The 230,686-nt window shown below is 57.8% G+C and carries 211 protein-coding genes, 2 tRNA genes and 1 pseudogene (1 of these 214 running past the window's edge); 127 read left to right on the top strand and 87 right to left on the bottom strand.

From position 1 onward, the window contains the following. Positions 1-897, top strand: partial view of a bifunctional aspartate transaminase/aspartate 4-decarboxylase gene (locus tag ACXAC3_RS06515; RefSeq protein ID WP_475157997.1) — the 3' portion only. Its footprint begins 735 nt before the window's first position; the window shows 897 of its 1,632 coding nt (coding positions 736-1,632); its start codon lies off the left edge, out of view; it ends in the stop codon at positions 895-897. 27 nt (positions 898-924) lie between these two features. Then, positions 925-2,598 carry an aspartate:alanine exchanger family transporter gene (locus ACXAC3_RS06520; protein WP_475157999.1) on the top strand — a complete coding sequence of 558 codons (1,674 nt, stop codon included), beginning with the start codon at positions 925-927 and terminating at the stop codon, positions 2,596-2,598. 6 nt (positions 2,599-2,604) lie between these two features. Here ACXAC3_RS06520 and aspT read toward each other — a convergent pair whose 3' ends face one another. Together aspT and ACXAC3_RS06530 are read right to left on the bottom strand one after the other, a co-directional pair. Continuing rightward, positions 2,605-4,308, bottom strand: coding sequence for an aspartate-alanine antiporter (gene aspT / locus ACXAC3_RS06525; protein ID WP_475158001.1), 1,704 nt, complete (start codon positions 4,306-4,308; stop codon positions 2,605-2,607). Positions 4,309-4,551: 243 nt separating this feature from the next. Then, positions 4,552-4,626, bottom strand: a tRNA-Thr gene (locus ACXAC3_RS06530). An 83-nt stretch (positions 4,627-4,709) separates the two neighbouring features. Between ACXAC3_RS06530 and ACXAC3_RS06535 the strand changes: the two genes are divergently transcribed. From ACXAC3_RS06535 to ACXAC3_RS06575, 9 genes are all read left to right on the top strand, one after another. Continuing rightward, on the top strand, positions 4,710-4,865 hold the full coding sequence (locus ACXAC3_RS06535) for a hypothetical protein (protein ID WP_475158003.1): 156 nt from the start codon (positions 4,710-4,712) through the stop codon (positions 4,863-4,865). 6 nt (positions 4,866-4,871) lie between these two features. Beyond that, positions 4,872-6,140 (top strand): UDP-N-acetylglucosamine 1-carboxyvinyltransferase, encoded by a 1,269-nt coding sequence (murA, locus tag ACXAC3_RS06540; RefSeq protein WP_475158005.1) that lies wholly within the window; start codon positions 4,872-4,874, stop codon positions 6,138-6,140. After that, the gene (locus tag ACXAC3_RS06545) at positions 6,137-6,613 is read left to right on the top strand and encodes a DUF2948 family protein (RefSeq protein WP_475158007.1); all 477 of its coding nucleotides are present in this window, start codon (positions 6,137-6,139) and stop codon (positions 6,611-6,613) included. The genes murA and ACXAC3_RS06545 overlap by 4 nt, the downstream gene beginning before the upstream one ends. Before the next feature lie 43 nt (positions 6,614-6,656). Beyond that, entirely contained in the window at positions 6,657-7,163 is a 507-nt protein-coding gene (locus ACXAC3_RS06550; RefSeq protein ID WP_475158009.1) for a GNAT family N-acetyltransferase, read from the top strand. A 21-nt stretch (positions 7,164-7,184) separates the two neighbouring features. Beyond that, positions 7,185-8,486 carry a histidinol dehydrogenase gene (gene hisD, locus ACXAC3_RS06555; protein WP_475158011.1) on the top strand — a complete coding sequence of 434 codons (1,302 nt, stop codon included), beginning with the start codon at positions 7,185-7,187 and terminating at the stop codon, positions 8,484-8,486. An 85-nt stretch (positions 8,487-8,571) separates the two neighbouring features. Next, the gene (locus tag ACXAC3_RS06560; protein ID WP_475158013.1) at positions 8,572-9,051 is read left to right on the top strand and encodes a UPF0262 family protein; all 480 of its coding nucleotides are present in this window, start codon (positions 8,572-8,574) and stop codon (positions 9,049-9,051) included. Between the two features lie 3 nt (positions 9,052-9,054). After that, entirely contained in the window at positions 9,055-9,507 is a 453-nt protein-coding gene (locus ACXAC3_RS06565) for an arsenate-mycothiol transferase ArsC (RefSeq protein WP_475158015.1), read from the top strand. Between the two features lie 2 nt (positions 9,508-9,509). Beyond that, a complete protein-coding gene (locus ACXAC3_RS06570; protein WP_475158017.1) occupies positions 9,510-9,908 on the top strand; it encodes a ketosteroid isomerase-related protein in 399 nt (132 codons plus the stop codon). Then, a complete protein-coding gene (locus ACXAC3_RS06575) occupies positions 9,901-10,500 on the top strand; it encodes a GNAT family N-acetyltransferase (protein ID WP_475158019.1) in 600 nt (199 codons plus the stop codon). The genes ACXAC3_RS06570 and ACXAC3_RS06575 overlap by 8 nt, the downstream gene beginning before the upstream one ends. Positions 10,501-10,522: 22 nt before the next feature. On the opposite strand, the gene ACXAC3_RS06580 is transcribed toward ACXAC3_RS06575, so the two are convergent. After that, on the bottom strand, positions 10,523-10,738 hold the full coding sequence (locus ACXAC3_RS06580) for a hypothetical protein (protein WP_475158021.1): 216 nt from the start codon (positions 10,736-10,738) through the stop codon (positions 10,523-10,525). A 149-nt stretch (positions 10,739-10,887) separates the two neighbouring features. Between ACXAC3_RS06580 and ACXAC3_RS06585 the strand changes: the two genes are divergently transcribed. The 6 genes from ACXAC3_RS06585 to ACXAC3_RS06610 all read left to right on the top strand — a co-directional run bounded on the left by ACXAC3_RS06585 (position 10,888) and on the right by ACXAC3_RS06610 (position 14,015). Beyond that, the gene (locus tag ACXAC3_RS06585) at positions 10,888-11,763 is read left to right on the top strand and encodes a carbon-nitrogen hydrolase family protein (RefSeq protein WP_475158023.1); all 876 of its coding nucleotides are present in this window, start codon (positions 10,888-10,890) and stop codon (positions 11,761-11,763) included. A 91-nt stretch (positions 11,764-11,854) separates the two neighbouring features. Then, on the top strand, positions 11,855-12,073 hold the full coding sequence (gene infA, locus ACXAC3_RS06590) for a translation initiation factor IF-1 (protein ID WP_005978431.1): 219 nt from the start codon (positions 11,855-11,857) through the stop codon (positions 12,071-12,073). An 11-nt stretch (positions 12,074-12,084) separates the two neighbouring features. Further along, a complete protein-coding gene (locus ACXAC3_RS06595; RefSeq protein WP_475158026.1) occupies positions 12,085-12,663 on the top strand; it encodes a Maf family protein in 579 nt (192 codons plus the stop codon). Next, positions 12,660-13,682, top strand: a complete 1,023-nt coding sequence (locus tag ACXAC3_RS06600) for a ribonuclease E/G (RefSeq protein WP_475158028.1) — start codon at positions 12,660-12,662, stop codon at positions 13,680-13,682. Before ACXAC3_RS06595 ends, ACXAC3_RS06600 begins: the two co-directional genes overlap by 4 nt. Further along, complete coding sequence (locus tag ACXAC3_RS06605; RefSeq protein ID WP_475158030.1) at positions 13,679-13,861, top strand: DNA gyrase inhibitor YacG; 183 nt, start codon at positions 13,679-13,681, stop codon at positions 13,859-13,861. The genes ACXAC3_RS06600 and ACXAC3_RS06605 overlap by 4 nt, the downstream gene beginning before the upstream one ends. A 79-nt stretch (positions 13,862-13,940) precedes the next feature. Further along, a tRNA-Phe gene (locus ACXAC3_RS06610) sits at positions 13,941-14,015 on the top strand. Between the two features lie 209 nt (positions 14,016-14,224). Here the strand turns inward: ACXAC3_RS06610 and ACXAC3_RS06615 are convergent. Both ACXAC3_RS06615 and ACXAC3_RS06620 read right to left on the bottom strand, forming a co-directional pair. Next, positions 14,225-15,592, bottom strand: a complete 1,368-nt coding sequence (locus ACXAC3_RS06615) for a sensor histidine kinase (protein ID WP_475158032.1) — start codon at positions 15,590-15,592, stop codon at positions 14,225-14,227. Beyond that, positions 15,589-16,257 carry a response regulator transcription factor gene (locus ACXAC3_RS06620; RefSeq protein WP_475158034.1) on the bottom strand — a complete coding sequence of 223 codons (669 nt, stop codon included), beginning with the start codon at positions 16,255-16,257 and terminating at the stop codon, positions 15,589-15,591. The genes ACXAC3_RS06615 and ACXAC3_RS06620 overlap by 4 nt, the downstream gene beginning before the upstream one ends. 139 nt (positions 16,258-16,396) lie before the next feature. Between ACXAC3_RS06620 and ACXAC3_RS06625 the strand changes: the two genes are divergently transcribed. The 6 genes from ACXAC3_RS06625 to ACXAC3_RS06650 all read left to right on the top strand — a co-directional run bounded on the left by ACXAC3_RS06625 (position 16,397) and on the right by ACXAC3_RS06650 (position 23,007). Next, on the top strand, positions 16,397-17,485 hold the full coding sequence (locus ACXAC3_RS06625; protein ID WP_475158035.1) for a tricarboxylate transporter: 1,089 nt from the start codon (positions 16,397-16,399) through the stop codon (positions 17,483-17,485). Between the two features lie 76 nt (positions 17,486-17,561). Beyond that, positions 17,562-19,592, top strand: coding sequence for a tripartite tricarboxylate transporter permease (locus ACXAC3_RS06630; RefSeq protein WP_475158036.1), 2,031 nt, complete (start codon positions 17,562-17,564; stop codon positions 19,590-19,592). Next, positions 19,589-20,656: an isocitrate/isopropylmalate dehydrogenase family protein gene (locus tag ACXAC3_RS06635; protein WP_475158037.1), complete on the top strand. Its 1,068-nt coding sequence runs from the start codon at positions 19,589-19,591 to the stop codon at positions 20,654-20,656. Before ACXAC3_RS06630 ends, ACXAC3_RS06635 begins: the two co-directional genes overlap by 4 nt. Beyond that, a complete protein-coding gene (locus ACXAC3_RS06640) occupies positions 20,653-21,741 on the top strand; it encodes a 4-oxalomesaconate tautomerase (RefSeq protein ID WP_475158038.1) in 1,089 nt (362 codons plus the stop codon). The genes ACXAC3_RS06635 and ACXAC3_RS06640 overlap by 4 nt, the downstream gene beginning before the upstream one ends. Before the next feature lie 52 nt (positions 21,742-21,793). After that, a complete protein-coding gene (locus ACXAC3_RS06645) occupies positions 21,794-22,030 on the top strand; it encodes a hypothetical protein (protein ID WP_475158040.1) in 237 nt (78 codons plus the stop codon). Beyond that, on the top strand, positions 22,027-23,007 hold the full coding sequence (locus tag ACXAC3_RS06650) for a D-2-hydroxyacid dehydrogenase family protein (protein WP_475158041.1): 981 nt from the start codon (positions 22,027-22,029) through the stop codon (positions 23,005-23,007). The genes ACXAC3_RS06645 and ACXAC3_RS06650 overlap by 4 nt, the downstream gene beginning before the upstream one ends. On the opposite strand, the gene ACXAC3_RS06655 is transcribed toward ACXAC3_RS06650, so the two are convergent. After that, positions 22,976-24,007, bottom strand: coding sequence for an AbrB family transcriptional regulator (locus ACXAC3_RS06655; RefSeq protein ID WP_475158042.1), 1,032 nt, complete (start codon positions 24,005-24,007; stop codon positions 22,976-22,978). The genes ACXAC3_RS06650 and ACXAC3_RS06655 overlap by 32 nt on opposite strands. Positions 24,008-24,117: 110 nt before the next feature. On the opposite strand from ACXAC3_RS06655, the gene ACXAC3_RS06660 reads away from it, so the two are divergent. The 4 genes from ACXAC3_RS06660 (at position 24,118) to ACXAC3_RS06675 (ending at position 28,813) form a co-directional block, all read left to right on the top strand. After that, complete coding sequence (locus tag ACXAC3_RS06660) at positions 24,118-24,795, top strand: GntR family transcriptional regulator (RefSeq protein WP_475158043.1); 678 nt, start codon at positions 24,118-24,120, stop codon at positions 24,793-24,795. Positions 24,796-24,809: 14 nt separating this feature from the next. Further along, on the top strand, positions 24,810-26,204 hold the full coding sequence (tcuA, locus tag ACXAC3_RS06665; RefSeq protein ID WP_475158044.1) for an FAD-dependent tricarballylate dehydrogenase TcuA: 1,395 nt from the start codon (positions 24,810-24,812) through the stop codon (positions 26,202-26,204). After that, a complete protein-coding gene (gene tcuB / locus ACXAC3_RS06670; RefSeq protein ID WP_475158045.1) occupies positions 26,194-27,261 on the top strand; it encodes a tricarballylate utilization 4Fe-4S protein TcuB in 1,068 nt (355 codons plus the stop codon). The genes tcuA and tcuB overlap by 11 nt, the downstream gene beginning before the upstream one ends. Before the next feature lie 214 nt (positions 27,262-27,475). Beyond that, entirely contained in the window at positions 27,476-28,813 is a 1,338-nt protein-coding gene (locus tag ACXAC3_RS06675; RefSeq protein WP_475158046.1) for a serine hydrolase domain-containing protein, read from the top strand. Between the two features lie 66 nt (positions 28,814-28,879). On the opposite strand, the gene ACXAC3_RS06680 is transcribed toward ACXAC3_RS06675, so the two are convergent. The 6 genes from ACXAC3_RS06680 to ACXAC3_RS06705 form a co-directional block, all read right to left on the bottom strand. After that, positions 28,880-29,704, bottom strand: a complete 825-nt coding sequence (locus tag ACXAC3_RS06680; protein ID WP_475158047.1) for a hypothetical protein — start codon at positions 29,702-29,704, stop codon at positions 28,880-28,882. A 98-nt stretch (positions 29,705-29,802) separates the two neighbouring features. After that, entirely contained in the window at positions 29,803-30,813 is a 1,011-nt protein-coding gene (locus ACXAC3_RS06685) for an Ldh family oxidoreductase (RefSeq protein ID WP_475158048.1), read from the bottom strand. A 10-nt stretch (positions 30,814-30,823) separates the two neighbouring features. Further along, the gene (locus ACXAC3_RS06690) at positions 30,824-31,453 is read right to left on the bottom strand and encodes a DUF3726 domain-containing protein (protein ID WP_475158050.1); all 630 of its coding nucleotides are present in this window, start codon (positions 31,451-31,453) and stop codon (positions 30,824-30,826) included. Continuing rightward, positions 31,450-33,135, bottom strand: a complete 1,686-nt coding sequence (locus ACXAC3_RS06695; protein WP_475158051.1) for a hypothetical protein — start codon at positions 33,133-33,135, stop codon at positions 31,450-31,452. Before ACXAC3_RS06695 ends, ACXAC3_RS06690 begins: the two co-directional genes overlap by 4 nt. Beyond that, positions 33,132-34,109: a membrane dipeptidase gene (locus ACXAC3_RS06700; protein WP_475158052.1), complete on the bottom strand. Its 978-nt coding sequence runs from the start codon at positions 34,107-34,109 to the stop codon at positions 33,132-33,134. Before ACXAC3_RS06700 ends, ACXAC3_RS06695 begins: the two co-directional genes overlap by 4 nt. Further along, positions 34,109-35,554, bottom strand: coding sequence for an aldehyde dehydrogenase family protein (locus ACXAC3_RS06705; RefSeq protein ID WP_475158053.1), 1,446 nt, complete (start codon positions 35,552-35,554; stop codon positions 34,109-34,111). Before ACXAC3_RS06705 ends, ACXAC3_RS06700 begins: the two co-directional genes overlap by 1 nt. Before the next feature lie 101 nt (positions 35,555-35,655). Between ACXAC3_RS06705 and ACXAC3_RS06710 the strand changes: the two genes are divergently transcribed. Continuing rightward, positions 35,656-36,528, top strand: coding sequence for a LysR family transcriptional regulator (locus tag ACXAC3_RS06710; protein ID WP_475158054.1), 873 nt, complete (start codon positions 35,656-35,658; stop codon positions 36,526-36,528). A 14-nt stretch (positions 36,529-36,542) separates the two neighbouring features. On the opposite strand, the gene ACXAC3_RS06715 is transcribed toward ACXAC3_RS06710, so the two are convergent. Beyond that, positions 36,543-37,262 (bottom strand): glutathione S-transferase family protein, encoded by a 720-nt coding sequence (locus tag ACXAC3_RS06715; protein WP_475158055.1) that lies wholly within the window; start codon positions 37,260-37,262, stop codon positions 36,543-36,545. Continuing rightward, a complete protein-coding gene (locus ACXAC3_RS06720; RefSeq protein WP_475158056.1) occupies positions 37,249-37,857 on the bottom strand; it encodes an NAD(P)H-dependent oxidoreductase in 609 nt (202 codons plus the stop codon). The genes ACXAC3_RS06715 and ACXAC3_RS06720 overlap by 14 nt, the downstream gene beginning before the upstream one ends. Before the next feature lie 188 nt (positions 37,858-38,045). On the opposite strand from ACXAC3_RS06720, the gene ACXAC3_RS06725 reads away from it, so the two are divergent. The 5 genes from ACXAC3_RS06725 (at position 38,046) to ACXAC3_RS06745 (ending at position 43,280) form a co-directional block, all read left to right on the top strand. After that, positions 38,046-38,366 (top strand): winged helix-turn-helix transcriptional regulator, encoded by a 321-nt coding sequence (locus ACXAC3_RS06725; RefSeq protein ID WP_475158057.1) that lies wholly within the window; start codon positions 38,046-38,048, stop codon positions 38,364-38,366. Between the two features lie 233 nt (positions 38,367-38,599). Continuing rightward, positions 38,600-39,550: an ABC transporter substrate-binding protein gene (locus ACXAC3_RS06730; RefSeq protein ID WP_475158058.1), complete on the top strand. Its 951-nt coding sequence runs from the start codon at positions 38,600-38,602 to the stop codon at positions 39,548-39,550. 76 nt (positions 39,551-39,626) lie between these two features. Continuing rightward, entirely contained in the window at positions 39,627-40,664 is a 1,038-nt protein-coding gene (locus ACXAC3_RS06735; RefSeq protein ID WP_475158059.1) for a quaternary amine ABC transporter ATP-binding protein, read from the top strand. After that, the gene (locus tag ACXAC3_RS06740) at positions 40,657-42,246 is read left to right on the top strand and encodes an ABC transporter permease (RefSeq protein WP_475158060.1); all 1,590 of its coding nucleotides are present in this window, start codon (positions 40,657-40,659) and stop codon (positions 42,244-42,246) included. The genes ACXAC3_RS06735 and ACXAC3_RS06740 overlap by 8 nt, the downstream gene beginning before the upstream one ends. Positions 42,247-42,299: 53 nt before the next feature. Continuing rightward, complete coding sequence (locus ACXAC3_RS06745) at positions 42,300-43,280, top strand: arginase family protein (RefSeq protein ID WP_475158061.1); 981 nt, start codon at positions 42,300-42,302, stop codon at positions 43,278-43,280. Here ACXAC3_RS06745 and ACXAC3_RS06750 read toward each other — a convergent pair. Both ACXAC3_RS06750 and ACXAC3_RS06755 read right to left on the bottom strand, forming a co-directional pair. After that, on the bottom strand, positions 43,277-44,248 hold the full coding sequence (locus tag ACXAC3_RS06750) for an agmatinase (protein ID WP_475158062.1): 972 nt from the start codon (positions 44,246-44,248) through the stop codon (positions 43,277-43,279). The genes ACXAC3_RS06745 and ACXAC3_RS06750 overlap by 4 nt on opposite strands. Positions 44,249-44,322: 74 nt before the next feature. Next, entirely contained in the window at positions 44,323-45,843 is a 1,521-nt protein-coding gene (locus ACXAC3_RS06755) for a trimethylamine methyltransferase family protein (protein WP_475158063.1), read from the bottom strand. A gap of 184 nt (positions 45,844-46,027) precedes the next feature. Between ACXAC3_RS06755 and ACXAC3_RS06760 the strand changes: the two genes are divergently transcribed. Together ACXAC3_RS06760 and ACXAC3_RS06765 are read left to right on the top strand one after the other, a co-directional pair. Beyond that, positions 46,028-48,463 carry a GcvT family protein gene (locus ACXAC3_RS06760; RefSeq protein WP_475158065.1) on the top strand — a complete coding sequence of 812 codons (2,436 nt, stop codon included), beginning with the start codon at positions 46,028-46,030 and terminating at the stop codon, positions 48,461-48,463. Positions 48,464-48,553: 90 nt separating this feature from the next. Continuing rightward, complete coding sequence (locus ACXAC3_RS06765; RefSeq protein WP_475158066.1) at positions 48,554-49,525, top strand: LysR family transcriptional regulator; 972 nt, start codon at positions 48,554-48,556, stop codon at positions 49,523-49,525. Here ACXAC3_RS06765 and ACXAC3_RS06770 read toward each other — a convergent pair. Continuing rightward, positions 49,522-50,547 (bottom strand): LacI family DNA-binding transcriptional regulator, encoded by a 1,026-nt coding sequence (locus ACXAC3_RS06770; protein WP_475158067.1) that lies wholly within the window; start codon positions 50,545-50,547, stop codon positions 49,522-49,524. The two genes, ACXAC3_RS06765 and ACXAC3_RS06770, sit on opposite strands and share 4 nt — an antisense overlap. Positions 50,548-50,684: 137 nt before the next feature. Between ACXAC3_RS06770 and ACXAC3_RS06775 the strand changes: the two genes are divergently transcribed. The 11 genes from ACXAC3_RS06775 (at position 50,685) to ACXAC3_RS06825 (ending at position 59,718) form a co-directional block, all read left to right on the top strand. Continuing rightward, entirely contained in the window at positions 50,685-50,870 is a 186-nt protein-coding gene (locus tag ACXAC3_RS06775) for a hypothetical protein (RefSeq protein ID WP_171126139.1), read from the top strand. A gap of 24 nt (positions 50,871-50,894) precedes the next feature. Next, positions 50,895-52,040 carry a TRAP transporter substrate-binding protein gene (locus ACXAC3_RS06780; RefSeq protein ID WP_475158068.1) on the top strand — a complete coding sequence of 382 codons (1,146 nt, stop codon included), beginning with the start codon at positions 50,895-50,897 and terminating at the stop codon, positions 52,038-52,040. 113 nt (positions 52,041-52,153) lie between these two features. Next, positions 52,154-52,666, top strand: a complete 513-nt coding sequence (locus ACXAC3_RS06785) for a TRAP transporter small permease (protein ID WP_475158069.1) — start codon at positions 52,154-52,156, stop codon at positions 52,664-52,666. Positions 52,667-52,677: 11 nt separating this feature from the next. Next, the gene (locus ACXAC3_RS06790) at positions 52,678-54,006 is read left to right on the top strand and encodes a TRAP transporter large permease (RefSeq protein WP_475158070.1); all 1,329 of its coding nucleotides are present in this window, start codon (positions 52,678-52,680) and stop codon (positions 54,004-54,006) included. Between the two features lie 12 nt (positions 54,007-54,018). Then, the gene (gene hisD / locus ACXAC3_RS06795; RefSeq protein ID WP_475158071.1) at positions 54,019-55,326 is read left to right on the top strand and encodes a histidinol dehydrogenase; all 1,308 of its coding nucleotides are present in this window, start codon (positions 54,019-54,021) and stop codon (positions 55,324-55,326) included. Then, positions 55,319-56,080, top strand: coding sequence for an SDR family NAD(P)-dependent oxidoreductase (locus ACXAC3_RS06800; protein ID WP_475158072.1), 762 nt, complete (start codon positions 55,319-55,321; stop codon positions 56,078-56,080). The genes hisD (ACXAC3_RS06795) and ACXAC3_RS06800 overlap by 8 nt, the downstream gene beginning before the upstream one ends. Next, positions 56,077-57,057, top strand: coding sequence for a zinc-dependent alcohol dehydrogenase (locus ACXAC3_RS06805; protein ID WP_475158073.1), 981 nt, complete (start codon positions 56,077-56,079; stop codon positions 57,055-57,057). The genes ACXAC3_RS06800 and ACXAC3_RS06805 overlap by 4 nt, the downstream gene beginning before the upstream one ends. A 23-nt stretch (positions 57,058-57,080) precedes the next feature. Next, complete coding sequence (locus ACXAC3_RS06810) at positions 57,081-57,491, top strand: universal stress protein (RefSeq protein ID WP_475158074.1); 411 nt, start codon at positions 57,081-57,083, stop codon at positions 57,489-57,491. Positions 57,492-57,539: 48 nt separating this feature from the next. Further along, positions 57,540-58,046, top strand: a complete 507-nt coding sequence (gene comD, locus ACXAC3_RS06815) for a sulfopyruvate decarboxylase subunit alpha (RefSeq protein ID WP_475158075.1) — start codon at positions 57,540-57,542, stop codon at positions 58,044-58,046. Further along, positions 58,043-58,600, top strand: a complete 558-nt coding sequence (gene comE, locus ACXAC3_RS06820) for a sulfopyruvate decarboxylase subunit beta (protein ID WP_475158076.1) — start codon at positions 58,043-58,045, stop codon at positions 58,598-58,600. Before comD ends, comE begins: the two co-directional genes overlap by 4 nt. After that, positions 58,597-59,718 carry an alpha-hydroxy acid oxidase gene (locus ACXAC3_RS06825; protein ID WP_475158077.1) on the top strand — a complete coding sequence of 374 codons (1,122 nt, stop codon included), beginning with the start codon at positions 58,597-58,599 and terminating at the stop codon, positions 59,716-59,718. Before comE ends, ACXAC3_RS06825 begins: the two co-directional genes overlap by 4 nt. A gap of 3 nt (positions 59,719-59,721) precedes the next feature. Here ACXAC3_RS06825 and ACXAC3_RS06830 read toward each other — a convergent pair whose 3' ends face one another. From ACXAC3_RS06830 to ACXAC3_RS06850, 5 genes are all read right to left on the bottom strand, one after another. After that, complete coding sequence (locus ACXAC3_RS06830) at positions 59,722-60,462, bottom strand: maleate cis-trans isomerase family protein (RefSeq protein WP_475158078.1); 741 nt, start codon at positions 60,460-60,462, stop codon at positions 59,722-59,724. Next, a complete protein-coding gene (locus tag ACXAC3_RS06835; RefSeq protein ID WP_475158079.1) occupies positions 60,459-61,541 on the bottom strand; it encodes a pyridoxal phosphate-dependent aminotransferase in 1,083 nt (360 codons plus the stop codon). Before ACXAC3_RS06835 ends, ACXAC3_RS06830 begins: the two co-directional genes overlap by 4 nt. After that, complete coding sequence (locus ACXAC3_RS06840) at positions 61,538-63,187, bottom strand: hydantoinase B/oxoprolinase family protein (RefSeq protein WP_475158080.1); 1,650 nt, start codon at positions 63,185-63,187, stop codon at positions 61,538-61,540. Before ACXAC3_RS06840 ends, ACXAC3_RS06835 begins: the two co-directional genes overlap by 4 nt. Beyond that, positions 63,184-65,283 carry a hydantoinase/oxoprolinase family protein gene (locus ACXAC3_RS06845; protein ID WP_475158081.1) on the bottom strand — a complete coding sequence of 700 codons (2,100 nt, stop codon included), beginning with the start codon at positions 65,281-65,283 and terminating at the stop codon, positions 63,184-63,186. Before ACXAC3_RS06845 ends, ACXAC3_RS06840 begins: the two co-directional genes overlap by 4 nt. Before the next feature lie 240 nt (positions 65,284-65,523). Continuing rightward, positions 65,524-67,509, bottom strand: a complete 1,986-nt coding sequence (locus tag ACXAC3_RS06850) for a 3-hydroxyacyl-CoA dehydrogenase NAD-binding domain-containing protein (RefSeq protein ID WP_475158082.1) — start codon at positions 67,507-67,509, stop codon at positions 65,524-65,526. Between the two features lie 125 nt (positions 67,510-67,634). Between ACXAC3_RS06850 and ACXAC3_RS06855 the strand changes: the two genes are divergently transcribed. From ACXAC3_RS06855 to pcaF, 14 genes are all read left to right on the top strand, one after another. Then, positions 67,635-69,929 carry a bifunctional salicylyl-CoA 5-hydroxylase/oxidoreductase gene (locus ACXAC3_RS06855; RefSeq protein ID WP_475158083.1) on the top strand — a complete coding sequence of 765 codons (2,295 nt, stop codon included), beginning with the start codon at positions 67,635-67,637 and terminating at the stop codon, positions 69,927-69,929. After that, positions 69,926-70,657, top strand: a complete 732-nt coding sequence (locus ACXAC3_RS06860; protein ID WP_475158084.1) for an SDR family NAD(P)-dependent oxidoreductase — start codon at positions 69,926-69,928, stop codon at positions 70,655-70,657. The genes ACXAC3_RS06855 and ACXAC3_RS06860 overlap by 4 nt, the downstream gene beginning before the upstream one ends. Then, positions 70,654-71,121, top strand: a complete 468-nt coding sequence (locus ACXAC3_RS06865) for a MarR family winged helix-turn-helix transcriptional regulator (protein WP_475158085.1) — start codon at positions 70,654-70,656, stop codon at positions 71,119-71,121. The genes ACXAC3_RS06860 and ACXAC3_RS06865 overlap by 4 nt, the downstream gene beginning before the upstream one ends. Next, on the top strand, positions 71,111-71,911 hold the full coding sequence (locus ACXAC3_RS06870) for an enoyl-CoA hydratase family protein (protein WP_475158086.1): 801 nt from the start codon (positions 71,111-71,113) through the stop codon (positions 71,909-71,911). Before ACXAC3_RS06865 ends, ACXAC3_RS06870 begins: the two co-directional genes overlap by 11 nt. Beyond that, on the top strand, positions 71,911-73,062 hold the full coding sequence (locus ACXAC3_RS06875) for an acyl-CoA dehydrogenase family protein (protein WP_475158087.1): 1,152 nt from the start codon (positions 71,911-71,913) through the stop codon (positions 73,060-73,062). Before ACXAC3_RS06870 ends, ACXAC3_RS06875 begins: the two co-directional genes overlap by 1 nt. Then, complete coding sequence (locus tag ACXAC3_RS06880; RefSeq protein ID WP_475158088.1) at positions 73,062-74,693, top strand: AMP-binding protein; 1,632 nt, start codon at positions 73,062-73,064, stop codon at positions 74,691-74,693. Before ACXAC3_RS06875 ends, ACXAC3_RS06880 begins: the two co-directional genes overlap by 1 nt. A 108-nt stretch (positions 74,694-74,801) precedes the next feature. Then, the gene (locus tag ACXAC3_RS06885) at positions 74,802-75,932 is read left to right on the top strand and encodes an ABC transporter substrate-binding protein (protein ID WP_475158089.1); all 1,131 of its coding nucleotides are present in this window, start codon (positions 74,802-74,804) and stop codon (positions 75,930-75,932) included. Between the two features lie 51 nt (positions 75,933-75,983). Beyond that, positions 75,984-76,904: a branched-chain amino acid ABC transporter permease gene (locus ACXAC3_RS06890; RefSeq protein ID WP_475158090.1), complete on the top strand. Its 921-nt coding sequence runs from the start codon at positions 75,984-75,986 to the stop codon at positions 76,902-76,904. Next, entirely contained in the window at positions 76,901-77,887 is a 987-nt protein-coding gene (locus ACXAC3_RS06895; protein ID WP_475158091.1) for a branched-chain amino acid ABC transporter permease, read from the top strand. The genes ACXAC3_RS06890 and ACXAC3_RS06895 overlap by 4 nt, the downstream gene beginning before the upstream one ends. Further along, positions 77,880-78,629, top strand: coding sequence for an ABC transporter ATP-binding protein (locus ACXAC3_RS06900; protein WP_475158092.1), 750 nt, complete (start codon positions 77,880-77,882; stop codon positions 78,627-78,629). Before ACXAC3_RS06895 ends, ACXAC3_RS06900 begins: the two co-directional genes overlap by 8 nt. Beyond that, positions 78,626-79,312, top strand: a complete 687-nt coding sequence (locus ACXAC3_RS06905; protein ID WP_475158093.1) for an ABC transporter ATP-binding protein — start codon at positions 78,626-78,628, stop codon at positions 79,310-79,312. The genes ACXAC3_RS06900 and ACXAC3_RS06905 overlap by 4 nt, the downstream gene beginning before the upstream one ends. Further along, positions 79,312-79,719: an acyl-CoA thioesterase gene (locus tag ACXAC3_RS06910; RefSeq protein WP_475158094.1), complete on the top strand. Its 408-nt coding sequence runs from the start codon at positions 79,312-79,314 to the stop codon at positions 79,717-79,719. Before ACXAC3_RS06905 ends, ACXAC3_RS06910 begins: the two co-directional genes overlap by 1 nt. Beyond that, on the top strand, positions 79,716-80,111 hold the full coding sequence (locus tag ACXAC3_RS06915; RefSeq protein WP_475158095.1) for a RidA family protein: 396 nt from the start codon (positions 79,716-79,718) through the stop codon (positions 80,109-80,111). The genes ACXAC3_RS06910 and ACXAC3_RS06915 overlap by 4 nt, the downstream gene beginning before the upstream one ends. Beyond that, entirely contained in the window at positions 80,108-81,316 is a 1,209-nt protein-coding gene (gene pcaF, locus ACXAC3_RS06920) for a 3-oxoadipyl-CoA thiolase (protein ID WP_475158096.1), read from the top strand. The genes ACXAC3_RS06915 and pcaF overlap by 4 nt, the downstream gene beginning before the upstream one ends. Positions 81,317-81,367: 51 nt before the next feature. Here the strand turns inward: pcaF and ACXAC3_RS06925 are convergent, their stop codons facing one another. The 5 genes from ACXAC3_RS06925 to ACXAC3_RS06945 form a co-directional block, all read right to left on the bottom strand. After that, on the bottom strand, positions 81,368-82,054 hold the full coding sequence (locus ACXAC3_RS06925; RefSeq protein ID WP_475158097.1) for a porin family protein: 687 nt from the start codon (positions 82,052-82,054) through the stop codon (positions 81,368-81,370). 185 nt (positions 82,055-82,239) lie between these two features. Next, on the bottom strand, positions 82,240-83,484 hold the full coding sequence (locus ACXAC3_RS06930) for a DUF3179 domain-containing (seleno)protein (protein WP_475158098.1): 1,245 nt from the start codon (positions 83,482-83,484) through the stop codon (positions 82,240-82,242). Positions 83,485-83,531: 47 nt separating this feature from the next. Next, on the bottom strand, positions 83,532-85,199 hold the full coding sequence (locus ACXAC3_RS06935; RefSeq protein WP_475158099.1) for a sulfatase-like hydrolase/transferase: 1,668 nt from the start codon (positions 85,197-85,199) through the stop codon (positions 83,532-83,534). A 107-nt stretch (positions 85,200-85,306) separates the two neighbouring features. After that, positions 85,307-86,944, bottom strand: coding sequence for a sulfatase-like hydrolase/transferase (locus ACXAC3_RS06940; RefSeq protein ID WP_475158100.1), 1,638 nt, complete (start codon positions 86,942-86,944; stop codon positions 85,307-85,309). Position 86,945: 1 nt separating this feature from the next. After that, positions 86,946-87,224, bottom strand: coding sequence for a hypothetical protein (locus ACXAC3_RS06945; RefSeq protein WP_475158102.1), 279 nt, complete (start codon positions 87,222-87,224; stop codon positions 86,946-86,948). 122 nt (positions 87,225-87,346) lie between these two features. On the opposite strand from ACXAC3_RS06945, the gene ACXAC3_RS06950 reads away from it, so the two are divergent. Then, entirely contained in the window at positions 87,347-88,675 is a 1,329-nt protein-coding gene (locus ACXAC3_RS06950; RefSeq protein WP_475158103.1) for a tetratricopeptide repeat protein, read from the top strand. 38 nt (positions 88,676-88,713) lie between these two features. Here ACXAC3_RS06950 and ACXAC3_RS06955 read toward each other — a convergent pair whose 3' ends face one another. From ACXAC3_RS06955 to ACXAC3_RS06975, 5 genes are all read right to left on the bottom strand, one after another. Beyond that, positions 88,714-89,460 carry a proteasome-type protease gene (locus tag ACXAC3_RS06955; protein ID WP_475158104.1) on the bottom strand — a complete coding sequence of 249 codons (747 nt, stop codon included), beginning with the start codon at positions 89,458-89,460 and terminating at the stop codon, positions 88,714-88,716. Positions 89,461-89,471: 11 nt separating this feature from the next. After that, positions 89,472-90,269, bottom strand: coding sequence for a transglutaminase family protein (locus tag ACXAC3_RS06960; RefSeq protein ID WP_475158105.1), 798 nt, complete (start codon positions 90,267-90,269; stop codon positions 89,472-89,474). Between the two features lie 3 nt (positions 90,270-90,272). Beyond that, positions 90,273-91,214 carry an alpha-E domain-containing protein gene (locus ACXAC3_RS06965; RefSeq protein WP_475158106.1) on the bottom strand — a complete coding sequence of 314 codons (942 nt, stop codon included), beginning with the start codon at positions 91,212-91,214 and terminating at the stop codon, positions 90,273-90,275. Positions 91,215-91,217: 3 nt separating this feature from the next. Next, the gene (locus tag ACXAC3_RS06970; protein ID WP_475158107.1) at positions 91,218-92,636 is read right to left on the bottom strand and encodes a circularly permuted type 2 ATP-grasp protein; all 1,419 of its coding nucleotides are present in this window, start codon (positions 92,634-92,636) and stop codon (positions 91,218-91,220) included. 181 nt (positions 92,637-92,817) lie between these two features. Next, the gene (locus ACXAC3_RS06975) at positions 92,818-93,690 is read right to left on the bottom strand and encodes a LysR substrate-binding domain-containing protein (RefSeq protein ID WP_475158109.1); all 873 of its coding nucleotides are present in this window, start codon (positions 93,688-93,690) and stop codon (positions 92,818-92,820) included. A gap of 108 nt (positions 93,691-93,798) precedes the next feature. Here ACXAC3_RS06975 and ACXAC3_RS06980 point away from each other — a divergent pair, with 108 nt between their 5' ends. Both ACXAC3_RS06980 and ACXAC3_RS06985 read left to right on the top strand, forming a co-directional pair. Next, positions 93,799-95,361, top strand: coding sequence for a trimethylamine methyltransferase family protein (locus ACXAC3_RS06980; protein WP_475158110.1), 1,563 nt, complete (start codon positions 93,799-93,801; stop codon positions 95,359-95,361). 12 nt (positions 95,362-95,373) lie between these two features. Next, positions 95,374-96,465 carry an aminomethyl transferase family protein gene (locus tag ACXAC3_RS06985; protein WP_475158111.1) on the top strand — a complete coding sequence of 364 codons (1,092 nt, stop codon included), beginning with the start codon at positions 95,374-95,376 and terminating at the stop codon, positions 96,463-96,465. 67 nt (positions 96,466-96,532) lie between these two features. Here the strand turns inward: ACXAC3_RS06985 and ACXAC3_RS06990 are convergent, their stop codons facing one another. The 8 genes from ACXAC3_RS06990 to ACXAC3_RS07025 all read right to left on the bottom strand — a co-directional run bounded on the left by ACXAC3_RS06990 (position 96,533) and on the right by ACXAC3_RS07025 (position 105,361). Next, complete coding sequence (locus tag ACXAC3_RS06990) at positions 96,533-97,192, bottom strand: DUF2461 domain-containing protein (protein WP_475158112.1); 660 nt, start codon at positions 97,190-97,192, stop codon at positions 96,533-96,535. Between the two features lie 12 nt (positions 97,193-97,204). Next, a complete protein-coding gene (locus tag ACXAC3_RS06995; RefSeq protein WP_475158113.1) occupies positions 97,205-97,549 on the bottom strand; it encodes a TfoX/Sxy family protein in 345 nt (114 codons plus the stop codon). Then, the gene (locus ACXAC3_RS07000) at positions 97,549-97,947 is read right to left on the bottom strand and encodes an MAPEG family protein (protein ID WP_475158114.1); all 399 of its coding nucleotides are present in this window, start codon (positions 97,945-97,947) and stop codon (positions 97,549-97,551) included. The genes ACXAC3_RS06995 and ACXAC3_RS07000 overlap by 1 nt, the downstream gene beginning before the upstream one ends. Before the next feature lie 24 nt (positions 97,948-97,971). Further along, positions 97,972-98,358 (bottom strand): VOC family protein, encoded by a 387-nt coding sequence (locus tag ACXAC3_RS07005; RefSeq protein ID WP_475158115.1) that lies wholly within the window; start codon positions 98,356-98,358, stop codon positions 97,972-97,974. A 68-nt stretch (positions 98,359-98,426) separates the two neighbouring features. Then, positions 98,427-99,662 carry an RNA polymerase sigma factor gene (locus ACXAC3_RS07010; protein WP_475158116.1) on the bottom strand — a complete coding sequence of 412 codons (1,236 nt, stop codon included), beginning with the start codon at positions 99,660-99,662 and terminating at the stop codon, positions 98,427-98,429. Positions 99,663-99,665: 3 nt separating this feature from the next. After that, on the bottom strand, positions 99,666-100,037 hold the full coding sequence (locus ACXAC3_RS07015; RefSeq protein ID WP_475158117.1) for a YciI family protein: 372 nt from the start codon (positions 100,035-100,037) through the stop codon (positions 99,666-99,668). Positions 100,038-100,244: 207 nt separating this feature from the next. Continuing rightward, positions 100,245-101,747: a hypothetical protein gene (locus tag ACXAC3_RS07020; RefSeq protein ID WP_475158118.1), complete on the bottom strand. Its 1,503-nt coding sequence runs from the start codon at positions 101,745-101,747 to the stop codon at positions 100,245-100,247. A 134-nt stretch (positions 101,748-101,881) separates the two neighbouring features. After that, on the bottom strand, positions 101,882-105,361 hold the full coding sequence (locus ACXAC3_RS07025; RefSeq protein WP_475158119.1) for a hypothetical protein: 3,480 nt from the start codon (positions 105,359-105,361) through the stop codon (positions 101,882-101,884). Between the two features lie 305 nt (positions 105,362-105,666). Between ACXAC3_RS07025 and ACXAC3_RS07030 the strand changes: the two genes are divergently transcribed. After that, positions 105,667-107,226 carry an acetolactate synthase large subunit gene (locus tag ACXAC3_RS07030; RefSeq protein WP_475158120.1) on the top strand — a complete coding sequence of 520 codons (1,560 nt, stop codon included), beginning with the start codon at positions 105,667-105,669 and terminating at the stop codon, positions 107,224-107,226. A gap of 506 nt (positions 107,227-107,732) precedes the next feature. Next, positions 107,733-110,933, top strand: coding sequence for an endonuclease/exonuclease/phosphatase family protein (locus tag ACXAC3_RS07035; RefSeq protein WP_475158123.1), 3,201 nt, complete (start codon positions 107,733-107,735; stop codon positions 110,931-110,933). A 1,085-nt stretch (positions 110,934-112,018) separates the two neighbouring features. Here the strand turns inward: ACXAC3_RS07035 and ACXAC3_RS07040 are convergent. The 6 genes from ACXAC3_RS07040 to ACXAC3_RS07065 all read right to left on the bottom strand — a co-directional run bounded on the left by ACXAC3_RS07040 (position 112,019) and on the right by ACXAC3_RS07065 (position 118,218). Next, positions 112,019-113,290 (bottom strand): hypothetical protein, encoded by a 1,272-nt coding sequence (locus ACXAC3_RS07040; protein WP_475158125.1) that lies wholly within the window; start codon positions 113,288-113,290, stop codon positions 112,019-112,021. Continuing rightward, complete coding sequence (locus tag ACXAC3_RS07045) at positions 113,287-114,807, bottom strand: VWA domain-containing protein (protein ID WP_475158126.1); 1,521 nt, start codon at positions 114,805-114,807, stop codon at positions 113,287-113,289. Before ACXAC3_RS07045 ends, ACXAC3_RS07040 begins: the two co-directional genes overlap by 4 nt. Further along, positions 114,804-115,622 (bottom strand): VWA domain-containing protein, encoded by an 819-nt coding sequence (locus ACXAC3_RS07050; RefSeq protein ID WP_475158127.1) that lies wholly within the window; start codon positions 115,620-115,622, stop codon positions 114,804-114,806. Before ACXAC3_RS07050 ends, ACXAC3_RS07045 begins: the two co-directional genes overlap by 4 nt. A 163-nt stretch (positions 115,623-115,785) precedes the next feature. Further along, positions 115,786-116,262, bottom strand: coding sequence for a DUF4381 domain-containing protein (locus tag ACXAC3_RS07055; RefSeq protein WP_475158128.1), 477 nt, complete (start codon positions 116,260-116,262; stop codon positions 115,786-115,788). Further along, positions 116,259-117,203, bottom strand: coding sequence for a DUF58 domain-containing protein (locus tag ACXAC3_RS07060; RefSeq protein ID WP_475158129.1), 945 nt, complete (start codon positions 117,201-117,203; stop codon positions 116,259-116,261). Before ACXAC3_RS07060 ends, ACXAC3_RS07055 begins: the two co-directional genes overlap by 4 nt. A gap of 31 nt (positions 117,204-117,234) precedes the next feature. After that, the gene (locus tag ACXAC3_RS07065) at positions 117,235-118,218 is read right to left on the bottom strand and encodes an AAA family ATPase (protein ID WP_475158130.1); all 984 of its coding nucleotides are present in this window, start codon (positions 118,216-118,218) and stop codon (positions 117,235-117,237) included. A 276-nt stretch (positions 118,219-118,494) separates the two neighbouring features. Between ACXAC3_RS07065 and ACXAC3_RS07070 the strand changes: the two genes are divergently transcribed. The 6 genes from ACXAC3_RS07070 to ACXAC3_RS07095 all read left to right on the top strand — a co-directional run bounded on the left by ACXAC3_RS07070 (position 118,495) and on the right by ACXAC3_RS07095 (position 127,910). Continuing rightward, on the top strand, positions 118,495-120,069 hold the full coding sequence (locus tag ACXAC3_RS07070; RefSeq protein WP_475158131.1) for an arylsulfatase: 1,575 nt from the start codon (positions 118,495-118,497) through the stop codon (positions 120,067-120,069). A 76-nt stretch (positions 120,070-120,145) separates the two neighbouring features. Continuing rightward, on the top strand, positions 120,146-121,123 hold the full coding sequence (locus ACXAC3_RS07075) for an HAD family hydrolase (RefSeq protein WP_475158134.1): 978 nt from the start codon (positions 120,146-120,148) through the stop codon (positions 121,121-121,123). 217 nt (positions 121,124-121,340) lie between these two features. Further along, positions 121,341-123,083, top strand: coding sequence for a cytochrome c3 family protein (locus ACXAC3_RS07080; protein WP_475158136.1), 1,743 nt, complete (start codon positions 121,341-121,343; stop codon positions 123,081-123,083). 1,164 nt (positions 123,084-124,247) lie between these two features. Beyond that, positions 124,248-125,642, top strand: coding sequence for a CmcJ/NvfI family oxidoreductase (locus ACXAC3_RS07085; protein ID WP_475158137.1), 1,395 nt, complete (start codon positions 124,248-124,250; stop codon positions 125,640-125,642). Positions 125,643-125,652: 10 nt separating this feature from the next. Further along, positions 125,653-126,411, top strand: a complete 759-nt coding sequence (locus tag ACXAC3_RS07090) for a DUF4336 domain-containing protein (protein WP_475158138.1) — start codon at positions 125,653-125,655, stop codon at positions 126,409-126,411. 284 nt (positions 126,412-126,695) lie between these two features. Then, positions 126,696-127,910 carry a winged helix-turn-helix domain-containing protein gene (locus tag ACXAC3_RS07095; protein WP_475158140.1) on the top strand — a complete coding sequence of 405 codons (1,215 nt, stop codon included), beginning with the start codon at positions 126,696-126,698 and terminating at the stop codon, positions 127,908-127,910. Between the two features lie 130 nt (positions 127,911-128,040). Here ACXAC3_RS07095 and ACXAC3_RS07100 read toward each other — a convergent pair whose 3' ends face one another. From ACXAC3_RS07100 to ACXAC3_RS07135, 8 genes are all read right to left on the bottom strand, one after another. Then, positions 128,041-128,235, bottom strand: a complete 195-nt coding sequence (locus ACXAC3_RS07100; protein WP_170728002.1) for a YjiS-like domain-containing protein — start codon at positions 128,233-128,235, stop codon at positions 128,041-128,043. Positions 128,236-128,369: 134 nt separating this feature from the next. Continuing rightward, the gene (locus ACXAC3_RS07105; protein WP_475158141.1) at positions 128,370-128,858 is read right to left on the bottom strand and encodes a GNAT family N-acetyltransferase; all 489 of its coding nucleotides are present in this window, start codon (positions 128,856-128,858) and stop codon (positions 128,370-128,372) included. A gap of 35 nt (positions 128,859-128,893) precedes the next feature. Continuing rightward, positions 128,894-129,652: a CPBP family glutamic-type intramembrane protease gene (locus ACXAC3_RS07110; RefSeq protein WP_475158142.1), complete on the bottom strand. Its 759-nt coding sequence runs from the start codon at positions 129,650-129,652 to the stop codon at positions 128,894-128,896. Beyond that, positions 129,649-130,200 carry a GNAT family N-acetyltransferase gene (locus tag ACXAC3_RS07115; protein ID WP_475158143.1) on the bottom strand — a complete coding sequence of 184 codons (552 nt, stop codon included), beginning with the start codon at positions 130,198-130,200 and terminating at the stop codon, positions 129,649-129,651. Before ACXAC3_RS07115 ends, ACXAC3_RS07110 begins: the two co-directional genes overlap by 4 nt. Positions 130,201-130,265: 65 nt before the next feature. Beyond that, on the bottom strand, positions 130,266-131,156 hold the full coding sequence (locus tag ACXAC3_RS07120; protein WP_475158144.1) for a sulfurtransferase: 891 nt from the start codon (positions 131,154-131,156) through the stop codon (positions 130,266-130,268). Positions 131,157-131,178: 22 nt separating this feature from the next. Then, positions 131,179-131,838 (bottom strand): peroxiredoxin, encoded by a 660-nt coding sequence (locus tag ACXAC3_RS07125; RefSeq protein ID WP_475158145.1) that lies wholly within the window; start codon positions 131,836-131,838, stop codon positions 131,179-131,181. A gap of 120 nt (positions 131,839-131,958) precedes the next feature. Further along, complete coding sequence (locus tag ACXAC3_RS07130) at positions 131,959-133,149, bottom strand: winged helix-turn-helix domain-containing protein (protein WP_475158146.1); 1,191 nt, start codon at positions 133,147-133,149, stop codon at positions 131,959-131,961. A gap of 481 nt (positions 133,150-133,630) precedes the next feature. Further along, entirely contained in the window at positions 133,631-134,368 is a 738-nt protein-coding gene (locus tag ACXAC3_RS07135) for a helix-turn-helix transcriptional regulator (RefSeq protein ID WP_475158147.1), read from the bottom strand. Between the two features lie 74 nt (positions 134,369-134,442). On the opposite strand from ACXAC3_RS07135, the gene ACXAC3_RS07140 reads away from it, so the two are divergent. Next, a complete protein-coding gene (locus tag ACXAC3_RS07140) occupies positions 134,443-134,766 on the top strand; it encodes a hypothetical protein (protein ID WP_475158148.1) in 324 nt (107 codons plus the stop codon). A gap of 104 nt (positions 134,767-134,870) precedes the next feature. Here ACXAC3_RS07140 and ACXAC3_RS07145 read toward each other — a convergent pair whose 3' ends face one another. After that, positions 134,871-135,623, bottom strand: a complete 753-nt coding sequence (locus ACXAC3_RS07145; protein WP_475158149.1) for an SDR family oxidoreductase — start codon at positions 135,621-135,623, stop codon at positions 134,871-134,873. A 223-nt stretch (positions 135,624-135,846) separates the two neighbouring features. On the opposite strand from ACXAC3_RS07145, the gene ACXAC3_RS07150 reads away from it, so the two are divergent. Together ACXAC3_RS07150 and ACXAC3_RS07155 are read left to right on the top strand one after the other, a co-directional pair. Next, positions 135,847-136,620 (top strand): methylated-DNA--[protein]-cysteine S-methyltransferase, encoded by a 774-nt coding sequence (locus tag ACXAC3_RS07150; RefSeq protein ID WP_475158150.1) that lies wholly within the window; start codon positions 135,847-135,849, stop codon positions 136,618-136,620. Next, the gene (locus tag ACXAC3_RS07155; RefSeq protein ID WP_475158151.1) at positions 136,617-137,366 is read left to right on the top strand and encodes a 2OG-Fe(II) oxygenase; all 750 of its coding nucleotides are present in this window, start codon (positions 136,617-136,619) and stop codon (positions 137,364-137,366) included. The genes ACXAC3_RS07150 and ACXAC3_RS07155 overlap by 4 nt, the downstream gene beginning before the upstream one ends. A 932-nt stretch (positions 137,367-138,298) precedes the next feature. On the opposite strand, the gene ACXAC3_RS07160 is transcribed toward ACXAC3_RS07155, so the two are convergent. The 3 genes from ACXAC3_RS07160 to ACXAC3_RS07170 form a co-directional block, all read right to left on the bottom strand. Next, the gene (locus ACXAC3_RS07160; RefSeq protein WP_475158152.1) at positions 138,299-138,766 is read right to left on the bottom strand and encodes a hypothetical protein; all 468 of its coding nucleotides are present in this window, start codon (positions 138,764-138,766) and stop codon (positions 138,299-138,301) included. 141 nt (positions 138,767-138,907) lie between these two features. Then, positions 138,908-139,438 carry an SRPBCC domain-containing protein gene (locus ACXAC3_RS07165; protein ID WP_475158153.1) on the bottom strand — a complete coding sequence of 177 codons (531 nt, stop codon included), beginning with the start codon at positions 139,436-139,438 and terminating at the stop codon, positions 138,908-138,910. Beyond that, positions 139,386-139,721 (bottom strand): ArsR/SmtB family transcription factor, encoded by a 336-nt coding sequence (locus tag ACXAC3_RS07170; RefSeq protein WP_475158155.1) that lies wholly within the window; start codon positions 139,719-139,721, stop codon positions 139,386-139,388. The genes ACXAC3_RS07165 and ACXAC3_RS07170 overlap by 53 nt, the downstream gene beginning before the upstream one ends. A 98-nt stretch (positions 139,722-139,819) precedes the next feature. Between ACXAC3_RS07170 and ACXAC3_RS07175 the strand changes: the two genes are divergently transcribed. Further along, on the top strand, positions 139,820-140,398 hold the full coding sequence (locus ACXAC3_RS07175; RefSeq protein ID WP_475158156.1) for a dihydrofolate reductase family protein: 579 nt from the start codon (positions 139,820-139,822) through the stop codon (positions 140,396-140,398). 527 nt (positions 140,399-140,925) lie between these two features. On the opposite strand, the gene ACXAC3_RS07180 is transcribed toward ACXAC3_RS07175, so the two are convergent. From ACXAC3_RS07180 to ACXAC3_RS07195, 4 genes are read right to left on the bottom strand one after another with little or no spacing between them, the layout of a single operon-like run. Then, positions 140,926-141,954 carry a BMP family protein gene (locus tag ACXAC3_RS07180; protein WP_475158158.1) on the bottom strand — a complete coding sequence of 343 codons (1,029 nt, stop codon included), beginning with the start codon at positions 141,952-141,954 and terminating at the stop codon, positions 140,926-140,928. Positions 141,955-141,968: 14 nt separating this feature from the next. After that, positions 141,969-142,901 (bottom strand): ABC transporter permease, encoded by a 933-nt coding sequence (locus ACXAC3_RS07185; RefSeq protein WP_475158159.1) that lies wholly within the window; start codon positions 142,899-142,901, stop codon positions 141,969-141,971. Between the two features lie 3 nt (positions 142,902-142,904). Then, on the bottom strand, positions 142,905-143,990 hold the full coding sequence (locus ACXAC3_RS07190; protein WP_475158160.1) for an ABC transporter permease: 1,086 nt from the start codon (positions 143,988-143,990) through the stop codon (positions 142,905-142,907). Further along, complete coding sequence (locus tag ACXAC3_RS07195) at positions 143,987-145,516, bottom strand: ABC transporter ATP-binding protein (RefSeq protein ID WP_475158161.1); 1,530 nt, start codon at positions 145,514-145,516, stop codon at positions 143,987-143,989. The genes ACXAC3_RS07190 and ACXAC3_RS07195 overlap by 4 nt, the downstream gene beginning before the upstream one ends. Positions 145,517-145,679: 163 nt before the next feature. Here ACXAC3_RS07195 and gcvA point away from each other — a divergent pair, with 163 nt between their 5' ends. The 7 genes from gcvA to ACXAC3_RS07230 all read left to right on the top strand — a co-directional run bounded on the left by gcvA (position 145,680) and on the right by ACXAC3_RS07230 (position 153,431). Then, on the top strand, positions 145,680-146,606 hold the full coding sequence (gene gcvA / locus ACXAC3_RS07200) for a transcriptional regulator GcvA (RefSeq protein ID WP_475158162.1): 927 nt from the start codon (positions 145,680-145,682) through the stop codon (positions 146,604-146,606). A gap of 97 nt (positions 146,607-146,703) precedes the next feature. Continuing rightward, positions 146,704-147,387 (top strand): DUF1989 domain-containing protein, encoded by a 684-nt coding sequence (locus tag ACXAC3_RS07205; protein WP_475158163.1) that lies wholly within the window; start codon positions 146,704-146,706, stop codon positions 147,385-147,387. After that, entirely contained in the window at positions 147,377-148,888 is a 1,512-nt protein-coding gene (locus ACXAC3_RS07210) for an amidohydrolase family protein (protein ID WP_475158164.1), read from the top strand. The genes ACXAC3_RS07205 and ACXAC3_RS07210 overlap by 11 nt, the downstream gene beginning before the upstream one ends. 15 nt (positions 148,889-148,903) lie before the next feature. Further along, positions 148,904-149,791, top strand: coding sequence for a polysaccharide deacetylase family protein (locus ACXAC3_RS07215; RefSeq protein ID WP_475158165.1), 888 nt, complete (start codon positions 148,904-148,906; stop codon positions 149,789-149,791). Beyond that, the gene (locus ACXAC3_RS07220; protein ID WP_475158166.1) at positions 149,788-151,059 is read left to right on the top strand and encodes an amidase family protein; all 1,272 of its coding nucleotides are present in this window, start codon (positions 149,788-149,790) and stop codon (positions 151,057-151,059) included. The genes ACXAC3_RS07215 and ACXAC3_RS07220 overlap by 4 nt, the downstream gene beginning before the upstream one ends. A 95-nt stretch (positions 151,060-151,154) precedes the next feature. Beyond that, entirely contained in the window at positions 151,155-151,814 is a 660-nt protein-coding gene (locus tag ACXAC3_RS07225) for an FMN-dependent NADH-azoreductase (RefSeq protein ID WP_475158167.1), read from the top strand. Positions 151,815-152,084: 270 nt separating this feature from the next. Further along, positions 152,085-153,431, top strand: coding sequence for a dihydrolipoyl dehydrogenase family protein (locus ACXAC3_RS07230; RefSeq protein WP_475158168.1), 1,347 nt, complete (start codon positions 152,085-152,087; stop codon positions 153,429-153,431). 292 nt (positions 153,432-153,723) lie between these two features. Here the strand turns inward: ACXAC3_RS07230 and ACXAC3_RS07235 are convergent, their stop codons facing one another. After that, positions 153,724-154,644: an SMP-30/gluconolactonase/LRE family protein gene (locus ACXAC3_RS07235; protein ID WP_475158169.1), complete on the bottom strand. Its 921-nt coding sequence runs from the start codon at positions 154,642-154,644 to the stop codon at positions 153,724-153,726. 126 nt (positions 154,645-154,770) lie between these two features. On the opposite strand from ACXAC3_RS07235, the gene ACXAC3_RS07240 reads away from it, so the two are divergent. After that, a complete protein-coding gene (locus ACXAC3_RS07240; protein ID WP_353392144.1) occupies positions 154,771-155,052 on the top strand; it encodes a winged helix-turn-helix transcriptional regulator in 282 nt (93 codons plus the stop codon). Between the two features lie 334 nt (positions 155,053-155,386). Continuing rightward, the gene (locus ACXAC3_RS07245; protein WP_475158170.1) at positions 155,387-157,300 is read left to right on the top strand and encodes an adenylate/guanylate cyclase domain-containing protein; all 1,914 of its coding nucleotides are present in this window, start codon (positions 155,387-155,389) and stop codon (positions 157,298-157,300) included. Between the two features lie 50 nt (positions 157,301-157,350). Here ACXAC3_RS07245 and ACXAC3_RS07250 read toward each other — a convergent pair whose 3' ends face one another. After that, positions 157,351-158,985 (bottom strand): winged helix-turn-helix domain-containing tetratricopeptide repeat protein, encoded by a 1,635-nt coding sequence (locus ACXAC3_RS07250; protein WP_475158171.1) that lies wholly within the window; start codon positions 158,983-158,985, stop codon positions 157,351-157,353. Between the two features lie 166 nt (positions 158,986-159,151). Here ACXAC3_RS07250 and ACXAC3_RS07255 point away from each other — a divergent pair, with 166 nt between their 5' ends. Together ACXAC3_RS07255 and ACXAC3_RS07260 are read left to right on the top strand one after the other, a co-directional pair. Then, positions 159,152-159,568, top strand: coding sequence for a hypothetical protein (locus ACXAC3_RS07255; RefSeq protein WP_475158172.1), 417 nt, complete (start codon positions 159,152-159,154; stop codon positions 159,566-159,568). A gap of 318 nt (positions 159,569-159,886) precedes the next feature. After that, the gene (locus tag ACXAC3_RS07260; RefSeq protein WP_475158173.1) at positions 159,887-160,771 is read left to right on the top strand and encodes an alpha/beta fold hydrolase; all 885 of its coding nucleotides are present in this window, start codon (positions 159,887-159,889) and stop codon (positions 160,769-160,771) included. A gap of 254 nt (positions 160,772-161,025) precedes the next feature. On the opposite strand, the gene ACXAC3_RS07265 is transcribed toward ACXAC3_RS07260, so the two are convergent. Then, positions 161,026-161,799, bottom strand: coding sequence for a substrate-binding periplasmic protein (locus tag ACXAC3_RS07265; protein ID WP_475158174.1), 774 nt, complete (start codon positions 161,797-161,799; stop codon positions 161,026-161,028). Between the two features lie 121 nt (positions 161,800-161,920). Here ACXAC3_RS07265 and ACXAC3_RS07270 point away from each other — a divergent pair, with 121 nt between their 5' ends. Further along, positions 161,921-163,906 carry a PAS-domain containing protein gene (locus ACXAC3_RS07270; protein WP_475158175.1) on the top strand — a complete coding sequence of 662 codons (1,986 nt, stop codon included), beginning with the start codon at positions 161,921-161,923 and terminating at the stop codon, positions 163,904-163,906. Positions 163,907-164,279: 373 nt separating this feature from the next. Here ACXAC3_RS07270 and ACXAC3_RS07275 read toward each other — a convergent pair whose 3' ends face one another. Continuing rightward, a complete protein-coding gene (locus ACXAC3_RS07275) occupies positions 164,280-165,251 on the bottom strand; it encodes a helix-turn-helix domain-containing protein (RefSeq protein WP_475158176.1) in 972 nt (323 codons plus the stop codon). Positions 165,252-165,476: 225 nt separating this feature from the next. On the opposite strand from ACXAC3_RS07275, the gene ACXAC3_RS07280 reads away from it, so the two are divergent. From ACXAC3_RS07280 to ACXAC3_RS07290, 3 genes are all read left to right on the top strand, one after another. After that, positions 165,477-167,180, top strand: a complete 1,704-nt coding sequence (locus tag ACXAC3_RS07280) for a sulfatase-like hydrolase/transferase (protein WP_475158177.1) — start codon at positions 165,477-165,479, stop codon at positions 167,178-167,180. 340 nt (positions 167,181-167,520) lie between these two features. Then, positions 167,521-168,378 (top strand): tyrosine-protein phosphatase, encoded by an 858-nt coding sequence (locus tag ACXAC3_RS07285; RefSeq protein WP_475158178.1) that lies wholly within the window; start codon positions 167,521-167,523, stop codon positions 168,376-168,378. A 106-nt stretch (positions 168,379-168,484) separates the two neighbouring features. Then, complete coding sequence (locus ACXAC3_RS07290) at positions 168,485-169,141, top strand: lipid-binding SYLF domain-containing protein (RefSeq protein WP_475158179.1); 657 nt, start codon at positions 168,485-168,487, stop codon at positions 169,139-169,141. A 205-nt stretch (positions 169,142-169,346) separates the two neighbouring features. On the opposite strand, the gene ACXAC3_RS07295 is transcribed toward ACXAC3_RS07290, so the two are convergent. After that, positions 169,347-169,982: a tyrosine-type recombinase/integrase gene (locus ACXAC3_RS07295; RefSeq protein WP_475158180.1), complete on the bottom strand. Its 636-nt coding sequence runs from the start codon at positions 169,980-169,982 to the stop codon at positions 169,347-169,349. A 181-nt stretch (positions 169,983-170,163) separates the two neighbouring features. Between ACXAC3_RS07295 and ACXAC3_RS07300 the strand changes: the two genes are divergently transcribed. The 3 genes from ACXAC3_RS07300 to ACXAC3_RS07310 are packed head-to-tail and all read left to right on the top strand — an operon-like array spanning position 170,164 to position 172,853. Then, positions 170,164-170,796, top strand: a complete 633-nt coding sequence (locus ACXAC3_RS07300) for a TetR/AcrR family transcriptional regulator (protein WP_475158181.1) — start codon at positions 170,164-170,166, stop codon at positions 170,794-170,796. A gap of 45 nt (positions 170,797-170,841) precedes the next feature. After that, positions 170,842-171,684 (top strand): CPBP family intramembrane glutamic endopeptidase, encoded by an 843-nt coding sequence (locus ACXAC3_RS07305; protein WP_475158182.1) that lies wholly within the window; start codon positions 170,842-170,844, stop codon positions 171,682-171,684. Continuing rightward, complete coding sequence (locus tag ACXAC3_RS07310) at positions 171,681-172,853, top strand: serine hydrolase domain-containing protein (RefSeq protein WP_475158183.1); 1,173 nt, start codon at positions 171,681-171,683, stop codon at positions 172,851-172,853. Before ACXAC3_RS07305 ends, ACXAC3_RS07310 begins: the two co-directional genes overlap by 4 nt. 208 nt (positions 172,854-173,061) lie before the next feature. On the opposite strand, the gene ACXAC3_RS07315 is transcribed toward ACXAC3_RS07310, so the two are convergent. The 5 genes from ACXAC3_RS07315 to ACXAC3_RS07335 all read right to left on the bottom strand — a co-directional run bounded on the left by ACXAC3_RS07315 (position 173,062) and on the right by ACXAC3_RS07335 (position 176,836). Further along, positions 173,062-173,553: a hypothetical protein gene (locus ACXAC3_RS07315; protein ID WP_475158184.1), complete on the bottom strand. Its 492-nt coding sequence runs from the start codon at positions 173,551-173,553 to the stop codon at positions 173,062-173,064. 204 nt (positions 173,554-173,757) lie between these two features. Then, positions 173,758-174,831, bottom strand: coding sequence for an ABC transporter substrate-binding protein (locus tag ACXAC3_RS07320; protein WP_475158185.1), 1,074 nt, complete (start codon positions 174,829-174,831; stop codon positions 173,758-173,760). Between the two features lie 94 nt (positions 174,832-174,925). Next, positions 174,926-176,071, bottom strand: a complete 1,146-nt coding sequence (locus ACXAC3_RS07325) for a sulfatase-like hydrolase/transferase (protein ID WP_475158186.1) — start codon at positions 176,069-176,071, stop codon at positions 174,926-174,928. Positions 176,072-176,074: 3 nt separating this feature from the next. Beyond that, positions 176,075-176,596 (bottom strand): sulfatase-like hydrolase/transferase, encoded by a 522-nt coding sequence (locus ACXAC3_RS07330; RefSeq protein WP_475158187.1) that lies wholly within the window; start codon positions 176,594-176,596, stop codon positions 176,075-176,077. Further along, on the bottom strand, positions 176,597-176,836 hold the full coding sequence (locus ACXAC3_RS07335; RefSeq protein WP_475158190.1) for a hypothetical protein: 240 nt from the start codon (positions 176,834-176,836) through the stop codon (positions 176,597-176,599). It lies immediately after the preceding gene. 115 nt (positions 176,837-176,951) lie between these two features. On the opposite strand from ACXAC3_RS07335, the gene ACXAC3_RS07340 reads away from it, so the two are divergent. After that, positions 176,952-178,334 (top strand): tetratricopeptide repeat protein, encoded by a 1,383-nt coding sequence (locus ACXAC3_RS07340; protein ID WP_475158194.1) that lies wholly within the window; start codon positions 176,952-176,954, stop codon positions 178,332-178,334. Positions 178,335-178,793: 459 nt separating this feature from the next. Here ACXAC3_RS07340 and ACXAC3_RS07345 read toward each other — a convergent pair whose 3' ends face one another. The 5 genes from ACXAC3_RS07345 to ACXAC3_RS07365 all read right to left on the bottom strand — a co-directional run bounded on the left by ACXAC3_RS07345 (position 178,794) and on the right by ACXAC3_RS07365 (position 183,632). Beyond that, on the bottom strand, positions 178,794-180,158 hold the full coding sequence (locus tag ACXAC3_RS07345) for a sensor histidine kinase (RefSeq protein WP_475158196.1): 1,365 nt from the start codon (positions 180,156-180,158) through the stop codon (positions 178,794-178,796). A gap of 539 nt (positions 180,159-180,697) precedes the next feature. After that, positions 180,698-181,045, bottom strand: coding sequence for a hypothetical protein (locus ACXAC3_RS07350; RefSeq protein WP_475158197.1), 348 nt, complete (start codon positions 181,043-181,045; stop codon positions 180,698-180,700). A gap of 82 nt (positions 181,046-181,127) precedes the next feature. Next, positions 181,128-182,504, bottom strand: a complete 1,377-nt coding sequence (locus tag ACXAC3_RS07355) for a sensor histidine kinase (protein ID WP_475158200.1) — start codon at positions 182,502-182,504, stop codon at positions 181,128-181,130. Continuing rightward, positions 182,491-183,168, bottom strand: coding sequence for a response regulator (locus ACXAC3_RS07360; protein ID WP_475163381.1), 678 nt, complete (start codon positions 183,166-183,168; stop codon positions 182,491-182,493). The genes ACXAC3_RS07355 and ACXAC3_RS07360 overlap by 14 nt, the downstream gene beginning before the upstream one ends. A 110-nt stretch (positions 183,169-183,278) precedes the next feature. Continuing rightward, positions 183,279-183,632: a roadblock/LC7 domain-containing protein gene (locus ACXAC3_RS07365; protein ID WP_475158203.1), complete on the bottom strand. Its 354-nt coding sequence runs from the start codon at positions 183,630-183,632 to the stop codon at positions 183,279-183,281. A 1,084-nt stretch (positions 183,633-184,716) separates the two neighbouring features. Between ACXAC3_RS07365 and yghX the strand changes: the two are divergent. The 5 genes and pseudogenes from yghX to ACXAC3_RS07390 all read left to right on the top strand — a co-directional run bounded on the left by yghX (position 184,717) and on the right by ACXAC3_RS07390 (position 192,653). After that, positions 184,717-185,604: pseudogene (yghX, locus tag ACXAC3_RS07370) on the top strand (YghX family hydrolase). Between the two features lie 12 nt (positions 185,605-185,616). Then, positions 185,617-186,336 (top strand): DUF1194 domain-containing protein, encoded by a 720-nt coding sequence (locus tag ACXAC3_RS07375; RefSeq protein WP_475158207.1) that lies wholly within the window; start codon positions 185,617-185,619, stop codon positions 186,334-186,336. 269 nt (positions 186,337-186,605) lie between these two features. Continuing rightward, a complete protein-coding gene (locus tag ACXAC3_RS07380) occupies positions 186,606-187,733 on the top strand; it encodes an efflux RND transporter periplasmic adaptor subunit (RefSeq protein ID WP_475158210.1) in 1,128 nt (375 codons plus the stop codon). Between the two features lies 1 nt (position 187,734). Further along, on the top strand, positions 187,735-190,878 hold the full coding sequence (locus ACXAC3_RS07385) for an efflux RND transporter permease subunit (protein WP_475158212.1): 3,144 nt from the start codon (positions 187,735-187,737) through the stop codon (positions 190,876-190,878). Positions 190,879-191,042: 164 nt separating this feature from the next. Beyond that, on the top strand, positions 191,043-192,653 hold the full coding sequence (locus ACXAC3_RS07390; protein ID WP_475158214.1) for an FAD-dependent oxidoreductase: 1,611 nt from the start codon (positions 191,043-191,045) through the stop codon (positions 192,651-192,653). 240 nt (positions 192,654-192,893) lie between these two features. Here ACXAC3_RS07390 and ACXAC3_RS07395 read toward each other — a convergent pair whose 3' ends face one another. Both ACXAC3_RS07395 and ACXAC3_RS07400 read right to left on the bottom strand, forming a co-directional pair. Beyond that, positions 192,894-193,325, bottom strand: a complete 432-nt coding sequence (locus ACXAC3_RS07395) for an HNH endonuclease (RefSeq protein WP_475158215.1) — start codon at positions 193,323-193,325, stop codon at positions 192,894-192,896. A 30-nt stretch (positions 193,326-193,355) separates the two neighbouring features. Then, positions 193,356-193,853 (bottom strand): hypothetical protein, encoded by a 498-nt coding sequence (locus tag ACXAC3_RS07400; RefSeq protein WP_475158217.1) that lies wholly within the window; start codon positions 193,851-193,853, stop codon positions 193,356-193,358. Between the two features lie 132 nt (positions 193,854-193,985). On the opposite strand from ACXAC3_RS07400, the gene ACXAC3_RS07405 reads away from it, so the two are divergent. The 5 genes from ACXAC3_RS07405 (at position 193,986) to ACXAC3_RS07425 (ending at position 199,057) form a co-directional block, all read left to right on the top strand. Then, entirely contained in the window at positions 193,986-194,891 is a 906-nt protein-coding gene (locus ACXAC3_RS07405) for a hypothetical protein (RefSeq protein WP_475158220.1), read from the top strand. Between the two features lie 138 nt (positions 194,892-195,029). Next, positions 195,030-195,356 (top strand): hypothetical protein, encoded by a 327-nt coding sequence (locus tag ACXAC3_RS07410; protein WP_475158222.1) that lies wholly within the window; start codon positions 195,030-195,032, stop codon positions 195,354-195,356. Between the two features lie 299 nt (positions 195,357-195,655). After that, positions 195,656-197,848, top strand: coding sequence for an adenylate/guanylate cyclase domain-containing protein (locus ACXAC3_RS07415; protein ID WP_475158224.1), 2,193 nt, complete (start codon positions 195,656-195,658; stop codon positions 197,846-197,848). Positions 197,849-198,177: 329 nt separating this feature from the next. After that, a complete protein-coding gene (locus ACXAC3_RS07420; RefSeq protein WP_475158227.1) occupies positions 198,178-198,627 on the top strand; it encodes a MarR family winged helix-turn-helix transcriptional regulator in 450 nt (149 codons plus the stop codon). Continuing rightward, positions 198,620-199,057 (top strand): GFA family protein, encoded by a 438-nt coding sequence (locus ACXAC3_RS07425; protein ID WP_475158230.1) that lies wholly within the window; start codon positions 198,620-198,622, stop codon positions 199,055-199,057. Before ACXAC3_RS07420 ends, ACXAC3_RS07425 begins: the two co-directional genes overlap by 8 nt. Before the next feature lie 394 nt (positions 199,058-199,451). Here ACXAC3_RS07425 and ACXAC3_RS07430 read toward each other — a convergent pair whose 3' ends face one another. Continuing rightward, positions 199,452-200,492 carry a LacI family DNA-binding transcriptional regulator gene (locus ACXAC3_RS07430; protein ID WP_475158232.1) on the bottom strand — a complete coding sequence of 347 codons (1,041 nt, stop codon included), beginning with the start codon at positions 200,490-200,492 and terminating at the stop codon, positions 199,452-199,454. 131 nt (positions 200,493-200,623) lie between these two features. Here ACXAC3_RS07430 and ACXAC3_RS07435 point away from each other — a divergent pair, with 131 nt between their 5' ends. The 8 genes from ACXAC3_RS07435 to ACXAC3_RS07470 all read left to right on the top strand — a co-directional run bounded on the left by ACXAC3_RS07435 (position 200,624) and on the right by ACXAC3_RS07470 (position 209,751). Further along, complete coding sequence (locus tag ACXAC3_RS07435) at positions 200,624-201,604, top strand: substrate-binding domain-containing protein (protein ID WP_475158238.1); 981 nt, start codon at positions 200,624-200,626, stop codon at positions 201,602-201,604. A 65-nt stretch (positions 201,605-201,669) separates the two neighbouring features. Continuing rightward, positions 201,670-203,175 carry a sugar ABC transporter ATP-binding protein gene (locus ACXAC3_RS07440; protein WP_475158244.1) on the top strand — a complete coding sequence of 502 codons (1,506 nt, stop codon included), beginning with the start codon at positions 201,670-201,672 and terminating at the stop codon, positions 203,173-203,175. Further along, a complete protein-coding gene (locus tag ACXAC3_RS07445; RefSeq protein WP_475158245.1) occupies positions 203,168-204,169 on the top strand; it encodes an ABC transporter permease in 1,002 nt (333 codons plus the stop codon). The genes ACXAC3_RS07440 and ACXAC3_RS07445 overlap by 8 nt, the downstream gene beginning before the upstream one ends. A 128-nt stretch (positions 204,170-204,297) precedes the next feature. Then, positions 204,298-205,158, top strand: coding sequence for an ABC transporter permease (locus ACXAC3_RS07450; RefSeq protein ID WP_475158247.1), 861 nt, complete (start codon positions 204,298-204,300; stop codon positions 205,156-205,158). A gap of 2 nt (positions 205,159-205,160) precedes the next feature. Beyond that, positions 205,161-206,009 carry a sugar phosphate isomerase/epimerase family protein gene (locus ACXAC3_RS07455; RefSeq protein ID WP_475158249.1) on the top strand — a complete coding sequence of 283 codons (849 nt, stop codon included), beginning with the start codon at positions 205,161-205,163 and terminating at the stop codon, positions 206,007-206,009. A 13-nt stretch (positions 206,010-206,022) separates the two neighbouring features. After that, the gene (locus ACXAC3_RS07460) at positions 206,023-207,450 is read left to right on the top strand and encodes an FGGY family carbohydrate kinase (protein WP_475158250.1); all 1,428 of its coding nucleotides are present in this window, start codon (positions 206,023-206,025) and stop codon (positions 207,448-207,450) included. Continuing rightward, on the top strand, positions 207,443-208,123 hold the full coding sequence (locus ACXAC3_RS07465; RefSeq protein ID WP_475158252.1) for a class II aldolase/adducin family protein: 681 nt from the start codon (positions 207,443-207,445) through the stop codon (positions 208,121-208,123). Before ACXAC3_RS07460 ends, ACXAC3_RS07465 begins: the two co-directional genes overlap by 8 nt. A 20-nt stretch (positions 208,124-208,143) precedes the next feature. Continuing rightward, positions 208,144-209,751 (top strand): FGGY-family carbohydrate kinase, encoded by a 1,608-nt coding sequence (locus ACXAC3_RS07470; protein ID WP_475158253.1) that lies wholly within the window; start codon positions 208,144-208,146, stop codon positions 209,749-209,751. 143 nt (positions 209,752-209,894) lie between these two features. On the opposite strand, the gene ACXAC3_RS07475 is transcribed toward ACXAC3_RS07470, so the two are convergent. Further along, a complete protein-coding gene (locus ACXAC3_RS07475; RefSeq protein WP_475158255.1) occupies positions 209,895-210,755 on the bottom strand; it encodes a DMT family transporter in 861 nt (286 codons plus the stop codon). A 116-nt stretch (positions 210,756-210,871) separates the two neighbouring features. On the opposite strand from ACXAC3_RS07475, the gene ACXAC3_RS07480 reads away from it, so the two are divergent. Then, entirely contained in the window at positions 210,872-212,266 is a 1,395-nt protein-coding gene (locus ACXAC3_RS07480) for an aminotransferase-like domain-containing protein (RefSeq protein ID WP_475158257.1), read from the top strand. A 135-nt stretch (positions 212,267-212,401) separates the two neighbouring features. Here ACXAC3_RS07480 and ACXAC3_RS07485 read toward each other — a convergent pair whose 3' ends face one another. After that, positions 212,402-212,725 (bottom strand): hypothetical protein, encoded by a 324-nt coding sequence (locus ACXAC3_RS07485; protein WP_475158262.1) that lies wholly within the window; start codon positions 212,723-212,725, stop codon positions 212,402-212,404. Between the two features lie 217 nt (positions 212,726-212,942). On the opposite strand from ACXAC3_RS07485, the gene ACXAC3_RS07490 reads away from it, so the two are divergent. From ACXAC3_RS07490 to ACXAC3_RS07505, 4 genes are read left to right on the top strand one after another with little or no spacing between them, the layout of a single operon-like run. Next, positions 212,943-213,536: a c-type cytochrome gene (locus ACXAC3_RS07490; RefSeq protein WP_475158265.1), complete on the top strand. Its 594-nt coding sequence runs from the start codon at positions 212,943-212,945 to the stop codon at positions 213,534-213,536. Positions 213,537-213,545: 9 nt separating this feature from the next. Continuing rightward, the gene (locus ACXAC3_RS07495) at positions 213,546-214,445 is read left to right on the top strand and encodes a c-type cytochrome (RefSeq protein ID WP_475158267.1); all 900 of its coding nucleotides are present in this window, start codon (positions 213,546-213,548) and stop codon (positions 214,443-214,445) included. A 4-nt stretch (positions 214,446-214,449) separates the two neighbouring features. Further along, a complete protein-coding gene (locus ACXAC3_RS07500) occupies positions 214,450-214,941 on the top strand; it encodes a c-type cytochrome (RefSeq protein ID WP_475158270.1) in 492 nt (163 codons plus the stop codon). A 27-nt stretch (positions 214,942-214,968) separates the two neighbouring features. After that, entirely contained in the window at positions 214,969-215,511 is a 543-nt protein-coding gene (locus tag ACXAC3_RS07505) for a DUF411 domain-containing protein (RefSeq protein WP_475158274.1), read from the top strand. Between the two features lie 158 nt (positions 215,512-215,669). On the opposite strand, the gene ACXAC3_RS07510 is transcribed toward ACXAC3_RS07505, so the two are convergent. Continuing rightward, on the bottom strand, positions 215,670-216,071 hold the full coding sequence (locus ACXAC3_RS07510) for a MerR family transcriptional regulator (RefSeq protein ID WP_475158277.1): 402 nt from the start codon (positions 216,069-216,071) through the stop codon (positions 215,670-215,672). A gap of 97 nt (positions 216,072-216,168) precedes the next feature. Here ACXAC3_RS07510 and ACXAC3_RS07515 point away from each other — a divergent pair, with 97 nt between their 5' ends. Together ACXAC3_RS07515 and ACXAC3_RS07520 are read left to right on the top strand one after the other, a co-directional pair. After that, positions 216,169-216,492 carry a hypothetical protein gene (locus tag ACXAC3_RS07515; RefSeq protein ID WP_475158281.1) on the top strand — a complete coding sequence of 108 codons (324 nt, stop codon included), beginning with the start codon at positions 216,169-216,171 and terminating at the stop codon, positions 216,490-216,492. Positions 216,493-216,496: 4 nt separating this feature from the next. Beyond that, positions 216,497-216,715, top strand: a complete 219-nt coding sequence (locus tag ACXAC3_RS07520) for a GDCCVxC domain-containing (seleno)protein (protein ID WP_475158283.1) — start codon at positions 216,497-216,499, stop codon at positions 216,713-216,715. Between the two features lie 79 nt (positions 216,716-216,794). On the opposite strand, the gene ACXAC3_RS07525 is transcribed toward ACXAC3_RS07520, so the two are convergent. Both ACXAC3_RS07525 and ACXAC3_RS07530 read right to left on the bottom strand, forming a co-directional pair. Next, complete coding sequence (locus ACXAC3_RS07525; protein WP_475158285.1) at positions 216,795-217,676, bottom strand: sterol desaturase family protein; 882 nt, start codon at positions 217,674-217,676, stop codon at positions 216,795-216,797. Between the two features lie 39 nt (positions 217,677-217,715). Further along, positions 217,716-218,708, bottom strand: a complete 993-nt coding sequence (locus ACXAC3_RS07530; protein ID WP_475158288.1) for a helix-turn-helix domain-containing protein — start codon at positions 218,706-218,708, stop codon at positions 217,716-217,718. 214 nt (positions 218,709-218,922) lie between these two features. Here ACXAC3_RS07530 and ACXAC3_RS07535 point away from each other — a divergent pair, with 214 nt between their 5' ends. After that, positions 218,923-219,747, top strand: a complete 825-nt coding sequence (locus ACXAC3_RS07535; protein ID WP_475158291.1) for a sterol desaturase family protein — start codon at positions 218,923-218,925, stop codon at positions 219,745-219,747. Between the two features lie 23 nt (positions 219,748-219,770). Then, positions 219,771-220,397, top strand: coding sequence for a class I SAM-dependent methyltransferase (locus tag ACXAC3_RS07540; protein WP_475158293.1), 627 nt, complete (start codon positions 219,771-219,773; stop codon positions 220,395-220,397). Between the two features lie 186 nt (positions 220,398-220,583). On the opposite strand, the gene ACXAC3_RS07545 is transcribed toward ACXAC3_RS07540, so the two are convergent. Further along, the gene (locus ACXAC3_RS07545; RefSeq protein WP_475158295.1) at positions 220,584-221,498 is read right to left on the bottom strand and encodes an NAD(P)-dependent oxidoreductase; all 915 of its coding nucleotides are present in this window, start codon (positions 221,496-221,498) and stop codon (positions 220,584-220,586) included. A 51-nt stretch (positions 221,499-221,549) separates the two neighbouring features. On the opposite strand from ACXAC3_RS07545, the gene ACXAC3_RS07550 reads away from it, so the two are divergent. Next, positions 221,550-222,467 (top strand): LysR substrate-binding domain-containing protein, encoded by a 918-nt coding sequence (locus ACXAC3_RS07550; protein ID WP_475158296.1) that lies wholly within the window; start codon positions 221,550-221,552, stop codon positions 222,465-222,467. A gap of 200 nt (positions 222,468-222,667) precedes the next feature. Here the strand turns inward: ACXAC3_RS07550 and ACXAC3_RS07555 are convergent, their stop codons facing one another. Further along, positions 222,668-224,725, bottom strand: coding sequence for a DEAD/DEAH box helicase (locus ACXAC3_RS07555; protein WP_475158298.1), 2,058 nt, complete (start codon positions 224,723-224,725; stop codon positions 222,668-222,670). A 438-nt stretch (positions 224,726-225,163) separates the two neighbouring features. Between ACXAC3_RS07555 and ACXAC3_RS07560 the strand changes: the two genes are divergently transcribed. The 5 genes from ACXAC3_RS07560 (at position 225,164) to ACXAC3_RS07580 (ending at position 230,464) form a co-directional block, all read left to right on the top strand. Continuing rightward, positions 225,164-226,210: a helix-turn-helix domain-containing protein gene (locus tag ACXAC3_RS07560; protein ID WP_475158300.1), complete on the top strand. Its 1,047-nt coding sequence runs from the start codon at positions 225,164-225,166 to the stop codon at positions 226,208-226,210. 90 nt (positions 226,211-226,300) lie between these two features. Next, positions 226,301-227,407: an efflux RND transporter periplasmic adaptor subunit gene (locus ACXAC3_RS07565; protein ID WP_475158301.1), complete on the top strand. Its 1,107-nt coding sequence runs from the start codon at positions 226,301-226,303 to the stop codon at positions 227,405-227,407. Next, on the top strand, positions 227,407-228,117 hold the full coding sequence (locus ACXAC3_RS07570) for an ABC transporter ATP-binding protein (RefSeq protein ID WP_475158303.1): 711 nt from the start codon (positions 227,407-227,409) through the stop codon (positions 228,115-228,117). The genes ACXAC3_RS07565 and ACXAC3_RS07570 overlap by 1 nt, the downstream gene beginning before the upstream one ends. Further along, entirely contained in the window at positions 228,114-229,256 is a 1,143-nt protein-coding gene (locus tag ACXAC3_RS07575; protein ID WP_475158305.1) for an ABC transporter permease, read from the top strand. Before ACXAC3_RS07570 ends, ACXAC3_RS07575 begins: the two co-directional genes overlap by 4 nt. A gap of 5 nt (positions 229,257-229,261) precedes the next feature. Beyond that, positions 229,262-230,464 (top strand): ABC transporter permease, encoded by a 1,203-nt coding sequence (locus tag ACXAC3_RS07580; RefSeq protein ID WP_475158307.1) that lies wholly within the window; start codon positions 229,262-229,264, stop codon positions 230,462-230,464. Positions 230,465-230,686: the final 222 nt, after the last annotated feature.

Consider the following 230,686-nt stretch of genomic DNA (forward strand, 5'->3'; position numbering starts at 1 on the left):
GAAAAACTGGCCGACCCGAAAGTCAAAGCGCTGTTTCTGGTCAATCCGGGCAACCCCTCCTCGGTCGCCATCAGCCCCGAGGTTCTGGCCCGCCTGGTTGAATTCGTCAAAACCCGCCGGCCGGATCTGATCATCCTTACGGATGACGTGTACGGTACCTTCGTTCCGAATTTTCAGTCGGTGATGGGCCACCTGCCCGAAAATACGATCGGGGTCTATTCCTATTCCAAGTATTTCGGCTGCACCGGTTGGCGTTTGGGCGCGATTCTGGTGGCCCAAGATAACATCTTCGACAAGATGATCGCCGACGCGCCGGAAGAGACCAAGGCCCTGGTCAACGCGCGCTACGCGCCGCTGACACCGGACCCGTCCTCCTTTAAGTTCATCGACCGGATAGTGGCCGACAGCCGTGACGTGGCCCTGAACCACACCGCCGGACTGTCGCTGCCTCAACAGGTGATGATGACCCTGTTTTCGCTGGTCGAGATGATGGACGAAGACAAAAGCTATCAGGCGTTCTGCTGGGGCATCCTGAAACACCGGTTTGACGAGATGGTCGAAGGTATGGGCATCGATGTGCCCGACAACCCGCTTTACGACCGGTATTACGGCATCATCGACTTTGAGTTCTGGCTGCGCAAATACGTGGGTGAGGAAGTGGTCGGCTGGATCAAGGAAAACGTCCACCCGCTGGATATCTCGTTCAAGCTGGCGCGGGATCACGGAATCGTATTGCTGAACGGGTCTGGCTTTGATGCGCCAAACTGGTCGGCACGCGTGTCCTTCGCCAATCTGGATGACAGCGCCTATCGCCAGATCGGGCGCGCGGTGCGGGCGGTGGCCATCGGTTATGTGCAGGCCTATCGCGCCTCGAAGGGTCTACCGCTGCACGGTTGAGGTGGCGGGCGGGGACGGGGGAAGCCTATGCAACTGATCGGCTCGATATTCGGTGCCCATCCCGAACTGGCCCTGTTCTGCAGCCTCGCCCTTGGCTATGCGATCGGTAAAATCACGATTGGCTCGTTCACGGTCGGGTCAGTTGCGGGGTGCCTGTTGGCGGGGGTTCTGGTCGGCCAGACCGGCGTGGTCATATCCGATGATCTCAAGCAGGCTTTCTTCATGCTGTTCCTGTTTTCCATCGGATACCGCACCGGGCCGCAATTCTTCCGATCCCTGAACCTTGGCGCGTTGCCGCAGATCGCAATCACCGCGCTGCTTTGCGTCGTGGCCCTTGTGGTTGCCGCCCTGCTTGCGCCGGTGATGGGTCTGTCGGTGGGAATCGCCGCAGGGCTTCTGGCGGGTGGTGTCACCGAAAGCGCAACGCTTGGCGTGGCCATCGACGCCTTTGCCAAGACAGGCGCCGATCAGGCGGCGCAGCAGATTTTCGATGGCGAAATCGCCACCGGGTTTGCGGTGGCTTATTTTGTCGGGGTCATTGCCACGATCTTTTTCCACACGCAGATTGCCCCAAGGTTTTACGGCCGGTCCCTGCAAGAAGCCTGCGCAGAGTATGAGGCCGAACTGGACAGCGACGACGCCCCGATAGTGTCCGAACACCGCGACTTCGAGGCGCGCGCCTATCGTATCAACCCGGAATTCGCGGGCCATACCATTGCCGAGCTTGAGGCCCGCGTTCCGCCGCATGTCCGCGCGTTTTTCGACCGCGTGCGCCGGGGTGACAGGATCCTGCCCACCTTGCGGGACATGGTGCTGCAACCCGGTGACATTGCCGCCATCGCCGGGCTGCGATCCTACCTGATCGACCATACCGGTGTTCTGGGCGAGGAGGTCGAAGACCCCGAACTGCTGGACCTGCCGGTTGAAACCAGCGACATCGTCGTGACCAACAGCGAAGTGGTCAATCAAACCCTGGCCGACTTTTCTGCCCGGCCTGAGGCGCGCACCGTCTTTCTGCGCGGGATCATGCGCAGCGGCGAGCGTCTGCCGATCTTCCGCGGCGTGACCCTGCACAAGGGCGACGTGCTGACCGTTTCAGGCACCCGCAGCCATATCGAAGACGCCGCGGCACGGCTGGGTTATCTGGATCGCGAAACCAACAAGACGGACATGGTCTTTGTCGCCTTTTTCATCCTGATCGGCGGATTGATCGGCATTCCAGCCTTGAAATACGGCGCGGTTGAACTGGGTCTGGGTACGTCCGTCGGTGTGCTGCTGGGCGGTCTGGTGGCGGGCTGGCTGCGCTCGGTCCGCAGGACGTTTGGTTTTGTGCCCGAAGCGACATTGTGGATCTTCGATTCAGTCGGCCTGTGCGTGTTCGTGGCTTGCGTCGGCATCACCTCGGGGCCCAGTTTTGTGACCGGAGTGCTGGAAAGCGGGCCATCCCTGATCCTGGGGTCGGTGGCCATCGTGATACTGGCCCACGGTACGGCCGTGTTCGTCGGACACAAGCTATTTGGTATCAACGAGGGCGTGCTGGCCGGAACCTGCTGCGGGGCAGGGACGTCCGCCCCCGCCCTTGCCGCCGTTCAGGAGGCAGCGCAAAGCCAGGTGCCCACATTGGGGTACGGGCTCGGCTACGCGGTGGGGAACGTGTTGCTCGCCCTCTGGGGATCGGTCATCGTTCTGCTGCTGGTCTAGGCCGCTTCACGGCACGAATGCCACAACCAGCGGCCCCCAAAGCGTGAGGAAAATATTGGCCACTGCGTAGGTCATGGTGAATGCCGGCGTCGGGGTCGAGTTGCCAGCTTTCTCCAGCAGGGTGGCAAAGCCCGGATTGCCCGAGCGTGAGCCGGTGACAACCGCGCAAGCCTCGACCGGATTGCGGATGCGCAGGGCGAAGTAGTTGATCGGAAACTGCACGATCATCGGCATCATCGTGACCACCACACCCAGCAACAGCAGCGTGATTCCATATTGCTGAATTGCCTCCAGCGCGGGTTTGCCCGCGTTCAGGCCGACAACTCCGACGAACACCGCAAGCCCGAAGCTTTGCAGAAAATTCGCAGCCCCGCGGTTGATGCCCCCGATTTTTGGTCGCCGGATCCGTAGATACCCGATGATCAGACCCGTCACGAGGCAACCCAGACCCGAACCAAGCGCCACCTTGGTGCCAGCAATGACAAAGCTGATTTCACCGATCAGGTAGCCGACGGCCACCCCGATTCCAAGGGCAATGAAATTGGTGACCGAGGCGGAAGGCGGCACGTAGCCCGCCACTTTCGAAACCCGGTTCAGATCGTCCTTGTGGCCCACAATGCTGACTTCGTCACCCGCGTGGATTTCCGTATTGTGCAGGACCGGTACGTCATGTCCCATACGGGTAATTTTCGAGATATGTACGCCCCGACGCTGATCGGCGGTCAGTGCCTTGCGCAACTCCGCAAGTGTTTTACCCGTCAGCTTGCGGTTGGTGATGACGACATTGCGGCGTTCTTCCACGATGGTCAGTTCCGGCGGGTATTCTCCGATCTCGCCGCTGGCCGTGCCCTGAAACCGCGTCAGCGCCGCGACAAGTCCGGAAACCACGATTACATCGCCGTCGCTGATCACCGTGTCCGGTGTCGGATCGAGGGGGGCGCCGGCGTGCAGCAGCCGCTCAACCACGATGTCGCCGTCATAACTGCCCTCGATGTCAGATACCGACCGACCGATGATCGCCGCGCCGTTCAGTGCCTGATAGGCACGGGCCTCGAAGCGGTTCATCGGAAGGAATTCTCCTTCCTCAAGTTTGCGACCGCCACCGCTGAGCTTTTGCGCAAGCTTGATGGCTTCCTGCCGCAAGTCGCAACGCATGATGATCGGTATGATGCTGACCGCCAGAATCGGACCGATCGAGCCAAAGATGTAGGTCACCGAATAGCCAACCGCGATGTTGGTCTTGAGCTTTTCAGCCTCATCCGCCGCCAGCCCCAGCAGATCGATGGCGTTTCCGGCGGTGCCGATAATGGCCGATTGCGTCAGGCCCCCCGCGGCAAGTCCCGCGGCCAGCCCCTTGTCCAGTCCCGCCAGGCGGGCAACGACGATGACAAAGAACAAGCCCCACAACGTCATCATGAACGCTGCCAGCAACTTGGTCAGCGCGGTCCGGTTCAACGCCGCAAAAAACTGCGGCCCGCCATTATAGCCGACCATGAAAATAAAGAGGGAAAAGAAAATGTTCTGAACATCCGTGCTCAGGTTGATCCCACCGATCTGGCCCACCACAACAGCGACCAGCAAGGTGCCGGCAATGCCGCCGAGCTCAAACTTGCCGACGCGGAACTTGCCGACGCCGTATCCGAGGCCCAGACAAAGAAAAAGCGCCATGATCGGAAAGGCGCGAAGCTGTTCAGTAATCAATTCCATCATCAAATCTCCAGGTAGCAAATCCGGAAGGAGCCACGCCCAAAACGATACCTCAGGGCGCTGATAATGCTCAGAAAAACTGTTCACCCTTTGCGTATTGGGGTCAGGTAAGCACCACGTTTGGATTCTGTCAAATCGGGGCGTGCTGGAAGGGCGAGCTGATCCGCGCGCAAAAGGGCTTTTCAGGGGCTGGAATGACTCACCGACCCGAGCCTTGATGGATAGACTTGAACGCTTGCGAAGGGATGGTGCTGCTGGAGAGAATTGAACTCTCGACCTCTCCCTTACCAAGGGAGTGCTCTACCTCTGAGCTACAGCAGCGCTGTGGGCGGGTGATTAGACTCAAACGAAACGGGGCGCAAGGGTGTCTGGACGGTTTTTTTCGCCTCCTGTAGAGAAAGACAATGGCAGACAAAGATACACCCAAAAAACACGGCAAATCCGGGGATGCGCGCGAAGAGCGGCTGAAGGCGGCGCTGAAGGCCAATATGGCGCGGCGCAAGGCGCAGGCGAAGGCACGCGCGGCATCCGGGGACAAGGCCGGCAAGGACGAGGGATAAGAGCAGATGGATTCGATTCTGGTGACAGGCAACGGGCCGCTGAACGGTCAGATACCGATTGCGGGGGCCAAGAATGCGTGCCTGACGCTGATGCCCGCGACCTTGCTGAGCGAAGAACCGCTGACGCTGACCAATGCGCCGCGGTTGAGCGACATCAAAACCATGACCGCCCTGCTGCAATCTCTGGGGGCCGAGGTTTCGGCTTTGCAGGACGGACAGGTGATCGCGATGTCCAGCCATGATCTGACCAGCCAGACCGCCGACTATGACATCGTGCGCAAGATGCGCGCGTCGAATCTGGTGCTGGGTCCGCTCTTGGCGCGGTTCGGGCAGGCGGTTGTGTCGCTGCCCGGCGGCTGCGCGATCGGGGCGCGGCCGATGGACCTGCACGTCGAAGGCCTTGAGGCGCTGGGCGCTGAGATTGAGCTGAAGGATGGGTACCTGCACGCCAAGGCGCCGGGCAGGCTGAAGGGCGCCGTGCATGAAATGCGGTTCGCCTCGGTCGGGGCGACGGAAAACATTGTCATGGCCGCGACGCTGGCCCAGGGCACTACGGTTCTGAAAAACGCCGCGCGCGAGCCCGAGATCGTCGATCTGGTCGAATGCCTGCGCAAGATGGGCGCGCAGATTTCGGGCGAGGGCACCTCGACCATCGAAATTCAGGGCGTCGACCGGTTGCATGGCGCGACGCATCAGGTCGTGACAGACCGGATCGAACTGGGCACCTATATGCTGGCCCCGGCGATTTGCGGGGGCGAAGTTGAACTGCTGGGCGGCCGCATGTCTCTGGTCGAATCCTTTGCCGAGAAGCTGAACGCCGCTGGCATTGACGTGTCCCAGACTGAAAACGGCCTGAAAGTCACCCGCAGAAACGGCCGCGTCGGCGCAGTGGATGTGGTGACCGAACCCTTCCCCGGCTTCCCCACTGATCTGCAGGCGCAGATGATGGCGCTGATGTGTACGGCCGAAGGCACCTCGGTTCTTGAGGAACGCATTTTCGAGAACCGCTTTATGCACGCGCCGGAACTGGTTCGGATGGGGGCGGAAATCGAAGTGCATGGCGGAACCGCCACCGTGACCGGGGTGGAGCGCCTGAAGGGCGCGCCGGTTATGGCGACCGATCTGCGGGCTTCGGTCTCGCTGATCCTGGCTGGACTGGCGGCAGAAGGCGAAACAATGGTCAGCCGGGTCTATCATCTGGACCGCGGTTATGAACATGTGGTGCGCAAGCTGGAAGGCGTGGGCGCAAAGATTGAACGGATTAAGGGCCAATGACAGACGCAAGTTTCAAGGACGGGCGCGAGGCCCCGCTCAATCTGGGGGCCGAGGACGGGGATGACCTGCAGGTGATCTCCAGCCTGACCCAGGACGCGGTGTTTCCGGTGACGGAAATGACATGGCGCCCGTCCGAGCGCCGCTTTGGGCTGTTGCTGAACCGCTTCCGGTGGGAAGACAAAGACGCCGCCGCCCGCCGGGACCGCCCCTTCGAGCGTGTGCAATCGGTTCTGGTGTTCGATTCTGTACTTTCGGTGTCCAGCCAGGGCATCGACCGCAGCGACAAGGATATGGTGATGTCGCTGCTGTCCGTCGATTTCGAGGCGGGCGAGGAGGGGGCCGGGCAGATCATGTTGACCTTGGCCGGCGACGGCGCAATCCGCCTGTCAGTCGAGGCGTTGGAGGTCACCCTCAAGGACGTGACCCGGCCCTATCAGGCCCCATCAGGCCAGGCGCCGCATCATCCGGAATAAGCGTGGCATAGCGCAGGCTTTTCCCGGTCCTTCGACGGGTCTGGTGCTGCGCCGCGCGACCGTGTTTGACGTGTTCCACATCAGCCGGGTGCTGACCCGGTCGATCACGCACTTGTGTGTTGCCGATCATCGCAATGATCCCAGCCTGCTGACGCTGTGGACTGCCAACAAGGACCCGCAGACGATACGGCGCTGGGTACAGTCCGGTGCCGCGCTGTGGCTGGCCGAGGCGAACGGGCAGGTGGCCGGCGTTGGCTGTCTGGGCAATCGGTCAGAAATTTCGCTGCTCTACGTCGATCCCGCCCACGCGCGGCGCGGCGTGGGCTTATCCCTGTTGATCCGGCTGGAAGACGAACTGGCCCGGCTGGGGTGCACGCAGGCGCATCTGGTTGCCACCGCTACTGCCAGAGAGTTCTACCGCAGATATGGCTGGCAGGATGACGGCATCCCGGATGACTGGCACGGGATCGTGCAATTCCCGATGCGCAAATCGCTGCACCCGCCGGACGAAGGGTTGAGGCCGGCGGGCCCCGGCGATATGTCCCGGTGAAACGCCCCGGAGTGCCAGACAATGCCCGTTTTTCTTGATACCACCTCGTCCGATTTCGAGACCGCCTTTCAGGCATTGTTGTCGGCCAAGCGTGAAGACAGCCCTGACGTGGACGCCGTTGTGGCCGACATCATCCAGGACGTGCGTTCCCGCGGCGACGCAGCTGTGATCGAACTGACTGCGAAATTCGACCGGCTGGACCTGACACCCGAAACTCTGGCTTTTTCGGCCGCTGAAATCGACGCGGCGGTTGCGCAGGTTTCGGATACGGACCGTGCTGCGCTGGAACTGGCTGCGGCCCGCATCCGTGCTTATCACGAGAAACAGATGCCGGCCGATCAGGAATGGACGGACGAGGCCGGCGCTACTCTGGGCTGGCGCTGGTCGGCCGTGTCGGCGGCGGGGCTGTATGTGCCGGGCGGGTTGGCCTCTTACCCGTCTTCCGTGCTGATGAACGCGATTCCGGCCAAGGTGGCGGGGGTCGAACGGCTGGCCATTGCCGTGCCCACGCCTGACGGGCAGGCGAACCCATTGGTTCTGTTGGCGGCCTGGCTGTCGGGGGTGGACACGATCTATCGCATCGGCGGGGCGCAGGCGATTGCGGCGTTGGCCTATGGCACCGCATCCATTGCGCCGGTGGACAAGATCACCGGTCCGGGCAATGCCTTTGTCGCCGCGGCCAAACGCCGGGTCTTTGGCAAGGTTGGCATCGACATGATCGCGGGACCGTCCGAGATTTTGGTCATCGCCGACAAGGACAATGACCCCGACTGGATCGCGCTGGACCTGCTCAGCCAAGCCGAGCATGACGAAAGCGCGCAATCAATCCTGATCACTGACGATGCCGCGTTTGGCCAGGCCGTTGCCGCGGCGGTCGAGACGCGGCTGGAAACGCTGCAACGGCGTGTCATTGCGGGCGCAAGCTGGCGCGACTTTGGCGCGGTGATCACCGTGCGCGATCTGGATGAGGCGGCGGCCTTGTCGAACCGCATCGCGCCCGAACATCTGGAGCTTTGCGTGGCCGATCCGCAGGCGCTGAGCCGTAAAACCGTCCATGCAGGGGCCATATTCCTGGGGCAGTACACGCCCGAGGCCATCGGCGATTATGTCGGCGGCCCGAACCACGTTCTGCCCACCGCGCGCTCGGCGCGGTTCTCGTCGGGGCTTAGCGTTATGGACTTTCTCAAGCGCACCACGCTCAGCCATATGACGCCCAAAGCGCTGCGCGCCATAGGTCCCGCCGCCGAGCAGTTGGCCCGGTCCGAAAGCCTTGAGGCACACGGGTTGTCGGTGACTGCGCGGCTGAAACGCCTGAACGGATGATTTGGCGCAACGTCCCTCGCGCCGGGCGTTGCCGATCCATTTCGCTTGTTATAGGTCTGTGCTGACCTGAACGGACCAGACACCAATGACCCGCATTTCGCATATCGAACTGGACGACCGAAACCTGCCGCCGCCGACCCCCGAGATCGAGCAGGAGCGCAAGGTTGCGATCTATGATCTGCTTGAGGATAACCGCTTTGCGCTGCCCAAGCGCGACGACCGGGTGGTGCCGGATGGCCCCTATCACGTCCAGCTATCGATCCGCGACAAACGGCTGGTCTTCGACATCGCCACCGAGGCCGAGGAAAAAGCGGCCGAATTTCACCTTTCTCTGGGTCCTTTCCGGCAGGTGGTCAAAGACTATTTTCAGATCTGCGAAAGCTATTTCGACGCGGTGAAATCCCTGCCGCCCAGCCAGATCGAAACCATCGACATGGCCCGGCGCGGCATCCACAACGAAGGCAGCCGGGTGTTACAGGAGCGGCTGGAAGGGAAGGCCGACATCGACACCGACACCGCCCGCCGCCTGTTCACGCTGATCTGCGTGCTGCATTTCGGGGGGTGACGGGTGAAGCCTCTGCCGCAGTCGGTCCTGTTTTGTTGCGACCACAACTCGGTTCGGTCCCCGATGGCCGAAGGCATCATGAAGAAATTCTACGGTACCGGCACTTATGTCCAATCCGCCGGTGTGCATAACGACCTTGAGATTGACGGCTTTTGCATTGCGGCCTGTCATGAGATCGGTGTCGAACTTTCGCGCCACCGGTCACGCTCGTTCGACGAGATGCAGGAATGGGGCGACGACCTCAGCTCGTTCGACCTGATCGTGGCCCTGTCGCCGGCCAGTCAGCGCCGCGCGCTGGAACTGACCCGGATTTTTCATCTCGATGTCGATTATTGGCCAATAATGGACCCTACCGGACTGGGCGAAAGCCGCGAAGAAAAGCTACATCACTACCGACAGACCCGCGATCAGATCATCCAGCATCTGACAGAGCGCTGGGGCGAACCAACGGAGTGATCATGAACCAGACCGTCAAAACCTATTTCGATGCTTTCAATGCCGGGGATGTGGACGGCATGCTGGCCTGCCTGTCCGATGACGTCGCCCATCACGTGAACGAGGGGCAGATTCGCGTCGGCAAGGACAAATTCGCGGCCTTCAGTGCCCACATGAACCGCTGCTATCGCGAGAATCTGACCGATATCGTGGTATTCGAGGCTGAGGGCGGCACACGTGCGGCGGCCGAGTTTATCGTGAACGGCACCTATCTGGAAACGGATGAGGGCCTACCGGATGCGCGCGGCCAGACCTATCGCCTGCCTGCGGGGTCGTTCTTTGACCTGAAAGACGGCAAGATCACCTGCGTCACCACGTTCTACAACCTCGCCGACTGGACCAAACAGGTGGCAGGTGGCTGAGGTCACCGACATCCGCGCCCTGACCGGCGCGGCGCTGGAGACCGCGCTGGACGATGTCGCGCGCCTGCGGATCGAGGTGTTTCGGGCCTGGCCCTATCTCTATGACGGCGATCTGGCCTACGAGCGGAAGTACCTGCAATCCTACCGAGACAGCGACAAGGCGATTGTCGTGGGCGCATTTGACGGCGAAGACCTGGTTGGCGCATCGACCGGGGCGCCACTGACAGACCATGCCGATGATTTTGCCGCCGCCTTCGACGGCACCGGTCTGGATCTGTCGGACATCTTCTATTGCGCCGAATCCGTTTTGCTGCCGGATTATCGCGGGCAGGGAGTCGGCCACAAATTCTTTGACCTGCGCGAAGCTCATGCTCTTGCGTCAGGCTTCACCAAATGCGCTTTCTGCGGCGTTCAGCGCCCTGCGGATCACCCGATGCGGCCCCGCAACTACCGGCCTCTGGACGCCTTCTGGCGCGCGCGCGGATATGAGCCACTGCCCGGCGTCATCGCCCAATTCTCGTGGAAGGACATCGGGGACGAGGCCGAGACGCTGAAGCCTTTGCAGTTTTGGATCAGGGATCTGTCAGCGTAATTGCGACGGTGGTTTCTGCGTATCAAGCCTGACGTTTGCGACTGAGAAGGCCGTATTTCACAGCCCACGCCCTGAACGATCGGCGCTTCCGCTTTTCCTGCTTCAGTGCCGTTTTCGTTTGTGCACCACTTTTTCGGTTGAATTCGAACACGTCGATGATGCGCTCGGCACAGCCGCAGGCTTCGCCCATGCCAACTTTGGCGAAATAGAACTTTTCGAAGCTTTCCCGGTTCTGCATGGTGGTCCTCCAGTTCCTATTGAACCAAATCAGGCGTTGTATGCCAACTCACATTCCCGTCTTCGCGTCACGGGGCGAAAAAGGCGGCTGTACACTTCAAGACATCCTCAATTAGTGTCTCGCCAAACCAGTGCTGAAGGATCCGCCCGATGAGAGTCGCAACTGCCGCATATGATCTCAACTGGCTCGACAGCTGGGCGCAGTATGAGGACAAGCTGGACCATTGGGTTTCGGATGCCGCGGGGCAGGGGGCCGAGCTACTGGTTTTTCCCGAATACGGTGCGATGGAATTATCGACGCTGGATGGGGCGGAGGTGGCCGGAGATCTGGAGCGTTCGATCCGAGCGGTTTCGGATCGGATGGAGGATGTGCAGACCCTGCATCAGCGCCTCGCACGGGAATACAAGACCTACATTCTGGGTGCATCGGCCCCGGTTGCGGAAGGGTCGGGGCGTCCGGTAAACCGGGCTGCGTTTTATGCCCCGGACGGTGGACAGGATCATCAGGACAAACAGATCATGACCCGGTTCGAGCGTGAAAACTGGGATATTGCCCCCGGCGGCCCGCTTAAGCTTTTCGATACGGCCCTGGGGAAGATCGGTGTTCTGATCTGCTATGACAGCGAGTTTCCCCTGCTGGGGCGCGCCTTGCAGGAGGCCGATCTGATCCTCGTCCCTTCTTGCACCGAAGCGCTCTCGGGATATTGGCGGGTCCGCATCGGGGCGATGTCGCGTGCGCTGGAAAATCAGTGCGTTACGGTAATGGCGTCACTGGTCGGCAGCAACGACTGGTCCGAGGCGGTGGATATGAACACCGGGACCGGCGGCGTCTTTGGCCCGCCCGACAAAGGGTTCCCACCGACCGGAGTTCTGGCAGAAGGCGCTCTGAACCAGCCCGGATGGACGTATGCAGATGTCGACCTGTCGGCCATCGCCGGGGTCCGCGCCGATGGTCATGTGCTGAACCGAACCCATTGGGAGGAGCAAACTCCCAGAGCCAATTCAGTCACAATATCCTCTCTTTAGGTGATTCTGGCCTTGAAATAAGGCGAAAATAGGCTCATTTAAGCCCACATCCCCGCAGATTCTGCGGGTGCAACGTAATGATGGAGACAACATGGCCAAGGAAGATACGCTCGAATTTCCCGGTGTCGTGAAGGAACTCCTGCCTAATGCGACGTTTCGGGTCGAGCTGGAAAACGGCCATGAGATCATCGCACATACGGCAGGCAAGATGCGCAAGAACCGCATCCGTGTTCTGGCCGGCGACAAGGTTCAGGTCGAGATGACCCCCTATGATCTGACCAAGGGTCGGATCAACTACCGCTTCAAGTAACGCCTGCCGCAATGGCGTTTATCTTAGGATCGGGCAGCCCAAGGCGGCTGGACCTGCTGGCTCAGCTTGGCGTGCAGCCCGATGCCATCCGTGCCCCCGATATCGACGAAACGCCCCTGAAAGGCGAATTGCCGGTTCCCTATTGCCACCGCATCACGCGTTCAAAAGTGCAGGCGGTTCAGGCAGATGACGATGACGTCACCCTGTGTGCCGATACCACCGTTGCGTTGGGTCGGCGCATACTGGGCAAGCCGGCGGATGTAAGTCAGGCGGCCGAATTCCTGCATGCCCTGTCCGGCCGGCGGCACCGCGTGATCACTTCGGTGGCCGTGCGGCGCGGGGACCGGGTGTTGCAACGCGATGTGGTGTCTCAGGTCAAGGTCAAACGGTTGTCGGACGTTGAGATCAACGCCTATCTTGCGACCGGTGACTGGCAGGGCAAAGCCGGCGCCTACGCAATTCAGGGACCGGCCGGGGCATTCATCCCGTGGATTTCCGGGTCTTTTACCGGAATTGTCGGCCTTCCTTTGTCCGAAACCGCCGCCCTGTTGCAGGGCATCGGTTTCCCCCTGTATCGTGAGGCACCATGAAGGGTCGCACCATCGTTCTGGATCACATCGACAACCGCGAAGCAGCGGCGCTGATGGTCGATGGCAGGCTGGACGATTTCCTGATCGCCGGAGACGCCCCGGCCCCCGGCACAATCTATCGCGCCCGCGCCGAACGTCCGGTCAAAGGGCAGGGCGGCATGTTCCTGACCACACCCGATGGCCCGGCATTTCTGAGGCAGGTCAAGGGACTGGCACCCGGAGCGCCAATGCTGGTGCAGGTGACGGGTTATGCCGAACCGGGCAAGGCGCTGCCTGTGACCGACCGCATCCTGTTCAAGAGCCGTTATGCCATCGTCACGCCGGGCGCGCCCGGTCTGAATGTCTCGCGCAGTATCCGGGACGAGGATGAACGCGACCGGCTGCTGGAGATTGCCCATGACTGCATGGACGGCAGTAAATATGGTCTGATCCTCCGGTCCTGCTGTCAGGGTGAAGATTCCGCTGAAATTGCGGAAGATATCAGTGCGATGCTGGCTCATGCAGAACAGGTGCTGCACGACCCGGGGATCGAGCCGGAACGGCTGCTTGAAGGCGACGCCCCGCATGTTCTGGCCTGGCGCGACTGGACGGATCCCGCCGAGGTTGTCACGCAGGCCGGCGGTTTTGAAACGCATGGCGTGCTGGACGCGCTTGACGTCGCACGAGGGATCTCCGAACCCTTGCCCGGGGGCGGTCACCTGTTCATCCAGCCTACCCGTGCCCTGGTGGCCGTAGACGTAAACACCGGTGCGGATACCTCGCTGGCGGCCGGAACAAAAACAAACTTCGCCTGCGCCAAAGCGCTGGCCCGCGCCCTGCGCGTTCGCGGTCTCGGCGGCCAGATCACGCTGGATCTTGCGCCCATGCCGAAGAAAGACCGCCGCGGGTTCGAGTCGGCCTTGCGCGCTGCATTTAAGGCGGATTCTGTCGAGACAACTCTGGCTGGCTGGACGCCGCTGGGTCACTATGAACTGCAACGCAAACGGGGCCGGATTCCCCTGGCGGAGGTGCTGAAATGAGCTGCCCGATCTGCGGTGAAGATACGGTGACCAAGTTTCGCCCCTTCTGTTCCGGACGCTGCGCCGACATAGATCTGGCCAAATGGCTGAACGGGTCTTACGCAGTCCCGTCGCAGCGCGAAGAGGACCTCGAAACGGAAGTTTCCGAAACCGAGGGAAGTCCGCAGCGGCCGCACTGAAAAAATGTCAAAAAGCCTCTGGACACTGCCTGTGGCAAGTCATAGAAGGCCTCCACCCAACGGCAAAAGCCGTTCCCGTGCCCGGGTAGCTCAGGGGTAGAGCAGTGGATTGAAAATCCTCGTGTCGGTGGTTCGATTCCGCCCCCGGGCACCACTCCCAACAGCTAAGCTATTGTTTCCCTTCAACTTCAACTGAAGCTGACCAGAGGCGTAGTACGTGTCGGAGTAATTGAGGACATTTTAGCTTAACTTGCTCTAAGTATCCCATTTCTTATCTAATTTTTGCGCTCTCGCATGTCCTTCACACGGGCGGACTCCCAATACAAGCTTGTCAATCGCAGATCCCCGCTGCACCTCATCAAATCAGCCGTCGCAAGGCAGGGAGAGTGTCAGGCTTGCGCCGTTTTCAACTTTGTCGATCGAGATTTGTCCGTTGTGGCGTTGGGCGACGGCCTGGACGATGGACAGGCCGAGGCCGCTGCCGGCGGAGTGGTCCAGTTGTGAGAAACGGCCAAATGCCTTTTCGCTCTGCTCCGGGGCAAGGCCTTTGCCGTCGTCTTTCACCGTGACTGCAATCGTTCCGGGATCGCAGGTCAGGGTCACTGAAATCAGGCTAATGTCCTTCCCGCCATGTTTCAGGGCATTGTCCAGCAGGTTCTTGATCGCTTCGCCCAGAAAGACACGGTCACCAGACACGGGAACCGGGAAGTCGGGCATCGCAACGTCAAATTCCACCCCTTTGGCAAGGATCTGAACCCCCATGTCCGTGCAGGCCTCTTCGACGACGTTGCGAAAATCGATAACCTCAAACTGATCCTGCTGTGACGGTTGTCTGAGGCGTTCAAGGGACAACAGTTGTTCCGCCACGGACGCTGAATTTCTTGCGGCGGTCACAAGCTCGGAAATGCGTTTGTCTTTATCGCCTTCTGTTTTTGCGTCCTGAAGAGCCTCGGCCATCGACTGAACGGCCGCCGCCGGGTTTCGCAATTGATGCGCCGCCTCTGAAATAAAGGTCTGATGGGCGCTGATGCTGCGTTCCACCTGTCCGAACAGCCGGTTCAGGGTTTGCACGACCCCCAGAACTTCGACCGGGACAGGCCGTTTGATTTGGCTGAGGTCGTCGGGCGACCGCAGATCGATTGCATCCTGCAAGTCCAGCAAGGGTCGAAGCCCGCGTTCGACACCAAACCAGACCACAAGTGCAAGCGTCGCCAGCAGAACCCCCATGAGTATGGCCGCCCTGACCGACAACTGATTGGCAAACGCATTGCGGTCTGCCAGCAATTGCCAGGCGGTGACCGTGGCATCCCCGATCAGATTGTCCAGGGCAACCCTCTCGGTCATTTTGAGCACGCGAACCGGTTCACCGCGATAGATCGCCTCGAAGAAATGCGGTTTATAGGGGTCGCGATCGCCCGACGCACCCGGAGCGGGCGGATAGGCATATCCGGTCACGTAAAACCCGCCGGGACCGGTCACGTGGTAGAAAATCTCGCCTCCGGAGGCATCCCGGATCAGGTTTCGCGTCGATGGCAAAAGCGCGTCGCCGTCCGAGATGGCGACATCGCGGGAAATTGCAAGGCCCGCAGAGAGCAGGCTGTCGTCGAACAACTCCTGGGCGGTGCGCTGAGCCACGGTAATCCGCCAGTAACCCAGCAGGACCGCGATCAGCACCAGGGGCGTCAGGATCAAAAGAAACAGTCTGAGCCTGAGCGACCGACGCTGGATCACTTGTGCACCTCCAGCAAATACCCCAGGCCCCGGGCGGTTTTGATCCTGATACCCAGATCCTGCAACCGCTTGCGTAACCGCGAAACATGGGGCTCAACGGCTGAATCCTCGACATCTGCCCCCACGCCGTAGACATAATCCGTCAGCTGGCTTTTGGGGACGATCCGCCCCCGTCGCTCCAGCAGGCATTCCAGAACCGCCATTTCGCGGCGCGGCACGTCCAGAACCTTGCCGCGCACGCTGACCTGTCGGGCGGTGCGGTCGAATTCCAGCCCGCCGATGGACTCACGCGCGCCGTAATCCAGCTGTTTGCGGCGGGACAGCGCCCGGATGCGCGCCTCCAATTCGTCCATCTCGAACGGTTTGACCAGATAATCGTCGGCCCCCATGTCCAGGCCGGTAACCCTGTCGCTGGTTTCCGAACGCGCGGTCAACAAAATGACCGGCACCCCGTCACCGCGCTGGCGCAGCGACTGCAGAATCTCAAGCCCCGAGCGGCCGGGAAGATTAATGTCCAGTACGACAAGGTCCGCGCCTTCCTGCTCCAGATACAGCTCCGCGGCCTCACCGTCATACAGAATGTCGGCCGCATGGCCCCGGTCGCGCAACCGGTAGGCAATGGCGTTGGCGAGGGTTTCGTTGTCCTCGACGATGACAATCCGCATCCGGGCTCCTGCAAGTTTCGCGCAAGGTTGGTCCCTCATGATTGCCAGATGGGAGGGGGAATCAACCCCACAGTTCTATTTGCGATCGCGGTGGCGGATGAAGTGCCGTCGTGGTTGTCTGGTCAACAGGGAGGAACCAATGACCATTTCCAGCTTTACCCGCCGCGCCGTCGTGGGGCTGATTGCCGCCACCGGTCTGGCCGCGCCCGTTGCAGCCGAAGTTGATTTTTCGGGCAAGACCGTTGAATGGGTCATTCCGTTTTCGGAAACTGGCGGGTCGGCCAAATGGGCCAACTTCTTTGCGCCGCTTCTGTCCGAGGCTCTGCCGGGTCAGCCGACCGTCGTGGTAAAGTTCATGCCGGGCGCGGGTTCGACCAAGGGCGCCAACTGGTTTCAGGAGCAAAAACATGACGACGGAACGTTGCTGTTCGGCACATCCGGCTCGACCCAGTTTCCCTACCTGCTGAGCGATCCCCGTGTACGCTATGAATATAATGACTGGATTCCGGTCATGGCGTCGGGCACCGGTGGCGTGGCCTATCTGAATGCCGAGGATGGCGCTAAGTTCGACGGGTCCGCGAACGCGCTTAAGGACACCAGCTTTATCTATGGCTCTCAGGGCGCGACGCGCCTTGATCTGGTTCCGCTGCTGGCCTGGCAGATGCTGGGCATGAATGTTGAACCGGTGTTCGGCATCAAGGGGCGCGGCGATGGCCGCCTGATGTTCGAGCGTGGCGAAGCCAATATCGATTACCAGACCTCTTCAGGGTATCTGGGTGGCTCGACAGACCTAGTGGACGCTGGTCAGGCGGTTCCGATGATGACCTGGGGTGCCTTGGACGCGGATGGCAACATTGTGCGTGATCCGACGTTCCCCGATATCCCGACCTTCAAGGAAGTGTGCGAAGCGACGGATGGCTGCGAAACCAGCGGTGAGGCCTGGGACGCGTGGAAAGCGTTCTTTGTCGCAGGCTTCCCGGTTCAGAAGCTCGCATTCCTGCCTGGCGACACGCCGCAAGAGGTTGTCGATGCCTACACTACAGCCTTCCAGGCGGTGACTGAACGTGGTGATTTCGCTGATATTTCGTCAAAGCGCGTCGGCAAATACCCGGTCTTCGTTGGCGACGGGTCCAAGGCGGCGTTGCAAACGGCAACCAGCGTCGATGACAATGCCAAGGCATATGTTCTGAACTGGCTCAAAGAAGCCTACGGTGTCGAGCTGAACTAAGCCGACCTCTCACAGCGCGCCCCTGAAGACGGGGCGCGTTTTTTTCACACAAGAACAACAATGAAAGGCGGCCGCTATGGAGGTTTTCGCCACCGCTCTTCCCGCGCTTGGTGATGCGTGGAGTCTGATCCTGCAACCTGTCGTTCTGGGCTACCTTGTCCTTGGCGTTGTCATGGGGCTGGCCGTCGGTGTCTTTCCCGGGCTGGGCGGTATCGCCGGGCTGTCGCTGTTGCTGCCTTTCATGTTCGGGATGGACCCGATCCTGGGTCTGGCCCTTATGATCGGGATGGTCGCTGTTGTTCCAACTTCCGATACGTTCGCGTCGGTCCTCATGGGCATCCCCGGAAGTTCGGCCTCGCAGGCGACTGTGCTGGACGGTTTTCCGATGGCCAAGAATGGCGAGGCGGCGCGGGCATTGTCCGCCGCTTTTGCCTCATCCCTGTTCGGCGGTCTGGTTGGCGCGACCTTCCTGACAATGTTCATTCTGGTCGCCCGGCCCATCGTTCTGGCCTTCGGTCTGCCCGAAATGCTGATGATCACCATCCTTGGCCTGTCCATGGTCGCCATTCTGGCCGGGCGCATCCCGTTGAAGGGCGTGGCCGCCGCTGGCCTTGGCCTGATGGTCGGCACCATTGGCGAGGCGGATGCGGGCGGGTCGTTGCGCATGGCCACCTATGACATTCCCTATCTGACGGATGGCCTGAAGCTGGTTATCGTCGGTCTGGGCATCTTTGCGGTGCCCGAGATCGTCTCGCTGCTGCGGCAGGACCGGTCCATCGCCAAAGGGGCCTCGCTGGGGGCCGGGTGGATGGATGGTGTTCGGGATTGGTTCGCCAATATCTGGCTGTCGGTCCGGTGCTCGATCATCGGCGTTGTTGTCGGTGTTATTCCCGGTCTGGGCGGCTCGGTCGTGGACTGGATCGCCTATGGCCACACCGTCCAGTCGACCAAGGACAAAAGCAAGTTCGGCAGCGGCGAAGTGCGCGGCGTCATCGGCCCGGAAAGTTCGAACAATGCGAAGGAAGGCGGTGGGCTTGTGCCGACCCTGCTCTTCGGCATCCCCGGGTCAGGGTCGATGGCAATCTTCATCGGTGCGGTCGCATTGCTGGGATCGGGGGATATCGAGGTGGGTCCGAGCATGCTCCAGGACAACCTCGACATCACCTATTCGATCGTGTGGCTGCTGGCGCTGGCCAATGTGGCGGGCACCATCCTGTGTATCGCGGCGTCGGGCGGTATTGCCAAGCTTACGACAATCCGCTTCACTTATCTTGCGCCGTTCCTGTTCATGCTGATCAGCTTTGCGGCGTTCCAGTCGGGTCAGAATTTCGAAGACCTGCTGGCCTTGTTCGCCATCGGTCTGATCGGCATCTTCCTGCGCCGGTTCGACTGGTCGCGCCCGGCCTTTCTGATTGGTTTCGTGCTGTCCAACCCGGTCGAGAAGTTCACCAACCAGGCGTTCCAGATCGCCTCCTTCCGGTTCCGCAAGAGCTTTGGCGAGGGCATGGAGTATGTCTTCAGCCCCATCGTGATCGTGCTGATCGTGGTCACGATCGTATCGGTCATTCTGGGTATTCGTCAGGCCAGGATGATCATGGCCGAAGGGGACGTGCAGGCAGGAACCAAGCGGGCGCCCCTGGTCTTCCTGCTGGTCATCATGGCCTATCTGATCGTCGCTCTGGTCAATGCCAATATGATCCCCGACTACAACATGACCGACAAGATCATCCCGCTGGTGATCGGTGGCGTCTCGCTGTTCTGTTGCGTGATCCTTCTGTTCCAGATGATGCGGCGGTCCGAGGGTGACGCGATCTTCGCGGATAAGGAAGTTGCCGGAGAGGACGCCAGCGCGCCGCATGGCCTCTGGTCGACACTGGCATGGTTTGCAGCGCTGATTGCGACCACCTGGTTTGTTGGGTTCATCCTTGCGCTGATCGGGTTTCTGATCACCTTCTTCCGCGTTCGTGCGGGGTCGAGCTGGCAGATGACACTGCTTCTGACCGCCTGCGGTATCGGTTTCATGTGCCTCATGGCGGGTGCCCTGAACCGAGACTTTCCGCCCGGCCTGTTGCAGGACATGGTCGATCTGCCCTGGCCATTGAAATGAACAGCCCCCTGAAGCTGCTCTGCCTCGAAGGCGACGGCATCGGACCAGAGATTATGGCTGCAACGCTGGCGGTCTTGCAGGCCGCCAGACCGGCGCTGACACGGGACATTCGGATCCTGCGCCGGGATATCGGCTTTGCGGCGCTGGCGGCGGATGGGTCAACCATCCCGCTATCCGTGATCGACGCCGCGAAGGCGGCCGATGGTGTGATCCTCGGCCCGGTCTCGCACAACGCATACCCTCCGGCAGAGCAGGGCGGGCGCAACCCGTCGGGGGTTTTGCGCAAGGAACTGGACTTGTTTGCCAATCACCGCCCGGCCAGAACATGGCCGGGGTTGGATGCGCCGTCTCGCAAAGCCTTCGATCTCGTCGTGATGCGCGAAAACCTTGAAGGGTTCTATGCCGATCGCAACATGTTTGCGGGTGGTGGGGAGTTCATGCCTGAGCCGGACGTTGCGCTGGCATTTCGCAAAGTCACCCGCGCCGCCAGCCTTGACATCGCGCGCGCGGGATTTGAACTGGCCACCGCCCGCCCCGCCAGACATGTGACCGTCATTCACAAGGCAAATGTTATGCGTATGACGGACGGGCTATTTCTGGATTGCACCCGGGCGGTTGCAAAGGAATACCCCTTTGTCACCTATGACGAGATGCTGGTGGATGCGGCGGCAGCTCACTTGGTCAGGGACCCGTCGCGGTTTGATGTGCTGATCACCACCAACATGTTCGGCGACATCCTCAGCGACCTTGCGTCGGAACTGGCCGGGGGGTTGGGGCTGGCCGGATCTCTCAATTTCGGCTCGCGCCATGCGGTCGCGCAGGCCCAGCACGGTTCGGCCCCGGACATTGCGGGCAAGGACATGGCGAATCCCATCTCGCTTGTTTTGTCGGTGGAAATGCTGCTGCGGCATCTTGGTGAGGGCGCCGCCGCTGACCTGATCCGCGCCTCTGTTGGGGCTGTTCTGGCTTTGCCTGAAACGCGGACACGCGATCTTCAGGGGGCGCTTGGCACGCGTGAATTCACCGAAGTTCTCACGAAACACGTCGAGGAGGGCGCAGGATGACCCAAACCGCAATCCCCTATATCTTCATGCGCGGCGGCACCTCGCGGGGGCCCTATTTCCGCAGATCCGATCTGCCGGATGACCTGGACACGCTGGCCCAGGTCCTGATTGCTGCGGTCGGGGCCGGGCATCCGCTTAACATTGACGGAATCGGAGGCGGCGCTGCGGTTACCACCAAGGTTGCGATGCTGTCGGCCAGCAAGGATGGATGGGCGGATATCGACTATTTCTTTGCGCAAGTCTCGGTGGAAGAAAAGCTGGTCGATTTTAAACCCACCTGTGGGAATATCCTCTCCGGCGTTGGCCCGGCGGCAATTGAAATGGGCTTGATCAAGCCAGAGGGTGACGAGACCGAGATCCGCATTCGTGCCGTCAACACAGGGGCGCAGGTGGTTGCCAGGGTGCAGACACCCGGCGGTCAACTGACTTATGAGGGCGGGACGGAAATCGCCGGTGTGCCGGGCCACGCAGCGCCGGTTCAACTGAGTTTCATGGGTGTTGTCGGATCGTCCACGGGTGCGTTCCTGCCCACCGGCAATCTGCGCGATTCGGTACAGGGGATCGAATTGACCTGCATGGACGTCGCAATGCCCATGGCCATCGCCCGCGCTGCGGACTTTGGCCTGACAGGTTATGAAAGCGCCGAGGAACTGGACGCCAACCGCGCCTTTTTTGACCGGATGGAGGCCGTTCGGATCGAGGCTGGTCAATTGATGGGGATGGGCGATGTCACCCAGTCCGTAACCCCGAAATTCGGGCTTCTGGCGGCAGCAAGGGAGGGCGGAACCGTAGCTGTCCGGTATTTCATGCCCTGGAAGACCCACCCGACGATGGCTGTCACCGGAGCGCAATGTATGGCCTCTTGCGCGTTGACGCCTGGCACCGTCGCGGACGGGTTGCTAAAGCGTGCCGAGACCGGGCCTGCCGAGGTGGTCTTGGAGCATGCATCAGGCAAGATCGACGTTCTGGTCGATTTCTCGACCAGGGATGGTTTTGCGCTGAACTCGGCTGGTCTGGTGCGCACCGCGCGCAAGCTGGCCGATGGTCACATCTACGTGCCGCAGGACGTGTGGCAGGGGCATTGATCGCGTGATGAGCAAATGGTATACTGTAGTATACAATTTGTGAGGTGTGAAAATGTCCGACTATACTGAATGCCTCGATATCGCGCGGCAGGAACTCAGGCTTGCACAGGCAGCGCTCCGGCGGGACATGGCGGATTACCCGACGCCAATTGCGGGTTGCGACGAGCAATTCAATCATCTGCTGGACCAAAGCGAGCGAATCCGAAATGCGCTGGCCGCTCTCGACGCTCCGCATTTTGTACCGACGCCACGAAAGCTGGAAACCGGGTTGGGTATTGAAAGCCGATGAACGTTCACATACTGGACGACTGGTTTGACACGCTGCGCGGTTTGCCTTGCTTTGCAAAACTGGCCGCCCATGACGTGACGGTCTGGACAGATCATGTCGAGGATACCGATACGCTTGCCGCGCGGTTGCAGGATGCCGAAGTGCTGGTCCTGTTTCGCGAGCGTACGAAGATCACCCGAGAGTTGCTGGACCGGTTGCCGCGCCTTCGATTGATCAGCCAGCGCAGCGTATACCCGCATGTCGATGTGCAGGCATGTTCCGACCACGGCGTTTTGTTGTGCTCGAATATGCATGGCGGCACGCCTTCTTACGCCGCTGCCGAACTGACCTGGGCGTTGATCATGACCGGAATGCGGGACTTGCCCGCCCAGATGGCGTCGGTAAAGGCCGGGCGCTGGCAGGCAGGTGTGGGCAAAACCCTGCGCGGGCGCAGGCTGGGGCTGTACGGGTACGGGCGTATCGCCCGTGCCGTCGCCGGCTATGCCGACGCCTTCGGAATGAACGTTGTCTGGTGGTCCTCGGAAGAGGGGCGCGCGCGGGCGCGGGCCGACGGGGCCACTGTCGCGACCAGCCGCGAGGCGTTCTTTGCCGGCAGTGATGTGGTGTCGGTTCACGTTCGTCTCAAACCGGACACCCTGGGCATCATAACCGCAGACGACTTCGCGGTGATGCAGCCGGGCTCGGTGTTCGTGAATACATCACGGGCGGGGCTTATTGCGCCGGGCGCCTTGTTGGAAGGGCTCAATAACGGCCGGCCCGGAAAGGCCGCGATCGACGTATTCGATACCGAACCGCTGACCGACGTCGCGGACCCGCTGCTTTCGCATCCCAACCTGATCGCAACCCCCCATATCGGTTTCGTCACCGAGGACGAGTTCGATCTGCAGTTCGCGGACATTTTCGATCAGGTGAACGCCTATGCGGACGGCGCACCGTTCCACATGATCAATCCCGGCGTTTGGACCAGCGCGCAATAAGACCGGCGGCGATCGGAGCGCCGATGATCACCAGAACGATCCGGGTCAGGTGGTGGGTGATCACAAAGCCCAGATCGGCGCCCGAAACGATCGCCAGAACAGTCATTTCCGCCTGTCCGCCCGGGGCAAAGGCCAGAAAAGCCTCGACCGGGTGGCCCAGGCCAAGAGTTGTGACAATGGCGGTGAAGCCTGCCGCGAGAATGGCGAGGATAACTACATAAGTGACCCCGGCGGCAACGACGCGACGAAGTTCGCTCCAGGTCACACCGACGAATTGCACGCCGATCCCGCAACCGATGAAGAACTGCGCCGCAAGAATGGCCTCGCGGGGCGGGCGGGAATGGATGATATCCCCCAACGAAAGTGCCGCCGTCAGGATCAGCGGGCCCAGAATTGACGCTCCGAAGAGGCCAAGTCTCTCACCGCCTTTCCAGCCGACAAGGGCGGCTATGGCCATCAGTAATAGCTCGTGAACGGGAAGATCGGCGGCGGGTTGTCCAATGGGATTGGTCAACTGGGCGTCATAAAGCACCGTCAGAAATATGGGGGCCAGCGTTACGATTATCAGAACGCGTGTTCCGTGCACCAAAGACAAGGTGCGCGGGTCGGCACCGGCCTCGGTGCCGAAGACAATCATGTCCTGCAACCCGCCGGGCATGGCCGCGTAAAAAGCGGTCTTGTCGTCGAACCCCCACACTTTGCGAAAAAACGGCACTCCGACAAGCGCGATCAGGATGATGAAGAACGGGATCAGCATGACCGACCCCGCCATCTTAGGAAGCTGGGAAAACAGGACCGGCGTAATCGCGGCGCCGACGGCGACCCCAAGGATCGTTCGGGCCGCAACCGAGACCTGACCAAACCCTTTGAGCGGAGCTTTCGCAAGGGCCGCAAGCAGACAGGCTGACATCGGACCGAACAGAAAAGGCAGCGGCAGGTTCAACGCCCAAAAGACTGCGGTGCCCAGCACGGCAAGACCAAAGGTAAGTGACCTTTGCATCAGAGGTTTCATCCGTGAATTCGACGCGGGCAAAATACGGGTTCCAGAGCTGTTGACTTGATGTGTATCCAAATGTATACAAATGGACGCAAATTGCAAGCGTGAGTGTTATGAGCCTTCAGGACGACCCGATACAACACGGCCCCCAGGGCAATTCCGCCTATCATCGCCTTTTGGATGAGATCCGCGACGGCAGCCTGTTGCCGGGCGACAGGTTGCGGGAAATCGAACTGTCCGAGCGGCTGGGCGTCAGCAGAACGCCGGTGCGCGAAGCGATCCGGCAGCTTGAGGCCGATGGTCTCGTCACCCATGTCCCGCGACTGGGGGCGACGGTACGCAGTCTCGATTATGCCGAGGTCATGGAACTCTATGAGATGCGCGCCGTGCTTGAAGGCACCGCGGCGCGGCTTGCAGCCCGCGCGGCCTCGGATGTCGAACTGGACGAGCTTGAGGTTCTCAATGACCGTCTGGCCGAAGCTGGCACCGGACCTGACGCGGCGCAGATCAACCGCGTGTTCCACGCCACGCTGCTGGATGCGGCCAAGAACCGTTTTCTTGCGAAATCCATGCATACTCTGCAAAAGGCCCTGCTGATCCTTGGGCCATCGCAATTGCTGGACAGCGACCGGGCAGAGGCGGCCGTTGCCGAGCACCGCCATATCATGGCCGCGTTGAAGGCCCGTGACGGGGATGCGGCCGAGGCGGAAATGCGATCCCATATTCAGGCCGCGCAACGTATGCGTATCCGTGCCTTGCAGGACCGCGACCGCGCCTCTGACCGGACCTGACAGGGAAGGCAGGAATGACGAACGAACCCAACACCTATGATGTCGCGATCATCGGCGGCGGTAACGCGGCGCTATGTGCTGCCATGACCGCGGCCGAAGCGGGCGCCAGCGTTCTTATTCTTGAAGCCGCGCCCAAGCCGTACCGCGGAGGCAATTCGCGCCACACACGCAATTTTCGCTGTATGCATACCGAGCCGCTGGGCCCGCTGACCGAGAGCTATGGCGAAGAGGAATACATGTCCGACTTGCTGAAGGTCACGGGAGGTAAGACCGACCAGCATCTGGCGCGAATGGCGATCAGGGCGTCCGAGGAATGTCTGCCATGGATGGAGGAGCGTGGCGTGCGCTTTCAGCCCTCTCTGTCGGGGACCCTGTCGCTGTCGCGGACGAACGCCTTCTTCATGGGCGGCGGCAAATCCCTGGTGAACGCCTATTACCGGACGGCGACGGGGCTTGGCGTCAAAGTCCTGTACGAAGCTGCGGTCACACATCTTGAGTTGGTCGGCGATCAGGTCGAATGGGTCGATTACACCTTTAAAGGGCAATCCCATCGCATCACGCCAAAGACGGTCATTGTCGCCTCGGGCGGGTTTCAGGCTGACACTGATTGGCTGACCCGCGCATGGGGTCCCGCGGCGCGAAACTTTCTGATCCGGGGCACGCCCTATAATCGCGGTGTTGTTCTGGCCGATCTGCTGGATCAGGGCGTGAACAGCGTCGGAGACCCGACACAGTGTCACGCCGTGGCCGTCGACGGGCGTGCGCCTAAATTCGACGGCGGGATCGTCACTCGTTTGGACTGTGTTCCCTTTTCGATTGTTGTGAACCGGAATGCCGAACGGTTTTACGACGAAGGCGAGGACGTCTGGCCGAAACGATACGCAATCTGGGGGCGGCTTGTAGCGGCGCAGCCGGAACAGGTGGGCTATGTGATCATTGATGCCAAGTCGCTGAACCTGTTCATGCCATCCGTGTTCCCGCCACTGAAAGCGGACACATTGGATGAACTGGCCGGATTGATGGGCCTGCCGGAGGACAAGCTGAAGGCGACCGTGGCCGCATTCAACGCCGCCTGCGGCGACACCAGCGGGTTTCACCCGACCGAGTTGGACGGTGTTGCGACTAAGGGCCTTGCGCCGCCGAAAACCAACTGGGCGCGACCGATATCCGAGCCGCCCTTCTATGGCTACACGTTACGAACTGGCGTGACCTTTACCTATCTGGGCCTGCAGGTTGACGACAACGCGCAGTGTTCGACCCCCAAAGGCAAGATCAGAAACCTGTGGGCCGCCGGAGAGACCATGGCCGGGTCCATTCTGGGGCAGGGGTATCTGGCCGGGTTCGGCATGACCATCGGAACTGTTTTCGGACGCATTGCAGGACGAGAGGCCGCCGCCCATGCAAACTGAACAGATACAGGAAGCCCGGCGTCAGGCCGAGATATGCAACGCCTGCCGGTACTGCGAGGGGTTTTGCTCGGTCTTTCCGGCGCTGCATGCCGGGCGTGCGTTTTCGGATGGCGACATCACCCAGATGGCCAACCTCTGCCACAACTGCCGGGGGTGTTACTATGCCTGCCAGTATACCGCACCGCATGAGTTTGATCTGAACCTGCCCAAAGCGCTGGCAGAGGTTCGCCGCGACAGTTGGGAGAGTTTTGCCTGGCCGCAACCTTTGGCGCGCCGGTTCCACACCCACGGAGGGGCCATTGCGCTGGCGCTGGTCCTTGGGTTCGCCGCTCTGTTCGTGGCAATGCGCATAATCGGGTCGGCGGGGGGAGAGGGCTTTTATGCCGTGCTGTCGCATAATGCGATGGTGGCCATCTTTGCTTCGACGTTTCTGTTTCCGGTGGTCAGCATCACCATCAGCCTACGGCGCTATTGGCGCGCGGTTGCAGGCAGCCCTGTCCGGCTGGTCGACCTGTCGGCGGCTTTCAAACGCGCCGGGAATATGCAGGACCTTGCCGCCGGCCATGGCGAGGGATGCAATTTCGAAGATGAGGACCGGTTCAGTCAGGCCCGCCGCCACACGCATCACGCCATCATGTACGGCTTTCTGCTGTGCTTTGCCTCAACTTCCGTCGCCACGGTCATGCATTACGTCTTTGGGCTGCACGCTCCCTACGAGTTCTGGTCGCTGCCGAAGCTGCTTGGCATTCCGGGCGGCGTTCTGTTGACGGTCGGTTGTGGTGCGATGGTTGTGCTAAAGCGCAAGTCCGATCCTGACCTTGGCGATATTTCGGCATGGGGCGGTGACATAGCCTTTATTCTGCTGCTGGGATTTGTCGGGTTCAGCGGGCTTGTGCTTTACGCGGTGGGGTCCACCGCATTGATGCCCTCTGTGTTGGCGATACATCTCGGATCGGTGCTGACGCTCTTTCTGCTGACGCCCTATACGAAAATGGCGCATGGGTTCTATCGTCTCGCCGCACTGATCAGAGACGCGCAGCGAAAACGAAGCACATAGGAACAAAAGGCTACTTCGTCGTTCCGCTGAAACCATAACCCGAACGGGTTTCAGCGTATTTTGAGAGCACTGAAAGGAGTCAGAGGCGCACGCGGTCGCGGGCCAGTTTGTTCCAGTGTACGCAACGGAACTGTGGCAGCCGGAGGAATGAGGCACTTTACTGGGATCGGATTGAAAAACAGCATGGGGCCCGGTCGACCGGGTCGTTTTGGCAATGATTGGAAAAGCTCTGAAATTCCTCGCAGGTGCAGTTGTCGCTGCGGTCGTCGCGCTGGTGGTCTATCTGCTGATTGCGCCGCCCGACCTGCTGAGGGTCGGAACAAACTATGCGGCAAAGATTGTCTGTTCGAATGTCTTCATTGCGGACCGGGATGCTGATGAGGTACTTGCCGAGGACGTTCAGGCGCCGGGCCACCCATTGCTGAAACAGATATCGATCACGGTGGACCGGGATGCGCAAACCGTCGAGGCGCGCATCTTCCGGTTCTTTGCCTCCGCCAGATCACAGTACCGTCAGGGGCTGGGATGCACCAACCTCCACTCTGCTCCGCTGAGTGATGAAACGGTTGCATCGCCAACCTCGTCACCCACCGGGCTTTGGCCGGACGGCGATGAGGTTGCAGTGTCTCAACATCCGGATATCGCCAGCGTCCTGTCCGACGAAACCCTGCTGGGTGCGGGGCATCGTGCGGTCGTTGTGGTGAAAGACGGGCGGATCGTTGGGGAAAGCTATGCCGAAGGGTTCGACGCAAACACCCCTCTGCTGGGCTGGTCGATGACCAAAACGGTCACCGCCGCCCTGATCGGCACATTGATCCAGTCGGGTCAGATGTCTCTGGACGACAATTTGACGGACAGCTTTGACAGCTGGGGACAGGACAGTCGCAAGGACGTCTCGGTTAAGGACATGCTTGCCATGTCCAGCGGCCTGCAATGGAACGAGGGTTACGGGAACGTTTCGGACGTCACCAAAATGCTCTATCTCAATGACGATATGTCGGGTTTCGCCGCGGCCCTTCCTGCGGAAACCAGTGTCGGGGCGGATTTCAACTATTCCTCGGGCACATCCACAATGCTGTCGCGGGTTTGGCAGGACAGGGTGGGTGCCGATGCGCTGAGCTATCCAAAAGATGCGCTTTTCCAGCCACTTGGGATGAGCTCGGCGGTTCTGGAAACCGATGCCGCCGATACGTTTGTCGGTTCAAGCTATATGTATGCGACGGCGCGGGACTGGGCGCGGTTCGGGCAGTTGCTGCTGCAAAACGGGGTCTGGGATGGGCAACAGATATTGCCCGCCGGCTTTACGGATTGGATGTTCGCGCCGGTCGCGGCATCGGATGGGGCGTATGGCAAAGGACATCTCTGGATCGAAGCGCCCGGGGATATGCCGGCCTTTGAGGATGCGGTCTGGCTGCAGGGGCATGACGGGCAATCCATCGGGATTTTCCCGTCTTATGACATGGTAGTGGTGCGGCTGGGTTTGACGCCGTCAAAGCTTGGGTATTCCTCGCTACCCCTCGCCAAAGAGCTGATTGCTGTATTAGAGGATTAGAGAGCAGGCATAAGGCGCGCTGCGCGGACCATCAGAGCCGGAAAGACATTCGCCCTTGCGATCCAGTTAACCACTGATCCGCAGCCACAGTGCGGTGGCGTCGTCGCTGACCTTGAACCTCGGAAAGCGCACGCAGGCCGCATCGTCTTGTTCGATCTCACGAAGGATTTGGGTAAGGTGATTCAGCCCCGTCTCGCGAGTGGCGCCCATCAGCGAGCGGGCTGAGTACTGACGGTAATCGCTGACCAAACTCGCAAAGCCGTCGCTCATCAGCAGGATTTCGTCTCCGGTGGTGACCGGGACGGACGCATAGCGCGCCGCCTGCGCAGACGCGCGTGCGTCGGGGCTCAGGGTGCTATGGCCCGCCTTCGCACGGTGGGTGCGCCGGTCTTGCAGCGCCTTGCCGGCAATCTTCCGGGACGCGCCTGTCCCGATACCCAGCGCAAGGGCCGCTGCGGACTCAGCGCTTGAATCAGGTGCGTCGGTACACCAGCGAACCGCATCACCCGCCGCATGCAGGACCGGGCAATCCGCTGTCCAGGCCACTTCGAGCGTGCCTGCGACAAGCTGAACGGCCGCAAAGGCCGCCTTGGGGACTTCCCATTCCGCGACGGCGTCCCGTGTCCGGTCCGCGTCAAACTGCGCCTCGATCTGTCCGAACACGGCGTCGCATGTGGCCTTGATACTCCCTGCACTTGATCGTCCAAAGCAGGTGTTGGCTGTTGTCGCCAGCCACGCAGCCCCGCCCTGATGTCCAAGCAGCCCGGGCTCGGTCAGATCGGTCGCCCCGTCGATAACCCAGGCGCGATCCCCCAGACAGCCTGAACGATCATCGTTTGGCATGCCTGCTGTGCCGTTCAGGCTGATGGATTGAAGAACTTCGAAATGCATATGCCGGTCAATTGATCTGGGGGCGCAATCACGTCAGGATCTATGCGATTGCGCAGATGATCAAGTGCGCCGGGCCGCCTTTGTGTTCTTTTGTCCTGTCAACTCAGGATGGTGGCGATCTTGTCCAATGTCGCGGTATTGACCGCAACGCCCTCGGACGCGGCCGTTACCCGTTTTGAACGGCGCCCGTCGCCCGGCAGATGCGCATTGGGCTGCGATCGGATCGCGTCCACAAGCCCGGTCAGGCCGGATGCAAATGCGTCACCAGCCGTTGCGGACGGGTCGATTGCGATAAAGAACTGACCCGTGCGCGGTGGCCCGCCAACCGTGCCGGAAAAGGGCGAGGCATTCAGGCCGAGCGTCGCACCTGTCAGCGCGGCGGCCATGATTTCGGTCAGCAGTGCGACACCGACGCCCTTGTAGCCACCCGATGGGGCCATCGAACCCTTCAGGCCGACATTGGGATCGGTGGTCGGATTGCCATCCGCATCCAGCGCCCAGCCGACAGGGATCGGCTTGCCCTCGCGGGCGTGTTTCATCACTTCGCTTTTGGCAATTGTGCTTGCGCTTTGGTCGATCAGCAGAGCGGGCTGGCCATTCGACCCCGGTGCCGCCACCGAGAAAGGGTTGGTGCCGACAACTGCGGTTGCGCCACCCGACGGGGCGATCGAGGCGGGCGCGTTGGTGAACCCAAGCCCGACCAGCCCGGCCTGCGCCAGCCGGAAAGTATGATACCCAAGAACGCCGCAATTATAGCTGTTGCGGATAGCCAGCGCGGCGATGCCCTGTTCCCGCGCCGCCGGGATCAGCGACGCGAAACCCAGGTCGATGGCGGAATGCGCAAAGCCGGTTGCCGCATCGACATTCACCACTCCGGACCGGGGCTGAGACAGGACAGGCTGGGCAGAACCGTCGACTTTGCCGCACTGAACATGCTCGCAATAGATCGGGATATAGGCCAGACCGTGACTGGCGACCCCGTCGGCTTCGGTCGCGGCGGTTGCGACGGCCAGCGGGCGGGCGTTGGCTTCGGTCGTGCCGGCGGCCACCAGCGCGCGGAAGGCGAGGTCTTCGATTTCAGCAAGGGTCAGGGTGCGGGTCTCTACCATTTTCATCTCTTCAATCGTTGTCGGACAAGCCTGCCCCGGCCCCGCGCAGGCGGGATTCCTCGGTGGCAGGGGCATAGGTTCGATGCGCAAACCGGTTCAGAACGGCCCACCGCTCCGGGTTTGGTGTTGAACGGGATTGGCGCGTTGCAGGTTCGGACAAGGTGCCGCCAAGCTGCACACACACGTTCATTGCATGATCCGGAATGTCGGATGGCACTGCGGCGGAATACCAGTCAGTGACTGCGTCCACTCCATCGCACGTGACCGTCACCGGCGTATTCAGCAGCCGTGCTGCGTTGGCCGCAAAAGGCAACAGCAGGGCAGGAACAGCAACGTCTTGCAAGGTGACGGCTGTTCCTGCCAACTGCCGTGCGTTGTCTGAAAGGATGGCCCCGGCAATCAACGGACAACGGGCCTGCCGGGCAGTGCTGTCCAGACTCTGTCCCGCAGGTGCCGGACTTAGGGGCTGACGGGCCGGTTCTGTTTCCAGAAGCAAGGCCAGGGCTTCGACACCGTCCAACCCCTGCGCACAGAGCCAGCGCGCGGCTTTTGCCGCCTCTTCGGCATGTCCCCAGTCATATCCGGCCCCGCGGGCGGCGCGTTTGGCGGTGGCCTCGACCTCGTTCAGCGAATAACTCATGACACGGGCTCCGGGTAGACCCACAGATCCGCCGTTTCCGGCGTCAGCTCTTCGGGATAGGGGGCGCCGGCATACATGCAGATCCGTACCCAGCGGTCTGAACGCGGATCGAAATGGGTGGCACCGAAGAAGGACAGTTTCGCCCGCAGCATGTCGATGGGCATGACTCTGGCGCTGATCGTGTTGTCGCGGATTTCGCCATAAGGGGCGACGCGCCCGATCTGCGCCCGACGGATGGTGTGGCGGTGTTCGGGGTGGCGCAGCAGGAACTCGGCAATCGGCGTGTCGCCTTGCCAGTCTGCAAGCGCGGCAAAGGCGAATGCAGCATCCCGCGCGGGGGCCAGAGGCTGTTCGTAGTCGGCAATCGGCTCTTCGAACCGTTCGCCCAGCCGTGGTTCCAGCTTCTCTTCGGACACGTACCAGGCGCGGGAACAATTGGCTGCGTCCGACCAGTTCAGATCCAGCGCCCAGTCAAAGCTGTTGCGGATCAGGTCGCGGACCACGGCAACGGTCATGGCGCCGTCAATGACCTGCGCCTGCGCATTGCTGTCGGACATGCAACTGGCCAGCCCGTCGACCAGATCGCCATAAGGCTCCAGGATCAGCGAGGCGACAAGTTCCTGCCCCTCCTGGCTCAGCGACGTTTCGGACCACCGGATCAGACGATCCCATGGGTGACCCTGTGTCAGATCAGACTGGCGCACATAGTCTGCGATCGCCGAAAGGTCAGCGTTCAGGTCGGCCAGTTTCGCAACCTGTACCGGGTGCTCAGACCGCCACCACGACATCGACAGTTTGCTGCGCTCAAAGATGTCGCGAAATTGCCGGACTTCATCGCCTGACGCAGCAGGCAGGGATCGCACGCGCGCAATCGCCTCTTCCCGGACCATGATCCAGTTGTTGAACAGAATCGGGTGGTTCACGATGAACGGTGCCATGCCCAGACCGGTGGAGTTGCCGATGCCCAGCCAGCGTGCAATGGCAGGGTCCAGCTCTGCCGTTTGCTCGCCACCTCTGGCGCGGGCCATATGCTGGACCAGATCGCGGACAAAAACGCGGGTCAGGTAGACCGACAGCATCTCGGTCTGAAACGGGGCGCTCAGCTCGGGCCGATCCGAGGTTGTTTCACGGTCCGCCGCCCCGAACTTGCCCGAGCCATAAACGGCTGTGGTGCGCATCAGGTACCCGACCTCGTAAATCTGCTCCAGATCCGGCTGGTGTCCTGCCGCAAGACGATCGACCACATGCGCCCACAGACGGACCGAGCGGTTCGCGCGCGACAGGGACAATTCGGTTTCGCTGATGCGCCCGGCCTCTTGCAGGGGCACGTTTTCGGACAGACGTTGAATGTCCTGCGCCGTCGGCACACCATCGAACAGGGCAAAGGTCGCGTCCCACGCTTCCGCGATAACCCGGTCCGAGCGTTGCTCGGGCGGCAGGTCATGGGCAAAGGCCACAAGAGAATAGGCGTTTTTGCGGCCTTGTGCGGTGTAGACTGCGTGACCCACGCCATTTGCGTCGATGTCAAAGACAGGTCGGGTGAAGCTCCAGTCTTCCTGCGCCATGCGCCGGGTCAGTTGCCGCATGAAGCTGAGCCGGCACTGATGCAGCGACCCCAACCGCGACAGGCGCATCACCTGCGCGGGATCGCGTCGCGGGATATGAGGGCTGGCCTGGGTCATGCGGATTGCGGCCCGAAGTTTTCAGCAAAGAAACGGTACCAGTTACCGCCCATGATGCCCGAGATTTCGCTGACATTCATGCCGACCTTTCGCAGCCCGGCCTCGATATTTCCAAAGTCGCGATTGTCGCGGAACCAGTCCGGCATTGGCGGAAAGCCGGGGGCAGAGGCCGAGCCTTCACCATAGTCGATCTCTTTAGTCCAGCGTCCCACGCGCATCCATTCGACCACGCTGTCGGGCTGGTCCTGACACAGGTCCGTGCCGATCCCCAGATGCTGAGCCCCGTATTTGTCAGCAGTGCGCGCGATCATTTCGCAGAAACTCTCCAGCGTGCAGGCGGATTTGTCCTTCAGGTGATGAGGGTAGACCGAAAAGCCCAGCATCCCACCGTTTTCCGTGACTGCACGGATCACCGCGTCACGCTTGTTGCGCAGCGCAGGGGCCCAGTCATGCGGATTGGCGTGGGTGATGGCGATGGGGCGCTCGGACAATTCGGCCGCCTCGATGGTCGAGCGATCCGCCGAATGGCTCATGTCGACAACCAGGCCGACGCGGTTCATCTCTTTGATGACCTGTTTGCCCATGCGGGTGATACCGGTGTCTTCGGCCTCGTAACATCCGGTGGCCAGCAGCGACTGGTTGTTGTAGGTCAATTGCATGAACCGCGCGCCCAGATCGTGCAGGATTTCGACCAGCCCGATATCGTCCTCGATGGGCGAGGGGTTCTGGAACCCGAAGAACACCGCCGTCCGCCCGGTTTCGCGGGCGGTGTCAATGTCACTGGCCCAGCGGCCTTTCATGATCAGGTCCGGATATTGCTCGAACCAACGGTTCCACTTTTCAAAATTCAGAACCGTTTCACGGAAATTCTCATGGTACGAGATAGTGACGTGGATTGCGTCCACGCCACCCTCGCGCAGTTGGCGGAAGATCTTTTCCGACCAGTTGGCGTATTGCAGCCCGTCGATCCGCATCAGACCGGCGATCCCGCGCTGATATAAGCCGTTTTGACGGTTGTATAGAACTCGGCCGCCGCCTTGCCCTGTTCGCGCGGCCCGTAAGAGCTGTCGCCCCGGCCACCGAAGGGCACGTGATAATCGGTGCCCGCCGTCGGCAGGTTGACCGTGACAACCCCGGTGCGCGCGTTGCGGCGGAAATGGGTGGCGCGGGCCAGCGATTGGGTCACGATGCCCGAGGTCAGGCCGAAATTGGTGTCGTTGACCACGCTCAGCGCCTCGTCATAGCTGCTGACCCTGATAACGGATGTCAGCGGCGCAAACATCTCCTCGCGGTTGATCGCCATGTCGTTGGTGGTGTTCAGGAATACGCCGGGGGACATGTAGAAGCCCTCATGTGGCATCTCAAGCCGCTGACCGCCGCAGGCCAGTTCCGCGCCTTCGGATTTACCCAGATCGACATAGGCCAGGTTTTCCTGCAACTGCTGCTGGCTGACGACCGGTCCCATCTGAGTGCCGTCCTCCAGCGCGTGGCCGACCTTCATCGCCTGTGCGCCGGCGACCAGCTTCTCGACAAAGGCATCGTGAATGCCTGCGTGAACCACCAGCCGCGACGAAGCGGTACATTTCTGCCCGGTGCCGCCAAAAGCACCGCCAAGCGCCAGCGTCACCGCAAGGTCAAGATCGGCGTCGTCCATCACGGCAAGCGCGTTCTTGGATCCCATCTCCATCTGCACCTTGGTCAGGTTCTGGATCGCCGCAGCAGCGATACCCTTTCCCACCGGAACCGATCCGGTGAATGAGATCGCATTGACCTTGGGGCTTTCCACCAGACGCTGGCCGATCGAACGGCCCGAACCCATGACAAGGCTGAACAACCCTTTGGGGATGTCCTGACGTTTGATGATCTCGGTCAGGGCTACGGCGGACGCCGGTGTAATGTTCGCAGGCTTCCAAACAACCGCGTTGCCATAGCACAGCGCCGGAGCAATCTTCCAAGACGCGGTTGCGGTCGGGAAGTTCCACGGGCTGATGATCGCCACCACGCCCACGGCTTCGCGGCGAACGTCGATCTCGACGCCGGGGCGCACGCTGTCGGCGTTCTCGCCGATCTGACGCAGGCACTCGGCAGCGTAGTAGGTAAAGAACTGACCTGCGCGATAGACCTCACCCCTGCCCTCGGCCAACGGTTTGCCTTCTTCGCGGGACAGCAAGGTGCCCAGTTCTTCGGCGCGCGACATCAGTTCATTGCCGATGCTCATCAGAACGGCCTGCTTGCGTTCCGGCAGATACGCAGCCCACTCAGCCTGCGCCGCCCGCGCCTGATCCAGCGTGGCCTCCAGCTGATCCGCGCTGGCCTGGGCAAATACGCCGACAAGATCGCTCAGGTCCGAGGGGTTGCGGTTTTCGATTTCGGATTTGCCCGCCAGCCATTCTCCGGCGATCAGGTTCAGTTTGGTCACAATGCGCCCCAGTGTTCAGAAAGTGTCCGGCGCAGGATGGAATCTTTGACGGACATCAGTCAAACTCAAATAAGTTTAATAAACTTCAGAAAGTTTGAAGTATGTCGCTCAAGATTGAAGCTTTGCGCTGTTTTTGCACGGTTGCGCAGACCGGCACCCTGGTCGAAGCCGCCGACCGGCTGGGCCGGACGCAGTCTGCTGTGTCCATGACCCTTAAACAACTGGAAGATCATCTTGGCAAAAAGCTGTTCGAGGGTGAGCGGAAGAACCGGCTGTCTCCTCTGGGGCAGCAAGTGTTTGAGATGGCGCTGAAACAGGTACGTCAGTTCGATCAATCCGTTCTGGATATCGAAGCAGCGGCAAATGCCGAGCATGGGCTTTTGCGGATCGTGTCGGTGCCTTCGATCGCGGCGCTGGTGTTTCCCGGGGTGCTGACGCATATGACGCAGACTTATCCCGGGTTGAAAATCGAACTGCGCGACACGGACACCCAGCAGGTTTTGGATGCGCTGGTCGAAGGCAAGGCGGATATCGGCATCGCGTCGGGGCAGCATGCACTGAACGGGGTGCGGGCGATTCCACTGTTTCAGGACCGGTTCGGGCTGGTCTGCGCTGCGGATCACCCGCTGCTTTCCCGGTCCGGGCCACTTTGGCAAAAGGATCTTGCCGGGTTTCCCTTTATCCGCAATGCGCTGTGCGAGCAGATACAGTCTCCGCAATTTCTGGCGGCCATCGCACTGGCCGACATCACAGTGCAGAACACGCATTCCCTGATCACGCTGGTACGGACGGGGTGCTGGGTGACGGTACTGCCGCAGACCGTCGCCAGATTCATGCCCGAGGCGACGGCCTTCCGGCCTATTTCGGATCTGGAAGACCGGCGGCAGGTCTATCTATATGTTAGCGAGAGGTCCCGTTTCCGGCCTCTCGCCGACGCCGCGGCCGCGTTCATTCTGGAACAAAGCTATGACTAAGCCGGTGTGCCGCTTCAGTCCTTTTTCACATCGCCGGAAAAGCGGGCCGCGTTTTCTTTGGCAAAGGCGCTGGCATCCGCGTTTGCATCCCAGAATTGGGGGTTGGCTTTCGGAATGGTCAGCGCCTTCTGAACGGCGGGTCGGACGTCGATACGATCAAACCACGCCTTCAAATGCGGAAGATCATCGACATTGACCCGCGCCCAGACATAGGCCCGCGCCCAGGGGTACAGCATCATGTCGGCGATGGTGTATTCATCGGCTGCAATCCAGTCCCGCCCGTTCAGGCGTGTGTTCATCACTTCCAGCAGGCGACGGCTTTCATCGACATAACGACGGATCGAAAACGGCTCAACCTGACCATTGGGTGCGGCGATATGCTGAAAATACATGGCCTGGCCCATCATCGGCCCGACATGGCCGACCTGAAACAGCATCCACTGCATGACTTCGGCGCGTTTGGCCGGATCGGACGGCAGGAACTTTCCGTATTTCTCCGCCAGATGCCAGAGGATCGCGCCACTTTCAAAGATCGCGCGGCCCTCGGCCCGGTCTTCGATGGTTGGAATCTTCCCGTTTGGGTTCAACGCCAGAAACTCTGGCGTTTTCTGTTCCTGCCGGGAAAAGTCGATATGGGTCAGGTCATAAGGGACGCCGGCCTCTTCCAGAAAGATGACGGGCTTATACCCGTTCATCGTACCTGCAGTATAAAGATGGATATCAGGCCGCGACATCTTCGACCTCTGCAAACGCGGTTTTCAGATGCGTTGCGAACCGGGTGAAATCTTCCTGAATGGCCGGGTTCTTCATGACGTCGAACGCTGCGAAGGTGGGCAGCGGCTGCATCGCCATGAACTTGGCTGTCAGGTGCAGCGGGCGCAGCAGATCATCAACGCTGTCGCCGGCAAAGAAAGGTTCCGCGGTGTTTTCAAATGCCTCGGCCGGAGCGTTGAAAGTGACGGAAAGCATGTATTTCTTGTCGCCGAGCTTGCCCCCCATTCCATAGTTTTTCTTGGGCGCGTCAGAGGTGCGGCCGTCGCCATCGGCAAACCGACCGTCCATCGCCGAAGTGTACACCTCATCCATGTATTTCTTGAACGACCAGGGAACGCCCATCCAGTTGACCGGGAACTGCATGATGACGGTATCTGCCCACAAATGAGCATCAATCTCGGCGTTCGTGTCATAGCCGTCGGCCACTGTGGTGACGCGAACATCATGACCCAAAGAGGTGAGGACGTCGCGCGCCTGTTCCGTCAGGCTGGCGTTAAGCCCCCCTGGCGCAATTTCATAGGGCTGTGTTCCGTTTACGATCAGAATATTGCTCATGTCTCTGAGTCCTTGCTGCGTTGTGAACTGCTTGACTTGTGGCGGGTTCCGGACGAAGTTGTGCATTGTGGTTACGAAAATCAACCAGTATACTTTAGGTAACCTGGTGTCAGCATAGGGGCTACGCTATGAAGGCAAGGATTTAACCAGATGAACAGGGGCGGAAAACCGCCGCCGACGCTTGTCTGGTGCCGTGCTCGATCGAACGCGGCATGCGGATTCTGGGCGGCAAATGGACCGGATCCATCCTGTGGCACCTGAAAGACGGTCCGGTCCGGTTCAACGATCTGTCGCGGATGATCGAAGGGGCCAGCAAAAAGATGATCACCGAACGGCTGCGGCAGTTGCAGGCTCAGGGTCTGGTGCGCCGAAACGTGTTGCAGACAGCACCGGTTTCTGTTGAATATTCCCTCACCGACCTCGGGTGCACAGCGCTGGGTTTTCTTGATGAACTGCGCCAGTGGAGCGAGTCCTTGCCAGAGCCTCCGGCAGACATTGGACAGACCTAAATCGGAAAAAACCGAAACAATTCTATGATAATGCCGCATTCGCGGTTTTGTCTCAGCTAGGTCTTGATGGGCAGCGCGTTCGCATGCTTCAATTTTTCAGCCAACCCGGCGTGTCGGGCTGTTGGCCAAAAAGCCCGGGAAGCAACGCCTTCCCGAAAGTGTCTGTAAGGTGTCTCTGCCCCGCCGGGCAAGAAAACAACAAGCACCGCGGACGTCCAACATGGAGATATCAAATGAAAAAACTTGCTACGTTACTGGGAGGCGCATCCATGGCGATCGCCGGGCCTGCCATGGCCGCGGATATCGTGATCGGCGTGCCGAACTGGCCGTCGGTGAACGCAACGGCGCATATTCTGAAGGTAGCGATTGAACAGAACCTCGGGCTTGAGGTTGAACTGCAGAACGGGACAAACCCGATCGTGTTCGAGGCAATGGATTCCGGCGCCATGCATGTTCACCCCGAGGTCTGGATGCCGAACCAGCAGAACCTGCATGACACCTATGTCACCGACAAGGGCACCGTAGCCTTCAACCCCAACGGCGTCGAAGCGTTTCAGGGTATGTGCGTCGACAAGGCGACCGCTGACGCCAACGGGATCAAGTCCATCGAGGACCTGACCAACCCCGATATCGCGGCACTGTTCGACAGCAACGGCGACGGACAGGGAGAGCTTTGGATCGGCGCGCCCGGCTGGGCTTCGACCAATGTCGAAAAGGTTCGCGCCAAGTCCTATGGCTATGACCAGATTTTCGAACTGACCGAGATTGATGAAACCGTGGCTTATGCCAATCTCGACAATGCCATCAAGGCCGGCGACGCCTGGGTCGGGTTCTGCTACACGCCGCATTACGTGTTCGAACTGCACGAATTGCAGGTTCTGGAAGAGCCCGCCTATGATGCGGCCAAGTGGAATGTTCTGCAGCCGACGGATGACCCGGAATGGCTTGAGAAATCCGAGGCCGCGGTTGCCTGGGATCTGGCCTATCTGCACCTGCATTACGCAAAATCGCTTGAGGATGAATACCCCGAGGTCGCGCGGATGCTGTCCAACATGAAGCTGGACACCGACACGGTGTCGGCCATGACCTATGCGTTGGTGATCGATGGCAAGGAGCCACAGGCCTACGCGGAAGAGTGGGTTGGCGCGAACGAAGATGCCGTTCTGGGCTGGATGTCCGAGTGATTGACTCCGACCGGAACTGAAACCGGACAGGCCGTCGGCAGCGCCCGGCGGCCTGTTTTGCATCAAAGGGACAAGTATGACCGAAACAGTCGTAAAACTGACGGATGTCTGGAAGATCTTCGGCGCCCGCGCCGAAGAAGCCATGACCGCAGTGCGGAACGAAGGCATTGGCAAGCCCGAAGTTCTGGAAAGATTCAATTGTGTCGTCGGCGTGCAGGGCGCGACCTTCGAGGTGCCGCGAGGTGAGATTTTCTGCATCATGGGCCTGTCCGGCTCGGGCAAGTCCACGCTGGTGCGCCACGTCAACCGCCTGATCGAACCGACCGCTGGCAAGATCGAAATTCTGGGGCATGACGTGTCGCAGATATCCGAGACTGAACTGCGTCGCATCCGGGCGCAGCAGATCGGAATGGTGTTTCAGCACATGGCGCTGATGCCGCACCGTTCGGTTCGCGATAACGTGGCCTATCCTCTGGAAATCCGCAAAGTGTCCAAGTCCAAACGCTGGGCGGTGTCTGACCATGCGCTGGGGCTAGTGGACCTGACGGGGTATGAGGACCGGCTGCCCAAGGAACTGTCGGGCGGGATGCAGCAACGGGTGGGGATCGCCCGCGCGCTGGCGTCGGACCCCGAGATCCTACTGATGGACGAACCGTTCTCGGCCCTTGATCCGCTGATCCGGCTGCAATTGCAGGACCAGTTCAAGGCACTTGTGGCGCAGTTGCAGAAAACCACGCTGTTCATCACCCACGATCTGGACGAGGCCATCCGCATCGGCCACCGCATCGCCATCATGAAAGATGGCGTGATCGTTCAGATCGGGACGCCCGAAGACATCGTCATGAACCCCGCCGACGACTACGTGCGGGAATTCGTGCAGGGCATCTCAAAGCTCAAACTGGTCAAAGCGCATTCGATCATGGAACCGCTGGCCAGCTATTCCGGCCCAACCGACGGAGCGCCGCGCGCGGATGAAGGAGCGGATCTGGACCAGCTGATCGATCTGGCCGTGAACACGGACCTGCCGGTGGTCATCACCGATTCCGGCAGCGACGTCGGTGTTGTCACAAAACCGCGCCTGCTGCGCGGAATTCAGGGGGGCAAAAATGACTGATGCAGCAATGGAAATGAAGGTCACCGCCGCCTCGGATATCGAAGTAGACCGCGACGCGCTGGACCGTTCGATCCACGATTTTGCTGGGCCAAACGGCGACTATTACGTCAACGCGTTCCACAAGATTCACGACGCGACCAGCCCGGTTCCCAACACCTTCAACCTGTGGGCGGCGGTTCTGGGGCCGTTCTGGTCGGCCTCCCGAGCGATCTGGGGGATGTTCTGGACGTTCCTGATCTTGGAAATCATCGCTTGGGTGCAGATCGGGCGGGGCGCATGGGGCAATCCCGGTGCAGACCTGGCGGAACGCGCCGCACGGCAGCAGGAACGCGCAAACGAACTGCTGGCCCGCGCCGCCGACGCCACGGAGAAGGCTGATATCGACCGCTTCAACAAGCTTGCGGAGAACATCCAGAAGGCGGCGGATTCCAGCTTCGAAAAAGCGACAGCGGCGCAGTCCGAGGCGCTGGGCATCATGATCACCGGGTTGCTGATGCTGCTGGTGTTCAAGCTGGTTCAGGGGTTCTACGCGGATCGCGTCTATGAAAAGCAGTATTCGAAATGGCGGATCGACCCCAACAGCACCGAAAGCGGCCGGTCCAACCGCAATACGATATTGGGGGCGGTTCTGGTGGCGGCGATCGGGCCGCTGATCGTCTACAAGTTCACGGTCAATGCCTCGTTGGCGATGCTGGATGCCTTCCCTGAAAAGGAAGTGTCGGCAATGATCCTGGGCGATGACGGCGGTACGCTGTTCTCCAGCCTCGCCAGTTGGATGGAGGCGCAGATCGACGCAGCCGCCGCCGCGGGTGGTGACGTTTTCGATGGCATCGTCGGTGGCGTCAGAACCGTTCTGGACGGGCTGACCATTGCACTGATCGGGTCGCCCTGGCCGGTGGTCATGTTGGTGATCTGCGTTACCGCGTGGCGGGCGGCAGGGCCTCGGGTCGCGATATTCACCGCGTCCTCGCTGGCTTATATAGCCCTGCTGGGGTACTGGGATGTTGCGATGGAGACGGTGGCGCTGGTGGGTGCGGCCGTGCTGCTCTGCGTGGTGTTCGGTATTCCGCTGGGCATCTGGTTCGGAAAGTCCAAACGCGCATATCGCGCGGCGGAACCGGTGCTGGACCTGATGCAGACGCTGCCGGCCTTCGTCTACCTGATCCCAATCATCGCCTTCTTTGGCACCGGCAACCCGCCGGGCATTCTGGCCACGATCATCTTTGGCATGCCGCCGGTGATCCGCCTGACCGCGCTGGGAATGCGCGGCGTGCCGGAAAGCATCAAAGAGGCCGCCGTGGCCTTTGGCGCCTCGAAATGGCAGTTGCTGAAGGATGTCGAAATCCCGCTGGCCTTGCCGTCGATCATGACGGGTGTGAACCAGACCATTCTGATGTGCCTGTCGATGGTGGTAATCATCTCGCTGATTGGCGGCGGTGGTCTGGGCAAGGAAATCCTCGAGGCGCTGCAATACGCAGCCAAGGGACCGGGCCTGCTGGGCGGGTTTGCCATCCTGTTCCTGGCCATGGTGATGGACCGGATCGTCCAGGGGGCATTCCGCCGAGAAGACGAGAAAATCTGATCCCTTCCGCCCCCGGTTACGACCGGGGGCGTTTTCCTTGAACGAGAGACTCCATGACAGACCGCTATGAACAGTCCATGATGGACAACCTTTACTGGTGGGGTGTGCCCACCTTGTTCCGGTGCCCCAATGTCGGACCCCGGGATCAGGATATCGCCCTGGTTGGCGTACCGCATTCGACAGGCAACGGCACCACCGAACGGGACCAGCATCTGGGACCGCGCGCCCTGCGCCACGTTTCCGCTGTTCAGCGCCGTGTGCATTCGGTTTTTGAGATCGATCCCTGGAGCCGCGCGCGCATCGCAGACGTGGGCGACGTGCCCTTTCCGCGCGCTAACGACAATGAGGACTGCATCGAGCGTATCACCGCCTTTTACAAAGACATCGACGCGGCCGGTACGCGCCCAGTCTCGGTCGGCGGCGATCACTCTATAACGGGTGGGATCGTGCAGGCGCTGGGCCGGGGCAAGCTGGCGGGCGGTGAACCGATCAGCTTTCTGCATCTAGATGCCCACACGGATGTATTCACCAAGGTCGATCATTTTCTGGGCGCCAAAAAGTCAGCCGCCCATTGGGGGGCCTATCTGGCTGATCAGGGGCAGGTCGACCCGAGGCGATCCATGCAGATCGGGCTGCGGGGACATCCGCGCAGTCTGGACTGGCTGCAACCTTCCTACGACTACGGCTATAACATCGTCACCATGCGCGAATTCCGTCAGCGCGGTCTGGAGGACGTTGTGGCCCAAACCAAAGAGGTGCTGGGCGACCGCCCGGTCTATATCACCTTCGATCTGGATTGCCTCGACCCCACTGTTGCGCCGGCCGTGTCCAATCTGGAACCCGGCGAGAAGGGGTTTGATATTGACGAAGCCGTCGGCATCCTGCGGGCCGCGCGCGGGCTGAACATCGTGGGCGGAGACGTGGTTTGCATGATGCCAACCAAGGACAGCCCCAACAACATCACGGCGCTGACGGCGGCGGCGGTGATGTTCGAAATGATCTCGATGATCGCAGAGAATGTGGCCGCCGGTTAGGCGCGTCGCGCGTCAACGGCCTGTGCCAGAACGCAGAGCAGTTCGAACATCAGCGAGATACCCAGCCACGCTGTGCCCCCGTTTGGATCGAACGGGGGCGAGACCTCGACCAGATCGGCGCCAACCAGGTTCACACCGGACATCTGGCGAATGACCTGCTGCGCCTGAAAGCTGTTGGGCCCACCGATTTCCGGGGTGCCGGTGCCGGGCGCGTAGGTCGGATCGACAAAATCTATGTCATAGGTGCAATAGGTGCGCGCCGAGCCCACGATGCCGCGCACCTCAGCCATGACGTCGTCAATACCCCGGTCGAACAATTCCTCGATGCGGATGATGCGGATGCCCTGCGCCTCGCCCCATTCGATGTCCTCGGTGTTGTAGGCGGTGCCGCGAATGCCAACCTGAACAAAGCGTTTAGGGTCGACCAGCCCTTCCTCGACCGCACGGCGGAACGGGGTGCCGTGGGTGAACTTGTGACCGCCGAAATAGCCGTCGAACAGATCGGTGTGGCTGTCGAACTGGATCAGGCCCAGCGGGCCGGAGGCGGCCTGAGCCCGCAGAACCGGCAGGGTTGTCAGGTGATCCCCACCAGCCGTCAGCGGAGCAATGCCACGTTGGTTCAGTTCGGTGTAGAACGCGGTGACCCGGTTCAGCGTATCCGCGATATCGACCGGATTGGGTGCGACATCCCCCAGATCGGCGCAGTTTACCATCGCGAACGGCGCCACACCCGTGACCGGGTTCATTGCCCGGATCATGGTGGAAAAGTCGCGCAACTGACGTGGTCCGTGCCGCGCGCCGGGGCGGTTGGTGGTGCCCCCGTCCCACGGAATGCCCACGAGGCCCAGCTCAACCTCGGCAATGCGCTCATGTTCCAGCGTCAGGCTGGGCAGGCGCATGAAGGTGGGGATGCCGGCGAACCGCGCAAGCTCCATCGCCGAGACCGGCTTAAAAAACGAATTGGTCATGAGTTCCCCATCTTTAGAAGTATTGCCGGGCGAGCCTAGCGGCAGATCAGCGGCTTGGGAATGCTCGGATCCGGTCAGTCCAGGATGCGGAAGCGGGCGCGGATTTCGGCATCTTGCGCGTCGGTCAGGTATTTTGGGCAATGCGCGCTTAAAATCTCCTTGGCCCGAGCCCGCGCTGCGGACCATGCGTCTGTTGCGCCCTCCATTTCCCAGGTGCGCGGCTCGTTTCTGTCTGCAAGCGCGGGATAGAAGTAATCCCGTTCCATCGCTGCATAGGTATGCGCACTGCCCAGAAAATGACCGTCACCCAGAACCGACTGGCAGATCGCGTCAAAGCCCAGATTCTCATCGGTCACTTCGATGCCGCGCAGCGCCCGGTAAGTGTGCGAATGCATTTCGTTGTCCAGAACGAACGCTTCGAAGCTGGCACCCAACAGCGACGCCGTCATACCCGAACTTTCATAGATCAGGTTGCCCCCGGCCAAAGCGGCCGCAAGTGAGGTCATGCCCTTTTCGACGCCATATTGCGCATCGATGGCCTTGGCGTCGGTCATTGAAGAAGCAACACCCGAAGGCAGGCCCAGCCAATTGGTGATCTGCGCGGACGCCGCGTTCAGTACCGCAGTTTCTCCGCTGCCGCCGGCGAAGGATCCGGTGCGCAGGTCGACGATGAAGGGCCAGTTGGAAAACACCATCGGAAAGCCGGGACGGATCGTGTTGACCATGACAAGGCTGGCCAGTGTTTCGGCCAGCGACTGCGCAAGAAATCCGGCCAGCGTCGCGGGCGCAGTTGCCCCTGCCTGTGCGGCGGTGATGCAGGACATGGGGATATTGTGGGCGATGCACTCATAGACGACATCCACTGCATCCTCACCGTAGCGCAGTGGAGAGATCACAGGGCTGATATGGGCCTTCAGGAACGGCCGCTTAGCGAACTCACCCGGTCCGCCCGCCACGATGTCCAGCATTTCAACGATGGGCGCGACATGCGCGGCCAGCGTAAAGGATGTGGCCACCGGTTTAGTCGTGTTGCGTATCAGGGCGTAAACCGTGTTGACGTCAAGATCCAGCACATCGGGCAGGTCGGTCGCCACGCAGCAGCGTGTGAACCAACTGACATTGGCCAGCGTATCCTGCAACCGGGTAAAGTCGTGCAGATCAGCCAATGTCGAAGGACGGTAACGCCCGCTGTCGATGTCCAGCGTCTGCACCGCCGCCCCTCCGGTGCCGAAAAAAACCCGATCGCCGCCCACTTCGATCGAACGGCTTTCGTCCCTGCCGTGGAACACAAAGGTTTTGGCGGCCGACCTGACCGCGTTTTCAACCATCTCGCGCGGGAAAACCAGCCGGTCCTTCTGGCCCTTTTGCGCGCCTGCCGCTGTAAGGTCGGCGGCCAGCCGGTCGGGGATGTCGCCCATGCCAAGGGTTGCCAGCAGCCGCAGAGCGGTGTCGTAGATCCTCTCAATATCGGATTGTGTCAGCGGTTTGTACGCGCCGCCCGTCTGTCCGGGCGGGCAGGGGTCGACAACCGGTTTGGCTGCGCGTTGCGCGTGCCGGGCCCGCCGGCCGCTGCGTCTGGCACCTTCGGATGGCATCCGATCCCTTTCCCGCAATTCCCTGCCAGCACCGTAAGGGGCAGACTGCGCCCGTCGCAAAGCCGAACTTAGATTTTCAGAATCTTCAATCGCAGTTTCGATTTTTCAAAACAGGTGACTGCCCGGTTGTCGCGCCGTCCTGGAATTCCGCAAGACTTGGCGCAGGGTCAAAGGGAGCAGCGCAATGAAATCGCGCACCAAAGTTGTTGTGATCGGAGGCGGCATCGCCGGGTGTTCAACGCTGTACCACCTGACACAGGAAGGGTGGACGGATGTGGTGCTGGTCGAACGGAACGAACTGACCTCGGGCACGACCTGGCATTCGGCCGCACAGGTGACGAATTTCGGCATGAACCAGACGATGGTGGGGCTGAAATCGCACTCGATCCGGTTGTACAAGGAACTTGCCGACGACCCGGACTATCCGATCAACTACCACCACGGCGACGGCGGCATTCGTCTGGCCAATACCGAAGCGCAGATGCAGGGGTATCGCCATTTCGCCTCGATGGCGCGCGGGATGGATGTGCATTTCGAAATCATCTACGCCGACGAATGCGCGCGCCGCCACCCGCTGATCTCGACCGAAAACCTGATCGGCGGGCTGTGGGATCCGCTGGATGGCGATATCGACCCGGCGCAGCTGTGTCAGGCACTGGCGCGCCGGGCGCGCAAGGCCGGGGCCGAGGTTTATCGCAACACACCCGTAACCGCCCTGACGCAGCACGGCGACGAAACCTGGACCGTTCACACCGAACACGGTGACATCGACTGTGATGTCGTCGTGAATGCCTGCGGCTACAGGGTGAATGAGGTTGGCGCGATGATGGGGGTGCATCACCCCGTCGCGTCGATGGAGCACCAGTATTTCCTGACCGAAGAGATTCCGACCATCCGGGATGCAGGCCACCGAATGCCCCTGCTGCGTTGCCCGATCAGTGATTATTACTGTCGACAGGAAAAGAACGGGTTGTTGCTGGGGTTCTATGAGCAGGCCTGCAAAACCTGGGGCATGGACGGGATAGATCCGAATTTCGTCAACGCGCTGTGCCCGGATGATCTGGATCGGGTGACCGATGTGCTGGAGGGCGCGTTCGCCCGAATGCCTGCCCTGATGGAAGTTGGCGTTCATACCGTCGTCAACGGACCGATCACCTATACCATCGACGGGGCGCCTCTGGTCGGTCCGATACCGGGCAAGCGCAACGCCTTCTGCATCATTGGCCTGCGCGCCGGGTTGGGCGAGGGCGGTGGTCACGGCTGGCTGCTGGCGCAGCAGATCGTGCACGGCGAGGCGTGTTATGACACCTGGTGCCTTGATCCGCGGCGCTTCACGGGACACGCGAACGTGGAGCTGACGGCGCTGAAGGCGATCGAGGATTACCAGAACGAATTCCGCTTTCACTTCCCCCACGAACACCGCCCGGCCGGACGGCCGGCCAAAACCACGCCCCTGACACCTGTACTGGCCGCCGAGGGTGCGGAATTCACCGTGGTCAACGGGTGGGAACGGGTGGATTACATCAAGCCCGAACCGGAGTTTTCGCCCGCGCTCAGTTTCGATTTTGACGAAACATTTGACGTGATCGCGGCTGAGGTCGCGCAGGTTCAGACGGGCGTCGGCCTGGCGGAGGTCAACGGGTTCAACCGGATTGAGATCGCCGGCGCGGACCGTCATGCCTTTCTGGACCGGATGTTCTGCGGTGCTGTCAACCGGCGCGAGGGCCGGGTGGGGCTGGCCTATTTGCTGAACCATCACGGCATGATCAAAGCTGAAGCAACAATAGCCAACCTGCCCGCCAGCGACCGAGGCCCCGCCCGTCTGTGGTACGGTTCGGCCGCTGCCAGCGAGTTTCACGACATGGACTGGCTGACCCAGCATCTGCGGGCCGATGAGGATGTGAAGCTGCGCAGCCTGACCAATGATCAGACCATTCTGGTCCTCGCTGGTCCAAAGGCGCGCGACGTGCTGGCAGCGTGCGCGCGGGGGGACTGGTCTTCGGACGCGTTCCCGTGGCTGAGCGTGCGGGAATGTTTCGTCGGCATAGCCCCGGTAACGGTAATGGGCGTCAGTTTCTCGGGTGAACTGGCCTATGAGATTCATGTTCCGAATGCCTCGCTTTACGCCGCTTACCTTGCATTGCGTGACGCCGGCGCGGCACACGGGTTGAAACTGATCGGAGCCCGCACGATTGAGTCCATGCGGATGGAAAAAAGTTTTCTGCACTGGAAAGCCGATCTTATCACCGAATTTGACCCGTTTGAGACCGGGCTGGATAGGTTCGTGAAGCTGGACAAGGCGGAATTCATCGGTCGCGACGCGCTGCTGAAACGTCAGGCCGACGGGCCGAGAAAAATACTGGTCCACTTGCGGATAGACGCGGTCAATCGTCCTGCGCATGCAGGGGCGTCCCTGATGCAAGGCGCGCGAGTGGTCGGCACGGTCACGTCCGGCGACTGGGGGCATCGTACCGGCCTGAACCTGGCGCATGCGTTTGTCGATCCCGAACTGGCCGCCATCGGCACCCAGATGGAGTTGGACAGTTGCGGAGACCGGGTGCGTGCAACGGTCATCGCGCCTTCGCCATATGATCCGTCATTTGAACGGATTAGGGCCTAGGCCCGCCCCGGCGGATCAACTTGCCCATTGCCGTCACGGGAATTTTTTGCTTCGCTTGTTTCGAAGTAATCGAAACAATCGGTGCGTGCGGTGTCAAAATCTCTGAGCCTTCGATGGCTGGAAGTGTTCCGGCTGGTTGCCAAGTCGGGGTCGATCCAGCAGGTCGCTTCGGAAACGGGGCTGTCGATCAGCACCGTCTCGAACCATCTGCGCAGTCTGGAATCCGCGCTGGGCATCGAACTGGTGGATCACGGACGCCGCCCGATGGGCCTGACGCCCGCAGGTGAGGTCTTTGCGCGCTATGTGCGTGACGGGCTGACCGTGCTCAAACGCGGCGAGGCCGAGATCCGTTCGGGAAACTGGCGGCATGCTACGGATCTGCGACTGGCCCTGATTGACGATTTCGACAACCAGATTGCCCCCGACCTGTTCCGGTTTCTGGCCCAGGCGTTGCCGCGGTGTAATTTCCGCCATTTTACGCGCCCAAGTCACGAGATCATCGCCAAGCTGCAAGAGCATAAATTGGACGCCGGGGTCGCCACACGCCCGTCGGAACGGACCGAAGGGCTGATCGAATACCCGCTGATGCGCGACCCGTTCATCGTCATTTTGCCCAACACTTTCACAGGCGCGCCCGAAGACCTGTTTACCCCGGATGCAGAACTGCCCCTGCTGCGGTATTCACGCGACTACATGATCGGCAAACAGATCGAAATTCAGCTGACGCGCAGCAAATACAACCTGCCGAACCGGTTCGAGTTGGAGTGCAATCAGTCGATCATCGGTCTGGTCGCCGAAGGTAGCGGATGGGCGATCACGACGGCGGCATGCTTTCACCGCGCCCAAAGATTTCACGATAGCGTCAGGGCCATGCCGTTTCCGGGCCGGAACTTTGTCAGAACCGTTTCGCTGTTCACGACCGAAGTTTATCCGGAAACCACCTCGGCCCTGATCCAGAAAGTTATGGGGAAACTGATCCGGCAGCATTTTACCGGCCCGATGTGCGCCACGCATACCTGGCTGAAAGATGATTTTCGCACCATGGATGCCGAGGCCGCCTAGGACTGCGCCGGCGGGCCAAGGGATTTCCGTTCGACGATGTTCGTGGCCAGCCTGCTTCCTGCGCCGCGCGTCTGGTTCTCGACCATCTCAACCAGTTCCAGCGCGGCTTTCCGGCCCATTTCACGATGCGGAACATGCACGGTGGTCAGGGCCGGACTGGCGATCCGGGCCAGTTCGATGTCGTCAAACCCGGTTATGGACACGTCTTTGGGCACCCTCAGCCCCATCTCGTGCGCGCGGCGTACTGCCCCAACAGCAAGAACATCGTTGCCGCACAGGACCGCTGTCGGCGGAGTGTCCTGCGACATGAGCCGAGAAAACGCGTCGGCGCCGTTTTCAATCTCGTACGGAGTTTCGATGATCGACAATCCCGATGGCGGCAGATCGTTTTGCCGGGCGGCCTCGCGAATACCTTCGATCCGCAGGCGCGCCCGGTCGTTGCCCGTGCTGACGCCGGAAATGATCCCGATCTGCCTGTGGCCCAGTTCGATCACACGGCTGGCCAGTTCGAACATCGCCGCGCGGTTGTCGAACCCGATGGAGGGGACCTGCGCATCCGGCAGATACGACCACGCAACCAGTACCGGGACTTTCTGACGTTCCAGATAGTCATAGATTTGCGGATCACGATCATGTCCGATCAGCAGCAGCCCGTCCGCGCCGCGCGCCACCAGTGTGCGGATCTGTTCCTGTTCAATGTCGGGTTTATAAGCCGAGCTTGAAACCAAAAGCGTATAGCCATGTTGGTGCAACTCTTCCTGAAACGCCTGCAGACCACGGGCAAAAATCGCGTTCTCCATGGTGGGGATGATCGCGCCGATTGTCGATGTCCGTTTGGCGGCCATGACCCGGGCGGCAAAGTTCGGCGTGTAACCCAGCGCGTCAACAGCTGAAAGAACGCGCTGACGCGTTGCGTCGACAACCCGGTCGGGATTGTTCAGGCAGCGCGACACCGTGGCTGTCGAAACACCCGCCATCTTGGCCACGTCATCCAGAGTGGGCGCTGATCGAAGTTTCGACATTCTCAAACCCGCAATTCGCTTTTGCCAATAAGTGTAAACTCAACCGGGTGCCAAGGAAAGCAGATATGTAAGCGCTTGCATTTTCCATGTAAGCGCTTACAAATGAGATTGGGCCGAATCCAAAGGGAGTCCGGGAAATGTTTCTGACCGCATCCATCATCGTGTTCGTCATCTATTTTGCGAACGTGGCTTTGGGTGCCTTTGCGGGCAGCGCATTTCTGGGGGACGTCGGTGAGATGTTGGTCCTGTTCGCGGCGTCGATCCTGTTCGTTGTCGCAATTCTGAAAAAGGAGGCCGACCGCGACGCAGAAAGCGACGGCTGAATTTTTTGCTTGGGAGGGCACTAGATGAACAACGACAGAAATGAACTGGCGTCGGAAGAACGCCGCAATTTCCTGAAGCTCAGCGCCGGCGGCGCATTCACCGCCGCAATGGTGGCCGGGGCGGGCGGAATGCTGTGGTCGTCCGAGGCCGCAGCGCAGACTGCCAAGGAAGAGCGCGAGCGTGAAAACGCGGCCGAGCATGTCATGACGATTGCAACCGCCTATGTGCTGGGTGCGTCGCGCAGCTATCCGATCATGCAGCTGGATCTGAAGGAAAACATCCAGAATGCGACCAACGGCAAGGTCTATGTCAAGCTGGCCCCCGGCGGACAGTTGGGCGCGGGCGGGGCGCTTGTTCAAAAGGTGCAGGGCGGAACCATTCAGGCCGCACAGCATTCGCTGTCCAATTTTGCGCCGTTTGCTTCGACCGTTGACCTGATCAACATGCCGTATCTGTGCGGCTCGAACCAGCGTTTCACCAACCTCGTGCACTCGGACGCCTGGCAAAATGAAGTGCATCCCAAGGTCGAGGCCGCGGGATTCAAGGCGCTGTTCTACGTGGTGATCGACCCGCGTGTGGTCGCGGTGCGTCAGGGAGGCAATCCCATCGTCACCCCGGGCGACATGAGCGGTGTAAAATTCCGCGTGCCGGGGTCTAAGATGCTGCAGCAATATTACCGGATGGTTGGCGCAAACCCGACGCCGGTGGCATGGGGTGAAACACCTTCAGCGATCAAACAGGGTGTCGCGGATGCGCTGGATCCGTCGGTCGGCGCGCTGTTCGTCTTTGGTTTCAAGGACATCCTCAGCCACGTGACCTTTACGCAGGCGGTGCCGGACAGCCAGGTCTATTCCTGTAACCTTGAATGGTTCAATTCGATGCCCGCCGATGTGCAGGAAGGCATCATGTGGGGCTCGGAAATGACCAGCCACCAGAACCTTTCAAAAGTGCCTTCGGCCCGCGCCTATGCGATGGCCGAGCTGAACAAGGCCGGTGTGCAGTTCCAGTCGCTGACCGATGATCAGCTTGCGGAATGGCAGGATCTGGGCGGGTACCAGCGGTCGGAATGGGATCCGTTCAAGACGGAACTGGCCGGTTCGATGGACAATTTTGAAAAGCTGGTCGAAGCGGCCGGAACACAGGGCAAGTACTACGTCCACGACGCCTGATGCTTGCATCCGCGGGTGCTGGACCGGCGCCCGGTTTTTACCACTGACAGTCAGGCCTGAAAGGGCCCGAACCAGAAGGCCCGCGCCTGGCTGTTTTACCGCCGAGGAAAGTGATGACCGTTCTTCAAAACATAGACCGAAACGCCGAGCGCTGGTTGCTGCTGGTGTTCTACGTGATGCTGGTCATCACCATGGCCATCGAGGTCCTGCGTCGCGAGATTTTTGCGTTTTCCTCGATCTGGGGCGAGGAAATCGTCCGTTACTCCTTTATCTACCTGGCCTGGATCGGGGCGGCTGCGGCGGTCAAGGAACGCGCGCATATCCGCATCGACGTGATCATGCATTACCTGGGGCCGCGCACCAAGGCGGTGCTGTACATCTTCGGCGATCTGGTGATGTTCATCGTGGCGATCATCGCGCTTTATTGGTCGTATGAGGCGGTGCATGTCTCGGCCAAGTTCGGGTCGGTGACGGACGGTTTGCGTGTGTCCAAGGTCTGGTTCCTGATGGCCGTTCCGACCGGTTTTGCGCTGATGATCTGGCGACTGATCCAGTCTTTCCTGCGTGATCTGAAATCCCTTCGTGACGGCACTCCCGTCTTCGAAGGCGACAAGCTGTTTGACTGAGGAGAAACAGGATGCTCTGGGGTTCCCTCAATCAAACCGTTGAACTGGGCTGGGATTTCTACCTGCCCGTGATCATGTTCGTGGGCCTGATCGCGCTGGCGGTCCCGGTCTGGGCCGCCATCGGTTCCGCCGCGATCGTGATGCTGATCATGTCGGGCGACCTGCCGCTCAGCCTGGTTGGCGAAAGCCTGTTCACCGGCATCGACGCATTCGCCCTGACCGCCGTACCGCTGTTTATCCTGACCGGAGACGTCCTGGTGCGCACGGGGCTGTCGCGAAAATTTCTGGACGTGGCCGAGGCGCTGACCTGTTTCGCCAAAGGCGGGTTCGGCTCGGCAACCGTTCTGGTCTGCGGCATGTTCGCGGCGATTTCGGGCTCGGACGCGGCGGGGGCCGCCGCCGTGGGTCGTATGACCATCAACCGGCTGGTCGAGAGTGGTTACCCGCGCCCCTACGCCTGTGCCCTGGTGGCCGCCGGTGCCTGTACAGGCATCCTGATCCCGCCCTCCATCGCCTATATCATCATCGGGCTGGTGCTGGGCATTTCCGCATCGACCCTGTTCCTGGCTGCGCTGATCCCCGGTCTGGCCATTCTGGTCTCGATCCTGATCACCAACATCATCATGAACCGCATCTATGCCTATGAGGGCGGCGGCATGATGACGTTGGGCGAATGGCTGGCCAATCTGGGCAAGGCGCTGAAATCCGGCTGGTATGCGTTTATCGTGCCGGGCATCATCTTCTACGGCATCTTCTCGGGCCGCCTGACCCCGACCGAAGCAGGCGCAACCGCTGTGGTCGTCACCATCATCATGGGGTTCATCCTGCGCACGCTGACACTGGCCGATTTTCCCTCGATGCTGGTCAGCTCAGCCAAGGTGAACGGTGTGATCCTTCCGATCATCGCCTTTTCGGCCCCGCTGGCCGAGGCGCTGGCGATCATGGGCGTGCCGCAGGGGTTCGTCGCCTCGGTCACTGCCATGACGGACGACCCGCTTTTGCTGATCCTCTTGATGATCGGCATCCTGATTGCCGCCGGTTGCGTGATGGAGACGACGCCGAATATCGTGATCCTCGCCCCGATCCTGAAGCCGCTGGCCGACAATATCGGAATGAACGAGATCCAGTTCTGTATCATGATGATCACCGCGCTGGGCGTGGGCTTTATCACACCGCCGCTGGGCCTGAACCTGTTTGTCGTTTCCGGCATCACCGGTGAATCGATCCTGAAAATTGCCGCCCGGGCTGTGCCGTTCGTACTGACCATGCTGATCGTGGTAATACTGATCGCCTATGTCCCGGCAGTTTCGACTACGCTGCTTCCTGAAATCTACCAATAGGACCCGCTGAATATGCCGCGCGAGTATCTGAAAAAAGCAACGCTGACCCCGCAATCCCATGCCTCAGAGGTACATGAGACGGTCAAGACCATCCTCGGCGATATCGAGATCGGTGGCGACACCAAGGCGCTGGAATACGCCACCAAGTTCGACAACTACGATGGCAACGTTTTGCTGACCCAGGCCGAGATCGATGCCGCCGTCGCGCTGGTTCCGGAAAAGCTGAAGGCTGATATCCGCTTTGCGCATGATAACGTCCGTCGGTTCGCGGAAACCCAGAAGGCAACGGTGTCTGACGTGCAGATGGAAATCGTTCCGGGATTTGTCGCCGGTCAAAAGGCGATCCCGGTGGATGCGGCGGGCTGTTATGTGCCGGGCGGACGTTACAGTCATATCGCCAGCGCGATCATGACGGTGACCACCGCCAAGGTTGCCGGATGCCGCCACATCACTGCCTGCTCGCCACCGCGTCCGGGCGAAGGCGTTGCGCCGGCAATCGTCTATGCCGCGCATATCTGCGGAGCCGACAGCATTCTGGCGATGGGTGGCGTTCAGGGCGTGGCCGCGATGACCTTTGGCCTGTTCGGCCTGCCGCGCGCGAATATCCTGGTGGGGCCCGGCAACCAGTTCGTGGCCGAAGCCAAGCGCATCCTCTACGGCAAGGTTGGCATCGATATGATCGCGGGGCCGACCGACAGCCTGATCCTTGCGGACGGCACCTCGGATGCGCTTGTGGTTGCGACAGATTTGGTCAGCCAGGCGGAACACGGATATAACTCACCCGTCTGGCTGGTGACGGATGATCGCGGTCTGGCGCAGAAGGTTATGGAGCTTGTTCCGGTCCTGATCGCGGACCTTCCTGAACTGAACCGCGAAAATGCCTCGGCCGCATGGCGCGACTATGCCGAGGTGATCGTCTGCTCGGATCGTGAGGAAATGGCGGCGTGTTCAGACGAATACGCGCCGGAACACCTGACGGTTCAGGCCGAGGATCTGGATTGGTGGCTGGATCGCCTGACCTGTTATGGTTCGCTGTTTCTGGGCGAAGAGACAACCGTATCTTACGGCGACAAGGCAACGGGCACCAACCACGTGCTGCCGACCTCTGGCGCGGCCAGCTATACCGGCGGGCTGAGCGTTCACAAGTACATGAAGATCGTCACCTGGCAACGGGCGACACGGGAAGGGTCGAAGCCCGTCGCGGTGGCCACAGCCCGCATTTCGCGGCTTGAAGGGATGGAAGGGCATGCGCGGGCCGCGGATGTGCGTCTGGCCAAGTATTTCCCTGATGAACAGTTTGACCTGACCGCAGATGGATGACCCCCGAACCCTGTTTGATCTGTCGGGGCGGGTCGCATGCGTTACCGGGGCCAGTTCCGGCCTTGGCCGGCGTGTGGCTGCTGTGCTGGCCCGGGCCGGTGCAAAAGTGGTCGGCGTCGCCCGCCGCGAGGCTGCCTTGTTGGATCTGCGGGACGAGATCGGCGGAAACGCCGCCATGGTCGTCGGCGACGTGGCCGACCGGGCGCAGTTCGGGTCACTGACCAGTGAGGTGGCGGCCAAATTCGGCGCCCCGGACATCGTCGTGCACGCGGCCGGGATCAATACCCGCCAGGCGGCGGACGACGTGACGCCCGACGGCTGGGATGCCACGCTGGCCCTGAACCTGAGCGCGCCGTTCTTTCTGAGCCAGGCCATGGTCCCGGCGATGAAAGAACGCGGCTGGGGGCGGATCGTGAACTTTGCCTCGTTGCAGACGACGCGGGCCTTTCCGGGCGGCATCGCCTATGGCGCAACCAAGGGCGGGATCAGCCAGCTGACCCGTGCGATGGCCGAAGCTTGGTCGCCGTTTGGTATCACGGCCAATGCGATAGGGCCGGGGTTCTTCCCCACCGAGTTGACGCAGGCCGTCTTTGACGACCCCGAACGCGCGGCCCGCAACGCGGCGCAGACCTGCATCCGGCGCAATGGTCGGATGAAAGATATCGACGGACCGATCCTGTTTTTGTGCTCGGAAGCCTCGGGTTACGTCACCGGGCAGGTCCTGATGGTCGACGGGGGGTTCACCGCAAAATGAAAGCGCTGGTATACGAAGGTGTTGAACAGGTGGTCTTCCGGGATGTGCCCGATGCCACACCGCATGCGGCCGAACACCTCATCCGCATCGAAGCTGTCGGAATATGCGGGTCGGATATGCATGCCTATCTGGGCCATGACGCCCGCCGGCCCGCGCCCTTGATCCTTGGACACGAAGCGGCCGGAGTGATCATCGGAGGCCCGCGGGACGGTGACCGGGTGACGATCAACCCGCTGGTAACCTGCGTTAAGTGCGGTGCCTGCGCCACAGGGCGCGAAAACCTGTGCCCGCACCGGCAGATCATCTCGATGCCGCCACGGGAAGGGGCATTTGCCCAATATGTCGCCATGCCGGATGCCAATCTCGTCACGGTGCCGGACCACGTTCCCTTTGCGCAGGCCGCCCTTGCCGAACCTCTGGCCGTCAGTTGGCACGCAGCCCGTTTGGGGATTGAGGCGCTGCACCCCGGCATGGACAGAAAAGCTCTTGTCATCGGGGGCGGTGCGATCGGTGTGGCGGCCGCGCTGGCCCTGTTCGCGGCAGGTGTCGACGACGTCGTGATCGTCGAACCCAGCGATGCGCGCCGCGCGTATCTTCAAGCTGCCGGATCTTTCAATGTCCTTCGTGAAACTGACGATACCTTTCCTTTGGTGGTGGACGCGGTCGGGTATTCGGCGACCCGGGCGACAGCGTCTGCGCGGGTTCAGCCGGGCGGCGTGATCGCGCATGTCGGGCTTGGCGAGGATGCCGGTGGGCTGGATATCCGTCGCATGACCTTGCAGGAGATCACATTTATCGGCACCTATACGTATACGGCCCGAGAATTCAGACAGACCGCACAGGCCATTTTTGATGGCCGTCTCGGCAGGCTGGACTGGATTGAGGAACGGGCGTTGTCCGATGGGGCCGACGCGTTTCGCGACTTGCGGCGCGGTGCGGTAGCGGCCCCAAAGATCGTCCTCAGGCCGTGGGCTTAGACCCGGCAGAAACGGAGGTATTCATGTATAAGAAAATTCTTGTTCCCATGGCGCTGGATCACGGTATTTCGCAGCACACGCTGCAAGTGGCACGCGCATTGTCCGCAGAGGAAACCGAAATCGTCGCACTTCACGTCTATGAGATGCCACAGGGATCGGTCAGCGCCTATCTCGACAAGGATGTGGTGGCCGAAGGGTTTCGCGCTGCCCGCAACTTGTTGCGCGACAAGGTTTCCGAACTGGAAGGCGTCAAACCCGAAATTGTCAAAGGGCACACCGCCCGCACCATCATCGACTATGCCAACATCAACAATTTCGACTGCATAGTCATCGGCTCGCACAAGCCCGGTCTCAGCGATTATTTTCTGGGATCCACCGCATCGCGGGTCGTTCGCTATGCCTCTTGCGCTGTGCACGTACACCGCAGGGCTTAACCCGTCACTCGCGCTTTCGGCGCCCCAAACAGGACTGACAGACCGGACATGAATATCGACAAAAAGATCACCGACGATCTGGTCGCTAACGACATATCGTTCGTGACCACGGTGCCGTGCAAGCAACTGGCCGGCGTGATCGAGGAAATCGACGCGCGCGACGGCATTTATCATATCCCTTCGAATAAAGAGGACGAAGGGATGGGTCTGTGCGCGGGTGCGTGGATGGGCGGCAAACGCCCGGCCATCATCATGCAGAACACGGCCATCGGCGTGACGATCAATACGCTGGCCACGCTGATCCAGTATTACCGGATGCCGCTGCCAATGCTGATTTCGTATCGCGGAGAGCTGCGCGAGCCCATCGCCTGTCAGGTGGAAATGGCCGTGCACACCAAGGCGCTGCTGGCGCAACTGAATATCCCGACCTACCACTTCCACCACAGGGAAGATGTCGAGGAACTGGATGCGATCCTGAAATACACGTTCATGTGCAACAAGCCGGTCGCCATCCTGACCGACGCCAATTTCTGGGGAGGCTATGGCGACCAATGATCCGTTCTGAAATCCTGAAGGAAATCGCTCCGATCCTGCGTGATCAACTGGTGGTCTGCAATATCGGCATCCCCAGCCAGGAACTGCATGCCATCGACGACCAGCCGACCAATTTCTACATGCTGGGCACCATGGGTCTGGCCTCGTCCATCGGGCTTGGACTGGCGTTGTCTCAGCCCAAACCGGTGATTGTGATTGACGGCGACGGCTCGGTTCTGACCAATCTGGGTACTTTGCCAACCATCGCCAACAACGTGGCCGACAATTACATCCTGCTGATCGTCGACAATGGCTCCTACGGCTCGACCGGGGATCAGCCGACTTATGCGGGGCAGAAAACATCGTTGGCGAAAATGGCCGAGGCGGCCGGGTGCGAACGCGTGATCGAATGTCAGGCCGAGGATACCGGACGTGTTCTGCAAGAGGCGCTGGACACCCGTCAGATGACCATCATCGTCAGCAAGTGTGAAAGCGGCAATGCCAAGATGCCGCCGATCACGATGGACCCGGTGGTGATTCGCGACCGCTTCATGAAGGCCGTTCAGGCCGGATGAGGTCATCCGCCATCCACAGCGCTGAGGATGCCCGGCGCATTGCGCGGCGGCATCTGCCGTGGATGGTGTTCGACTATATCGACGGTGCTGCGGGCGCCGGGGTTGGCGCGGCCCGCAACCGGGCGGCACTGGACGCGATGACCCTGCGGCCCCGCATCCTGCGGGATGTCAGCGAACGATCCCTCGCAACGGAGCTATTCGGCAAATCCGCTCAGCGTCCCTTTGGCGTTGCGCCGATGGGGATGTGCAATCTGTCCGCGCCCGGGGCCGATCTGATGCTGGCACGTATCGCGGCGCGGTATTCGGTTCCGCTGGGCGTCTCTACCGTCGCTTCCACCCCATTGGAAAAGCTGATCGAAACGGCCGAGGGCCATGCCTGGTTTCAACTCTATTTCAGCGGAGACGGCGCGGGTACTTTCAAGCTGGCCGACCGGGCGCAGGCCGCAGGGTACGAGACGCTGGTGTTGACCGTGGATGTGCCCGAAGTGGGCCGCCGTCCGCGTGAGCTGCGCCATGGGTTCAAGATGCCTTTCCGAATTGGTCCGCGTCAGTTTGTGGACTTTGCGCTGCATCCAAGGTGGTCGCTGGCAACACTGCTGAGCGGGAAACCTCAGATGGCGAATTTCCTGATGGACGGTTACGACTTTGACCGCACCGAAAGCCGTGCGCGGGCGACATGGGAAACACTGGCCCGCTTGCGCGACCGATGGAGCGGAAAGCTGGTCGTCAAGGGTGTTCTGGATTCCGCGGACGCGCTGGCGGTCAAGGCGGCCGGGGCGGACGCTGTTCAGGTCTCAAGCCACGGCGCGCGGCAACTGGACAGTGCCCCTGCGGCGTTCCAGGCGTTGCGGGAGATCCGCGCAGCCGTTGGGAACGGTTACCCGGTCTTCTATGATAGCGGCCTTCGGTCCGGCGAAGACGCCGTAAAAGCCCTGATAAGCGGCGCGGATTTCGTGTTCTTCGGCCGTATCCTGCAATTCGCCATGGCGGCTGCAGGGGAAAGGGGGTTGCAGCAGCTTTGGGATGTCCTGAGTGAGGAATTCAGCATCACAATGGCGCAGATCGGTGTAACCGCTGTCGATCAGCTCAACGCAGGTCTGGTCGAACCGGCCAAGTAGCAATCACCTCGGCTGTACCAGCAACCGCCCGAATCCTTTGATCGGCTCACCTATGCCAAGCAGTTGCAGCGCCTGAAACAGCATTGCCTGATTTGAACTGATCACGGGTTTCCCGACCTCGTTTTCCAGACGCTCCAGCGTCTCGACGCTGCGCATATCCGTACAGGACAGCACCAGCACGTCCGCCTTCGGGTGATCCGCTGCAAGGCCAAGCCTGAAAACCGCATCCGGGTCCAGCGCGCCCTGTCCGGCATTGTCCAGTGTTTCGCTGGTTTCGGATCGCCGGATCGTTTCAAACCCCAGATCCGCAAGGAACTTGATCGCCATGTCGTTAATGGCAGGCACATAGGGTGAGGCAAACCCGATGCGTTCCGCGCCGAGTGTGGTCAGGGCATGGACAAGCGCTCCGGCCGCGGTCACCGTTCCTGCCCCGCTTTGTGGGCCGATCCGATCGGCCAGAGCCCGGTCGAATTCGGGGCCGTGGGTGAGTGTGGCCGACGTGCAGCCATACAGGATGACATCCGGCTTTGCGCCGGCCAGCAATTGCAAGGGGTCTTCCAGGTTTACGGCCCCCAAGCTTTGCATCTGGGATTCGTCGGGGATTTCATCCTCATCATATCCACCCAGCCGCGCCACATGGACCGAAACGCCATGCGGCTGCATCAGGGTCAGATCAGGTTCAAGGTTTGTGTTGGTAAAGGGCACCAACACGCCAAGCCGGGCGCGGCCTCGTGACCGGTTCATGGCTGTGTCTCCTCTTTCCATTGTCTGAGAAAGGTCAGGGCCTTGCCCATGGCCTCCTTTGGGCCGACGGTCATTCTCAGGCAATGCGCAAGCGCCGCCCCGCCCTGAGGACGCAGGAACACCCCGTCCGATCGCAGCACCCTGTCCGCACTTTGCGCCGCTTCGGCGCTGCCCATGTCCAGCAACAGAAAGTTTGTGAGACTGGGATAGACGTGAAACCCCGCGCTGGCCAACTCTGCTGCGGTCTGATCCCGCAGACGGGCGGTCATCGCGCATGTTTCGCGCATGTAATTGTCATCCCGGGCGGCTGCGGCTGCGGCCATCTGAGCGCTTGCCGGAATGTTGTTCGGGTTCATGACTTTGCGCAATTCGGCGGCTATCGCTGGCGGGAACAGCCCCCAGCCAACGCGGAACCCGGCCATGCCATAGGCTTTGGAAAAAGTCCGCAGAACCACCGTGTTTCCATCCTGAACCAGATCAAAGCACCGTTCACCCAGATGGTCGGCAAATTCGCCATAAGCTTCGTCAATGACAAGCAGAATATCCGATCGCAGCCCCAGACGCAGGCGGGTGATTTCGGATTTCGGTATGCGCGTGCCCGTCGGGTTGCCGGGGTTGGCGACGAATACAAGCCCGGTATCCGCCCGAACCGCCCCGAGCAGCGCGTCGACATTGACAACGGCCTCCGTTTCCGCCGCGATGTCGAACCGGGCATCCGCCAATTGGGCCGCAGTGCGGAAGAACGGATAGGCATGGGCCGGGGCAAGAACCGCGCGGTTCGGACCGGCAAACACCCGCGCAAGGCAGCCGATCAAATCCAGCGATCCACTGCCACACAAAATGCATCCGGCGTCCAGATCGTGCAGGTCAGCCAGCGCATGGCGCAGCTCGGTCCAGTTCGGATCAGGGTAGAGCATCGACGCCCCCAACGCCTTCGCCGCGGCATCCAGCGCCCTGGGGCTTGGCGGACGCAGGCTTTCATTTTGCGACAGCGATATCAGGGGTTTCCCTTCGGGCACGCTCAGTTCCGCCAGCGCGTAAGGGGACATTTGCGCGATGTGAGGAAGCGGGGTGGTCATTTCAACCTCTCATACAGGGTTCTGGCGCCTTCTTCGCTGACAAGGCCAGACCGGATGTCGTCCTGAACAGCGCGTTGCGCCCGTTCACCGGGCGGGCCGAACCCGCCGCCGCCCGGAGTCTCAAAGACCAGGGTTTCCCCGGCCCGGATCCGCACCTCGCCTTTCCCGGGCAGGATGTGCCCTCCGGGGTTGACCGTAATACAGCCGGGTGCGCCGTCATGTCCGCCGTCGCGCCCGGCGGCGGGGTTTCTGATCCGTTCGACCGACAGAAACAGCATCAGATCCTGATCCTTCGAAGCGCTCAGTTCGATGCGTTGCCCCAGACCGCCCCGGAACCGGCCTGCGCCGCCGGAATCCGGCCTCAGTTCGCGGCGGTGAAACAGGACCGGGGCGACCGCCTCGGTGGTTTCGACCTGGCTGCCCCAGACGCCGCTGGGAAAGGCCGTGGCGGACAGCCCGTCTAGTCTGGGCCGGGCACCGGTGCCGCCGTTGAACACAAGCTCAAGCGCGAAAAGACCGTCGCCCCTGTCGATGGCCTCGGGTGCGTGGCGTAGGGGCAGGTCATACATGCAAGACGCGCCTTCGGCCGGCACCTTCCCGGGCAGCGCCTGTGACAAACAGCCATAAACCAGATCTGGGGTCATCTGACCCAGCGTATGGCGCATGGCGACCGGTGCGGGTGGTTGCGCATTCAGGATACACCCCTCGGGGCCGGTCACCCGAAACGGCTCCAGCGACCCCGCGTTGTTCGGGATGTCTGCCCCGATGATGCAACGCAACGCGAACACCGAATAGGCGGTCGCGTAGTTCAGAGGGACATTGATCCCCTTGCCGACACAGGCTGCGGTGCCGTCGAAATCCAGCAACAGGTGATCATCGGCAATGGTCAGCGCGGCATGCAGTTCAATGTCCTGATCATATCCATCCACTTTCAGCACATGGCGCCACGTGCCCTTGGGCAGTTTGGCGACGGCTTCCAGAGTTCCCCGCCTGGATGTCCGGATGATGAAGTCGGACAATGCCTGCAGGTCGGCTATGCCGAATTCCTGCATCATCTGGGTCAACCGGACCGACCCGGCCTCGCAGCATGCGATAAGGGCGTAAATGTCGCCTTCATTGGCGATGGGCTCGCGCGAGTTGGCCTTGACGATCTCCAGTAGCAGGGCATTGACCTCGCCCTCGCTGACCAGCTTGCAGGGCGGGATCAGCAGCCCTTCGTCATAAATGTCCGATCCTTCCGGCCCCATGCCAAGCCCGCCGAGATCGACCAGATGGGACGTGCAGGCGGTAAACCCTATGACGGCATCACGGTGAAAAACCGGCATCATCAGCAGAAAATCATTCAGATGCCCCGAGGCAATCCAGGGGTCGTTCGTCATGTAGATATCGCCGGGCTTCATGGCGCCCGGATCAAAACGGGACCGCAGCGTTTTCACCGCTTCGGCCATGGTGTTGATGTGCCCGGGCGTGCCGGTCACCGCCTGCGCCAGCATCCGGCCCTTTGCATCGAATATTCCGGCCGAGATGTCGCCGCACTCGCGCACGATCGGGCTGAACGCCGCACGGATCAGCGCCTGCCCCTGTTCTTCCACCACGGCCAGCAGCCGGTTCCACATTACCTGCAGGCGTGTATCTGATGGGATCATCTCTGCGCCTCCTCTTGCCGTGTCAGCCAGATATTGCCCTGACTGTCCACGGATCCGTTGAAATCGGCGCTGACAAGAGTTGTGGTTTGCGCCTCGACAATCAGGGCCGGCCCCTCGAACGCCGCGCCCGGTTTCAGCTCGGCGCGGCTGAACACATCGGCGGTTCGCCAATCCCCACTGACGTCGCACAGAATTCGGCGTTTTGCCGCCGGCTTGGCACGATAGGCAGAGGGCGTGCCCGTACAGGCCGCGTGCGGCGGCGGGTCGGATGACACGGACAGACCCCAATTCAGGATCTCTACGGTCATACCCGGCACGACCCGGCTGAACTGCCGACTGTATTCCGCCTCGAAAGCGGTTCTCAAAACATCCACATCAGAAGTGTTCAGTGCCCGGTCGGGCAGGCGGATTTCGATCTCATGACCCTGACCGTGATACCGCATATAGGCGATCCGGCGTTGCCGCAGCAGACCTTCCGGGGCACCCGCCCGAACAACCTGTTCGGCTTCGGTCTGCATTTCGGCAAAAAAACGGTTCAACCCGTCGATATCCAGACTGTCCAGCCTGGCATAGCGCGACCGAATGACCTCGTATGAAACAGGGGCATACAGGAACCCGACCGCCGACCCGACGCCAGGGTCTTGTGGGATCAAAACGCGTTGCATCTGCGCGCGCCGCGCGACCCTTGTGGCGTGAAGCGGGCCGTTGCCGCCAAAGGCGATCATCACCCGGTTGCCCAGGTCCTTGCCGGATTCGACCGCGTGCATGCGGCCCGCGCTCGCCATGCTTTCGTCAACGATTTCACTGACCGCAAACGCCGCCTGATCGGGACGAAGGTCAAGCGGTTCAGCGATGTCGCGGGTCAAAGCCTTTTGGGCGGCACCGGGGTTCAGTTGAAGCCGACCTCCGGCAAACAGCCCCGGTTCGATAAGGCCCAGCGTCAGGTCGGAATCCGTGATGGTTGGCCGGTCGCCGCCCTTACCAAAAGCAGCAGGGCCGGGGTCTGATCCGGCACTGTGGGGCCCAACCTGAATACGGCGCAAACGGTCAACGCTGGCGATGGAGCCGCCCCCGGCCCCGATTTCAATCATCTCGATCACCGGAATTCGCACCGGCATTCCCGACCCTTTGATGAAACGCTCGGCCCTGGAAATCTCGAACTTGCGCGCTGTCTGGGGGCGGTAGTCGTCAATCAGGCAAAGCTTGGCGGTCGTGCCGCCCATATCAAACGACAAGACGTCCTTTTCGCCGGTGGCCTGCGCGATGCGGGCGGCAAGAACTGCGCCTCCGGCCGGGCCGGATTCGACCAGCCGGATCGGCAACCGGGCGGCGGTTTCAAGCGTGGTCATGCCCCCGCCGGCAGTCATCATCAGGATCGGGCAGGTCAGCCCCATCTGCCGGAACCGCGCTTCGAAATCCCGCAGATACCCGGCCATGAGGGGCTGCACATAGGCATTGGCGATTGTGGTGCAGAGCCGGTCGAACTCGCGCGCCTCGGGGCTGACCTCGTGACTTAGTGAGATGACCAGACCGGGCATCTGCCGGTTCAACAGATCCCGCAGCTTTAACTCATGTGCCGGATTGGCGTAGGCGTGCATCAGGCAGATCGCCACGGCATCCACTTTCTGCGCTTTCAGCGTGGCCACAATCGGTGCAATGTCCGTTTCATCCAGCGGCTCAAGCTCTTGCCCGCCTGCATTCATGCGTCCGCCGATGGTCAGCGAAAGCGCGCGCGGCACGATCAGATCGGGCTTTACCAGATCAATCGCGTATTGGCTGTAACGGCGCTCATAGGCGATTTCGAGAATGTCCCGAAATCCGCGGGTCGTGATGGTGGCCGTCGTGGCGCCCCGCCGCTCGATCAGTGCATTGGTTGCCAGCGTCGTGCCATGGATGAAACCGCTGAGCTGCGACCACTCAGCCCCTGCGGTTTCCAGCACATGCACGGCACCTTCCAGGGCGCCGAGGGCCGGGCGCTGCGGTGTCGTCGGGGTTTTGGTCGGTGCCACGACCTGCGATGCGCGGTTCAGAAGAACGGTGTCGGTAAACGTACCGCCGATGTCGATTGCCAAACGCAATCCTTCATTTTGGATCATTTGGGTATCAGCCTGAAGGAATGGAACAAACCCGGGGACGGGTTGGATGAGAACTGTCCGCTTTCAGCCGGTCAGGCGACCAGATCGCACCCGGTTTCGCGACGCATCGTAGGTTTGCGAAGGCTGGCTGACAAAACCGCAGCTCCCCATTGTTGGCTGGAATGACATTGAGTGAATCTCAGCCCGTCCGTCAACCGTTCTGTCTCAGTACGGGTCGGTTTTTCGGGCGCGGGTTCCGCTTTAACCCACGGATGAACCCTGTGTGGTCATGAACAGCGGCCCGCCGCGCCATCGGGGAAATCCGTAGCCGTTGACCATGACAACGTCGATATCCTCAGCCCGCCGCGCGATGCCCTCGGTCAGCAGCGTTTGTGCCTCGGCCTGCATGGTCGACAGGATGCGCCGCGTGATATCAGCGTCGGATATCGGCGCACGGGCAATGGTCTTGCGCGCGGATTCCGCAAGAATAAGGCTTTTTACCCATTGCGAGGGTTCCGCCTTGCCATCGGTGTAGTCGTACCAGCCTTTTCCGGCCTTGCGGCCGAACCGCCCGGCCTCGCACAGCTTGTCGGCGATGTTAACGTAACGCTCATCCGGATCGCGGGTTGAGGCGCGGTTTTTGCGCATCGCCCAGCCAATATCGAGCCCGGCAAGGTCCTGCATCTCGAACAGGCCCAAGGGAAAGCCGAAGGCTCGCATCGCCCGGTCCACGTCCCAGGGCAGGGTGCCATCTTCGATCATGTATTCGCATTCGCGCCGATAGGCCGACATGATACGGTTGCCGATAAACCCGTCGCATACGCCCGCAGGTACGGCGATTTTCCCCAGCTTTCGGGCCAGCGCAAACCCGGTGGCGACCGCAGATGGGTCAGCCTGTGCGGGGATGATGACTTCAAGCAGTTTCATGATGTGCGCGGGTGAGAAAAAGTGCAGGCCGATCATCCGTTCGGGGTGTCGGGTCTGGCGTGCGATGGCACCGATATCCAGGTATGACGTGTTGCTCGCCAACACTGCCTCAGGCCGCAGGATGGCATCCAAATCCTGAAACACTCGGGTTTTCAGGGACATGTCTTCGAATACCGCCTCAATGACAAGTCCGGTGTCTGAAAGGGCCTGATACGTCGTTGCCGTCGTCAATGATGCGATGAGATTTTCAAACTTGCTCTGGTCGATGAGGCCACGTTTCAGGCTGTCTTTCAGAATGCCCTCTACACGGCCCAATCCGGCTGCGCGCGCGTGTTCGTCCCGTTCGACCAGTGTGACCGGCAGGCCCGACAGCAGGCAGGCGGCTGCGATCCCGGCCCCCATGGTGCCGCCGCCGATCACCCCGACAGTGTTGAGGGGGCGGGGCGCAACACCCTTCAGTTCGGGTGGTTTCGGCGCGGAACGTTCCGCAAAGAAGATATAGCGCAAGGCCGCGCTTTGCGGGTCGGATTTCAGTGTCAGGAAAGCCTCGCGTTCCTTGATCAATGCCTCCGGCGCCGGAAGGTCGAGCGCATTCTGCACGGCAGCCACCGCCGCGGCAGGCGCATGGGCGCCGCGCGCTTTTGAAAGGATTGCGTGCTTTGCAGCCTGCCACGCCTCCTGATCAGCAATGGGTCGGGCGTCCGCACGGCTCAGCGCCGTTCTGGCCGGATTGTCCGCAGCCTGCTGCGCAAGCGAAACGGCATGTGCCGTAAGATCGGTGTCCGCAATATTGTCGATCAGACCCAGATCACGCGCTTTATTTGCGGATACGGGCTTTCCTGCCGCCACCATTTTCAATGCTTGGACTGGGTCGATCAGGCGCGGCAACCGGACGGTTCCGCCAGCTCCGGGGATCAGGCCAAGCGTTACTTCAGGCAGACCCAGCTTGGTATCAGGGCCTGCGATGCGATACGTGCAGCCAAGCGCGATTTCCAGCCCGCCACCCAGGACAGTCCCGTGCAAGGCCGCCACCCAGGGTTTCGCTGCATTTTCAATGGCGTGAATGACGTCGGGCAGATGAGGTTCCTGCGGCGGTCTGTCGAATTCTTTCACATCAGCACCGGCGGTGAAGGTCCGGCCCTCGGCCCGCAGGACGACCGACCGGATTGCATCATCCGCCTCAGCCACGGACAGCGCTGTCAGTAAACCTGCGCGCACGGCCTGGCTGGCTGCGTTCACGGGCGGGTTGTCGATCGTCACAACCGCCACATCACCGCGCGTTTCTATCCGAACCACCATCAGACAACATACCTGCCGCATTGGAAGACACCTGCAAAGCCTAGCCGCATCAGATAAAACTTCAAGCATAAAATATTTGAACTTGAAGGGATGGCCGACTCGGTCTAGCGTTTCAGGTACGGCAACTGATGAGGGGAAGGGTAACGATGCGCGTTGCATGCCTCGGCGGGGGACCTGCTGGTCTTTATCTCGGGATTTCGATGAAGCTTCGCGATCCGGATGCCGAAGTGATTGTGATCGAGCGCAACCGCCCTGACGACACCTTTGGGTGGGGGGTGGTCCTTTCCGATGAAACGCTGGATAACCTGGCGGCCAATGACGCGGTGAGCGCGGCAAGAATCCGTGACCACTTTGCCTATTGGGACGATGTCGCGCTGGTGCACAAAGGTCAGCGCACCCTGTCCAGCGGGCACGGGTTTTGCGGCATCGGGCGCAAGCAGCTGTTGCTGATCCTGCAGGCGCGCGCCCGCGAGCTTGGCGTTGAGATGCGGTTTGAAACCGAAGTCGCCTCAGCGTCCGAATATATGGAGGCTTACGACGTCGTTATCGCCTCGGACGGATTGAATTCGAAAACCCGTTCCGAGTTTTCGGATGTGTTCAGGCCGGACATCGACCAGAGGCTGTGCCAGTTTGTCTGGCTGGGAACGCATCAGAAATTCGATGATGCCTTTACCTTTATCTTCGAAAAGACGGACAAGGGATGGGTCTGGGCGCATGCCTATCAGTTCGACCCTGACACAGCGACCTTCATCGTCGAATGCACACAAGAGACGTTTGACGCCTACGGGTTCGATAACATGACCCAGCAGCAGTCGATTGCCGTCTGCGAAGAGATATTCAAGGATCATCTGGGCGGCCATCCCTTGATGACCAACGCCGGGCATATCCGGGGCTCGGCCTGGCTGCGGTTTCCGCGGGTTCTGTGTGAAAAGTGGAGCCACCGGAATGTCGTGCTGTTGGGGGACGCAGCGGCAACCGCGCATTTCTCAATCGGGTCAGGCACCAAGCTGGCGCTGGAAAGCGCGATTGCGCTGGCAGAGTTCATCACCACGGAAGCAACGCTTGAGGCCGCGTTTGCCCGCTATGAGGATGAGCGCCGGCTGGAGGTTCTGCGCCTGCAATCGGCGGCGCGAAACTCGGTCGAATGGTTCGAGGACGTGGAGCGGTACCTTGATCTGGATTCCGTGCAGTTGAACTACTCAATGTTGACCCGGTCGCAGCGGATCAGCCACGAGAATCTTCGCGAACGGGATGCGGGCTGGCTGGGCCGGGCCGAGGCCTGGTTCATGCAGCAGGCCGGAGCGGAAACCAACGCCCCCGCCCGTGCGCCCATGTTCGCGCCCTTTCGCCTGCGCGACATGGTGCTGAAGAACCGGATCGTGGTTTCGCCCATGGCGCAATACAAGGCCGTCGATGGCTGTCCGACGGACTGGCATCTGATTCACTATGGCGAGCGTGCCAAAGGCGGGGCGGGGCTGGTCTATACCGAAATGACCTGCGTCAGCGCGGAGGGGCGGATCACGCCGGGCTGTCCGGGGCTTTATGCAGAGGAACACGAAGCCGCCTGGCGTCGCCTGACGGATTTTGTCCATGCCGAGACCGAAGCCAAGATTTGTTGCCAGATCGGTCATTCGGGCCGCAAAGGATCTACACGGATCGGATGGGAGGGCATGGATCAGCCGCTGGAGAAAGGGAACTGGCCGTTGATTTCCGCCTCGGCCCTTGCGTGGTCGGATGAAAACGCGGTGCCAAAAAAGATGGACCGCGCGGATATGGACAAGGTTACCGACGAATTTGTTGCGGCAGCCCAGATGGCGGATCGCGCCGGGTTCGACATGATCGAACTGCATGCCGCACATGGCTACCTGATCTCGTCCTTCATATCGCCATTGTCGAATACCCGCGACGATGACTATGGCGGCAGTCTGGAAAATCGCATGCGCTATCCGCTGGAGGTCTTTTCAGCCATGCGCGCGGTCTGGCCGGATACAAAGCCGATGGCCGTCCGCATCTCAGCCAGCGACTGGGCGGGCGATGACGGCGTCACGCCGGAAGAAGCTGTTGAGATCGCGGCCATGTTCGACGCCGCCGGCGCCGACATCGTGGATGTTTCCGCAGGCCAGACCTCGATCAAGGCCAAGCCGGTTTACGGCCGGATGTTCCAGACCCCGTTTTCGGATCGCATCCGCAATGAGCGCGGCATCAGCACCATGGCGGTGGGGAATATCTACGAGGCCGATCACGTCAATTCGATCCTGATGGCCGGGCGCGCCGATCTGGTCTGTCTGGCCCGCCCGCATCTGAGCGACCCGTATTGGACCCTGCACGCGGCCACTGAACTGGGAGACCGTTTGGAAACCTGGCCCAAGCCGTACGAGGCAGGTCGGGATCAGGCCTGGCGGCTGGCCGACCGTGAGGCGGAAATGGCGGGCAAAGTATGAGCCATGTGATCATATCCGGCGGTGGAACAGGGGTTGGTGCGGCCATCGCCCACGCATTCGCGCAAAGCGGGGCAGCCGTAACGCTGCTGGGCCGGACCGAGACCAGTTTGCAGCAACAGGGGCTGCCATATGAGGTCTGCGACGTGACCGATGCCGCGCAGGTCGAAGCGGCCTTTACCGCCGCGCGTGCTGCGCGCGGCGCGGTTACGGTGGTTATAGCGAACGCTGGCGCCGCGCAGTCCGTTCCGTTTCGCAAGATGACGGCGGAGGACCTGCGCGCGATGACCGAGGTGAATCTGGTCGGCGTGTTCAATCTGTGGAAAGCCGGTTTGCCGGACATGCAGTCAGCGGGCATCGGTCGCCTGATTGCCATTGCCTCGACCGCCGGGCTGAAAGGGTTTGCGTATGTCTCGGGCTATTGCGCGGCAAAACACGGTGTAGTGGGCCTGACGCGCGCGCTGGCGGTCGAGCTGGCGCAGACCGGGATCACGGTGAACGCGGTTTGCCCGGGTTTTGTGGACACCCCCATGCTGGAGCGGTCGATTGCAAATATCGTCGAAAAAACGGGGATGAGCGCAGAGGATGCCGCGGCGTCTTTGCACAGTGGCAATCCGCAGCGCCGTTTTATCCAGCCCGATGAGGTCGCGGATGCGGTGATGTGGCTGTGTTCGGATGCGGCCAGATCCGTGAACGGCCATACGCTGTCACTATCCGGGGGTGAAGTATGACGCCAACCCTCGCCCAGACGCCGCTGGAAGGGGCCTCGAAGGAAAGGCTGCGCCTCTGGCTGCGACTGCTCAAGACCACGCGCAGCATCGAAGGCAAGTTGCGGGAAAATTTTCGCTCGGAATTCGATACGACGCTTCCCCGGTTCGACGTGATGGCCGCCCTGTCGCGGTTCGAGGGTGGCCTGAAGATGAGCGAAATTTCCGGCGTTCTGCGCGTGTCCAACGGCAACGTCACGGGCATCGTGGACCGGTTGGCCGAAGACGGGCTGCTGGTGCGCGTTCCGGTACCGGGGGATCGCCGCGCGCACCGCGTGCGGATGACACAGAAAGGGCGTGAGGAGTTTGCCCGTCAGGCGGCCGCGCATGAAGCCTGGATCGCGGACATGCTGGGCCAGTTCACAGCCGAAGAGGCACGGACACTCACCACAGAATTCAGCTTGCCGGAGGACCCCAATGACCCGTGACGCCACGCATTTCCGGTGCGAAATCAGAGACCGCATCGCCACGGTTGCGCTGGACCGGCCTGACCGTAAGAACCCTTTGACCTTCGACAGCTACGCCGAACTGCGCGACTGGTTTCGGGATCTGGTCTATTCCGACGACGTCGATGCGGTTGTCTTTGCATCGAATGGCGGCAATTTCAGTTCCGGCGGCGACGTGCATGACATCATCGGACCACTGACCCGGATGAATATGAAAGAGCTTTTGACCTTTACCCGGATGACCGGCGATCTGGTCAAGGCGATCGTGAATTGCGGCAAGCCGGTGATCGCAGCGGTGGATGGTGTGTGCGTGGGCGCGGGGGCCATAATCGCAATGGCCTCGGATCTGCGGATCGCCACGCCGCAAGCGAAATGCGCCTTTCTGTTCACACGGGTCGGGCTTGCCGGGTGCGATATGGGGGCCTGTGCAATTCTGCCCCGGATCATCGGTCAGGGGCGGGCGGCAGAGCTGCTATATACCGGCCGGTCGATGAGCGCCGAGGAAGGTCAAGCCTGGGGGTTCTACAACAGCGTCGTCGACGCCACCCAGCTTGACACAGCCGCACAGGACATGGCCCGGCGCATCGCCGCAGGGCCGAATTTCGCCCATATGATGACCAAGACGATGCTGGCACAGGAATGGTCCATGTCGATCGAACAGGCGATCGAGGCCGAGGCGCAGGCGCAGGCCATCTGTATGCAGACCGGCGATTTCGAACGCGCCTATAACGCCTTTGTCGCAAAAGAAAAACCGGTGTTCGAGGGGGATTGATGGCGGATCAGAGCTTCCTTTCATGGCCGTTTTTCGAACAGCGACACCGGGACTGGGCTGCGCGCATGGAAGAAGTCGCGCGGGGGCTTGAGATCGACCATCGCGATACGGATGCCGCGTGTCGCACTCTTGTTCGAACGCTGGGCGAAGCCGGGGTGCTGAACCCGACGGCCGATGACGGCGGACAGATTGACGTCAGAACCCTGTGCCTGGCCCGCGAAACGCTGGCGCGGCATGACGGTCTGGCGGATTTCGCCTTTGCGATGCAGGGCCTTGGGACCGGAGCGATATCCCTGTTCGGGTCACCGGAACAAAAAGCGACCTGGTTGCCGAAAACGCGCAATGGGCAGGCGATATCCGCCTTTGCACTGACGGAACCGCAGTCCGGGTCGGACGTGGCGAGCTCCACCATGTCCGCCACGCGTGACGGCGACCATTACGTGCTGAACGGGGAAAAAACCTGGATATCGAACGGCGGCATTGCCGACGTGTACACCCTGTTCGCCCGCACCGGAGAAGCGCCCGGTGCCAGGGGATTGTCGGCATTTGTCGTCACTCCCGATCTGCCCGGGTTTGAGATCGCCGCGCGGCTCGACACCATCGCCCCGCATCCGCTGGCCACGCTGCGGTTTGACGATGTGCGGGTGCCGGTGCAGGCAATGATCGGGTCGCCCGGCGCGGGGTTTCGCATTGCCATGTCCGTGCTGGACGTATTCCGCCCGACCGTTGCTGCGGCGGCCCTGGGTTTTGCCCGGCGGGCACTGGACGAAGCTCTGGCACGGGTTTCGTCCCGTCAAATTCAGGGTGCGCCCCTGTTCGATCTGCAGATGGTGCAGGGCCACATTGCGGATATGGCGCTGGATGTCGATGCGGCGGCGCTGTTGGTCTATCGCGCTGCCTGGGCCAAGGACAGCGGCGCGGACCGCATCACGCGTGAGGCGGCGATGGCCAAGTTGTTCGCCACCGACCACGCGCAACTGGTCATCGACAAGGCGGTGCAGCTTTTCGGAGGAGACGGCGTGAGGTCCGGCATGCCCGTTGAATCGCTGTATCGCGAAATCCGGGCTTTGCGGATCTACGAAGGCGCTTCGGATGTTCAGAAAGTCGTCATCGCGCGTCAGACGATGGCGGCCCATATGGAGGGGAAGTGATGCTGGGACCGTCCGCGCATACCGACACGTTCAGTCGCGACAGCCTGCCGCCGCAAGACCAGTGGCCGGAGTTCCTGTTGGACGGGTTCGACTATCCTGAATTTCTGAACGCCGGGTATGAACTGACGGATGCGATGGTCGCCAAAGGTTTTGGCGACAATATCGCGCTGATCGGAAACGGGCGGCAGCGGACGTATAAGGAGCTCAGCGACTGGACCAACCGGCTGGCGCATGTGCTGGTCGAAAACCTAGGAGTGGCGCCGGGCAACCGGGTTCTGATCCGGTCGGCCAACAATCCGGCAATGGTGGCCTGTTGGCTCGCGGCGACCAAGGCCGGGGCCGTCGTGGTCAACACGATGCCGATGCTGCGCGCCGGTGAACTGGCCAAACAGGTCGACAAGGCAGAGATTCAATTCGCGCTCTGCGACACCCGACTGATGGACGAGATGCGGGCCTGCGCCAGTGACAGCCGGTTCCTGAAGCGGGTCGTTGGATTTGACGGCACGTCGAACCACGATGCCGAACTGGACAGGCTGGCGCTGGAAAAACCGGTTCAGTTTGACTGTGTGCAAACCGGGCGGGATGATGTGGCCTTGCTGGGGTTTACCTCCGGCTCGACCGGTGAGCCCAAGGCGACGATGCATTTCCACCGCGATCTGATGATCATCGCCGACGGTTATGCCCGCGAAGTTCTGGATGTGCAGCCCGAAGATGTCTTTGTCGGCTCGCCCCCTCTGGCCTTCACCTTCGGGCTGGGCGGGCTGGCAGTCTTTCCTTTGCGGTTTGGCGCGACGGCCACGTTGCTGGAACAAGCCTCGCCACCCGGCATGATCGAGATTATCGAGAAGTATAAGGCAACCGTGTGCTTTACCGCCCCCACCGCCTATCGCGTCATGCTGCAGGCGATGGAGGATGGTGCCGACCTGTCCAGCCTGCGCGCTGCGGTCTCGGCAGGTGAAACGCTGCCCAAACCTGTCTATGACGATTGGATGGCCAGGACAGGCAAGCCGATGCTGGACGGTATCGGGGCCACCGAATTGCTGCATATCTTCATCTCGAACCGGTTTGACGATCATCGCCCCGCCTGCACCGGCAGACCGGTGGCCGGATATGAGGCGCGGGTTCTGAAAAACGATGGCACCGAAGCTGACACGGACGACGTTGGCCGGCTGGCCATTCGCGGCCCCACCGGCTGCCGATACCTGAACGATGACCGTCAGAGGGGCTACGTCTCGGACGGATGGAACATCACAGGCGACAGTTTCTATAAAGACGCCGATGGCTATTTCCATTTTGCTGCCCGCAATGACGATATGATCGTGTCGGCGGGCTATAATATTGCCGGACCCGAGGTCGAGGCCGCGTTGCTGGCCCATGAGGCCGTGTCGGAATGCGCGGTGATCGGCGCGCCGGATTCCGAACGCGGGCATATCGTCGAGGCGCATGTTGTTCTGGTCGAAGGGGCGACGGCGGATGACGCTATGCGTGAAGACCTTCAGGCCCATACCAAATCCGTCATTGCGCCCTACAAATACCCGCGCTCCATCCGGTTCTGCCAAGACCTGCCCAAAACCGCGACGGGGAAAATTCAGCGGTTCAGACTGAAATCGCCGGCAGCACAGAAAGAGTGATCGGAGATTGACGAGGCAACAAAAAAGATCGTCCTGTCAGGGGCATAGACCGAACGCAGGGAATAATGACATAAGTTGCGTTCAGAAGACCAACGAAGGGAGATGAAGATGAAAAAGTTTCTAGCGGCAGCGGCGGTATCTGCGCTTTGCGCGACGGGTGCGCTGGCCGAAGTCAAGGTTGGGATGATCACTACCCTTTCCGGTGGCGGTGCCGGGTTGGGCATCGACGTGCGCGACGGGTTCATGCTGGCGATTGCACAGTCGGGGCGCGACGATATCGAGGTGGTGATCGAGGACGATCAGCGCAAACCGGACATTGCCGTTCAACTTTCGGACAAGATGATTCAGTCGGAACGGGTCGACGTGATGACGGGTATCATCTGGTCCAACCTTGCCATGGCGGTTGTGCCTGCGGCGGTGAACCAGAACGTGTTCTATCTGTCTCCCAATGCCGGGCCATCGCCGCTGGCAGGGAAGGGCTGTCATCAGAATTATTTCAACGTCGCTTGGCAGAATGACAACCTGCACGAGGCCGCCGGGGCCTATGCCAACGGCGCGGGTTTCAAGAACAGCTTTATCATGGCGCCGAACTATCCCGCAGGCGTCGATGCGCTGACCGGCTATAAACGCTTTTTCGAAGGCGATCTGGCTGGCGAGATTTATACCGAACTTGGTCAGACCGACTATGCCGCCGAAATCGCGCAAATCCGCGCAAGTGACGCGGACAGCGTGTTCTTTTTCCTTCCGGGCGGTATGGGGATTTCCTTCCTCAAGCAATATGCCGACAGCGGCATCGACATTCCGGTTGTGGGTCCGGCCTTCAGCTTTGATCAGGGGATTCTGCAAGCGGTTGGCGACGCGGCCATGGGTGTGGTGAACACGTCGCAGTGGAACAAGGACATCGACAATCCCACCAACGCGGCCTTTGTCGAAAGCTTTCAGGCGGAATACGGGCGTCTGCCTTCGCTATATGCAAGCCAGGGGTTCGATGCGGCGAATCTGTTGCTGTCTGCTCTGGACAAGGCCGACCCGTCAGATGCAGATGCCTTCCGCGAGGCGCTGCGCGCGGCCGAGTTCAACAGCACCCGTGGCGATTTCAGCTTTGGGTCCAACCACCATCCGGTGCAGACGATCTATGCGCGCGAAGTGATCAAGGAAGGCGACGTCTTCACCAACAAGATCATCGGCGTGGCGCTGGAAAACCATTCGGACGCCTATGCGGCTGAGTGCAAGATGTAACGACCTGCTGCCTGCCCCTTTGCCGGGGGCGGGCAGATCACCGGAGTTTCCATGTCATCAATCCTGATTATTGAGCAGATCCTGAACGGGCTGCAGTTCGGCGTCATGCTGTTTTTGATGGCGGCTGGCCTGACGCTGATTTTCGGCGTGATGGGTCTGATCAATCTCGCCCACGGCTCGCTCTATATGGTCGGGGCTTTTGCCGCCGCTGCCGTTGCGGGGGCGACCGGTTCGTTCCTGCTGGCGCTGATCGCCGCCCTGGCCGCTGCGGCGCTGGCCGGGGCGATTGTGGAAATGGTGGTGATCCGGCGGTTGTATAACGCGCCGCATCTGGATCAGGTTCTGGCGACTTTCGCGCTGATCCTGATCTTTTCTGAAGGCACCCGTTGGGTGTTCGGATCGTTCCCCTTGTTTCTGGACATCCCCGACGCGCTGTCAGGCCCTGTGACGCTGCCGGGCGGGATTGAATACCCGCTTTACCGGCTGACCCTGATCGGAATTGGCTTGGCCGTGGCGGTTGGTCTTTGGGCGCTGATCGAGCGCACGCGTCTGGGCATCCAGATCAGGGCCGGTGAAAACGATCGCGAGATGATCGCGGCGCTGGGCGTCGATATCTCAAAGCTCTACACGCTGGTCTTTGCCCTCGGCGCAGCGCTGGCCGGATTGGCCGGTGCACTGGTGGGCGCGATCCAGTCGGTGCAGGTCGGGATGGGCGAGCCGGTTCTGATCCTTGCCTTTGTCGTCATCGTCATTGGCGGCATCGGGTCGGTGCGCGGCGCTTTCATCGGGGCGTTGCTGGTCGGGCTGACCGACACACTGGGCGGCGTGTTTCTGCCTGAGCTGTTCAAGCTGTTCATGGAGACTGGCGCGGCGCAGAAAAGCGGCTCGGCGCTGGCATCTATGGGGATTTACGTGCTGATGGGGCTGGTGCTGATCTGGCGACCCACTGGCCTGTTCGGAGTCCGCGCATGAGGTTGGATGAAAAATACCTCAACGGGCTGATGATCGCGGGCCTGCTGGCTCTGCCGCTCTGGGCGATGGTTGCGGATCAGCCGTTTACCATCACGCTGGTGACGCGGGCGGTGATCCTTGCGCTGGCGGCGGTTGGCCTGAACATCATCCTGGGGATCGGCGGCATGGTCAGTTTCGGACACGCCGCGTTCTTCGGGATCGGAGGTTACGCGATGGGCATTCTTGCCTATCACGCGCAAACCTACACCGCCCTTGATCTGGGCCTGTTCACGACGGATGGCACCAAGTCGATGCCTGTGATCTGGCTGGCCGCCATGATCACGTCCGGCATCGTGGCGTTCTTCATTGGGCTATTGTCGCTGCGCACCTCGGGCGTGTATTTTATCATGATCACGCTCGCCTTTGGTCAGATGTTCTTCTATTTCGCCATCTCCTGGGCGCAATATGGCGGTGAGGACGGGTTGTCGATCTATGTCCGAAACGACTTTCCCGGCCTGAACACCCTGTTGCCGATCCAATTCTACGCTGTCTGCTTCACGCTGCTGTGCACGGTGCTGTTTCTGTTCGCGCGCCTGCAGGCTTCGCCCTTCGGGCTAGCCTTGAATGCAGCGCGCCAGACGGCGACCCGGGTCGAAACGGTGGGGTTGAACCCCATGCGGCTCAAGCTGCTGGCCTTTGTAATATCAGGCGCGATCACCGGGTTGGCGGGGGCCTTGTTCGCCGACCTGAACCGTTTTGTCTCGCCCACGATGTTCAGCTGGCAATTGTCCGGTGAACTGATCGTGTTGATCATCATCGGCGGGGTCGGGCGTCTGATGGGTCCGGTGATTGGGGCTTGTGTCTTTGTGGCGCTGGAACATTTTCTGGGGGAGCTCACCGATTTCTGGCACGTCTATCTGGGGGCGATCCTGTTGTGTATCGTGCTGTTCGGTCGGGGCGGTCTGATCGGTCTGCTGACCGGGAAAGAGGGCGCGCATGTCTGATCCGGTTCTCGCCACGCGCAACCTGAACAAAAGCTTTGGTGCGCTGAAAGCCACGGACGATGTGTCCATTGACCTGAGATCGGGAGAAATTCACGCTATCATCGGCCCCAATGGCGCGGGCAAGTCCACTTTGATTCAACAGATTTGCGGCGGTCTGCAACCGGATTCCGGGCGGGTCATGCTGCGCGGTCAGGACGTCTCGCGTCTCAGCACGCAGGCGCGGGCGCAGGCTGGGCTGGGGCGCACCTTCCAGATTTCGCAGCTTTGCATGGAAGATACCGTTCTGGAGAACGCGGTTCTGGGCGCGATGGGCGCAGAGCGCCTGTCCTGGCGGTTCTGGCGACCGGCCCTGAAACGGTCCGAGCTGCGCGACATTGCCGAAGCTGCGCTGGAGCGTGTGGGCCTGAGCGATGAGCGCGACACGCGTTGCGCCAACCTCAGCCACGGGCAGCGCCGCCAGCTGGAGGTTTCGGTTGCGCTGACGCTGTCGCCGCGCGCTTTTGTGATGGATGAGCCGATGGCCGGGTTGGGGGCCGGAGGGTCAAAACGGCTGACCGGCTTCCTTGACGGGCTGCGCGAAGAAGCACCGATATTGCTGGTGGAACATGACATGGACGCGGTGTTTGCGCTGGCCGACCGGATCAGCGTGTTGGTTTACGGCAAGGTGATCGCCACCGGCACGGCGGATGACATTCGCACCAGCCCGGAAGTGCGCGATGCCTATCTGGGGGATGAGGCGTGACCCTGCTGCGAATCGAAAACCTCACCGCTACCTATGGCGTCAGCCAGGCCCTGTTCGGCGTTGATCTTGCGATGACGCAAGGCGAGGTCACCGCCCTGATGGGTCGCAACGGGATGGGTAAAACGACCACCGTGAAAGCCATTTGCCGGATGATCCAATCCGAAGGAACGCTGACGCTGGACGGCCAGAACCTGCACGTGCTGCCCAGTCACAAGGTCGCCCGCAGCGGCGTGGGTCTGGTGCCTGAAGGGCGGCGCTGCTTTGCCGATCTTACGGTACGCGAAAACCTGATTGCCGCCGCGCGCCCGGGGGACTGGACATTGCGCAGTGTCGCGGAGCTGTTCCCCCGGCTGGGAGAGCGCCAGGCACAGCGTGCCGCTTCGCTGTCCGGCGGCGAGCAGCAGATGCTGGCCATCGGTCGGGCCCTGATGACCAACCCGCGGTTGCTGATCCTGGATGAAGCGACCGAAGGTCTTGCCCCGATCGTCCGGCAGGAAATCTGGACCGCCCTGCATCGCCTGAAACAAGAAACGAGCGTGGCGATCCTGCTGATCGACAAATCGCTCAAGGAACTGGCGGCGGTGTCGGACAGGGCCGTGGTTTTGGAGCGTGGCAGAACCGTCTGGTCGGGCGCGATGGCTGATCTGACCCACGACATCACAGAAAAATACGTGGGGGTCTGATGCCGTTCGAGTTTCATCAAAAGGTCCTGTTCAAACATTGCGACCCGGCGGGGATCGTCTTCTTTCCACGCTATTTCGAGATGATCAACGATTGCGTCGAGGCGTTTTTTGATCAGGGCCTGAACGCGCCGTTCCACGATCTTCATCGCGTGGGGGCGGTTCCGACCGCGCAAATCGAAACCCGTTTCCCGGCCCCCAGCCGCCATGGTGACCAGTTGATTTTCCGACTTGGGATCGTGAAGATCGGGCGCAGCTCGGCCAAATACGCGATGACTGCGCGCTGCGGCGATGAGGTGCGGCTGACGACCTCTGCCACACTTGTTCACGTCGGCGCCAATGGCCGCCCCGTGGCATGGCCGGATACCATCCGCAGCAAGCTACAGACATTCAGGGATGACGCATCATGAGCCATAAGATCATTCAGCCAGAAAACTGGCTTCCGGCAAAAGGCTATGCCAACGGTGTGCTGACGAAAGACGGAACCTTGCATATCGGCGGCCAGATCGGCTGGGACGCAAACAAGAATTTTGTTGGCGGCGGCTTCATCGGCCAGATGAAACAGGCGCTGCGGAACATCGTTGAAATCGTCGAGGCTGGCGGCGGCCAGGTCACCGACGTCACGCGGCTCACCTGGTTTGTCACCGACAAACGCGAATACCTGGCGAAACAGGCCGAAGTTGGCGCTGCCTACCGCGAGGTGTTTGGCCGCCACTTTCCGGCCATGTCGATGATCATTGTCGCCGATCTGGTCGAAGATGAAGCCGTGGTTGAAATCGAAGCCACGGCGCATCTGTCATGACCGAGCGCGAGGTTTTTATCTGCGATTACGTCCGCACGCCCATCGGGCGCTATGGTGGCGCGCTGGCGCAGGTGCGCGCGGACGATCTTGCGGCGCTGCCGGTCAAGGCCCTGATGACGCGGTCCCCACGTGCCGACTGGGGTGCGGTGGACGAGGTGATACTGGGCGCGACAAATCAGGCAGGTGAGGACAATCGCAACCTTGCCCGTATGGTGGTGCTTTTGTCGGGCCTTCCCGAGACTGTGCCCGCGTTCACGATCAACCGCCTTTGCGCGTCGGGCATGGACGCCGTAATCGCCGGCGCGCGGGCCATTCGGACCGGCGACGCCGACCTGATCATTGCCGGGGGTGCCGAAAGCATGAGCCGCGCGCCACTGGTTATGCCCAAGCCGGACGCAGCGTTTTCGCGCCGGGCCGAAGTGTTTGACACAACGATTGGCTGGCGATTTGTCAATCCGGCGATCGAACGGGCCTGGGGTGTCGACAGCATGCCCGAGACCGCCGAAAATGTCGCCGCAGAGTGGAACATTTCGCGCGCCGATCAGGATGCCTTCGCGTTGCAAAGCCAGCAGCGCGCGCTGGCGGCTCAGCAAAACGGGCGGCTGGCGAGAGAGATCATTTCCGTAGAAATCGCGTCCCGGAAGGGCGACGCGACCAGTGTCGAAACGGATGAACATCCGCGCGCCACTACGCTGGACAGGCTTTCAGCCCTGAAGACGCCATTTCGCAACGATGGCTCGGTGACAGCCGGCAACGCGTCCGGCATCAACGACGGTGCGGCAGCGTTGGTTCTGGCCAGTGGCGAGGGCGCGCGCGCGCACGGGCTAATTCCGCTGGCACGGGTCGAAGGTGCCGCCAGCGCGGGTGTTCCACCAAGGGTCATGGGGATCGGCCCGGTGCCGGCCACGCAAAAACTCTGTGACCGACTAGGGCTATCACCCTCAGATTTCGACCTGATCGAGTTAAACGAGGCCTTTGCCTCTCAGGCGCTGGCTGTGGCACGAGGGCTGGGGCTGGACGCTATGGCGGATCACATCAACCCCAATGGCGGTGCCATCGCCCTTGGTCACCCGCTGGGTATGACTGGCGCGCGTCTTGTGGGTACGGCCGCGCTGGAGCTTTCGAGCCGTGGTTTGACGCGCGCGTTGTGCAGCATGTGCGTCGGCGTCGGGCAGGGGGTTTCACTGGCACTGCATGGCGTGTGATCCGATCCGGACGAGCCCATCCATCACCTGCGCCGGAACCACGCCAAAACGTCAGAACCGATAGGTGGCACCGACCAGAGGCCCGGATTGATTGAATTCGTAGGGACTGCCGTCGATATCATGATCAAATGAAATATAGCGGTATCCGCCGCGCAGCATCCATCTTTCATTGATGATATAATCGGCGGTCAGCAAGACCTGCCAGGTTTCACTGCCACTGCGAAACCCGCCATAGTCCAGATACGCCGTTCCGGTCCAGTCATCGGACAGTGTGAAACGCGCCCTTGCGCCGATAACCGGGTCAAACCAGCTGTCATCCGCGACAGTGTTGCGTCCCGGCATGGTCCCGGGGGTCAAAGTGAAGTCCGTTTCGGTGCTGTACCAACGAAAGCCGCCAAGCAGGTCCAGATTGACCGCAGGGTCCTGACGAATCCGGTAACCCAGCATCGCCGTTGCAAACTGTGTTTCGACCGAAGTGTCCAGTTCTGCGTTTGCGGGTCCGGGCGCGTTGTCGCTGAAGGAGAGGTCAGTATAGTTATAGTCGAACAAAACGCTCCAGCGCCCGTTTGTCGCAGCAAACGCACCCATAAAGGCAAAATCCAGGTTATCCAGCGCATCCGAAAAGCTGAGCGTACCATCCAGCGTTCCCATCGGTGTCTCGAACCTGGTCTCTGTCTCGGGCATGAACAGATAGATCGAGGCTTCGTAAGACCACCCGGACTGTTGGGATGCTGCCATGGTTGCAGATGAGGCCAGGAAAGCCAGACCAATCGCGCTACATGACGTCAATCGTTTAGTAAACACTGTGTCCCTCCGTTCACTCAGGTTCGTTCCGCTTGTTCGCGGGTTAGGTTCAGAACCACGACACGCGCCGATTGGTCGTAGCCTTGCGCAGATATGCGATCCGAAAGGGCGCAAACCGATCATGCCGCCACATCACTATTGCCCTGCGCGCCAGAACCAACGCGGTTGATGTCGGTTTTCGGGAAGAACTCGGACCAGACATGCCAGAATATTCCGGCGCGCAGGGTTTCGACGCGCTGCAACTGGCCTTGATCAGACATTCCCCAAAAGTCGCAGCGACTGACGGGTTTGCCGCTGTCGTTATACCAGACGCCAAGGCTTTCATATTTCGGGTCAAGGCTGACAACGATGTCGCGTCCGCCGACATTGGCGTTGACGATCCAGTTGTTCTCGATGACGAAATCATCCGTCCAGCAGACCGCGTCTTTACCGATGGTAATCCCCCAGACATAAGTCTTGTTGGGCAGGCGGTCGTCCGAACGGTCCATATTGTCCATCACGGGCGCGTCTTCCTGATGCTGGCGGCTAATTCCCCACCCAAAGGTGATCTCGGTGACCATATCCAGCAGCCGCAACAGGGGATTTGACGAGGGTTTGTTCAGAAAGACCTCGCCCTCCGGAAAGGCCTTCTGGAAACCGCGAAATGTCATCCGGTAGGTCGGCCAGGGTTTCATCTGTGCCTCTGGGCGCAGCGGGCAGGCGGGACCGTCCGCGCTCAAGTCACGATCCGCCTCGCGAAATCCGTATATGTGCTGAATGGGCTCGCCCGTCTCATTGTCACGCAGGATCAGGTTGTTGCCGTGCTGGGCCAGAACCTCAAGATCCAGCCGCTTGCCTTCGATGCGGGGGGCATAGCCCTGCCCAAGGTTCGCCATGGCGCAATAGGTCATGACCACGTCTTCGCCGCCCAGCCCGGTCGCGTCTCCGGCCAGATGAGGTCGCATGATCTGTGCGTCGGGATGCGCGCGGGCATGGCCGTTGTTTTCGATGACAATGACCGGCGCGGTGGGGCCGACAAACTTCTGCGCCTCGTTGATGGGAAAGAACGCGGCATCGTTCAGCTGGTTCCGCAGCCCCAGATGAACCCAGACATAGGGAAAGCCATAAAGCAGGAGGGTCAGCAAACCCGCGATTGCCCACAGCCACAATGGACCTGCGCCCATCAGAAAATGCGCCAGCGTCGCGACCAGAAACCCGCCCAGCCCGATTGCGATCAAGCGGTATTCGTGCCGGATAAAACGCACCATGTTCTCGCGCTTTACCTTCAGCAACATCTGCGAAATGTCGCCCAGATCGCGAAAGTACACAAAGCCGATCCCAAGCGCCACGACCAAGCCAAGAGCGAAAATCACCATTCCAGCCATTTGGACCACCTGTTGATTAGAGTTTCCATCCCCCGAACGGCGCGGGCCTATTGCTGTGGCGCGGCGCGCTTGACCAGAAAGGCGTCAACTGCCTGCTGCGTTTCGGGCCGCACATTTTCAATCCCCTCATAGGGCACGCCATAGGCTGGAGGCGTATCTGGGAATTTTTCCTTGCGGGCCATATGGCGGCCAAGGATGCGTGAGAATTCCTGCCCTCCCCAGGCACCAACTTCGGTCGAGACTGAATATTCCTCGCGCGTGTCCCGGTAGAGATCAAAGAACTTTGCCAGAATAGCGCTTTCCCCGGCTCCCGGCAGTTTCAGCTTAAGCTGATCCTTCACGATCGCCTCGGGTTTGTTCACCGAATAGACAATGACGTGATCGCGGCGGGCCTTGGATTCATCGGCAAACAACAAGGCGGCAGACTGATCCACCCCATCCACCAGACGATCCCGCGGAATGTACTGATCAGCCCCGGCGAAACGCGACAGTGTCGTATAGAGGTCCGAGACATGGATGATGCTGTTGAGCAATCCGTCCGCCTCGATCATGCCGGGCCAGCGAATGAAGGCGTCAACGCGGATGCCGCCTTCGGTCGTGTCACCCTTGCCGCCCGCATAGATCAACGGGGTGAACCCGGATTGCGGCGCGTATTTGGTGAAATGTCCGTTGTCGCCCATGACCACAACCACAGTGTTTTCCGTCAGGCCCAGCTCTTCCAGCCGCGCGAACAAGTCGCCCAGCCACTGATCCAGCAACTGCATCTTGTCCACATACAGACCTCCATTCACGCTCTCTGGTCCTGACCGCCCAGCGCGGGTGTTGTCCAGCGGGATCATCGGCCAGTATTGCAGGAAAAACGGGTCTTCGCCGCCTGCGAGGCGCTCCAGCTCTTCCAGTGTCTTGTCTTGAAACGCCTGGTTCATCTCATCGTATTTCGCAGCGTTCCAGCGTTCGCCGGTTTCCATACGGATTTCTCGGACTGGGCCGCCTGTTTCGCCTTCGATCACGGTCATCATTGCGGATGCATCGGGTCTGAACCAGTCGTCCAGGGTGTATTTGTCGTCATAATCCCGGATCGCCACCGAGACCTGTTCCTTGATCGCGTCGTCGTTGAAGATGGTCAGCTGACCCTGCTGGTGGATGGCGTGTTGGGCGTAATCGAACCCCTGGTTCATGGCCCAGCTTTCGGCGATGTCGCCCATATGCCATTTGCCGACATGACTGGTGGCATATCCTGCCTGTTTCAGCACCTCGGCCAGCGTCACCTCGTCTCCCGGCAGGCCAAAACCTGCGATGTCCACGGTCGTATCGCCCATTCCCATTCGCACCGGAAGCCGTCCCGTCATCTGCGCCACGCGGGTTGGGGTGCAGGACGGTTCGGTATACATCCGAACCATCCGCATCGCCTGATCCGAGAAATCGTTGATGTTCGGCGTCTCATATCCGCGCACGGCGTTAAGTTCGGGTATGCCCATGTCGCCAAAACCCATATCGTCGATCAGCACGCTGACGATGTTGGGAGGATTGCCGCCGTTGCTATCCCGAAAAGCGGCCAGCGCGTCGTCAACCGCGGCGTCGTCCTGCGCCCATTGCTGGTTGCGCTGCGCCTGCAGAATGTAAAACTCTGCATCGTGCTGAATTGGGTTCTCCTGCGCAGTCGCAGATGAGACCGCAAGGCCGGTCGACAGAAGCAATAACCACGTCAGTTTCATTCCGATCTTCCCCCCGTTTCTTGTTGTTCGATCCGGCAATATTTGCGCGAAATCGATATCATATTGAAACATTACGATATCTTTTCAGAAAACTCCACGCAGGCACCTCACTGCCAGCCCATGAAAACCTCGCGCGTCAGTTCCGATTCCGGGCGCAGATTCTCGATGCCTTCATAGGGCAGACCCGTGCCGATTTCGGAGTGCGGGTATTTGGCAATCATTTTCTGGTGGCGTTTGATCATGTCCTGAAAGGACGCACCGGCCCAAAGGGAATATCCGACAAGCGGGTGTTCCTCGCGCGGGTCGCGGTAGACGTTGTAAGTCGGCGCTGCCGCACCGGGCTGACCAGGGGCGGGCAGGTGCATCTTGAATTCCTGTTTGACCACCGAGCGCAGCACAGGACCTTCATAGACATACACGTAGTCGCGCCGCCCGTTGCCCTCACCGTTCAGCAACAGGGCCGTCTGGTCGATGCCGTCAATGATACGGTCGCGCGGAATGTGATCGGTTGCCCCGGCGATCCGTGCCATCGTGGTAAAGATGTCCGAGACGTGAAAGATGTCACCCGCGGCGCTGTTGGGCTCGATGACATTTGGCCAGCGAATGAACGCGTCCGTGCGCACGCCGCCTTCCAGATGCTGGGTCTTGCCACCGCGATAGATCAGCTGGTTCAGGCCCGAGGTCCCCTCGTAGTGATACATCAGGCCGTTATCCGCCATCAGAACCACGATCGTGTTGCCGGCCTTGCCGGTTTCTTCCAGTTTGGCCAACAGGTCGCCGATCCAGCTGTCCAGCAGTTGCAGTTTGTCTGCGTGAAACCCTCCGTTTCGGGAAATCGCCTGATCCGGATAGACGAAATTCAGGGGGTAAAGCGGCCAGTATTGCATGAAGAAGGGCGCATCCTCGGCGGCCACGCGGTCCAGTTGTTCCAGTGCCTGATGCTGATAGCGCCGGTTCATTTCCTCGTATTTCGCCTGCGTCCAGACCTCGCCTGTGCTCATATCGACTTCGCGGGCCTTGCCGCCGGCCTCGGCCTCAACACCGGTCACCAGCCCATAGGGCTTGAATCGTTCATCCAGCAGGAACTGATTGCTCTGACCCTCGGGCACATAGCCGAGCATGTTGTTGGCCCGCATCGCCTCGGGGGTCATGAGGCTTAGCTGAACCTGTTGATGCAGGGGGAAGGCAGCCCAGTCGAACCCCTGATTGTGCGGATAGGATTGTTCGATATCGCCCTGATGCCACTTGCCGACATGGGCGGTGTTGTATCCCACTTCTTTCAGGATTTCCGCCAGCGTCACCTCGCTGTCCGGAAGACCTTCGCCCACCAGCGCCACCTTGACCTCTTCGACCCCGGCTCGCACGGGATGACGGCCCGTCAGCATTGCCGTGCGCGTGGGGGTGCAGGAGGGCTCGGTATACATGCGCATCAGCGACAAACCTTCGGTCGCCAGCGTGTTGATGTTGGGGGTTTCGATCCCCATGACGTAGTTCATCTTGCGGTCACCCATCTGACCAAAGCTCACGTCATCAATCAGGATGTACAGAAAGTTCGGGGGGCGGTCGCTGTTAGCCTCGCGGATTTCGGCCAGGCGGGCATCGATCTCTTCGTCCTGTGCGTCCCAGACATCGCCGAATTGCGCGCGCAGATACTCAAATTCGCCGTCATGGATGATCGGGTTTTCCTGGGCCAGCGCCGAGCCGGCGCCAAAAACGATCAGGGGCAGAAGATTTCGGAGTTTCATGTCAAACCTTTCCTTCACTGGTACCTGCGTCATCCGGGGCGGGATCAAAGGCCAGCAGCTGCCTTTCGATACTGTTCCGCAAATCCGCCAGGCTTTCGGCCAAATCGGCGAGGTATCTGGGTTGCGTTCCGGCGACGGCCTGCGGCCCCCTAGCCAGTTCCAGAAACACCTCCTGGTAATCCGCGCACATCTGATCGAATTCCTTGTCACGGTCCCTCAACGCTTCAAGCCGGGGGGCCGAACCGGGAAACTGAGCGGAAAAGAACGCGTCTTCTGTCATTGCTCTGGTGTCCGTGCGATGTGCCACAAAAACATGCCCGGTCCAGAATATGTCTTGAACGTAATAAGTCGCATGCTACCGTAGCAACGCGCCGCCAAGTCCTTACCCAGAAAGGATAGTTCTTGACTGCCCCATCGAATGAAGACCGGCTTCGCGATGTGTCGTCGTTTTCGCCGGAACAGGTCCGGCTGGCGCTGGGCGCGATTCTGGAGTCGAAAGAATTCCGGGGTTCGGCCCGGATGCAATCGTTTTTGTCCTATGTCGTGACCGAGGCGTTGGCCGGTCGAACCGAAGAAATCCGGGCAAAGACAATTGCCATGGACGTGTATGGTTACGACGCGGATGACCTGACCAAACGCGAAGGGGTTGTTCGCGTCGATGCCGGACGTGTTCGGCGCAAGCTCAAGGCGTATTACAACGGTGACGGAGCGACGGCGGAGGTAATCATTTCGCTGCCGGTCGGCAGTTACGCACCCGAGTTCCGTGCGGGGGCAGCGGGCGGTGTCGAAGGGAAGCAAGGCGGCGTTCGGCTGTGGGCCGGACTGGGGGCCGGTGCCGCCGTGATTGGAATTGCCGGTATTCTGGCTGTGATGTTTTTGAACGACGCGCCCCGGTCATCGCCGGAAACAGATCAGCCCACAATCTATGACGTCTCGCCAACCCGCGTCGAAGCGATGAATTTGTGCAATGCCGGGCGCGATCTGATTTTCCCGGTCGTCGATCTTTCGCGTCTGCGCCCGGCTTTGCTGGTGTTTGAAACGGCATCCGAACGCGATCCGCTGTTCTATTGCGGCTATGCCGGCGCGGCTCAGGTTGAAGCCATGCTGGCCATTCTCCAGTCGGGCAACCCCGCCTCGGATGAATTGTTCGCAGCGTCGGATGAGCACAGCGCCTATGCTTTGGAACTGGCACCAGACGCGCCCTGGGCCCTGTCGGCACGGGCCTGGTATGAGTTTGGCGTGAGCAATCACAACAGGGCCGTCACCCTGTCCGAGCGCGCAACGGATCTGGCCCCCGATGATCCGCATATTGCCGAGTTTGACGCCTTGATATCGCTCTACACCGCGAATTTCGAACGCATCAAGTCTCATGCCAGCCGCTACAAGGCGCTGGCCGAAGGCGGTGATGCGCTGGTTCTGGGCAATGCGTTGGGGGCAGCCCAGTTTCACACCGGCGATTACGCGGCGGCGATCCGAACCTACGAAGAAACGATTGCAGAGGGTGGGCCGTTCGGGCCGATTTCCACCGCCTATCTGATGGCGTCTCGCTGGATGAACGGTGAACCGGTCGAAGCGCGCCGTTTGGCGGATATGTATGCCAGAACCTGGCCTGATTATCCGTTTGAAGCGATAAAATACAGGATCTTTGCCAGTCCCGAGCCTGTTCAGGAATTGCTGGCGGCAATGCGTGCCGCAGGGTGGACAAGCAATATGCCTGCAGGCGGGCAATGACGGCTCGTGACGACACGAACAGGCGGTGCCAAGACCCCTTAGCGCTCGGCCCCGCTTGAATTGTAGTCGGGCAACTTTGCCAAAGCGGATTTCAGAGCGTCACCCCAGCCGTCTGAAATGGTTCGGAAATACGCATCATCGGCCTCAAGCCGCGAACGCTGACCCTTTGTCAGGCTGTCTTCTTCGTACAGCAACAAATCCAGGGGTGCGCCCACGGAGAGGTTTGCCTTGATGGTCGAGTCGAAACTGACAAGCAACAGCTTGACCGTTTCCTCGAAGGTCATGCCGGGATCGTAAGCCCGTACCAGGATCGGGCGGCCATATTTTGTTTCTCCGATCTGGAAAAACGGCGTGTCCGCCCCCGCTTCGATGAAATTGCCTTCGGGGTAGATAAGGAACAGGCGCGATGGGCCGCCCTTGATCTGCCCGCCCAGAATAAGCGTGGCGTGAAAGGCGCTGTCCGCCTGCTGTCCTGCGCGGGCATGCAGTTCGATGACGTCCTTCAGTGTTTCAGCAACCAGTTGCGCGACCTGAAACATCGTCGGCGCCTCTAGGATCGACGGGGCGCGATCTTCGGGGGCTTTCGTGCGTTCTTCGAGCATGCTGACGGTTGCCTGTGTGGTCGCCAGATTGCCTGCGGTCAGCAACGTGATGGAGCGCTCGCCCTCGACCGTCCAGTTGAACATCTTTTCGAAGGTCGAGATATTGTCGACCCCGGCATTTGTCCGGGTGTCGGACATAAAGACCAACCCACGGTTCAACCGCATCCCCACAGCATAGGTCATTTTGTTCTCCGCTATTGCTGTGCGACTTGCAACTGTACCGAAAGTTGCTCGCCCGCTGCCCCAATTCTGCTTCCTATTACCGGTGCAGCCTGCGCGTAGTCCAGACCTGTCGCTACGCGAACATATCTGTTGTCGGGCGAAATTCCGTTCGAGACGTCGAAGCCCACCCAGCCCAGACCATCGACGTGCACCTCGGCCCAGGCATGGGTGGCGTCCTGAATGTCGACATCATTCATCATCAGATAGCCCGAGACGTACCGCGCCGGCAGCCCGAGTTTCCGCGCACAGGTGATGAAGACATGCGCATGGTCCTGACAAACACCGCAACCGGCCTCGACCGCGTCTTCGGCACTCCAGTCGGGTTTTGAGCTTCCAACCTTATATTGCACACGCTCGCGAACCAGATCGGACAGGGCGTGCAGACGGTCGAGCGGCTCGCCCTGCGGTAGTGAGCCGACAAGGTCCGCCACGCCTTTCTTCGGTGCGGTTTGTGGCGTTTCGCGCTTGAACAGCCACAGCGGCGTGGACCCCTCGTGCTTGCCAAGGACGCCATGCGTGTCCTCTACCTCGACGACGCCTTCCGACACCAGCGAAACATGGGATGTGTTGGGTTCAAAGCTGATCAGTTCGACCGTGTTTCTGTGACAGTCTTCGAAGCTCAGTTCCTTGCGCCCGCCGTCAACCTGGGTGTCCCAACTCAGGACATTCTGATTGCGGAAGGATTTTGGTGTTTTCCTGAGTTGTTGCAACCCGAAGGGCACCGGAGCATCAAAGTCGTATCGTGTTTCGTGTTTGATGTGCAGTTTCATGGGTCACTCATTAAATCGGTAATCGACTTCAATCTGTCGGCTCAACCCGGCAAGATCGCGCAGCGTGTCCTGGATGTATTCGTGCAGACCGTAGTCGAAAACGCCTGTGATCTTCTGATCCGCCAGGCGCGCGTAAAGGCCCTGAGATGCGTTGCCGGAAGGCATTTCCGATCCGTATTCCTTTTCCAGAAGCGACAGGCTTTCATGGATATGACGGCAACAATAACTGAGGCTGCGGGGCATCCGTTCGTCAAGGATCATGAATTCCGCAATCTCTGACGGTGACGTTTTTTGGCCATGGGTCATCCTGTATCCGCCCCCGGCCCCCACCGAACGCAGGATGGTTTCCCACTGGGCGTTGTCCAACGAAGACCCAACCGAAAAGGCGGTTGGCAGCAGGACGTAATATTTTACGTCCAGAATGCGCCCGGTGTTGTCGGCACGTTCGACAAAGGTGCCCAACTGGGCGAAATCATGGATGTCGTTGCGCAGCATGGTGCCTAGATAAGCACCCCGCACCAGCGCCGCCTGGTGGCGCACCAATTCCAGCACCGCGGGCAAGTCACGTTCGTTCACCCTGCGCTTCAGCGGTTCCTGAATGCGCATCCAGGTGGCGTTCACAGCGCTCCAGACGTCATAGGTGAGGGCGGTGCGCACAAGCCGGGCGTTGTCACGGGCCTGCTTGATGACCGATCGAACGGATGACGCATTGTCGGTGTCGCGCAGCATCCAGTCGATCGCGTTGTCCTTGGTAACCTCGTCATACTTGGCCTGATACCCCGCCAGAACTCCGGCGGTTTGCATCACCGGCACCCATTCGTCATTGCCGTTATTGGTTCTGGTCAGCGCCATCCGCTGGCCGGTTTCCAAAAGCCTTGCGGTGTTTTCAGCGCGCTCCAGATACCGGGTCATCCAGAACAATCCACCCGCAGTTTTCCCCAGCATGGCTCAGTCCTCCAGAACCCAGGTGTCTTTGGTGCCGCCACCCTGGCTGGAGTTCACCACCAACGAACCTTTCTTGAGCGCGACACGGGTTAGCCCGCCCGGCGTAATCCTGATCCCGTCCGGTGAGACCAGAACAAACGGGCGTAAGTCCACATGCCTGGGTGCCAGCCCCGAGCGGGCAAAGATCGGAACCGTCGACAGCGACAAGGTGGGCTGTGCAATGTAATTCCCCGGCCGCGCCTTTAGCTTGTCGCGGAACGCGGCGATCTCACGTTTGCTGGCCGTCGGGCCGATCAGCATTCCATAGCCGCCGGACCCGTGCACCTCTTTCACGACCAGATCGGTCAGGTTGTCCAGGACATAAGATAAAGAGTCGGGATCAGCGCAGCGCCACGTCGGGACATTCTGCAGCAGAGGTTTTTCGCCGGTATAGAACTCAACGATCTCGGGCATGTAGGAATAGATCGCTTTGTCGTCGGCAATCCCGGTGCCCGGCGCGTTGGCGACGGTTATTCCACCCGCGCGATAGACATCCAGAATTCCGGGTACCCCCAGCGCGCTGTCCGGATTGAAGTTCAGCGGGTCCAGGAAATCGTCATCCACGCGCCGGTACAGCACGTCGATGGGGCGGTACCCCTGCGTCGTCCGCATACAGACACGCCCGTGCACCACCCGCAGGTCATGCCCTTCGACAAGTTCCACCGCCATCTGATCGGCAAGAAACGCATGTTCGTAATAGGCGGAATTGTAGATCCCCGGGGTCAGAACCGCGACGGTGGGTTCGCCTTCGGCACAGTCCGGGGCACAGGCCGCAAGTGATCGTCTCAGGTTGCGCGGATAGTCCGACACGTTCCGTACATTTGTGGCGCTGAACAGTTCGGGAAACATCTTGAGCATGGTTTCCCGGTTTTCGAGCATATAGCTCACACCCGAAGGCGTGCGCGCGTTATCCTCCAGCACGTAGAATTCATCCGGTCCGGTGCGAACCAGATCAATGCCAACGATATGGGTGTAGACGCTGCCGGGGGGTGTGACGCCGATCATCTGGGGCAGGAACGCCTCGTTCTCTGAAATCATGCTGGCAGGTATGCGCCCGGCCCGCACGATTTCTTGCCGGTGATAGATGTCGTACAGAAATGCGTTGATGGCCCGGACCCGTTGGTCGATCCCCTTTTCCAAACGCTGCCATTCCCGGCCGGAAATCACCCTTGGCACGATGTCAAACGGTATCAGACGTTCTTCCGCTTCGGCCTTTCCGTAGACGTTGAAGGTAATTCCCGTAAGCCGAAAAACCTCTTCGGCCTCACGCTGTTTCGCGCGCAACCTCGATACGTCTTCTGCATTGAACCAGCGACCGATTTCCTCGTAAGGCCCACGAAGAGATCCATCCCCGTTGAACATTTCATCAAAATACTGACCCATGAGGAATGTTTGACGAACGCGTCCTGTTTTTCAAGCCAAACGCTTGAGGATGCCGCGAACCACGCGAATCCAGCCTGTTTTTTGGGCACAAAAAGAAAGACATGGCTACAGTCACCATTGCAAATCGCGGCCTCGTCCGGGTTAAAGACATGCCGTTTCGATGGATCAGGGAACGGAACGATCACGTCTGACGTTGAACCCAGTCAGAAAAAGCCCGCGCGGTTTCGGTTTCTGCCGCCCGGTTTGGCCGCACGAGGAAATAGCCATAATCAGAGAGTTCGGCACCGGAAAGCCGGACCAGTTTTCCGTCGTCCAGTTCCGGCCGGACAAGATCGTCCATCAACGCGATGCCCTGGCCGTCGATGACGGCCTGCACCCGCACATTCGGATCGGGAACGATCAAAACATCTCGCCGCGTTTGTCGGGGAAGCCCGGCGGCGTTCAGCCAATCGGACCAGGCGTTGCTGTCATCCCGGTCCCTGAGAAGGGTAAAGTTGGAAATCGCGCCTTCAATTCCCAGCGTTTCAACCTTATGCGCGGCAGCCTGATTGCCAACCGGAAAGGTGGGCATGGGCATGAACGGAGTCACGACCCCGTCGTCCCATTCCCCGTTGCCCCATCTGATAAGCAGATCGGCATCCCGTGTTTCGCGGGCCGAGAATTGGATCATGGGCTGGATACGCAATTGAACGTCCTGATGATCCTGCATGAAGGACATCAGCCGCGGCGACAGCCAGCGCGCCGCAAAGTAAGTCGACACACCGACTGTCAGCGTGTTTGAGGACAGCCCCCTGATTTCACGTAATTCCGCCTCGATCTGCTCGTATCGGGCCTGACAGGCCGCCAGCAGGCTCAGTCCGGGACCAGTCAGGCTCACGCCTCTTGTTGTGCGGCGAAACAGCGTCAGCCCCAGATCGGCCTCCAGCGTTTTGATCTGATAGCTGACGGCGCCCTTGGTCATGTTCAGCGCTTCGGCAGCATCCGAAAAACTGGAATGGCGCGCAATCTCGGTGAACAGGCGCAGAAGGTCATGATGGCGGAACAAGTCAGGCATGGAGTTTACGTACAAAAATTTTGCACGCAATGGAAAGAAAAATTCGATTTTCCGGTCCTGAACGCCATGCAAAATAGCGTTTATAAGAGTTGTCATACTGAATCGGAGTTGGCTGATTTGAACGCGATTGCGCAACCGGATGATCACGCCGAACCACGCGGCAGGGCGCGTCGGGGTCGGCTGTCGCGCCAAAAGGCTCCGCCAAATGCCCCCAGTTTCACAAGGCGCAAGATCCCCGCTTATGAGATTCTGAGCGCGCAGGCGCTTGCGCGGATCGAAGATCAGGCCGACTGGATTCTTGAAACCATCGGAGTGGAGTTTCGGGGCGACCGTACTGCCATCGACCTCTTCGCTCAGGCCGGAGCGGTTGTCGAAGGTGACCGGGTTCGCTTTGCGCCGGGACTGGCACGCGAGCTTTGCAAAACGGCGCCAACGGAATTTCGGTTGCACGGGCGGGATCCGGAAAAGACCGTGACCCTGGGGGGCGACAACGTTGTGCTGATGCCGGGTTATGGCTCGCCCTTTGTCAGCGACCTGAAACACGGCCGACGCTACGCGACGTTGGCGGATTTTCGGAATTTCATAAAACTCGCCTACAGCGCCCCGGCACTTCACCATTCGGGTGGCACGGTGGTCGAGCCCACGGATGTACCGGTGAACAAGCGCCATCTGGACATGATGCTGGCGCACCTGACCCTGTCCACCAAACCGTTCATGGGGTCGGTCACTGCGCCGGAACGGGCGCAGGACAGTATCGACATGGCAAGGCTGGTGTTCGGGCGCGACTTCATGGAGCGCAACGCCGTTATGCAGGCCAATATCAATGTGAACTCGCCCCTGGTCTATGATCACACCATGTCGGCGGCCTTGCGGATCTACGCCGACGCCAACCAATGCGTCTGCGTGTCTCCGGCGATATTTGCAGGGGCCATGGGGCCGCTGTTTCCGGCGGCGGTCGCGGCGCAGACCCTTGCCGAGGCGATGGTCGGCATCGCATTGGTTCAGTTGGTCCGGCCCGGTTGCCCCGTGGTTTTCGGCAGCTTCCACTCCACGATGAACCTGCGCAGCGGCGCGCTGACATTCGGGTCGCCCGAGGCCAATCTGACCACCATGGTTCTCGGCCAGTTGGGCCGCCGACTGGGTGTTCCCGTACGCTCTGGCGGCGGACAAATCACCGCGTCCAACACGCCGGACGGGCAGGCGATGCAGGATAGCGTCGGCGCGATGTGGGCCACGCTTTTGTCTGGCGCTCATCAGGTCTGGCATGCGGCGGGCTGGCTCGAAGGTGGGCTGGTCATGTCCTATGAGAAATTTGTCATGGACCTCGATCATTGCGGCGCCATGATGAAACTGTTGCAAGGGTTCGAAACGGAAGATGAGTCCTTTGGCCGGGATGCCTATCTGGAAACAGGGCCGGGCGAGAACTTTCTGTCCACCAGCCACACGCTGCGCCACTATTCCACCGCCAATTTCGAGCCGCAGGTCCCGGACGCAGGGCCGTATGAGGCCTGGATGGAAGCCGGTGCGCCCGCCGCCGATCAAAGGGCGTCCGCACGATGGCGTCAGATGCTGGCCGACTATCGGCAACCGGAAATGAAACCCGGCATCCAGACCGCGCTTGAGGCATTTGTCCAGGAACGCAAGGCTGCGATGCCGGATGAATGGTACTAGGAAGGAACCAACGTGACACAGGAACTCAGCCGCACATCCGCTCTTGCTTCGCGCCACAAGGCTCTTGGATCGGGCCTTGAGGATTGGAACGGAATGGGCACGGCCTGGAGCTATGACACCGACCCGAAGGACGAGCATGACGCGGTGCGCGAAAGGGCTGGCATGTTCGATATGTCGCCGCTGAAAAAGGTGTTTGTCCGCGGCCCCGAAGCGCAGGGTGTTCTGGATCATCTGACCACGCGCGATCTGTCGAAAGTTGCGCCCGGCAAGGCCGCGTATCTGTGCGTTCTGACCGAAACGGGTGGTATCGCCGATGACGCCATCGTGTCGAACAATGGCGGGGACGAGTGGATGATCGTGCATGGTTCGGGCGACACGATGGCCCTGTTGGAAGCCTCGGCGCAGGGGCGAGATGTCGAGGTTGAGTTTACGGATGACCTGCACGATCTGTCGGTGCAGGGGCCGGCGGCCTTGGAAATTCTTGATGCCAACGTGGACATTGATCTGGGCGGACTGGCCTATTTCGAACACGCAGCTGCTTCGCTATTCGGCCATCCCTGCCGGATTTCGCGCACGGGCTATTCCGGCGAACGCGGGTATGAAATATTCGCGGATGGCGCGGCCATCACGGACATCTGGGACCAGCTGGCCGCGGCGGGGGTCATGCCCTGCTCGTTCGCCGCGCTCGACAAGGTGCGGATCGAAGCCGGGCTGTTGTTCTATGGCTACGACATGACCGAAGACAACACGCCCTGGGAGGTCGGCCTTGGGTTTACCGTCTCACAGACCAAGGGCGATTTCCGCGGCAAAACGGCGTTGATGGCGGCAAAGGGCGGCGAGACCGTTATCAACGTCTGCCTCGATATCGACCACGCAGATATGGTTGAGGGCGGCGAGACCCTGATGATTGATGGTGAACAGGTTGGTGTGATCAACAGCCCCTGCCATTCGCATCGGCTGGGGAAATCGCTTGCGCTGGCCCATGTCCGCCCGAACCTGACGGTGGGCACATTGGTTTCGGTTTCGGGCAATGGTCTGGATACGACCGCAGAAATCGTTGCCTGTCCGGTCTTTGACCCGGAAAAGTCCCGCACACACAGCTAGAAGAGAGGGCGTTACATGTCGTCAGACGGCGCGACCAAGACTGTGGCCCGATTCCGGACCGTTGCGGCTATCCTACCTGAGACAGGAGTTGATAAACCGGCATCAATTTCTGCCATTCCGTGATGACCCGGGCGACCAGATCCGGTTGCGTGACAAAGCGGGGGTCCTCGTGTTCGATCCAGGCGGCAAAACCCTTCCGCCGCAGCGCTTCGCCGTTGGGATGGTTTTTGTCGAATTCTGACGGCACACGTTTCAGTTCCGGCTGGCCTATGCGGACACCCTTGCCGCGCAGGTCTGAACTCAGCTGCATCAGTTCCGTCCCTTTGGGTCCGGCCATAGCCTGGCGAAAACGCGACAAAGCGGCCTTGTCATATTGAAACACCCCGCAGCCGAGCGACAGGCGTTCGGGCGATACCCCAAAGAACCACATCGGCGGCTGGCCGGATTGCACTTTTGGAGTAAATGCGATGTGAAGGTGCGTGTTGTAGGGTGTCTTGTCTTTCGAGAACCGGAGATCGCGATTGATCCGAAAAATCCTGCTGCTGTGGCTCTGACCCGTTGAATCACGAAGGGCACTTGCCGTTTCACCCGCGAACTGTTTGCCCGGTCCTTTAACATGGGCCTCATAGGTCGCCTTGTTTGCGGTAAACCAGTCTTTCGTGTTGTTTGCCTGTAGACCTTCAAAAAACCGAAGCATGTCCGGTGAAAAACATTCAAAATCGGTCATCAAAGCCTCCGTTTACGATTTTGCAGGAAGCGCGGCCGCATGGTTCAGACACATTTGCAACCAGCGATGTAGAGCGGCGTCGTCACAGTCCTGGGCGGTAACGTGGATGAACCCGCCCAGCTTGCGGGTTCCGTGAATCACGGGTGCGGCCAACGGATCCCTGAGCGCTGCAGCTTCGTTTGCCTTGCCCACCCGGAACATGAACCGTCCGACACCGTCCTTATGGCGTCGCGCACCGCACAACATGTTACCATTCAGAAAGAAACACAGCCCGCCCATCATCCGTTTCTCGGAAATGCCCACATGCGCGACGAGTATGTCGCGCATGCGCTGGTTCAGGGTTTCATCAACCGGCATCAGACCGTCTTTCCCAGTTGCCACAGGATTGCCAGAGCAAGCACTAGCATCGTGGATACCGTCAACCCGGCACCAATCGCTCGGCCCTTGCTGTCCGCGGCAGCGCGCAGGCTGAAATAGTGAATAAGACGCCCCAGCAGCAGAACTGCGCCGCAGGTCGCGACCAGCCATGTTGCGACACCGGAAATTTCGGCCCCGGCAAGCGCTAAAAGCGCCAGCGGAACGTATTCCACAAAGTTCCCATGCGCCCGCATAAGCCTTAACAGGTTGTCATCCCCGCCATGCAGCAGAAGGATACCGGTTTTTGTCCGCCGCACGCCGACGGCAATCGCCATCGGTATGCTCATCAATACAAACAATGCTGTCACGCCAAGCGCGATATGGGGTGCCTGTTCCATCTGATACCTCCTTCCCGTTCGCGCCTAGGACGCCATGCTTTCGTAGGTGATCAACGCAAAGCGCGCGCCCTGTGGATCGGTCAGGGTTGCCATCCGCCCGACACCCGGCATGTCCATCGCGGGTTGCACGACCGTTGCACCCTTGGCCTCAGCTGTGGTCACGCTGCTGTCAACGTCAGCGACGGTGAAGAAGATCGTCCAGCTGCCATCTTCTTCCGGCACGGGCGAGAACCCCCCGATTGCCGTTTCCCCGACAACAGCAGCGGAATAACTGGAACCGTCCTGCATCGGCATGTCGTTGATCGTCCACCCCAGCACATCCCTGTAGAAGGCTTTGGCCTTGCCCTGATCCGGGCCGGAATGTCCGATCCAACCGGAATTGCCGACGGTGGTCATGTCAAGAATACTCATGTTCATCTCCCTTGTAAGCGCCCGCGACATGCGGGTCTGATCCAAGGACGGATGAGCGGGCGTGTTCCCTACAACTGCCCCAGTTCTTTTTTGCTGACGGCGATTTTGTTCGTAACTGCAATGCTTTCGGGTGTCGTGGGTTCCAGTGTCAGGACGGTTTCAAAGGCGGCTATCGCGGCCCGGTGGTTGCCCGTTTCCTGCAATAGCGTACCCCGCATCGCATGGAACCACCGATAGAGCGCCAGATCCTCTGCCAGCGGTTCCATCGCCTGCAGGGCAAATTCCGGCCCGTAAATCTTGGCCTGCGCTGCAATCTGGTTCAGGCGGATGACCGGAGTTGGCAACAGCGTGTAAAGCGCTGCGTAATGCGCCTCGATCATGGTCCAGTCGGTATCTTCCGATGACTTCGCACGTGCATGCGCCGCAGCGATAGTCGCCTGAATGATGTAGACTCCACGGTGGTTGATCCGTTGCGCCTTTTGCAGCAGCCCGGTTGCCTCGGCGATGTTCGCGCGGTCCCATTGCGTCCGATCCTGATCGTCAAGGGCCACGATCTGACCGTCAGCCCCAATTCGGGCGTGCCGCCGCGCATGCTGAAGCAGCAGCAGGGCCAGGAGAGCCACCTGCTCACCCATGGCCGGAAACAATACGACAAGCAGACGCGCCAGGCGGATCGCCTCTTCACAGAGCGTCAGCTTTATCTGATCCGGCCCGGCCGAAGTGGACCAACCTTCGTTGAACATGAGGTAGATCATCAGGGAAACCTCGCCCAACCGCGTCCCGCGTTCCTGCGGACTGGGCGTCTCAAATGCAACAGGGTTGCTGGCGATCTTCTTCTTGGCGCGGGTGATCCGCTGTTCCATCGCCTTGGGCTTGACGAGAAAGCCGCGCGCGATTTCCTCAACGCTGAGCCCGGCAACGATCCGAAGCGCCAGGGCGATCTGATCCCTGCGGTCCAGCTCGGGATGGCAGCAGATGAACAGCAGCCGCAGCACATCATCGCGCATCTCGTCGGGGTCTGGTGTTTCCGCAGGCACCGGCTGAAACTCCTCGTTGTGGCGCGAAAGAATGGCCGAACGGCGCTGCGACTGGCGCAACCGGTCCAGCCCTGCGTTCCGCGCGGTTGTCAGCAACCACGCCAGCGGATCGCGCGGCGCACCATCCTGCTTCCAGATCGTCAGCGCCTTGAGGCAGGCATCGGCAAAGGCCTCCTCAGCCATATCGATGTCTCGGAAGTATCGGGTCAAGGCCGCGATGGCCCGCGGGCGCTGCTGTGTAAACGCTGCCTCCAGCCAGTCAGACATGGGTTATTCCGAAGATATCGCACCCCCCGCCCAGGCGACGGGCCGGACTTCCAGCCGGGCGACCGGCGAAGAAATCATCTTTGCGTATTCCAATGCCTCGTCGAGGTCTTTGAAATCCGCGGCGTAAAAACCCAGAAAGTTCTCTTTTGTCTCGGAAAACGGCCCATCCGTGATCAACGGCGTTTGACCTTCGGTTGAAGCGGGTTCCACCATCACGGCCGAGGTGGGCGGCATCAGCTTCATCGACACAAACTCGCCCCGTTCCTTCAGCGCGGTCTGCAACGCGCCATGTCCTTCCATGACCTCGTCTTGCCGTTTCTTGGGCAGCGCCTCAAACACACCGGCCTCGCCATAAATCGTGATTGCATAGATCATTTCCACCTCCGCATGTTTTGTCCCATGCTGCAAGGACGCGCCGCGACATGCAATTCCGACATTTGTTCTGAATCGCCGTTCAAGCACCGACCGGATGCCGGAGAGGAACTTTCGTTAAACCGCCTTCGCACTGTCTGGCTGTGGTCAGAGATGTGACCGAGGCTGAGGTGGGGGCAAAACCCGTCCCTGCATTTCTGGCGCAGGATGCTATTCGAACCCGCCTTCGATTGACCGGACCAGGGTTTCGATGGGTCCATTGGACCAAACCGTGTTCCGACCCTTGGCGATCCGCCGCATGGATTCCAGCATGACCGAGTTTTCATAGCTGAGCGAAAAGGCGATGTTTTCGGGGCTGACGGCCAGAAACGGATTGTCGTGCAACCGTGTCTTGTGCTCCATCGTCACCGTCATCACCTTTCGGAACCTTTGTCCATTTTGGATTTCGGCGACCGCAACCCTTGGCGCGGGCTTTTGCAGATCGGCACCGCCGGCCTTCCATTCCCGCCGGACTGAGGCTTCTTTCCAGTAGTTGTCGCGTACCGAATTGTAGAGCGAGCGGGCTTTCTTCCGTTTCGACTTGACGATCTTATAGGCCTCTTTCCGGCGGCCAGCCTCAATCAGTTTCAGCACCTCTTTTTCAGCTTGCTGAAGCTCGCGCAGAACGGCCTTTTTGCTTGGGCTGAGGTTGTCGATCGCGCGCTTCCACGCACGGCGGTCCGGGCCACGGTGAAACAGGTCCTTCAGCTTTTTCAGGTGACCTGCGTGTTTTACCCACGGCTTGAAAGTGCGCCGCTTGATCTGACCCTGACCTTTGAGATTGCGGATTCCCTTGATGCCCTTGATCGCGGTTATGGCGCTGGATGGATCGCTGGTGGCACCAAAACCTTCTTCGGTGAATTCGGTAAATGGTATCGGATTGAGAAGATTGCCAACCTTTGCATAAAGCCGCGCCCAGGCCTGCGCCGCCTCGCGTTCCGCCAGTTCCTCCTCCGATATCCTTGTCCGGTTGATTTCGTTGAAATACAGCGCCTGAACCTCGGCCATTGCCGCCATGACTTCGAAGGCGGATGTATCGGTGAACACAAGCGACAATTGATGGCCGCCATCGGGGGCCGGCGCGAACTGTGCGTTAAGCTTTGCGTTGGGTTCGATCCCCTTGATTGCCTTTTCGGCGGGGCCAATGATTGCGTTGCGCGCGTCGGTCTGGGATTCAAACGAACCGGTGACCGGAACAATCACGCGATTGGGACCGTCATCCAACGGATAGTTTATGCCAAAAGGTCCGATGTTGAACCAGGCGTCTGCCGCCACGGCCTGATGGGCGGCGGCCGATTTCCCGGGCTTTGATTTCTTTGCGCGTGGTCCGGGTTTGGGCGCTGACGTCCTTCGGGATACGCCCCGCGCTTTGTCGGTCAGTCCCAGATCAACCTTTCTGATCCGCTTTCGAATGTCGCCCAGCAAGCGTGTGCGAAACCAGGTGCTCAGTTCCAGCTTAAACAGACGCCCCAGTCCACGACGCTGGTCCGACAGTTTGGCTTCAAGCGCCCGAAGGTCGTTCAGGGACGTTTCCGCGACCCAGCCGTCAAAATCCCTGACCCGTCTGCGGATTTCTTCGGTGTCGCCGGCGCTGATCCTACGCGCCAGCAACCGGATGAACGCCTTTTCAGGTTCTCGCTGCGCCTGCGCGATTGCCTGTTCGTAGGCAGCCATCCATTGCCTGCTGCGGCCTGTTTTGGTCACTCCGGACATGTCAGTGTACCTTCCTTGCCCGGACCGAACGCCGCGGCAGGGTTAGGTGTTTTCCCGAACGGTCCCATAAATGCACCAGATGCCATAGGCATTGCCTAAAGCTCTCCGATGTCGACATTGTCCGGGTCGGCCACGACGACTTTTTCTGTGGTCGGGTCTGACAGTTTGTCGGACGCGATCCGAGCGGCCACGCGCAGATGCTCAAGGCGTTTCGTGATGACATCCGCCACGGCGTCGGCCACGTCGACAGCCCGATGCTGCCGCTTGAAGGTTTCCATGGCGGAATGCGCCCCCGGAAGAAGTTCAATGAACAGCGACCCGGTCGGGATCACAACCTCTTCGCTGTCCGGTCTCGCGTTGTCCAGCCGCCGTTCCAGTGTCGCCAGAACCCGGGGCAGGACGGCCTGAAAATCCGCATCCGCCATCGTTTCGCGCAGGCAGCCAGCGTATCGCTCAAGATCGCCGACCGTGATGTTGGCCTCCGCGTCCGGGTCGCGGACACCCGCACGCCCCGACAGGAACGGCACCGCAAGTATTTCACTGACCGGGTTCAGTTCGGTCAGCGGGAAGATGCGGTAGTTCCCGAAAAAGCCCAGATGCCGGGACAGGTCGGCAACCTCGGCAAGATCAACGGTATCGTCGGTCACCTCGAAATTTCGCGCCCGTGCGGCAATGCGGATGGGTTTGGTCCAGCCTGGCGGTTCCTCATGCGCTTCAGTGCCGGAAACCGAATAGCTGACCTCGCCCGAGATAACCGGAACCTGGGTATTGCGCAGGCGCATCAACATCTGATGTCGGTCTTCGTGATCCCAAATGGCCTGCATGTAATAGATGATGTTCTGCTTGATATGCAGTTGCAGTTTCTTGACCTGAATGACCTCTCGGGCGAATTCGGTGAAGGCTGCGTTGAATCGCTCGACCGCCGATTCCAGCAGCCCTTCCTGCCGGCGCAGCTCATCCTCGGTCTCGTTGCGCTCACGTTCTTCTTCGTCAAGCAATCCCTCAGTCGGGGTGTTTGCCGAGCCGCCGCCAAGGCCGACGATCTCCAACCCAATCTCGATCAGGCTGCGCGAGCGTCGCCTGCGCCGCCGGCTTTCCACCACGCCGCCCGTATCAAGCTGTTTGCGCAGGTCCGCGACGACGTCGAACTGTTCCTCCATCATGTCTTCGAGATCGGCCAGCCCCGCCTGTTTCGCCACCAGCCCGCCCTCGGTGATGATGTCCAGTGCTTCGCGATAGCTGTCATCCAAAAGCACCCGGCGAATGATCCAGTCGTAGCGCCCGATCATTTCGGGTGTGATTTCGCTGGGGTTCCAGACGTCTTCAGCAACAAGGATCACCGGCGTCAGCTTGTGCAGCTTCTCGGACACTTCGAACCGCCGCTGCAATTCATAGAACAGACAGGTGAATGCGATCTCGTCATTGGGATTCTGAATCTCGCTGCGTTCTTCTTCGACCAGTTCTTCGGTTTCCGTCGTTTCAACGGTTACGCTGGAGGAATTTTTGAAGCTTTCACTTTCCTTGCGGATCTGTTCGCGAAAGGTCTCTTTGGTTCGGCTTGATTGCAAGCCGAAATTGGTCGAGAAGGTCGACTTGCTTTCACCACCGCCCACGCCGGGCACCGAGGCGTTGGCTTTGCTTTCCAACGTATAGGCGGTTTCCATCTTTGCATTGTCAACGATCTTTGCCACGTCGCGCGTGGTCGAACTGTCGGAAGAATTATACGTGTTTTCAGAAGCCTGGGCGCGCTTTTCATTATAGCTGCGCTTGATCGTCCGGCGGCTTGAGAAGCTGATTTTCTGTTGCGGCGCCAGCGGCAGGGTCTTGACCAATTCACCGGCCTGATAGGATTTCGGCTCCCATCTCTGGCGGTATTTGACAATCTGGCCGTAATTGATCGCCCGACCACTGTCATCGGCGCCGAATACGGTGAACGGGTAATCCGCTGCGATCACCTCATCCAACGCGGTCAGGTAAGCGTTGAGGATCTTCATCCGGCGGCCACGTTCCCGCGACGAACGGCGGCCACGGTGGTCGCGCACCCGGCCTCTGCCTCTGTCCCGGTGATCGCGGCGGCGTCCGGTACCACCATCTCCGCCGCCCGGGGTGACGATGTCCACCACGGCCCCGGCGGCACCGGCCACAGCCCCGGCGACCGAGGAAATACCGTCCATCACGCCACCCAAAACCGAATAGCTGACGTCCGGCGCGGTATCGCTGCCGAATTCGGAAACGGCCGCCGCGCGAATATTGTCGGTCTGAAAGGTCAACTCGTCCAGCAGATCGCGCCCCGCAGTGTCACGCCCGTCATTACCGTTGACGGGTGCGGCTTGTGCCACTTCAAACTTACCGGCCTCGACCAGCCGGTCGGCCAGCACAGTTGTCCACCACGGATCAAAGATATCCTGCCACACATGGTCAAAGGCAAAGTTCAGCGTCTCGAAATCGAAAATCGCTGTCTGGTCCGCCGCGCCGCCCGTGAACTCCAAACCGTGCACGAACCCGTTGATTCCGGCCAGTGTGCCAGCCGCTTCGTTTTCCGTTGCTGCGGCGCCGGCGGCGGCAATCTCGTTCAAAAGCGAGGATAAGTGCCGCTTGACCTCTTCCGGTGTTGCGGGTGCAGGAGCGGACGAGGTGCCGTTCCCACCAGTACCTGAGCCGCTGCCGCCGTCGCTATCGGCGCTAGAAAACGATTTGACGATCCGGCGCTTGCGACAATCCAGCGGCAACCCGTCATAAAACGCCCAGTCGCTGCCCATTGGGTGCCGGGTGCGGTCGTAGATCACCTTGCGGATTTCGTCACTCGTCAGCCCGGCAACAGCGGTGCCCGACGCATCAACCAGCTTATTCCGCCCGGCGGTGTCAGGGTCGATGGTCGCTTCCATGCGGATTGAGCCGATCCGGCCAAGCAGCGACCGGATCGACTTTTTCTGCGTCGTCTGGACGTTGCTGTTTTTGGCGACGTAATTCTCGGCCACGGCACCGTTGGCGCGGGTGAACCGCTTTGTGGCGCGATCAGCGAGCGTATCCCGAACTTTGTTGCGCGCGGCCTCGATATCTACGCGGCGTTTGTCGATTGAGCCGCGTAGCGTGTTTCGCAACGCCGAACGGTTTCCGGCCGCTGCCGAAAAAGCGGTTGTCGCGGCCTTGCGCATCGCGGCGCCGGGATCCTTTGGAGCGGCGGCGATACGCTCGGCCGGGACGCCCACTGCAAACTCTTCGTGAATGGCCAGTGAACGGCGCATATGCGGGGACAAAAACAGAAGCCGAGAGGACGCTCCTTCGGTTTCCCGTGGTGCAGTGACAACCAGCACCAGCTTGCGTTCGGTGATCTGATCACGTTCGACATACCGGATCTCGAACAGGCCGGAGTCGTCGGTTCTGGATGACCCAAGCGACACACCGCTGCGTATCCATGGCAGATGTTCCTCGCACAGGTCTTCACCACCGCCATGGATATCCTGCGTATCCGCAACATCGAAAACGGTGACATCCGCCGCAGGAACCGGGTCCCCGGACTCCAGCACAAACACTTCGCCCGTCACAAGGCGCTCGGGTAGCGTCTGTTCTTCCATGAGTAGCCTCCCAAGAATTTTCTGGTCATGCCCGAACTGCCGCACCGGCATCATACCATGCTTTGCATTCACGCCTCTGAATTTCTTATGGGGTAAGCGTCGTTGGAGTTTCCCGGCTATGTCTCGCGACGCATCAGGGTTTCATTGATTGCGCCAAGGGTTGATGGGATTGCAGCAACTGAATGGAATACAGCTGCGGGTGCTTTCGGCGCTGCCGATGCGCCGAACCTGCCTTTCGCAATTTCGGTTACGCCGCGGGCGGGTTTCACCTAAAGTCCAGAACACGGTTGATAAAAGGTGATCACATGAACGGCGCGCATTCATTGGTGAAAACTTTCCTGAACAACGGTCTGGACACGGTTTTCGCCAATCCCGGCACGTCGGAAATGCACTTTGTGGCGGCGCTTGACGAACATCCGGAAATGAACTGTGTCCTGTGCCTGTTCGAAGGTGGAACAACGGGTGCGGCAGACGGGTATTTCCGGATGAAACGCGATGTCGCCGGAACGCTGCTGCATCTTGCGCCGGGATTTGGCAATGCATTTGCCAACCTGCACAACGCGCGCAAAGCCGGTTCCGGTATCGTCAATGTGATCGGTGATCACGCAACACACCATCTGCGATATGAAAGCCCGCTCAAAGGGGACGTAACGGGAATAAGCCAGGCGGTCAGCCATTGGACGCGTATGTCTGACGGCGCCGCCGATGTCGCGGTGGACGGCGCTGCTGCGATCCGGGCGGCCCGATCCCGAAACGGTCAGATCGCGTCTCTCATCCTGCCCGCGGACACCGCGTGGAACGAGGTGGAAGCTACCCCGCCCCAAATTGCCCGCGCGCAATCCCTGTCTCGGCCTTCCTCAGCAGACATAGATGCCGCGGCAAAACGGTTGAGGGTCCCGGGCGCCGCATTGATGATTGGCGGCGCGGCCCTGTTTGGGGCGCAGCGCGAGCTGGCTGGTCGGATCGCCGCCGCAACTGGCTGCCGTTTGTTGGCGGATACCTTGATACCGCGCATATCGAAAGGGGCAGGAACCGCTCGGCTGGACCAACTAGTCTATCCCATAATGCCCAAAATCGGCCAGTTGGAAGGCACCTCGTCAATCACACTGGTCGGCACCAACAGACCCGTCGCCTTCTTTGCCTATCCGGGCAAGCCCAGCGTTCCCGAACCCGCGGACTGCCTGATTGCAAACCTGTGCCAGCCAACAGACGACATCGGATGGACCCTGCAGGCCCTGGCAGACGCCGTTGGTGTCTCGGCCAAAACTGAACCAGCCCGCGTGCCGCTGGACCTGCCGAACGTCCCCGGCGGGCAAATGACCCTTGAAAAGGTGGGGCTGACCCTTGCGGCCCTGATCCCCGAGAACGCGATTGTATGCAATGAATCGGTGACGTCCGGGTTTCATGTCATTCCGCCGATGGCGACGGCGCGGCCACATGATCTTCTGGCGGGTACCGGAGGGGCGATCGGTCTGTGCCTGCCCTGCGCCACCGGTGCGGCCATTGCCTGCCCCGACCGCAAGGTCATCGCCCTGACCGGCGATGGTTCGGCGATGTACACATTACAATCCCTGTGGACCATGGCGCGCGAAAGCCTTGATGTCACGGTGGTGGTCTTTGCCAACCGGGGGTATCAGATTTTGCGCGATGAACTGGCAAATGTTGGGGTCGAGAAATACGGCCGGAACGCGCAAGCTATGTTTGACGTCGAAAACCCAACGCTCGACTGGGTGTCGTTGGCAAAGGGGCACGGTGTGCCGGGGGTCAGAGCAGACGATGTCGACAGTTTTGCAAAGGGGCTGGCGGATGGGCTGGCAAGCGACGGCCCGTATTTGATCGAGGTCGTTTGTCCGCCTGTCGAATAAACGGCGGCACATACTGGTTGGCGGTATGTCCGCCAGGTTCAGGTGCCTTAGTGCCACTTTCTCCAACTCAGGTGAATCGCCAAGTCACGACGTCCTGAGCCGCGTTTCCCACATTTTCTTTGCAAGATCATTGGTGCATTTAGGGTGATCGACCTATGCGAAATGAGCAAAAAGCCATCGTTCAGCACGTCAGCAACTGAGAATTATGATACGGCAAGCAAGCGGACTTACGACTATTTGAGTTTAGGGCGATAAAGGTTTGTACCGAAATTTCCGGGCCGCAACTCTATTTGGCCGTATTTCAAACTGTTCTGATCAACTGTTTTCTCGGAAGATATCCGCTGATCCAAAGGGGCGTTTGGCATCGAACGGCAAAGCTCCGCCGTATTGGGTCCGCTACGTACAACCAATTAACCAGTATCGTTGGATTGAGCTACCGTAGGTTGTGTTGTGGCGAGTCGTACAACGGCCCGCCACCGGTTTTCTGATCAAAAAGAGGGACTGACATGCCGACCACCCTAGCTGCGGGCGATATTGCTTTTACGGGATTCAATTCTGACAACCCCGATGAATTCACCTTTGTTGCGCTGACAGATATCGAGGCCGGGACCGAGATCAGGTTCACCGATAATGGCTGGCTGGCAGCAGGCGGCTTTCGCAATACCGAGGGTGTTTTCGTGTGGACTGCGCCCGCAAACATCCCGGCGGGAACTGTAATCAATCCCGCGTTTTCCGGACCGTCCCTCTCGGCCAGTGGGGATCAGATCCATGCATATCAGGGGGACGAGGCTGCACCGTCATTTGTTGCCTCAGTCCATTTCAATGGCACGGGCTATGAGGCTGACGCAACAACGTCGAACACTTCGGCACTACCCGCCGGGCTGACTGTCGGCACCAGCGCGATAGCCATCCCCGAGGCCGACAATGGGGTCTATCAGGGGCCGCTCAGTGGCACCAAGGCAGAATTGCAAACGGCCATCAACGACCCCGCCAACTGGGTGACCAACAACGCAAGGATCGACGATATTGAATCGGCGGGTTTTACCGTCACGGACGCCGCCCCGTCACCGTCAGTCATAATCAATGATCTTAATCTCGCCGCCGACGAAGGCGGCATGGCGGATTTCTACGATGTCACTTTGTCCGTCGCACCCACACAACCCGTAACCATCACCATCGCGGCGGGTGCCGATCTGGATGTGGTGCCTGCCGTGCTTGTGTTTGATGCAACGAATTTCGATCAGCCGCAGCAGGTCGCGGTTACCGCCGTTGACGACGATCTGCCGGAGGCCGCAGAGGTTGCGGACATCCTGCACACTGTCACATCCGATGACCCCGCCTATGATGGCATCCTTGCCCCGGTTGTCGAGGTGTCCATCTCGGCCAGCGACATCGAAATCGTGGCGATTTATGAGATACAGGGCGCGGGCCATGTGTCGGATCTTGTGCTGGCCGACGGGCAATCGGTTGCCGAGTTCTTTGACGCCCTGCCTGCCGGTGCTTCGAACATCTTTGGTGATATGGTTTCAACCAGCGGCATTGTCACGGCGGTGGATTCCAACGGGTTCTATCTGCAGGACCCGAACGGCGACGGTGATGATGCAACCTCGGACGCGATTTTCGTGTTTACCGGATCAAGCCCGGCTGTGACGGTCGGGGACGCCGTTTCCGTCGGTGGAACAGTTGCCGAATTTTTCCCCGGCGGCACAGGCAGTCGGAACCTGCCAACCACGCAACTGACCAACATCTTCGATCTTGAGGTTCAGTCATCGGGCAACGACCTGCCGGATGCGGTTCTGATCGGCAACGATCCGGGTGAACGCGCGGTTCCGAACCAGAGCATCGACGATGATGCCTTTGCTTCCTTTGATCCTGCGCAGGATGGTATCGACTTCTTCGAAAGCCTTGAAGGAATGCGCGTGACCGCAACCGATTTGATTGCTGTCAGCGGAACCAGCCGGTTTGGTGAGATTTTCGCGGTTGCCGATCAGGGCGTTGATGCAACAGGTCTTTCCGAGCGCGGCACGTTGAATATTTCGCCGGATGATTTCAACCCCGAGAAAATCCAGATCGACGAAGATAGCGGGATTTTCAACTTTGATTTCCCGACGGTGAATGTCGGTGACCAACTTGGCGATGTCACCGGCGTGGTTGGATACAGTTTTGGAAATTACGAAATCCTGCCGACCGAGGATTTCACGCCTAACATCCAGTCCGCCGGGTTGCAGCCTGAAACATCCACACTTTCCGGATCGGTCAATGAACTGACGATCGCGACCTACAACGTGCTCAACCTCGACCCAAATGATAGCGACGGCGATCAGGATATTGCCGACGGCCGGTTTGACGCGATTGCCGCGCAGATCACGAACAACCTCAACAGTCCGGACATTATTGGCCTGCAAGAGGTGCAGGACAATTCAGGGTCGGACAATGACGGAACTGTATCGGCTTCAGAAACCCTTGCGGAACTGGCCGCGGCAATCCTTGCGGCAGGCGGTCCGGCCTATGAGGTGATCGACAACACGTTCATCGGCGACGGGACGTCGGGCGGCCAGCCCGGCGGCAACATCCGCACGGCTTTCCTATATAACCCTGACCAGGTCGCGCTGGTCGAAGGATCTGTGCAAACCATCGGTGGCCAAGGACCGGGTGAAGCATTCGAGGGCGCGCGTCTGCCGCTGGTCGCTGATTTCGTCTTCAACGATGAGACTGTAACGGTGGTCAACAACCACTTCTCGTCCAAAGGCGGGTCCGCACCCATTCTTGGGACCGAACAGGATTTCACTACGCGCCAGGAAGATGTCTCGGTGAATGGCAGTCTTGATGAGCGTCAGGCCCAGAGCCAGGCGGTGCAGGATTTCGTCAACGGTTTGGGCGATGGTGCAAATGCCGTTGTTCTGGGTGATTTCAACGAGTTCGAGTTTGTCTCACCCGTTGCCGATCTCGAGGGCAACACCAACCTCGTCAACCTGACACACGATATCCCGGAAGACGAACGCTATACTTTCGAGTTTCAGGGAAACAGCCAATCATTGGACCACATACTGGTGTCCGATAACTTGTACTCCGGGGCGCAGGTGGACATCGTCCATGTCAATTCCGAGTTCGCCGCAACCAGTTCACGGGCGTCTGATCATGACCCGATGCTGACCAGCCTGTTCCTGCCTGACACGCAGACTCTGGCGGTCGAGTTCGAAGCCGGGCGGTGGTTCCGAACCAAGGCTCTGGAAAGTATCGATGGCGAAGTTGTGGATGTCGACCGGCTTGGCCCCGTGCGCAAAAGCCTCGATTTTTCGGATGTGGGTATCAATGTCGATGCGATCGACCCCACCAATTTTGAGCTTGTCGCCATTAAAAACGGCGCGATCGGCGTCTATTCCTTCGATGATCCCATCTTTGGGCGCGAGGCCAGAACGGTTGACGGAGACGAGAGCCTGAGGATCGCGCTTGAGGATTCGGACGTTGAGGCAGTGGAGTTCATCTTCAGCTTTGGCGAAAGCCACGGCAGCGGCATCGTCGAGGTTGCCTTTTACGATGACGGAGAACTTGTGGGAACGCTCATGGCGGATGCCAATGACGGCGATTTCCAAGGTTCGCTGGGCCGTACGAGTTTTGATGCGGTTGAACTGTCCGCAAGCGGCGACACCATGTTCACGGTCGATGAATTTGCATTTGAGGTGATCGATCACAACCTGATCGCGTAATGCAGAGCTGCACTGAGCAGCCCCATTTGACTGGTCCAGGTTGATTGTTAGCGCATCATTGGCTTTTGATCCATCGGGATTGATCTTCCTCACTACAGTGGTCCGCCGCAATGTATAGGAAGATATAGGATGGGTCTCGCCCCGTTTCTGGTCTTGTCTTCATGCAACCTTTCGGGTTTCGGTTAGTTGGGCCGCAAAGGGTCGGGAACGATAATTGTCAGGGCTTCCAATAAACGCGCAGACGAGGATGTACCTTTGACCCGCTGTAAGTAGACAAAGCTTTTGTCATCAATTTGCATGAAGCGAGTCGAATGTGCACGCTTGTGTTCAATTGGCATTTCTGGAAAAGGTGACTGGGGTGGTGGGGGTTTTTGTAACTTATTGAAAATTAACAAAATAAAGGAAATGAGGGCAATGGGAAATGTTCGAAAACTGGTTTGAGTCCAGTATTGTGCCTCACTTTTCTGCCTTTGAGTTTTTGGACGTTGGGGAACTCGCACGTCATACGATTTGCGCGTGATGAGCGGGAAGCAGAAGTTCGCTGCGGGTGCGAGATGGGCAAACGCTCCAGTGTGTAGCGGACATTCAACGTGGATGGGATCGAGTTTAAGCAGATGCACAATATCTGGATGGAAGGCAGGCAGCTAAGCGCGCTTACTACTCGGATCCGAAGTGGCGAGCCCCGAGGAATGGTAGTAAAGAACACGAAGCTAGATAAATCAGATGCGAACGCTTTCTGGGCCAGGACGAGTTGTAATTGCTTGGGCAGTTATTGTCCGAGGTGGAGCTAGCCGGCACGGATACACGCTATTTTGGCGCGGCATTAACCGCGCAACGCCGCGCCAATTGCGCCGACGATATCCCCGGAATCTTGGCCTTCGCTCAGGTCTACCATTTCTCTTAGTTCGACCAAAACTACTACGTTCACTTGCCCACAGCCACAACAGAGGTAGAAACTGAAGTGAAATGCGCGACTCGATGTAGTTCAAGAAGGCAGTGATCCAAACGCCTTTTTGGTTCCGGTTGGTTTTGATCTCGTCGCGTTAGTCCGTCTTGGTGAAGGCCATTACAGCTGGAGCGCGGGTCTAACTACCGGACCATGTTGGATTCAATTGATGAAGTTGAGGGGACCGACGGGCGCGGTTGGTGTTACGTCGCATACGGCGGCGTGTGGTTGAGAAACCAGAACGTAGCGTACGCCATTGCACGCTTGCTTCCTGAGTTTTTACCCCGAACCGTGCCTTGCCAATTGTGGCCATCCCCTCGAGAACAGCGGAGAAGCTTTGTTCTGAACTACCGGGATAGTATTTCGTCCACACGGCAAAAGCAGTCGTCAGAGCTGTCAAATCACGTCGCGAGATGGCATTGAGACACATATGTGCGGCGTACCATTCGGTTTGGATAGCGCGCTCTCTCAATGTTGCCAGCAGCGATACCATTCGCGCTGAGAAAGTCCAGATCGCTACGGCAACGAATGCGACCGATCCCAACATAAGCCAAAACACTTTGGGCAATTGCCATACATTTCCGTCTTGTGCATTGTCAGAAGCTGCGCGGAGAATAGGCACGTCAATTGTCGGTAAGGTTGCGGTTTCCAGCTGTTCGGTCTCGATGTTGAACCAATCAAGTGTTACTTCCGGCAATACGGCGGCCCCTTCGTACTGAGCGACATACGAGGTTGTTTCCGTGCGCGTCCCTCGTAGCAGACCCCGGTCTTCTTTCTCGTCGATTTGGGGATCTCTTGGATAGGCGCGCAGGCTGTCCCCTTCGGGTGCAGGAGATAGGCGAGGGATCATGATTGGCGAGGTGCCAGTGATCTTTGCTATAATGGTCCTAGTCAGAGCCCCTCCAACAGCCATACTGGGATCTCCATCAATCTGTTGCTGGAGTTCGAACCCACTGGCGATGATCAGTGGATCCAGCCCAGATGCCCCTTCGGGGATGGTGGCAGTGAAAGTCAGTTCTGGAAGCGAGCCAGAGAAAGTCACCGGTTCATTTGTGTCCGGGTTGGCATAGGTAACGACTACGTCTTCCGGCGGTAGGGTATAGCTGCCGCCTGCGAGCGGGTAGAGGCGATAGCTGCGGCGCACCCCCGACCAGGTTTCACCATCGATATTTTCGCTGATCGGCCCCGAGGAACGCTCGGGCTGACGGACCAGAAGTGACGGAATTTCGACAGCCGGAAAGATCGGCGGTTCGGGCATCCATGTTGGCACAAGGATTGAAATGCGTAGCAGCAGCGGCTGACCGACGATTGTGCTATCGTTTTCCAACTCGGCCGTAACGCGCGGGTCTTGCGCGATGGCGATGCTGGCACCAATGCACAGGAACGATATCGCGATCAGAGTGCGGATCATGTGCCCTTCTCGCTATTGTCGTAGAGGAACCGACTGCGCAGGAAATCCCCCATATTGGTGTCGATGCTGTCGATCCATTGGTCGGGAGACAGCGTCTTTGCCTCGTCCCTAGGTGCATCGACCTGCGTAGCAACTCCGCGCTGAGCTTCGTTGTCGAATGTCATGTCATCTGCCCCGATGCCAATTTCCTCGCCAGTGTCGGATTGCTCACGAGTGGTTTCGACCTGTTCGACAATGGCCCAAGCGATTTCGGCGTTTTTGGCAGCAGCAGGAAAATCCGGCTGGCGGTCCAAAGCGGTTTCAAAGGCCTGCGCACCTGCGCGGTATTCGCGGTTGCCGATCCGCGCCAGACCTTCGGAAAAGGCTGCCTCGGCACTGTACAACCCGCTGAATAACTCGGCAGCTTCCTCGTAGCGACCGGCGCTTAGCAATGCGTGACCTTTCCACATCGGGTCGGTGAACAGGCTGGCGGCCTGTGCGAACTCCTTGTTTCGAAAGGCAATCTGCCCTTGTTGATCAGGTGTCAGAAACCAATCCTTCCATCCATCGGCATATGCACTACCCGGCATTTGAAGTGTGAAGACAACGGCAAGTGCAGTGCTCCAGCGCATGGTCCAACCGCGGCGGAACCACAGCAAAGCAATGAGTGCAGCAGGCCACAGCAGCACCCAGCCGCGATCGTCCCATTCCAAACGTTCATCGTTCAGCTGTGCCGCTTTTTGCACCGAGGTTAACTGCCGTTCGATCTCTGCGATATCCCGATCATCGGCAGATAGTCCAACAGCCGAAACGTCTGCGAGCCCGGTGATCTGGGCGGGGATTTGCCCGGAAGGCACGGCAACTAACATCGACACTGGTGGCTGTTCAGGGTAGTTTTTCATGAACGCTGCAACCGTTGCCGGATCAAGGTCATCCAGCACAAAGAGGATCGCACCAGGCGTTTCTGCAGCCTTCAGTATTTCGCGCGCTAAATCCAATGCGGCAGCGGCATCATCCCCTTCAACCGGCATCACCTTGGGGTCCAGCCCTTGCAATAGCGGGCGCAGTATATCTGGGTCTTCGGTTAGCGGTGCGACCCGATGCGCGGTGCCTGCATAGGCCACAAGCGCAGTACGCGCGCCAGCCCGCGCAGCGATCAGATCCAAAATCTTGAACCTCGCTCGGTCTAGCCGAGTGGGTTCCAGATCGGTATCCTCCATCGAAGGCGTTACCTCGAGCGCCACCACAAGAGGTGCGGTTTCCGCGACTAGCGGGTTGGGGATGCGGTTCCATGACGGACCAGCTGCGGAGAGTACCAGTAGACTCAAACAAAGCATGACGCTGTCAATTGGTTCAATACGCCGCTGGGCGTTTGAACCGACCTGCAGAGCCTTTGCCAGATGCGGGGCGATATGCCGGGTGTCATGTCTGTGCTGTCCGGGTTGTCGCCTTGTAATGTACCAAAGCAGCACAATAGCAGGTAAGAGCAACAACCAGAGGGGACGAAGGAAGTGGAAGGCATCAAAAAAACTGGTCATGCCCGCCTCCAAGTCCGTGAAGCGAGCAGAGCAACAAGCGTTGCTATCCCCAGCAAGGCGGCGAGCAGGCTGGCCACCCAAACGAGCGAATAGGTCGGCCGATAGCTGGTTTCTTCGACGATCCGAGGTGCCATGGCGTCGATCTGCTCATAGATTTGCGACAAAGCTGAGCTGTCATCGGCATAGAAGAAGGCGCCACCGGTGCGGGTTGCGACATTTTCCAATGCAGTCAAATCGACCCGGTCTTCGCCTGTCCCTTCGGGGTCGCCCACGCCGATGGTTTGGATGACCACGCCTTTGTCAGCGGCAATCTCCGCCGCATTAACTGGCGAGACACGGCTGTTGGTGTCCGCACCATCGCTGAGCAGGACGATCAGACGCTCATCGACATCGCTGCTGTCGAACATGCGGATTGCCAGACCGATTGCATCTCCGATGGCGGTGTTTGGCCCGGCCATACCCACCTGAGTCTGATCGAGGAATCCGTCGAGGCTTTGCAGATCTTCGGTGAAAGGAGCCTGTACGAAAGCGCGCGTGCCAAAGACAATCAGAGCCATACGGTCGCCATCGCGCTCTGCGATGAAGGTTTTGAGCACATCGCGTACAGCATCCAGCCTTTGCATCCTTTGCCCGTTTGCGCCGATTAAATCCCGTTGATCCATGGAACCCGAGATATCGAGGGCCAGCACAACGTCTCGCGCCGATTTTTCAATCACTATGGGATCGCCCAACCGTTGAGGTTGTGCCAGACCGATCACGATCATTGTCCAGACCAGTAGTGCAGTGATGATCTGAACTCTGCTCCGATGCAGCACTGTTGCACCTTGCTCTGGCGTAGCACCCGCTGCTTCTGTCAACTGCCGGAAAAAGGGGATTCGGATCGCCGTGGCCTCTTCACGGTGTGGCGGGAGAAACCGCCAAACCAGCCAAGGTAGCGGCAAAAGGATCAAGAGCCATGGATACAATAAGTTGATCACTTCAGACCTCTTGCTTCGGCTGCTTGTGCGTCACGATCCAGTCGTGCGCCAAGCGGGTCAGCTCTGGAGAAGCCGGGACCGGGCGGTAGGGAGCTTGCGCAACGATGCGTCCAGGACCATTCGAAAACCGGTCGTTGTCCATGGTCTGGTCGAGAAAGTTTAGCCAATCTTTGCCGGTCATTCCTGCAACCTCGCCGCGTGGAAATCCGCTCAATGCAGTGCGGCGCAGGATATCGGCGATGCAAGCCGGATCATCCCCTGCTTTGGCCAGCGCGCCCAAGGCTGCGCGGCGATAGGCGTTGGTTTGGCGGTGTCTTATGGCCCGCCGGATCAGCCATCCGGCCGACAGCGCAAGTGCCATCCCAAGCCAGGCCCACCCAACAGTTTGCGGCATCATCGAGATTGGCGAAGGTTCCGGAGCGGGCTCCAAAAGGTCGATCAGCTCGATAAGGTTAAGGCCTTGCAGATCCGGGTTCATGACGCGCCCAACAGATGAGAGATTTGATCCAGCGCAGGGGATTGCGTCGACAGCGGCAGGAAGGGCAGTTGGTACTTCTGCGCCCAGCCGCGGATATGCGCCAGTCGGTCCTGTGCAAAGACTTCTAATCGTTTATGTGTCCCGGCAGAAGCGGTGTCGATCTCTGCCTGCAAGGCACCGTCCGATACAGCGAGGCGTGTATTTGCAGGAATATGCGTAGCCATCGGGTCGGCGATGTTGAACATCATCACGTCATTGTGCCGGGCGAGGCTGCGGATCAAAGACTCGGACGCAGCGTCAACACCGTCGAAATCGGAGAAGGTCAGTATCAGATAGTTGGTCTTGGCAATCCGGAGCGCGGAGCGCAACATCCGGTTGAATACGTTGGGCCGAGCGACTCGACTTCTGGCCGATAACCGACCGTTGGCGCCAGCGATCGAGGCCAGCATCTGTAGCACGGAAAGGGCCGAGCGCACGGGCCGGTGTTCGGCTACGGTGTCGTCCGAGAAGACCAACCCGCCGACCCGATCGCCTTGCGCCAGCAAAAGATGCGCAGCAATGGCGGCGGCCTCGGCAGCGATGACGGATTTCATGTAGACTTGGCTACCAAAAAACATCGATATGCGTTGGTCTACCAGCAGCAGCGTTGGGCGGTCGCGTTCTTCGGTATAGACCCGGACATGGGGCGTGCCCGTGCGTGCCGTTACTTTCCAGTCCAGAGTGCGGATATCATCTCCTGGCAGATAGGCGCGCAGTTCTTCGAAATTCAGCCCCCGGCCGCGTAGTTTCGAGGCATGGCGACCGTTCAGAACGGAATTCGCAGGTTGCCGAGGTAGAAAGGTCAGCCGCGAGGCGCGTCGTCTGAGCGCGACCAGCTGGTGTAGATCGACATGAATGCGGGGATCATGCCCAAGCTCTGTAATCGTTGCCGTTTGCTTCATTGGCATAACATCCTCGGCCGAAGGCCTGTCGTCATGGTAAGGCAACCAGTTTGATGATCTCGTCGGTCACATTATCCTGCGACAGACCAGCGCCCTGTGCCTCGTAGCTCAATGTGATGCGATGGCGGAATACGTCATGGGCAATGGCTCTGACATCGAGAGGATCGACATAGTCTCTCCCGGCCAGCCAAGCGTGTGCGCGGCTGCATTTGTCCAGAGCGATCGAGGCGCGCGGGCTGGCACCGACCTCGACCCAGCTGGCCAGTTCTCCGCTCAGAGTTGCGGGGGTTCGAGTAGCGTACACCAGATCGGCAAAGTAACGCTCCATCGCATCCGCGACGTGAATGCCGGAGATTTCCGCGCGCGCATCAAAGATGGCCTGCTGCCGAATGGCGGAAGGCTTGGACGCGCCGGACTTTTTGGGCTGATTGGCTGACTGTTCCTCGCCCCGAACCAAGCGGATCACCTCGACCTCGTCCTCAACCGGGGGGTAGACGATATTCACATGCATTAGGAACCGGTCCATTTGTGCTTCGGGTAGGGGATAGGTGCCTTCCTGTTCGATAGGGTTCTGCGTAGCCATGACGATGAACAGGGGTTCCATCGTATGTGTCGTACCCGACACCGTGACCTGGCGTTCCTCCATCGCCTCCAGCAGGGCGGCCTGCACCTTGGCGGGCGCGCGATTGATTTCATCGGCCAGCACGATATTTGCAAAGATCGGTCCCGGCTCGAACCGGAACTCGGGCGTGCTGCTGGCCTGGACGTATACCTCGGTACCGGTGACGTCTGATGGCAGTAGATCAGGCGTGAATTGGATGCGGCTGAACTGCGCGTCCAGATTTTTGGCCATCGCTTTGACGGCGCGTGTCTTGGCCAATCCGGGCAACCCTTCGATAAGCAGGTTGCCATTGGCCAGCAAGCCGATCAGCAAGCGTTCGACCACCTCGGTCTGACCGATGATGGACTGACCCATCCTGGCTTTGAGGTCGAGGATCTGATCATGTGCGGACATGGGAATACTCCGTCATTACCCTAAACCAGTTCTACACTCAAAGCAGAAGAAGTTGCACTTATACTCAATCTTTGAGGGTATTCGAAAAACACGCTCCTCCGGCTACAACATTGAATTCAATCAGCTTTCAAACCATCCAGAATATGGCCGGAGTTGAACTCCGAATGCGGCACAGATTAGTTTGAGCAACTCCATAAATCAATTTTTTAACACAAAGACTCAAATTTACGTGTAAGCTGTGCAGGTTCCCTATTACTCAAAAAAAGGTTTGAAAACATGTTTGCAGCCTTTGAGCCCCGGCGCATCATCCGGCCATTAACAACGTTCACCTGCGCGATTTTTTTGGCCGTTTCCGCCACCGCGCAAGAGCAAAAGCCCAATATTCTTGTCATCTGGGGTGACGATGTTGGCCAGTCCAACATCTCGGCCTACACGATGGGTCTAATGGGGTATCACACGCCGAATATCGACCGGATCGCCGATGATGGCATGATCTTTACCGACTATTATGGCGAGCAATCCTGCACGGCGGGACGGTCTTCTTACATCATGGGGCAGTCGGTGTTTCGGACCGGTTTGTCCAAGGTGGGTCTGCCAGGTGCCGATCTCGGGATGCAAGAAGAAGACCCGACAATCGCGGGGCTGCTCAAAGCCGAAGGCTATGTTACTGGTCAGTTCGGCAAAAACCATCTGGGCGACAAAGATGAGCATCTGCCGTCCAACCATGGTTTCGATGAGTTTTTTGGCAATCTTTATCATTTGAACGCCGAAGAAGAGCCCGAGAACGAAGACTATCCCGGCGATCAGGTACTGGCTGATGGCCGCACTTTCCGAGAGGCCTATGGCCCGCGTGGCGTGATCAAGTCCAAGGCCGATGGCACGATCGAGGATACTGGCCCGCTAACAAAGAAACGCATGGAAACAGTCGACGACGAAACTGTTGCCGCGGCTATCGACTTCATCAAGCGCTCGCATGAGCAGGGGCAACCTTTCTATGTCTGGTGGAATGGTACGCGGATGCACTTCCGCACTCATGTGGCTGATGACCGGCGCAACCCGGGTAACGACGAGTATACCGACGGAATGCTGGAACATGACATGCACGTTGGTCAACTGCTGGACCTGCTGGATGAGTTGGGTATCGCCGACAATACCATCGTTCACTATTCAACCGACAATGGCCCGCATATGAACACCTGGCCGGATGCCGCGATGACTCCGTTCTGGGGTGAAAAGAACACCAACTGGGAAGGTGGCTGGCGGGTGCCCTCGATGGTGCGCTGGCCTGGTTTGATTGAGCCTGGCTCAGTCTCGAACGAAATTATGCACCATATGGACTGGCTGCCGACTTATCTGGCCGCTGCGGGTCGTGACAATATCAAGGAGGAGCTGATTCAGGGCGGTGTTCAAGCCATCGGACGTGAATACAAGGTGCATCTGGATGGTTATAACTTCCTGCCCTATTTCAAGGGCGAGGTGGAAGAGGGACCGCGCAAAGAGATTTTCTATTTCTCGGATGACGGTGATCTAACGGCGCTGCGGTATGACGACTGGAAGCTGATTTTCCTTGAGCAGAAAGCATGGGGCACCCTGCGCGCCTGGATGGAACCATGGACTGAGTTGCGCATCCCCCTGATCATCAATCTGCGCCGTGACCCCTATGAGCGCGCCTACCGGACTTCGAACACCTATTATGACTGGCTGCTTAATAGGGCCTATTTCCTTGTCCCAGCACAGCAATATGTGGGCAATTTCCTGGCGACATTCCAGGAATTCCCACCACGCCAGAAGGCTGCCAGCTTCAATCTGGAACAGGTGATGGAAAAGATGACCGCGCCTGTAGGCGATTGATCCTGAATAATGAACCGATCCGGGCCGCCACAATCGTGGCGGCCTGTCTTCATTGACCCTGCTAAGGTGCCAATTCATGCTCAGGTATTTTCTGTTACTTTCGCTGTTTTCCATCACCTCGGTCGTATTTGCAGACCCCTTGCCATCCTGGAATGAAACAGACAGCAAGGCGCGGATCGTCTCGTTTGTTGAAAGCGTCACCGACCCCAATTCCGATGGTTATGTTACGCCGACCGATCGTATTGCGGTCTTTGACAATGACGGTACGCTATGGGGTGAGCAGCCGGTATATTTCCAGCTGATCTATGCGGTCGAAGCGTTTCAGAAGATGGCGCAGGATGACCCTGAATTGGTCAAATCTGACGCGCTCAAGGCTGCAGCAGCAGGTGACTACCAGGCTCTGGCTGAGGGAGGCGAAAAAGCCGTGATCGAAGTTCTGGAGGCGACCCATAGTGGTCTAAGCGTAGACGATTTTCAGGCAAGTGTGAGCGACTGGGTTGCCACCGCAACTCACCCGGTCACGGGTCTGCGTTACGACCAGATGACGTACCAGCCGATGGTGGAGTTGTTGCGTTATTTGCGTGACGAAGGGTTCAAGACATATATCGTCTCTGGTGGTGGGATTCATTTCATGCGGGTCTTTGCCGAGGCCGCCTATGGCATCCCGACCGAACAGGTCATCGGCACCTATACTGAAACCACCTATGAGGTGATCGACGGTGTTCCTACCATCATCAAACAACCGGCGATCGGTTTTGTTGACGATAAAGAAGGTAAGCCAATCAATATCGACCGGATCATTGGGAAACGACCGATCATTGCTGGTGGAAACTCGGACGGCGACTATGCGATGATCGAATGGACCACGGCGGGTGACGGACTTCGACTGGGCCTGATCGTGCATCATACGGATGGTGAACGCGAAGTGGCCTATGCTTGCGACAGCCATATTGGTCGGCTGTGCGATGGGCTGGAAAGCGGTCCCGCTCTGGGCTGGCTCATCGTCGATATGGCCAGCGATTGGTCGCGCATCTACACCAGTGTGAACCAGTAGCGGGAAGGATGTAAATATAGCCATTCGTTTATCAGCGCCCCTGATCAGGTGGGTTGCCATTGCTGGAGCAACCTTTCTGGGGCTTCCCACCGGATCATCTGCGCGAGAGCTTGAATATGTAGGCTCTTCGCAATGCACCAAGTGCCATACCGAAGCCGCCGCTGCGTGGAGCGGTTCGCATCACGCGCTGGCATGGAGCGCTCCGGCGCCGAATACGGTGATTGCAGATTTCGATGGCACCTCCTTCAGCCATGATGGCATGAACGTCCGGTTCAGTACCGACGGAGTGCAATATCGCGCCGCCGTCACTGAAAAGGACGATCTCACAACTGAATACCCGGTGCATTCCGTTGTGGGCATCGCTCCGCTTCAGCAATACCTGTTCGAAACTGAGCCAGGCCGGCTGCAAAGCTTCGACGTGGTCTGGGACGTGGAAAACGAACGCTGGTATCACCTCTATCCCGATCAGGACCTGCCGCCGGATGACGGATTGCATTGGACCGGGCCTTACAAAAACTGGAACGCCCGATGCGCCGAATGTCATGCTACCGGGTTTGAGAAGAACTATGATCCGAACACGCGTACTTACGCATCAACCCAAGCCGAAATCGGTGTTGGTTGCGAAGCCTGCCATGGTCCCGGCTCAGCTCATCTGGACTGGGCCAAAGGAAGCGAACTTACCAATAGCAACGGGCAATTGAACGCGCTCGGACTGACTTTGGAATTCAACGCGGGCGCGGAGGCGACGATCCAGCAATGCGCTACGTGCCATTCTCGTCGTGAGGCGTTTGGAGACGGTAATCCGCTGCCTGGATCATCGTATCACGACAACTACAACCTCGCGCTACTGCGACCTGGTCTTTATCATTCGGACGGCCAAATATTGGACGAAGTCTATGTCTACGGTTCTTTTCTGCAGTCTAAAATGTATGCCAGCGGCGTCAGCTGCACCAATTGCCATAACGCACACTCTGCAACGCTCATCGCCGAAGGAAATGATGTATGCACCCAGTGTCATTCGCTAGCAGGGCGGGAAGAGTTTCCTGGCTTAACACGCGCGCTCTATGACGATCCGGGCCACCACTTTCATCCTATGGGTTCGGAAGGTGCAGAGTGCAAAAGCTGCCATATGCCAGAGCAGATTTACATGGGCGTTGACGGGCGCCGGGATCACGGATTTCGCATCCCACGACCAGATCTTACGGTAGAGACAGGGGCTCCGGATACTTGCACCGATTGCCATACGGATCAAACCTCCGAATGGGCCGCAAAGACTGTAGAGGCTTGGTATCCGCAAAGCGTAAATCGTGATGTACATTTCGCGCAGGTGTTCGCTAAGGCGCGCACCAGTTCGGGTGCGGCTAGCAATGATCTTGCCCAGTTAGCACGCGACACCGCCCAGCCTGCGATTGTTCGTGCAACGGCCTTGTGGTTGTTACAGCAGGACATGGCGGAGGATGTGAGAGATTTGGCTCTTGGACAGTTGGATGATTCCGATCCGATGGTTCGCGCCAGTGCGGTGGGCTTGCTAGCTGATGCCGACGAAAACGAGATTTCAAAAATTTTGCCTTTGTTGGAGGATCCGTTCCGGAAAGTCAGGATTGCAGCAGCGCGGGCAATGCTGTCAGCGAATGGATTGCAAATGTCTCGCCAGGAACAAGAGCGATTGCAACAGGCCATGACCGAATGGCGAAGCTCGTTGCTCAACCGCGCAGATTTTCCAGAAACTCACTTGGTTCTGGGTGGGATGGCCTTGTCGATGCGCAACTTAGCGGCCGCACAAATGGCTTTTGAAGAAGTAACTCATCTCGATCCACAACGTGTTGATGCGTGGGTGATGCAGGTACGTCTCGCTGCGGCGACAAGCGATCTAAATACTGCAAGGCAGGTGTTAGACCGCGCGCTTTTGATAAATCCAGATGACCCTTCGCTTTCTGCGCTAGCTTCGAGTTTGCGATGAAAAAGAAGGGTGACGTGTATGGATCAGTTGCAGGATAAGCCTGATCCGTCTTGCGAATTATCGGTTCGATTGCACCTTGATGCTTTTGATGAGGTGAATTTATCGAAAAATCGCGCGGAACATCAATGACCGCTTGTGAAATGCTACACTGCAAAGTGCAAACTGTAGTTAACGGCAGCTCCGGGCCGACCTCGTTCCAAAGTGACTACGATAGTAGGTCAGAGATTGTCGTACATGCGGTCAGGGGATTGGCGGCGCTTCTGCTGACTTCGATCCTACAATTGAAGGAGGCGAATTCGCGGGATCATTCCGAATGCGTCACGATCGTTAAGAGCAAGGGCAGAAAGCTGCCCTTGCTTGATCGATTCCTCAAAAAGGGAACCGATGGTGCGAAGGAGGCGGGTGTTCAACCTCCGGGGGAAGGCCGACGTCCTTCCTCAGGTGAGCTGGCAGCTCGGCTTTTCTGAGTAGAACAGGTTGTTCTGCACTTGATCGCCGGCCGAAGATAGCCGCTAGCCGCAGTAAGAAGCCACGCGACCGGTTGATTGGAATGTAAAGTGATAAGCTTGGCATTGTTCTCTCCATAAAATGATGGAAAGCCGCCACATGAGGAAAACACAAAAAAGGCCGCTCACGAGGCGGCCTTCAGATTGGAAACCTTTCAGACCGCTTTAACGGGCTACTGCGCCTGCCGCGCGAAGCATTGAGGTCTGACAATTCAGCATATCTGATCTCTCCTGTATCAGGGTTTCCGGTTCGTCCAATTACCAGAAGAGTGGTCTTAATTCAACAACCCATACATGTATTGGTCAAATTCCGCCGGATTACGAACACAGTTTCTTCGGTAAGAAGTCAACATATTGTTTTGTTTACATCTTTATCTGTCGCTTAGATGCGATGCTTCTACCAGCAATTTTACATTGGGTTCTGCTAAAGACCGAACTGTAGAACATGCTCGGTGAGTGAGTTGGGAGCTTGCACGTGAATTTACGCGTACGGCTCAAGGCTGATCCAGTCATCAGATCAAAACTTGGCAACAGAGACAGTTGCCGCTTGACGTCTTTGAGGGGCATTAAACAAACTGACCATCGGTCAGACCAATGTGTTGACCGATGGTCAGAATCACATTATCTGATGTCAAGGACCGCACCGAGAGGAAATGTGATGCGCCGAAGCGAAGAAGAAAGTTCGCCCCAATCCAAGCAAAGAAACACCTTGCTCAACGTCGCAACCGCAAAGTTTGCGGAGAACGGTTATGAAGAGACATCGATTCAGAAGATCGCGTCGGCGGCCGGCATCAGCAAGGCCAAGATCTTTTATTACTTCGATGGTAAAGAGGACCTTTTTTTCCAAGCCCTTGACCGCACGATGGCGCCGATCATCGATCCTCTCGAGTCAGCGCCAAGTGTCAAATCCGCCGAGGAGTTCTGGGCTTCACTTGAAGCGGGTGTCGTTCATGCTTCTGCATTCGGTCGCAACGATCCTTATGCAGCCGCCCTTTTTCGGGATCTCTTCCGCCGGGGGGATCACACGCGGGCACTCGCCCGCCTGACAAACAGGGTTCGTGCTGCGGTCAGCAATAGGTTGCGGGACGGTCGTGCCGTCGGTGCGGTCAGAACGGATCTCCCCGTTCCAATCCTTGCCGAGGCAATTGTCGGTGCCCTTGTCCAGATTGATCGGTGGCTTACCGATAACATGGAAGATGGTCGACCGCCTGTGGATCTTTTTGATGACAGATCGATTGTCGCTTTGGCCCGCGATGCATTGCAACAGCGTATTCCAAATGAACTTGATGTCGAGGTGTCATACGCCGCGGAGAACGTACCGCGCGACACGGATGCCTACCTTGATATCGACATGACCGTGACAGAACAGGTGACGATGCGGAACGGTCGAGAGAAACCGTCGACACCTACGTTCGAGCGTCAAGGCTTCGAACTTATTCCGGCCCCGGCGGTGTTTTTTTACCCGCCCGATGACATAGAGGCCCGCGCCACATACGGTGCGATCGAACAGGCCCTGAAGGACCGGTTGGGAGCCAGTTTTGCGCGCGTGTTTGACCACACAGTGCGCCACACCGAGCGGGGTCCAGGCCTGCGTCCTCCGATCCGTGTCGTTCACGCTGATTACGGCCCGAGTGCCGGTCATCGGCGCCTGAATGAACTGCTTCCACCTGATGTCGCCGAACAGTGGGCGAACGCCCGGATCGTCGTGGCCAATCTTTGGCAATCGGTCTCCGGGGTGGTTCACTCAACACCGCTTGGCTTCGTGGACATCAACACAGTTGCGAATGACGATTTCATCCCGATAACCGTTCACTACAGAAATCGGGACGGCGAGATCGGCTACTATCGCCCCAACTCGGCGCACGAATGGTATTGGTTTCCATTCATGCGACCTGAGGAGTCTGTCTTGTTCAAGACCTATGATGGCAAACCAGGCGAAGAACACTGGTCCTGCCCGCATGGTGCCTTCACAGCCCCGACCGCACCGGCAGAACAGGACGGGCGCAGAACAAGTATCGAATACCGCATTCTGTTGGCATTTGAAGGCGAGTAGGGCCATGCACATGTTGCAGGACGACACGGTGCTCAAACCTTTTGGCCCAAATATCTGGACGGTCGACGGTGATGATGTCCGGATGTTCGGTGCGCTCCCTTTCACCACGCGGATGACCGTCGTGAAGTTAGAAACCGGTGGTCTTTGGCTTCACTCCCCGGTCTTGCCGACAAAGGAGCGGCGAGATGCGTTAAAGCGGTTAGGGCCAGTTGAGCATCTGGTGGCACCGATCAAAATCCATAGCATCGGCATAACGCCTTGGAGCTCCATCGTTCCAGCAGCTCACGTTTGGGCGTCGCCGCAATTCACAGCACGGCACCCTGATATCCGTATCGACACTTTGCTGACGAATGCGACCAGGCCATCTTGGGCCAATGAGATTGCCCACCTTGCAATTGAAGGACATACCGTTGTCGATGAGGTCGACTTTTTACACAAGCGGTCGAACACCTTGATCCTAACCGATCTCATTCAGAAACATTTCGCAGATCGTGACCCGAGGTTCTGGCGTTGGGTTAAGAAGATTGTTGGGGTCCTTGGCGAGAAGGGTGGAGTGCCCCTTGATATTAGGCTGAGCATTCGAGATAGATCTGCGCTGCGGCAAAGCATCGAAACCCTTTTGACTTGGGATTTCGACAATCTCATCCTTTCCCATGGCCACTGTATGCAAGGCAGAGCGCGGCAGGAATTCCGACAAGTCTTCGCATGGCTTCTTGGTTCTCAACACGAAGACGAAAGTGATGTCGGTTCTGGCGGTATCAACAACTAACCAGCATACAGTTTTCGAATTGCCGGTCACTTAGAATGCGACAGGCCACTACAAATGTCTGTTTCCTTGAAGCTACCATGCAGCGTAAGGCGATTAGTCGACGGCCGATCACGACCGAAACCACAACGCACGTCTTTCAATCTGATGACTGAAAGAGCTACCGGAGCGTTCCCTTGACCGACTAGCACTTAATGTTAGAGCTAAGATTAGAATATCGGTCGCATCCTAATTTTCAGCGCGCTATTATAGTGCCGCTTAAGTTCTTTCACTTTCAAGCCAAGAGCATGTTAGCATCCGACTTCCAAATTGCTGATCTGCGTGTCGTCACATCGTCACGCCGCCTCGTTGCAAACGCGACTGAGGTCACCTTGTCGCCACGCGCAATGAGCGTTTTTAAGGTTCTTGCCCAAGCGAATAAGCAGGTTGTCTCTCGTGCTACTCTTTTAGAGACCGTCTGGCCAGATGTGATAGTCACCGATGAAAGCCTAACACAAGCGATTACCGAAATCAGGCGTGGACTTACAAATATTGGCACCGATCGGTCTTTGATCGAGACGATACCCAAGGCAGGGTATCGGCTGCGCGAACAACCGATTTTCGACAAAGATGTTTCTCCAACCCTTAACTTGGATGAACCAACCCTACCACTTGACGCGTATTGCGCATTGCTTGAGGCGCAAACAGCTCTAGTTCGCGGTAACGCCGACGCACCAATCATTGCGTATGAGTGCGCAAAAGAAGCTGTTGGTCTCGCACCGGAATCGTCGTGGGCGCATGCGACCTGCGCGATTATGCTAGTTCATGCGGTGCTTTATTCAGCTGCCCGTCAGGAGAACATGCAGATTGCCAATGAACATGCTGAAAGCGCGGTTGAGCTGTCCCCTCAAAACTCTCTGGCGCATGCTGCCCATGGGTTTACGATGGGTGCTTTCGAAGGTGGTTCCGGCGCATACACAGCGTTGGCAAAGGGCCTGGCGTATTCGGACAAAAGTGGTGAAGCCCATTACCTTGCTGCAAGGGTCGCATTTGTGGCAGGTGATTACCGCAATGCAGCGAGCTTGGCCCTGCAATCTTCTGAACTTGTTTCGGACCCGTCTAGACCGCTGTTCCTCGCGGCGCGTGCCACCTATTATTTCGATGTTGCTAGGGCATCAGCAGTCGCGAAGCGTTGCGTTAGGGCTTTGGAAAAACGGCTTTCTGAGGATCCCGACGAGCCGCGATCACGATATACGCTTGGTCCGGCCCTCGCGCTTGCGGGAGAACCAGAACGAGCATGGAGCCTCCTTTCGAAGCCACGCTTCAGTCAGTCAATTTGCTTGATTCACGAGTTCTTTGGCTACGCAATTTTGAAAGATGAGACGCGTGCATTGGATGCGCTCGAAAACGCCCTTGATGAGGGATTTCGGCATGGCCGCTGGCTGCAACAAGAGCCCATGGTTACTGGGTTGCGGACCAACCGAAGGTTTCAACGCCTCGCGGCTCCGATTGCTGCGGCCTAAAACAGCGTTCGCTTCTGCAGAAGGATTCGCCCTGGGAGCTATTGCAAGCCATCTGAGCTTACCTATGAACTTCCGCCGAACGAACCTGTCATACTGTCCAGCAAGTGCACTTGTTTCAGATTTGCTGTTTTTAGAAATCCCACATTTTGCGCTTTGCTTCTCTTCGGGCCTGGCCTTTGGATAGTCCGATGTCGCGTAGCGCGTGATCATCAAGGTTCTTCAGCGCGTTTCGCTGTCGACGCACCTTAAGCGCATGGCGAAAGCGCCGAAGAAAACTTGATCTGTGCTGAGCCGATCGCCCTGCTTGGGGTCTTGCATTATCCACCTAATGAGCTCCTTCGGGTTTTCTTCGAGTTACCCACAGAAGGTGCTTGGTAGGTGCCAATAAGACCTGAAACTGTGCTGAATAACTCCTGAAACTCGACCCAAATCAAACTTCAGGATGCTCATTCGACCTGTTCAGAGTTTCTTGAAGTAACGCGCAACCGGCCATTGTTCGAACCCAAACGTTTCATAGGTACGACGTGCAGGTAGATGAGCGCTGTCGCCAATCGTCTCGACCATAACCATCGACAGGCCCAATGCTGAGAAGTGCTTCTCTGCAAAAAGCATCATGCGCTTGGCAATGCCACGTCTTTGGTGATCAGGGTCGACAGCGATGATCGCGATCTCTCCCATCCGATCCTCTGGACGAACACGCAGCCCGATGAAGCCGACGACAACCCGATCAGCCTGCGCGACCCAGACATTGTGGGGTTCGGTGTCCAGCAAGTCGCCGACATCGTATCGTTGTCTGACCCGCCATCCATCGGGGTAGAATGCGTCGAAAACGAAATCCGGTACTTCCTCGGCAGTCCTGTCCAATACACCGGTCCAAGCCCGCAGCGCGAGATGAACCATTTGGCTCTTGTAACAGGCGTCATATGGCACTATTTGGATCTGGGTCATGAAAGGACCTTTTGTTCTGTAAATCGCGTCGTAGACTATCTGGATCGCAACGATCGTGCCTCTACGGTAAGAACCGCCAACACAATCGCGCACAAGATAATTGCAACACTTGGTGGGTTAAAATGCGATCCCTGAACGGGGAACATCATCCAACTGACATTGCTCATAGCGTGAAAGAGCGACGCCGAGAATACGCTGTAACCACCGCGGACATAGAGCCATAAGATGAGAATTCGGCGCGCGAACGAGCCTAAGGCCCACCACCCGATCCAATCCCATGTCCGTCCAACTTGGATCAGGGGGATGATGTGCCAGAGGACTGTAACAACCCCAAGTATTGATCCCGCCAAAACCCACCCATGGTGGGTGCACAAAGACCGCGCAGCAAAGGCGGTCCACCCCAATTCTTCAGCCATGGCGGCAATCAGGAACACCCCAAAAAGAAGCAAGACTTGGGATGGGTCTATTTGTTGTGCAGGTAAGTCTTGCACGCCAAGACTAAGCCAAACACCCGATCCCACCATAACCGCAGGCATAGTCCCCAGAGACACACCCCAGGCCCAAAGCGTCATCTTATTGCAGTCGATCAATCGCATGAGAAACTGGTATACCTCCCGAAGTCGACTTTCCTTGAACACGAGCAGGAGTGCGGCCACAGCGGGTGCCAGCACCATCAAGGCGCTTGAAGGCAGACCAGGTAGTATTGGATCTTCCGTAATACTGCCCAGAACCCAAAACGGAACAGAAAGCGCGAACGTCAGCGCAAAGAAGCCATACGTGGGCCTGGGCATCATTCTGTATCTGTCCCATGGGTAGGTCGGACAAACCTCTGCCGGTAGAGGGTGAGTTGGTGCAAAACGCCCGAGGTCTCGCCAAAGCGTTCAAATCCACAGGCCGTAAGCATTCGATGTGAGTCCACGTTCGGCGCATCCGCGGCGGCTACGAGCCCGGTCAGCTTCAAGTCATCGCGTGCATAATGGATCAGCGCGGTCAAAGCCGCCCGCGCCAATCCCTGACCCCAGGCCCTTGGCTCGAGCGCGATAGTTGGCTCAATCCTGCCAGCCATCTCAGCATCGCTTTGGTGTGGGCCTGCGACTGGTGTCAGACCCGCCAGTCCAACCGCGCCAAGGGTTTCTGTTTCGATTACCCAAAGACCCAGACTATGGGCTTCAAATTGTTCGTTTTCAGACAACCAAGCAGCAACTTCGATCTCAGTAAGAACCTTGTCATCGCAAAGATACCTGCGCACCTCTGGCAGATTTAGAAGTCCCCGCAAAAAGCCGGCATCAGCCCTGCTCACTGGCCGCAACCAGCCACGGTGGAATCTAAGAACAGGTAACATCGGTTCTGCTTGGTCTGGTTCAAATTGTGCTTGGTGCGCGCCTTTGTGAAGCGCGCACCGCATTGTCAGGATGTGGCCTTGGGAAGCGCAGGATCACTGCCCCATTCTGCCCACGACCTATGATACACCCGCACACGCGGGAACCCCAAAAGGCGCAGGGCAACATAGCTATGCGCCGATGCGAGCCCATTTTGACAGTGCATGATGACGTCGTTCTCAGAAGTCACACCATTGGCTTCAAATTGCGCCAACAGCTCTTCCGTTGGCCGAAAACGCCCGTTTTCCCCAAGGTTTTTGGCCCATGGGATGTTGACCGCCCAAGGTACATGGCCTTCGTCAAACATCTTGGTGGGACGAACGTCGATCAACACCGCGTCTGAGGCATTGCGGTGGTTCAGAACATCCGCAGCCGATGCATGGCGTCGTGGGCTAAGCGCTGCTTGATAAACCGCGGTGTCATGCGGCTCGGGATCGGTGGATGCCGTTCCCCCGACCTCCAGCCACGACGACCAACCACCGTTCAGCACAGCGATGTCGCGATGACCCATATACTCCATCAACCACAGCATGCGCGCGGCGTGGAAGCCGCCCCGATCGTCGTAAAAGACAATCCTGCGGTCGGCAGATATGCCTATATTGCCCAGCAGCGCTTCGATATCGGCAAAACTCTGCAACGCTCCGGGAACGGGACTTTGTTTTGCCACGACGGCGTTTGGATCAAGATGCCGCGCACCTGGAACGTGGCCCGCGTCGTATTCTTCGCGGGAGCGCACGTCGACCAACACAAAGTCTACATCTGGCGTGGATGACAGGGTTTTGGCCAGGTCTTCCGGTTCAGCCAAAAGACTCGGGTTTGCATACTCTTGCGTCATTGCAAGGCCGAGTTTTGGGATGGCCAGGACTGTCGTGCTCAGAGCAAGAGCACCGAAGGCTCTGCGGCTCAGTTTCGGTTCCATAAGTCTTCTCCAAAGTCTTTCGTTAATAGGGCATTTCCACAAGACGGAGATACGGCACAGGTGCCTTCCAGCCATCTGGGTAACGCTTGCGTGCTTCCTCATCCGAAACGGATGGGACGATCACGACATCTTCGCCCTGCTTCCAGTTTGCGGGTGTCGCCAACTGCTGACGTGCGGTCAGTTGCAGGCTGTCGATGACACGCAGCACTTCGTTGAAATCGCGCCCGGTCGTCATCGGGTAAGAGATCGTCAGTTTGATTTTCTTGTCGGGTCCAATGATGAACAACGTACGTGCCGTTGCGTTGTCCATCGCAGTTCTGGCCTCGGCCGACCCGCCCGTATCCGCAGGCAACATGCCGTACAGCTTGGCAATCTTCAGATCGCTGTCGCCAATTAAAGGGTAGTTCGGCGCCTGTCCCGTTGCCGAGCAGATGTCCTCGGCCCAACGTTCGTGTTCTTCGACCGGGTCTATCGACAGGCCGATAATCTTGACTCCACGGCGTTCGAAATCGGCCTTCATGCGCGCCACGACGCCCAGTTCGGTTGTGCAAACCGGGGTAAAGTCCTTTGGGTGCGAGAACAGAACGCACCAGCTGTCTCCGATCCAATTGTGGAAATGGATCATGCCTTCGGTTGAATTGGCCAGGAAATTCGGCGCTTCGCTGTTGATTGCCAGAGGCATCTTTCTTCCTTCCTTAATCTCTTGTCAGAATTTGCCCGACGAAACGGGCCGGTTCCGGTCACCTAAACGCGGCGCCGCATCGATACCTGAAAGAAGTCTGAAGGAGTTCTGAAACGTGTCTCAAGCCGCTTTGAGGCTGTCGCGCATCCGTGTGAACCGGCGATCCGATGACAAGGACACGAATGCTGGATCGACAAAGAGCCAATCCAGATCCCGCCATCCGTGGTCGAACAGTTCCTCGAGCGTCAAGATTGCTCGGTCTGTTTCCCCTATCGTCGACAGCGCAGACGCCAGATAAACGGCTTGCGCGCTGCCAGTTGTGTCAATCGATTCAATTGTTGCAAACGCGGAAGCATTCTCGCCAAGCAACGCCATCGCACATGCGATCGCCACAAGGGCCCGTGTGTCTGATGGGTCGGCCTCAAACCGGTGCCTGGCGCGCACCAGAACGCGTTCTGCATTTCGCCGGGAGCGCTCGGGCTCGCGCGCAGACGACAACTGAGCTGCATGGAGATAGCCCTTGATGTTCGCCGGTTCCAGATTGCCAACCTGTTCAAAGAACCTGATGGCTGGGCGAAGGCGTCGGCGCGACATCAGGAACCAGGCCGCAAAGTGGTAGGCCGAAGCGCAATATGGGTCAGAGGCCAAAGCCCGCTGATGGGCGGCCTCTGCCGCGTCCCAATGGCCTGCTGAGCTGTGGGCATACCCTAATGCGGAATGTGCTGGCGCAGAGGTTGGGGCAACCTGAACGGCGAACTGGGCATCGCATAACGCTTGTGGCAGCGTGTTGCGGCCCTCGGACCAGTACAGGTGCGACCGGATGAGAGCAACAGCGCGCTCTGTGCGGATTTCGGATGAGTTTGGGCAGAGTTCAACAGCCTCGGCCGTCAGAGTCTCAGCGTGCTGAATGGCGCCGGGTCCACACCGCACGAGCTCATCCCTGGCCTCCAGACAAAGGGCTCTGGCCTCCAGCCCAGATGTACCCAGTTCCGATAACTCTAAACCATCACGTGCCCGTTCGCATACGGGTCGCGTCAACCAGTAGCCTCCGCGCGGCACGGTCGCTATGATGTCACGGTCCCTCAGGGCGCGGCGAAGCTCGGAAACGACCTGTGTCAGGCTTTCGTCGCTTACAAACACGTTGGGCCAAATTTGTTCCAGAAGCTGGTCGCGCGATACCACCGCGCCTTCCGCCTGTGCCAAGACTTGCAGTAGCTTGATTGCCCGAGGCGAAAGCTGTCTTTTCTCGCCCCCGCGCGTCGCTGTTCTGGCGGCTACGTCTACACGCCAATCATCGATCAATAGTTGCATTGAATTCACCAACAATAATTTGGCAGAATATGCGCGCGCATATTGCTAGACAAAAGTCGGGAATACCTCACCCCGCAGCGGCAAATGAACAATTTTTTGTGAAATTGCACAGAGGCAATGAGAAGGTAGGTGAGGCTCGAAGTCAGACACAGAGCTCAAAACCGTTGCATTTGGAGTTACCAAGAAGAATTGCGGACGAACTACGTGAGGCTTAAACAAGGAAGCAGCCCTGACGCTGGATGAGAGCCAATGCATACATCACGCAACATAGCTGCGATTATGGGTCCAACTATAAAGGCGGCCGCTAGCTTGGAGACGGTCAATTTTGCGGCCTGTGGGCGCAGCAGTTTTGCACCTTGCCAATTGGCAGGAATTGGCCGTGCTCAACAGCTCAGTTCTTGCCTTTTCTTCTGTGCTGCACCGAAGACCAACCTTCCCGGTGTTTTGAGGGGCCTCCATTTCCGCTGGAAGCCATGCATATCTATGGAATGTTAAAGTCGTGTCCCTCCAGACTCTGTTTGAAATCAACCCGAGCACGCACCTGGAATTTCGAATGTGTTATTCTCGCTGACCGAATTCGATCGCATCGAAAAGTGCGCGGTTGGTACTTATCCTGATCCCAAGCGAGTACATACCACACCGGATAGCTGAGCAGCAGATAATGCGGCTCAATTTCCCTTGTCGTTCTTTCTCCTTCTGCATCAACGTATTCGATCTCGATCGAGTGGCATGTCAGGAAAGCCTGGTGCAATCTCTCGATACCCGAGGAAGCCTGTTGAGCAATGCTGGCCTGCACAAAGAGTGAGGCTGTCTCCCCAATGAGTATGCGTGATTTCAATCGGTTGATCTCATGCGATGATTTTGGGGAAAACGACGCCATCAGTTTCCTGCGGATCGGCGTTAGGTTGGCCAAGAGGATTGGCGACTGCAAACGCTCGATAACTGCAAGGCTTACCAAGAGATCAACGGCCTCTTGGTAGCTTAGGTTGATCCGCCCAATGCCCCAGCTCCAATGCAAGCGAATACCGCCGCCTCGCCCACGATCCGCTTCAATTGGTAGGCCGCGGTCTCTCAGAAGTTCGATGTCGCGTCCAAGTGTCCTCTCACTCACCCCGAGTTCAGCCGCCAATTCACGCACAATCAGGGCGTCGTCTGTTTTCAACCTTGCTGCGAGTAAATCCAGGCGCTGGAGGCGGGAAAGTGTGGTCGACTTTTTCACATCACCAAATACGCCATATAATGACCTATTTGTCTATAAGTCTCTATTGCGACCTCAAATACAAGGAGAGACTCATGAGTGAGCAAGTGATTGAAATGGCCGAGATCAAACTCGTGGTAGGCAAAACAGAAGCAGACTTGATAGCGGGCGCTGAAAAGATGCGTGAAGAATTTCTTGCTCTGCAGCCTGGCTACGTGTCCCACGATCTCGTCCGAACGGGGGGCGGCAAGTACGCGGACATCGTGCGTTGGGAAACCGGTCAACATGCACGTGAAGCCATGGGTAAGGCAGAGCAGTCGGCGGTATGCGGAGCGTACTTCACCCTCATGGAGTTCGACCCTGAGAACCCTCACGACGGCGTCTCACATCTCAGCGTTCTATCGGCAGGAAGCAAGTAGCAACAAGCCGAGAAAGCTTTATGCCGTTCGACCAACAAGGAGACAGAGCTTCCAGAGAATTGTCAGTCCACGGCCCGGTCAATGCGGAGCCGTGGATTGCGCTTCTAACCTTTCGTTATGGAGTTGCCACCGTCAGCAGTCATGGCACTACCCGTCACGAACGAGGACTGATCTGAGATCAGGAACAGGGCGGCCTTCGCGATTTCCTCTGCTTCCGCCATACGTTTAAGAGCATGAATTCTGGCTACCCACTCGTGCGTCTTGGGATCGTCGCCCGCCATTTCGGTTTTTGTTCCGCCCGGCAAAAGAGCGTTTACACGAATGCTCTCGGCACCATGTTCTACGGCCAGAACTTGTGTCAGCCCAATAAGACCCGCTTTGGAAGCGGCATAAGCCGCCATTCCCGGCAGACCGATTGTGTGCCCAACAAATGTTGAGGTGAACACGATTGAGCCACCACCCCGCTTGTTCAGTGCCGGAATCTGATGCTTTGCCGCATGAAACGCGCTGGTCAGGTTGGTTTCGATGACACTGTCCCAATTGGCGTTTGTCATTTCTGTAATCGGTCCCATGTCTCCTATGATGCCGGCGTTATTGAAGGCTGCATCAAGCCCGCCGAATTCAGCTTCCGCCATTTCGACCAACTCTCCTGTGTAGGCCTCATCAGCGACATCACCCGCCAGAAAGGCTGCTTTGCCGCCGCGCTCGCGGATCTGGTTGCTGAGGCCAGCCAAACGGCTTTCCCTCCGCGCGCCAAGCACGACACTGGCGCCGTTTGCGGCAAAAAGCGTAGCCGCTGCCTCACCAATTCCACTGCTTGCACCTGTGATAATCACGGTTTTTTTCTCAAGTAGCATAGTATCTCCAGTTCGGAACTTTCGAGCTGGAGATAAGTGTGTGCCAGTTTCGGCACGACCCGTTTCTTGCGCTTCCGATCCACAGGCCTTCGGGAAGCGCAAGAAACGGGTCGTGAGGTTCGATGGGCAAACATATCACTAAAGCAGAAGTGGCGAGCTTGACCTGAGACTAACTCTGGGTCCCAAACATCGCCCCATTCAGAAACTAATGGAGATTTGCCCGATGACGATGCACACATCAGATTTTCCGCAGTCACTTGAATCCGCATTGAGCGATGATGACAGATGGAACGCCGTCAAAGACAATGACACCTCTCTGGACGGTCGTTTTGTCTTTGCGGTCCGAACTTCCGGCGTCTATTGCCGCCCTTCGTGTCCCTCGAGACTGCCAAAGCGGGAAAACACCGCTTTCTTCGATGGACCGGAACACGCAGAAGCTGCCGGATTCAGGGCATTCAAGCGCTGCGGTGGTATTCAAGCGCCTCGAAAACCACACGAAGAACTTGTCGGATACGCGATCGAGAAGACCGCAATCGGATACTGCTTGGTTGCAATTGGACCGCGTGCAGTCATGTCGGTTGAGCTCGGAGACAGTCCAGACACCCTGCGCAAGGAATTTTGTGGCCAGTACATCAATGCTGTTGAGTTACAGGCCGACCACGCAGCCATGCGGATCATATCTAACGTGATTGCGATCGTCGAAAACCCGAAATCACCTCATGCAATCCCCTTGGATTTTCAGGGCACGCGTTTCCAGAAGAACGTCTGGAATGCGCTCAGAAAAATCCCTGCTGGCCAGACCGCGACCTATGCCCAAATTGCCAACGCAATAGGGAAGCCGAACGCAGCCCGCGCCGTTGGTGCGGCATGTGGCGCGAACCGCTTTGCGGTGTTGGTACCGTGCCATCGCGTTGTACATGCCGACGGCACATCCAAAGGATTCCGATGGGGATTAGGGCGGAAAGAACAACTCCTTCAGTTGGAGGCTGCGGCATGAACAAGCACAAAACTCATGAATTGGGCGAACAATTGGTCGGTAGACCGGAACAGCGGGTGGCCCAATACAACTGGGCTGCCATTCACGAGCAGCTTGACCGTGACGGATGCGCCGTACTTTCTTCACTACTCACTAGAGAAGACTGCACAGGGATCGCTAGACAATACAAGGAAGAGGACATCTTTCGCAGCCATATTCACATGAAGCGCCACGGCTTTGGGCAAGGAGAGTACAAGTACTATTCTTACCCGCTGCCTGGTGTCATCAGTCAGCTTCGACGCACGCTTTATGCTCGGCTCGCGCCGATCGCCAACACATGGGCCGAGCGAATGGGGACGGGCATTCAGTACCCAGAAATGCACTCCGATTACCTGGATATGTGTCATAGAAGCGGGCAGGGGCGTCCGACCCCCTTGCTCCTTCAGTATGTGGAAGGCGATTTCAATTGCCTCCATCAAGACCTGTATGGGAATCTGTTCTTTCCTCTTCAGGTCGCTTGCCTGCTTTCCGAGCCCGGGCGTGATTTCAGGGGCGGTGAGTTTGTTTTGACAGAACAGCGGCCGCGAATGCAGAGCCGCCCGCAGGTTGTCTCTCTTGGCCAAGGTGATGCAGTGATTTTTGCGGTGAACACGCGACCAGTCATAGGTGCGCGTGGGGAATATCGCGTCACGATGCGACACGGGGTTTCTCGCCTAGAGGAAGGGCTCCGCCACACACTTGGCATCATTTTCCACGACGCAAAGTAAACGGAGCATCGTGGGCTGAAGCCATAATCGCGCAGAACATCAGTCTCTGATTTCGAAGCAGCGACAAATCTCTGATCGCTGGTCAACGTCCGTTTTCGCGATGCTGCACTGCGGCGTTGCTGGACAGCTCGGATGACCGGTATGGGCCGGACAAGATGGACGGCAAGGGCTGAGGCTGTGTGAAAACTCCGGCCCACGAGCTCTCTCAGAAGCACGAGAGAATGCACGTAAAGGGTGTTTTCGGCGTATTTCGCCGACCTTTCAGAGTATTCACACAGCCTCGGTCGGCAGCCGATTGTCTGATAAATTGTTGAACCCGTTCATTGAGCACGTTTGACAGATGCTCCGTAGTTTGAGACCTTCCTGCCATTCGCAAAGGAGAATCTAACAATGGACCAGTATACTTTCTGATCCCGCCGCGCTCTGCCCTCGATTGACAGAATGCGCACTGAAACACTCCTGCGGAGGATTCTGACAATGGACAAACGACGCTAGCCCCTAGCGGGCGTTCGCAGTCGTGCATCTGCGCGACTTCAGCTTTCTCTTGTCATGAGGTGCACCATGCCCTTCAAACCACCAAAAACCACCTTCGGTCGGACCCTTCCTGCTGTGGAGGACACCCCAAAATCCGCCAAATTAGTGAGAGGCAAAGCCAAACCGCCGCGCGATCTGCGTATGAAGTCACCACCGCGTGCGGCCAAACGAATGGACATTCCCGGCAAAGCCAAGGGGCGTTAGAGACTGGTGCGGGGCGTGTTATGCGCCCCGCATTTGTGATCGGGATGGTCTATTGAGAAGCACGATTGCGCGCGAAATTGGATCGGTGCGCCTGTGACTTAGGTTTTGCTGCGGCAATGGAAGCAAATGCTGGATGTCTGCTTGGAGCCGTCCGCAGCAAGATATTAGCCCGTACTGACTAGATGAAGGTTCGACTAAGATTTCTGAGCCAAACCAAACATTGCCGTCCAATTCTCAAGGGTCATTCCATTGCGATAGTCCTGCTGCATTTCGGTGTCGAGCAGTTCGACTAACAGTCTGTTTTCGAGCCAGACCTCCACGCATTCGAACGGACCGCGATTGCAGATACGTGCGCACCACCCGCGTTCTTCGGCGGAAGAGATGATCTCCGAACGATTGAGTGTTGCGCATAATGCTATGTGTGCAAACGTCGGTTTCGTGTCCCGCGCTTCTATTTCACAGAATACTGATTCTGGACCCGCCTTCAGAACATGTGTTGTGGGGTAGACTTCAATCGCAGTGCCGTCGTCCTGCTTTGAGAAGGCGATCCAGCAGTTAGGAAATGGCGGAAAGGGCAGGGCTTCGCCACCCATGACATGAGCGAGAAAAACCGCCACATCCTCTGGAGCGTCGGCGCTGATAGATAGGTGCAGAAGGCTCATGCGCAGTAGCTATCACAAGGTTGCGCTTGGTAGCAAAGACCGCGACCTGATTACTTCGATCACCCGCCAGGCTCGTTGTCGAAACGAATGTCCGGAAAGCTGGCTACGATCGCAGAAACAGAACGATGCTCCCTGGATAGGCTAGGAACCTTGGGACTCCAGCAGCACAGTTTCGAGCTTTTCAAACGACTGTTCACCACCCTCAACTGCACCTCGCTTCTTGGCGCGTTGCAGTTTGTCTGAGGACTGGAACTGCATACGCAACGTGACTTGCGTTTGCCCGTGCGTCTCCGCAAATGTCACGACCATCCGGCATGTAAGATGCTTGTCGTCGACGTGCCCTCCCGTGTTGCGGAAAACGAGCCGATGCGGCGGCTCAAAGACTTCAAAGACTGCCGTGTTAGGATACTGGACCCCGTCAGGCCCGTGTAAGACATAGGACCAGGTCCCGCCAACGCGAACGTCCATGCTTTCGATCGTCATGTGAAACCCGTGCGGTCCCCACCACTGGACCAGACGCGTTGGATCGGTCCATGCCCGAAACACGGCTTTGGCGGGCGCGTTGAATAAGCGCTCGAATACCAATTCCGGCGTTGTACTGGCACCAACACGTGGAATGTCACTCTTCAACTCGTTGGCCCTCTTCGGCGAGAAAGATGTCCAACCGATCAAAACTCTCGTCCCAGAACGGTTGATATACTTTCAGCAGTGACTGAATTTCCTTGAGTGGATCCGCGCGTAACTTGCACGGGCGCCGCTGAGCGTCGCGCGAGCGTTCAATGAGGCCCGCGCGTTCAAGCACCTTCAGATGCTTGGTTATGGCCGGACCCGTCATGTCAAACGGGTCTGCCAGCTCGGTCACGGTGCGCTCACCCGACATCAGGTTCGCCAAGATATCTCGCCTTACCGGGTGGGCTAACGCGGACAAGGTAACGCTCAGTTGGTCAGTTGACAAAGTAATTTACCTATCGGTTACTTTACCAATTAGTAACATACGATTCGCCCACTGGAAAGCCCTGGACCGGGTCTGTCAGTCGCATTGAAAGGAAGCTTATGAGAGAGCTCGCAATTCTTATGTTTCAGTCCATCGATGGTGTCGTTCAATCACCGATGATGCCAGACGAAGACCCGTCAGGCGGATTCCAACATGGTGGATGGGCCGCCCAATACTGGTCAGGGGCGATGAATCACGTCGGACGTGAAGCGATGTCCCAGCCTTATGACATCGTCTTTGGTCGCAAGACCTATGATGCCTTCGCGGCGCATTGGCCCAATGCGCAAGGCGACCCTGCTGCGGACATGATGAATACCGCCCGCAAGTATGTGGCTTCCAGAGGCACGCCAAAGCTGGAATGGGCAAACTCGAAACAACTTTCGGGCGACATCGCCTCTGAGATAGCTGCTCTAAAGGAAGAAGAGGGTCCATTGCTTCAAGTTCACGGGAGCGCCGATCTTGTCCAATCCCTTCTGGCGCACGATCTCATTGATGAGTACCGCCTTTGGACGTTTCCTGTAATTCTGGGGTCCGGGAAACGGCTGGTCGAGAACAATAACAAGCAACTAGAAGTGACGTTGGTTAGATCCGCAGCACTGAAGAACGGAGTATCGATGTCGATTTATCGTCGCGCTTAGGTGTCGTTGTCTGCTTTCACAACGACCGTCTTTCGCTCACCCATTTTTGCGGCTGAGTTGTCCGCACACGGTTGGTTCACTGTTCCGACGATTTTGTTGGTACAGCGAATGTCCGGAAAGCAGGCTGCGACTGCAGCATTCCAGACTATAGTTGAGTGACCGGTTTGGGCCGCCGTGTGTAAGAAAGGACAGTTGATTTGCTCGATGCTGCATTGGCTCAGAGGTCTGATCTGAGCCCAGTTCTACCGATGCTGCAATGCGCAGGAATGTCTGGTCACAGATTTTGCAAGGACGATGTTGATTGAGCGTTTTGCATGGTTGGATCTTGGGCAGTCCTGGAGTTGTTTGTTTTCGGACATTGCAGAACTAAAAACCATCAATAGAAAGCACAGCGACTCCGACGAAATCGGGGGAAACACAGTCCCACGCGGTACAAGCGAAAGGCTTCAGTCATTGATTTCTCTGACAAAAAAATGCCCCCAGACTTGGAGGCGAGAGTGAAAGGAGGAGCGACTATTAGGGATGCATTATTGTGGATTTACAACCAAAGTGCCGGACTTCATGGCGTCGATCAGCTTGTTGACTTCATCCACAACGTCCACCGGGATATCTGGGTGGAACGACCCGATCCGCATGGCCAGTTCATTGCCCATATCCGCCCGGTAGAGTGCACCTTCCAGTTTTCCAGCAGCTGCCAGTTCCAGGTAGGACCGCATGTTGCCTCGGACATCCAAAATAGCGGACTGCAGGATTTCCGGCCATTCGTTGATCGCATCACGATAGATGCCGATGCCATAGACACCTTTTTCCTGAACGGCCTGCATGGAGCCCAGCGTTGCACTGTCCATTGTCGGCCAGACGACATCGGCGCCTTGGGAAATTTGGTTCAAGGCAGCTTCTTTGCCCTTGGCGATATCGTCCCAGTCTCCGGTCCAGGTAACCAGAACTCTGACGTCCGGATTGGCCGCTTTGGCGCCCGCTTCGTAGCCAGCAACCGTGTCGGTCGTAAACTTGAACTGCTGCGCCGCGATGATGCCGATGGTGCCTGTGTCTGACATGGAGCCCGCGACGTAGCCCATCAGATAAGCGATTTGGCTGAAATAGAAATCCGCGTTGGCAATGTTGTCTTTGGTGCCCAGCCCGTTGTTCACCATGAACATGGTTTCCGGGAAGCGTGCTGCGACACGTTCCACTGCGTCCTGGAATTCTCCGCCGTGACCGATCACAAGGTCATACCCCCGGCGTGCGTAGTCACTCAGAACTTCGATTTGTTCCGGCTGATGCACACTTTCGGAAAAGGCGGCTTCAAAGCCGAGCGCTTCACCTGCCTTAGTAAGACCTTCGAATCCGGCTTGGTTCCAGCCATTATCAGAAATCGATCCGGGCATAACGATCGCAGCGCGTTCGATCCCCTCAGCGGCCGCAGGCCCGGCCAACATCAGTGCCGCAAGCCCCGCCAATAGTTTGGACTTCAATTGCATTGTTGTTCTCCCATATTGGATATGTGTTGTCAGGGTGACGGGAGGATCGCGACGTGAAAAACGATGGTTTCTCACGTCACGGCTGAGATTTATCGATGCTCTCGGTCGTAGGGCAGTCCGACGCTTGCAGGTGCGCTGGCCTTGGCGCCGAGGACCACGAGTGCGATGAGCGATGCGAGGTAAGGCAAGATCAGGAAGAGCTGATAGGGAATTTCTGGCGAGGTGAATTGCAGTTTGAATTGCACCGCATCACAGAAGCCGAAGAAAAGCGCCGCGCAGATCGCGCCGATGGGCGACCAACGTCCTAAGATGATAGCTGCAAGCGCAATGAAGCCTTTGCCCGCGCTCATGCCTTCCGCAAACACATAGACTTGCGATAAGACCAGATGCACCCCTGCCAGTGCCGCGAGGGCACCACTGACTACGATTACGAGATATTGCATGCGAAAGACAGGAACCCCGGCCAAGTCCGCGGCCTTCGGGTTTTCGCCAACGGCGCGAAGATCCAGACCCTTGTGGGATTTCATCAGCCAGAACCAGGCGGCTATTGCCAATCCGATCAATAGGTAGAACAGCGGATCCTGGGAAAACAGGGACGGGCCAACGACGGGAAGATCTGACAAGAAGGGAATATCGATCTGCGAGAATCCGTTTACCCGCGCCCCTCCGGCCTGAGCACCAAATATCTGACGGGACAGAAAAGCTGTGAGTCCGGCCAGCAGCAGGTTGAGCGCGATACCGCCAACCAGCTGGTTGATGCGCAGCCGGATCGACATGTACCCAAGCAGCAGGCCTGAGATCAGGCCGAAAATGATCCCGCATCCGAGCCCGATCATGGCAGAGCCCGTTGCGAAAGAACCAGCAGCGGCGCCAAGCGCTCCGGCGAGGATCTGACCTTCGAGGCCGATGTTGTACAGCCCGCCACGTTCCGCAATCACCCCGCCAAGGGCAGCAAAAGCAATTGGCGTACCCAATCGGGCGGTTCCGGCAAGCACGTCGCCCAGCAAAACAAGATCAATCATAGCCTATGCCTCTTTCTTTTGGCGTTGTGTTTGGCGGCGCGGCCGCAGGTTTTTTGCCAGGGGTTTCAGAATGGATGTTAACCTGGTTCGCGGTGTCACGAGGGCGGCAGCGACAAAAACCACGACGAGCCCCTCGACCACTTCGATGACGGAACTGTCGACCCCGACGGCGCGTTGCATCGTTCCCGCGCCAGCAGAAAGCCCGGCAAGGAACAGCGCGGTCAAAGGCGCGACGATTGGGTTAAGAGCCGCAAGGAAGGCGACGACAATTCCGTCATAGCCGTAGCCATCGCTAAACAGGTGGAACAGGCGGTACTTCAACCCGATCACCTCGATTGCACCGGCCGTGCCTGCAAGGCTGCCGCCAATCAACATGGCGCGAATGATGGTCTTTTTCTGGTCCACGCCGGCATAGGCCGCAGCGCGCGCATTGCGCCCCACTAGGTCTAGGTGGAAGCCCGATGGCGTGAAGCGCAGCCAGAAATACAAGATAACCGTCATTGCCAGCCCAAATACAATGCCCACATGGGTATCAGATCGCGGTATCAGAATAGGCAGACGATAGGCTTCTGAGACTTCTTCGGAATAAGGATATGGCGCACCTTCTGCCAATAGCGGCCCAGCCACGGCGTAGCTGACGATGTAGATCGCAATGAAATTCATCAGCAGTGTAACAATGACCTCATTCGTGCCCCGATAGGCTTTGAGATACGCAGGAATTGCCGCCCAGAACGCCCCACCTGCGGCGGCGGCGATAAATATCAGCGGCACGCCCAATAGACCGGGCAGATCGGGGATCGCCAAAGCAAAGACGGCGCCGAACAACCCACCAATATAGATCTGCCCCTCGCCACCGATGTTGAACACACCGGCACGCATCGGAATGATCACGGCCAGCCCCGCTAGAAGCATCGGCGAGGCTTTTACCAAAGTATTGGAGAAACCCCAGTAATTCAGGAAGGATTCCAGAAACAGAACCTTATAGGCCTCAAACGGGTTGTGCCCGTCGAGCAGGATCAGCACGCCGCCAACGCTCAGCGCTATAAGTAAAGCAATCGCAATCCGGCGCTGCATGGTAAATCTGTTCATTGTACCTCCTCCGGCGCTGCGGTCATCAAGAGCCCGATGTCTTGAAGAGTTGTGTTTTCTGGATCGACAACACCCGTGATCCGGCCAAAGGCCATCACAGCGACGCGGTCAGAGATGTCGAGCACATGTTCAAGTTCAGTGGAGATATAGAGAACCCCCACGCCGCTTTGGGCGACGGCACGGATCTGGTTCTGAACAAAGTCCGTTGCGCCGACATCAAGCCCTTTTGTCGGCTGTACGACGACCAAGAGATTGCGCGCCCGGGCCACTTCACGAGCCAGAACGATCTTTTGTTGATTGCCACCGGATAGAGTCGAGGCGTTCAATTTTGGGTCAGGGGGCCTAATGTCAAAGGCCGCGACCACGTCGCTTGCGATCTCGTGCATCGCGCGCCGGGAAATCAGACCTCCAGACATGAACCTGTCATCACCAATGGATCGAAAAGCAAGATTTTCTTCGACACTGAGCGACAGGACCAAACCCTCGGCATGGCGGTCCTCGGGCACGAAGCCTATGCCATCTGCAATGCGCGAAGCGATGGAGGCGCTTGATATCTCGGTGCCATTAAGATGGATGGCGCCGCTGGTTTGCCTTTTGAGGCCGGTGATCACCTCGCTCAACTCCGTCTGGCCGTTGCCGTCGATCCCGGCAATTCCAAGGATTTCGCCAGCCTTCACGGTGAGGGTCAGATCCTGCAGGATTTCCGCGCCGCCTGGATCGATCAGGCAGACATCAGAGACAACCAGAGCGTCCGGTGCTGAGCTGGTGTCGTTGCGCGCCTTTTTGGCCTTGGGCATCCTGACCGTTTCGCTGGTCGGTTTTTCTCCCATCATAAGCGCTGACATCTGGGCCGTGGGCGTGGTCGCAACCGGAAGAACACCCTCGACACGCCCATGGCGCATTACCATGACGCGATCGGCAATTTCGCGGATTTCATCGAGCTTGTGGCTGATGAAAAAGACGAGGCAGCCGTTGGCGACCAGCTTGCGCACCCCTTTGAGAAACGGCGCGACTTCGGTCGGGGCAAGAACGCTGGTGGGTTCATCCAGGATCAGGATCGATACATCGCGAAACAGCGCCTTAAGGATCTCCACCCTTTGCTTCATGCCCACAGGCATTTCCGTGACGCGGATGTCGAAATCCACGTTAAAGTCAAAGTCGCTGCAAAGCTGTCGAATGCGCGCCCGCGCTTCGGCACCCCTCTTTGTGCTGGGCAAGCCGATCAGAATGTTCTCTTCGGCGTTCATCGCGCCGACCAGGCTGAAATGCTGGTGGATCATGCCGATCCCATGCTCAATAGCTTTTGCTGGGCTGGTCACCGAAACAGGTTTTCCGCCCACTTTTATTTCACCGCTATCGGGCTGATACAGACCGATCAGAACACTCGCGAACGTGGTTTTCCCCGCTCCGTTCTCGCCCAAAATCGCAATGCACTCGCCCTTCGAGGCCAGCAGATTGACGTTGTGCAATGCACGAACTGCGCCAAACGACTTGCCGATGCCGGTGACTTTCAAAAATGGATCCAAGACAACCTCCCAACTTTCACGCAAATTCAAGAGAGAATGCCCTATCTTCTCAAATTAGATGTTTTCACCTCACAGCTGAGAATTTCGCCCACATGAGAACTGGTAATCGGGTTAGAGTAGAGCGACGAACTAGCATCGCACCAGGAGAGCAAAGCCGCGCGTCATGGCGAAGATACCGTCGTTGAAAAGCATTCAGGCCTTCGAAGCGGCCTGCCGACATCTGAGTTTCAAGGATGCCGCCGATGAGTTATGCGTCACTCCGACTGCCGTTTCCCATCAGATCAAATCTCTGGAGGATCAACTTGGGGTGCCCCTGTTTCACCGGCTGACCCGCGCCTTGAAACTTACGGAGGATGGGGCCAACTACGCGCCCCACATCATTGAGGCCTTCAAGAACATCGAAGCTGCCTCTCTCGCGCTGGAGGAAGACGACCTTGCGGGCACATTGACAATCTCAACAACCGGGTCCTTCGCCGCCAACTGGCTTAGCCCACGGCTGCGAGGCTTTTACGAGAAATACCCGGAGATTTCGGTAAGGGTTCTGTCAAGCGATCAGCTGGTGGATTTCAAGTCCAGCGATGTGGATGTGGCCATTCGGTATGGCTTTGGCGATTATCCTGACAGCAATGTGGCTTGGGTCTTGAATGACTGGGTAGCCCCTGTCTGCAGCGTGGAAAAGGCGAAGTCACTGAGCTCTCCCGAAGATGTTCTGAAGTCTCGTCTGATCGAATACCAATGGAGCGGGTTTTCCGATGCGGATCCGAGTTGGGAGCGCTGGATGGACGCGGCTGGCTTGCAGACTGGTGATGTCGAGCCCTATGTTACCTATTCCGAGGAACACATCTGCTTGCTAACGGCAAGCGATGGTCATGGTGTGGCCCTGGTCAGCCTTTTGGCCGCCGCGCGTTTTCTGGAACGCAATATGCTGGTCGCCCCCTTTGACACTGCATTGAAGAACAAGAGCTATTTTCTCGTCTGCCCGGAAACTTACGCCAATCGTGCACGCGTTCGTGTGTTCCGGGAATGGCTATTGGACCAAGCAGATGAGTTTCGCGACAGCGCTGTCGGTCAAAGATTTTTTGAAGATTAGCGCGTCCGCAACGATCTAATCCGTCGCTTGAATTTTTGTCATTTCTAAATTGCCGAGAAGCATGCGTTTCTAAACCCCTAATCAGGAGTTTTTGCGCATGCAAAGTTTTGACCCTTCCCAACCCGATGGTTTCAATCAAACTCTGGACAGCACGGTCTCTGCCGACGGCGTCCCGGTCATTGCAAAACGGTATACAGTGCCAGCACGTTGCGGTGTCGCGGTGCATTTGACAGCCGGGCAGACATTGACCATCACCAATCCGACCGGCTGGCAAGTCTGCGATTTCTGGGCGTTCAATGCGGCAGAGTTGCAAGAATATTTGTCTATGCCGCATGTGCATACGGATCTTCTGTCTGTTTTCCCAAAGGTCGGTGACAGGTTGGTCAGCAATCTGCGCAATCCTCTTCTGACGCTGACCCAAGACACATCACCGGGTGTTCATGACACAACGGTCGCCGCTTGCGATGCCAACCGGTACAAGCAATTAGGCGTCACTGATTACCACGACAATTGCGCCGACAACTTGAGGCAGGCCTTGCTTGCTATCGGGAAAAAAGCACCGCATGTGCCAGCTCCCTTCAATCTGTGGATGAACGTCCCAGTTCATCCTGATGGCAGCCTTGCCTGGGCTGCGCCAGTGTCAAAGGCGGGGGATAGCATGACATTCAAAGCTGAGATGCCAGTCTACGCCGTGATGTCGGCCTGCCCGCAAGATATCACTCCAGTCAACGGAGACGAAGGCAAACCCAGCGCGCTGGAATTTGTTGTTCATGACGGATGATGGCGGCGACATATTTTCTGCCCGTTGGATCATCGAAGATGCCTTCCACAGTCACAACGACTTCGCTCTTTATGTTCTAGACGGCAGAATAGGTGGCTTGGCGCCTCAGGCAGTATTAAAGTCACGTTATCCCAGTGCAAGGGTGCACTCAGACACAAACACGGCGATCCTGCCCGGGTTTGTGAATGCGCATCACCATTGCTATGGGGTGAACCTGATCAACCAAGGGATACGGGATGACCTCTTAGAGCCTTGGATTTTCTCCTCCGCTGGCGCAGCTGACGTTGCGCCGCGCCTCGCCACCGAATACGCGGCACTGCGCTTGCTGAAGAATGGGGTAACGGCTGTTGTGGATGCCTGCACCGCGGGTCAGACAGCGGCCATTGCCGAAGCGAAGATAAGGGGCAAAATCGCCGTATATAATGGGCTTGGCCTGTCCTGTGCCATCGCGCCGGGCGAGAGATGGCACAACCAGCTTGTGCATCCATATGGGCAAAGCCAGTCGTTTCTGACCACCTTGCCCGAAGTTCTGCGATGCAAACTGCAACGCCAGCACGTTGCGCGCGCACGTATTGAACCGCAAAACTTTGTACGACTTCTGTCCCGGATGCATGGCGAATACGCGGCTTCTGAATGCGCTGATGTATGGTTTGGCCCCACGGCACCGCATTGGACGGGCCAAGAGACCCTGCGCGACATCGCCAGGGAAGTTCGCGAAAGCGGCCAGCGCATACACACCCATGCCGAGGAGTCTCGGCTGCAACACCTGTCGGCTACAGCCTGGAGTTTTCAGGGTGCCATCGCAGAATTGGGCGAAGCTGGCCTGCTCACTGACGGCTTGTCCTTGGCGCATATGGTCTGGGCGGACGAAAAAGATCTGGCGCGAGTGGCCGAGGTACACGCGCATATTGTCTGCAATCCCAGCTCCAATTTGCGGCTGCGGTCCGGCATTGCACCCGCGGCATTGATGAAGCGGATGGGCATTAACCTCGCACTGGGGATGGATGGGACCAGCCTGGCAGGCGATGACGATATGTTCGCCGAAATGCGTCTGGCGCAAAGCCTTTATTGGTCAAGTGATCGGGCGAACCCTAGCCTGACCGCGAAGGATGTTTTCGACATGGCCACTTTAGGTGGCGCGCGTTTGATGGGTATGGATCACAGCATCGGAAGCCTGTCCGTCGGCAAACGCGCCGACTTTGTGATCCTGCGCCTGGACCGTCTTGAAGGTCCCTGGTTAAACCCTGGCATTGATCCGGTTGAGCTGTTGGTCAGCTCGGCAAAATCCACGGATATCCATAGCGTCTTCACCGGCGGACAACTGGCCGTTTCGCACGGCGAAGCCAAAAAGTGCGACGAAAAGACAATTCTTCAAAACATCACCGACTGCATGCAGCGCGCCGCTGATCAAAGGCTGAGCGACAGTGAATATGCCGCCGTCAAATCCGCATTGCAGCGCTGGTATGACGATTGGCTGACGAACAACGCCCCGCAATTGTGACAGAGGAGCAAAACCATGCAGAAGAAAATAATCTGGCCAAACGGCGCGCGATGCGCCTGTGCGATCACCTTTGATATCGATGCGGACAGCCTGATCCATATCGCAAAGCCGGTCGACGGGCATGATCGCCTATATCCGATCTCCATGGGGCGCTACGGGCCGACGGTTGCCATCCCTCGGATTCTAGAAACTTACAAACGTCTCGGGCTGAAACAGTCCTTCTTCGCCCCAGGATGGGTCGTGGAGCAATATCCAGATGCTATGCAAGCCATCCTGAAAGATGGTCATGAAATCGGTCATCATGGCTATTTGCACGAAGACCCGACAAACCACAGCCCGTCCGAACAAGCCTATTGGTTTGAACGCGCGCTGGAGTCGCATAAGCGGGTTTTGGGCAATGTGCCAAAAGGTTATCGCGCACCGGTTTACAATGTGACGCAAGCCGTCATCGACCTGCTGAACAAGCATGAATTCGACTATGACAGTTCGCTGATGGCGGATGATGTGCCATATCTCATGCGATCCGGCGGGCGGACTTTGGTCGAACTTCCACCGCATTGGGGGACCGACGACTGGCCGCAATTCGCCCATTTTGAGGAGATTGGCTACATGATGCCCGTCGCCGGGCCACGCGCCGGGCTGACCCCATTTTGGGAGGAATTCGAAGCCCAATACGAAGAAGGTGGCTTCTGGATCGGTATTTGGCATCCCTTCCTGACCGGGCGTTTGGCGCGGTGGCGGCAGGTGGAAGAATGGATGGAAACCATCTTGAACAGGGGTGACGTCTGGTTCGCCACTCTCGGAGAGATCGCGCAGCACGTGCGCACGCAATATGAGGCAGACAGGCAAAGCGTACGGGTTGAAGAACTGCCTTATTTCAAGGCTCCGGTCCTGACGACATGAATATCCTTCTACGGGCGCGCGACTTCCTGGCTTCCCTCGACGCGCAGCGCGAGGTATTCCTTAGCGTTTCGCCAGAAAGACTGTTGCATGATGCCCGATCTGCCGCCGCGCGGCGGGCCGCAGGGAGGCTGCTTGGCCCGTTGGACGGCCAGTTTCTTGCTGTAAAGGCCAATATCGACGTGCAAGCGCTCCGAAGCCATGCGGGATCTTTGGCCATCGATCCTCAACCAGCAGACAATGACGCCCCGATCGTGGCCAGACTCCGTTCTGCGGGCGCGATCATTCTGGGCCATGTGAACATGTCGGAATTTGCCTTCTCCGGGCTCGGAGTTAATCCCCATTTCGGCACCCCTCTAAATGCGTTAGATAGCACAATGGTGCCTGGAGGGTCCTCGAGCGGATCGGCGTCAGCCGTTGCCTTGGGCTTGGCCGACATCGCCTTGGGCACAGATACCTCCGGCTCCGTGCGCATTCCGGCCGCCTGTCAGGGCTTGGTGGGGTTTCGCCCAACTATGGGCCGCTATGAAAGCGCCGGGATTTTACCACTGGCGCCTTCTCTGGATATGCCAGGCTCACTCGCTTTTAACGTCAGTCAGATTTGCGCTGTAGATCGCGTTTTGTCGGATTGCAAAGAAACCGGGCACGCCTGCCGTCATATTCTGTGCCTGAGGGAAGACGCCCTGGTGGGATTTACCCCGGAAATTAAGGCTATGTACGAACAGACCCAGCAGCATTTGTCCGAGTATGGCGTCGAATTGGAAAGGGTTGATATCCGAAGTTTTACTCGTGTCACGGAGGTCTTTCAAACCTATGGAACGCTGGTGAGTGCCGAAGCCTTTCGTCTTCTGTCAAATCTGGTCGGAGATCAGCAGGCCAGACTGGACCCAAATGTGCAGGATCGCCTTACTCAGGCGGCTTCAATCCTTGACACAGATCTGCAGGCATTGCTGGAAATCCGGCGGGCACTCATCTCAGACTTTGGCAGGGAACTGGCAGGGAAGATGCTGCTTTACCCGACATTGCCGTCGTACCCGCCGTCTGTTCAAGCCGTGACCCGCGATAAAGGGGTCTTTGCACGGGAAAACGCCCGTATCCTGTCGGTATCGATGAAAGCCGCTTTCCTCAATGCGCCAACAATTTCCATTCCATTTGGAGAACGGAGACCGGGGGTTAGCCTATCCTTGAGCGGCGGCGCAAACAGGGACGCGGATGTACTTGCGACGGCGTCTTATCTGGAGAAGATTTTTTTAGCGATTAGAGATGGCTGAGGTCAGTTCACTCTATTCAGAATTCTCTTCATTTGTACCTACGCGTCTCTGGCTTCACCTTTGAATGGTTCATTGCAAACTGACTAGGTGACAAGATGACCACAATACTGAGAATTGACGCCAGCGTGCGCCGCACCGATAACCCTGTTGCGGCCTTTAACTCCATTTCCCGCGCTTTGGCGGACAGTTTCGTGGAAGAATGGAAAACGGTTGATCCGGACGTCGAAATTATTGTGCGTGACGTCGGAATGACCCCGCCGGATTTCATTTCCAACGATTGGATCGCGTCCGTCTTTACAGCAGAAGAGGAACGCACTCCTGAACAGAGCGCTTTGATCAGCTTGTCTGATACGCTGATTGACGAGCTCGACCGCTCCGACATCCTTTTGATTTCGACGCCCATGTACAACTACGGCATGCCCGCAGCCCTGAAGGCTTGGTTTGATCAGATCATCCGGATCAACAAGACATTTACGTTTGACTTGGCGCGCGGTGACTTCCCTCTGGAACCGATCATGTCCGGAAAAACACTGGTGCTGCTGACATCGGCTGGCGAATTCGGCTTTGAGAACGGTGGGATTCGCAATGACTCGGGCCACCTTTCTGCGCATATCAGCACATTGCGCAAGTACCTGGGCGCAGAACGCATGTTCGAAGCTGCGGCCGAGTATCAGGAATTTGCCGATGAGCGTCACAAAGCTTCGGTTGCCTCAGCTCAGGCCCAGGCACGTCATATTGCGCGTGAGCTTGCCTAACCGTTAGCAGACCGGCAACTGGAGATGTCTATGGCCACGAATACAATTCCCGGGGACGCGTCACCGGAGCGTTGCTTGCTCGACTGATCGAAAAACCTGACGCGCATTACTTTTTGTGCGTACCAGTCAGTTTCATGGGCGACGTGCAGGCTGACCTGGAAAGCCAAGGCGTTCCCGCCGAGCAGATCCACACCGAAAGTTTCGGTTCCGCCATGTGATCTCCATAGACAAAAATCCGCAATCGGAAATTAGAACGAGAGGAGTAACAATATGCGCGAGTCATATGATGTGATCATTATTGGTGGGGGCAATGCAGGGTTCGGTGTTTCATCCGTGGCACATGAAGCCGGAAAATCCATTGCCTTTATCGAAGCGCGCGATTTTGGCGGGACCTGCCCCAATCGCGGCTGCACGCCAAAAAAAGTTCTTGTGGCAGCTGCCCATGCAATGCACGAGATCGAACAAGCGCCCATCCACGGGATCGAAGTCAGCAAGCCAAAGCTCAATTGGGCGAAACTGATCGAGCGAGAGAAGAATCTGATTGGTTTCATCCCTGAAGCCATGCAGGCGCTGGCCGAAAAACGCGGGGATGTCTTTCGAGGCACTGCGCGTTTTGTCGGGCCGAACGAGGTTGAGGTCGACGGTCAGATTATACATGGCAAGGACATCGTTATCGCAACAGGATCGAAGCCAAGGCCTCTGCCTATTCCCGGCAGCGAGCACATGATCACGTCCGACGAGGTTCTGTCCGATGCGACACTACCGAAAGAAGTTGTCTTCATTGGCGGCGGCGTCATTGCCATGGAGTTCGGTCACGTCTTCGCACGAGCCGGTGTGCGGGTGACAATCCTTGAAGCGTTGCCACAGTTGCTGCCACGTATGGACAGTGACGCCGTATCGGTTCTGCAAGCGGAAACCGAACGCCTGGGCGTAGCGGTCAAAACCGGAGTATCGGTGACGGCAATCGAGAAGATTACCGACGGGTTGCGTGTTGAATTCGAACATGACGGGAGAAATCAAAGTCTTTTGGCCGAGCGCGTCGTCAACGGCGCAGGCCGCGTCGCCAATATCGACGGGCTTAACCTCGATGCCGCCGGTGTCGAGCATGACGGACTGCGCATTCTGATCGACGATACGATGCGGTCCACCTCCAACTCTTCAGTCTGGGTTGCGGGCGATGCAGTCACCAGCTCCGCTCAACTTTCTCCCATCGCAACGTATGAGGGTCAGATTGTCGGCCACAACATCGTGCATGGACCAACAAAAAGGCCGGATTACAGCGTGATCCCCAGCGCCGTCTACACCGTTCCAGCGCTCAGCACCGTTGGCCTGAACGAAGCCGAAGCGCGGGAAAAGGGTCTCGATGTCTCAGTTACGGTTTCTGATATGTCCGGTTGGTTTTCCACCAAGACCTATGCGGAAACGGCAGCCTGGTCCAAGGTTTTAGTCGACAAGAGAACCGATCAAGTTCTGGGTGCTCATATTCTGGGCCATCACGGTGACGAACTGATCCATCTCTTTGCCATGGCCATGCGTCACGGCATCTCTGCCAGCGATCTCAAGTCCTCGCTATATGCGTTTCCGACCTTCGCTGCGGATATGAAATCCTTGATTTAGAGCAGCTTGATACAAGCTGATCCTTCCCAAAGGAGAGCCGCCATGAACGATAAAGTCTGTCTGATTACAGGTGTCGGTGACGGAGCCGGAGCATCGGTTGCCTGCCGGTTTGCACGGGACGGATACCGTATTGCCTTGCTGGCCTAGAACGCAGTTAAGTCGATGTCATCAGCCATGAACGCCCGCGCGTCGATTACCTGAGAGCCGAAGGTATTGGTAACTCTCAATTGTGCGCCTTGGACAAGACGAAACGCGCGGCCCGTTAAGGTCTTCAGCATAGTTGCCTCTGCCATCAGAACAGCAAAGCGCCAGTTGTTGGCAGGAGGACCGCATATACGCTTGTGGAGGCGGTGATGAACAGGCGATTGCGTTTCGGCCCGCCAAAGCAAACATTCGAGACCTCTTCTGGGACGAAAATCTTGCCCAGCAACGTGCCATCCGGGTGGTAACAATGAACGCCGTCCTTTGCGCTCGTCCAGATACGGCCTTGGGTATCGAGCCGAAATCCGTCAAAGACGCCTTCTTCGCATTCAGCAAAGACATCCCCGCCTGAGAGCTTGCCGTCTGCACTAACAGAGAACGCGCGGATATGATGCTCTCCGCTCGTGTAGCGCGTGCCACCACTGTCAGCTATATACAGCGTTTGCTCGTCCAGCGAAAACGCAAGTCCATTCGGACAGGCGAAGTCAGTAGTCACTTGTGTGACATCGCCTGTGGCCGGATCGAGACGATAGACATGCTCCCCGTCAAGCTCTGGGTCTGCCTGAAACCCTTCGTAGTCAAACTCGATTCCGTAGGCTGGGTCACTGAACCAGATCGTGCCATCTGATCGCACCACTACATCGTTGGGGCTGTTGAACCGCTTTCCCTCGAAGTGACTGGCCAGAGTCGTAACCGACCCATCAAGCTCAATCCGGGTGACACTCCGCGTCCCATGCTCGCAAGCCACGATCCGCCCTTGTCGGTCGAGCGTTGAGCCATTCGTGTAGCATCCGAGGCCTGAGCGGATGTCTCCGACTGCTCCGGTCAGTTCGTCCCAGCGGAGCCGTCGATCGTTGGGAATGTCGCTCCAGATCAGGCATCTGAATGTCGGAGAATACACCGGTCCTTCTGTCCATTTGCCGCCTGTCCAGATTTGGTCGATCGGCTCATCCAGTTTGATGCTGCGTTTGAACCGATCATCACGGATTTCGTAAGTGTCTGTCTTGATCATTGGCAATACCGGCTGGGGTTGCTACAAATTGCATAGCAATATAGGCTGCTACAGAAAGTATAGCAAGTGACTAAGATACCGATACCAGGTCAGCCTGTTCGTGGCTCAAAAAGCGGCGCGCCCATTATGGCTCTGTTCGACCTGCTTGGACGGCATTGGGCTATGGGAGTCCTTTGGACGTTGAGCGAGGCTGGCCCATGCACATTCCGAAAGCTGCAAGAAGAATGCGAAACAATCTCACCTGCGGCACTCAACACCCGACTGAAAGAGCTTCAAGCGGCGGGATTTGTTCATCGCGTTGCCGAAGGATATGCGTCGACTGATCTGGGACAACACCTCTATGATCATCTCTGCCCACTCGGCAACTTCAGTAAGGAATGGGCGAAACACTTACACGCTCAGGAATAGGAGAGCGGACGTTCAGAATCTTCGATTGAAGGTTCGGTTTGTCCTGCCTTTGGCGAGTTCGACCTATCTAAAATTTCGCACTCGCAGCGAATGACTGGAAAGCGGGCTGCAATCGCAGCATTCGAACAAAGCGTTCAAGTTCGGCTTTGGGCCGATTACTACTTTGGAACGACGAGAGGAAAGCAGACTTTCCCTGCATCTGCAAATAGTATGAGTCGTCGTGGCGAAGCCGACATTTAGTCTGTGTCATGACAGCCAAATTAGTTGGATTGCCAGAAAGGTGTGCATTGTCGAGATTTCGTGACATCCGTTAGACTGCGAGCAGGAGGGTCCCATGCAGCGCAGACTAGCCGCGATCATGGCTGCCGATGTCGTTGGGTATTCGTCGTTGATGGGCGGCGATGAAGCGGGAGTTTTGTCCGCTCTCAAAACTCTGCGTTCAGAGGTTTTTGATCCCGCAATTGCAAGATATCACGGGCGCCTCGTCAAGGTGATGGGGGATGGTGCTCTTGTCGAATTTGCTTCGGTTGTCGATGCTGTAACCTGTGGCGTCGAGATCCAGCGGGCAATGGCTGAAGCTGCTCCGACCCTCGCCAACGGGTCGCGGTTGCAACTTCGGATCGGGATAAACCTCGGCGATGTCATGATCGCTGATGGGGACCTCTATGGTGACGGGGTGAATATTGCCTCCCGCATTGAAGGTTTGGCGGACCCAGGCGGCGTCGCGGTTTCTGAGAGTGTCGCGCGACAGGCAATGGGCAAGGTGGATGCCGGATTTGAGGATCTCGGTCTGAAAAACCTGAAGAATATCGCTGAACCGGTTCGGGTTTTTTGCGTTACGCCCGACAGAGCGCCCGCCTCTGAGCAGCGGTCCAACAAACTGACACCGGTGACCGGTGCATTGGTGCTGGTTGGTCTGGGCGTTGTAAGTTTATTAACGTGGTGGATCGGCTTTGATCACGAGCCACTCGATTCCATGACCTTTGATGAAGCTGCTCTGTTGACAGAGCCAACAGGTCCTACCGTTGCGGTTCTGCCATTTCAAAACCTTAGCAATACGGACGCCCGCGATTTATTGGCTGTAGGCATTGGTGAAGACATCATTGTTGAGCTGGGGAGCTACCAGGACCTCAACGTACTGTCCCGCCAATCCACCCATTCCGTTGGACCGGACGAAAGTGACCTGCGCAGTATCCGGCAGAAATTCGGCGCGGACTATGTGCTGGAAGGTTCTGTTCGGCAGGTTGCAGATCGGCTGCGCGTGACAGCGCGACTGATAGACACAACCTCGGGGCTTCAGGTCTGGTCTGAGGCGTATGACGAAAGCCTCACGACTTCAAATATTCTGGACGTTCAATTGAACATAACCGAAAAAGTGGCCTCGGCTGTGGGCGACGCGGGCGGAGCGATCAAGCGCATTCACGCTGGTCATGCGCGTGCGAAACCTCCGGAACATCTCTCGTCTTATGAATGCTCCCTACTGCGCGTTGGTTTTCTGAACCGGCGGGATATGCAAGAGCGTGTCCGCGGCTGTATCCTGCGGGTTGTCAAAGACGAACCCGAATATTGGCGCGGGTGGGCGCAATTGGCCGAGGCACTGCTGACGGATGTGAAGCTGTTTACCGGGCTGTATCCAGGGGCGCAGGACGAGAAAATCCAACGCGCTGAAGAGGCGGCGCGGAACGCGGTGTCGCTGAACCCGTATTCTGCACGCGCTCACTTCCTTCTGGCGCTTGTGCTGCAGATTCAGCGCGACCTTGATGGTTTCTTCTCGTCCGCCGAAACAGCGCTTGCATTGGGGACAGAACGGTATCTGCAAGGGCAGGTCGGCTATGAGTTCATTTGGTCCGGACGTCTGGAATTGGGCGCTGCTCTTGTTGAGAATGCAATTGCGCTGGACCCAAATGCAGCAGACCCAAACTGGTATCAGGCGCTGGCCGAGTATCATTTCTTGAACGGAGATTATAAAACAGCGCTGAGCACTTATCGCAAGGGGGCACAGCCGGACATTTGGTGGTCGGTGTCCATCGAGGTTGCAATTCTGGCTGAACTGGGTCCGCGCGACGCCGCCATCGCCGCACGGGACAGGCTGAACAAAGTCCGTCCGGGTATAAAAATTGCTGACATCGTCTGGATGTATCGGCGCTTTGCGCGCCCGGATGCACACATACTGCCTTTCGTCGAAGCCTACAGAGCTGTGGACATGCCCGAGGGACAGTTTGCCCCGCTTCAGGAGAGTGCAGGCTGAACGACAGGGCGCGGTAAGGCATAGGGTTGCGCCAAGTCTGGCATCGATGCTTATTCGGGAACGCCAGCCCTTTGCAGGCTTGCCAGCCAGATCCGTCGGTTCTCGGGGTGGTTTCTTGATCCTGCGAATTGCCTGCGCATCGCTGAGATTGACAGTTTAGGGTTAATCTCGAGCGCATCGTTAACAGCCTTTTGGGCATCGTCTTGTCTGCCCATCTCAGCAAGAGTGGCCGCGCTCAACAGGTGATGAAACAGCCGCCAAGTATTGCTTGTTGCCACCGCGCCCAATTGCCGGGCTGCGTCCAGCGCTTCTTCGTAGCGTTCGAGGTGAAACAAGATATGACCCTGGTAGAAGTACATATTTTGCAACATCGGGTCGCGTGGGCTTAGCCGGATCGCCATCTCGATCTCGGGCAGGGCGCGGTCCTGCATGCGGAACCAGTCATAAGTATGCGCCAATTCCAGCCGTATACGCGCATCATTGGGGTTGAGGACGACAGCGCGTTCGAGATTTGCGATGGCTGGATCGGCCTTTCCGGTAAAGCGGTAGATATAGCCAAGGGCCGCATGTGCTTGCGCGTCCTGATCGTCCAGTTCAATTGCTCGCTTGGCGGCCTCAGTCGCGGCAATCAACGTGTCCTGAGGGGTATCCGACCACTGAAAGAAGAATGTCGTTCCCAGCGCGCGGGCCAATAGGCTGTGTGCTGCCGCGAATTCCGGATCGGCTGCGATGGCGTACTGTGCAAAAGTCACCGCGTCCTGCTGGGCCTCTTGTGAAAATACTGCCTGCCGCGCCCGGCCGCGCAAATACAGATCCCATGCACCCATGTCTTCGGTCGGTTTTTCCTGCAACCGTGCTTCGCCGGACTGATATATCTCAGGCAACAACTGGCCGGCGATGGCCCGGCTGATCTCGTCTTGAACATCAAAGACATCCGTTACCTGACGATCAAATACCTCGGCCCAGATGGTTTCGGCGCTGTCGACATCAATAAGTTCTCCGCTGATGCGCATCTGACCATCGGCGCGGCGGACGCTGCCGCGGACAACATAGCCAACCCCGAGGTCGCGAGCTATTTCGATCGGGGTTACCTGATCCTTCGCGTAAGAGAACATCGTTGCGCTGGACACAACGAATAGTTCTCGATTGCGCGACAGATGCGCGATCAAGTCGTCGGTGAGACCATCGACGAAATACTGACCCGTTCTTTCGTCCCCAATATTGTCAAATTGCACAACAGCCAAAGATGGTTTTCCGGTGTCCGGCAATCGCTGCCGGTCGGCAAATATGGAGAGCGACAGCATGGCGATTGCCAAAGCCAACAGAACTCCCGCAACAAGAACACCGCGTTTGGGCGCTTGGACAATGCGCTCAGGCTGCTCATCCGATGTAATCTGGGCCACAAATTGGAACCCGCGCTTTGGAAAGGTCTTGATGTAGTCTGAGCTTGCCGCAGTATCGCCCAAGGCCTTGCGCACAGACCGAATGCGCGTGTTCAGCGCGGCATCCGTGATCGCTGCGCCGCCCCAAATCTCGTCAATGATCTCTTGCTTGCTAACAATCCTGTCTCGGTTCCTGACGAGAAATTCTAGCAATTGAAGGGCCTGAGGTTCCAGAGCGACCTGTTCGCCACTGCGGTTCAATCCCTGTGTCGGATCAAGTTGGAAGTCCAAGAAACGGTACATACTGCAACCTACACTCCGCTATGTCTTTGGCTCAACGAAGTTTGCGGATTGTCAGATGATTGTCAGAAAAAATCAGCTTCTGATCAAGCCCGGCGCGTTCTTCGGGGATAGCGTTTTCGGGGGTTAGCGCCCCCTAGCATTACCCAAAGCAACAAGGAGATTGGATATGGCACTGTTAAGAACATGTTGTGTGGCGGCCGCAGTCGCTCTAACGGGAAGCACCGCATTCGCTGAAACGGATCTCGAGGCGGCATTGAATAACGGTGCCGAGCGCTTGAATGCCGATCAGATCGCAGAGCTTCTGATCGGAAATACTGTCACAGCAACGTCCGGAGAGAAGAGATTTCGCTTTTTCTATGACCCCAACAATATCGTGAGCGGAGAACTTACGAACGGTGGATGGAACGGTGTCGGCGCATTTGCCATCACCGATACAGATAAGGTTTGCGTTTCCATGGCGGCCGACAAGGGGCGCTATCGCTGTATGACAGTTCTACGTGTCGGGGACTCGGTCCAGAAGTTCAGTGCCGACGGAAAGAGAACTTTCGAGCTGCACAGCTTTGAACCGTCTACCGGTCTCTGAGTTTCGGTTTCAAACTGGTTCTGACACTAGACCCGCCATTTTTCTGGCTGAGGAGAAATGGCAGGCACGAAAACAGCTACCCTGTTCTCCATGCGCGGTGAATGTCCGACTTGAGCGGAAATGGTTTGTCATAGGTCGAACACTTCCGGTGTCCGCTAAGGGCCGTCCTCGAAGATGGCGCAATCGCACAGCTAAGCGTATGCTGCGTTGCATCCGATGACCGAGTTGAGCCCAAGCTGAACCGAATTCAGGAGCACCCCCGCACAATATTAGAAGCCGAATTTGCTTGGCTACATGGTATGATCTAGGCTTTGAAGAATGAGCCAAAACCTGATTGACATTGATTTAGCCGGAATGCCAGCGCCACATCCGATGGATGTCAAGGGAACCGATTTCCCGCTTGTCGTAGCAGGGAACGGTGAACCGATACTTTTTGTGCACGGCGCATGGGCCGATCACCGCATCTGGTGTGGCCTTTGGAAACCTATATCCCGGCACGCGAAATTCTTGGCCTACACTCAACGTCATTTTGGCAATTGGAACTGGCCTGATGAGAAGCCGTACGCGCGGCGTATCCACACGGAAGACCTGATCAACCTACTGGAAGTCCTCGAGTACCCGGTGCATCTCGCCGGTTGGTCCTACGCCGGTGGTATTCTCTTGCGCGCCGCCGCAACCAGTCCCAACAAAGTCCTCTCTTTGAACATCTTCGAACCTTCGTATGAGTGCGAGCCGCCAACAGAGAAAGGCCCGCTAAAGGAAGCGCGCGAGGTCGCGTGGAAGGGCTTGGAGCCCGCCTATGCTCTCGCCGAAGATGGCGATCTCAAAGCGGGCATGCGTTCCGGCCTTGAAGCGGTCTACAGCATGCCATCCGGCGGTTTTTTTGACTTACATCCAGATTTCCAAAAGGTTCACTTAGAGAACTGTCATACAATGTTGCCGGATCTTCATGCTGAGCAGGCCAAGCCTTTGTCTGCAAAGGAGTTCGCTCAGATTACATGCCCAACATTGATTATGTTTGGAGAAAACTCGCTCGATCAATATCGACTTATGGCCGAGCACACGGGCGCGAACATCGACACAGCAAAGTTGCAGATGATGGACGGCGTCAGCCACGGCGCGCCTGTCACACGCCCGGACTTACTGGCAGAAGCAATAATACAATTCGTTTTGAACATTCCGACTGGCACGATCGGTGATTGAATAGTTCGACGGAGTTAATGTCCGCTTTGTCCGCATAGTGTGAATTTGATTGGCCACTACTTTTGCACGTGCAGCGAATGGCTGGTTCGGCGGGCCGCACCGCATCATAACTATCTATCGGCCAAAGGCAGGTATGGGCCGAACTTGGTCGAGAAGTTCCTCAAGCCAGGTGAAATAGGCCAAGTTAAACTTCGGTTGTTGATGCCACGCAAACCAAAAAACGACATTCACTTCAGAGGCCTTGCTTTCCGCAGCTACTCGATAGGCGCCGGCTCAAGTCCGAACCCCTCGATTATCCGCTGAGCAGTGCCGTCCTCATATAATGTTCTCCAAGCCTCAAAAAAGCGCTGAACAACTTCCGGGTCCGGGTAGGTCTTGTTGATACCCGCGTAGTACAAGATTGCTTTATCAGCGCCTGCATAGCGGATTTTTCCCCTCAACGCCTCGTCGTCGACTATGCCCCAGCCGCGATCGCGGTTTGAATACACCGCATCCAGTCTGCCCGCCGCCAGTTTGCGCATCCCTGCCGCATCGTCGGGATGCCCATCAATTTCAACCGGTGCTTCACCTTGTTCCACGAGGTCGTTGCTTAGACCTTTCAATTGGGCTTCGGTGTTCGATGGGGCAAACACGCCGACACGGAACCCCGCCACCTGTTCGCGTGCATCATAGATGAGTGAGTTGTCAGAGTTTACAAAGAAGCCGTACTCGGTACGAAACATGGGTGGTGAGAAATCGAGCCATTCTTCCCGTTCTGAGTTGCGGCCTATCACCATCATTCCATCGGCATCCCCGGATTTCATCAGTTCCTGTGCCCGGCGCCAAGGGTAAATGTCGAAGCTGCATTTGATCTCGGCCCGAACACAAACTTCAGCTATCACATCGTGGCCTGGGCCCGCGACTTGCTGATTTTCGCCATAAATGAAGGGTGAAAACTCAAGCGTGACAAAGCGCAATATGTCTTCGGCATACGCCGCGTGCAGCGACGACAAGCTGACAACAACAGCAGAAAGAACCATCCTCAGCATGCACCTGCCCCCCTTTGAGTTCCGCATTTCTTTTTTTTTGAATGGTGGAATAGGATAGCATCGGACGCAACATCCGTGGAGATTTACTTGGGCGCCCAACCGAGAAACGGAGAAACCTAAAATGGTAAACGGGCGCGATCGCGTGCGATCCCTCCGAGCGAAGTTTCTGTGCGTCACCATTCCATTGATTTTCCTATCGGTGATCGGTGTCTTCGGTGTGATCGAATACCTGACGCACCAAAGCGCGGTGGTCAGATTGGAACGTGGCCTGGATGGCCAGATCAGAACGCAGGCGGCGGCCCTTGCCAACCCACTCTGGAACCTTGACGACGAACAGATCGGGCTCGCGCTTGCCGCAATTGTGACCAGTCCTGAGATTTTGACCGCCCGTGTGCTTGGCGAAAACGGAGAGCTTATGAGCGCGGCGGGTGACGCACCGGACTTCGACTTGCCCGGAGATCTGATGCATCTCAGCCGGGAAATTGTGTTCGATGCTGGTGCCGGTCCCAAAGTGATCGGCGCGCTGGAGTTCGTGGCGACGCGGCAGATTCTGTGGGAGCAGACCCGTAACCGATTGATATTTGCGGCAGTGATTGCGCTAGTCGCCGTGGCAATAGAAGTCGCGGCAGCGCTTTATGCGCTCCGCACCATAATCGGTCGCCCGCTTGCCGCGCTCCTTGCGTCAATCAACGCACTGCGTGGCGAGGGGGCAAGGCAGCGGGTGGAATGGGACAGCTCGGACGAGCTTGGTCAGGTCATCACTGCCTATAATGAGATGCAGGAAAAACAAGCGGCCTATGAGCGGGAGCTCCGCATGGCGAGGGACACGCTTGAAGATCGAGTGTCGCAGCGCACTGCCGAACTTGCCGAAGCGCGCGACGAGTTGCAGATGGCGAGGGTTCGGTTGAACGATGCGATTGAGGCGATATCTGAAGGATTTTCGCTCTACGATCGGAACGATCAGCTGGTCGTTGCCAACTCGCGGTACAACGAGATCCTCAATATCGCCGACAGCGAAATGCAACCCGGAGATTTATTTCGCGATGTTATCAACGCAGCTTTGGAGCGTGGACTGATTGCCGATGCGGTGGATGATCCCGAGAACTGGGTGGCCGATCGCATTGAACGTCATCGAAATCCAGGCCCTGAACATATCCAACGCTATGCGCATGGCCGCTGGGTCCGAGTGAGCGAGCGCAAGACACAAGACGGCGGAACGGTTGCGGTCTATTCAGACATAACCGAGATGAAGCAACGCGAAGAAGAACTTGCCGCCAAGTCGTCACAGCTGGAGCAGCTTTCGAACAAGCTCGCTAAATACCTTTCGCCACAGGTCTACGAGTTGATCTTTCAGGGGCGGCAAGAAGTACAGATAGCCGCATCGCGCAAGAAATTGACGGTTTTCTTCTCGGATATCGCAGATTTCACCGAAACTGCGGACCGATTGGAGTCGGAGGAACTCACGCAAGTTCTCAATCGCTATCTGACCGAGATGTCCAAGATCGCTCTGGATTACGGCGCGACGATTGACAAATTCGTCGGCGATGCGATCGTCATTTTCTTTGGCGATCCGGAAACGCGGGGCGTGCGCGAAGATGCGCGCGCCTGTGTGCGCATGGCGATTGCGATGCAGGCTCGGATGCGCGAACTGGCCGAGGAATGGAGCGCGCAGGGCATAGCGCGCCCGCTGCGATGCCGAATGGGCATTCATACCGACTATTGCACAGTTGGTAATTTTGGAAGTGAGGACCGACTGGACTACACGATCATCGGGCGGGGTGTGAACATCGCATCGCGTCTGGAGAACCTGGCCGAACCGGGTGGTATCTTGATTTCCTATGAAACCCAGGCGCATGTCAGCGACGAAATTGAATGCATTGCAGAGGGGGAAGTAAGCGTTAAGGGATTGGCCTATCCGGTTGCGATCCACAAGGTTGTCGGCGTCAAACAGGACAAACCGGAATGCCAGGAACTTCCTGAAGTAAGTTTGAATAAGCTCGTAACTACGGACCTCTCAACGTTACCCGAAGCGGAACGGCGGGCGATGCTGGCCCGTCTGAATGAATTGATAGAAAGGTTGGAGGTCGGCAAGAAAGCGGCGGAGTAAACTGTACCCGAGCCTAAACGGGCACCGCCAGATACCATTGCATCATTGTGCTAGGAGCAGGTTGTTCATCCGCTGTCCCAACGTGTACTTCGTTTGCTTCAAAATTCAGTGGGTATCCAAATGCGGCTCTATGAGACCTTGAAACACACCCTTTATGCATGCGGAGGACCAAGAACGGTATTTTGGTGCGATGATTGCCGGTGGATTGCCCGAATAGCAAGGTATTCAGAACCCCGAATACTGGCTGTATGCGCGATTTCCCAAGCGTTCGCCTGCTTTGTCCCACGACCTAGTTGATACAAAGTTCGATTTTAAATGTCTGGTTTTGGCTGAGAGCCACAGATTTCCCGATTTGCAGAGAAGCTTTGTTAATCTATCCGCACCGCGTTTCGGACGGCAGCTCGCCGAAAAACCGTCTGTAGTCCCGTGCGAACTGTCCCATGTGCCAAAATCCTTGCCGGTTGGCCGCGTCGGTTATTGTGCCATTGTAAGACCCCGCAAGAAGGTCCTCTCGAACGCGGTTCAACCGAAGTCGCATATAGTATGACTTGGGGCCTTGTCCGAACTGCTCTTTGAACGCGCGGTCCAGGGTTCGCCATGACGCCCCGCTTTCATTACAAATCTCTTCTACAGAAGTAGGTTCTTCAAGATTGGCGAGCATAACTTCAATTGCTCGGTGGAGGGCGCGTTGTCTGGTATGTGCCTGACTCCTGTCAAAATGTGCTTCGTTGTCAGCCAGGATGTTCAGGGCCTCAAGCATCAGAATTTCCTCTGCCTCTTGAGACCATAGCGCATCAGAATTGCTAAGCAGTTGGGATACGCGGCGCTCCAATTGCGCCATGCAGGTCAACCCTACTCTGGAGCGCAATTTGCGGGCATCCGGTTTGTCGACATTCAGATGATACCCACAGGCGTCAGCCAACTTCTCCAGCCGTTGGGTTTCAAACGAAACAACATTGCCCGTAAATCCGGCCGTCGAAACACCGTCAAACCCATCGCTGTCCCCAAAACACAGAAATGCGTCATCGGTTACGTCCTTTGTTTGCCATTTGTCGACGGCACCCTTTGATGGAATACCAAACGTCATCCAACCGTTCGGAGATACGCCCCGCTGATGAACGCGTTGGTTCATCGCGATGTTTAGAGCGGACACCGAGTGTCCTGACCGAACTGTTATTCTCGTAGACAAACGTCCCGGATCGAGCTGCCGAAAGTCGATCTCCCAGGGGGTAAAGTCTCCAATCATATTGGGATGGTCAAAAACCAGCGTCATCGTCGATGCAACCCCGTCCGATCTGAGAGGAGAAGCATTTTGCAAATTTGGCGAATTTTTGATGTGGTCCATTCCCAGAGCCTGACAGTTTACCGGTAATCTAGCTAATTCGATGGGTGGGGTGTCAAGTGACTGGGGGGTCTTCAAACGATACGACTATGGGTCGCCCGCGGCTCCCTGAAGCCGATGCGCGGTCAGAGCGGGTTGTGACGTTTCTTACGCCACCTGAGCACCAACGCCTTTTGGAATTGGCGCAGAGATCAAAACAATCGCTCTCGGCCACGTGCCACGAACTGATTGTTCAGGCCATGGAATCCGCGAGTACTCAAGGGGGATCTAAGAGTGACTAACGTTACAAGGAAGACTGGTATCGCGGCCTGTATGCTTACAGTGCTGTGCGCCATGCCAGCTGTTGCACAACAAGACGCGATTGTGCACGACGGTGAGTTTGAGTTCTTGCGCGCTCAGTTCGGCGAGCAATGGGATGCGCAGGATGTCGAGATTGAGGCGAAGTTGGCAGAAATCCGGGACGCCAACGGCGGCAAGCCACCGAACTTTCTGTACATCCTCATTGATGACATCAGCTTCGGCCAGATGGGTGAACGCAAGCTCAACTACGTGATGGGCATTGAAACCCCGAACATAAATGATTTTGCCAGCGAAGGCATGTCGTTGATGCGTATGTACACTGAACCCTCGTGTACGCCGACGCGCACGGCCATGCTGACCGGACGCCACCCGATCCGGGCCGGCGTGGAAGAGGTGAAAGTTGCATTGGTGGGCGAAGGTTTACCTGCGAGTGAAGTGACGTTGTCTGAAATCTTGAAACAGGCAGGTTACAATACGTCCCATGTGGGTAAATGGCATCAGGGCGATATCGAAGAGGCCTACCCGCACAACCAGGGCTTCGACTGGGCGGCCTTCCCGCTGCACCAACAGGTTCAACTCAGCCTGATGACCCGCGAAGCCATGCAAGCCAACAATATGCTGGGATATCACGCGTCAGGCCAGAGTAACGAGTTCCTGCTGGATGAGCGGTTCAAGCCTTATGGTTTGGTGACTGGGGTCGAAGGTGAGGCAGGCGGGCCCGCCCGCGAGGTCGAATTGGCAGCGGGTGAAGAATGGACTCAGGCCAAGTATGAAGAGATGAATGAACGCTACCAGGCGCAGGCAATTGAACAGCTTGAACGCGTCGCGGCTTTGGATGAACCATTCTTTCTTCAATATTGGCCGCTATATCCGCTGAACTTTGTCTATCCTGATCAGGCGCTATCACGCAATGGAGGGTTCCACGCGGACAAATTGCAGCTTCTGGACAGCTGGATCGGTGAGGTGCTGGCAAAGCTGGAAGAAACCGGTGAGGCAGACAATACCATCGTCATGATCATGGCGGACAACGGGTTGATGTACCAATACGAGGGAAAATCCGGGCTAAACCAACTGATCTATCGTGGGGGCAAAACTCAACACCTCGAAGGGGGTGTGAGGACGGATGCGTTCATTCGCTGGCCCGGTGTGATTGAGGCTGACAGCGCGGCGGGTGATATCTTCCACGTGTCGGATATCTACACAACGATAGCACGGATCGCCGGTGCTACTGACTATATCCCGCGTGATCGGGTGATCGACGGGATCGACCAGACAGCGCTGCTGCTTGAAGGGGAAGGCTACGGGCGCCGCGACTATGTGTATGTTTACGAGGGTCCGGTTTTGCGCTCGGTCGTCAAGCAGGAATTCAAGATGCACCTGCCTGCGCCGGGTGAACCCGGAGCCGCTGCACCCACTTACAACATCTATCGCGACCCGCGCGAATCGCATCCGTTGGTTGGGTATTCGCTATGGGCCGGTGCGTCGTTTCAGGACATGGTCAAGCGCCATCAGAAGATGATCGCCAAGTATCCGAACTCTGAGATCGGCAAGGACGTTCCGTATGGCGGCATAGAAAACCTGCGTCCTGAAAGCGAACAAGCGCGGCAGGTCTTCATGAGTTGGCAAGAATGAAAATCCAAGGGCGCGCAGAGCCTGTCTGCGCGCTCACCTCGAAGATGAAGAGAGTGCGTCGCACTGAATAGCCAGCACATCAACAGGTCAATGTCATGTTTGAAAGAACCACGTTGTCCCAAAGGAAACTCCTGACCGCCGTAAGCGTTGCTGTGTCTTTTGGCTGGGCAACGAATGGCAACGCACTAGACGCGGACTGGAACCCTATCCGACCTGACTTTTCAAGGCCCGTTCATAGGCGCAAGGTGCGGATTTCGAGCTGACCCATTCGAGGCTTGCCGACCAGCTCGGAGCGAAAGAACATCCAAGACCTAAGTCCGACAAATCAATGGAGAGAGACATGAACCTGATTAGCTTAATTGGCGCGACCCTCCTTCTGATGACGGTGGGTACACTTCCCGGCATCGCGGCTGAGGAGCGGGCTGTGCCGCTGGAAGGCGTTCTCAACACGCGGGATCTCGGTGGTTTGAAAACGGAAGACGGCCGCTCTGTGCGTACGGGGCAACTCATCAGATCCGGCGAGATAGACGAGATCAGTGAGAGTAGCATGCAGAATCTGGACGAAATGGGTGTCAGCGTAATTGTCGATCTCAGAACTACATCAGAAGCGACGGCCCATCCGGCGCAATGGCCAGAAGGGGAGGGACCCGTGCGCCACAACTTCCCGGTGATGGAAAACGAAAGCCAGATGATTGAAGACATGCGCGCCAGCATCAAGTCAGGGACGGCCAAGGCGGAAGAAACCGATGCTTTGTTCGCCGGAGCCTTTGGCTACATCGCAACGGATTACACAGACGAATACCGCGATCTGTTCGATGTCCTGCTTGGCCAGCCGGAAGGGGAGGCAGTTCTCTATCACTGCTCAGGCGGGAAGGACCGTACAGGTGTGGCAACGGCGCTGGTCCTTTCCGCGCTAGGCGTTACGAAAGAAGACATTCAGGCCGATTTCATGATGAGCAACACTCTTAAGGATGCAGACAACAAGGCCGAGCAGATCGCAGCTGAAGTCAATGCGGCTCAGGGGACAAACATGACGGCAGAAGCTGTCTGGCCTTCGCTCGGCGTTCGGGCGTCCTATCTCGATGAATTCTATAACAGTGTTGAGGAGAGCTATGGCTCGGTCGATGGCTACCTTCGCGAAGGTCTTGGCCTCACGGACGACGACTTGGACACTCTACGCATCAGATACCTTCAGTGAGTTGACCCCGGATCGCGCGAGAAGAGAAGGTCTGCGACTTGAAAAACCATTCAATGGTGAGCAGTCGCAACCTTGTGCCAGCCAAAAAATGGCAATGGGAGGAAATATGTTACGCTCTAAACTAGTAGTCGGATTGGTGGTGGCAGGCCTTGCTCATCTTTCAATGGTGCCATCGGCGAGTTCCCAAGGCTTACTCGACAAGGCGACAGAGAGTGTCAAAGGTGCGGCCCAAAAAGTAGGGGATGTGGCCGAAACAGCCGGCGAAACCGTTTTGGACGTGACTGACAGTGCGACTGCATCTGAGATCGACGCCGGTGTAGATGCTGTACTTGCTCAGCTCCACGCAAGTTCCCCTGAGACCATAGACCTGTCCGATCAGTCAGTCGCGATCCTGATCTTTCCAAAGATCACCAAGGGTGGCCTGATGGTTGGCGGACAATTTGGTGAGGGAGCGATGCGTGAAGACGGCGACACGACCGGATACTACAGTATTGCCGGCGCGTCCTATGGGTTTCAGGCAGGTGTTCAGCAGTTTTCATATGCTATGTTTTTCCTCAACGATCAGGCGCTCGAATATTTCCGCAACAACAATGGGTGGGAAGCAGGCAGTGGCCCGACACTCGTAGGCGGAGATCAGGGTTGGTCCGCGTCCATGGGCTTAAACGACCTACAAGGAGACATCGTACCGATAGTCTTCGGACAAGAAGGACTTATGGCAGGAACCAGTCTTCAGGGTACAAAGATCAGCAGGATTGAGAAGTGAACCGGTTACCTCACGCTAGACATACATAATCAAGCAGGCGCAAGTTCCACAGAGGCGAAAGTCTGTTCCGTCCGCGATCTGTGAGTTCGTCGAACCACTGATTTTGCGGGCGCTGCGAATGACCGGAATGCGGGCTGCGACTGCAGCATCCGAGCGGCGCCCTGGATGTCCCCTTTGGGCCGCCCATGAAAGCGGCCCAGACGCATTAGATCTCGATTGCTTCAGCAATTGCCAAAGCGTCCTCAAGCTCGACTCCGAGATACCTGACTGTGCTGTCCATCTTGGTGTGGCCGAGTAGGAGCTGAACGGCGCGAAGGTTCCCAGTCTTCTTGTAGATCTGTGTTACTTTTGTCCGTCGCATTGAGTGCGTGCCATATGCACTCGCTTCTAGGCCAATCGAAGTCACCCAGTCCCGAACGATCCGCGCATACTGGCGGGTCGAGATATGAAGTCGCTCATGAAAACGACCTGGCCACAAGTACTCTGAACCGACCATTAGCTCATCCTCCATCCATTTCTCAACGGAAGCGCGCGTGCCTTCTGAAATCTCAAATCGAACAGATTTCTGCGTCTTGCTTTGCAGGACCGAGGCACGTTCCTTGATTTGACCAGATGCCATCACATCGACGACTTTCATCTTCACGAGATCGCACCCACGCAGCTTGCTGTCGATCGCCATGTTGAACAGAGCAAGATCACGGTGGTTCTCGGCCAGTTCAAGTCGGACTCTGATCGCCCAGACATGCTTCGGCTTCAACGGTCGTTTTTGACCGACGATACGTCCTTTGTTCCATGCTGGGCGAAGCGCACGAATGGCTGGTAGATTTGGTGTTGTTTCCATGGTTGATCCTCCGATCCACCATGCCCTTCCCAGCCGCAACCCAATGTTGCTGATCGACGATATCACAGATTCCAGTTGATCCCGCAGGTGCTAGGTCAGCATCGGGATGCTCTTCGAGCTGATCGTTATCTTGATTGACTGACGGTCAGTCAGTATGAAAGTCGCGAAATGGAGACTCACCTTGGCTCGGATCGTCAAAGCCCCAGAAGAGCGGCGCGCAGAGATCGTCGAAACAGCGGATCGGCTGTTTCGTCAGCACGGTTATTCCAAGTGCTCGGTGGAGATGATCATTCGCGAGATCGGGGTCGCGAAGGGGACCTTTTATTACTACTTCAAGTCGAAGCCCGACATCCTCGAAGCCATTGTCGAAAGGACGCTCAGCCAGATCATTGAAATGGCGAAAGGCGTAGCAGACGAGCCATCACTATCTGCGATGCAGAAGATGGAGGCGCTGCTCGGCAATAGCCACATCGGCGACGACGACAGCTTGGAAGTCGCGGAGATGCTGCATCTTCCCGAGAACCGGGAACTGCACGAACTCACCAACATTCAGACCGTTCTCCAACTCTCGCCAATCCTTGCCCAGATCGTTGAGCAAGGGATCGGGGAGGGCGTCTTTGAGGTCGAGAGGCCCTTGGAGACCATCCAATTTCTCTTCACCGGCGCTCAGTTCCTGACGGACGGCGACATGTTCGGATTCAGTGAAGCCGAACTCCGCACACGCCGCTTGGTGATGCAGACAATCATAGAAAAAGCACTCGGCGCCAAGCCGGGCAGCTTTGACTTCATGAACCCCATCCGGGCCGTGGAGTAGAGGCATGAGCAGGGAAACACATCTCAATCTTTGGGGGATCTTCCCATGGCAGATATTGCTGCACCAACCCGGACCTTCTCGGTCCCATCCTACGCTCTGATAGGGTTCTTTCTCCTGACGTTCGCCATTACTTGGGGCCTCGTCGGAATGTACATTGTTGCACCAGACTGGTCGTCCTCAATGTTTGGGGAGATCAGCGGAACGCATCCGTTCTTTTTTCTCGCAACATGGGCACCGGCGGTCTCGGCCTTTGTGCTTGTGCTCTACTTTGGCGGTGTCGCGGGCCTGAAAGCCTTTCTATCCCGGCTCTTTCTGTGGCGATTGTCTTCGCTCTGGGTGGCTTTCATCTTGATCGGCATCCCTGTCGCCTTCATGATCGGGTCTTCTCTCAAGTCGGGCCCGCTCCTTGCGCCCATTCCGCCAGAGGGTATCGGGGCAATGATTGCCATTACCATTATGATGCTCTTCTTGGGCCCGATTGAAGAGTTCGGCTGGCGCGGTGTGGCGCAGCCCATCCTACAACGTCACATGGCACCCCTTTGGGCGGGCATGATCATTGGGACTATCTGGGGCATTTGGCACCTTCCGGCGTTCTTCCTGTCCGGGACGGTCTTTGCAGGCTGGAACTTCTTCCCTTTCCTCGTCGGGAATATCACTCTGGCGGTCCTTGTGACACCGATCTTCAATTCAAGCCGTGGCAGCCTCCTTTGGCCCATGCTGTTCCACTGGCAGTTGATACTTCCGATCTGGCCGGACGCTCAGCCGTATGACACGTGGATTCTGCTCGTCGTAGCGGTTGTGGTTGTCTGGTGGAGCCGGGAGTCCATGCTGACGCGGACCGGCGCTGCGACCGAGGTCATTCCCGGCGACGCGAGGGCAGTGCAATGAAAACGCTTCTACGCGGAATTGCCATCCTTCCTGCATGCCTCTTGCTGATCGCCCAAGCCATTAGTGCGGACCCGTCTGACCCCGACCCCGACGTTTTGGCGCTACTGGAAACCTTCCAAGAGGACTACGGATTCCCGGGCGCAACAGTCGCCTATGTCACTTCTGATGGAGAAGTTCGAAGCTGGGCGGTGGGCCACTCAGATGTCGAGGCAGGCATTCCGATGACGCCCGAAACCCGGATGTTGGCTGCCAGTATCGGTAAAACCATCTGGGGCGCTCTCGTTCTTTCACTTGAGGCAGATGGGCTGATCAACAGGTCCGACTTGGTGTCAGAGTATCTCGGAGACGAGCCTTGGTTTGATCGCGTCCCGAACGCAGGACAGATAACGGTTGGTCACCTCCTCACCCACACATCCGGTCTGCCGGACCACGTTCACATGGACGGAGTTGCGCCCAAGTTGATCGCATTGGGTCGCGTGGACACGTTCGATCCAACAGGCTTGGTCTCTTTTGTGTTGGACGAGCCTGCGCTGTTTGAGGTCGGGAAGGCGTGGAGCTACTCCGACACCGGCTACATTCTGCTTGGCTTGGCCATGGAGGCCGCGACGGACGCAAGTGTGTTCGAGCTCGCCGCTGAACGCCTGCTTTTGCCCGTAGGCCTCACAGCTACGGTTCCATCGGACACACCAGCGCTCGAAGGCATTGCCGTCGGATACACCGCCGAAGACAATCCGTTCGGTCTCGTGCCACGTACGATGGATGGCGGCGGCCGCTTGACGTGGAATCCCGTAGTCGAATGGACAGGAGGTGGATTTGCGTCCACTTCAGCGGACCTCGCTCTATGGGGACATGCGTTGTTCTCCGGCACAGCGATGGACGCGGACTATTTGGGCACCTTGTTGGACGGGGTGGTTGTCCATCCGGACGCCCCCGGCGTGTTCTACGCTGCTGGTATCGGGGTCTATCAGGAGACACCGCGCGGTCCCGTCTACGGTCACGGCGGCTGGATTCCCGGCTACGTCTCAAGCCTGAGGTTTTATGCGGACCACGACCTCACAATTGCGTTCCAGATCAATAGCGACGTGGGTGTAGTAGACGATAGCACTGACCTGGTCCCAGCCTTAGAAGCGGCGCTTGCACGCTTGCTCATTGGAGCCCTACCGCAATAAGAGGCTGTTGGGTTTGCAATGTCCGCTTTAGGGAAGCCGCAATGCAGCAAAGACTTGCTGGCCAAAGTTCCGGTCAGGGCCGTGCCCGAGACCAGTTGCTAGTGGGGTAGGGGCCATGCTGCGCCGCTCCCGAGATCTGCAGTGAGCCCAATGCGGCTTTTGCCAACCTCTCAAACTAGCACATTCCGGGAACCTTCCAGTTCGAGTTTTAGTCCCTTGCGGGCAGGGCAACCTCGCCTTCCCAATCAGAAATACGGTGCGGTAGCGCCAGGAATTTTGACGCCACACGTGTTTTGGTCGTTCCACTTCCGGTCATCCCCGAATATTTGCCGGTAGAGGAAACGATCCGCCAGTTGTTGACGCCGAAGGAAACAACCTCCCATCTCATGGTGAATGTGTCCTCTTCTTCACCATAAACACAGACGCCACTGCCGCTGACACCGCTGGGCCCGCCGAAACCCGAGCCCACGCACCGGACAAACCCAGGATCGATTGGTCCCTCGTCAACGGTATAGGTCCCATAGTTGTCCTCTTTCCAGAACACGTCCTCGCCCGCGGAAATTTGCTCTTGGTTGACAACATAGAAGTTCGTTACCGAAACTTTCTCTGCAGCAGTCAGGCAATGAGGTGCAATGAGGACCGCGGGGATTAGCATTGAACGCAACATGTTGTTTCCTTCGACAGTGGGCAGAGCCAGCATGATAGAGCCTATGTCATTTATTGCCAGGAAGGGAACTCATAGCTGGATTTGCAAAGTCATCTTTAGTACGTGGAGCCAAAGCTTTGAGTAAGGGCCCGTAGGACTTCGAGAATTCAGCGAGATGATGTAATGAAGGCTGAGCTGTAGCCCGGCGCTCTCCATTCCGCAGAATGTGACTTTCTCTATAGCACGAGACGTTGACTCCTATTCTACGAGTCTGCGCGTCAGGGGGTGGAACAGGTCCGGCGGATTGCCAATCTCTTTAGTCAACCCATGTACGTTGGCGTAACGCATGGCGAGATCTAGCTCTTTGCGATTTGCGTCGATGCCATAGCTCCAGTAATTCTCTCCCATCAGCGCGCGGGTGGATTGGAACTCTTCAACCGCCCAAGGCAAAGTGACCTTTAACGCAGTGGTGTCGTCCAGTGTGGTATAGGTGTTTTGCTTGGCATCACTGTACATCTTGAACAGCTCGGCCATCAGGTCGGGATTGGTATCGGCTAGCTCGCGTCGCACCGCGACCGCATGCATGATCGGGAACACACCGGTCTTCTTGTAATACGCTTGCTCGGCAGCTTTCACATTGGGGAACAGCTGGCGCACGCGCGGATCGCCTTGCAAAAACGCGTAAGGGGTGATTGCTGTGATCAGGGCGTCGCATCCGCCGGATACCAGGAGCTCTGACTCGTTTACCCCGGCTGGACCTTTGGTCAACGGGAAGTCGTCCGGCAGAAAATGGCGGTTCAAGTTTGGTGAGCCTGGTGCGCCATCCGAGCTTTCGGTGGTTTCAATCCATTGCATGTCCTGGGGATGTACGCCGTATTCGTCAGCCAGCATGCCGCGAATCCAGGTATGGGCGCTATAGCCATAGCCGGGTGTCCCAACCCGCTTGCCCCTCAGGTCTTCGGGTGTGTCGATCCCGGCATCCGCGCGGACATAGATGTTGCGATGGCGAAAGGTGCGCGAGATGAACACCGGCAAAAGCGTGTAGTCGCGAAATCCGTTGTTGATGTATTGGCGGATAAAAGGGATTAGGCCGATCTCGGTCACGTCATAGCGCTGTTCCGGGCCAAAGGCCGACTGCGAAAGAGCGTAGATATTTGAGGTTTCGAACTTCACCTCTCGATCTGGCAACCCAACACTACCATCCATTATGGCCTGCACGCGGTCATACGCGTAGCCGGCGACGGAGAGGGGCTCGGTGGATGTTGGTGCAGCCAGCGTTGCACCTGCGAGCCCAAGGGCCGGAACGGTTGCTAGGAATTGGCGTCTATGCATCTGACAGACCTTTTTTATGCTTGGGTTGGAACATTGGGCAGATCAGTTTGACAAGCGCAGTTTGGTTCGAACCGCGCTCGCCTGACTTTCCGCCTTAGTTGGCGTTTTTCCACCACATGAAGTGATCGACCAGTTCCACGGTCTCAGGCCTCAAGTTGTCGATCCCTTCGTAGGGCCGATCTTTCCCCGCAGCCGCATGGGGAAACTTGGCGATCTGTCGACGGTGGCGTTCCAGCATGTCCTGGAAGGACGCACCGGTCCAAATCGCGTTGCCGGGCATGTACAGCTCCTCACGCGGATCACGGTAGAGGTTGTAGACTGCCGAAAACGCACCACCGACACCGGGGGCAGGCAGGTGCCATTTATACTCGTTCTTCACAACCGAGCGCAGGACCTCGTTTTCATAGATGAACACATAGTCGCGGCGCCCATACCCTTCGCCGTTCAACAACAGCGAGGTCTGATCCACACCGTCAACAATCCGGTCGCGCGGCAGGAAGTCTTCGCCGCCACCAATCCGGGCAAGTGTCGTGTAGAGGTCCGAAATATGCACGATGTCACCGACCATCGTGTCCTCTTCCAGAACGCCCGGCCAGCGCATGAACGCGTTAACGCGCACGCCCCCTTCGAGGTGCTGGCCCTTGCCGCCGCGATAGACACCCTGCGAGTATCCGGTTGTGCCGAGATACTGAAGCATCGGGCCATTGTCGCCCATCACGATGATGATGGTGTTGTCCGCAATGCCGAGGCGATCAACTTCCGCCACGACCTCACCGAACCATTCATCCGCGGTTGTCATGCGTTCGACCCAAAGGCCGCCATTCGGGGTCTGGGCCTGTTCGATGTCGGTCTGAGAGAAATTTACAGGCCAGAGGGGCCAGTATTGCAGAAAGAACGGCTCGTCCCCTTCTGCCAGCTCATTTAATTGGTCGAGGGCCTGCTGATGATAGCGCAGGTTCATCTCGACATAATCTTCATGGGTCCAGGTTTCCCCGGCTTCGATCCCGACTTCGCGTGCGGTTTCACCCTTTTTGCCTTCAAGTCCATAGACCATGGAGCTGGGCCGGAAAAAGCGATCCTTGTGGAGTGCATTGGACTGCGTGGTCGTGTCGTAGCCAACGATGATGTTCCCATCAGCGCCGTCACGTGTCATGACCGACAGCTGCGCCTGTTGGTGAACGGGAAACGCGGCCCAGTCAAAGCCCTGATTATGCGGATAGGCTTCTTCGATATCGCCCATGTGCTATTTTCCGATATGACTTGTGGAGTATCCCGCCTCGGACAGAACTTCGGCCAGAGTGACTTCAGAGGCGGCAAGCCCCTCACCGGTGGTTGCGCCTTTGGTTTCCTGCATACCTGTGCGCACCGGGTGGCGCCCGGTTGTCACGGCGATGCGTGTCGGGGTACAGGATGGCTCGGTGTACATCCGCAAAAAGTTCATACCTTGATCAGCGAACTCGTTGATATGTGGAGTTTTGCTGCCGCGCACAAAGGACAACTCGGGAATACCAATCTCGCCAAAACCAAGATCGTCAATCAGGACAAAGATGATGTTCGGAGCCTTGCCGCCGTTTGCTTCGCGGATCTCCGACAGCTTTGCGTCAATGGCCTGATCCTCGGTTTGCCAGCGACCACCGTGTTGCGACTCCAGGATGTAATACTCGCTGTCGTGAATGACGGCGCTTTCCTGGGCGAAACCCGGAATTGCGTTTATGGCGAGGGCCATACTCGCAGCTCCGGTCATCAGAAATCTGTTCAAGTTCATCTATTTGTTCTCCTTGCGCTGCATTAGTTTCAATTCACAAGCCGAAACGCGGTGTCGAAGCTCATTGGTCAATTCGGAGACAATACCGGCGAACACCCCCGCCTTTGGGCCACCCTCTCGCTCGAGTTCCCCCGCAACAGCTTCGAGGTCTTCAGCAACTTCGGTAAGTCGTAAATCGTGTTCCTTAACCCGCATGAATCGGGAAAAAAGGGTCGGGTCGTGTCGCTCCAGAAAACTCACCTGAGACTCGGCTGCTTGGGTTACATGGTCACAAGATCGCAGTTAGATTTTGCCTTGAGGAAGTGAGTCACCCTAAGCTGGAGGGGTGAGTTCCAGGCGTAAGGTGCCGAAATCAATGAATGATCACGATCCAAAAGCCTCGGGAAACACCGGTGATGAGGCCGGGCTTGTTGAGGCCGAGATGCGCGATGCGATCGCGCGTGTCATTCAAAGTGATTTGTTTTCTAATACACCACGGCTGCGTGAATTCCTCGAATACGTTGCCAATGAGTCCATTGCTGGAAGTAAGGAAAAACTTCGGGCCAAATCGATTGCGTTTTTTGTCTATCAGCGCGATCCGGTGGATGAACGGTCTTCGGCAAACGTGGTGCGCGTGGAAGCGCGCCGATTGCGCCGGTTGCTTGAAGATTATTACGAGACTGAAGGGCGCGAAGACCCCGTACGGGTTTATATAGACAAAGGCGGCTACGCTCCCCGGTTTGAGCGGCAAGCGCATTTCAACGAGAAAACCATACAAGAAACAGCAGTAAAACAATGCTCTACGGTTTCCGGAACACGGACGCTCGACATTCTTTTTTTTCAGCGCAAGTGGTGGCAACTTAGCGCAGTAGGGGTAATTTGCGTCACGGCGCTTTCTGTCGTCGTCGCTCAATTGAATGCGCCTCAGGACGTGCCTGCAGACAGGTTGCTCAGGGACGAACGCGAAGCGCTCATGGAGCGATCTCCTGCTGCGTTGGAAGCAGCGAACCTTACTGCTCAGGCGCGTGGGTTGATCTATCCGGTTTTTGACGCTGAGCGTCAGCGGTTGACCACAGAATTGTTTCGCGCAGCAATTGAGGTGGATCCGAACTCAGCAGAGGCCCATGCAGGGGCAGCACAGACGCTGGCATCCCAGGCTTTGCTATCTCTCGCAGGATCTCAGCATGACATGTTTCTGGCTGAGGCAAACCAAATGCTGGAAAGGGCGCTTGAATTGAATGCTTCTCTGGCATGGACCCAATCTGCGGCTGGCTGGGTTGCTTATGTCGGAGGGGATTACGACGCTGCATTGCGGTTTTCAAAGCGCGCCGCTTCGCTGGCCCCGAACGACGGCAATGTGTTGGATTTTTATGGTGTCATCGCGATCATGTCTGGCGAATGGGAAACCGCAATAGATGCGGCGTCACGATCCAGAACGCCCCTTGGCGCCAATACCCGCTATGCCGATCAGAACATCCTCGCCGCTGCACGCTTCCATATGGGGGACTATGGTGAGGCTGCCCGTCTCATCGAAACCAACAGTGCGGAAGGCGGGCCAATGTCGGCACCAGTCGTGATGTATCTTGCAGCGACCTATCAAGCGATGGACCGCGAGCGTGATGGGCAGCGTGTGTTGGCCTTGCTCAACGAAGATTGGCCCGGAATTCCAGCAGAGCGCATCCTCAAACGCCTGCATCGCGATGACGAAAATGCAATGTCTGTTGTGAACCGGCTGCGTGCACTTGGCTGGGATGGATGACGTCTTGGACAGAACCAGACTTCGAAAATACACCAACCTGGTTTCTCAAGTCTTGCCAGAAGTTCAGTCTCAACAGCCTTTGACCTAGCTTTGTGAATGCCTAACCAGCGCTCAACCGGGGCATCTAAATCTTGCGTAGTCATAGGTTGTAAACTTGTATCCCGTGCGGCAGCAATGTCCGCATTCTGTGAGTTCGCTTGTGTTGAGATTTTGCGGTCGCAGCGAATGGCCGGTTCAAGGGGCCGCGCCGCAGCATCTCGACCGGGTGGTGGAGGTCGGCTATGGGCCGTCCTCATCGCCGTGTTCTGGGTCCGCGAATAGGATGCTGCGGTAGCTCCGATGACGGCTGCGAGTCCAAAGCAACGAATGCTGCGCGGCGGTTGAATGTCGGGTTGTCCCGGACTGTATTATAATAAGAAACTCACCTTTCTGGCTGCCGATGGATGAAGTCGAGGGCGGCTACGCGACGTCGAAGCGAACCGAAACCGTCAACCCGGGTAAACTGTTTGTTGCCGTTAATAGCGCCGAATGATGATCTGCAATTGCTTTCACCAGCGCCAAACCCAAACCATTCCCAACACTATTTCGTTCGCTTTCAAGTGTATAGAAAGGAACAAAAAGCTTGCCCAGTGTACTTTCAGGAACGCCAGGGCCGTCGTCAACCACCGCAAGTGTAACGGTGTCGTCTTCTTGTGCAATAAGAAGGCAAACTCGGGAGTCCTGCGGACAGTGATCGATTGAGTTCTGCAATAGGTTTGCACAAAGTTGTTTCAGCATACCTTCATCGCCTTCGATCAGAACACGCCCTGAACGATTCTCCACAAAACTGAGACTTTGGCTCTTAACTTCCGCAAGAGGAATCATAGTCTCAACAGCTTCCCGACCCAGCCTGTTCAAATCTAGATAGCTGAATGCTTTGGGACTATCACCTTCTTCGATACGGTTGATCCGCAAAACGGTTTCGAAGGTCCATTTGAGACGGTCAAGTTCAGATTGAATTTTGTCGAAAGGCTCAAGAGATTGGCCTTCTGATTGTAATAAATCTCTAGCTTCTTGAAGTGCGATGTAAGCATGAGTGAGCGGATTCTTTAGATCATGTGCAATGGATGCTGCTGTTGATCGGGTTGTGGACATCAAAGCTGTTAGGTTGTCGAGGTGGCCGTTCATTAGCCTTGCTACCCTGTCTATCTGATCGTTGTTCTTACCGACCGAAAGTCGCGCTTTGGTCTCACCCCTTGATACTTTGTTGAGCGTTTTCGCCATCTGATCGAGCTTGCGATATGTTCTTATGCTGGAGACATAGCCAACCAAAAGCGTGCAAACTGTTGCTCCTAATCCGATTGCAACCAAGGACCACGCCAGCGACTGAAGCGTGCTCTTTACGAATGCAAGATCGCGGCCAACCACAACTACAAATCCGCGGTAGGCTTGCACATTTACCCGATGGATACGTTTTTCACCGCCTAGATTTATGCCATCATCTTCGATTTCGCCCCAACCTCGAAAAGAGGGGTAGTCGTCGATATTACCCGCCAGACGCTTCCCTTGACTGTCGAACAGGCCAATCAAACTGGTATCGAACGGCAGCCAGAGGGTCGCGTCATCAATCGCTTGGACAACATCGGAATCGTTGTCGTTGTCGTCCAGGATTTCCTGAATGAAACGCATTTCATCAATTAACAACGAGTCCATTTCCCGTTGCAAGTCGCCACGAATTCTCTCGAATGTCAAAAAGGCCAACGCTGCAACTGAAAAGAGAATTACTACTGCCGCATACAATGCCGTAGTAAAGGCTGCTCCAGAAACAATGTTTGAGCGTTTCATTAGTCTTTCGTCCGATTTTACTGGCGACGCCATGTGGCTTGGCTAACAGCAATCCTGTTTTAGCCGGTCTAGTGTGTGATCCGGAGGTTTTAGCTGCAATATTAATGTAAGAATGGGGAATTTCGCTGAAGTTGTTGCACCGATGGTGATTCAGCCCCGATAAAGTGTAAAAAGGTAAAGGCCCTGACGTCCGTGCAAGCTGCACTTGATTGAGCACTTCCGGTCACCTTTAACACATGACATACAAGGATTTCATTGCCTGATAAAGGCAGCGAATGAATGTAGGTTTCGATGAACTTGCAGCGCGCCCCTCCGAGGGGGGGAGGGGCGCGCTGCTTTGACTGTGGAAAGCTAGCTTGTGAGTGAGTGGTCCGTTTCTTCTCGGTACCGGTGACACCCTTCAGGAGGGTAGCGAGTGCTTCCTCAGTCGAGTATTCGGTTTCAGTTCCAACCTTGACGGCAATTTCTGCAAGTTGTCCTTGCCATTGGGCTTTCATCAACCTTACGTTTTTGAAAGGTTATGCGATCTGCCTCTTGGATCATTGAATGATCTGTGTTGTTTGCCCACCCTTTGTGCAGTGTCCGTGATCTTCGATCGATGTGGCGCCATGCGTGGACAACTCATAGGTCATGGTTGGAAAATGAAGCGCCAAGGTCCAGACTTCGTCGGTCTTGATATGGATGAATGTTACTCCGTCCAGACCGTGTGCGACGGAGGCCACGCCTTCATTATTCTGCACAATCAGGCGCGCTTCTAAGTGGTCATCATCCTGAAAGATCTGAATGATTTCATCATTCGATTCTGACGTGCATAGATATTCTGTTTCGTCTGCGATCGCCGCAGACGCAGGCAAAAGTGCCGATAGGAGTATTGCTTTCTTCGTCATTGTTTTCCCGTTCAAAAGGTTGTGTTTTCTGGATTGAATGGTCCGAGTGATGGTTCGAATTGTGAGCGAACAGTTCTTTCGATTATGTACAGGCTGCGATGGGAGGCTTTCCAAAGCTGACACACACCCGCAGGCCCGGTTCATTGTTTTCCGCGGTGACTATTGCGCCGTGGCGCGTGGCAACAGCCTTTACAAGCGATAGGCCAAGCCCATTGCCGTCTTCATTTCTTGTGCCGTCTGCTCGAAAAAACGCGTCAAAAATCTTGCTGATTTGGGGTTCTGGTACCCCTGGACCGTTGTCTGTCACAATCAGCTCAATTACATCGGGCTTGGCTGTCAGGGAAATCCGGATCCAAGATCCGGAGGGGCAATACCGGAGCGAGTTGTTCACGAGATTGACGAGCAGCTGCTGCAGCATGTTTTCGTCGCCTCGAATCAGTATCGTGTCGGCGTTGTAGTCTGCAGAGATGTGCTTACCTGCATCGACGGCAACTGGATACAACGCCTCGGCAACACCCTCAACGAGCGCGCTCAGATTCACTGTTTTAAAGCTCTTTTGATGCTTTCCTTCCTCGATCTGCGAGACCTTGAGGATCGTGTCAAAAACTACTCTGATGCGCCTTAGGTTGCTCTCTAGTTCATTGAGGCTGGATCGCGGGTCGCCCCCGTACTCAACTTCGCTGTAAACCTGTTGCAAAGCGATAAAGCCATTGGTTAATGGTGCCTTCAAATCGCGGGCAACTGTGACCGCAGTAGCATGAGTGCTATTCAGCAAGCTCGAAATCCAGTCGAGACGTCGGTTAACCAACTGGAAAATCCGATCGAATTGATCGCCCGATCCCGAAACCGGAAGGCGAATAGAGCCAGTCGCTTGAACAGGCGGTTCGAGAGTTCGCTCAACCCATTTTAGTTTCCGATAGTTTTGAGAGCTGAAGTAGTAGCCAAGACCCAAAACAGTCATGGTTGTGGCAAACGTCAGTAGCAATAACCCTTCCCAAAGTGTTGTCAAAGCTTGACTAAGCGATGTCATGCTACGGGCGACTACTGAGCGATACCCAAGATACTCAGACGCATGAACCAAATAGACAGGTGCGGTCCCGCCGACTTGAACAAAGTCCGGATCCACCTCATGCCATCCGTTCGTATCAGGCACTTTCGCGATTGACCCGGCAAGTGCAGAACCGCTTTGGTCGAGCAGCGCAACTACGTGAAGTTTGGTTCGATTGGGGTTATTCAAATGCTCAATTGCTCGCTGAACTGCGTCTGCGCCGCCTTCCCGCAATATCTCATGAAGCAAAAGCTCTTCATCGAGGATTTGTTGTTCGAGTTCAGAGCGGAGCTTGCCTTCCAGCGCCAGATAGGCTGCATATCCGAAAACAGCGGTAATGATCCAGACAATCAATGCGGCGAAACAAGCAGTCTGGAATGGCGCGCCCGAGGTAATGCTAGCGCGGCCCATGAAGGCTGTATCCAACGTTTCGAGACGTGTGCAAAAGTGGCTTTTCGAAAGGCTTGTCTATCTTCGACCTCAGACGGCTGATGTATGTTTCAATCACGGTCGAATTCGGATCAAAATTATAGTCCCAAACTTGCTCCAGAAGCATGGTGCGTGTCACCACCCGCCCTGTATTGCGCATCAAGACTTCCAACAGCGCAAATTCGCGCGGCAGCAATTCTATTGTCACATCTTGCCGTTTCACCACCCGTTTGAGGAGATCCATTGATAGATCGTGGACATGAAGTTCGGTTGTTGAGACATCGGACGGTTGGCGCCTGATTATGCTGTTTAAACGCGCCAGCAGCTCTGAAAAATGAAAAGGCTTTACCAGGTAGTCATCTGCACCTTCGGTCAAACCTTCTACTCTGTCCTGAACGTCTCCTATTGAAGTAAGAAACAGAATCGGGGTCTGTTTTTTCGCGGCCCTAAGTGCCTTGAGAACGGAAAGACCATCCATTCCTGGTAGCATGCGGTCTAGGATTATGGCGTCACATTCATTGTACAGACAATATGACAGGGCATCCCGACCATCTTCGTACCACTCCACACTAAAACCGTTTGACCTTAGTCCTGAATTGACAAATTCGGCGGTTTTTTTGTCGTCTTCTGCGACGAGTATTTTCACTTCAATCCCTCCGATTTTGCTACTGGATCCACTTGCTGCAGTTTGGAATGCGCCGTAGATGAACCCAGCCATAACGAGATAGCTGAGTCCATTTGGCAAATCGTTGCAGACTAGAGGCTCAACGTTTCTTCGACGGCTTTCACCTGAAGCCGGGCGAGACCAAGATTGGCGGTTTTCTTGTCTAATGCGACATACACAAAGATGTTCGGGTTTTTGTCCAGCGGGCGGACCAAATGAAACTGTTTGCCAAGCGTTATCAGAATGTCTTCGATGGTATCGTTAAGTTTCAGCGCTTCGATTGCCTGAAGTTTGGCGCGTACGACTTCAACATTCGCAGCGCCGGCAGTTTCAAGGTCAAACTTTGAACCACCCTCAGTGCCTAGTACTAGGCCCGTGTCGCTGTCCACGAGGCACGCCCCCATTAGACCTTTGATTTCGCTTAGTTTAGAAATGTCCAACGACATGATTGGCTCCTTTTTGGCCTTGGAATTGCTGATCTGACTCGCTCTGGACGTTTGATGAATTGGACGAGTCCTGTTGTTTGCAGGTGGGATGGTAATGACGTGTTTTTGAACCAGGCCGAACCTTTCGCTAAATCTGGCCAGCACAGACGGTGTATCACTTTTGGAATTCGACATTTTTATCCAATTCTGGCCGTGATCTTGGCAGTAGAATGCCGAGCTGGATTTCCGCCGCTTTGGTCGGCTTGGGTAAGAAGGAAGAGCCGATCGACCAGCATGTCATCCAAACCTGGGAGAACACGTGTCCTGCGCTGGACACGACACTTGGATTCTGACTTCGCGTTCGAATTCGGTGAAATTTGTTCTAGAGAGCGATCGTGATCTCTGCTCAAAAACCTAAGCACGGCAACGCAGGCAGGGGCTAAGTACTGGGCATAGTTGGCTGAAATAACCAATACGCGCTCGGGGTCCAAAAGGAGTGAGGACCACAGATGCCCGAGTTCGAAAAGGACTCCAGCCAAAACGGGTAAAGCAGAATTTAGCATAAGACCTTCGCCTCGTTAGCAATCAACTAAGCGACCCGTAGAATACTGGGAGTATTAACTGGCTTTTCAGGATGCTTAAATTTCTGTAAGAAATAGAATTCTAAAATGAGTTATAAGGAAATAGAGGTGCATAGCCACCGTCCGCCATCTATCATTTTGTAGTACCATAACCCCGTTCAAGCGCAGTGCTGCTGATATCCGAATTACCACTTTGTTGCGTCATAGAACTCCTAAAGCCGCCATTGGTGCAGACATAGCGAAAGAGCGCTTTGTCCTGCGTTGTGTGAGTTCAAACGTCCTCATTTTTTGCACTCGCAGCGAATGGCAGGTCTGACGGGCCGTACCGCAGCATCAGACATCCCCAGTGGACGGCAGCTCTGGGCCGACCAACGCGGCAATCCTCCTGAAGCAACAAAGGTGCTCAAACGCCATGTTTTTGAAGCATTGACCGGCTTCAGGACATCCGAGTCCTGTGAAAAATTGATTGGACAAAGCATCGAATGATCGTTGGAATTGAACCCGTTGCAACCTGGGAGGATCCCATGAACCGCATGACAGCAAAAGACTTCAATCAGGAACTGTTGGATCTCTACGACTTCTACGCACACGGCAGGATCACCAAGCGCGAATTCCTTGATAAGGCAGGAAAGTTTGCCGTGGGCGGTGTAACGGCGATGGCGCTGCTGAACATGCTCAGTCCGAACTACGCGATGGCGCAGCAGGTTTCATTCAATGACCCTGATATTCACGCGGATTACATCATGTATCCGTCTCCAAATGGGACGGGGGATGTGCGCGGGTATCTCGTGCGACCTGCAAATGCCGAAGGCCGTTTGCCCGCAGTTTTGGTTATCCACGAGAATCGCGGGCTTAACCCCTATATCGAAGATGTTGCCCGTCGTTTGGCGAAGGCCGGGTTCATGGCGCTTGCACCTGACGGATTGACCTCGGTCGGCGGATATCCTGGAAACGATGCGGATGGCCGTGAATTGCAGCGGACGGTCGATCGTACAGAGCTCATGAACGACTTCTTTGCAGGGTTCGAGCATTTGCTTGCTCGCGATGACAGCACCGGAAAAGTGGGAGCGGTTGGATTCTGCTATGGTGGTGGCGTTGTGGGTGCGATCTCAGTTGCCTATCCTGAGCTTGCCGCCGGCGTACCGTTTTATGGCCGTCAACCGGCCTCAGCAGATGTTCCCAAGATTTAAGCCCCCCTCTTGGTGCAAATGGGCGAATTGGATGAGCGCATCAATGCGGGATGGCCGGATTTTGAGGCCGCTCTGAAGGCAAACGACAAGACCTTTGAGGCCTACATCTACGAAGGGGCCAATCACGGTTTCCACAACGACAGCACGCCCAGATACGATGAGGCGCAAGCCGCGCTGGCCTGGGAACGCACATTGGGATGGTTCAACTCCTATCTGGCGTAGGCGAACAGCAACGTGATCCAGAATATTCGATGGCTTTGGGCCTGCGCGTTTCTTTCTCTGGGGGCAGGGCTCGCTGCGGCACAAGATGTTGAACTGGAACTGGTCTTGCTCGCCGACGCTTCAGGTTCGATTAGTGAGGCCGAGATTGCATTCCAAAGGGAAGGTTACGCACAGGCGATGACTGATCCCCGTGTGCTGTCTGCGATCTCAAACTCCGCATACGGTGCCATCGCCGTAACATATGTCGAATGGGCCGCGAACACCGCTGTCGTTGTCGATTGGATGAAGATTGATGGTCCTGAGAGCGCGTCTGAATTCGCCGCCGCGCTCTCGGGCGCGGGGCGCAATGCCTTTGGTCGAAACGCCATCGGCGCGGCTCTGCTCGATGGCAAACGATTGATTGAGAACAATTCATATGATGGCTGGCGCAAAGTCATCGACTTCTCCGGGGATAGCCCAAATAGCTTCTCTGGCCCACCTATAGAATTGGCTCGGCAAGAGGTGATTGCAGCAGGGATTACCATCAACGCATTGCCCATTCTGTGTCGGTTCTGTGATACGCCCGCGCGATACCCGGACCTTGGTGCGATCTACGAAGAACTGATTATCGGTGGACAGGGCGCATTTGTTGTAACCGCAAAGAGCGAAGAAGACCTGGCCCAAGCGATCCGGCGCAAACTTATCCTAGAGATTTCTGGAGACCTTCCGGATACGAACCTGGCGCAGAATTAGAATCATTTTTTCACTCCTTCGCGCTCGCAGCGAATAACCGCAAAGCGGGTGCGACTGCAGCATTCGAGAACTAATTCGAGTGGCCGGTATGGGCCGAACCTAAACATCACTTATTGCCAATAAATTAGTCGTATTTCGCTGCATGTGGTCCAGAAATGGAGCAGAATGATCACTAACATCAAATCAACTAGACCCTTTGTGCTAGAACACTCTAAAGTGTTCGATGGCAGATTTGACCTAAAGTCATTGTCGATCGCGGGGGCATGAAAATGATCATCAGGGTTTTTCACATCGCCACTGTTCTTTTGATCGCCCTCTCCGGCGCTCTTGTGGCTCAGCAGGGTCCACCACCCGTGACGGTGGCAAAACCGGTTGTGAAATCCATAGTCGAAGATGATGAATTTGTCGGTCGCTTCGGCGCCGCGGCTGACGTGGACGTCCGAGCGCGGGTTTCAGGTTTTCTGGATCAGGTGCATTTCAAGGACGGAACACTCGTCGAACAGGGCGATTTGCTCTTCACGATCGACCAACGTCAGTTTCGTACTGCATTGAGACAAGCCCGGGCACAGATCAGCATTGCTGAAGCAACAAGCGCCTTTACGACTGATCAGCTTGAACGCGCCGAGGCATTGATCAGAAATGGCAACATCGCGGAGAGCGTGGTGGACCAACGTCGCGAAGCTTTTCTTGCGGCGCAAGGTGTCCTGGAACAAGCGCGCGCTGCACTGGAATTGGCCGAGCTTGATCTGGAGTACTCGGAAATCCGAGCGCCAATGTCAGGGCGTATCGACCAGGCCCGGGTTGATCCAGGAAACCTGATCATAGCCCAAGACACCCTTTTGACATCGATCGTCTCGACCGACCCGATTTATTTCTATTTCGACATAGATGAACGCTATTTTCTGGCATACGCGCGGGACGCGCGTGCCCGCGGATCCGTTCTGCAAGAAGGCGCGGACAATCTTCAAGTACTGGTAACAGTGGCTGACCGAAGTATACCGCCTCAGAACGGAATACTGGATTTCTCGGAAAACCGCATTGATGATGAAACCGGCACAATGCGCGTACGCGCAGTTCTGCGCAACCCGGATGAGCTTTTGACACCCGGTCTGTTCGGACGCGTCAACGTTCCGGGTTCGCTTCCTTATGAGGGCATCCTGATCCCGGATGAGGCGATCGCTTCGGATCAGAACCGGAGACTGGTGATGACAGTGGATGCCGAAGGTAATGTGATACCAAAGGAAATCCGACCGGGCCCCAGAATTGACGGTTACAGGGTCGTGCGTGAAGGTTTGGATGGGTCAGAGACGCTGGTGATCGAAGGTCTTGTGCGCGCCCGCCCGGGTAGCGTCGTTGCTGCGGAATTGATCGAACTGCCTTTGATCGCAGAAAACTGATATGGGGCGTTTCTTTGTCACTCGCCCCATCTTTGCGATCGTAGTCGCGGTTGTTACAACCATCGTTGGGTTGCTCGCGTATTTCGAACTGCCCGTTGAGCAGTACCCGGAAATCGCGCCGCCGTCGATTGTGGTCAGGGCGAGTTACCCCGGAGCAGACGCTGAAACAATTGCCGCCACGGTCGCGACCCCGTTGGAGCAAGAGATCAACGGTGTTGAGGGCATGCTCTACATGTCGTCATATTCAACGGCTGACGGGTCCATGTCGCTGACGATCACGTTTGAACTGGGCACCAATCTCGATGCTGCCCAGGTACTTGTCCAAAACCGCGTTTCCATCGCTGAACCGCGCCTTCCGCAAGAAGTAAGAGCGCTCGGCGTCACGACTAACAAGTCTTCACCCGACCTCATGATGGTCATCCATATGCTCTCGCCGGATGAGACTTTTGACCAGCTTTATGTATCCAACTACGCCCGTTCGCGTGTCAGAGATCGCCTTGTGCGTCTTGATGGTGTTGGCGATCTGATTATTTTCGGCGAACGGGAGTTTTCGGCGCGCGTGTGGTTGGACCCGGACCGGCTTGGCTCGCTAGGGCTGACGTCCGGAGATGTCGTCGCGGCGCTGCGCGAACAAAACGTTCAGGTTTCGGGTGGCTCCTTGGGATCACCGCCCAATGCGACTGACAGCGCCTTTCAAGTAACGCTCACAACGCAAGGTCGATTGGAAGATCCACGCCAATTCGGTCGCGTTATCGTCAAGTCGACTGACGACGGGCGCGTCGTGCGGGTAAGGGATGTGGCGCGGGTTGAAATTGGAGCACGCTCCTATGTGACCAACTCGTACCTGAACAACAAACCGGCTGTGGCCCTAGGTATTTTTCAGCGACCGGGATCGAACGCATTGGCGTCGGCGGATGAGATCTTAGCCGTTGTCGAAGAGCTGTCACAGGATTTCCCATCCGGGCTTGAGTATCAGGTAGTCTACAACCCTACAGAATTCATCGAAGCCTCGGTGAACGCGGTCTATCGAACTTTATTCGAAGCGGTATTGCTGGTTGTTGTCGTGATCGTTGTTTTTCTTCAGAGCTGGCGAACGGCCATCATACCTTTGATCGCCATTCCCGTATCGCTCATCGGGACATTTGCCGCGATGCTGGCGCTTGGATACTCTTTGAATTTGCTGACGCTTTTCGGGCTCATTCTGGCTATCGGTATCGTCGTGGACGATGCTATCGTTGTGGTCGAAAACGTTGAACGAAACATTAAGAACGGCATGTCTCCGAAGGATGCGTCCGCCCGCACCATGGATGAAGTCCAAAATGCGATCATCGGGACGACACTGGTTCTGATTGCTGTCTTTGTGCCAGCCGCCTTGGTTCCTGGCATTACCGGCCAATTCTACAGGCAATTTGCTGTGACGATTTCCGTCGCAACAATTATTTCGACCGTCAACTCACTCAGCCTATCACCGGCGATGGCTGCTGTGATTTTGAGGCCAAACTCCAGTGCACCAACACGAAACCCGCTGGCCTTTGTCACCGAACCGATCAGCAATGGGTTCAATAGGGGGTTTGATGCGTTGGCGTCCGCCTATGGTCAGGGCGTGCGGGCATTGTCCAGTACAACTGGGATGCGCAGCATCGTCCTTTTGGTATTTGCCGGATTGATGGGCGGAACATACTGGATCACGACCAAGGTGCCGACCGGGTTCATCCCGGAAATGGACCAGGGATACGCCATCGTCGTGGTGCAACTGCCAGACGGTGCAGCACTGGACCGGACCGATGATATCATCAGGCAAGCAACTGAGATAGCATTGGAAACACCTGGGGTCACAAACGCAGTAGCATTTGCGGGCTTTTCCGGAGCGACCTTTACCAATGCAAGCAATCAAGGTGTGATTTTCACTACCTTTGAGAGTTTTGATGACCGGCAGGAAAGCGGGCTGACTGCTGGTGCCATTGTGGGCCAGCTTTTTGGCCGGATGCAGGCCCTGCGCGAAGCCTTTATTATAGCCATTGCGCCCCCGGCTGTCCGCGGAGTTGGTACTGGTGGCGGATTCAAGCTTCAGCTTCAGGAACTTGAAAGCGCGGACATGTCCCGCGTGTTGCAATCCGCCTATGCCATCATGGGCAGCGCCAGCCAGTCGGATAAGGTTCAGGGCGTGTTCACAACCTTTTCCTCAGGATCACCGCAGCTTTATCTTGAGATCAATCGCGTTCGGGCGCAAATGCTCAACGTCCCGATTGGTGAGATATTCGAAGCACTCTCAATCAACCTCGGGTCTGCCTATGTGAACGACTTTAATGCTTTCGGGCGTCTTTTTCAGGTGCGCGCGCAGGCGGACGAGCCGTTCCGTCTGAACCAGAGCGATATTCGAAGTCTACGCGTCCGTTCTGCAACGGGAGCTTTGGTTCCGTTGGGCACCCTGGTTACCGTCCGCGAAACCGCCGGTCCCGCCTTGGTTCAACGCTACAATCAACAAGTGTCTGTGCCGGTTCAGGGTTCTCCAGCTCCCGATGTGTCAACGGGCCAAGCCTTGCTGGAAATGGAAGCGCTCGCAGAAGCCGTCATGCCGCCAGGACTGGATTTTGAATGGACCGAGCTCGCTTTACAGGAACGGAGTCAGGGCAATACAGCAGCATACATATTCGCCTTTTCGGTGCTGTTTGCCTTTCTGTTTCTCGCAGCGCTCTACGAAAGCTGGACGCTTCCGATGGTCATTATATTGATCGTTCCTCTCGCTGTATTAGGCGCGATGCTGGGGGTGATGTTTCGAGGGATGGACAACAATATTCTGACGCAAGTTGGATTGATTGTTCTTGTGGGGCTTGCCGCAAAGAATGCCATTCTTATCGTGGAGTTCGCCAAGCAGGCGCAGGAAGAAGGTGGGTTATCAGCTATTGATGCCGCCGTCGAAGCCAGCCAATTGCGCTTGCGGCCAATATTGATGACTGCATTCGCGTTTATACTGGGCGTTGTGCCCTTGATGATCGCAGTTGGTCCCGGTTCAGAGATGCGACAGGCTCTTGGAACGGCGGTGTTTTTTGGCATGTCGGGTGTAACTCTGCTTGGACTGTTTTTCACACCTGTTTTCTATGTCGCCATGCGCACGTTATTCCCGATGCGGCAAGCCACGACGTAAGCCAATGGTGCAGTGACAGACGCATTTGAAATGTTCAGTGCGCGGGAAGCAGGATACAAACGTCCGCAGGTCTCTGGCGGAAGCGTTAGTGCAGAGTGAATGGGTGAAAATCTCGAAATAGCCGCTAGGTCTTGTTTCAGCGCCGATCATCAGGAGAACTGAACATGGAAAGCCTAGCTGCCGATCTTCGCGAAATGACGCGAACGCCTTTGCACCAGAGCCATGTCGAAACCTTGAAAGCACTAGGCACTGAAGTGGGTTTTGAGTCAGGCCAAATGATCGCTGAGGTTGGCGATCCTATGGACCACTTTATCTACATTGTGACCGGTCGGGTTGAGGTAATTGATCCACAAACGCGTGAGGCTTACCTACCGACGTCTCTTGGGCCGACGCAGTTTCTGGGAGAAATCGCGTTTCTCAGCGGCGGGGTTTACTCGCTGCCGATGCGGGCGCGAGAGGACACGCACGCTATCTCTGTGCCGCGCGAGAAGATGCTGGATGCAATGTCGCGCATTCCGGAAATGTCAGATATCATCATCACTGTCTTTTCCGCACGTCGCCGACGTCAAATCGAAGACAACGACAGCTCTTTGAAACTGATTGGCGCTGACCTGAGTCGCAATATCCGTCAAATCGAAGAGTTTGCTATCCGAAACAAGATTCCGTTCCAAACGATGGATCTGGGTTCTGAGACTGCATGTAAGGTCGCGCAGGCCTGTCACCTGACAGGCCATCAGCCGGCGGTAATCTTTGGCGACAGCCTGGCGGTCGACAACCCGACTCCAGCCAAAGTCGCCCGATTGCTCGGGCTCGAACAGTCTTACGATTGTCGAGAGGTCATAGATGTTTTGGTTGTTGGAGGTGGTCCGGCCGGGGTCGCGGCTGCGGTCTACGCTGGCGCGGAAGGGCTGTCTGCGATTGTTGTCGAGGACCTGGCGGTTGGGGGACAGGCTGGGACATCCAGTCGGATCGAGAATTACATGGGCTTTCCTACAGGCATATCGGGTGCCGACCTTGTATGGCGAGGGGAGGTCCAAGCCATGAAGTTTGGCACCCGATTTGTTCGCCCAAAGCGGGCCACTCAGTTGCGACGTCAATCCGATGGCGTGTTTTGTGTAACGCTGGATGATGGGCAAAAGCTAAGGACACGCTCGGTAGTAGTCGCCACGGGGGTCCAGTACCGGCGTCTGCCGTTGGACAGACTGAAGGACTTTGAGGGTTTGGGCATCTACTATGCCGCGACCGAGATGGAAGCGCGCTATTGCAAGGGCACCGATGTCGTCGTGGTTGGGGGCGGAAACTCTGCGGGGCAGGCAGCGATGTACCTGTCGCGATCAGCAAAACATGTCCATGTGCTGGTGCGAGGAGACAGCTTGGCTGCATCGATGTCCGATTACCTGCTGTCAAGGTTAGAGGCGGATCCGGCGGTCACCATCCACTACAAGTCCCAGCTAAAGACACTCCTCGGGGAAGAAGCCATGTCCAGGGTCATCATTGAGCGTGACGGATCAGACTGGCCACTCGATTGCAGCGCCGCATTTGTAATGGTTGGGGCTGCACCCAATACCGAATGGTTGTCGCAGAGCTGCCAGCTGGACGCACGCGGCTTTGTGGTCACGGGCAACGAGGCCAACGCTGGATCAACTTTCGCGACGTCTTGTCCCGGCATTTTTGCCGTGGGCGATGTGCGCGCCGGGTCGGTCAAGCGTGTTGCCTCTGCGGTGGGTGAAGGGTCAGTTGTCATATCTCAAGCTTGGGAATACCTGCAAAACTGAGTGTTTTTCTTCGCACAAAAGTTACGTCGCTGTCCTGCCTTGGCTAGCCCGGCTATAAGCAAGACCTCGTATTGTTGCGATGCACCACACTCTAAGTGAATGTAAATTGGCTGCTACAACCCGCTTTGTTGCGCAATCTGTGAGTTCGCGAACCTGAGATTTTGCGCGCGCAGCGAATGTCGGGAAGGCGGGCCGCGACTGCAGCAATCAAAGACCGCAACCAAGGTCGGCTCTGGGCCGCTAAGACTTAAAGCAGTTCTCGCGATGCCAGGTAAGGAACTCAGCCCTTGGGCGATTGGCCGGCCGCCCCGGAGCCAAGAGCTTGCCCGAGGAGTTTATCATCGCGTTCACGGCTTCCATGTCGTTGCTTTGGCGAGAGACAAGAATAGTCAGATCGTCAGCAAGACTTACCAGCCCGCGGTCGAACATCCAATGCGCTGTCCCTGACAAAGCCAGTCCATTGCTCACAATATCTGGACCATCCTGCTCGACCGGCCTGATATGAGCGGCCTCCACCTCAGCGCGCCCTCCGCCGTTGATCAGACGTAGCCCGGTAATTGCGCATCGCTCTCCGTATGCACGTAGAACATTCTTTCTGAAGTTGCGGTCCCTTACGGCGCGGCTGGTCAGTTGCTTGATGCGTTCGCGGTCCGACAGATGCTGGAACGGCATTTGCGCTTCCTGAAATCTGTTTGGAGTGGCCTAGTCCACTCTCGGCAAGACGTCGTGATCTTGTCCAAGACCGCGCTCAACAATCCGCGCGAAATCTTCGGATGAGAGAGGCCGCACGGCAGCCTGGGCGCGCCCGGAGATTTTTCCTCGGTCGTTCAAGAGGCCCTGCTCAACAATTTCATCTGCTTCGCGAAACGGCACTGGATCGCCAAAATCGAGATATGTGCCTGGCTCAATGACGGCGATATGCATGTCGTCATGTTGTGGGTCCGGTATGATTTCCTGAACCTTGGCTACGGCAAAGTAACCCTTGGTATCCTTGATCTTGCTTGGTTCGAGATAAACGATCCAATCGCCCACGCACTGCTGAACGCGCGTCAGATATTGCCGCGGAAACTGATATCGTTCTGAGGGGACATCATCGTAAATTGAATCAGTCCGATGAATGAAAATACCAAACGCCATGTGGCATAGGATGGCCCGGAACGCAGATGAATCCAATCCGTCCGGTGTAGTTTTACCGCCCACTAGATCCGTCTTCGCAAGCCACTGGGTTCAATAGCCCCCCGGTCACGAGACTCGTCGATCAAACTTTTGCGTTGTGCCTCAGCTGGAGGACGTCTTAGGTTCAGCCCCGGATTTTGAGTTTGTTGAAAAGCTATGGCAAAAATTGAAGAGAATTTCTGGGAAGAAAGGTTGGCGGACAGCCTTGTTGCGCTCGCCAAGGCACAAAAGCCATTCCTTAAGCGGTATTGGGAATCTCACGGTTTCCCCACAACGGTGACCTACAACGGACGCGATGAAACTCCCTTCCCGGCCGACGATCATTTTATGATCTACGAGGACGCGACGCACTCATTTCGCTTTGGAACCAATGAGTATTTCGCACCGTTGAAGGCCGCACTCGATCCGGTCCGTGGAGTCTTGCGAGATCACCCGGTTTTGGCCCGTGCCCTAGGAAAGCGGATAAACGTTAATGACGTTCAGGTTGGCGTCTTGAATGGATCTTCGCTCACCAGCCTCAGCGCTCTCATTGTGGGCCAGATGACGCTGAATCCGGCGGCATCAAAAGAAGGCTTTCTCCAAACTGCTTCAAAACTTAACGCGTTGCTTTTGTCGTCTACATCTCAAACCAATCCATCCGATGAAGACGACCTAAACATCGGTATGGATGCCGCATTGTTCTACGGACTTCGCATCCCGCAAGAGATCGACCTTGGTGAGGGTTACGCGCTTGTTCCGCTCTCTCTCATTGAGGAGTACATTGATCGCGAATGGCTTCAGGAAGTGGCTCCGGAGCACGTTGAACGGCGGCGCATAGAGGGCATTTATGCCATTGTCCACAGGTTCTCTTGGAAACCAAGCGTCCGCAACAGACATTCGATGGCCAATAGCCCCTACAAAGCACCTCCGCCCTTGTTTCATCGTTGGACAGAGGAGTTTTCAAATCTGCTTGCGGTGACGCTTGGGACACGAACGTCCCGGATCATGACCCTAGAAGGCTGCATTTCAAGAACCGCATCCGAATTACTTGGTCGGCATCACGGGCCAAAGTCACCTCACTAAGGTCGATCCATAAGCCACCTGTTCGATCCGTTCACAGAGTTCAACGACGCCGACTTTAGCCAACTCGAAAGAGCTAAAGACCTGTTCTCTCGAAGAGCGGCAACCGCCTATGCCGATCTCGCACCTGCTATGTATCGCATGGCCGAAGCCCATGGTCGCGACGGACGTTTTGGCGCACATGATCGAATTCTGGATTTGGCCATTGTCTTTGAGCGGATATTCAAGCCGCCAAGAAATGAACCTATTAGCAAGTTCCTTCAGAATGGAACGGCAGAACTGCTGGGCGAGAGTGAGGAAGAAAAGGAGCTCATCAAGGCCAAGGTCAAGCATTTGTATGACGTTCGGTCCGCCATCATTCACGGTCCCTCCGACGGCCGAAAAACCCAGCTTCTAAGAGAAGTTGAGAAAGCGTGGACATCTGGCGCTGCACTGGCGAGAGACGCATTGTTGCAGAAACTTGAGTAATCGCAGACCTACAGCCCTGGTGTCGAAGTTTCTTTTTGTGGCTTTCAGGGACAGGTTTCGGTTGGCAACTTGCCGATAGCAGCCACCCAAACCAACGTCCGCTTCGACAAAGCTGCATTGCGGCATTGGCAAACGCGCTCAGTGTCCGGTTTGGGCCGCCCTGAACCATACGGGCAGGCATCGGTGACCTCGAGCACCGGCCTTAAGCACCCAACTCGTCATCTTCCGGAGAACTTCCTATACTGTCCGCAAATGTATTGCGAGGGATCGGTTTGGTTCAGGAGGTGCTTCAACGCCGGTTGGCGGCCATCGTTGCGATCGACATGGTCGGCTACAGCCGCCTCGTTCAATTGGACGAGGCTGGCACCTTGGCGCGCCAAAAGGCGATCCGTACCGATCTGATTGACCCCGCGGTGCGGAGCTTCGGGGGGCGAATTGTTAAGACGACGGGCGACGGTGCGCTGCTTGAGTTCGCAAGTGTGGTCAGCGCCGTCGAATGGGCCGTCGCCGTGCAGCGCGAGATGCCCGATCTCGAAGTGGACACTCCCGAAGACCGCCGCATCGCCTACCGTATCGGTATCAATCTCGGCGAGATCGTGCATGATGGCGATGACATCTTCGGTGACGGGGTGAATATCGCGGCCCGCCTGGAAGGTTGCGCTGACCCCGGAGGGATCTGCATATCCGAGCCGGTCTTTCTGAACGTCCACGGTAAGCTCGATCTCGGTTTCGTGGATCTTGGCCCGCAACAGGTCAAGAACATACAAGATCCAATCACAGCCTTTGCGGTGCTTCCAAACCCCGAAGATGCCGGTACCGTCGTCACGGCCCACCGCACGCGCAAGCCGAACATGCGCTTCGGGGTTTTTGCGTTTGCCTTGGTGTTTCTTGCTGCGGGATATCTCGCCTGGTTCTGGTTGGCACCGCCCCAGCCGAGCGGCGACCGCCTGCTGATCGTACCGTTTGCCGCTGATACAGCCGGGGACCGTCAGATCGCCGACGCCGCGACCGAGGATTTCATCGCCTCGCTGGCGCGGCTCGAGGGTCTGCAAACCGTCCCCCATGCCGTGTCCCTAGGATACAAGGGGATCGCGCCCGAGCCTGGTGAGATCGACCCAGAGACCGGCATACGATACGTGCTCGGCGGAACGGCGGTCCGGGTGGGCGACCGGATTGAACTGGCCGTAGACCTCCGGGATTTCGGCGACGACGGCGCGGTAATCTGGGAGGAAAGCGCTGGCGAGGCACCTGAGGAACTCTTCGATCTTTTGGCCGGACTCAAACAAAGGGCCATCGCCGAACTCGTAGGTCCCTTGTCGGCTCGGGAACGCTCCGTGTTGCAGGCTCCGGGCACGAAGGATGTCAGCGCGTTCCTTGCCTATGCCGAAGCCGAAAGGTTCCTCGCCAGCGGGAACTTTTTCGAACTGGAAAAATCTCTGCCTCTCTACGAGCGCGCGATCGAGCAGGATCCCGATTTTCTGGCCGCGCATGCAGGCTACGCCACCGTAAACTTCATCATCTGGAGCCGCAGCTACAACACCATCCGATATACGCTCGACGCGCTCGATGAAGCGGAACGAACTGTCCGCTATATCCTCGACATCGACGACACACATCCAGATGCCCTCGGGATTCAGATCGGCATCAAAATCGAGAAACGCCAATGGAATGCTGCCTTGACCGAGGCCCGGGGTGCCGTCTTCCTGCAACCTGATGAACCCCGGCTGCGGTACGTGTTAGGCCAGGCTCTTCTCGCGGCCGGGCTTTATGACGAAGCGCGTACCGAGTTCACAGCCTACGAAGACCTTTCGCCCCGGCTCAACGCATCGGAATTGCGAGAACTCGCCTTTCATCGCCTTCTCCTGGACGAAACCGACCGGGCGCTTGCGCTTCTGAATCGTGTACCGCTCGAAGAAAGCGATCGGATCGACCAGTACATATTGGCAGCGGCGGCACATGCCCGGAACGGAGACATCGAGATCGCGAAACGGTTCATGGACCTGTTTTTGAAGGAAACAGTCTGGAACAACCTCCTTTGGCAACAGGGTTACTTCGGACGGTACTCGGACCCGGCTATCTTTGCGTTGTGGGCCGAAGCGCTTTCCGCCGCCGGAATGCCAGCCTCGCCATTTGATTTCGAGAAGGGACGGGAAGCCGACAGATTGGGCCATGACGAATTGGTCGCGCTCTTCTCGGATGAGTACGAAGAAATTGTCGACACCGGCCCCTTCGGTACACCCTACCGGCAGGATCGCCCGTCCAAGGGGGTGACCGTTATGTTTTTCGGCTGGATGGATGGCCAGCCGATCACGTCGCGTTGGGTGATCCGGGACGGTCAGTACTGCCATCGCACGAAGGCGGTCCATGTCGACCGCGAAGAGTGTAACAACGTCTACATCGATCGGGAAAAATCGACTGATGCAGTCAAATACGTCGCGAATGTTTATTCCTTCGGTGTATTCGAGTCCGAATTCCGGCGCCGGGTAGACTAGGCGGCGCTATGCATGTGTTGCATGGTCAAGCGCAAAGTAGAGCTGCTGTGACTTCATCCAGGTTCTTACTTTGCGCTTGCCGCGAATGTCCGGGAAGCGGGCTGCACTCGCGGCATTCCAGGACCCTGGCCAAGGTCTGATCTGGGCCGACCTTTCTAACTTTCCGCAGCGGTCCTCAGCTTGCGTAATCTCGACCACGGGCATCGAGCATGGCTCTCCTGCTAATGGCCTCAATCGAGCAGTTGTGGGTTTGAGGCGGTCGTACTCTAGGTCATGTCGCAAGTCAATATTGACATTATTAATGTCGTTATGACATCATTGATGACACCATGAGTGACTCGAAAGATCTCTACTACTTCATTCGGCTTGTGCGCCCGCTCTACAAAGTCTTGGAAAGCGCAGTTGCACGTGAATTGGGTGGCACCGGACTGACCGTTACGGAGCGGGCGGTGCTTGAGCAACTCCATGACCATGGGCCACTTCCTGTTCCGAGGATCGCTGACCGACTAATCGCACCGCGGCAGTTTGTTCAAAAGACCGCGAATGCGCTGATTGAAAAGAGGTTAGTCGAGCGCCGCCAAAACACTGCGCATCGCCGTTCAAAGCTCTTGGCGCTGTCACCAATCGGCGCCGAATTGATCGAAACTGTTTTGGCACGCGAGGCGGTTAACATCGCGCGCGTTTCAGAATGCTTGTCACCCGAAGAGATCGCGACCGCAGTGCGCGTCGCAGAAGCGATGATTGAGGGATTTGCAGAAAAGGAGACGGAAGATGATTGAAGTCTTAGAAGGGGAGTGCCTTTGTGGCGCCGTAAAGTACCGCGTAGATGCTGCTCCTATGGTGTCAGGTGCTTGCTACTGCCGTGATTGCCAGAAGACCTCCGGCGGTGCGGAAGCCCATGGAATAATGTTTCCTGCATCAGCGGTGACCGTTGTACAGGGAACGCCAACGACGTTCAGGCGCAAGGTAGAAAGCGGAAACGATGTCTTTCGGCAGTTTTGTCCGGATTGTGGAGTGCACGTTATATCTTGGAACAGTGCGGCGCCAGAATACAAAGCGATCAAAGTCGGAACGTTGAAGGATCCGTCCGTTTATCAAAGCCAGGGAAGCTTGTGGGTTTCTTCAGCTCAGTCCTGGCATCGTCCTGACCCGATGTTGCCGCAACATTCAAAGATGCCCTGCGTTACGGAGCTGTCGACTGCTCAATAAGAATTTGGTTCCCCTACTTGTTCTAATGGCGGAGGAGTGAATTCGAGGGTTTTGTAAAGCTGTGGGCCGTTAACCAGTTCTCAAGGACGACCGATGGTTTAGGATCGACCCTGACGCATGAGTTTGAATACCCACTGATTTCGCGTGTGCGGCGAATGTCCCAAAAGCGGGCTGCGTCCGCAGCATCATGACTAGTCAATCAAGGTCAGCTAAGGGCCGCTTCCAGTAGTCGGTCGTCTTGGCCATGTTTCAATTGCGCTTGCGATTTCAAATCCGACTAACCTTTTGCCGGGAAATAATTTTATCTGTTCTTTGGTTTGTTCGGACGTGATTGACGAACTTTGTGAGTTTCGGTCTTGCACTGTGCTGAAGGGCGAAGTTTGGCCCTATCAAGCTAGTCCATGCGGCCTTTACCTTCAGCCAACACAATAGGCGGAATCTGGATGACTTCTGGCGGATGAGTGCGTTCGCTGTCGATCACCCGGAACATGGCTTCCAGCATGGCCCCGACATCCTGGCGAACCGAAAACAGGTTTTGGGCCATATACTGGGCAAATGGGTCCCAGTCGAAACTAGCAAAAAGGATCGTGTCCAACGCGGATCGTTCGTTCTGCGCCAGCCAGTCGAACACACCTTCCAGCGAGATCGTGGAGTTGACGAAAACGGCAGTTGGCATGCGCCCAAGCGCTTCAACCTTGGCTGAAAAAGCCGCTTTCGCCTTGTTCGCTGCATAGCCGCAGGCGAGGATATGGTCGTCGATCGGCGACGCGCCTGCACCCGAAATGGCGTCTCTAAACCCACGAATGCGCTCGCTCGTGTTGTGATCTGCAGGGCGTCCGCCGACGCAGAGCAGGCTGTCCTGCCATTCCCGGCCATCGGCGTTTGCGCGTTCGATTAGGGCTGCCGTGACCTTGTAGGCACCCGCGTAATTGTCCGAGATGATCGAGGTTGCAACTGTGCCGGGCAGATCGAGGTTTATCGTTGGTACGCCCTGTTCTCCACAAATCAGCGCGATGCCGTCCGGGTCAGTTGCACCTGTACACACGATACGGTCAACGTTGTAAGAGAGCATCTGACGCACGGTCGCGAGTTCGAGTTCCGGATCGCGCCAGGTGCAGGAGGTCATAGGCAAAAGACCCCGTGCTCGGGCTTCAACCTCAAACCGTTCGGCGATTGCCCCGAAATAGCGGTTGTCATACATCGGGAGAATCATGCCGATCATCCGTGACTGCACACTTCGAAGTGCTCGGGCCTGCATATTGGGGGCATAGCCCATCTCGTTCGCAATCTTCCGCACCGTTTCGGCACGTCTTTCGCTGATACGTCGATTGCGCCAACTGCCGTTCAAAACAGCACCCACGGTGCTTGCCGACGTACCGGCGCGGTTCGCGATATCGTAGATCGTGACCTGTTTTTTCACAGCGTCTTTGGCCATGAACGATTCCCCTTTGACACAATCGCCTGTTTCCCTATAGCCTCAGCACCATCGATTGCGCAACTAGAACAATCGATGGTGCAAAATGCACGGCCGCGCTTTTTCAGCGTGGATCTTTCTGGGAGGAAAGTATGAAACTCAAAACAATACTTGCAGCATCCGTCTGCGCATTCACTTTGACCGCAACCTACGCTGCTGCGGAAACGACCATGGGTATCGTAGTTAAGATCGGTGGCATCCCGTGGTTCAACGCCATGGAGGAAGGCATTAAGGAGCGTGCTGCTGAATTGGGCGTTAGTGCAGAGATGATTGGCCCGACCTCAGCCGACCCAGCTCTTCAGGTGCGTGCGATCGAGGATTTGATTGCTAAGGGTGTCGATGTGATTGGCGTCGTGCCGAACGATGAGGCGGCTCTTGAGCCTGTTTTGCAGAAGGCGATGGACGCCGGTATCAAAGTGGTCGCACACGAAGGTCCCGGCTTGAACAATGTCGACTGGAACTTCGAACTGGCCTCGGCAGATGGTTTTGGCGAAGCGCATGCAAAGCTGCTTTGCGAAAAGACCGAGGAACCTGGCACCTATGCGGTCTACGTTGGTTCGCTGACAGTGCCGCTGCACAATGCCTGGGCCGATGCGGGGATTGCGTGGCTTGCCGAAAATTGTGCCGACAAGCTTAAGCCGGTTGGTGATCGCTATGGCGTGGCCGAAAGTGTCGACGACAGTCGCTCGACCGCGCTTGACTTGATCGCGGCCAATCCAGACCTGCGCGGTTTCCTGGCCTTCGGCAGCCAGGGTCCGATTGGCGCCGGGCGCGCTATCGAAGAACGCCGTTTGGGCGGAAAGGTTCATGTCCTTGGGCCGTTCTCCCCGGGTCAGGGCCAGAAGCTTCTGAAAGATGATGTCATTTCGGGTGGCTTCATGTGGAACCCGGCCGAAGCTGGCCGTGTATTCGTCACCATTGGCAACATGCTGGTCGAAGGTGAAGAGATCACCGACGGGACCGACATTGAAGGCCTTGGCGTGGTTAGCCCGACCGGCACCAACATCATCACCGACAACCTCTTGGAAATTAACAAGAGTACGGTAGACGAGCTGGCAGCCAAGGGCCTCTGAGGCTACCTCATCAAAACGGGGGGCCGTGCGATCTACGGGCCCCCTTTATCGAAAAGCAGAATTCCGTGACAACAGAAACCGAATTGCCCGCCGCATTGCGGCTTCGCAATGTCTCGAAAACCTTTGGCGGAGTGAAAGCCCTCCAGTCAGTGGATTTTGAGGTGCAGCCGGGTGAAGTACATTGCCTCGCCGGCGAAAATGGCTGTGGTAAGTCTACGCTTATCAAGATTGTAACCGGTGTTCATACTCCGGACCCCGGGGCCGAGATTGAGCTTTTTGGTGAACCGATTGCAGCGATTTCACCGTCCCGGGCGCGTGCACTTGGGATCGCCGTAATCTGGCAGGACCTTGCTCTATTCCCGCACATGACCGTTGCCGAAAATATTGCGTTCGACGAGATGGTTGGCCTTGTCCCGCGTCTCAATTTGGGCCGGCGCCATCGAGCTCAGACGCAAGCTGTGCTGGACCGGTTGGGCGTACGGCTTGATCTGGACGCTCGGCTTCTTGACTTGCCGATTGCAGAGCGTCAAGTCGTCGCTATCGCACGTGCCTTGATGGGAGATGCGCAGCTGGTTTTTATGGATGAACCAACCGCGTCGCTGACCCAAAGCGAGACGGATGCACTGCTGGCTGTAGTGCGCACACTTTCTGCGCAAGGGATCGCCGTTGTCTTCGTCAGCCATAGATTAGCCGAAGTTATCGACGTTTCGGAGCGTATTACGGTGGTTCGGGACGGCAAATTGGTAGGTGTATTTCCGACCGAAGGCATGACCCAATTTCGGCTTGGTGAGTTGATGACCGGTACAATGCATGAACATGCGGTAACCGCGCGCGATCGTTCGGACGCGGCACCGGTTTTGGAAGCCGCCGGGCTTACGCGGCACGGAGAGTTCGAAGATATCAACCTGACAATCCGGGAAGGCGAAGTCGTTGGGCTTACCGGATTAATTGGCTCGGGTAGGACCGAGTTGGCGCATGCGCTCATTGGAATGCACCAACCGGACGCCGGTGGCATCCGATTGGAAGGCGCTTCGATACGCATGAAGTCAATTCGGGACGCCATCGCGCGCGGCGTGGCGTATGTTTCGGAAGATCGGCTGTCACTTGGGTTGGTCCAGCCACAGTCCATTTCCGACAACACAGCGATTTCTGTGCTCGACCGCATTCTGGGGGGTCTGGGCTTGATCTCACCTTCCCGTCAATCCGACCTTGTGCGACACTGGATCAGCGAATTGGCGGTAAAGATCGGAAAGCCTGAGGATGCAGTGTCGACCTTGTCGGGTGGCAATCAGCAGCGGGTGGTGTTGGCCAAATGGCTGGCAACGGAACCCCGGCTCCTGATTCTCGACAACCCGACCGTTGGCGTTGATGTCGGCGCGCGGGCAGGCATATTCCGGATTGTACGGCAACTCGCTGAAGAGGGGTTGGCGATCCTGCTGATTTCCGACGAGGTGACCGAGGTCGTCTACAACGCCGACCGCGTATTGCATATGGCGGATGGCAAGTTTGTTGGCGAATACGATCCGAAAACAACCAGCGTTCCTGACCTTGAGGCACGGATTTATGCGTGACGTGTTCCGCACATATCCCATCGAGGCCCGCCTTTCGGTTGTTCTGCTTTTGATTGTCATCGGGCTTTCGTTGGCCACCGACACGTTCCTGACATTGGGCAACATCACGTCGCTGCTGAACAACAATGCCGTGAATCTTATCTGGGCTGTGGGCCTTCTGGTCGTTTTGATTGCAGGCGGGATCGACATTTCGTTCGCTGTCGCAGCCTCGGTCGTTCAGTACGTGGCAGCACAGGTTTTCATGGCGTTAGGCGGCGGCAACTGGGCCATCGGGTTCCTTGTCGCGGGCACGCTTGGGATTGGACTAGGGCTAATAAATGCCTTCCTGATCCACGGATTCCGAGTGATTTCGATTGTCATCACGATCGCCACGTTCAACGCATTCTTTGGGCTTCTGATGTTTTTCACGAAGGGTCGGAACATCTACAATTTACCTGACTGGTGGACGGACCGAATTTTCATCTTCGAGCGGCAGGCGGCAGACGGGACGTGGTCCGAACTGAACCTGTCGGTCGGGGTCATGATCGTCTGCGTTCTGGCAACCTGGGGGTTGATCCGCCTTACGACGCTGGGCCGACAGCTCTACGCCTTTGGTGACAATCCGGAGGGCGCTCGCCGCGCTGGTGTCAGCATCTGGCAAATGCAAATTGTCGCGTTCGGCTGGTGCGGGATGATGGCCGGGATCGGCGGGTTGATGCAGGTGAATATCGCTCAGGAAGTCGTACCAAACGCGCTCTATGGCCGGGAACTGGACGTGCTGGCGGCCGTCGTTCTGGGTGGCGCGCGGCTTGGAGGAGGTCGCGGCACGGTGGTTGGCTGCATTCTCGGTGTCATGTTCGTGGCTGTCACACAAAATGGGCTGAACCTGCTCGGTATCTCGCCGTTCGCCTTCCAGATGATCATTGGCGCGGCAATACTTGTGGCAATATCGTCTTCGAACCTGAGCTTTGGCGGTCGTAAGAATTCGCGCCGGCCGTCGGAAGCCACGGCATGACAATGCGCGATAGGATAAACGCCCTATTCGGGGCTGAGACACTTCCGCTTTTGGCTTTTCTTTGCGTGGTATTTTTAGGTTTCTCTTTGGCGACGCCTTTGTTCCTAACGGGCGCGAACCTGCGTTCGATGGCCTTTCAAATGCCGGTGCTCGGGTTGCTGACACTGGCAATGCTTGTTCCGATCCTGTCTGGTGGGCTGAACTTGGCAATCATCTTTCAAGCCAACATCTCGGGACTGGCGCTGGCCTGGGTCCTGATTCAGTTTGGCGGACCTGAAGCCGGTCCAGGCGCTTTCGTACTGGGAGCCGCGCTTGCAGTTTTGACTGGTGCTGTTTCGGGTGCGGTCATGGGAGCGGTCGTGGCTTACGTCGGTGCCCATCCCATCCTGGTATCGCTGGCGATGATGATCTTCCTGCGGGGTCTTGGCGAGTTTCTGACGCGCGGTGGCGATATCTCAGGCTTTCCCGAATACATGAACGTTCTTGGCCACGGCAGCCTTCTCGGCATCCCGGTTCCGATGATCGTCTTTATCGTTGCCGCGTTCCTTTGGAATGTCATGTTGAAGCGGTCGCGGCACGGGTTTTCGGTCTACATGATAGGGTCCAACATTGAGGCGTCGGAATATTCAGGCCTGCACACGCGTCGGACACTTGTGCTGATCTATGCCATATCGGGTGTGATCTGTGCCGTCGCGGGGATTGTGATGGCGGCGCGATTCAATTCAGTTCGCGTCGGCCACGGCGAGGCGCTTTTGCTTGTGACGGTTTTGGCCTGCTTTCTTGGAGGAATCGACCCGTTCGGCGGGTTCGGACGTGTGCTGCCAGTTGTCCTCGCACTGATCATCTTGCAGGCGCTGTCCTCCGGCCTGAATTTGATAGGAGCAAACCAGCATCTTTCTACCGCTGTTTGGGGCCTCTTTCTGATTGCTGTCATGGCGCTCAGGTGGGTCGGGATGCGATGGCGAAGCAGACAACGAAAAGGAGCGTGACGATGGAAGGTTTCGGCGTACACACCAGCATGTGGACCATGCATTGGGATCGCGAGGGTGCCGAGAGGACGATTCCCGCCGCTGCAGCTTACAAGATGGATTTCATCGAGATCGCCCTTTTGGATACAAGCGTTGTCGACGCGGAACACACCCGTAGTCTTCTTGCAGAGCACGAGATGCGCGCGGTCTGTTCGCTGGGCTTGCCCGAGGTTAACTGGGCCTCGGTGAATCCTGATGGCGCCATAGAGCATCTGATCGACGCCATGAACAAAACCAAGGAAATGGGGGCCGATGCACTGTCCGGTGTCACTTATGGCGGGATAGGGGAACGTACGGGCGTGCCGCCGACTCAAAGTGAGTACGACAATATCGCACACGCACTTGAAGCCGCCGCGAAACATGCGAAAAGCATCGGAATTGCATTCGGGATCGAACCGGTGAACCGCTACGAGAACCACTTGATCAACACCGGGTGGCAAGCGATCGAAATGATCGAGAAGGTTGGCGCAGATAATATTTTTGTCCATCTCGACACCTATCACATGAACATCGAAGAGAAGGGCGCAGGCAATGGCATCCTCGACGCGCGCGAACATCTTCGCTACATCCACTTGTCGGAAAGCGACCGCGGTACGCCAGGCGAGGGAACCTGCGACTGGGATGAGATTTACGCGACGCTCGCGGCCATCGGCTTCAAGGGTGGGTTAGCAATGGAAAGCTTCATCAACATGCCGCCGCAGGTCGCATATGGTCTGGCTATCTGGCGTCCGGTCGCCCCATCGTTTGAAGAAGTGATGGACAAGGGCCTGCCATTCCTTCGAAACAAGGCCGCGCAATATCGCCTGATATGAACGGCGGCAATAAATGACGCAAACCGGCGAAATCGCAGTTCTCGATATCGGCAAGACCAATGTCGATCTGTGGGTGGCCGCTGCCGATGGCACCCTATTCAAGAAAAGATCCACACCGAACAGGGTGCTCGCCGGACCGCCCTGGCAACATCATGACGTTGATGCACTTTCCGTTTGGGTGGGCGAAACGTTGGCGTATTTCTGTCGGGAGCATCCAATCCGGGTTGTTGTGCCCGTGGGACACGGCTCGGGCGGTGTTCTTACAGGTGATCACCCTGATGCGAACGGTGCCGGTCTTGCCATGCCGATGATCGACTACGAACAGCCGTGCCCACCCGAGATTGATGCGGAATACAGTCTGAAGGCCGGTTCGTTCGAGGATCGCGGCAGTCCCGTGATGATGGCTTCGACCCACGCCGCGCGGCAGCTTTTGTGGATGGAATACGCCCAGCCCGAGAGCTTTAAGGCGGCCCGCCATTTTCTCAACATCGCTCAATACTGGGGTTGGTGGCTGACCGGAGTGGCCGCGTCAGAATACTCGGCCATGGGGGCGCAGTCGCACCTTTGGAATGTCCGTCAACGCCGTTGGACCCCAATTGTAAAGGGCCAGGACTGGCAACGGCTGATGCCGGAATTTAGGCCCGCCTGGACAGCACTCGGCACGATACGGCAGCCGCTTGTCCGGAAGTTCGGCTTGCCTGACGACATCACGGTCCTGACAGGGGCTCATGACTCAACCGCGAATTTCTATCGATACATCGCCGACGGGATGCGCGAATTTACATTGGTCTCGACGGGCACCTGGATCGTGGGACTCTCACTCGATGTCGATCTGTCCTCACTGGATGAGGCGCGCGGCATGACGATCAATTCAGACTTGGACGGCAACGCCGTTGGTGGTGCGCTGGTGATGGGGGGGCGTGAGTTTTCGTCCATTGCTGGCAAAGACTGGAGCGGTGGGTCCGCGGACGCAGAGGTTTTAGCTCGGCTCGTTGCCCGGAAAACCTTGGCGATTCCAAGCTTCAGCAACAACGAGGGCCAGTTTCCCGGAAGCGGTTGCCGCGGACATTTTCTTGGTCCGCCGCCGAAAGATCAGAGCGAGCGTACAGCGCTGGCCCTTCTGTACACCGCGCTTCTGACAACAACCTGTGCCGACGTTATAGATGGTGGCGAAACTCTAGTTCTCGATGGAACGTTTCTTAAAGAACCGCTTTTCGCGCCACTTGTTGCAGCTTTGCGCGGCACCAGAGAGACCGTTCTTTCGGATGAGCCGCACGGTGTTGTTGCAGGTGCTGTACGCCTCGCCGACCACGAGGTCCGGACCAGCCCGGGGCGAGTGTCGCTCAAACCGGTCAAGCCCCTCGCCATGCCCGGCCTGGCAGCGTACTTCCAACACTGGCGCAGAGCCGCAGACGAAAAAGGAAAAGCAGAGAATGACTGAAGCCGAATTACGGGAGCGTATGGTTGAAACTTGCAGGCAGATGAACGCCACAGGCATCAACCAAGGCACAGCAGGTAATCTGTCGGCCCGTTGTGGCAAGGGCTTTCTGATCACGCCATCATCGCTGCCCTATGACACTATGACACCAGAAGACCTTGTCGAAATGGATTTTGCAGGCACTTATTCGGGGCGAAGGCCTTCGTCGGAATGGCGCTTTCACCGCGACATTCTACAGAACCGGACAGATATCGAAGTCGTTTTGCATTGCCACTCGGTGTACGCCACGACCCTGGCTTGCCATCATCGCGAGATCCCCGCTTTTCACTACATGGTCGGGATCGCCGGAGGCATAACCATTCGCTGTTCCGAATATGCCACCTTCGGCACGCAGGAACTGTCCGATACGGCGCTCAGTGCACTTGATGGGCGTCTTGCGTGCCTGCTTGGTCAACATGGCCAGATCTCACTCGGCAAGACTTTGGATTCCGCGCTTTGGTTGGCGACCGAGGTCGAAACCTTGGCAAGGTTATACGTGCAGGCTTTGCCGCTGGGCGATCCTCCGATCCTTTCGGATGCAGAAATGAAGCGAGTGATCGATCAGATGCAGCGCATGAGCTACGGCCAAGGTCCGGAGCCGGAGGGCAGCGAAGACGCGGCTCGTCCACGCAACTGACCGGGAAGAGGAGGAGCAAAATGCCCTGTTTTATGGGAATCGATGTTGGAACTGGCAGCGTGCGTGCGGGCGTTTTCGATGAAGACGGCCGACTGCTTGGGACCGGAAATTCCGACGTCGAGGTCTACCGGGACGGCGCTGATTTTGTCGAACAATCGTCTTCACAGATTTGGGCAGCAGTCGGCGACGCCTCGCGCACTGCGATTGCAGCCGCCGGAATTGCTCCGCGCGAAATTGACGGCGTCGGGTTCGACGCGACGTGTTCTCTTGTTGTTCTGGACAGCTCTGGTGAGCCGCTGCCAGTTGGATCAAGCGAGGACCAAGAGCGCGACATCATCGTGTGGATGGATCACCGCGCCGTTGCCGAGGCGGAAGACATCAACGCTACAAATCACGATGTCCTTTCCTATGTCGGCGGCACCATCTCGCCAGAAATGCAGACCCCCAAACTTCTCTGGTTAAAGCGCCATCGGCCTAAGACCTTTGCACAGGCGGGGCATTTCTTGGATTTAACCGACTTCCTGACGTGGAAGGCGACCGGATCGCTCGCGCGGTCATCCTGTACGGTCACATGCAAGTGGACCTATGTCGCGGGCACGGGCGGGTGGAACGACGGGTATTTTCGGCAGATTGATCTCGGAGAGTTGGTTGATGAGCAGTATCGTCGTGTCGGTACGGAGATTGTTGAGCCGGGGACACGACTCGCACAAGGCGTGACGGAGGAGGCAGCCGAGGTGCTTGGTCTCCGACCGGGCACAGCCGTTGGTGCGGGGCTCATCGATGCTCACGCTGGAGGTGTTGGTACGGTCGGGGCCACAGGCCTCGGACCGGTGACCGAGAATATGGCCTACGTTTTTGGTACGTCCTCTTGCACCATGACTACAACGTCCAAGGCGGTGTTCGTTCCTGGCGTCTGGGGGCCATACCACTCGGCGATGATCCCCGGCATGTGGTTGAACGAAGGCGGCCAGTCCGCTGCAGGGGCGGCCATCGACAGGTTGATTGGCATGCACCCCGCTGCAGTTGATGCGGCGAAGGTGGCGGTTCAAGACGGAAAGTCTCTGCCGGACTGGTTGATGGACAGGGCATTGATGCAAGTCGGGTCTGCCAGCGATTTGGTCGACCTTGCCGATGGTCTACATGTCGTTCCGGAGTTCCTTGGAAATCGCGCACCGCATGCGGATCCCCGCACACGAGCAGTCATCGCGGGTCTAGACATGGACACTTCACTCGACAGTCTGGTCGCGCTTTATGTTGCCGGGCTTTGCGGGCTCGGTTACGGATTGCGCCAAATCATCGAAACGCAAGCCCGCGAAGGTGCACCCATTTCGAATGTTATAGTCTCTGGCGGTGCGGGGCGGAACGACGCTGTGCGACAAATGCTTGCGGACTCGGTAGGTATTGCGGTTGCCGGCCCGGACTCCGAAGAACCGGTTCTACTCGGTGCCGCAATGCTTGGCGCCTGTGCCTCCGGTTGTTACAGCGACCTAGCCATGAGTATGGACGCAATGTCTAGCGTTGCAAAAAGATACGCACCGGTCGCCGGTCCGACAGTTGGAAAACACAAACAGCGTTTTGCCCTTTTCGTACGATTTCAGGAACTCGCTCGGCAGGTAGCCGTTATGTAAGCCTTGAGCTTTGCGGCGTGAAATTCGGCAGTTTGTTCGCCAATTGATGTTTTACTTGCTTCGACGTCGTTCACACAGCGAATGTCCGCGTTGCGGGCGCAGCAGCAGCATTTGAGAGAAATGCTAGCGTCCGCTTTGGGCCGTTACGCGAAGTGCTTTGCACCGGCCACGCAAACCACGACGAAAACCGTTACCCCGATCATCGAAGGCGCGATTGGTTCCGCTAGTAAGGCCGCTGCAAGGATCAAGCCAAAAAACGGCTGAAGCAGTTGTAGCTGCCCAACACCTGCTGTGCCCCCGCGAGCCAGACCGCGATACCAAAACACAAATCCAACCAGCATCGAAAAAATGGAGACGTATCCCAAGCTGAGCCAGACAGGCATGCTCAAATCAGCAATTGTGTCAGGCCATGTGAAGATTGCGAGAATGGCCATGAATGGTGATGACAAGACAAGCGCCCAAGAAATCACCTGCCAGCCACCCAATCGACGCGAGAGCAGCGCCCCTTCGGCGTAACCCAATCCGCAGGCGAGGATGGCCGCCAACATTAACAGGTCTCCGATCAGGGACACTTCCGAACTTTGCGTGAGGGCAAAACCAACGACGGCCGCACTCCCCAAGACGGAAAACACCCAGAACATTCCGGCCGGTCGTTCGCCGCCGCGCAACGCGCCAAATGCGGCGGTGCTCAAGGGCAAAAGCCCGATGAAGACGATCGAATGCGCAGCCGTGATGTGCTGAAGGGCTAAGGCTGTTATCAGAGGAAAGCCGATCACGACGCCCAAGGCCACCGTTATGAGGGATCCAAGATCCGACCGCGACGGTTTCAGCTCTTTGAATAAGACCAGCAAACACAGTGCCAGAGCTGTCGCCAGCACGGCACGAGCTGAGGTCAAAAAAAGGGGGTCAAATCCACTTACGGCCACTCGTGTCGCGGGCAAAGACCCACTGAAGATCAGCACACCGATCAATCCACTGCCCCAACCCGAAAATGAAGACGTCATCGCCACACAATCCTTTTTGGATTTTGTAGTGGAAGCGTTGTGGTAAATGCAGATACAGAACAGTACAATTCGTTCGAACTGTATTTATAGATGAACCCAAACAGATTGATAGTACCATGGCCAAAGCGACCCGTCGCACCCTCGTGATAGACTATATCACACGCAGGATACGGTCTCGTACATATAGCGCAGGCACCAAGCTGCCGTCTGTCCGGTTGCTTGCACGTAGATTGGGTGTCTCGCCCTCGACCGTTGTTGAGGCCTACGACATCTTGGCCGCTGAGGGCGTTATCTTTGCCCGACGTGGTTCTGGTTTCTTTGTTTCCGACCGCGTTCAGCCCTTTGTCGTGTCGCAAACCGGGCCACAGCTTGAGCGAGAGATTGATCCACTTTGGGTCGCTCGGCAATCCATTGATGCAGAAGACAGCATGGAGAAGCCCGGATGCGGGTGGATGCCGTCAGACTGGATGCCACTGGAGTCACTGCGTCGGGCCATGCGCAATGTGGCACGGGGCAACAGCAATGTGTTGACCGATTACAGCAATGCAAAGGGGCATGCGGGCCTGCGCCAACACGTAGCACGCATGTTGGGCGATCAAAACATAGACGTCGACCCAAACACCGTTTTGCTTACAAATTCTGGGTCACAAGCGCTGGATTTGATCTGCAGATTGCTGCTCAAGCCGGGTGATACAGTTCTGGTGGACGATCCGTGCTATTTCAATTTTCAAGCCCTCTTGCGTGCGCATCAGGTTGCACTTGTTAGTGTACCCTACACGCCCAATGGTCCCGATCTCACGATGTTCGAAAGCGTCCTACGCAAAGAGCGTCCCCGGCTCTATCTGACCAACTCGGCATTGCACAATCCAACTGGCGCGACGCTCTCAGCAGCGACCGCGCATCGAGTGTTGTCTCTCGCCGAGGCCCATGATCTGCTTATCGTGGAAGACGCTATCTTTGCTGAGTTCGAGCCGGACCTGTCTCCGCGTCTAGCCGCGTTGGATGGGCTGGACCGTGTTCTTACGATTGGCAGCTTCTCAAAGACGCTTTCGGCGTCGCTACGATGTGGATACATAGCTGCCAGGCCTAGCTGGATTGCAGCCCTGACCGACCTTCAGGTCGCAATCAGCTTTGGTGGGCCGAGCCCGATGGTATCAGAATTGCTGCACGCAGCCCTCACCGACGGGAGCTACCGTAAACATATGGACGCGCTGAGGGCCAAACTGGATCGCGCCCGCGCGCGTTCTATCGATGAGTTGGGCACCCTGGACATCACGCCCTTCGTGAATCCCAAGGGCGGATTTTACCTATGGTGTGAGCTGCCAGACGGAAGGGAGGCGGCCATGCTGGCACGGGAAGCTCTCAAACATGGCGTTGTGCTTGCCCCGGGAAATGTCTTCAGCCCGACCCAGTCCAAGAACTCGTTTATGCGCTTCAACGTGAGCCAGATGACGGGAGTGGCGCATAAGAAACTGCTTCTTGAGCTGATGAGTGCGACCAGGCCTCAATGACTGCTTTGCAGAAGCCGCATTGCAGCGTTGTTTCATAAAGCAAATGTCTTTAAAGGGCCGATGCGGTATGCCAATGGAGCGAGTGCCGCTCCGTGTGCCAAAGTACTTGAGCGAGGCCGTCATGTTGACATAACCTCAGCCTTTAACTGTCTTTGGCGCCTGTTCGCGTATCAGTGTCGGTTCAGCAAGTTGCCGCTGGTCGAAGGCTTGACCCGCGCGGACGTTGAGAACATCATCGCCTCGGTAAGAGAATTGAAACAAGACAACGGGATGAACTGAGCGGTGCTTTTGGACAGTCGCAGATGGATCGGGTTGCTTTTCGTCGCGGTCGGCGTGTTCACCGCCGCTCTGCTTTTGTCCGGTGGCGTCGCTGAGGCGCATGGAAAACATGAGCCTTCCGTGGTTTCTGTCGAGGTTCAAACGCACGCTGAACGTTCCGCGAAGGACCATCAGGGCCATTGTCACGGCGGAGCGTTCTGCAGCGGTCCTGCGATCGTCCAACTGTCAAACCTGAACGCGGATTTATTGGGATGCAGTGAACGGTATGGACTGCCACGCGCGACGAAGGGCATCCCGGTGGTTTCAAATTTCGACCCGCCGCCCCCAAAAGTCCTGATCTGACCCGTATCCGCACACACCGTCTGGTGTGAAGAGATAACTCAGATAGGAAAATCCAATGAAACCTAAGAAATTGTTGCTGGGCGCTGTGGTTGCGTCTGTTCTGGCCGTGGCAAGCCAGTCGGTGTTTGCCCATGGCGGAGCCACCGGCGTTGTAAAGGAACGCATGGATGGCATGGGCGTGATGAAAGAGGCGATGAAAGTGCTGACCCCGATGATGCGGGGGCAGGTCGATTATGACGCATCCGTTGTGCGCGAACGGTCTGAGGATATCAGTCACCATGCCGGCGAGGCGCTGACCAAATTGTTCCCCGAAGGCAGCCTTGATGCACCATCCGAGGCAAAGCCGGAGATCTGGCAGGACTGGGACGCGTTTTCAGCTCTGGCCGATCAGCTGCGTGTGACGGCGGACGGATTGGGGGAAGCTTCCGAAAACGGGTTAATGATGGTCGGTGAAACGTCTGCTGCAGGTGATATGATGGGCGGTCAGGGCGGCTCAATGATGGGCGGCACCATGATGGGGGCTGGCATGATGGGCAGCGCCGCAGACGGCGGCATGATTGATCTGTCGCAGATGCCAGCCGACGGGGTTTTCACCATGATGGGACAGGTCTGTTCGGCCTGCCATACCCGCTTTCGGATCGAGAAGTAGGCCTGCACGATGCGTATGTTCTATCGTCTGGGGCTGGCTGGCGTTGTTATCGCCGCAGTTAGCTTTGCAGGCCTGATGGCCTGGCCGATCGGCCGGCCTCTCGCGCCCATCACTCTGGAGGGGGATGTGGACCGCGGCGCCTATCTGGCCCGCGCCTCCGGCTGCATCGCGTGTCATACCGATTTCGCGAAAGGCGGAGCGTCACTGGCGGGCGGAGTGGCGTTGGAGACCCCGTTTGGCACGCTGTATTCGCCGAACCTCACCACCGACCCGGACCACGGGATCCGAGGTTGGACCCAGGCGCAGTTCGCCCGCGCCGTCCGCGAAGGAGTCTCGCCCGAGGGGCACGCCTATTACCCGGCCTTTCCCTATCCTTTCTATGCCAATTTCTCGGATCAGGAGATTGCCGATCTCTGGGCCGCCTTCCAAACCGTGCCACCGGTCGCCGAACCATCGCTCCCGCTCGAGATGGGTTTTCCGTTCAACCAGCGCTGGGGGCTGAAACTCTGGCGGGCCGCCTATCTGGAGCCTCCACGGACAGGACCGGTGGCGGGTAAGGACGAGATATGGAACCGGGGTCGCGAACTGGTTGAAGGGGCCGCCCACTGTGGCGCTTGCCATACGGGACGCAACTTCGCAGGCGCGCGCAAATCGGACACGGAGCACTTCAGGGGCAGCGATGCGCTGCCAGGCGATGAGAAAGCACCGGCCATCGATCACCTGACATTGGCTGACAAGGGATGGGACGTGGCCAGCCTGGCCTATGCCCTGCGCACCGGCATCACACCCGAAGGGGACGTCTTTGGCGGTTCCATGGGCGAGGTCGTGCTTTATGGAACAAGTTTCCTGACCGAAGCCGACCGGACGGCAATCGCGACCTATCTGATGGACGAACATGAAGGGGGATGAGGCAATGAAAACCGGAACAATCTTTGCATTTGTCCTGGCCGGGATTGTCGTCACCGGTGCTGCGGTCGCGTGGCTCGCGTCGTCAAGCACGCAGGCGGGTCCGCCGGTGCAGCCGAGAACGACCAATGTTGAGGAGGGCGCGGGGCTCTATGCCGAGTCCTGTGCGTCCTGCCATGGTGCCGATTTGGAAGGACAGCCCAATTGGCGTGCTCCAAATGAGGATGGCACCCTTCCTGCTCCGCCGCATGACGAGACCGGCCATACCTGGCATCACGGGGATGCGTTGCTGTTCGACTACACCAAACAGGGTGGCGAAGCAGCGCTGGAAGCCCGCGGAGTGTCCGGTTTTGCCAGCGGTATGCCTGGATTTGGCGACAGCCTGAGCGATCAGCAGATCTGGGACATCCTGGCCTATATCAAATCCACCTGGCCCGAGCGCATCCGCGACATGCAGGCGGTGCGCACCGAAAGCGAACTGATGCAGGGCGGCTCATGACGGCCCGCTTGACACATTTCATGACACTTGCCTGCGGTTTCGGTCACAAGACCCAACATCACACCGCAGGCGCGAAAACGGAAAGGAAATGACATGACCACGCCGACACTCGACCGCCGCCTCTTTCTGGCTGGCCTCGGTGCCTCCGGCATCGCTCTGGCCGCACCGGCCCAGGCAACCGCCAAGCCGCAGGTAGAGGTCCTCAAGGACCCAAACTGCGGGTGCTGTGGCGCCTGGATTGACATCATGCAACGCGATGGGTTCGAGATGGAGGTTCAGAACGCCTCCTGGGAGTCCCTGTCGCAATACAAGGCCACCAAGGGTGTCCCGGAGGAGTTGGCTTCCTGTCACACCGGCCTGGTCGAGGGCTACGTCATCGAGGGCCATGTGCCGCCAACCGATATCCGTCGTCTTCTGGCTGAACGCCCCGACGCGATCGGTCTGACCGTGCCAGGCATGCCCTACGGCTCACCCGGTATGGGTCCCGAGAGCGAACGCGAGGCCTATTCGGTCTTCCTGATTCGCAAGGATGGCACTACGGACGTGTTCAGTCACTACGCAGCGGCCTGATCGGCGGCCTCCAAACTAATGATATCACGGCAGGGGTTTTCGCCCCCTTTTGGGATTTCGGGGTGTCGGCAGTTATACCTGTTGTCGCTCAGTACTTTCTTGCGTTGGAATCTCCGGTGAAACTACGGCGTTTCACCGGGGAGATTTCGCCCAAAGAACTATCGTTGGTCTTGTGCAGTTTGCAGTTGAGAAAGCATAGGGCAGGAAACATTTCCGCTGTCGCAGTTTGCTGTGAGTTCATTCAGTGCGGCTTCCAGACGTCGAAGTTCGCTTATTTTGTCGCGCACGCTGGAAATATGGAGATCAGCCATTTCTTTTACGGTTTGGCAGTCTTCACCGCCGCCCTCGCACAAATCAAGGAGTGTCTTTGCATCTGCGAGCGCGAACCCCAAATCGCGGCACTTCCTCAGAAAGCGAAGCCTACTAACGTCATAAGCGGAGTAGAGGCGACGATTGTTGGGAGCCCGCTCGGGTTTTGGGACAATTCCTTCACGTTCGTAGTAGCGGATCGCTTCGATCCCAACGCCGCTTTGCCGGGAGGCCTCTCCAATCGCAATCATGTGAAGCTTTCCTTCTTGATCCTGTAGCGACTACAGAAGTTATACGGTTATGAGTCATAACTGCAACGCAAAGCACGGCGGCCATTGGAGGAACGGAGTGCAGAAATATCTTGGCCTCAGTTACATTGGATCGTTGATGGCCCTGGGTGTGGCGACCTGCTGTGTACTGCCTATGGCGATGATGTTGCTGGGGTTGGGCGGCAGTTGGCTGGCTGTTTTTGGTAAAATTGCAGCGGCGAGTTTCTACGTGCTGGCAGTATCGACGGCGCTGGTCGCAGTTTCGTGGCTGGTATCTCACCTCCGCGGGTCGATGGCGCGACTAAAGTGGTGGCTTGTCAGAAGTACCGCAATGACGGGCCTCGCATGGGTCATCGTACTCTACGAGGGTCAAATCAACGACTACCTAATTATGCAGATGTGACACAATGACAGAACAAACCGTGGTGCTGAAAAGTACATTGACTTGTCCGGAATGTGGGCACGTTGAAACTGAGAAAATGCCGACTGACGCTTGCCAGTGGTTCTACGAATGTAAGTCGTGCAAGACAGTATTGAAACCGCTCGAAGGCGACTGTTGCGTCTACTGCTCATATGCCACTGTGCCGTGCCCGCCCATTCAACTGGGCGACAGCTGTTGCGGATAGATTGAGCAGTTTTGGCAACTTCTGCCGCCTTTCGAATCCCGAAAATGCTACGCGACCCAGCAAGGCTTTGTTCGAGGATCTATTTGTCGGCATCCGGCTTGGATGAGGCGGATGAAGATCGCTTCCGATGGCCCTGGGCGTCGAGCGCACCTCCACTCGCCGGGCCGAGAAAGGGTTGAATCAACATCCGGTCGAGCCAGAGGTCGCGGCGCGTGCGAAACTGCTTGATGCCGATCATCATACCCTTGTGCCCTTTCGCAGGCTGCGCGACGTAAGTTCCCAACAGCCGGTCCCACCATGGCAGATTGAAGCCGAAGTTCGAGTTGGTCTGGCGTGGATCGACGGAGTGGTGCACGCGGTGCATATCCGGGGTGACGACGATCGATCTGAGGACACGATCGACCGGGCGGGGCAGATCAACGTTGGCGTGATTGAAAAGCGCCGTCGCGTTCAGGATGACCTCGAACAAGAGCACCGCGACAGCGGGAGGACCCAAGGCTGCAACGACCACCAGCTTGATCCCCATCGAGATGAGGATTTCTACCGGGTGGAATTGCAAGCCTGTGGTCGCGTCGAAATCAAGATCTGCGTGATGCATCCGATGCAACCGCCAAAGCCCCGGCACTGCGTGGAACATCAAATGCTGAAGATAGATCGCAAGATCGAGAAGCAGCATCGAGACCACGATGGCAACCCAAACCGGCGCATTTATGTTGTTGAAGAGCCCCCATCCGCGGTCCTCGGCCATCACCGCAAGACCAACCGCAAGGATCGGAAAAGTCAGCCGCAGGATCGCGGTGTCGAGCACAACGAGCGCAAGGTTATTTGTCCATCGCACAACGCGTGGTATTTCCCGTCGCCGCCGGGGTGCTGCAACTTCCCATAGCGCCATGACCGCCAGAATGCCCAGAAAGGCAACAAGGCGGATGGTCGGCTCAGCTGCGAGGATGGTGCCGGACATGGAGCGTGTCTTTCTCGACTACTGGTCGCCGTTGAGATGTTACAAATTCTCGGTGACGATTGCACCATGCAGGTTGCGGTACTCAGTCGGGGATTGCTCGTGTTTCTCGCGAAACGCACGATTGAACGGCCCAACGGACGCGAAACCGACATCGTAGGCGATTGACAGAACAGATGTGTCTGCCCGCGCAGGATCAGACAGGATCTCACAGGCTGCCTCGATCCGATGCTCATTGACGAATTGCGCGAAATTGCGATACCCGAGCCCGCGGTTGATGGCACGCCTGACCCGGTGCTCCGGGGCATCCACCGCCGCCGCGAGCGCCGAAACCGTCAGACCTTCCTGCCGCCAGATACCTTGCGCCATCGCCGCATGAACCCTTTGCAGCACCGCAGTATCCGCGCTTGAAAGGGGCGCGGCATTGCCCGTTTTGGGTGCCTGGCGAAGGGGCCAGAGATCGGGCGCGATCCGGGTCGCCCAACACATGAACAGGATCGTCAAAACCAGAAACCCCGACGCATGGAGCGGATACATCACGGGTGGTAGATCTGCATCGAGCTGCAACAATTCGACCACCGAGATGCCGAGACCAGCAAGGGCCATGAACGCCACGAACCACCTTCGAAACCGGCGGCGGGTCTCGACCAGATCGCCTGCGGCGGTAGAAAGCGCGATGTAGAGCAATCCCGCATAAAGCAAGACGACGAAGATACCCCGAAGGACAGACAAAACCGGCAAAACCGGCGCGAGCCAAGCTGCAGCGGCCACCAGTATGGCCACCACGCCATGCCAAGGCCGGTATACCGGTCGATCCAAAAATATCTCGACCCCGGCCCAGATCGTCAGAAGCGGCACCACACCGGCGATCATGACTAGTATGTTACGTAGCCAGGTTCCGGAGAGTCCAAGGTTCGGCGATGACACAAGCAAGTAGGCGCCAAGTCCAAGACAGAGGGCTGGCACCGACAAGCCTCTGGGCAAGGCCGCGCGATTAGCCAGGAAGATCAGCGCGCAAATCACCAGCGACGTCACCGCGCCGCCCCTCAACAAAAGGTCCAATCTGACCGCCACGTCCTGCATGGAACAAGCGAAGCCCAGACCGGTGAGGCCGTCAACCGCGTTCGATGCGCCGATTTCGAAAAAAACGCGCCAATTCCGGGAAAGGCCAACCGGTTTCCAAAGATGGCGAGAGCAATTCGCGAGTTGGTCCAAAACTCTCGGTCAGAATTACCGACTGGAGACCATCATGGAAGATCAATGCATTTACAGTCACCTCGCTGGGATATTCTCGGGTGTGCTCGCCACGGACTTCCTGCGCTACGCGATTGGCGCTGGCGGCATCTATCTGATCGTGAACATGGCGCTTGCCGCGCGCCTTCGGGCGCGCAAAATCCGGACCGACTCACCGCCGGGTGCGCAGATCGTTCGTGAAATCCTCGCGAGCCTGCGGACGGTTCTGGTCTTTGCCCTCAACGGCACGCTGATCGTTCTGGGGGCCGAGGCGGGATTTGTCCCGATCTATACCCAGATTCAAACATATGGCTGGATCTATCTGGTGTTCAGCACAGCGGTTTTGATAGTGGCCCACGATGCATGGTTCTACTGGTCTCACCGACTGCTGCACCGCCCGCTGCTCTTCCGCCGCTTTCACCGGCTGCACCACCGGTCACACAACCCGACGCCCTTCACCTCTTACAGCTTCGACCTGGGCGAAGCGGTCGCGAACGCGATATACCTACCGCTGATCCTGCTTGTCCTGCCGGTCCATCCGGTGGCGATCCTGATCTTTGTCACGCATATGATGCTGCGGAACGCGATCGGACATTCGGGGTATGAGCTTTTCCCGGCCAACCGGAACGGCCTACCGCTGTTCGACTGGATGACAACCGTCACCCATCACGATCTGCACCACGCGCATGCCGGCTACAACCTTGGTCTCTACTTCACGTGGTGGGACCGACTGATGGAGACGGAACATCCAGACTATTACGAAGCCTTTCAAAAAGTCACCACTCCCATCCCGTCGTTGCCTGTCCGTACGCCGCGGTGCAATTCCGAAACCCCTAAATAGACATCCAAGCATGAGGGAAAAAGATGACAAAACCGGAGTTCTTAGCCCGCCAGAGCCGCCGACCGACAGGACTGCTGGGTGCACTCGTCGCGCGGATCATGGCGCGAGAGACGCGCCCCGAAAACGACCGTGCCCTGCAGCTCCTCGACCTCTCATACGGCGACAGCCTGATCGACATTGGCTGCGGCCACGGCGAAACCCTGTTTGCGGCAGACAGAATGGTACGCCTTTCGAACAGCGCCGGTGTGGATTTCTCCGAGGTGATGCTGAGGCGCGCACGGGCCAGAAACCGAGAAGCTGTCTGGGACACCCGTATGACATTTCACTGCGCGGACACGTTTGAGCTGCCCTTTCCGGACAACCGTTTCGACAAGGCGCTGTCGGTGCACACGATCTATTTCTGGCCGGACTCGGCGGCCCATATCGCCGAGACGTTTCGCGTGCTGCGACCGGGCGGAGCGCTCGTACTTTGCTACCGATCAACGGCCGACGAAAGAGCTGTTAACGGCTTCCCCGACACCGTCTACCGTTTCCCGAAAATCCAGCAAGTTGAGAAGGTGCTTTCCCGCGTCGGGTATCGTCCGCCCGAAACGCTTACCGAGACCATCGCCGGGCGTTTGACGCATTGGAGCATGGCGGTGAAGCCCTAACGGATGGACAGCAATGCAGGCTAAAGCTCTTTGGTCATTGAATGGAACGACCATTCTGTCCCGCGCTTATTGAGCAGCAACAGTGGTATCTTTTGCGCGTGCAGCGAATGACCGGAATGCGGGCTGCATCCGCAGAAATCAAACGTCGTGCTCAACGTCGGCTCTGGGCCGCTTGAGTTTGTTGTATCAGGCATCCGTCATATGCTGAACCAGCGAGGTCAGTTTTTTGTCGCCATGACCGTCATCCCAGGCCGCCTTTGTGCGGTCATGTATCAACTGAATAAAATCAGCCGGAGCATCTAGAGACAGGTAGGTCTTCAGCGCATCCTCCTGCGCCAAAGCGTAGACTTTCAACGACGCTTCGGCGTTGTCGTAATCTTCGGTCGGAACAGTTCTGGCAAAAAGATCATAATAATCATTGACCAATTTGATCGTGACAGGGAGTTGGTCGGCATATAACTGCATCGGGATGCCCGCTTTCTGGCAAACAAGTGCACCATAGACCATTCCGAACATAAACCCCTGCCGAACCGTGAAGAGGCTGGCAAAGAGCGCGGCAAGTGCCTCTGGTTTCTCTCCAACATGGCTGGACTTTCCACCCAATTCTCTGATGATGCTGCCATAACGGTCCCAGGTTCCGGCACTGCCCACCGTGAGGATTGTGGTTTCGTCACCGCCAATACCGGAAGGGTAGGCATTGATCATGCCCAGCATGTAGTCAGCTCCCTGTCTCTCCAGGATGCCGACCAGTCTATCGGCATCCGAGGTATCGCCCGTGCTCATGTCGCAGATGGTCTTATCCTTTAGCGAAACACTCAGCCCGTTGACCAGTTCAACAGTTTCCTTGTGGCTCTTGATACAGATGATAACAAAGTCGGACACGGCAACGGCGTCCTCCGGCGAGGCGCAGGTCTTTGCACCAGCCTTAGCCAGTGCCTCGGCCTTTTCTGACGTGCGGTTCCAAATGCTGACTTCGTGGTCTGCCTTGAGCAGGCAACGCGCCAGTGCTGAGCCCATATTGCCCAGTCCCAAAACAGCAAGTTTCATGATGTTGGTCTCCTGTGTCCGCCAATAAATTCTTGCACCAACATGCGCCGGCATCGGAGGATCACATAGTTGTAAATTTTTCTATATTGTTAGATGATCTTACTTATGGATTGGCGCACGCTTCCCTCTTTGACATCTCTTAGAGCCTTCGCCGCCGCTGCCGAGCATCGAAATCTGACCCGGGCGGCAGAGGCACTGAACGTGACCCATTCCGCAGTCAGCCAGCAAATCCGCTGGCTCGAACAACATCTCGACACTCGGCTTATCACTCGTACCCGACATGGCATTTCTCTGACATCGCAAGGCGAATTCCTGTCAGCTGGCCTGCTTGAAGCCTTCGCTGAAATGGCCTCCGTGACTGAGAGCGTGTCGAGTGCAGAGGCGGTTCGACCGTTGGTGGTTAGCGCGACACCGATGTTTTCAAGCGCGTTCCTCATGCCGCGTCTATCGACGTTTATTGACGAATTTCCCAATATCGAATTGAGGATCGATTCAACGATCCAGGCTGTCGACCTCAAGCCGGGCGGAATTGATATGGCCATCCGATACGGAACAGGTCACTGGCAAGGGCTTGTCTCGCAGATGCTGCTGCCAGGCTGTCTGACGGTTGTTGCGTCCCGCGAGCTAATCGGAAACCGGGTGTTCACGAATCCTGCAGAATTGCTTGATTTCACGCTTCTTCAGGAACAAGCGTCAGTCGAGTTTGACCTGTGGTTAGAAAAGGTCGGAATCCCGCCCGAAGCGGATCGGAGAGTGGTCCGCATGCCGGGCAACATGCTGCTGGATGGCATCCGCCGAGGTGACGGTATCGGAGCGACGGTACCAGCCTTTATCTCCGACGAGTTGAAGTCAGGACAACTCGTGGCGCTGTTTGATGATCCAATACCGCAGATCGGCTATTACCTCGTCACGCTGCCCGGTCCGGTTCGGCCAGCGGCAAAGCTGTTCATGCAGTGGCTTTCAAAGTCCATAACTGAATACGAGAGAAGTCTTTTCCGATGGACGCCCGCTCATTTGCTTTAGGTGGTAAATGGCACCGGCTAGAGTTAAATGAATCTGATCTTGCAAGATAACGACCCGATAGTGCTACGCTATGAATGAAGGTCCGTTCTTGGGATACCGCACCGCCGCGCCAATGGCTGCGGTGAATGTCTCCTGCGGACCGTCCCACGAAGTCGCGCTGCTGTACTGGCGACCAAGATGAATACCTCTTAGCTGAGCGCTCAATTTCTCTTTGAAGGCTTGCGGAAAGGCCTTGCTTCTCCGCCCTTACTGTTTCTGCTTTTTGAACGCGGCGCTTTTGAGTCTTTGGTGTCGGCCTTGTAACGCGCCTTTTGTGCTTTCAGAGACTTGGAAGTGTCAGAAGCGAGCTTATCTTGTTTTTGTCGCTTCTTATCCCCTGGGGCGGGCTGTGGTTTTGCCTTTCCGTGCTCGCGCGTCGGCCGCGCTTGCCGGGCAGAGTCCCGTTTAGTCTTGTCTTCGTTTGCTTGTCTGTTCGACGTGCGTGCCGCGGATTTTCCTTTGCTCTTCGGGCGCTCGGATGCAGCCCGGACATCTTGGTCGGAACGTTCGGAGCCACGCGCAGCTTTCGACGGTTTGCCTGAATCAACCCCTCGGGATTTGGCGGGCTCGTCCGATGAATGTGGTGCCGCTGGCGGTCCCTTGGGCGAGGCATCGAAATCTGGTTTGCCTGCCAGTTCAGTCAGCGTCGCACCTTGTTCTATGGTGAGATCAGCGCCCAGTTCTTGTTTCATTGCGGGCACAGCATCATTGGCGATCTCGACAAAGGTCTCTTGATACTGAACGCGGATTGCGCCGATGGCGTCTTTGGACAAACCCGCGTTGCGGCACAGCATTGGCAGCAACCAACGCGGCTCCGCCCGCTGTTTGCGCCCTAATGAAAGTGAGAACCAGGTGCTTGGCCCAAACGCCGCCCGCCGATCAGTGTTGCGTTTTCCAGACTCTGGTGCCGTTCCCAGGATCTCCGGTGCTGAGTGGCGTTCTCGGTAGAGGCGCATATAGGCTGCAGCGATCTGCTCGGGAGTTCTTCCGCTGAGCAACCGTTCAGCGAAAGCCGCTTCCTCAGCACTTGGCGGCTCATCCAGGGCGGGATTGGAAATGATGCGTTCCTCTTCCCGTGTGAACACTTCATCGGCTGAGGGCGGGGCGCCCCATTCGGCCTCCAGCTTGGCGGTTTTCAGCAATCGTTGTGCCTTTGAACGTTGCCGAACTGGCACGATCAGAATTGATGTTCCCTTGCGCCCGGCACGGCCTGTCCGACCAGAGCGATGCAGCAAAGTTTCCGCATTTGAGGGCAGATCCGCATGGATCACCAACTCCAACCCCGGAAGATCAATGCCGCGGGCGGCCACGTCTGTCGCAACGCAAACCTTCGCGCGCCCGTCGCGCAGGGCTTGCATCGCGTTGGTGCGCTCTGCCTGACTGAGTTCCCCTGACAGTGAGACGACAGAAAATCCCCGATTGGAGAGTTTCGCGGTCAGACGCGCAACCATGGACCGGGTATTGGCGAACACAATCGTGGTTTGAACGTCGTGATAGCACAGCAAATTGATGATCGCTTTTTCAATATCCGACGGGGCCACGTTCAAGGCGCTATAGGTAATGTCCGAATGCTGTGCGTCCGCGCTTCCAACCTTGATCCGCTGCGCACCCTCTTTCTGGTAAGTCTGGGCAAGCTTGGCAATGCCTCGTGGAACAGTGGCCGAGAACATCAGGGTGCGCCGGTTCTCGGGCGTTTGATCAAGGATGTATTCAAGGTCTTCGGCGAACCCCATGTCCAACATTTCGTCGGCTTCGTCCAGAACGACGGTTTGTAGATCGCTCAGGTCGATGACCCCGCGTGTGATATGATCGCGCAGCCGCCCAGGCGTGGCGACCACAACATGTGCACCGCGCTCAAGCGCCCTGCGCTCTGTGCGCGCATCCAAACCACCTACTGCCGACGCAGTGACGATCCCGGCCTCAGCAAACAGCCAGTCGAACTCCCGCCGCACTTGCAGGGCCAGTTCGCGCGTGGGTGCGATGACCACGGCCAAAGGCGCCGCTGGTCGGTCGAAACGGCCGTGCTTGTCGAGAAGTTCTTCCGCCATTGCCAGCCCGAAACCCACGGTCTTGCCAGAACCGGTTTGTGCAGAGACAAGCAGATCCTTTCCTGCCAGCGCTTCATCTGACACAGCCTCTTGTACAGGCGTCAAGTTGCTATAGCCTTTTTGGGACAGCGTTGCGGACAGGGTTTTCGGGAGGGCAGAGAAATCTTGCATAGGTCACCAAATGCCGGGAAAGACCTGGCGATAGTGGTATTTGGTTCAGATGTATAGCCCGTATCGCGCGCCCGAAAGAAAATGTGTCAATCTCAGGAAGCCGGCTTTCGCACCGTTCAAATAGTGGCCGCTGCGTTTCAATCTTTGTAAGCTTGGTCGGCAAAAGTTCGTGTTGCAGCGAAGGTCCGGTCTCGCGTAGCTGCTACGCAGCGTTGGGCAGCACCGGCGAGGTCGGCATTGGGCCGTCCTAGGAAAGGCAACAGCTACAAGCAATGGGCATAGAAGCCCGGACAAGCATCCGTTTATTTACACGTCCTAAGCGGGAAAATCCAAACACCAACCTTAAAAACACCCCGTTGAGCACTAGACCATTGGCCGCAGGTGTCCCATCTTTCGTCGAGATACCTACCTTCATGCCTGCCGAGTTGCCCCTGGATTATGATCTTTGTACCGCTGCCTTTCGTTGTCACGCTGTTATTGGGGCTGCTTTTCACGCGCTTGGCCTGGCAAGATGGAGAGCGACCAAATAACCCGGCGTTTTTGCTTTTGATTGCGTGTGCGGCGCTTCAGTCCTTGCTGATCGGTTTGCGATTTGGATACGGGATCGAGTGGGTCAGGTTTATTTCACCACCGATCGCGAGTGTGATGGCACCTTTGGTGTACATCGGATCTTTGCAACTGGTTGGTTCAAGCCACGTTGCTAAGCGCTATTCAATCTTGCCGCATGGTTTTCCCCTGGTCACGGTCTTGTTGTCCATGTTGTTCTGGCCCGCTGCGCTGGATGTGGTCCTTATCGCAACGTTTCTTATCTACGCGGCCCTGATCCTGTTCTTGCTGCGGTCTGGGGCGGATGCGCTCAAAGTAACGGCATTGGACGCAGTGGGCTCAGTTCATCGCGCTCTGGTTTTTGCAGCGCTTGTATTGATCTTCTCCGCGGCGATCGACACGTTGATCACAATTGACATTGCGACCACGGGCGCGCGCCATCTGCCGCAACTAGTGTCCATCGGTAATGTCGCAACCTTGCTGTTTCTATCTTTGGCCGCTGCAGTCGCAAGCCGCGGTCGGACGGCGGAGGAGAGTGAGAGAGCAGGCCCGATGACCGCGATGCACTCCGTCTCAAGCGCCGCAGAAAATTCTGCGATCCTGGCAAAAGTAGAAAGGTTGATGAAGGACACGCAGATTTATCGGGATGCGGATCTTAATCTCGCCCAACTCGCGCGCAGAGCAGTTATACCGTCCAGGCAAATTTCGGCGGCGATCAACCAGACGACGGGGAAAAACGTCTCGCAATATGTTAACGATTTTCGCATTGGCGAGGCTTGTGAGCAGTTGCAAAACAGCACGCGGCCAGTCACCGAAATCATGTTTGGCGTTGGTTTCGAGACGAAATCCAATTTCAACCGAGAATTTCGGCGTGTCACAGGTATGACGCCTCTGGAATGGCGCAAAGCCAAGGGATCAAGGCCAGATCGGGCATCCTGATACTGAACACAACTGACTAAATCGCGATTTCGAACGTCCTAAATCATGTTCAAGGTCGCGTAATTGCGGTTTGCGACTGACCTTGGTGACATGAAAACAGTCACCGATCATAACAAAAAACTAGCCGAGACACTGAAAGAGCTTTCAGCCTATCCGGCGCCCAAAACAGCCGCTTTGGGCGAGCGGCCTCGGTCTTACAGCACAGTGTTGGCGGCACTGAGCTCTTTATTGCTGCTGGCGGTCGGCACAGTTTTTGTCCTTCGGTCTGAAAACCTGCCCCTTGATGTCGCCTCCTCCAATACGATGTCCGCCGGTGCACCATCAATATCAAACCAACAATACTCCAGCCCGGAACCACCCGTTTCGGCAACAGTACCCACTGCCCGGGAAATCACCGGATCTGGCTATGTCATCGCGCCGCAAAGGGCTGTTGTTTACGCCGAGCAGGGTGGGCTAATCGCTGACATTCTCGTTGCGCCCGGAGACAGGGTCGCCAAGGGCCAACCCCTTTTTTTGATCCAGGACAGGCAGGTCATTTTTGCTCTGGAAAACGCAAAGCTAGCGCTTGACGCGGCGAGGCTGTCGCTCACTGCCGCGCGCATTTCCGAGGCGCAGGCTGACGCGACACTGCAAAGGCGGGATGAACTAACCCGAAGGGGCGCTATTGCCAGCAATCAGTTAGAAGAAGCACAGACCGCCGCGCGCATAGCAGCCAACAGAGTCGAATATTCAAAGGCCGAGGTCGCGACCACTGATCTTGCTGTCCGAATTGCACAAGACCGTGTCGCCGATCTGACCGTTCGTGCACCGATCTCTGGGACGGTGATGCAGATTTCTGCGCATGTTGGCGACGCTGTGCTCGACCGGCTCGATGCGATCCATGACGGAAGCGGTCTGATTACAATCGCCGATCTGGATAACTTAGTGATCGATGCCGATGTGACTGAAAAAGCAGTCAATTTATTGGGCAAGGATGTTCTCGGGGAGGCGGTTCTGGACGCTTCTCCCGATCATCCCTTTCCCTTCGTACTGCAACGCGTCGCGCCTGAGGTAAATGCCGCCAATGGTACCGTCGGACTACGCCTCAAACCTATCGATCCGCCCTCTGGGTTACGGCCGGGCATGGCCGCACGCATCAGGATCGATCTTCCTCCATCACCTTTGCATGTTCACGCACAATCGGGAGCTAACCCTTAATGACGATCTCCGAAACCGACGATCCCTTCATTGCTTTAAGCGGTGTCAGCAAGACCTACCGAACCGGAGGCACAAGCGTAGCAATTTTCGACAATCTCGATCTTTCTATCCAAAAGGGTGAATTTGTCGCCGTGATGGGGCCATCGGGGTCAGGAAAATCCACTCTTCTCAATCTGCTTGCCGGCATTGACGCGCCGGAGTCCGGCAACATCAGGATTGCAGGCCAGAGTCTGGATCATATGGGTGAGACTGCCCGGTCTGCATGGCGCGCGCATAATCTTGGGATTATATTCCAGTTCTACAACCTGCTGCCGATGTTGACCGCAGAGGAAAACATAGAGCTTCCCCTGCTGTTGAAACCGATCTCGGCGCCTGACCGGCGCGAGCGGGTTGCAAAAATTCTTGACCTTGTCGGTCTTGGCGGACGTGGTCGGCAAAACCCTGCACGAATGTCCGGCGGGCAGCAGCAGCGCGTCGGCATTGCCCGTGCGATTGTGTCTGATCCTGCGTTGCTGCTGTGTGATGAGCCAACCGGCGACCTCGACCGCGAATCCGCTGATGAGATTCTGACCATGCTTACGTATCTGAACCGGGAGCTTGGCAAGACCATTGTCATGGTGACTCATGATCCTGAAGCCGCCGAGGCGGCTGACCGGACTCTGCATCTCGATAAGGGTATTTTTGTCGAACGCGTGCAGGTGATGGCATGACTTTTCTGGGCCTCTCCCGCAAAAGCGCGATGCGCAAACCGTTTAGGTGCGTTTTGCTGATTGTGTCTGTTGTCACAGCCTTCTTCATCTACGGGCTGACAACCAGTTTCATCGCTGGGTCACAGGGTACCGCCGCAGCCAGTGATGACTTGCTCGGGGTGATGAACGCGGCCGGTCGCAGTCAGCCGTTGCCAATGGCTTATCTGCCGCGCATTGCAGCGCTGCCAGGTGTTGCTGAGATTAGTCCGGTCACACGCCTGCGCGGCAGCGTCGGTGACGCGCGCAACGTCGTAGCGGTCAGCGCCGGAGAACCGGACAAGCTGCTGGCTGTCAACGGGGCAGAACTAGGGCTGACCCCTCCCATGATAGAAGCTCTCGGCTCAGAGCGGGACAAGGTTCTTGTGGGCCGCGCCCTTGCCGAGGCGCAGGGGTGGACAATCGGCGACCGGATGACAGTTTCGGCCTTTCATACCAAAAGAAACGATGGAAGCCGGGATTGGACGTTTGAGATTGCCGAAATTTTCGATGGAAAAAACGCCAGCACAGACACATACTTCATTCTTGCCCAGTACCGCTATATCAACGAAGGCCGCGCGCGAGGCAAAGATACTGTTTCTACCTTCGCGCTGCGTCCGGCTCCGGGCGTCGCGCCGCAACACCTGGCACCGCGCATTGACGGGCTTTTCACCAATTCAGCAGCCCCCACGCGCACCTTGTCAGAGAAACAGTTTCTCAGTGCTTTCCTGAGTCAATATGCCGACGTGAAACACGTCGTCACATTGGTCGTTGGCGTGTCGTTAGTGACCCTGTTGATGATCGTTATTAATACGATGGTCTTCGCCTTGCGCGAGCGGCGTTTCGAGATCGGCGTGCTGAAGACCCTCGGGTTTTCCCGTTGGCGCATCCTGCTGATGGTTCTGTCCGAGGCCCTTTTCGTTTTCATACTGGGCGGTGCCATTGGCATCGGGCTGGCAAAACTGACCAGCCTCGCCCTGCCGCCCGCTCTGGGGTTGGTTTTCGGCCAGAACGTTGTGCTGCGCGCAATTGCGCTGGTTTTTCTTCTTGGCCTAGCCCCCGGGGCACTTCCAGCGCTGGCCGCTATGCGAACGCCGATCCTTTCAGCATTCAGAACGAGGTGACCTTGATGCCTTCAACCCTTCGACAAATCATCGCGATGAGCCGCGCCTCACTGCTCAGTCTCCCCCGCAGGCTGGCCATTTCCCTGTCCATGGTCGGGTCGATCATGCTGGTCGTTTGTGTCCTGAGCGGATTTCTCGCAATGGCACGTGGGTTCGAGATCACGCTGCAAAGTGCGGGATCGCCGGATGTCGCGGTCATCCTTGGTGGTGGCACGCGACAGGAAGGCAACTCTGAGATCCCCTCGGATGTTGTCCGGTCTCTTATGGCGATGCGCAAAGATATTGGTGCTATGCGCGACGATCGGGATGTGCCGATCCTGTCGCAAGAACTTGTGGTTCCTGTCGAGTTTCGCAGCCGCGCCGATGACTTGGGTGAAACTTTGGCGCTGCGAGGCATGGAAGACACGGGACCCAGTATTCGCACCGGGGTGACTTTGTCGTCCGGTCGCGCAATGCGGCCCGGTACGCGTGAGATCGTGGTGGGTGACCAACTTGCCTCCCGGTATCCTGGCTTGGGCATTGGTGATCAGGTTCGGCTCGGTCCGGTCGATTGGACAGTTGTCGGTCATTTTGCAAGCTTTGGCAGCGCCCTGGAGTCAGAGATTTGGGGCGATGTCGAAGCCGTCGCGGCCGCGTTCAATCGTGTGGGCGAGGTGCAAAGCCTGCGGTTGAGGCTGGCTGAAACCGATAAGGTTGACGGGCTCAACCGGGCGGCTGCCGAATTTGCTGGGGCTCAGCTTTTGGTGCTGACCGAGGCCCAGTTTTACGCCGGCCAATCTGCCGGAACGTCGCAGCTGGTCAGATACTTTGGGTGGCCGATCGCGATTTTGATGGCTATCGGCGCGGTCGCAGGGGCGCTGAATACCATGATGAGTTCCGTTTCGGACCGAACCGTCGAGATCGCCACCGTGCGCGCATTGGGATTTAGCCGTCTGCCCGCTTGCATGGCGACATGGTTGGAAGCCATGTTGCTGTCTGTACTCGGGGTTGGCCTGGGCCTCACCGTTTCTTGGGTGTTGATGAATGGCTGGCAGGCAAGCACAATGGGCGCAAACGGCGCAAAACTGGCCTTCCAGCTGGTGGTCAGCAGAGACGTAATGGTAAGTGCCGCGCTGGTTGGATTGGCAATTGGGGCCATTGGCGGAGCTCTACCCGCGATATTCGCGGCACGACTACCAATTTCTGATGCAATGAGGCGGCGCGGGTAGCGACTTAAGTCGACTAAGTGCTCAAAAAATTCCTCTCACCGCATTGCGCTTGCGAAACAGATACGTGTCAGTGAACGGCCACGCCCCGGTTCTGCCAGACCATCCACAATCCAATTCGGAAGTGGCGGAACTGTTACGCACGAAGTCGAGCAGGCGCAGCGAACGGCAGCAATGCGGGCAGCTAGTACAGCATCGCGCCCGTGTGTCGAGTGACCGGTATGG

The organism is Ruegeria sp. ABV4_181 (assembly GCF_056158465.1).

Bases quoted from the DNA above. Each gene is read 5' to 3' on its own strand.
- ACXAC3_RS07560 (WP_475158300.1), top strand. From the start codon at position 225,164: ATGATCTTTGTACCGCTGCCTTTCGTTGTCACGCTGTTATTGGGGCTG.
- ACXAC3_RS07260 (WP_475158173.1), top strand. From the start codon at position 159,887: ATGAGCCAAAACCTGATTGACATTGATTTAGCCGGAATGCCAGCGCCA.
- ACXAC3_RS07225 (WP_475158167.1), top strand. From the start codon at position 151,155: ATGACCACAATACTGAGAATTGACGCCAGCGTGCGCCGCACCGATAAC.
- ACXAC3_RS07075 (WP_475158134.1), top strand. From the start codon at position 120,146: ATGCTCAGGTATTTTCTGTTACTTTCGCTGTTTTCCATCACCTCGGTC.
- ACXAC3_RS06965 (WP_475158106.1), bottom strand. From the start codon at position 91,214: ATGCTGGGGAAAACTGCGGGTGGATTGTTCTGGATGACCCGGTATCTG.
- ACXAC3_RS06660 (WP_475158043.1), top strand. From the start codon at position 24,118: ATGAGCCTTCAGGACGACCCGATACAACACGGCCCCCAGGGCAATTCC.
- ACXAC3_RS07465 (WP_475158252.1), top strand. From the start codon at position 207,443: ATGACTGAAGCCGAATTACGGGAGCGTATGGTTGAAACTTGCAGGCAG.
- ACXAC3_RS07325 (WP_475158186.1), bottom strand. From the start codon at position 176,071: ATGGGCGATATCGAAGAAGCCTATCCGCATAATCAGGGCTTTGACTGG.
- ACXAC3_RS07480 (WP_475158257.1), top strand. From the start codon at position 210,872: ATGGCCAAAGCGACCCGTCGCACCCTCGTGATAGACTATATCACACGC.
- ACXAC3_RS07460 (WP_475158250.1), top strand. From the start codon at position 206,023: ATGACGCAAACCGGCGAAATCGCAGTTCTCGATATCGGCAAGACCAAT.
- gcvA (WP_475158162.1), top strand. From the start codon at position 145,680: ATGGCGAAGATACCGTCGTTGAAAAGCATTCAGGCCTTCGAAGCGGCC.
- ACXAC3_RS06880 (WP_475158088.1), top strand. From the start codon at position 73,062: ATGCTGGGACCGTCCGCGCATACCGACACGTTCAGTCGCGACAGCCTG.
- ACXAC3_RS07520 (WP_475158283.1), top strand. From the start codon at position 216,497: ATGACAGAACAAACCGTGGTGCTGAAAAGTACATTGACTTGTCCGGAA.
- ACXAC3_RS06845 (WP_475158081.1), bottom strand. From the start codon at position 65,283: ATGATCCAAAATGAAGGATTGCGTTTGGCAATCGACATCGGCGGTACG.
- ACXAC3_RS07510 (WP_475158277.1), bottom strand. From the start codon at position 216,071: ATGATTGCGATTGGAGAGGCCTCCCGGCAAAGCGGCGTTGGGATCGAA.
- ACXAC3_RS07470 (WP_475158253.1), top strand. From the start codon at position 208,144: ATGCCCTGTTTTATGGGAATCGATGTTGGAACTGGCAGCGTGCGTGCG.
- ACXAC3_RS07405 (WP_475158220.1), top strand. From the start codon at position 193,986: ATGGCAAAAATTGAAGAGAATTTCTGGGAAGAAAGGTTGGCGGACAGC.
- ACXAC3_RS06955 (WP_475158104.1), bottom strand. From the start codon at position 89,460: ATGACCTATGCTGTGGGGATGCGGTTGAACCGTGGGTTGGTCTTTATG.
- ACXAC3_RS07365 (WP_475158203.1), bottom strand. From the start codon at position 183,632: ATGTCGTTGGACATTTCTAAACTAAGCGAAATCAAAGGTCTAATGGGG.
- ACXAC3_RS07005 (WP_475158115.1), bottom strand. From the start codon at position 98,358: ATGAGTATTCTTGACATGACCACCGTCGGCAATTCCGGTTGGATCGGA.
- ACXAC3_RS06975 (WP_475158109.1), bottom strand. From the start codon at position 93,690: ATGCCTGACTTGTTCCGCCATCATGACCTTCTGCGCCTGTTCACCGAG.
- murA (WP_475158005.1), top strand. From the start codon at position 4,872: ATGGATTCGATTCTGGTGACAGGCAACGGGCCGCTGAACGGTCAGATA.
- ACXAC3_RS06600 (WP_475158028.1), top strand. From the start codon at position 12,660: ATGAAGGGTCGCACCATCGTTCTGGATCACATCGACAACCGCGAAGCA.
- ACXAC3_RS07450 (WP_475158247.1), top strand. From the start codon at position 204,298: ATGGCCTTTCAAATGCCGGTGCTCGGGTTGCTGACACTGGCAATGCTT.
- ACXAC3_RS06685 (WP_475158048.1), bottom strand. From the start codon at position 30,813: ATGGTAGAGACCCGCACCCTGACCCTTGCTGAAATCGAAGACCTCGCC.
- ACXAC3_RS07445 (WP_475158245.1), top strand. From the start codon at position 203,168: ATGCGTGACGTGTTCCGCACATATCCCATCGAGGCCCGCCTTTCGGTT.
- ACXAC3_RS06690 (WP_475158050.1), bottom strand. From the start codon at position 31,453: ATGAGTTATTCGCTGAACGAGGTCGAGGCCACCGCCAAACGCGCCGCC.
- ACXAC3_RS07125 (WP_475158145.1), bottom strand. From the start codon at position 131,838: ATGCCTCTGGCAATCAACAGCGAAGCGCCGAATTTCCTGGCCAATTCA.
- ACXAC3_RS06635 (WP_475158037.1), top strand. From the start codon at position 19,589: ATGAACAGCCCCCTGAAGCTGCTCTGCCTCGAAGGCGACGGCATCGGA.
- ACXAC3_RS07390 (WP_475158214.1), top strand. From the start codon at position 191,043: ATGGAAAGCCTAGCTGCCGATCTTCGCGAAATGACGCGAACGCCTTTG.
- ACXAC3_RS07030 (WP_475158120.1), top strand. From the start codon at position 105,667: ATGAACGGCGCGCATTCATTGGTGAAAACTTTCCTGAACAACGGTCTG.
- ACXAC3_RS06520 (WP_475157999.1), top strand. From the start codon at position 925: ATGCAACTGATCGGCTCGATATTCGGTGCCCATCCCGAACTGGCCCTG.
- ACXAC3_RS07500 (WP_475158270.1), top strand. From the start codon at position 214,450: ATGAAAACCGGAACAATCTTTGCATTTGTCCTGGCCGGGATTGTCGTC.
- ACXAC3_RS07055 (WP_475158128.1), bottom strand. From the start codon at position 116,262: ATGAACCCGGATCTGCAAGGCCTTAACCTTATCGAGCTGATCGACCTT.
- ACXAC3_RS06810 (WP_475158074.1), top strand. From the start codon at position 57,081: ATGTATAAGAAAATTCTTGTTCCCATGGCGCTGGATCACGGTATTTCG.
- ACXAC3_RS07285 (WP_475158178.1), top strand. From the start codon at position 167,521: ATGAACCTGATTAGCTTAATTGGCGCGACCCTCCTTCTGATGACGGTG.
- ACXAC3_RS06775 (WP_171126139.1), top strand. From the start codon at position 50,685: ATGTTTCTGACCGCATCCATCATCGTGTTCGTCATCTATTTTGCGAAC.
- ACXAC3_RS06990 (WP_475158112.1), bottom strand. From the start codon at position 97,192: ATGACCGATTTTGAATGTTTTTCACCGGACATGCTTCGGTTTTTTGAA.
- ACXAC3_RS07145 (WP_475158149.1), bottom strand. From the start codon at position 135,623: ATGCTACTTGAGAAAAAAACCGTGATTATCACAGGTGCAAGCAGTGGA.
- ACXAC3_RS07255 (WP_475158172.1), top strand. From the start codon at position 159,152: ATGGCACTGTTAAGAACATGTTGTGTGGCGGCCGCAGTCGCTCTAACG.
- ACXAC3_RS06620 (WP_475158034.1), bottom strand. From the start codon at position 16,257: ATGCGGATTGTCATCGTCGAGGACAACGAAACCCTCGCCAACGCCATT.
- ACXAC3_RS06825 (WP_475158077.1), top strand. From the start codon at position 58,597: ATGAGGTCATCCGCCATCCACAGCGCTGAGGATGCCCGGCGCATTGCG.
- ACXAC3_RS07015 (WP_475158117.1), bottom strand. From the start codon at position 100,037: ATGATCTATGCAATCACGATTTATGGCGAGGCCGGTGTGTTTGAGGCG.
- ACXAC3_RS06910 (WP_475158094.1), top strand. From the start codon at position 79,312: ATGCCGTTCGAGTTTCATCAAAAGGTCCTGTTCAAACATTGCGACCCG.
- ACXAC3_RS07020 (WP_475158118.1), bottom strand. From the start codon at position 101,747: ATGGCTGCCTACGAACAGGCAATCGCGCAGGCGCAGCGAGAACCTGAA.
- ACXAC3_RS06935 (WP_475158099.1), bottom strand. From the start codon at position 85,199: ATGAAACTGACGTGGTTATTGCTTCTGTCGACCGGCCTTGCGGTCTCA.
- ACXAC3_RS07160 (WP_475158152.1), bottom strand. From the start codon at position 138,766: ATGAGCCTTCTGCACCTATCTATCAGCGCCGACGCTCCAGAGGATGTG.
- ACXAC3_RS07210 (WP_475158164.1), top strand. From the start codon at position 147,377: ATGACGGATGATGGCGGCGACATATTTTCTGCCCGTTGGATCATCGAA.
- ACXAC3_RS07535 (WP_475158291.1), top strand. From the start codon at position 218,923: ATGGAAGATCAATGCATTTACAGTCACCTCGCTGGGATATTCTCGGGT.
- ACXAC3_RS07545 (WP_475158295.1), bottom strand. From the start codon at position 221,498: ATGCCGGCGCATGTTGGTGCAAGAATTTATTGGCGGACACAGGAGACC.
- ACXAC3_RS07430 (WP_475158232.1), bottom strand. From the start codon at position 200,492: ATGGCCAAAGACGCTGTGAAAAAACAGGTCACGATCTACGATATCGCG.
- ACXAC3_RS07580 (WP_475158307.1), top strand. From the start codon at position 229,262: ATGCCTTCAACCCTTCGACAAATCATCGCGATGAGCCGCGCCTCACTG.
- ACXAC3_RS07120 (WP_475158144.1), bottom strand. From the start codon at position 131,156: ATGGAACCGAAACTGAGCCGCAGAGCCTTCGGTGCTCTTGCTCTGAGC.
- ACXAC3_RS07475 (WP_475158255.1), bottom strand. From the start codon at position 210,755: ATGACGTCTTCATTTTCGGGTTGGGGCAGTGGATTGATCGGTGTGCTG.
- ACXAC3_RS06640 (WP_475158038.1), top strand. From the start codon at position 20,653: ATGACCCAAACCGCAATCCCCTATATCTTCATGCGCGGCGGCACCTCG.
- ACXAC3_RS06770 (WP_475158067.1), bottom strand. From the start codon at position 50,547: ATGTCGAAACTTCGATCAGCGCCCACTCTGGATGACGTGGCCAAGATG.
- ACXAC3_RS07230 (WP_475158168.1), top strand. From the start codon at position 152,085: ATGCGCGAGTCATATGATGTGATCATTATTGGTGGGGGCAATGCAGGG.
- ACXAC3_RS07010 (WP_475158116.1), bottom strand. From the start codon at position 99,662: ATGTCTGACTGGCTGGAGGCAGCGTTTACACAGCAGCGCCCGCGGGCC.
- ACXAC3_RS07295 (WP_475158180.1), bottom strand. From the start codon at position 169,982: ATGGAAACAACACCAAATCTACCAGCCATTCGTGCGCTTCGCCCAGCA.
- ACXAC3_RS06960 (WP_475158105.1), bottom strand. From the start codon at position 90,269: ATGAAACTGCACATCAAACACGAAACACGATACGACTTTGATGCTCCG.
- ACXAC3_RS07420 (WP_475158227.1), top strand. From the start codon at position 198,178: ATGAGTGACTCGAAAGATCTCTACTACTTCATTCGGCTTGTGCGCCCG.
- ACXAC3_RS07045 (WP_475158126.1), bottom strand. From the start codon at position 114,807: ATGACCAGTTTTTTTGATGCCTTCCACTTCCTTCGTCCCCTCTGGTTG.
- ACXAC3_RS07555 (WP_475158298.1), bottom strand. From the start codon at position 224,725: ATGCAAGATTTCTCTGCCCTCCCGAAAACCCTGTCCGCAACGCTGTCC.
- infA (WP_005978431.1), top strand. From the start codon at position 11,855: ATGGCCAAGGAAGATACGCTCGAATTTCCCGGTGTCGTGAAGGAACTC.
- ACXAC3_RS07550 (WP_475158296.1), top strand. From the start codon at position 221,550: ATGGATTGGCGCACGCTTCCCTCTTTGACATCTCTTAGAGCCTTCGCC.
- ACXAC3_RS06930 (WP_475158098.1), bottom strand. From the start codon at position 83,484: ATGGCTGGAATGGTGATTTTCGCTCTTGGCTTGGTCGTGGCGCTTGGG.
- hisD (WP_475158011.1), top strand. From the start codon at position 7,185: ATGCCCGTTTTTCTTGATACCACCTCGTCCGATTTCGAGACCGCCTTT.
- ACXAC3_RS06970 (WP_475158107.1), bottom strand. From the start codon at position 92,636: ATGGGTCAGTATTTTGATGAAATGTTCAACGGGGATGGATCTCTTCGT.
- ACXAC3_RS07490 (WP_475158265.1), top strand. From the start codon at position 212,943: ATGAAACCTAAGAAATTGTTGCTGGGCGCTGTGGTTGCGTCTGTTCTG.
- ACXAC3_RS07565 (WP_475158301.1), top strand. From the start codon at position 226,301: ATGAAAACAGTCACCGATCATAACAAAAAACTAGCCGAGACACTGAAA.
- ACXAC3_RS07525 (WP_475158285.1), bottom strand. From the start codon at position 217,676: ATGTCCGGCACCATCCTCGCAGCTGAGCCGACCATCCGCCTTGTTGCC.
- ACXAC3_RS07060 (WP_475158129.1), bottom strand. From the start codon at position 117,203: ATGAAGCAAACGGCAACGATTACAGAGCTTGGGCATGATCCCCGCATT.
- ACXAC3_RS06630 (WP_475158036.1), top strand. From the start codon at position 17,562: ATGGAGGTTTTCGCCACCGCTCTTCCCGCGCTTGGTGATGCGTGGAGT.
- ACXAC3_RS06875 (WP_475158087.1), top strand. From the start codon at position 71,911: ATGGCGGATCAGAGCTTCCTTTCATGGCCGTTTTTCGAACAGCGACAC.
- ACXAC3_RS06585 (WP_475158023.1), top strand. From the start codon at position 10,888: ATGAGAGTCGCAACTGCCGCATATGATCTCAACTGGCTCGACAGCTGG.
- ACXAC3_RS06645 (WP_475158040.1), top strand. From the start codon at position 21,794: ATGTCCGACTATACTGAATGCCTCGATATCGCGCGGCAGGAACTCAGG.
- ACXAC3_RS07140 (WP_475158148.1), top strand. From the start codon at position 134,443: ATGAGTGAGCAAGTGATTGAAATGGCCGAGATCAAACTCGTGGTAGGC.
- ACXAC3_RS07220 (WP_475158166.1), top strand. From the start codon at position 149,788: ATGAATATCCTTCTACGGGCGCGCGACTTCCTGGCTTCCCTCGACGCG.
- ACXAC3_RS07040 (WP_475158125.1), bottom strand. From the start codon at position 113,290: ATGATCCGCACTCTGATCGCGATATCGTTCCTGTGCATTGGTGCCAGC.
- tcuB (WP_475158045.1), top strand. From the start codon at position 26,194: ATGCAAACTGAACAGATACAGGAAGCCCGGCGTCAGGCCGAGATATGC.
- ACXAC3_RS06805 (WP_475158073.1), top strand. From the start codon at position 56,077: ATGAAAGCGCTGGTATACGAAGGTGTTGAACAGGTGGTCTTCCGGGAT.
- ACXAC3_RS07190 (WP_475158160.1), bottom strand. From the start codon at position 143,990: ATGAACAGATTTACCATGCAGCGCCGGATTGCGATTGCTTTACTTATA.
- ACXAC3_RS06750 (WP_475158062.1), bottom strand. From the start codon at position 44,248: ATGACCAATTCGTTTTTTAAGCCGGTCTCGGCGATGGAGCTTGCGCGG.
- ACXAC3_RS06715 (WP_475158055.1), bottom strand. From the start codon at position 37,262: ATGTCGCGGCCTGATATCCATCTTTATACTGCAGGTACGATGAACGGG.
- ACXAC3_RS07340 (WP_475158194.1), top strand. From the start codon at position 176,952: ATGAATGATCACGATCCAAAAGCCTCGGGAAACACCGGTGATGAGGCC.
- ACXAC3_RS07275 (WP_475158176.1), bottom strand. From the start codon at position 165,251: ATGGACCACATCAAAAATTCGCCAAATTTGCAAAATGCTTCTCCTCTC.
- ACXAC3_RS07435 (WP_475158238.1), top strand. From the start codon at position 200,624: ATGAAACTCAAAACAATACTTGCAGCATCCGTCTGCGCATTCACTTTG.
- hisD (WP_475158071.1), top strand. From the start codon at position 54,019: ATGCCGCGCGAGTATCTGAAAAAAGCAACGCTGACCCCGCAATCCCAT.
- ACXAC3_RS06545 (WP_475158007.1), top strand. From the start codon at position 6,137: ATGACAGACGCAAGTTTCAAGGACGGGCGCGAGGCCCCGCTCAATCTG.
- ACXAC3_RS06850 (WP_475158082.1), bottom strand. From the start codon at position 67,509: ATGCGGCAGGTATGTTGTCTGATGGTGGTTCGGATAGAAACGCGCGGT.
- ACXAC3_RS07410 (WP_475158222.1), top strand. From the start codon at position 195,030: ATGGCCGAAGCCCATGGTCGCGACGGACGTTTTGGCGCACATGATCGA.
- ACXAC3_RS06745 (WP_475158061.1), top strand. From the start codon at position 42,300: ATGACAGACCGCTATGAACAGTCCATGATGGACAACCTTTACTGGTGG.
- ACXAC3_RS07385 (WP_475158212.1), top strand. From the start codon at position 187,735: ATGGGGCGTTTCTTTGTCACTCGCCCCATCTTTGCGATCGTAGTCGCG.
- comD (WP_475158075.1), top strand. From the start codon at position 57,540: ATGAATATCGACAAAAAGATCACCGACGATCTGGTCGCTAACGACATA.
- ACXAC3_RS06995 (WP_475158113.1), bottom strand. From the start codon at position 97,549: ATGCCGGTTGATGAAACCCTGAACCAGCGCATGCGCGACATACTCGTC.
- pcaF (WP_475158096.1), top strand. From the start codon at position 80,108: ATGACCGAGCGCGAGGTTTTTATCTGCGATTACGTCCGCACGCCCATC.
- aspT (WP_475158001.1), bottom strand. From the start codon at position 4,308: ATGATGGAATTGATTACTGAACAGCTTCGCGCCTTTCCGATCATGGCG.
- ACXAC3_RS06595 (WP_475158026.1), top strand. From the start codon at position 12,085: ATGGCGTTTATCTTAGGATCGGGCAGCCCAAGGCGGCTGGACCTGCTG.
- ACXAC3_RS07270 (WP_475158175.1), top strand. From the start codon at position 161,921: ATGGTAAACGGGCGCGATCGCGTGCGATCCCTCCGAGCGAAGTTTCTG.
- ACXAC3_RS06890 (WP_475158090.1), top strand. From the start codon at position 75,984: ATGTCATCAATCCTGATTATTGAGCAGATCCTGAACGGGCTGCAGTTC.
- ACXAC3_RS06830 (WP_475158078.1), bottom strand. From the start codon at position 60,462: ATGAACCGGTCACGAGGCCGCGCCCGGCTTGGCGTGTTGGTGCCCTTT.
- tcuA (WP_475158044.1), top strand. From the start codon at position 24,810: ATGACGAACGAACCCAACACCTATGATGTCGCGATCATCGGCGGCGGT.
- ACXAC3_RS07495 (WP_475158267.1), top strand. From the start codon at position 213,546: ATGCGTATGTTCTATCGTCTGGGGCTGGCTGGCGTTGTTATCGCCGCA.
- ACXAC3_RS06760 (WP_475158065.1), top strand. From the start codon at position 46,028: ATGAAATCGCGCACCAAAGTTGTTGTGATCGGAGGCGGCATCGCCGGG.
- ACXAC3_RS07315 (WP_475158184.1), bottom strand. From the start codon at position 173,553: ATGCTGGCTCTGCCCACTGTCGAAGGAAACAACATGTTGCGTTCAATG.
- ACXAC3_RS06650 (WP_475158041.1), top strand. From the start codon at position 22,027: ATGAACGTTCACATACTGGACGACTGGTTTGACACGCTGCGCGGTTTG.
- ACXAC3_RS06755 (WP_475158063.1), bottom strand. From the start codon at position 45,843: ATGCCATCCGAAGGTGCCAGACGCAGCGGCCGGCGGGCCCGGCACGCG.
- ACXAC3_RS06730 (WP_475158058.1), top strand. From the start codon at position 38,600: ATGAAAAAACTTGCTACGTTACTGGGAGGCGCATCCATGGCGATCGCC.
- ACXAC3_RS06580 (WP_475158021.1), bottom strand. From the start codon at position 10,738: ATGCAGAACCGGGAAAGCTTCGAAAAGTTCTATTTCGCCAAAGTTGGC.
- ACXAC3_RS07345 (WP_475158196.1), bottom strand. From the start codon at position 180,158: ATGAAACGCTCAAACATTGTTTCTGGAGCAGCCTTTACTACGGCATTG.
- ACXAC3_RS07130 (WP_475158146.1), bottom strand. From the start codon at position 133,149: ATGCAACTATTGATCGATGATTGGCGTGTAGACGTAGCCGCCAGAACA.
- ACXAC3_RS06840 (WP_475158080.1), bottom strand. From the start codon at position 63,187: ATGATCCCATCAGATACACGCCTGCAGGTAATGTGGAACCGGCTGCTG.
- ACXAC3_RS07085 (WP_475158137.1), top strand. From the start codon at position 124,248: ATGCGCCGAAGCGAAGAAGAAAGTTCGCCCCAATCCAAGCAAAGAAAC.
- ACXAC3_RS07110 (WP_475158142.1), bottom strand. From the start codon at position 129,652: ATGATGCCCAGGCCCACGTATGGCTTCTTTGCGCTGACGTTCGCGCTT.
- ACXAC3_RS07290 (WP_475158179.1), top strand. From the start codon at position 168,485: ATGTTACGCTCTAAACTAGTAGTCGGATTGGTGGTGGCAGGCCTTGCT.
- ACXAC3_RS06895 (WP_475158091.1), top strand. From the start codon at position 76,901: ATGAGGTTGGATGAAAAATACCTCAACGGGCTGATGATCGCGGGCCTG.
- ACXAC3_RS07330 (WP_475158187.1), bottom strand. From the start codon at position 176,596: ATGAACTTGAACAGATTTCTGATGACCGGAGCTGCGAGTATGGCCCTC.
- ACXAC3_RS07155 (WP_475158151.1), top strand. From the start codon at position 136,617: ATGAACAAGCACAAAACTCATGAATTGGGCGAACAATTGGTCGGTAGA.
- ACXAC3_RS07425 (WP_475158230.1), top strand. From the start codon at position 198,620: ATGATTGAAGTCTTAGAAGGGGAGTGCCTTTGTGGCGCCGTAAAGTAC.
- ACXAC3_RS06605 (WP_475158030.1), top strand. From the start codon at position 13,679: ATGAGCTGCCCGATCTGCGGTGAAGATACGGTGACCAAGTTTCGCCCC.
- ACXAC3_RS07355 (WP_475158200.1), bottom strand. From the start codon at position 182,504: ATGGGCCGCGCTAGCATTACCTCGGGCGCGCCATTCCAGACTGCTTGT.
- ACXAC3_RS06835 (WP_475158079.1), bottom strand. From the start codon at position 61,541: ATGACCACCCCGCTTCCTCACATCGCGCAAATGTCCCCTTACGCGCTG.
- ACXAC3_RS07115 (WP_475158143.1), bottom strand. From the start codon at position 130,200: ATGTTACCTGTTCTTAGATTCCACCGTGGCTGGTTGCGGCCAGTGAGC.
- ACXAC3_RS06735 (WP_475158059.1), top strand. From the start codon at position 39,627: ATGACCGAAACAGTCGTAAAACTGACGGATGTCTGGAAGATCTTCGGC.
- ACXAC3_RS06625 (WP_475158035.1), top strand. From the start codon at position 16,397: ATGACCATTTCCAGCTTTACCCGCCGCGCCGTCGTGGGGCTGATTGCC.
- ACXAC3_RS07035 (WP_475158123.1), top strand. From the start codon at position 107,733: ATGCCGACCACCCTAGCTGCGGGCGATATTGCTTTTACGGGATTCAAT.
- ACXAC3_RS07350 (WP_475158197.1), bottom strand. From the start codon at position 181,045: ATGACGAAGAAAGCAATACTCCTATCGGCACTTTTGCCTGCGTCTGCG.
- ACXAC3_RS06785 (WP_475158069.1), top strand. From the start codon at position 52,154: ATGACCGTTCTTCAAAACATAGACCGAAACGCCGAGCGCTGGTTGCTG.
- ACXAC3_RS07150 (WP_475158150.1), top strand. From the start codon at position 135,847: ATGACGATGCACACATCAGATTTTCCGCAGTCACTTGAATCCGCATTG.
- ACXAC3_RS06940 (WP_475158100.1), bottom strand. From the start codon at position 86,944: ATGAAACTCCGAAATCTTCTGCCCCTGATCGTTTTTGGCGCCGGCTCG.
- ACXAC3_RS07215 (WP_475158165.1), top strand. From the start codon at position 148,904: ATGCAGAAGAAAATAATCTGGCCAAACGGCGCGCGATGCGCCTGTGCG.
- ACXAC3_RS07485 (WP_475158262.1), bottom strand. From the start codon at position 212,725: ATGGCCCTGATGGTCCTTCGCGGAACGTTCAGCGTGCGTTTGAACCTC.
- ACXAC3_RS06560 (WP_475158013.1), top strand. From the start codon at position 8,572: ATGACCCGCATTTCGCATATCGAACTGGACGACCGAAACCTGCCGCCG.
- ACXAC3_RS07175 (WP_475158156.1), top strand. From the start codon at position 139,820: ATGAGAGAGCTCGCAATTCTTATGTTTCAGTCCATCGATGGTGTCGTT.
- ACXAC3_RS06700 (WP_475158052.1), bottom strand. From the start codon at position 34,109: ATGCGGATCGACGGGCTGCAATACGCCAACTGGTCGGAAAAGATCTTC.
- ACXAC3_RS06885 (WP_475158089.1), top strand. From the start codon at position 74,802: ATGAAAAAGTTTCTAGCGGCAGCGGCGGTATCTGCGCTTTGCGCGACG.
- ACXAC3_RS06570 (WP_475158017.1), top strand. From the start codon at position 9,510: ATGAACCAGACCGTCAAAACCTATTTCGATGCTTTCAATGCCGGGGAT.
- ACXAC3_RS06710 (WP_475158054.1), top strand. From the start codon at position 35,656: ATGTCGCTCAAGATTGAAGCTTTGCGCTGTTTTTGCACGGTTGCGCAG.
- ACXAC3_RS07245 (WP_475158170.1), top strand. From the start codon at position 155,387: ATGCAGCGCAGACTAGCCGCGATCATGGCTGCCGATGTCGTTGGGTAT.
- ACXAC3_RS07395 (WP_475158215.1), bottom strand. From the start codon at position 193,325: ATGCCGTTCCAGCATCTGTCGGACCGCGAACGCATCAAGCAACTGACC.
- ACXAC3_RS07235 (WP_475158169.1), bottom strand. From the start codon at position 154,644: ATGATCAAGACAGACACTTACGAAATCCGTGATGATCGGTTCAAACGC.
- ACXAC3_RS06915 (WP_475158095.1), top strand. From the start codon at position 79,716: ATGAGCCATAAGATCATTCAGCCAGAAAACTGGCTTCCGGCAAAAGGC.
- ACXAC3_RS07575 (WP_475158305.1), top strand. From the start codon at position 228,114: ATGACTTTTCTGGGCCTCTCCCGCAAAAGCGCGATGCGCAAACCGTTT.
- ACXAC3_RS07205 (WP_475158163.1), top strand. From the start codon at position 146,704: ATGCAAAGTTTTGACCCTTCCCAACCCGATGGTTTCAATCAAACTCTG.
- ACXAC3_RS06865 (WP_475158085.1), top strand. From the start codon at position 70,654: ATGACGCCAACCCTCGCCCAGACGCCGCTGGAAGGGGCCTCGAAGGAA.
- ACXAC3_RS07380 (WP_475158210.1), top strand. From the start codon at position 186,606: ATGATCATCAGGGTTTTTCACATCGCCACTGTTCTTTTGATCGCCCTC.
- comE (WP_475158076.1), top strand. From the start codon at position 58,043: ATGATCCGTTCTGAAATCCTGAAGGAAATCGCTCCGATCCTGCGTGAT.
- ACXAC3_RS06945 (WP_475158102.1), bottom strand. From the start codon at position 87,224: ATGACAGAAGACGCGTTCTTTTCCGCTCAGTTTCCCGGTTCGGCCCCC.
- ACXAC3_RS06780 (WP_475158068.1), top strand. From the start codon at position 50,895: ATGAACAACGACAGAAATGAACTGGCGTCGGAAGAACGCCGCAATTTC.
- ACXAC3_RS06720 (WP_475158056.1), bottom strand. From the start codon at position 37,857: ATGAGCAATATTCTGATCGTAAACGGAACACAGCCCTATGAAATTGCG.
- ACXAC3_RS06695 (WP_475158051.1), bottom strand. From the start codon at position 33,135: ATGACCCAGGCCAGCCCTCATATCCCGCGACGCGATCCCGCGCAGGTG.
- ACXAC3_RS07070 (WP_475158131.1), top strand. From the start codon at position 118,495: ATGTTTGCAGCCTTTGAGCCCCGGCGCATCATCCGGCCATTAACAACG.
- ACXAC3_RS07065 (WP_475158130.1), bottom strand. From the start codon at position 118,218: ATGTCCGCACATGATCAGATCCTCGACCTCAAAGCCAGGATGGGTCAG.
- ACXAC3_RS06675 (WP_475158046.1), top strand. From the start codon at position 27,476: ATGATTGGAAAAGCTCTGAAATTCCTCGCAGGTGCAGTTGTCGCTGCG.
- ACXAC3_RS07570 (WP_475158303.1), top strand. From the start codon at position 227,407: ATGACGATCTCCGAAACCGACGATCCCTTCATTGCTTTAAGCGGTGTC.
- ACXAC3_RS07455 (WP_475158249.1), top strand. From the start codon at position 205,161: ATGGAAGGTTTCGGCGTACACACCAGCATGTGGACCATGCATTGGGAT.
- ACXAC3_RS07105 (WP_475158141.1), bottom strand. From the start codon at position 128,858: ATGACCCAGATCCAAATAGTGCCATATGACGCCTGTTACAAGAGCCAA.
- ACXAC3_RS07025 (WP_475158119.1), bottom strand. From the start codon at position 105,361: ATGGAAGAACAGACGCTACCCGAGCGCCTTGTGACGGGCGAAGTGTTT.
- ACXAC3_RS07240 (WP_353392144.1), top strand. From the start codon at position 154,771: ATGGCTCTGTTCGACCTGCTTGGACGGCATTGGGCTATGGGAGTCCTT.
- ACXAC3_RS06855 (WP_475158083.1), top strand. From the start codon at position 67,635: ATGCGCGTTGCATGCCTCGGCGGGGGACCTGCTGGTCTTTATCTCGGG.
- ACXAC3_RS06860 (WP_475158084.1), top strand. From the start codon at position 69,926: ATGAGCCATGTGATCATATCCGGCGGTGGAACAGGGGTTGGTGCGGCC.
- ACXAC3_RS07320 (WP_475158185.1), bottom strand. From the start codon at position 174,831: ATGCATAGACGCCAATTCCTAGCAACCGTTCCGGCCCTTGGGCTCGCA.
- ACXAC3_RS06925 (WP_475158097.1), bottom strand. From the start codon at position 82,054: ATGGCAGCATCCCAACAGTCCGGGTGGTCTTACGAAGCCTCGATCTAT.
- ACXAC3_RS06870 (WP_475158086.1), top strand. From the start codon at position 71,111: ATGACCCGTGACGCCACGCATTTCCGGTGCGAAATCAGAGACCGCATC.
- ACXAC3_RS06680 (WP_475158047.1), bottom strand. From the start codon at position 29,704: ATGCATTTCGAAGTTCTTCAATCCATCAGCCTGAACGGCACAGCAGGC.
- ACXAC3_RS07310 (WP_475158183.1), top strand. From the start codon at position 171,681: ATGAAAACGCTTCTACGCGGAATTGCCATCCTTCCTGCATGCCTCTTG.
- ACXAC3_RS06740 (WP_475158060.1), top strand. From the start codon at position 40,657: ATGACTGATGCAGCAATGGAAATGAAGGTCACCGCCGCCTCGGATATC.
- ACXAC3_RS06800 (WP_475158072.1), top strand. From the start codon at position 55,319: ATGGATGACCCCCGAACCCTGTTTGATCTGTCGGGGCGGGTCGCATGC.
- ACXAC3_RS06790 (WP_475158070.1), top strand. From the start codon at position 52,678: ATGCTCTGGGGTTCCCTCAATCAAACCGTTGAACTGGGCTGGGATTTC.
- ACXAC3_RS07540 (WP_475158293.1), top strand. From the start codon at position 219,771: ATGACAAAACCGGAGTTCTTAGCCCGCCAGAGCCGCCGACCGACAGGA.
- ACXAC3_RS07250 (WP_475158171.1), bottom strand. From the start codon at position 158,985: ATGTACCGTTTCTTGGACTTCCAACTTGATCCGACACAGGGATTGAAC.
- ACXAC3_RS07185 (WP_475158159.1), bottom strand. From the start codon at position 142,901: ATGATTGATCTTGTTTTGCTGGGCGACGTGCTTGCCGGAACCGCCCGA.
- ACXAC3_RS06900 (WP_475158092.1), top strand. From the start codon at position 77,880: ATGTCTGATCCGGTTCTCGCCACGCGCAACCTGAACAAAAGCTTTGGT.
- ACXAC3_RS06655 (WP_475158042.1), bottom strand. From the start codon at position 24,007: ATGCAAAGGTCACTTACCTTTGGTCTTGCCGTGCTGGGCACCGCAGTC.
- ACXAC3_RS07090 (WP_475158138.1), top strand. From the start codon at position 125,653: ATGTTGCAGGACGACACGGTGCTCAAACCTTTTGGCCCAAATATCTGG.
- ACXAC3_RS07305 (WP_475158182.1), top strand. From the start codon at position 170,842: ATGGCAGATATTGCTGCACCAACCCGGACCTTCTCGGTCCCATCCTAC.
- ACXAC3_RS06535 (WP_475158003.1), top strand. From the start codon at position 4,710: ATGGCAGACAAAGATACACCCAAAAAACACGGCAAATCCGGGGATGCG.
- ACXAC3_RS07265 (WP_475158174.1), bottom strand. From the start codon at position 161,799: ATGCTGAGGATGGTTCTTTCTGCTGTTGTTGTCAGCTTGTCGTCGCTG.
- ACXAC3_RS07095 (WP_475158140.1), top strand. From the start codon at position 126,696: ATGTTAGCATCCGACTTCCAAATTGCTGATCTGCGTGTCGTCACATCG.
- ACXAC3_RS07000 (WP_475158114.1), bottom strand. From the start codon at position 97,947: ATGGAACAGGCACCCCATATCGCGCTTGGCGTGACAGCATTGTTTGTA.